243 protein-coding genes, 7 tRNA genes, 6 rRNA genes, 1 other RNA gene, 1 pseudogene, 1 riboswitch and 1 other annotated feature (1 of these 260 cut by a window edge) are annotated in these 230,686 nt (G+C 58.5%); of the genes and pseudogenes, 29 read left to right on the top strand and 229 right to left on the bottom strand.

The genetic code is table 11. The features are described 5' to 3' along the window. The 10 genes from CVV65_RS01290 to CVV65_RS01240 form a co-directional block, all read right to left on the bottom strand. On the bottom strand, positions 1-298 hold the 5' portion of the coding sequence (locus CVV65_RS01290) for an NCS2 family permease (RefSeq protein ID WP_100666621.1). It extends 1,085 nt beyond the left edge of the window; only the first 298 of its 1,383 coding nucleotides appear in the window; the start codon lies at positions 296-298; the stop codon falls past the left edge of the window. A 16-nt stretch (positions 299-314) separates the two neighbouring features. After that, the gene (gene guaA, locus CVV65_RS01285; protein WP_100666620.1) at positions 315-1,907 is read right to left on the bottom strand and encodes a glutamine-hydrolyzing GMP synthase; all 1,593 of its coding nucleotides are present in this window, start codon (positions 1,905-1,907) and stop codon (positions 315-317) included. Between the two features lie 98 nt (positions 1,908-2,005). Further along, positions 2,006-2,106: riboswitch (purine riboswitch) on the bottom strand. Positions 2,107-2,208: 102 nt separating this feature from the next. Continuing rightward, positions 2,209-4,878, bottom strand: coding sequence for a transglutaminase domain-containing protein (locus CVV65_RS01280; RefSeq protein WP_100666619.1), 2,670 nt, complete (start codon positions 4,876-4,878; stop codon positions 2,209-2,211). Further along, a complete protein-coding gene (locus CVV65_RS01275; RefSeq protein ID WP_100666618.1) occupies positions 4,875-6,008 on the bottom strand; it encodes a DUF58 domain-containing protein in 1,134 nt (377 codons plus the stop codon). The genes CVV65_RS01280 and CVV65_RS01275 overlap by 4 nt, the downstream gene beginning before the upstream one ends. After that, positions 6,005-6,997 carry an AAA family ATPase gene (locus CVV65_RS01270; RefSeq protein WP_198592078.1) on the bottom strand — a complete coding sequence of 331 codons (993 nt, stop codon included), beginning with the start codon at positions 6,995-6,997 and terminating at the stop codon, positions 6,005-6,007. The genes CVV65_RS01275 and CVV65_RS01270 overlap by 4 nt, the downstream gene beginning before the upstream one ends. A gap of 79 nt (positions 6,998-7,076) precedes the next feature. Next, positions 7,077-8,228 (bottom strand): murein hydrolase activator EnvC family protein, encoded by a 1,152-nt coding sequence (locus tag CVV65_RS01265; RefSeq protein WP_157935330.1) that lies wholly within the window; start codon positions 8,226-8,228, stop codon positions 7,077-7,079. Between the two features lie 724 nt (positions 8,229-8,952). Then, complete coding sequence (locus CVV65_RS01255; protein ID WP_100666615.1) at positions 8,953-9,927, bottom strand: aldo/keto reductase; 975 nt, start codon at positions 9,925-9,927, stop codon at positions 8,953-8,955. Between the two features lie 54 nt (positions 9,928-9,981). After that, positions 9,982-10,425: a cupin domain-containing protein gene (locus tag CVV65_RS01250; RefSeq protein ID WP_232796666.1), complete on the bottom strand. Its 444-nt coding sequence runs from the start codon at positions 10,423-10,425 to the stop codon at positions 9,982-9,984. Between the two features lie 124 nt (positions 10,426-10,549). After that, positions 10,550-11,581 carry a dihydrodipicolinate synthase family protein gene (locus tag CVV65_RS01245; RefSeq protein WP_157935329.1) on the bottom strand — a complete coding sequence of 344 codons (1,032 nt, stop codon included), beginning with the start codon at positions 11,579-11,581 and terminating at the stop codon, positions 10,550-10,552. Next, positions 11,548-11,838 carry a hypothetical protein gene (locus tag CVV65_RS01240; protein WP_100666612.1) on the bottom strand — a complete coding sequence of 97 codons (291 nt, stop codon included), beginning with the start codon at positions 11,836-11,838 and terminating at the stop codon, positions 11,548-11,550. Before CVV65_RS01240 ends, CVV65_RS01245 begins: the two co-directional genes overlap by 34 nt. 172 nt (positions 11,839-12,010) lie before the next feature. On the opposite strand from CVV65_RS01240, the gene CVV65_RS01235 reads away from it, so the two are divergent. Beyond that, entirely contained in the window at positions 12,011-13,654 is a 1,644-nt protein-coding gene (locus CVV65_RS01235) for an alkaline phosphatase family protein (RefSeq protein ID WP_100666611.1), read from the top strand. A gap of 229 nt (positions 13,655-13,883) precedes the next feature. On the opposite strand, the gene CVV65_RS01230 is transcribed toward CVV65_RS01235, so the two are convergent. The 3 genes from CVV65_RS01230 to CVV65_RS01220 form a co-directional block, all read right to left on the bottom strand. Next, entirely contained in the window at positions 13,884-14,840 is a 957-nt protein-coding gene (locus CVV65_RS01230; RefSeq protein WP_100666610.1) for a branched-chain amino acid transaminase, read from the bottom strand. A gap of 166 nt (positions 14,841-15,006) precedes the next feature. Further along, positions 15,007-15,309, bottom strand: coding sequence for a type I glutamate--ammonia ligase (locus CVV65_RS01225; protein WP_100666609.1), 303 nt, complete (start codon positions 15,307-15,309; stop codon positions 15,007-15,009). 18 nt (positions 15,310-15,327) lie between these two features. Then, positions 15,328-15,522 carry a hypothetical protein gene (locus CVV65_RS01220; protein WP_133121181.1) on the bottom strand — a complete coding sequence of 65 codons (195 nt, stop codon included), beginning with the start codon at positions 15,520-15,522 and terminating at the stop codon, positions 15,328-15,330. A gap of 211 nt (positions 15,523-15,733) precedes the next feature. Between CVV65_RS01220 and CVV65_RS01215 the strand changes: the two genes are divergently transcribed. After that, complete coding sequence (locus tag CVV65_RS01215; RefSeq protein ID WP_100666607.1) at positions 15,734-16,474, top strand: SDR family NAD(P)-dependent oxidoreductase; 741 nt, start codon at positions 15,734-15,736, stop codon at positions 16,472-16,474. Between the two features lie 113 nt (positions 16,475-16,587). On the opposite strand, the gene CVV65_RS01210 is transcribed toward CVV65_RS01215, so the two are convergent. From CVV65_RS01210 to CVV65_RS01190, 5 genes are all read right to left on the bottom strand, one after another. Next, a complete protein-coding gene (locus tag CVV65_RS01210) occupies positions 16,588-16,983 on the bottom strand; it encodes a PaaI family thioesterase (RefSeq protein WP_100666606.1) in 396 nt (131 codons plus the stop codon). A 211-nt stretch (positions 16,984-17,194) separates the two neighbouring features. Continuing rightward, positions 17,195-17,569, bottom strand: coding sequence for a VOC family protein (locus CVV65_RS01205; protein WP_100666605.1), 375 nt, complete (start codon positions 17,567-17,569; stop codon positions 17,195-17,197). A gap of 159 nt (positions 17,570-17,728) precedes the next feature. Beyond that, on the bottom strand, positions 17,729-18,817 hold the full coding sequence (locus CVV65_RS01200) for a GerAB/ArcD/ProY family transporter (RefSeq protein WP_100666604.1): 1,089 nt from the start codon (positions 18,815-18,817) through the stop codon (positions 17,729-17,731). 26 nt (positions 18,818-18,843) lie between these two features. After that, positions 18,844-20,322, bottom strand: a complete 1,479-nt coding sequence (locus CVV65_RS01195) for a spore germination protein (RefSeq protein WP_232796665.1) — start codon at positions 20,320-20,322, stop codon at positions 18,844-18,846. A gap of 211 nt (positions 20,323-20,533) precedes the next feature. Further along, complete coding sequence (locus tag CVV65_RS01190; protein WP_100669087.1) at positions 20,534-21,784, bottom strand: CYP152 family fatty-acid peroxygenase CypC; 1,251 nt, start codon at positions 21,782-21,784, stop codon at positions 20,534-20,536. Positions 21,785-21,981: 197 nt separating this feature from the next. On the opposite strand from CVV65_RS01190, the gene CVV65_RS16640 reads away from it, so the two are divergent. Further along, positions 21,982-22,125 (top strand): hypothetical protein, encoded by a 144-nt coding sequence (locus tag CVV65_RS16640; RefSeq protein WP_157935328.1) that lies wholly within the window; start codon positions 21,982-21,984, stop codon positions 22,123-22,125. A 312-nt stretch (positions 22,126-22,437) separates the two neighbouring features. Here CVV65_RS16640 and groL read toward each other — a convergent pair whose 3' ends face one another. From groL to CVV65_RS01140, 10 genes are all read right to left on the bottom strand, one after another. After that, a complete protein-coding gene (gene groL, locus CVV65_RS01185) occupies positions 22,438-24,057 on the bottom strand; it encodes a chaperonin GroEL (RefSeq protein WP_100666603.1) in 1,620 nt (539 codons plus the stop codon). A gap of 47 nt (positions 24,058-24,104) precedes the next feature. Further along, the gene (groES, locus tag CVV65_RS01180) at positions 24,105-24,389 is read right to left on the bottom strand and encodes a co-chaperone GroES (protein ID WP_013074301.1); all 285 of its coding nucleotides are present in this window, start codon (positions 24,387-24,389) and stop codon (positions 24,105-24,107) included. Between the two features lie 95 nt (positions 24,390-24,484). Next, positions 24,485-25,237: a twin-arginine translocase subunit TatC gene (tatC, locus tag CVV65_RS01175; protein WP_100666602.1), complete on the bottom strand. Its 753-nt coding sequence runs from the start codon at positions 25,235-25,237 to the stop codon at positions 24,485-24,487. Positions 25,238-25,334: 97 nt separating this feature from the next. Next, positions 25,335-25,925, bottom strand: a complete 591-nt coding sequence (locus CVV65_RS01170) for a 5-formyltetrahydrofolate cyclo-ligase (protein WP_269148831.1) — start codon at positions 25,923-25,925, stop codon at positions 25,335-25,337. A 50-nt stretch (positions 25,926-25,975) separates the two neighbouring features. Then, positions 25,976-27,142, bottom strand: a complete 1,167-nt coding sequence (tsaD, locus tag CVV65_RS01165) for a tRNA (adenosine(37)-N6)-threonylcarbamoyltransferase complex transferase subunit TsaD (RefSeq protein ID WP_232059538.1) — start codon at positions 27,140-27,142, stop codon at positions 25,976-25,978. Between the two features lie 54 nt (positions 27,143-27,196). Continuing rightward, positions 27,197-27,790 carry a ribosomal protein S18-alanine N-acetyltransferase gene (gene rimI / locus CVV65_RS01160; RefSeq protein ID WP_331250448.1) on the bottom strand — a complete coding sequence of 198 codons (594 nt, stop codon included), beginning with the start codon at positions 27,788-27,790 and terminating at the stop codon, positions 27,197-27,199. Continuing rightward, positions 27,769-28,479 (bottom strand): tRNA (adenosine(37)-N6)-threonylcarbamoyltransferase complex dimerization subunit type 1 TsaB, encoded by a 711-nt coding sequence (gene tsaB, locus CVV65_RS01155; protein ID WP_100666600.1) that lies wholly within the window; start codon positions 28,477-28,479, stop codon positions 27,769-27,771. The genes rimI and tsaB overlap by 22 nt, the downstream gene beginning before the upstream one ends. Continuing rightward, on the bottom strand, positions 28,440-28,994 hold the full coding sequence (gene tsaE, locus CVV65_RS01150) for a tRNA (adenosine(37)-N6)-threonylcarbamoyltransferase complex ATPase subunit type 1 TsaE (protein ID WP_198592077.1): 555 nt from the start codon (positions 28,992-28,994) through the stop codon (positions 28,440-28,442). Before tsaE ends, tsaB begins: the two co-directional genes overlap by 40 nt. After that, a complete protein-coding gene (gene thiL / locus CVV65_RS01145; protein WP_100666599.1) occupies positions 28,975-30,006 on the bottom strand; it encodes a thiamine-phosphate kinase in 1,032 nt (343 codons plus the stop codon). Before thiL ends, tsaE begins: the two co-directional genes overlap by 20 nt. Positions 30,007-30,126: 120 nt before the next feature. Continuing rightward, a complete protein-coding gene (locus tag CVV65_RS01140; RefSeq protein WP_198592075.1) occupies positions 30,127-31,020 on the bottom strand; it encodes a DMT family transporter in 894 nt (297 codons plus the stop codon). Between the two features lie 528 nt (positions 31,021-31,548). Here CVV65_RS01140 and CVV65_RS01135 point away from each other — a divergent pair. Together CVV65_RS01135 and CVV65_RS01130 are read left to right on the top strand one after the other, a co-directional pair. Next, positions 31,549-32,142 carry a DedA family protein gene (locus CVV65_RS01135; RefSeq protein WP_100666597.1) on the top strand — a complete coding sequence of 198 codons (594 nt, stop codon included), beginning with the start codon at positions 31,549-31,551 and terminating at the stop codon, positions 32,140-32,142. A 118-nt stretch (positions 32,143-32,260) separates the two neighbouring features. Then, positions 32,261-32,557, top strand: a complete 297-nt coding sequence (locus CVV65_RS01130; protein WP_198592074.1) for a TFIIB-type zinc ribbon-containing protein — start codon at positions 32,261-32,263, stop codon at positions 32,555-32,557. Positions 32,558-32,650: 93 nt separating this feature from the next. On the opposite strand, the gene CVV65_RS01125 is transcribed toward CVV65_RS01130, so the two are convergent. The 6 genes from CVV65_RS01125 to CVV65_RS01100 all read right to left on the bottom strand — a co-directional run bounded on the left by CVV65_RS01125 (position 32,651) and on the right by CVV65_RS01100 (position 36,302). Next, positions 32,651-32,884: a DUF2922 domain-containing protein gene (locus tag CVV65_RS01125; RefSeq protein WP_100666595.1), complete on the bottom strand. Its 234-nt coding sequence runs from the start codon at positions 32,882-32,884 to the stop codon at positions 32,651-32,653. Between the two features lie 35 nt (positions 32,885-32,919). Beyond that, positions 32,920-33,141 (bottom strand): DUF1659 domain-containing protein, encoded by a 222-nt coding sequence (locus tag CVV65_RS01120; protein ID WP_013074288.1) that lies wholly within the window; start codon positions 33,139-33,141, stop codon positions 32,920-32,922. Positions 33,142-33,432: 291 nt separating this feature from the next. After that, on the bottom strand, positions 33,433-34,173 hold the full coding sequence (locus tag CVV65_RS01115) for a gamma-glutamyl-gamma-aminobutyrate hydrolase family protein (RefSeq protein ID WP_100669083.1): 741 nt from the start codon (positions 34,171-34,173) through the stop codon (positions 33,433-33,435). A 156-nt stretch (positions 34,174-34,329) separates the two neighbouring features. Next, complete coding sequence (locus tag CVV65_RS01110) at positions 34,330-35,589, bottom strand: adenosylhomocysteinase (protein ID WP_100666594.1); 1,260 nt, start codon at positions 35,587-35,589, stop codon at positions 34,330-34,332. 59 nt (positions 35,590-35,648) lie between these two features. Next, entirely contained in the window at positions 35,649-35,999 is a 351-nt protein-coding gene (locus CVV65_RS01105; RefSeq protein WP_013074285.1) for a type II toxin-antitoxin system PemK/MazF family toxin, read from the bottom strand. Between the two features lie 3 nt (positions 36,000-36,002). Continuing rightward, positions 36,003-36,302, bottom strand: coding sequence for a CopG family ribbon-helix-helix protein (locus CVV65_RS01100; protein WP_041303528.1), 300 nt, complete (start codon positions 36,300-36,302; stop codon positions 36,003-36,005). A gap of 502 nt (positions 36,303-36,804) precedes the next feature. Between CVV65_RS01100 and CVV65_RS01095 the strand changes: the two genes are divergently transcribed. Continuing rightward, positions 36,805-37,896: a cation diffusion facilitator family transporter gene (locus CVV65_RS01095; protein WP_100666593.1), complete on the top strand. Its 1,092-nt coding sequence runs from the start codon at positions 36,805-36,807 to the stop codon at positions 37,894-37,896. Positions 37,897-37,906: 10 nt separating this feature from the next. Here CVV65_RS01095 and CVV65_RS01090 read toward each other — a convergent pair whose 3' ends face one another. The 9 genes from CVV65_RS01090 to CVV65_RS01050 form a co-directional block, all read right to left on the bottom strand. Then, on the bottom strand, positions 37,907-38,899 hold the full coding sequence (locus tag CVV65_RS01090) for a LolA family protein (RefSeq protein ID WP_133121180.1): 993 nt from the start codon (positions 38,897-38,899) through the stop codon (positions 37,907-37,909). An 80-nt stretch (positions 38,900-38,979) separates the two neighbouring features. Next, entirely contained in the window at positions 38,980-40,491 is a 1,512-nt protein-coding gene (locus CVV65_RS01085; RefSeq protein WP_100669082.1) for an NAD(P)H-hydrate dehydratase, read from the bottom strand. A 131-nt stretch (positions 40,492-40,622) separates the two neighbouring features. After that, a complete protein-coding gene (locus CVV65_RS01080; protein ID WP_100669081.1) occupies positions 40,623-41,015 on the bottom strand; it encodes a holo-ACP synthase in 393 nt (130 codons plus the stop codon). 208 nt (positions 41,016-41,223) lie between these two features. Continuing rightward, positions 41,224-42,225: an MBL fold metallo-hydrolase gene (locus CVV65_RS01075; RefSeq protein WP_100666591.1), complete on the bottom strand. Its 1,002-nt coding sequence runs from the start codon at positions 42,223-42,225 to the stop codon at positions 41,224-41,226. Between the two features lie 139 nt (positions 42,226-42,364). Further along, on the bottom strand, positions 42,365-43,099 hold the full coding sequence (locus tag CVV65_RS01070) for a YwiC-like family protein (protein ID WP_100666590.1): 735 nt from the start codon (positions 43,097-43,099) through the stop codon (positions 42,365-42,367). A gap of 133 nt (positions 43,100-43,232) precedes the next feature. Then, complete coding sequence (locus CVV65_RS01065) at positions 43,233-44,486, bottom strand: LCP family protein (RefSeq protein WP_198592073.1); 1,254 nt, start codon at positions 44,484-44,486, stop codon at positions 43,233-43,235. Between the two features lie 202 nt (positions 44,487-44,688). Continuing rightward, a complete protein-coding gene (locus CVV65_RS01060; RefSeq protein WP_100666588.1) occupies positions 44,689-45,804 on the bottom strand; it encodes a Ger(x)C family spore germination protein in 1,116 nt (371 codons plus the stop codon). Then, the gene (locus CVV65_RS01055) at positions 45,801-46,910 is read right to left on the bottom strand and encodes a GerAB/ArcD/ProY family transporter (RefSeq protein ID WP_100666587.1); all 1,110 of its coding nucleotides are present in this window, start codon (positions 46,908-46,910) and stop codon (positions 45,801-45,803) included. Before CVV65_RS01055 ends, CVV65_RS01060 begins: the two co-directional genes overlap by 4 nt. After that, complete coding sequence (locus tag CVV65_RS01050; protein WP_100666586.1) at positions 46,907-48,373, bottom strand: spore germination protein; 1,467 nt, start codon at positions 48,371-48,373, stop codon at positions 46,907-46,909. The genes CVV65_RS01055 and CVV65_RS01050 overlap by 4 nt, the downstream gene beginning before the upstream one ends. Before the next feature lie 190 nt (positions 48,374-48,563). On the opposite strand from CVV65_RS01050, the gene CVV65_RS01045 reads away from it, so the two are divergent. Then, positions 48,564-48,977 (top strand): Hsp20/alpha crystallin family protein, encoded by a 414-nt coding sequence (locus CVV65_RS01045; RefSeq protein WP_133121179.1) that lies wholly within the window; start codon positions 48,564-48,566, stop codon positions 48,975-48,977. A gap of 94 nt (positions 48,978-49,071) precedes the next feature. Here the strand turns inward: CVV65_RS01045 and CVV65_RS01040 are convergent, their stop codons facing one another. Continuing rightward, complete coding sequence (locus tag CVV65_RS01040) at positions 49,072-49,659, bottom strand: helix-turn-helix domain-containing protein (protein ID WP_100666584.1); 588 nt, start codon at positions 49,657-49,659, stop codon at positions 49,072-49,074. Positions 49,660-49,771: 112 nt separating this feature from the next. Between CVV65_RS01040 and CVV65_RS01035 the strand changes: the two genes are divergently transcribed. Both CVV65_RS01035 and CVV65_RS01030 read left to right on the top strand, forming a co-directional pair. After that, entirely contained in the window at positions 49,772-50,092 is a 321-nt protein-coding gene (locus tag CVV65_RS01035) for an AzlD domain-containing protein (RefSeq protein WP_100666583.1), read from the top strand. A 13-nt stretch (positions 50,093-50,105) separates the two neighbouring features. Further along, complete coding sequence (locus tag CVV65_RS01030; protein ID WP_100666582.1) at positions 50,106-50,822, top strand: AzlC family ABC transporter permease; 717 nt, start codon at positions 50,106-50,108, stop codon at positions 50,820-50,822. Between the two features lie 124 nt (positions 50,823-50,946). Here the strand turns inward: CVV65_RS01030 and glmS are convergent, their stop codons facing one another. The 10 genes from glmS to CVV65_RS00975 all read right to left on the bottom strand — a co-directional run bounded on the left by glmS (position 50,947) and on the right by CVV65_RS00975 (position 62,702). Next, positions 50,947-52,773, bottom strand: a complete 1,827-nt coding sequence (gene glmS, locus CVV65_RS01025; RefSeq protein WP_100666581.1) for a glutamine--fructose-6-phosphate transaminase (isomerizing) — start codon at positions 52,771-52,773, stop codon at positions 50,947-50,949. Between the two features lie 518 nt (positions 52,774-53,291). After that, positions 53,292-54,677, bottom strand: a complete 1,386-nt coding sequence (gene glmM / locus CVV65_RS01015; RefSeq protein WP_100666579.1) for a phosphoglucosamine mutase — start codon at positions 54,675-54,677, stop codon at positions 53,292-53,294. 238 nt (positions 54,678-54,915) lie between these two features. Further along, positions 54,916-55,911, bottom strand: coding sequence for an SLAC1 anion channel family protein (locus tag CVV65_RS01010; RefSeq protein ID WP_100666578.1), 996 nt, complete (start codon positions 55,909-55,911; stop codon positions 54,916-54,918). Between the two features lie 123 nt (positions 55,912-56,034). Beyond that, positions 56,035-57,291, bottom strand: a complete 1,257-nt coding sequence (locus CVV65_RS01005; protein ID WP_100666577.1) for a CdaR family protein — start codon at positions 57,289-57,291, stop codon at positions 56,035-56,037. After that, a complete protein-coding gene (gene cdaA, locus CVV65_RS01000; RefSeq protein ID WP_100666576.1) occupies positions 57,288-58,109 on the bottom strand; it encodes a diadenylate cyclase CdaA in 822 nt (273 codons plus the stop codon). The genes CVV65_RS01005 and cdaA overlap by 4 nt, the downstream gene beginning before the upstream one ends. A 154-nt stretch (positions 58,110-58,263) precedes the next feature. Next, complete coding sequence (gene sat / locus CVV65_RS00995) at positions 58,264-59,442, bottom strand: sulfate adenylyltransferase (RefSeq protein ID WP_100666575.1); 1,179 nt, start codon at positions 59,440-59,442, stop codon at positions 58,264-58,266. Positions 59,443-59,449: 7 nt separating this feature from the next. Next, positions 59,450-60,211, bottom strand: a complete 762-nt coding sequence (locus CVV65_RS00990) for a sulfite exporter TauE/SafE family protein (RefSeq protein ID WP_100666574.1) — start codon at positions 60,209-60,211, stop codon at positions 59,450-59,452. A gap of 25 nt (positions 60,212-60,236) precedes the next feature. Beyond that, positions 60,237-60,920, bottom strand: a complete 684-nt coding sequence (locus tag CVV65_RS00985; protein ID WP_232796743.1) for a phosphoadenylyl-sulfate reductase — start codon at positions 60,918-60,920, stop codon at positions 60,237-60,239. A gap of 267 nt (positions 60,921-61,187) precedes the next feature. Next, entirely contained in the window at positions 61,188-62,099 is a 912-nt protein-coding gene (rocF, locus tag CVV65_RS00980) for an arginase (RefSeq protein WP_197945522.1), read from the bottom strand. Between the two features lie 9 nt (positions 62,100-62,108). After that, positions 62,109-62,702: a stage II sporulation protein M gene (locus tag CVV65_RS00975; protein WP_157935326.1), complete on the bottom strand. Its 594-nt coding sequence runs from the start codon at positions 62,700-62,702 to the stop codon at positions 62,109-62,111. 185 nt (positions 62,703-62,887) lie between these two features. On the opposite strand from CVV65_RS00975, the gene pdaB reads away from it, so the two are divergent. Further along, positions 62,888-63,640, top strand: a complete 753-nt coding sequence (pdaB, locus tag CVV65_RS00970; protein WP_100666571.1) for a polysaccharide deacetylase family sporulation protein PdaB — start codon at positions 62,888-62,890, stop codon at positions 63,638-63,640. 49 nt (positions 63,641-63,689) lie between these two features. Here pdaB and CVV65_RS00965 read toward each other — a convergent pair whose 3' ends face one another. Continuing rightward, positions 63,690-64,280 carry a KinB-signaling pathway activation protein gene (locus CVV65_RS00965; protein WP_100666570.1) on the bottom strand — a complete coding sequence of 197 codons (591 nt, stop codon included), beginning with the start codon at positions 64,278-64,280 and terminating at the stop codon, positions 63,690-63,692. Positions 64,281-64,372: 92 nt separating this feature from the next. On the opposite strand from CVV65_RS00965, the gene gerD reads away from it, so the two are divergent. Then, positions 64,373-65,050, top strand: a complete 678-nt coding sequence (gene gerD, locus CVV65_RS00960; RefSeq protein WP_133121177.1) for a spore germination lipoprotein GerD — start codon at positions 64,373-64,375, stop codon at positions 65,048-65,050. 106 nt (positions 65,051-65,156) lie between these two features. Here the strand turns inward: gerD and CVV65_RS00955 are convergent, their stop codons facing one another. From CVV65_RS00955 to ispF, 58 genes are all read right to left on the bottom strand, one after another. Further along, positions 65,157-66,251, bottom strand: coding sequence for an Mrp/NBP35 family ATP-binding protein (locus CVV65_RS00955; RefSeq protein ID WP_100666568.1), 1,095 nt, complete (start codon positions 66,249-66,251; stop codon positions 65,157-65,159). A 123-nt stretch (positions 66,252-66,374) separates the two neighbouring features. Next, complete coding sequence (rpsI, locus tag CVV65_RS00950) at positions 66,375-66,767, bottom strand: 30S ribosomal protein S9 (protein ID WP_013074257.1); 393 nt, start codon at positions 66,765-66,767, stop codon at positions 66,375-66,377. A 5-nt stretch (positions 66,768-66,772) separates the two neighbouring features. Beyond that, complete coding sequence (gene rplM / locus CVV65_RS00945) at positions 66,773-67,225, bottom strand: 50S ribosomal protein L13 (protein WP_100666567.1); 453 nt, start codon at positions 67,223-67,225, stop codon at positions 66,773-66,775. Positions 67,226-67,251: 26 nt separating this feature from the next. Continuing rightward, entirely contained in the window at positions 67,252-68,085 is an 834-nt protein-coding gene (gene truA, locus CVV65_RS00940) for a tRNA pseudouridine(38-40) synthase TruA (protein ID WP_100666566.1), read from the bottom strand. Positions 68,086-68,206: 121 nt separating this feature from the next. Beyond that, complete coding sequence (gene rplQ / locus CVV65_RS00935) at positions 68,207-68,572, bottom strand: 50S ribosomal protein L17 (protein ID WP_013074254.1); 366 nt, start codon at positions 68,570-68,572, stop codon at positions 68,207-68,209. 29 nt (positions 68,573-68,601) lie between these two features. After that, positions 68,602-69,546, bottom strand: a complete 945-nt coding sequence (locus CVV65_RS00930; RefSeq protein ID WP_100666565.1) for a DNA-directed RNA polymerase subunit alpha — start codon at positions 69,544-69,546, stop codon at positions 68,602-68,604. Between the two features lie 81 nt (positions 69,547-69,627). Further along, positions 69,628-70,254 (bottom strand): 30S ribosomal protein S4, encoded by a 627-nt coding sequence (gene rpsD / locus CVV65_RS00925; RefSeq protein WP_100666564.1) that lies wholly within the window; start codon positions 70,252-70,254, stop codon positions 69,628-69,630. Between the two features lie 57 nt (positions 70,255-70,311). Further along, a complete protein-coding gene (gene rpsK, locus CVV65_RS00920) occupies positions 70,312-70,719 on the bottom strand; it encodes a 30S ribosomal protein S11 (protein WP_013074251.1) in 408 nt (135 codons plus the stop codon). A gap of 35 nt (positions 70,720-70,754) precedes the next feature. Beyond that, positions 70,755-71,123, bottom strand: a complete 369-nt coding sequence (gene rpsM, locus CVV65_RS00915) for a 30S ribosomal protein S13 (protein ID WP_013074250.1) — start codon at positions 71,121-71,123, stop codon at positions 70,755-70,757. A gap of 89 nt (positions 71,124-71,212) precedes the next feature. Further along, the gene (gene rpmJ, locus CVV65_RS00910) at positions 71,213-71,326 is read right to left on the bottom strand and encodes a 50S ribosomal protein L36 (RefSeq protein WP_013074249.1); all 114 of its coding nucleotides are present in this window, start codon (positions 71,324-71,326) and stop codon (positions 71,213-71,215) included. Positions 71,327-71,427: 101 nt separating this feature from the next. Next, entirely contained in the window at positions 71,428-71,646 is a 219-nt protein-coding gene (gene infA / locus CVV65_RS00905) for a translation initiation factor IF-1 (protein WP_013074248.1), read from the bottom strand. After that, on the bottom strand, positions 71,646-71,978 hold the full coding sequence (locus CVV65_RS00900; protein ID WP_100669079.1) for a KOW domain-containing RNA-binding protein: 333 nt from the start codon (positions 71,976-71,978) through the stop codon (positions 71,646-71,648). Before CVV65_RS00900 ends, infA begins: the two co-directional genes overlap by 1 nt. Positions 71,979-71,995: 17 nt before the next feature. Then, positions 71,996-72,742, bottom strand: a complete 747-nt coding sequence (map, locus tag CVV65_RS00895) for a type I methionyl aminopeptidase (protein WP_100666563.1) — start codon at positions 72,740-72,742, stop codon at positions 71,996-71,998. Further along, positions 72,739-73,392, bottom strand: coding sequence for an adenylate kinase (locus CVV65_RS00890; RefSeq protein WP_100669078.1), 654 nt, complete (start codon positions 73,390-73,392; stop codon positions 72,739-72,741). Before CVV65_RS00890 ends, map begins: the two co-directional genes overlap by 4 nt. 15 nt (positions 73,393-73,407) lie before the next feature. Continuing rightward, positions 73,408-74,694, bottom strand: a complete 1,287-nt coding sequence (gene secY, locus CVV65_RS00885; protein WP_100666562.1) for a preprotein translocase subunit SecY — start codon at positions 74,692-74,694, stop codon at positions 73,408-73,410. Between the two features lies 1 nt (position 74,695). Beyond that, positions 74,696-75,139, bottom strand: coding sequence for a 50S ribosomal protein L15 (rplO, locus tag CVV65_RS00880; RefSeq protein WP_100666561.1), 444 nt, complete (start codon positions 75,137-75,139; stop codon positions 74,696-74,698). A gap of 29 nt (positions 75,140-75,168) precedes the next feature. Further along, positions 75,169-75,354 carry a 50S ribosomal protein L30 gene (rpmD, locus tag CVV65_RS00875; RefSeq protein ID WP_013074242.1) on the bottom strand — a complete coding sequence of 62 codons (186 nt, stop codon included), beginning with the start codon at positions 75,352-75,354 and terminating at the stop codon, positions 75,169-75,171. A 12-nt stretch (positions 75,355-75,366) separates the two neighbouring features. Beyond that, positions 75,367-75,864, bottom strand: a complete 498-nt coding sequence (gene rpsE / locus CVV65_RS00870) for a 30S ribosomal protein S5 (RefSeq protein ID WP_013074241.1) — start codon at positions 75,862-75,864, stop codon at positions 75,367-75,369. 24 nt (positions 75,865-75,888) lie between these two features. Then, entirely contained in the window at positions 75,889-76,257 is a 369-nt protein-coding gene (gene rplR, locus CVV65_RS00865) for a 50S ribosomal protein L18 (protein ID WP_100666559.1), read from the bottom strand. Between the two features lie 53 nt (positions 76,258-76,310). Continuing rightward, positions 76,311-76,850 (bottom strand): 50S ribosomal protein L6, encoded by a 540-nt coding sequence (rplF, locus tag CVV65_RS00860; protein WP_100666558.1) that lies wholly within the window; start codon positions 76,848-76,850, stop codon positions 76,311-76,313. 30 nt (positions 76,851-76,880) lie between these two features. Next, positions 76,881-77,279, bottom strand: a complete 399-nt coding sequence (gene rpsH, locus CVV65_RS00855) for a 30S ribosomal protein S8 (RefSeq protein WP_100666557.1) — start codon at positions 77,277-77,279, stop codon at positions 76,881-76,883. Between the two features lie 47 nt (positions 77,280-77,326). Beyond that, positions 77,327-77,512: a type Z 30S ribosomal protein S14 gene (locus CVV65_RS00850; RefSeq protein ID WP_013074237.1), complete on the bottom strand. Its 186-nt coding sequence runs from the start codon at positions 77,510-77,512 to the stop codon at positions 77,327-77,329. Between the two features lie 29 nt (positions 77,513-77,541). After that, positions 77,542-78,087: a 50S ribosomal protein L5 gene (rplE, locus tag CVV65_RS00845; RefSeq protein WP_100666556.1), complete on the bottom strand. Its 546-nt coding sequence runs from the start codon at positions 78,085-78,087 to the stop codon at positions 77,542-77,544. Positions 78,088-78,109: 22 nt separating this feature from the next. After that, on the bottom strand, positions 78,110-78,424 hold the full coding sequence (gene rplX, locus CVV65_RS00840; protein WP_133121347.1) for a 50S ribosomal protein L24: 315 nt from the start codon (positions 78,422-78,424) through the stop codon (positions 78,110-78,112). An 81-nt stretch (positions 78,425-78,505) separates the two neighbouring features. Continuing rightward, positions 78,506-78,874 (bottom strand): 50S ribosomal protein L14, encoded by a 369-nt coding sequence (gene rplN, locus CVV65_RS00835; protein WP_100666554.1) that lies wholly within the window; start codon positions 78,872-78,874, stop codon positions 78,506-78,508. 27 nt (positions 78,875-78,901) lie between these two features. Next, positions 78,902-79,168: a 30S ribosomal protein S17 gene (rpsQ, locus tag CVV65_RS00830; protein WP_100666553.1), complete on the bottom strand. Its 267-nt coding sequence runs from the start codon at positions 79,166-79,168 to the stop codon at positions 78,902-78,904. 19 nt (positions 79,169-79,187) lie between these two features. Continuing rightward, a complete protein-coding gene (gene rpmC / locus CVV65_RS00825; protein WP_013074232.1) occupies positions 79,188-79,385 on the bottom strand; it encodes a 50S ribosomal protein L29 in 198 nt (65 codons plus the stop codon). Beyond that, positions 79,375-79,809: a 50S ribosomal protein L16 gene (gene rplP, locus CVV65_RS00820; RefSeq protein WP_100666552.1), complete on the bottom strand. Its 435-nt coding sequence runs from the start codon at positions 79,807-79,809 to the stop codon at positions 79,375-79,377. The genes rpmC and rplP overlap by 11 nt, the downstream gene beginning before the upstream one ends. Before the next feature lie 2 nt (positions 79,810-79,811). After that, complete coding sequence (gene rpsC, locus CVV65_RS00815; RefSeq protein WP_013074230.1) at positions 79,812-80,492, bottom strand: 30S ribosomal protein S3; 681 nt, start codon at positions 80,490-80,492, stop codon at positions 79,812-79,814. A 6-nt stretch (positions 80,493-80,498) separates the two neighbouring features. Beyond that, complete coding sequence (gene rplV / locus CVV65_RS00810) at positions 80,499-80,840, bottom strand: 50S ribosomal protein L22 (protein WP_013074229.1); 342 nt, start codon at positions 80,838-80,840, stop codon at positions 80,499-80,501. A gap of 28 nt (positions 80,841-80,868) precedes the next feature. Next, positions 80,869-81,150, bottom strand: a complete 282-nt coding sequence (gene rpsS, locus CVV65_RS00805) for a 30S ribosomal protein S19 (RefSeq protein WP_013074228.1) — start codon at positions 81,148-81,150, stop codon at positions 80,869-80,871. 42 nt (positions 81,151-81,192) lie between these two features. Next, positions 81,193-82,023, bottom strand: coding sequence for a 50S ribosomal protein L2 (gene rplB, locus CVV65_RS00800; RefSeq protein ID WP_100666551.1), 831 nt, complete (start codon positions 82,021-82,023; stop codon positions 81,193-81,195). A gap of 31 nt (positions 82,024-82,054) precedes the next feature. Next, on the bottom strand, positions 82,055-82,345 hold the full coding sequence (gene rplW / locus CVV65_RS00795) for a 50S ribosomal protein L23 (protein ID WP_100666550.1): 291 nt from the start codon (positions 82,343-82,345) through the stop codon (positions 82,055-82,057). Continuing rightward, positions 82,345-82,968, bottom strand: a complete 624-nt coding sequence (gene rplD, locus CVV65_RS00790) for a 50S ribosomal protein L4 (RefSeq protein ID WP_100666549.1) — start codon at positions 82,966-82,968, stop codon at positions 82,345-82,347. The genes rplW and rplD overlap by 1 nt, the downstream gene beginning before the upstream one ends. Positions 82,969-82,994: 26 nt before the next feature. Next, the gene (rplC, locus tag CVV65_RS00785) at positions 82,995-83,630 is read right to left on the bottom strand and encodes a 50S ribosomal protein L3 (RefSeq protein ID WP_100666548.1); all 636 of its coding nucleotides are present in this window, start codon (positions 83,628-83,630) and stop codon (positions 82,995-82,997) included. 27 nt (positions 83,631-83,657) lie between these two features. Continuing rightward, positions 83,658-83,966, bottom strand: coding sequence for a 30S ribosomal protein S10 (gene rpsJ, locus CVV65_RS00780; protein WP_013074223.1), 309 nt, complete (start codon positions 83,964-83,966; stop codon positions 83,658-83,660). Positions 83,967-84,240: 274 nt separating this feature from the next. Continuing rightward, positions 84,241-85,431, bottom strand: coding sequence for an elongation factor Tu (gene tuf / locus CVV65_RS00775; RefSeq protein ID WP_013074222.1), 1,191 nt, complete (start codon positions 85,429-85,431; stop codon positions 84,241-84,243). A 39-nt stretch (positions 85,432-85,470) separates the two neighbouring features. Beyond that, positions 85,471-87,546 (bottom strand): elongation factor G, encoded by a 2,076-nt coding sequence (gene fusA / locus CVV65_RS00770; protein WP_100666547.1) that lies wholly within the window; start codon positions 87,544-87,546, stop codon positions 85,471-85,473. A 96-nt stretch (positions 87,547-87,642) separates the two neighbouring features. After that, positions 87,643-88,113: a 30S ribosomal protein S7 gene (gene rpsG / locus CVV65_RS00765; protein WP_100666546.1), complete on the bottom strand. Its 471-nt coding sequence runs from the start codon at positions 88,111-88,113 to the stop codon at positions 87,643-87,645. Between the two features lie 32 nt (positions 88,114-88,145). Further along, the gene (gene rpsL, locus CVV65_RS00760) at positions 88,146-88,562 is read right to left on the bottom strand and encodes a 30S ribosomal protein S12 (RefSeq protein ID WP_100666545.1); all 417 of its coding nucleotides are present in this window, start codon (positions 88,560-88,562) and stop codon (positions 88,146-88,148) included. 117 nt (positions 88,563-88,679) lie between these two features. Continuing rightward, positions 88,680-88,940 (bottom strand): 50S ribosomal protein L7ae-like protein, encoded by a 261-nt coding sequence (locus CVV65_RS00755; protein ID WP_100666544.1) that lies wholly within the window; start codon positions 88,938-88,940, stop codon positions 88,680-88,682. Between the two features lie 85 nt (positions 88,941-89,025). Further along, the gene (rpoC, locus tag CVV65_RS00750; RefSeq protein WP_100666543.1) at positions 89,026-92,676 is read right to left on the bottom strand and encodes a DNA-directed RNA polymerase subunit beta'; all 3,651 of its coding nucleotides are present in this window, start codon (positions 92,674-92,676) and stop codon (positions 89,026-89,028) included. 33 nt (positions 92,677-92,709) lie between these two features. After that, the gene (gene rpoB, locus CVV65_RS00745) at positions 92,710-96,237 is read right to left on the bottom strand and encodes a DNA-directed RNA polymerase subunit beta (RefSeq protein WP_100666542.1); all 3,528 of its coding nucleotides are present in this window, start codon (positions 96,235-96,237) and stop codon (positions 92,710-92,712) included. 227 nt (positions 96,238-96,464) lie between these two features. After that, positions 96,465-97,097 carry a class I SAM-dependent methyltransferase gene (locus CVV65_RS00740; RefSeq protein WP_198592072.1) on the bottom strand — a complete coding sequence of 211 codons (633 nt, stop codon included), beginning with the start codon at positions 97,095-97,097 and terminating at the stop codon, positions 96,465-96,467. 83 nt (positions 97,098-97,180) lie between these two features. Then, positions 97,181-97,552, bottom strand: coding sequence for a 50S ribosomal protein L7/L12 (gene rplL / locus CVV65_RS00735; protein ID WP_100666540.1), 372 nt, complete (start codon positions 97,550-97,552; stop codon positions 97,181-97,183). 28 nt (positions 97,553-97,580) lie between these two features. Further along, a complete protein-coding gene (gene rplJ / locus CVV65_RS00730) occupies positions 97,581-98,138 on the bottom strand; it encodes a 50S ribosomal protein L10 (protein ID WP_013074213.1) in 558 nt (185 codons plus the stop codon). Next, positions 98,131-98,280: a sequence feature (ribosomal protein L10 leader region), on the bottom strand. (Overlaps the previous gene by 8 nt.) An 11-nt stretch (positions 98,281-98,291) precedes the next feature. Beyond that, positions 98,292-98,996: a 50S ribosomal protein L1 gene (gene rplA / locus CVV65_RS00725; RefSeq protein ID WP_100666539.1), complete on the bottom strand. Its 705-nt coding sequence runs from the start codon at positions 98,994-98,996 to the stop codon at positions 98,292-98,294. 51 nt (positions 98,997-99,047) lie between these two features. Further along, positions 99,048-99,473: a 50S ribosomal protein L11 gene (rplK, locus tag CVV65_RS00720; protein ID WP_100666538.1), complete on the bottom strand. Its 426-nt coding sequence runs from the start codon at positions 99,471-99,473 to the stop codon at positions 99,048-99,050. 55 nt (positions 99,474-99,528) lie between these two features. Beyond that, positions 99,529-100,062, bottom strand: a complete 534-nt coding sequence (nusG, locus tag CVV65_RS00715) for a transcription termination/antitermination protein NusG (RefSeq protein WP_041304592.1) — start codon at positions 100,060-100,062, stop codon at positions 99,529-99,531. 55 nt (positions 100,063-100,117) lie between these two features. Beyond that, positions 100,118-100,339, bottom strand: a complete 222-nt coding sequence (gene secE, locus CVV65_RS00710; protein ID WP_100666537.1) for a preprotein translocase subunit SecE — start codon at positions 100,337-100,339, stop codon at positions 100,118-100,120. Positions 100,340-100,358: 19 nt separating this feature from the next. Continuing rightward, entirely contained in the window at positions 100,359-100,508 is a 150-nt protein-coding gene (gene rpmG / locus CVV65_RS00705; RefSeq protein WP_100666536.1) for a 50S ribosomal protein L33, read from the bottom strand. Between the two features lie 165 nt (positions 100,509-100,673). Beyond that, positions 100,674-101,339, bottom strand: a complete 666-nt coding sequence (sigH, locus tag CVV65_RS00700; protein ID WP_013074206.1) for an RNA polymerase sporulation sigma factor SigH — start codon at positions 101,337-101,339, stop codon at positions 100,674-100,676. Between the two features lie 82 nt (positions 101,340-101,421). Then, positions 101,422-101,931, bottom strand: coding sequence for an NYN domain-containing protein (locus tag CVV65_RS00695; protein ID WP_100666535.1), 510 nt, complete (start codon positions 101,929-101,931; stop codon positions 101,422-101,424). 15 nt (positions 101,932-101,946) lie between these two features. Then, positions 101,947-102,753, bottom strand: coding sequence for a 23S rRNA (guanosine(2251)-2'-O)-methyltransferase RlmB (gene rlmB / locus CVV65_RS00690; RefSeq protein WP_100666534.1), 807 nt, complete (start codon positions 102,751-102,753; stop codon positions 101,947-101,949). A 1-nt stretch (position 102,754) separates the two neighbouring features. Next, positions 102,755-104,185, bottom strand: coding sequence for a cysteine--tRNA ligase (gene cysS, locus CVV65_RS00685; protein ID WP_100666533.1), 1,431 nt, complete (start codon positions 104,183-104,185; stop codon positions 102,755-102,757). Further along, positions 104,136-104,825, bottom strand: a complete 690-nt coding sequence (gene cysE, locus CVV65_RS00680; protein ID WP_100666532.1) for a serine O-acetyltransferase — start codon at positions 104,823-104,825, stop codon at positions 104,136-104,138. The genes cysS and cysE overlap by 50 nt, the downstream gene beginning before the upstream one ends. 389 nt (positions 104,826-105,214) lie before the next feature. Next, complete coding sequence (gene gltX, locus CVV65_RS00675; RefSeq protein ID WP_133121346.1) at positions 105,215-106,696, bottom strand: glutamate--tRNA ligase; 1,482 nt, start codon at positions 106,694-106,696, stop codon at positions 105,215-105,217. Positions 106,697-106,745: 49 nt separating this feature from the next. Next, a complete protein-coding gene (gene ispF, locus CVV65_RS00670) occupies positions 106,746-107,222 on the bottom strand; it encodes a 2-C-methyl-D-erythritol 2,4-cyclodiphosphate synthase (protein ID WP_100666531.1) in 477 nt (158 codons plus the stop codon). A 66-nt stretch (positions 107,223-107,288) separates the two neighbouring features. On the opposite strand from ispF, the gene ispD reads away from it, so the two are divergent. Continuing rightward, the gene (ispD, locus tag CVV65_RS00665; RefSeq protein WP_100666530.1) at positions 107,289-107,969 is read left to right on the top strand and encodes a 2-C-methyl-D-erythritol 4-phosphate cytidylyltransferase; all 681 of its coding nucleotides are present in this window, start codon (positions 107,289-107,291) and stop codon (positions 107,967-107,969) included. Between the two features lie 88 nt (positions 107,970-108,057). Here ispD and CVV65_RS00660 read toward each other — a convergent pair whose 3' ends face one another. The 8 genes from CVV65_RS00660 to CVV65_RS00625 form a co-directional block, all read right to left on the bottom strand. Beyond that, the gene (locus tag CVV65_RS00660) at positions 108,058-109,125 is read right to left on the bottom strand and encodes a PIN/TRAM domain-containing protein (protein WP_100666529.1); all 1,068 of its coding nucleotides are present in this window, start codon (positions 109,123-109,125) and stop codon (positions 108,058-108,060) included. 78 nt (positions 109,126-109,203) lie between these two features. Then, entirely contained in the window at positions 109,204-109,707 is a 504-nt protein-coding gene (locus tag CVV65_RS00655; RefSeq protein WP_232059535.1) for a CarD family transcriptional regulator, read from the bottom strand. Between the two features lie 164 nt (positions 109,708-109,871). Then, on the bottom strand, positions 109,872-110,957 hold the full coding sequence (gene disA / locus CVV65_RS00650; protein ID WP_100666527.1) for a DNA integrity scanning diadenylate cyclase DisA: 1,086 nt from the start codon (positions 110,955-110,957) through the stop codon (positions 109,872-109,874). Between the two features lie 4 nt (positions 110,958-110,961). Continuing rightward, positions 110,962-112,332: a DNA repair protein RadA gene (gene radA, locus CVV65_RS00645; RefSeq protein ID WP_100666526.1), complete on the bottom strand. Its 1,371-nt coding sequence runs from the start codon at positions 112,330-112,332 to the stop codon at positions 110,962-110,964. A 209-nt stretch (positions 112,333-112,541) separates the two neighbouring features. Continuing rightward, the gene (locus tag CVV65_RS00640) at positions 112,542-114,986 is read right to left on the bottom strand and encodes an ATP-dependent Clp protease ATP-binding subunit (protein ID WP_100666525.1); all 2,445 of its coding nucleotides are present in this window, start codon (positions 114,984-114,986) and stop codon (positions 112,542-112,544) included. A gap of 102 nt (positions 114,987-115,088) precedes the next feature. Next, positions 115,089-116,156 (bottom strand): protein arginine kinase, encoded by a 1,068-nt coding sequence (locus tag CVV65_RS00635; RefSeq protein ID WP_100666524.1) that lies wholly within the window; start codon positions 116,154-116,156, stop codon positions 115,089-115,091. Positions 116,157-116,174: 18 nt separating this feature from the next. After that, a complete protein-coding gene (locus CVV65_RS00630; RefSeq protein WP_100669076.1) occupies positions 116,175-116,678 on the bottom strand; it encodes a UvrB/UvrC motif-containing protein in 504 nt (167 codons plus the stop codon). Between the two features lie 5 nt (positions 116,679-116,683). Continuing rightward, positions 116,684-117,145 (bottom strand): CtsR family transcriptional regulator, encoded by a 462-nt coding sequence (locus CVV65_RS00625; RefSeq protein ID WP_100666523.1) that lies wholly within the window; start codon positions 117,143-117,145, stop codon positions 116,684-116,686. A gap of 255 nt (positions 117,146-117,400) precedes the next feature. On the opposite strand from CVV65_RS00625, the gene CVV65_RS00620 reads away from it, so the two are divergent. Continuing rightward, a complete protein-coding gene (locus CVV65_RS00620) occupies positions 117,401-117,979 on the top strand; it encodes a TetR/AcrR family transcriptional regulator (protein ID WP_100666522.1) in 579 nt (192 codons plus the stop codon). A gap of 81 nt (positions 117,980-118,060) precedes the next feature. Here the strand turns inward: CVV65_RS00620 and CVV65_RS00615 are convergent, their stop codons facing one another. From CVV65_RS00615 to spoIIE, 26 genes are all read right to left on the bottom strand, one after another. Then, entirely contained in the window at positions 118,061-118,783 is a 723-nt protein-coding gene (locus CVV65_RS00615) for an amino acid ABC transporter ATP-binding protein (RefSeq protein ID WP_100666521.1), read from the bottom strand. Beyond that, a complete protein-coding gene (locus CVV65_RS00610; RefSeq protein WP_100666520.1) occupies positions 118,770-119,444 on the bottom strand; it encodes an amino acid ABC transporter permease in 675 nt (224 codons plus the stop codon). The genes CVV65_RS00615 and CVV65_RS00610 overlap by 14 nt, the downstream gene beginning before the upstream one ends. Before the next feature lie 122 nt (positions 119,445-119,566). Continuing rightward, positions 119,567-120,364 (bottom strand): basic amino acid ABC transporter substrate-binding protein, encoded by a 798-nt coding sequence (locus CVV65_RS00605; RefSeq protein ID WP_100666519.1) that lies wholly within the window; start codon positions 120,362-120,364, stop codon positions 119,567-119,569. A gap of 159 nt (positions 120,365-120,523) precedes the next feature. Next, positions 120,524-120,640: ribosomal RNA gene (gene rrf / locus CVV65_RS00600) — 5S ribosomal RNA — on the bottom strand. A 34-nt stretch (positions 120,641-120,674) separates the two neighbouring features. Next, positions 120,675-123,629 (bottom strand): 23S ribosomal RNA (locus CVV65_RS00595). A gap of 104 nt (positions 123,630-123,733) precedes the next feature. Then, a 16S ribosomal RNA gene (locus CVV65_RS00590) occupies positions 123,734-125,281 on the bottom strand. The 16S, 23S and 5S rRNA genes sit together here, the layout of an rRNA operon. A 386-nt stretch (positions 125,282-125,667) precedes the next feature. Next, on the bottom strand, positions 125,668-126,159 hold the full coding sequence (locus tag CVV65_RS00585; protein WP_100666518.1) for a PaaI family thioesterase: 492 nt from the start codon (positions 126,157-126,159) through the stop codon (positions 125,668-125,670). A gap of 32 nt (positions 126,160-126,191) precedes the next feature. Further along, entirely contained in the window at positions 126,192-127,676 is a 1,485-nt protein-coding gene (gene lysS / locus CVV65_RS00580) for a lysine--tRNA ligase (protein WP_100669075.1), read from the bottom strand. Positions 127,677-127,761: 85 nt separating this feature from the next. Beyond that, on the bottom strand, positions 127,762-128,238 hold the full coding sequence (gene greA / locus CVV65_RS00575) for a transcription elongation factor GreA (protein ID WP_013074181.1): 477 nt from the start codon (positions 128,236-128,238) through the stop codon (positions 127,762-127,764). Between the two features lie 241 nt (positions 128,239-128,479). Further along, positions 128,480-129,343, bottom strand: coding sequence for a quinate 5-dehydrogenase (locus tag CVV65_RS00570; RefSeq protein WP_232796664.1), 864 nt, complete (start codon positions 129,341-129,343; stop codon positions 128,480-128,482). A gap of 157 nt (positions 129,344-129,500) precedes the next feature. Next, positions 129,501-130,496: a tRNA dihydrouridine synthase DusB gene (gene dusB, locus CVV65_RS00565; RefSeq protein WP_100666516.1), complete on the bottom strand. Its 996-nt coding sequence runs from the start codon at positions 130,494-130,496 to the stop codon at positions 129,501-129,503. Continuing rightward, positions 130,493-130,717 (bottom strand): helix-turn-helix domain-containing protein, encoded by a 225-nt coding sequence (locus CVV65_RS00560; protein WP_100666515.1) that lies wholly within the window; start codon positions 130,715-130,717, stop codon positions 130,493-130,495. Before CVV65_RS00560 ends, dusB begins: the two co-directional genes overlap by 4 nt. Continuing rightward, complete coding sequence (folK, locus tag CVV65_RS00555) at positions 130,672-131,211, bottom strand: 2-amino-4-hydroxy-6-hydroxymethyldihydropteridine diphosphokinase (RefSeq protein ID WP_133121176.1); 540 nt, start codon at positions 131,209-131,211, stop codon at positions 130,672-130,674. The genes CVV65_RS00560 and folK overlap by 46 nt, the downstream gene beginning before the upstream one ends. Continuing rightward, on the bottom strand, positions 131,186-131,551 hold the full coding sequence (gene folB, locus CVV65_RS00550) for a dihydroneopterin aldolase (protein WP_100666513.1): 366 nt from the start codon (positions 131,549-131,551) through the stop codon (positions 131,186-131,188). The genes folK and folB overlap by 26 nt, the downstream gene beginning before the upstream one ends. A gap of 1 nt (position 131,552) precedes the next feature. Beyond that, the gene (gene folP / locus CVV65_RS17025; protein WP_232796663.1) at positions 131,553-132,734 is read right to left on the bottom strand and encodes a dihydropteroate synthase; all 1,182 of its coding nucleotides are present in this window, start codon (positions 132,732-132,734) and stop codon (positions 131,553-131,555) included. A 13-nt stretch (positions 132,735-132,747) separates the two neighbouring features. Further along, a complete protein-coding gene (hslO, locus tag CVV65_RS00540; RefSeq protein ID WP_100666512.1) occupies positions 132,748-133,668 on the bottom strand; it encodes an Hsp33 family molecular chaperone HslO in 921 nt (306 codons plus the stop codon). A 3-nt stretch (positions 133,669-133,671) separates the two neighbouring features. Next, positions 133,672-134,436: a type III pantothenate kinase gene (locus tag CVV65_RS00535; protein ID WP_013074173.1), complete on the bottom strand. Its 765-nt coding sequence runs from the start codon at positions 134,434-134,436 to the stop codon at positions 133,672-133,674. Positions 134,437-134,457: 21 nt separating this feature from the next. Further along, positions 134,458-135,339 (bottom strand): carboxylating nicotinate-nucleotide diphosphorylase, encoded by an 882-nt coding sequence (nadC, locus tag CVV65_RS00530; protein WP_100666511.1) that lies wholly within the window; start codon positions 135,337-135,339, stop codon positions 134,458-134,460. After that, positions 135,340-136,998: an L-aspartate oxidase gene (nadB, locus tag CVV65_RS00525; RefSeq protein ID WP_100666510.1), complete on the bottom strand. Its 1,659-nt coding sequence runs from the start codon at positions 136,996-136,998 to the stop codon at positions 135,340-135,342. It abuts the gene before it with no gap. A gap of 29 nt (positions 136,999-137,027) precedes the next feature. Next, the gene (locus CVV65_RS00520; protein WP_100666509.1) at positions 137,028-138,113 is read right to left on the bottom strand and encodes an HD-GYP domain-containing protein; all 1,086 of its coding nucleotides are present in this window, start codon (positions 138,111-138,113) and stop codon (positions 137,028-137,030) included. A gap of 75 nt (positions 138,114-138,188) precedes the next feature. Beyond that, on the bottom strand, positions 138,189-140,135 hold the full coding sequence (gene ftsH / locus CVV65_RS00515; RefSeq protein ID WP_100666508.1) for an ATP-dependent zinc metalloprotease FtsH: 1,947 nt from the start codon (positions 140,133-140,135) through the stop codon (positions 138,189-138,191). Positions 140,136-140,209: 74 nt separating this feature from the next. After that, the gene (gene hpt / locus CVV65_RS00510; protein WP_100669073.1) at positions 140,210-140,767 is read right to left on the bottom strand and encodes a hypoxanthine phosphoribosyltransferase; all 558 of its coding nucleotides are present in this window, start codon (positions 140,765-140,767) and stop codon (positions 140,210-140,212) included. Next, positions 140,767-142,263, bottom strand: coding sequence for a tRNA lysidine(34) synthetase TilS (gene tilS, locus CVV65_RS00505; RefSeq protein WP_100666507.1), 1,497 nt, complete (start codon positions 142,261-142,263; stop codon positions 140,767-140,769). The genes hpt and tilS overlap by 1 nt, the downstream gene beginning before the upstream one ends. Beyond that, the gene (locus CVV65_RS00500) at positions 142,244-142,696 is read right to left on the bottom strand and encodes a threonine/serine exporter family protein (protein WP_100666506.1); all 453 of its coding nucleotides are present in this window, start codon (positions 142,694-142,696) and stop codon (positions 142,244-142,246) included. The genes tilS and CVV65_RS00500 overlap by 20 nt, the downstream gene beginning before the upstream one ends. Beyond that, complete coding sequence (locus tag CVV65_RS00495; protein ID WP_157935325.1) at positions 142,693-143,439, bottom strand: threonine/serine exporter family protein; 747 nt, start codon at positions 143,437-143,439, stop codon at positions 142,693-142,695. The genes CVV65_RS00500 and CVV65_RS00495 overlap by 4 nt, the downstream gene beginning before the upstream one ends. A 111-nt stretch (positions 143,440-143,550) precedes the next feature. After that, positions 143,551-146,055, bottom strand: coding sequence for a stage II sporulation protein E (spoIIE, locus tag CVV65_RS00490; RefSeq protein ID WP_100666504.1), 2,505 nt, complete (start codon positions 146,053-146,055; stop codon positions 143,551-143,553). A gap of 241 nt (positions 146,056-146,296) precedes the next feature. Here spoIIE and CVV65_RS00485 point away from each other — a divergent pair, with 241 nt between their 5' ends. Both CVV65_RS00485 and cmpA read left to right on the top strand, forming a co-directional pair. Then, positions 146,297-146,815, top strand: coding sequence for a deoxycytidylate deaminase (locus CVV65_RS00485; RefSeq protein WP_269148830.1), 519 nt, complete (start codon positions 146,297-146,299; stop codon positions 146,813-146,815). Between the two features lie 64 nt (positions 146,816-146,879). Continuing rightward, on the top strand, positions 146,880-146,999 hold the full coding sequence (cmpA, locus tag CVV65_RS00480) for a cortex morphogenetic protein CmpA (RefSeq protein WP_013074162.1): 120 nt from the start codon (positions 146,880-146,882) through the stop codon (positions 146,997-146,999). Positions 147,000-147,040: 41 nt separating this feature from the next. On the opposite strand, the gene CVV65_RS00475 is transcribed toward cmpA, so the two are convergent. From CVV65_RS00475 to yabG, 33 genes are all read right to left on the bottom strand, one after another. Further along, positions 147,041-147,967 (bottom strand): SHOCT-like domain-containing protein, encoded by a 927-nt coding sequence (locus CVV65_RS00475; RefSeq protein ID WP_100666502.1) that lies wholly within the window; start codon positions 147,965-147,967, stop codon positions 147,041-147,043. After that, positions 147,960-148,361 carry a DUF2089 domain-containing protein gene (locus CVV65_RS00470; RefSeq protein WP_100666501.1) on the bottom strand — a complete coding sequence of 134 codons (402 nt, stop codon included), beginning with the start codon at positions 148,359-148,361 and terminating at the stop codon, positions 147,960-147,962. The genes CVV65_RS00475 and CVV65_RS00470 overlap by 8 nt, the downstream gene beginning before the upstream one ends. Positions 148,362-148,542: 181 nt before the next feature. Then, positions 148,543-148,619 (bottom strand) — tRNA-Met (locus CVV65_RS00465). A gap of 1 nt (position 148,620) precedes the next feature. After that, a tRNA-Met gene (locus tag CVV65_RS00460) sits at positions 148,621-148,697 on the bottom strand. Between the two features lie 135 nt (positions 148,698-148,832). Then, a complete protein-coding gene (locus CVV65_RS00455) occupies positions 148,833-149,258 on the bottom strand; it encodes a S1 domain-containing RNA-binding protein (RefSeq protein ID WP_100666500.1) in 426 nt (141 codons plus the stop codon). A 73-nt stretch (positions 149,259-149,331) separates the two neighbouring features. Next, positions 149,332-149,691: an FtsB family cell division protein gene (locus CVV65_RS00450; protein WP_100666499.1), complete on the bottom strand. Its 360-nt coding sequence runs from the start codon at positions 149,689-149,691 to the stop codon at positions 149,332-149,334. A 50-nt stretch (positions 149,692-149,741) separates the two neighbouring features. Beyond that, positions 149,742-150,326, bottom strand: coding sequence for a spore cortex biosynthesis protein YabQ (gene yabQ, locus CVV65_RS00445; protein WP_157935324.1), 585 nt, complete (start codon positions 150,324-150,326; stop codon positions 149,742-149,744). A gap of 23 nt (positions 150,327-150,349) precedes the next feature. Then, the gene (gene yabP, locus CVV65_RS00440) at positions 150,350-150,652 is read right to left on the bottom strand and encodes a sporulation protein YabP (protein ID WP_100666497.1); all 303 of its coding nucleotides are present in this window, start codon (positions 150,650-150,652) and stop codon (positions 150,350-150,352) included. 31 nt (positions 150,653-150,683) lie between these two features. Beyond that, on the bottom strand, positions 150,684-152,015 hold the full coding sequence (locus CVV65_RS00435; RefSeq protein WP_157935323.1) for an O-antigen ligase family protein: 1,332 nt from the start codon (positions 152,013-152,015) through the stop codon (positions 150,684-150,686). 162 nt (positions 152,016-152,177) lie between these two features. Then, a complete protein-coding gene (locus CVV65_RS00430; RefSeq protein WP_232796740.1) occupies positions 152,178-153,614 on the bottom strand; it encodes an oligosaccharide flippase family protein in 1,437 nt (478 codons plus the stop codon). 142 nt (positions 153,615-153,756) lie between these two features. Continuing rightward, positions 153,757-154,032 carry an RNA-binding S4 domain-containing protein gene (locus CVV65_RS00425; RefSeq protein WP_100666494.1) on the bottom strand — a complete coding sequence of 92 codons (276 nt, stop codon included), beginning with the start codon at positions 154,030-154,032 and terminating at the stop codon, positions 153,757-153,759. A 2-nt stretch (positions 154,033-154,034) separates the two neighbouring features. Next, positions 154,035-154,307, bottom strand: a complete 273-nt coding sequence (locus CVV65_RS00420; RefSeq protein ID WP_041303505.1) for an HU family DNA-binding protein — start codon at positions 154,305-154,307, stop codon at positions 154,035-154,037. A gap of 90 nt (positions 154,308-154,397) precedes the next feature. Then, a complete protein-coding gene (gene mazG, locus CVV65_RS00415) occupies positions 154,398-155,261 on the bottom strand; it encodes a nucleoside triphosphate pyrophosphohydrolase (RefSeq protein ID WP_100666493.1) in 864 nt (287 codons plus the stop codon). 24 nt (positions 155,262-155,285) lie between these two features. After that, a complete protein-coding gene (locus CVV65_RS00410; RefSeq protein ID WP_100666492.1) occupies positions 155,286-156,884 on the bottom strand; it encodes a putative polysaccharide biosynthesis protein in 1,599 nt (532 codons plus the stop codon). A gap of 107 nt (positions 156,885-156,991) precedes the next feature. Next, positions 156,992-157,534 (bottom strand): stage V sporulation protein T, encoded by a 543-nt coding sequence (gene spoVT / locus CVV65_RS00405; protein ID WP_100666491.1) that lies wholly within the window; start codon positions 157,532-157,534, stop codon positions 156,992-156,994. Positions 157,535-157,759: 225 nt separating this feature from the next. Then, a complete protein-coding gene (locus CVV65_RS00400; RefSeq protein ID WP_100666490.1) occupies positions 157,760-158,674 on the bottom strand; it encodes a peptidyl-prolyl cis-trans isomerase in 915 nt (304 codons plus the stop codon). Then, complete coding sequence (mfd, locus tag CVV65_RS00395; protein ID WP_407928371.1) at positions 158,664-162,188, bottom strand: transcription-repair coupling factor; 3,525 nt, start codon at positions 162,186-162,188, stop codon at positions 158,664-158,666. Before mfd ends, CVV65_RS00400 begins: the two co-directional genes overlap by 11 nt. Before the next feature lie 80 nt (positions 162,189-162,268). Continuing rightward, the gene (locus CVV65_RS00390) at positions 162,269-162,502 is read right to left on the bottom strand and encodes an anti-sigma-F factor Fin (protein ID WP_013074145.1); all 234 of its coding nucleotides are present in this window, start codon (positions 162,500-162,502) and stop codon (positions 162,269-162,271) included. Positions 162,503-162,623: 121 nt separating this feature from the next. Next, positions 162,624-163,178, bottom strand: a complete 555-nt coding sequence (gene pth / locus CVV65_RS00385; protein WP_100666489.1) for an aminoacyl-tRNA hydrolase — start codon at positions 163,176-163,178, stop codon at positions 162,624-162,626. Between the two features lie 120 nt (positions 163,179-163,298). Continuing rightward, the gene (locus CVV65_RS00380) at positions 163,299-163,937 is read right to left on the bottom strand and encodes a 50S ribosomal protein L25 (RefSeq protein ID WP_157935321.1); all 639 of its coding nucleotides are present in this window, start codon (positions 163,935-163,937) and stop codon (positions 163,299-163,301) included. A gap of 79 nt (positions 163,938-164,016) precedes the next feature. Then, entirely contained in the window at positions 164,017-164,967 is a 951-nt protein-coding gene (locus CVV65_RS00375; RefSeq protein ID WP_100666487.1) for a ribose-phosphate diphosphokinase, read from the bottom strand. Then, positions 164,964-166,373, bottom strand: a complete 1,410-nt coding sequence (gene glmU / locus CVV65_RS00370; protein ID WP_100666486.1) for a bifunctional UDP-N-acetylglucosamine diphosphorylase/glucosamine-1-phosphate N-acetyltransferase GlmU — start codon at positions 166,371-166,373, stop codon at positions 164,964-164,966. The genes CVV65_RS00375 and glmU overlap by 4 nt, the downstream gene beginning before the upstream one ends. Positions 166,374-166,562: 189 nt before the next feature. Further along, the gene (gene spoVG, locus CVV65_RS00365; RefSeq protein ID WP_100669071.1) at positions 166,563-166,850 is read right to left on the bottom strand and encodes a septation regulator SpoVG; all 288 of its coding nucleotides are present in this window, start codon (positions 166,848-166,850) and stop codon (positions 166,563-166,565) included. A gap of 69 nt (positions 166,851-166,919) precedes the next feature. After that, the gene (locus tag CVV65_RS00360; protein WP_100666485.1) at positions 166,920-167,309 is read right to left on the bottom strand and encodes a RidA family protein; all 390 of its coding nucleotides are present in this window, start codon (positions 167,307-167,309) and stop codon (positions 166,920-166,922) included. 32 nt (positions 167,310-167,341) lie between these two features. Next, positions 167,342-168,163: a pur operon repressor gene (gene purR / locus CVV65_RS00355; protein ID WP_100666484.1), complete on the bottom strand. Its 822-nt coding sequence runs from the start codon at positions 168,161-168,163 to the stop codon at positions 167,342-167,344. A gap of 53 nt (positions 168,164-168,216) precedes the next feature. Continuing rightward, positions 168,217-168,960: a nucleotidyltransferase family protein gene (locus tag CVV65_RS00350; protein ID WP_100666483.1), complete on the bottom strand. Its 744-nt coding sequence runs from the start codon at positions 168,958-168,960 to the stop codon at positions 168,217-168,219. Further along, positions 168,920-169,840, bottom strand: coding sequence for a 4-(cytidine 5'-diphospho)-2-C-methyl-D-erythritol kinase (gene ispE, locus CVV65_RS00345; protein WP_100666482.1), 921 nt, complete (start codon positions 169,838-169,840; stop codon positions 168,920-168,922). The genes CVV65_RS00350 and ispE overlap by 41 nt, the downstream gene beginning before the upstream one ends. A 54-nt stretch (positions 169,841-169,894) precedes the next feature. After that, a complete protein-coding gene (gene cphA, locus CVV65_RS00340; protein ID WP_100666481.1) occupies positions 169,895-172,570 on the bottom strand; it encodes a cyanophycin synthetase in 2,676 nt (891 codons plus the stop codon). Continuing rightward, a complete protein-coding gene (locus CVV65_RS00335; RefSeq protein WP_100666480.1) occupies positions 172,567-173,406 on the bottom strand; it encodes a cyanophycinase in 840 nt (279 codons plus the stop codon). Before CVV65_RS00335 ends, cphA begins: the two co-directional genes overlap by 4 nt. Before the next feature lie 53 nt (positions 173,407-173,459). Further along, positions 173,460-173,648 (bottom strand): small, acid-soluble spore protein, alpha/beta type, encoded by a 189-nt coding sequence (locus tag CVV65_RS00330; protein ID WP_133121175.1) that lies wholly within the window; start codon positions 173,646-173,648, stop codon positions 173,460-173,462. A gap of 154 nt (positions 173,649-173,802) precedes the next feature. Next, positions 173,803-174,126, bottom strand: a complete 324-nt coding sequence (gene veg / locus CVV65_RS00325; RefSeq protein ID WP_100666478.1) for a biofilm formation stimulator Veg — start codon at positions 174,124-174,126, stop codon at positions 173,803-173,805. Between the two features lie 85 nt (positions 174,127-174,211). After that, positions 174,212-175,153, bottom strand: coding sequence for a fumarylacetoacetate hydrolase family protein (locus CVV65_RS00320; RefSeq protein WP_100666477.1), 942 nt, complete (start codon positions 175,151-175,153; stop codon positions 174,212-174,214). A 71-nt stretch (positions 175,154-175,224) separates the two neighbouring features. Then, entirely contained in the window at positions 175,225-176,085 is an 861-nt protein-coding gene (gene yabG, locus CVV65_RS00315) for a sporulation peptidase YabG (protein ID WP_100669070.1), read from the bottom strand. A gap of 171 nt (positions 176,086-176,256) precedes the next feature. On the opposite strand from yabG, the gene CVV65_RS00310 reads away from it, so the two are divergent. Next, on the top strand, positions 176,257-177,042 hold the full coding sequence (locus CVV65_RS00310) for a glycosyltransferase family 2 protein (RefSeq protein WP_100666476.1): 786 nt from the start codon (positions 176,257-176,259) through the stop codon (positions 177,040-177,042). On the opposite strand, the gene CVV65_RS00305 is transcribed toward CVV65_RS00310, so the two are convergent. Genes CVV65_RS00305 through metG form a run of 6 tightly spaced genes read right to left on the bottom strand, consistent with a single transcriptional unit; the run spans position 177,023 to position 182,824 of the window. Continuing rightward, complete coding sequence (locus CVV65_RS00305) at positions 177,023-177,991, bottom strand: DHH family phosphoesterase (protein WP_157935320.1); 969 nt, start codon at positions 177,989-177,991, stop codon at positions 177,023-177,025. The two genes, CVV65_RS00310 and CVV65_RS00305, sit on opposite strands and share 20 nt — an antisense overlap. A 37-nt stretch (positions 177,992-178,028) precedes the next feature. After that, positions 178,029-178,508, bottom strand: a complete 480-nt coding sequence (locus tag CVV65_RS00300) for a ribonuclease H-like YkuK family protein (RefSeq protein WP_100669069.1) — start codon at positions 178,506-178,508, stop codon at positions 178,029-178,031. Positions 178,509-178,521: 13 nt separating this feature from the next. Next, on the bottom strand, positions 178,522-179,403 hold the full coding sequence (gene rsmA, locus CVV65_RS00295) for a 16S rRNA (adenine(1518)-N(6)/adenine(1519)-N(6))-dimethyltransferase RsmA (RefSeq protein ID WP_100666474.1): 882 nt from the start codon (positions 179,401-179,403) through the stop codon (positions 178,522-178,524). Next, complete coding sequence (rnmV, locus tag CVV65_RS00290) at positions 179,396-179,968, bottom strand: ribonuclease M5 (RefSeq protein WP_100666473.1); 573 nt, start codon at positions 179,966-179,968, stop codon at positions 179,396-179,398. Before rnmV ends, rsmA begins: the two co-directional genes overlap by 8 nt. An 11-nt stretch (positions 179,969-179,979) precedes the next feature. Further along, entirely contained in the window at positions 179,980-180,753 is a 774-nt protein-coding gene (locus CVV65_RS00285) for a TatD family hydrolase (RefSeq protein ID WP_100666472.1), read from the bottom strand. Between the two features lie 16 nt (positions 180,754-180,769). After that, positions 180,770-182,824, bottom strand: coding sequence for a methionine--tRNA ligase (gene metG / locus CVV65_RS00280; protein WP_100666471.1), 2,055 nt, complete (start codon positions 182,822-182,824; stop codon positions 180,770-180,772). A gap of 266 nt (positions 182,825-183,090) precedes the next feature. Here metG and CVV65_RS00275 point away from each other — a divergent pair, with 266 nt between their 5' ends. Further along, a complete protein-coding gene (locus tag CVV65_RS00275) occupies positions 183,091-183,330 on the top strand; it encodes an AbrB/MazE/SpoVT family DNA-binding domain-containing protein (protein ID WP_013074122.1) in 240 nt (79 codons plus the stop codon). Between the two features lie 104 nt (positions 183,331-183,434). Here CVV65_RS00275 and rsmI read toward each other — a convergent pair whose 3' ends face one another. The 8 genes and pseudogenes from rsmI to CVV65_RS00235 all read right to left on the bottom strand — a co-directional run bounded on the left by rsmI (position 183,435) and on the right by CVV65_RS00235 (position 189,437). Next, positions 183,435-184,343: a 16S rRNA (cytidine(1402)-2'-O)-methyltransferase gene (gene rsmI, locus CVV65_RS00270; protein WP_100666470.1), complete on the bottom strand. Its 909-nt coding sequence runs from the start codon at positions 184,341-184,343 to the stop codon at positions 183,435-183,437. 55 nt (positions 184,344-184,398) lie between these two features. Beyond that, positions 184,399-184,716 carry an initiation-control protein YabA gene (locus tag CVV65_RS00265; protein ID WP_100666469.1) on the bottom strand — a complete coding sequence of 106 codons (318 nt, stop codon included), beginning with the start codon at positions 184,714-184,716 and terminating at the stop codon, positions 184,399-184,401. Between the two features lie 52 nt (positions 184,717-184,768). Further along, positions 184,769-185,413: pseudogene (locus CVV65_RS00260) on the bottom strand (PSP1 domain-containing protein); the annotation flags it as partial. Positions 185,414-185,418: 5 nt separating this feature from the next. Further along, entirely contained in the window at positions 185,419-186,435 is a 1,017-nt protein-coding gene (gene holB / locus CVV65_RS00255) for a DNA polymerase III subunit delta' (protein WP_157935319.1), read from the bottom strand. 46 nt (positions 186,436-186,481) lie between these two features. Then, a complete protein-coding gene (locus CVV65_RS00250) occupies positions 186,482-186,922 on the bottom strand; it encodes a YaaR family protein (protein WP_232796739.1) in 441 nt (146 codons plus the stop codon). Between the two features lie 49 nt (positions 186,923-186,971). After that, positions 186,972-187,298, bottom strand: a complete 327-nt coding sequence (locus CVV65_RS00245; RefSeq protein ID WP_013074116.1) for a cyclic-di-AMP receptor — start codon at positions 187,296-187,298, stop codon at positions 186,972-186,974. A gap of 13 nt (positions 187,299-187,311) precedes the next feature. Then, entirely contained in the window at positions 187,312-187,941 is a 630-nt protein-coding gene (tmk, locus tag CVV65_RS00240) for a dTMP kinase (protein ID WP_100666465.1), read from the bottom strand. Further along, the gene (locus tag CVV65_RS00235; protein WP_198592070.1) at positions 187,938-189,437 is read right to left on the bottom strand and encodes an aminotransferase class I/II-fold pyridoxal phosphate-dependent enzyme; all 1,500 of its coding nucleotides are present in this window, start codon (positions 189,435-189,437) and stop codon (positions 187,938-187,940) included. Before CVV65_RS00235 ends, tmk begins: the two co-directional genes overlap by 4 nt. 240 nt (positions 189,438-189,677) lie before the next feature. Here CVV65_RS00235 and CVV65_RS00230 point away from each other — a divergent pair, with 240 nt between their 5' ends. Beyond that, positions 189,678-191,075: an NAD-dependent malic enzyme gene (locus tag CVV65_RS00230; protein WP_407928398.1), complete on the top strand. Its 1,398-nt coding sequence runs from the start codon at positions 189,678-189,680 to the stop codon at positions 191,073-191,075. 83 nt (positions 191,076-191,158) lie between these two features. Here the strand turns inward: CVV65_RS00230 and CVV65_RS00225 are convergent, their stop codons facing one another. The 12 genes from CVV65_RS00225 to tadA form a co-directional block, all read right to left on the bottom strand. Then, positions 191,159-191,428, bottom strand: a complete 270-nt coding sequence (locus tag CVV65_RS00225) for a pro-sigmaK processing inhibitor BofA family protein (RefSeq protein ID WP_100666462.1) — start codon at positions 191,426-191,428, stop codon at positions 191,159-191,161. Positions 191,429-191,490: 62 nt separating this feature from the next. Beyond that, entirely contained in the window at positions 191,491-192,465 is a 975-nt protein-coding gene (locus tag CVV65_RS00220) for a beta-ketoacyl-ACP synthase III (protein WP_100666461.1), read from the bottom strand. A 143-nt stretch (positions 192,466-192,608) separates the two neighbouring features. Then, a complete protein-coding gene (locus CVV65_RS00215) occupies positions 192,609-193,577 on the bottom strand; it encodes an RluA family pseudouridine synthase (RefSeq protein ID WP_100666460.1) in 969 nt (322 codons plus the stop codon). A 16-nt stretch (positions 193,578-193,593) separates the two neighbouring features. Beyond that, on the bottom strand, positions 193,594-193,935 hold the full coding sequence (locus CVV65_RS00210) for a YaaL family protein (protein ID WP_100666459.1): 342 nt from the start codon (positions 193,933-193,935) through the stop codon (positions 193,594-193,596). A 99-nt stretch (positions 193,936-194,034) separates the two neighbouring features. Then, positions 194,035-194,631 (bottom strand): recombination mediator RecR, encoded by a 597-nt coding sequence (recR, locus tag CVV65_RS00205; protein WP_100669068.1) that lies wholly within the window; start codon positions 194,629-194,631, stop codon positions 194,035-194,037. Between the two features lie 30 nt (positions 194,632-194,661). After that, entirely contained in the window at positions 194,662-194,973 is a 312-nt protein-coding gene (locus tag CVV65_RS00200; protein WP_100666458.1) for a YbaB/EbfC family nucleoid-associated protein, read from the bottom strand. A gap of 2 nt (positions 194,974-194,975) precedes the next feature. Continuing rightward, a complete protein-coding gene (gene dnaX, locus CVV65_RS00195) occupies positions 194,976-196,970 on the bottom strand; it encodes a DNA polymerase III subunit gamma/tau (RefSeq protein WP_407928397.1) in 1,995 nt (664 codons plus the stop codon). Positions 196,971-197,075: 105 nt separating this feature from the next. Next, positions 197,076-198,398: a two-component system sensor histidine kinase NtrB gene (locus CVV65_RS00190; RefSeq protein WP_100666456.1), complete on the bottom strand. Its 1,323-nt coding sequence runs from the start codon at positions 198,396-198,398 to the stop codon at positions 197,076-197,078. A gap of 124 nt (positions 198,399-198,522) precedes the next feature. Continuing rightward, positions 198,523-198,788, bottom strand: an RNA gene (gene ffs / locus CVV65_RS00185) — signal recognition particle sRNA large type. Between the two features lie 9 nt (positions 198,789-198,797). Next, positions 198,798-198,888 (bottom strand) — tRNA-Ser (locus CVV65_RS00180). A gap of 47 nt (positions 198,889-198,935) precedes the next feature. Then, positions 198,936-199,025: transfer RNA gene (locus tag CVV65_RS00175), tRNA-Ser, on the bottom strand. After that, positions 199,012-199,536: a tRNA adenosine(34) deaminase TadA gene (tadA, locus tag CVV65_RS00170; RefSeq protein ID WP_232796662.1), complete on the bottom strand. Its 525-nt coding sequence runs from the start codon at positions 199,534-199,536 to the stop codon at positions 199,012-199,014. Before tadA ends, CVV65_RS00175 begins: the two co-directional genes overlap by 14 nt. Before the next feature lie 216 nt (positions 199,537-199,752). Here tadA and CVV65_RS00165 point away from each other — a divergent pair, with 216 nt between their 5' ends. The 5 genes from CVV65_RS00165 (at position 199,753) to CVV65_RS00145 (ending at position 203,918) form a co-directional block, all read left to right on the top strand. Beyond that, entirely contained in the window at positions 199,753-200,154 is a 402-nt protein-coding gene (locus tag CVV65_RS00165; protein WP_100666455.1) for a YmaF family protein, read from the top strand. A 242-nt stretch (positions 200,155-200,396) separates the two neighbouring features. Continuing rightward, positions 200,397-201,263, top strand: coding sequence for a M23 family metallopeptidase (locus CVV65_RS00155; protein ID WP_100666454.1), 867 nt, complete (start codon positions 200,397-200,399; stop codon positions 201,261-201,263). 300 nt (positions 201,264-201,563) lie between these two features. Next, positions 201,564-201,716, top strand: a complete 153-nt coding sequence (locus tag CVV65_RS16635; protein WP_157935317.1) for a hypothetical protein — start codon at positions 201,564-201,566, stop codon at positions 201,714-201,716. Between the two features lie 14 nt (positions 201,717-201,730). Next, positions 201,731-202,207 carry a cytochrome c oxidase subunit II gene (locus tag CVV65_RS00150; RefSeq protein ID WP_352139904.1) on the top strand — a complete coding sequence of 159 codons (477 nt, stop codon included), beginning with the start codon at positions 201,731-201,733 and terminating at the stop codon, positions 202,205-202,207. A 22-nt stretch (positions 202,208-202,229) separates the two neighbouring features. Next, positions 202,230-203,918: a b(o/a)3-type cytochrome-c oxidase subunit 1 gene (locus CVV65_RS00145; RefSeq protein ID WP_100666453.1), complete on the top strand. Its 1,689-nt coding sequence runs from the start codon at positions 202,230-202,232 to the stop codon at positions 203,916-203,918. 352 nt (positions 203,919-204,270) lie between these two features. Here the strand turns inward: CVV65_RS00145 and CVV65_RS00140 are convergent, their stop codons facing one another. After that, the gene (locus CVV65_RS00140) at positions 204,271-204,741 is read right to left on the bottom strand and encodes a MerR family transcriptional regulator (protein ID WP_100666452.1); all 471 of its coding nucleotides are present in this window, start codon (positions 204,739-204,741) and stop codon (positions 204,271-204,273) included. Positions 204,742-204,880: 139 nt separating this feature from the next. Between CVV65_RS00140 and CVV65_RS00135 the strand changes: the two genes are divergently transcribed. After that, on the top strand, positions 204,881-205,732 hold the full coding sequence (locus CVV65_RS00135; RefSeq protein WP_100666451.1) for an aldo/keto reductase: 852 nt from the start codon (positions 204,881-204,883) through the stop codon (positions 205,730-205,732). A 150-nt stretch (positions 205,733-205,882) separates the two neighbouring features. On the opposite strand, the gene CVV65_RS00130 is transcribed toward CVV65_RS00135, so the two are convergent. Beyond that, positions 205,883-206,428 (bottom strand): TetR/AcrR family transcriptional regulator, encoded by a 546-nt coding sequence (locus CVV65_RS00130; RefSeq protein WP_100669065.1) that lies wholly within the window; start codon positions 206,426-206,428, stop codon positions 205,883-205,885. Between the two features lie 235 nt (positions 206,429-206,663). On the opposite strand from CVV65_RS00130, the gene CVV65_RS00125 reads away from it, so the two are divergent. From CVV65_RS00125 to CVV65_RS00115, 3 genes are all read left to right on the top strand, one after another. Further along, entirely contained in the window at positions 206,664-207,680 is a 1,017-nt protein-coding gene (locus CVV65_RS00125; RefSeq protein ID WP_100666450.1) for a zinc-dependent alcohol dehydrogenase family protein, read from the top strand. Positions 207,681-207,815: 135 nt separating this feature from the next. Next, complete coding sequence (locus CVV65_RS00120) at positions 207,816-208,211, top strand: (R)-mandelonitrile lyase (RefSeq protein WP_100666449.1); 396 nt, start codon at positions 207,816-207,818, stop codon at positions 208,209-208,211. Between the two features lie 58 nt (positions 208,212-208,269). Then, positions 208,270-208,653, top strand: coding sequence for a DUF2255 family protein (locus tag CVV65_RS00115; protein WP_100666448.1), 384 nt, complete (start codon positions 208,270-208,272; stop codon positions 208,651-208,653). Between the two features lie 123 nt (positions 208,654-208,776). Here the strand turns inward: CVV65_RS00115 and CVV65_RS00110 are convergent. From CVV65_RS00110 to CVV65_RS00090, 5 genes are all read right to left on the bottom strand, one after another. Then, a tRNA-Arg gene (locus tag CVV65_RS00110) sits at positions 208,777-208,855 on the bottom strand. Between the two features lie 40 nt (positions 208,856-208,895). Continuing rightward, a tRNA-Ser gene (locus CVV65_RS00105) sits at positions 208,896-208,987 on the bottom strand. Positions 208,988-209,151: 164 nt separating this feature from the next. After that, complete coding sequence (locus CVV65_RS00100; RefSeq protein WP_013074091.1) at positions 209,152-209,397, bottom strand: hypothetical protein; 246 nt, start codon at positions 209,395-209,397, stop codon at positions 209,152-209,154. A gap of 51 nt (positions 209,398-209,448) precedes the next feature. Next, entirely contained in the window at positions 209,449-210,090 is a 642-nt protein-coding gene (locus tag CVV65_RS00095; RefSeq protein ID WP_100666447.1) for a phosphatase PAP2 family protein, read from the bottom strand. Further along, the gene (locus tag CVV65_RS00090) at positions 210,087-210,698 is read right to left on the bottom strand and encodes a DedA family protein (RefSeq protein ID WP_100666446.1); all 612 of its coding nucleotides are present in this window, start codon (positions 210,696-210,698) and stop codon (positions 210,087-210,089) included. The genes CVV65_RS00095 and CVV65_RS00090 overlap by 4 nt, the downstream gene beginning before the upstream one ends. A 151-nt stretch (positions 210,699-210,849) precedes the next feature. On the opposite strand from CVV65_RS00090, the gene CVV65_RS00085 reads away from it, so the two are divergent. Together CVV65_RS00085 and CVV65_RS17355 are read left to right on the top strand one after the other, a co-directional pair. Further along, the gene (locus tag CVV65_RS00085) at positions 210,850-211,485 is read left to right on the top strand and encodes a DedA family protein (protein ID WP_100666445.1); all 636 of its coding nucleotides are present in this window, start codon (positions 210,850-210,852) and stop codon (positions 211,483-211,485) included. Between the two features lie 30 nt (positions 211,486-211,515). Continuing rightward, positions 211,516-211,767, top strand: coding sequence for a YfhD family protein (locus CVV65_RS17355; protein ID WP_407928369.1), 252 nt, complete (start codon positions 211,516-211,518; stop codon positions 211,765-211,767). 157 nt (positions 211,768-211,924) lie between these two features. Here CVV65_RS17355 and CVV65_RS00075 read toward each other — a convergent pair. The 16 genes from CVV65_RS00075 to dnaA all read right to left on the bottom strand — a co-directional run bounded on the left by CVV65_RS00075 (position 211,925) and on the right by dnaA (position 230,686). Next, positions 211,925-212,012: transfer RNA gene (locus tag CVV65_RS00075), tRNA-Ser, on the bottom strand. Between the two features lie 26 nt (positions 212,013-212,038). Further along, positions 212,039-212,644, bottom strand: a complete 606-nt coding sequence (pdxT, locus tag CVV65_RS00070; protein WP_100666443.1) for a pyridoxal 5'-phosphate synthase glutaminase subunit PdxT — start codon at positions 212,642-212,644, stop codon at positions 212,039-212,041. 2 nt (positions 212,645-212,646) lie between these two features. Continuing rightward, a complete protein-coding gene (pdxS, locus tag CVV65_RS00065) occupies positions 212,647-213,531 on the bottom strand; it encodes a pyridoxal 5'-phosphate synthase lyase subunit PdxS (RefSeq protein ID WP_013074086.1) in 885 nt (294 codons plus the stop codon). A 108-nt stretch (positions 213,532-213,639) separates the two neighbouring features. Continuing rightward, positions 213,640-213,783: a hypothetical protein gene (locus CVV65_RS16630; protein ID WP_157935316.1), complete on the bottom strand. Its 144-nt coding sequence runs from the start codon at positions 213,781-213,783 to the stop codon at positions 213,640-213,642. 13 nt (positions 213,784-213,796) lie between these two features. Next, on the bottom strand, positions 213,797-215,011 hold the full coding sequence (locus tag CVV65_RS00060) for a D-alanyl-D-alanine carboxypeptidase family protein (protein ID WP_133121172.1): 1,215 nt from the start codon (positions 215,009-215,011) through the stop codon (positions 213,797-213,799). Between the two features lie 185 nt (positions 215,012-215,196). Further along, entirely contained in the window at positions 215,197-216,654 is a 1,458-nt protein-coding gene (gene guaB, locus CVV65_RS00055) for an IMP dehydrogenase (RefSeq protein WP_100666441.1), read from the bottom strand. Between the two features lie 126 nt (positions 216,655-216,780). Then, positions 216,781-216,897: ribosomal RNA gene (rrf, locus tag CVV65_RS00050) — 5S ribosomal RNA — on the bottom strand. Between the two features lie 34 nt (positions 216,898-216,931). Beyond that, positions 216,932-219,856 (bottom strand): 23S ribosomal RNA (locus CVV65_RS00045). Positions 219,857-219,960: 104 nt separating this feature from the next. After that, positions 219,961-221,508 (bottom strand): 16S ribosomal RNA (locus tag CVV65_RS00040). A 336-nt stretch (positions 221,509-221,844) separates the two neighbouring features. Continuing rightward, the gene (gyrA, locus tag CVV65_RS00035) at positions 221,845-224,277 is read right to left on the bottom strand and encodes a DNA gyrase subunit A (RefSeq protein WP_100666440.1); all 2,433 of its coding nucleotides are present in this window, start codon (positions 224,275-224,277) and stop codon (positions 221,845-221,847) included. 19 nt (positions 224,278-224,296) lie between these two features. Further along, positions 224,297-226,204, bottom strand: coding sequence for a DNA topoisomerase (ATP-hydrolyzing) subunit B (gyrB, locus tag CVV65_RS00030; RefSeq protein ID WP_100666439.1), 1,908 nt, complete (start codon positions 226,202-226,204; stop codon positions 224,297-224,299). A gap of 147 nt (positions 226,205-226,351) precedes the next feature. Continuing rightward, the gene (gene remB, locus CVV65_RS00025) at positions 226,352-226,627 is read right to left on the bottom strand and encodes an extracellular matrix regulator RemB (protein WP_232059525.1); all 276 of its coding nucleotides are present in this window, start codon (positions 226,625-226,627) and stop codon (positions 226,352-226,354) included. A 21-nt stretch (positions 226,628-226,648) separates the two neighbouring features. Next, complete coding sequence (gene recF / locus CVV65_RS00020) at positions 226,649-227,761, bottom strand: DNA replication/repair protein RecF (RefSeq protein ID WP_100666438.1); 1,113 nt, start codon at positions 227,759-227,761, stop codon at positions 226,649-226,651. A gap of 6 nt (positions 227,762-227,767) precedes the next feature. After that, a complete protein-coding gene (locus tag CVV65_RS00015) occupies positions 227,768-227,989 on the bottom strand; it encodes an RNA-binding S4 domain-containing protein (protein ID WP_100666437.1) in 222 nt (73 codons plus the stop codon). A 12-nt stretch (positions 227,990-228,001) separates the two neighbouring features. Beyond that, positions 228,002-229,132, bottom strand: coding sequence for a DNA polymerase III subunit beta (gene dnaN, locus CVV65_RS00010; protein WP_100666436.1), 1,131 nt, complete (start codon positions 229,130-229,132; stop codon positions 228,002-228,004). Between the two features lie 201 nt (positions 229,133-229,333). Then, a complete protein-coding gene (gene dnaA, locus CVV65_RS00005; RefSeq protein WP_100666435.1) occupies positions 229,334-230,686 on the bottom strand; it encodes a chromosomal replication initiator protein DnaA in 1,353 nt (450 codons plus the stop codon).

Genomic DNA, 230,686 nt, shown 5'->3' with positions numbered 1-230,686 from the left:
CGACTTGCCAAGACATCATGCCTCCCTTGGAGGCGGCGATCACGGCAAAATAGGCGTTGAGTCCCATCCCGGGCGCCAGGGCCACCGGGATATTGGCCACCAGCCCCATGAGGATGGTGACGAGTCCGGCCCCGACGGCGGTGGCGAAAAAGACGGCACTTTTGTCCATCCCTGTCACCGAGAGGATATTCGGATTGAGGAAAAGAATGTAGGCCATGGTCATGAAAGTGGTGAGCCCGGCCAAAATCTCCGTCCCGACGCTTGTCCCCCGTTCCCGGAGGTGGAAAAACCTGTCCATCGTGAATCTCCCCTTTCTATTCCCATTCGATGGTGGCGGGCGGCTTGGAGGTGATGTCGTAAACCACGCGATTCACCTGGGGCACTTCGGCGACGATGCGGCCGGAGAGCCTCTCCAGGACCTCATAGGGAATCCGGGCAAAATCAGCCGTCATCCCGTCCCGGGAGGTCACCGCCCGGATGGCGATGGTGTAGGCATATGTCCGCTCGTCTCCCATAACCCCGACACTGCGCACGTCGGGAAGGACGGCAAAATATTGCCAGATCTCGCGATGGAGGCCGGCTTTGCGGATCTCCTCCCGGACCACGGCGTCCGCCTCCCGGAGGATGGACAGCCGCTCCTGCGTCACCTCGCCCAGGATCCGGATGGCCAAACCCGGGCCGGGAAAGGGCTGGCGCCAAACGATGTCCTCGGGGATTCCGAGCTCTGTGCCCAGTGCCCGCACTTCATCCTTGAACAAGGTGTTGAGGGGCTCGATCAACCGGAAAGACATCCTCTCCGGCAGGCCGCCGACGTTGTGGTGTGATTTAATTGTCGCCGCCGTTTTGGTGCCGCTTTCGATAATATCTGTGTACAGCGTTCCCTGAGCCAGGAAGTCAAATTTCCCGAGCCGGTCCGCCTCTTCCTCGAATACCCGGATGAACTCTTCCCCGATGATTTTGCGCTTTTGCTCCGGATCCCGAACGCCCCCCAGCCGGGCGAGAAACCGCCTTCCCGCGTCCACCCGGACAATTTTCATACCGAATCCACGGGCGAAGGCTTCCATCACGCGATCCGCTTCGCCTTTGCGCAGAAGGCCGTGATCCACAAAGACGCAGGTCAGTCGATCCCCCACCGCCCGGTGGACGAGAACGGCGGCCACGGCGCTGTCCACCCCGCCTGACAGGGCGCACAACACTTGGCCGTCCCCAACCTGCCGCCGGATCTCCTCCACCGCCTCCCGGGCGTAGGAGGACATAGTCCAACCGCCGGTGCAGCCGCAGATGTCGTAGACAAAGCGCCTCAGCATGTCCTGGCCGAACTCGGTGTGCTGGACCTCGGGGTGAAATTGCACGGCGTAAAGGGATTTTTCCTGGTGGTGCATGGCCGCCACCGGGCACCGGTCCGTCCGCCCTTCCACCACAAATCCCTCGGGCGGAGCGGTGACGACATCCCCATGGCTCATCCACACGGTCTGCCGATCGGGCAGCCCGTCCAGCAAGTCCGGCTGAGAGCCTGGGGTATTCGCCGCATGACCCGAAACGCCGGCGGAGACGGACGCTGGGTTCGGCACCCGCTCGAGGAGGGCCTTTCCGTACTCCCCGGCCGCAGCCCGGTCCACCGGGGCTGAAAAATGCGCCGCCATGAGCTGCATGCCGTAACAAATCCCCAACACCGGGATGCCCCACTCGTAGATCTGCGGATCCACCGCGGGTGCCCCCGGGGCGTACACGCTGTTTGGGCCGCCGGAAAAGATGATGCCCCGGGGACCACGCCTACGCAATTCGTCGAGGTTCACGTCCGGGGGCAACAGTTCGGAGTATACCTGCAACTCACGAATCCGACGGGCGATGAGCTGATTGTACTGGCCGCCGAAGTCCAGCACGGCGATCCATTCGTGCGGTTCCATGATCTCCCTCCCAACAACAAACCATCCGCCACCTCAGTCCCAAGCAACGGTATCATAACCGTCCTTTCCCATGGGTATACGAGGCAGAGGGATGGTTTTTCCAATCCGCACTCCCCCGTAGTCGGGCGATTTCCGGTCGCCCGGTAGAGACTGCCGGGCCTATTCCCAGCATTATACGGGTCGGTGGCTGCACGCAGCGGCCACAGGGATATTCTCTTACCGATCATGCCCTTGAAGGCCAGTCATGTCCCCACATCATGGTACAGGACCGCCACCATTCCGTCAATTGGAGGAAGACCGGTTACATCGGCGGGCTCGGGGTGCGCCGGAACCTGCGCCACCGCCCGCGGAGTTGGGATTCCCCCACAACCCTGGCGATTTCCCGCCAAGCCAAGCTGACGGCCCCGAGACGTTGCCCGTCGGGCGCGCCTCCGTCGGGCCCGGGCTGCACAGCCCCCGGAGCCCTGTTGGGGGCCACCCTCTCCGTCACGGGTTTCGTCCTGCCCTTCGACTCCTCCGCCGGTCCTTCCGGACCCTGTCCGTACAGCGCCGACTCCAGGGCAGCCAACAGCCGCCCGACAGAACCTGCCGCCTGCGGCACTTCCCAAGCCAACGTCTGCACAATATCCCTCACCGTCGTATCCCGGGTGAGGGGGTGGCCCCGCCGGACGTACCAATCCTGCAACCGCTCCACCGCATCCCCGGCATCCTGCGGTGGGGGTGTGGCAAACAGCTGCCGAGTCTCCGGAGGCACTCGCCGGAAAGTCCAACCCGGCCGCCTCAGAACGAAAATGACTGCGGTGCCGGCAGCCAAGATCACCAACACCCCGACTCCCGTCCCCAAAAGGATCCGGCCCGGCGCCCCGCCGAGACCGACGTGGTGAAGCAGTCCGCTGTCCGTTCCCGCTCCGCTGGGGTTGCCGGAGCCGGGCCCATTGACACTCCCGGAGACGGAAGGCGGCGCCGGCGTCCCCCGAGAGGGATTTTGGGGTGAGGCACTGCCCCCCGTCGCTCCTGATCCTTGCACCGAGTCCTGACCATTGGAGCCCCCTGGCTCCAGCGCCCCGGAATTCCCCGGCGCCCCTGATACGACTGAAGGTGTCGGGTCAAAGGGCATCCACCCATATCCGGGAATCCACACCTCGACCCAGGAGTGGGCATCCGCATTGCGAACCGCGTACAGTTTGTTGCCGGAATCCAGGGTCTGGACCGGACGTCCCGGGGCGAATCCCTTGACCCAGCGAGTGGGGAGCCCGACGCTCCGGGCCATGACCGCCATGGCCGTCGAAAAATGGTCGCAATAGCCAACCTTGGACTCGAACAGAAACTGGTCCACAAAATCCTGCCCGGGTCGGGGCACGGGAATCTGCTGCGTTTCATACTGATAATGGCTTTTCAGGTACTGGATGAGGGCCTGGGCTTTCCCGTAAACGCTGGGCTGGCCGGCGGTGATTCTCCTGGCCAGATCCACCACCCGGGCGGGGACGTCAGGAGGAAGTTGCAAATCCGCGCGAACGGTTGGCGGCAGGCCGGCGGGATCGGCGGGCAAGGCTTGTTTCGCTCCCTCCGGCACACTGACGGGAACTGATGATTCCACCGTATACCGGTCTCCGGGCACCAAATTCCCAAAAGACATCCAGGCACCGGCGGGATCCGTTCGAAACGCCCCCTCGTGGTTCAAGGCCACAGAAACCACCCGGGTGAGCGGATAGGCCGCCACCACCACCGGAAGGGGGCCATTTTGCACCGTGATCGACTGGCGAATGGTACGGGTGGATACCCCGTACAGGGTTCCATCCGCCGGCCAAGGGAGCCGGCCCCCTTGCAATAGAGCCTGAAAGACCCGGTTGTCCGCCGACGAAGGGGACGCAGCCCAGCCATGTCCAGTGTACACGTCCCGGGTTTCCCCGCGATAATACGTCGCCTCGGGCGCGATAACGGTGAAGGCCACGGTGGAATCCTGGACAAAGGAGCCGCCCAGTTCAAGGTCGTTCTCGCCGTACCCGATCTTTTTCAAAGGAGCGGATGATCGGCCAGTTAGCAACAGCAGGGGATCCGGCCATGCCGGAGGCTCTTTGGGGACCAAAAGCCCGACTCCCCCCGCCGTGACGGAAAGAGCTAACCCAGCAGCCAGAGCCCGTTTCGGGCAGGACTTCCCTTGTCCCCACCAGAGTCCCCGGGCAGTGGCCGCCAGGAGGATGCCGAGAATCACGGTGCCGACCAGGGGCACCGCCTGGCTGACAAAAAACGAGTCGGTCAGTGCCAGCACCATCTCCCCGGCCAAAAGCCAGGTCCATATCAGGCCTCTCTCCACCGAGCGGGCGAAAACCCATGTAGTCAATCCGCATAACAGGACGGCCGCCCCTCTTCCCAGGGGCCCCTGAGCATTGACCATGAGGTCAGTCCATCGGCCGTCCAGCGCCGCCCCCACCACCCGGACCAGTTGATCTACGGTGGTGCCCCACCAGGAAACCGGCTGCTCCGATCCGGACCCCGACGCGGGGGCACCGGCTGCCACAGTCGAGGCCTGCCCCCCATCCCCAGGGGCCCCAACGCTCCCGGCCACCGGCCATCCCGTCCGGCCCACCGCGGCTCCATCCAGTGCCATCCCCGGGGCACCGACTCCTCCGGACAGCACCCCGGGGCCAGGCGCTCCCCACGATCCGGCCCACCACAAAAATCCGGCTAAAAGAACCAGCAGGGGAAGGCGCCACCTGAGCCTGACCGTCACGACCAAGATGTAGACTCCCACCACGTAAAAGCCCCAAAGCCAAGGCCAGGGGTCACCCCCCGCCTTGGCGACAGCGGCCGCCACCCAAGCCATCCATAAAAAAGCGAGAATGTGAACCGCCCACGGTTTGCGCGCCGCTCCCTTCGGGAGGCGGGCCGCCGTGCCCTCCCTGCGCATCGTTCCGGCCTCCCTGCGCACAGTTCCCGCCTGGCCGTCTCCCATCGCGCCCTTTCCGATCATCCAGGTGCCCCTTTCCTCTCACCCCGAAAACCGGCAGGACGGTCTGATATCGGTTCCCGCCCTTCGGTTCCCCGGGCCGCATAGAGCACGGCTTCTCCGCCCCAGCCGCGCCAGCGCCGGATCACCTCTTCCCACTCTTCGGCGCCCGCCTTTCCCGTGATGACAATCGCTTCTTCCCCAACGCGCAACCCCACTTCCCGGACGACCCGGTCGACAAGCGCCCCGCCCTTTTCCCCGGCGGGCTCACCCCACCGGGCTGCAGCCAAAGCCCGGCGAACGGCCGGCCACAGCGGGCCCTTCCCCCGGGGTCCCCGAACCCACCAACCGTCAGTGGTCCAAAATCCCCCTTCTCCTGACCTGTCCCGCTCCAGCACCACCGCCGTCGCCGCCCGCACCGCCTGTTCGAAGGCTTCGGGATCCCCCGCGTACGCCTGCCGTCGCAGGTCGAGGCACACCACCCACCGCCCGGGATCTCCCACTTCCGCCTCCCGGGACTGGAGCAGGCCCCGGGCCGCCGTGGCCCGCCAGTGAATCCAGTTCAGTCGATCCCCGGGGCGGTAGGGTCTTGCCGTCATCCCCGGCCGTTCCTCCCGAAACCCTTTGTGAGCCGGGGCCCTGAGAATTTGCAGCCCGGCTCGATCCTCCAGGGGCTGGGGATAGACAACCACCGTCGGTCCGTTGCCTACCTTCATCCGCACATGGTACAAGCCAAAAAAATCACTGATTTCTACTTCCGCAGGGGCGAGGCGGTACTCACCCCTCGCCAGGGGACCCATGGGCGCTTGGCGTCTCCCCGCCCAATCGCCGGGTGGAAGAACGGTGGACCATTCTGCCGCCCCCACCTTGACCCGGGCCCAGGTCAGCCAAGAGGCCCACCGCCATCGGCGCCAGCGGAGTTCCACCACGAGTTCGTCCCCGGCCCATAGGGATTCTTTGTCCGCAACCACCGCCACTTCCCATCCCCGGGTACTCGTCCACACCGCCATCCACTCATAGACAAACAAAACGGCCACCACGGCAAATAAATACCAGCCGGAAAACCCTCCCTGGATCTTTGCGAAGGCATACCCCATGGCAAGAACGACCATGGTCCAACCGACGACCCGGAGGTAGGCCAAAGCCGCCCTCAAAGCCGTCCAACCCTTCCCCGGCCCCGGGGGACCTCTACCTGACCCAAAACCTCCGCGACCACTCCGTCCGACTCTTTGTCCTGATACCTGGCTTCGGGACGCAAAGCGATCCGGTGAGCCAGCACCGCCTTCGCCACCGCCTGAACGTCATCGGGAACCACGTAGTCCCGGCCCTCCGTCACCGCGTGAGCCTGGGCCGCCCGCATGAGCCCTAGACTCGCCCGGGGGCTCGCCCCGAGTTCGACGTCGGGGTGACGTCGAGTGGCCCGCACCACATCGACGATATACCCCTCCATGATATCATCCACGTAGACCCGGGACGCGGTCACCTGCCACTGGCGCAGTTCATCGACACTGAGCACGGCCGACAGTTGGCGTTCCGACTCTTGCCGGCGGAACTGGGCCAGGATGTTCATCTCCTGGCTGCGTTCGGGATACCCGAGGTGTAGCCGCATCAGAAACCGGTCCAACTGAGCTTCCGGCAGCGGATACGTCCCCTCGTACTCGATGGGATTCTGGGTCGCCATCACGAGGAACGGCTTAGGAAGGGCATAGGTGACTCCGTCCACCGTAACCGACTGCTCTTCCATGGCCTCCAAAAGGGCCGATTGCGTCCGGGGAGAAGCCCGGTTGATCTCGTCTGCCAGTACGATTTCGGAAAAAATCGGCCCGGGGTGAAATTCGAACTCCCGGGTTTTCTGATTAAAAATGGCGGCCCCGGTAACGTCCGCCGGCAAAAGATCCGGGGTAAACTGAATTCGGCGAAATCCGCAGCCAATAGTTCTGGCCAATGCCCGGGCTAGAAGTGTCTTCCCTACCCCGGGGACATCCTCCAACAAGATGTGACCCTCTGCCAATAGGGCGACCAGCGCCAAGCGCACCACCGATTCCTTGCCGAGGATCACTTCCCCGACCTGTCGGAGAACCCGGGCCAACGGCTCCGGTGTCCCCCCGCCCTCCACCGGCGGCACCGGCCGCTCCTGGATCATGAAAATCCCCCCAGTATAAAACAAGCCGGGGTATCCCCGGCCCGGGCGCCACCCGGTCGCTTCCCGAGTATTCCCTTCTTTAAATATACCCGTGCGGGTTCACCGTGACCATCCGTCCGCCGCTAAACCCGGTAATAACACTGAAGTGCAGGTGGGGCCCCGTGGACTCTCCATCCGATCCCACCAGTCCAATGACCTGGCCGCGCTTGACCTGCTGGCCCGGCGCCACCAACACACCGCTTGCATACATGTGCCCGTAAACGCTCATGAGCCCGTTGGCGTGGCGAATCACAATCCAATGCCCGAATCCGCTGGCCGGCCCGGCGTATACCACCACGCCGTCGTCCACGGCGACAATGGGCGAACCCAGCGGCGCCCCGATGTCCACCCCATTATGGGGGACACTCCGCCCTCCGGTATCCCCGTAGTCCGACGTGATCGTGTGAGAACTGGGCACCGGCCACAACCACGGATGGCTGGTTCCTTCCACCACCACGTTGCTCTGCTGCATCGCCGCCAACTGGGCCTGGATCGCCGCACTCAAGGAATCCATCGCCGCCTGTTCCTGGGCGTACTGCTGCTCCTGCTGTTGTTTCGCCTGTTGGACCTGACTCAACTGCTCCTGTTGCATCTGCTTTTGAGCTTCCAATTGGCGTTTTGTGTCGGACATCCGGGCCAAAGCCGCTTGTTGCTGCTGGCGCTCGGCTTCCAACTGAGCTTTGAGGGCTTGGACCTGATCCCGCTTCTTCTTCGTATCCTCAAGAAGCTTCTTATCCTGCTCGGCAATCGTCTTCAGTGCGTACAATCGATCTACAAAATCGCTGAAGCTCGTCGACGAGAGGAGCACCTCCAGATAGCTGACGGTGCCATCTTCATACATGGCCCGAAGCCGTTGGTTGAGCAAATCCTGCCGGATCTGGAGTTGTTCCTCCGCGGCGGTGAGCTTCTGCTCGGTATCCGCAATCTGTGCGTTCAAGCTTTGCAGCTGTCCTTGGAGATCGGAAATCTGCTGCTGGGTCTGTTGGACCTGATTCTGCAATTGCTGGATCTGCTCCTCGATGGTGACCGCCCGGCTCCGCAATTGCTGAATCTGGGCAGCGGTGTTCTTGTGCTTGGCCTGAATCTCCTGCAACTGGCGTTGGGAATCGGCCACATTCGCCTGAGCCACAGGCAAAGCCATTCCTGTCAACAGGACCCCGGCCAAGACCGCCGAGACTCCTCGTCGCTGCACGCTTCTCCCTCCCCTCGTACATAAGACCGCCTTTTTTAATTCGACATCGTCCGGCAAAATCCCTGCCGCCCCCGTCGAATTTCGGCGAACGAAAGAGAGGGCAAAAAATGGCACAAAAAAGGGAGCGCCGCTCGATAGCGACCCTCCCCGTATCTGCCGTCTCATCCAGACGCCAACCCTTAACCAGCCGTCCGCAAAAACGTTAGTTTCCCGTCCTCACTGATTTCGTACACTTTAATCTGATCGCCCTGCTTCTGGATGACGTGGCAACATTCGCGACAATAGTAGTGGTGCCCGCCGATCTTGCCGACGGTGCGCTTTCCACAGACGGGGCATACCATGTGGGACCCCACCATCCTTTTCAAGTTGACACCATGTCTCCGGAACAGAGATAACGACGACTCGGCTCTACGGAAGCCTCTCATTCCGAGTAGCCTCCCTTAGAGCCATCTGACACGTCCCCGGTGTACCACCGGCGGCAGTTTCACCATGCGGAAACCTAAATTATAACATAACAGACGCTCCGCGGCACCAAACCGACCATCGTGATCGGCTCGGTGCAGATCGTCCTTACAATAATTCTAACCAAATTTCTAGTTTCCGCAATCCATATTTTCACACGTCCCTGGGGCCCCCATACGTTGACGACCCATCATGTGAAATTATCGCCGTATTGCTCCCTTATGCAAGCCCAGAGAACAACATTCGGCCCAACACTTCTATCCTAATCAAGCCGATAACTCGCGAAAGGCTCGCTTCTCCGGAACGGTTCACTGATCCGATCCAGCTCGGCGGCCAAATCCTCATCCAAAATGACATCCGCCGCCCGCAGATTCTCTTCGACCTGTTCGACCCGGGTGGCGCCGACGATCACCGTCGATACAGCGGGCCGGCTCAACAACCAAGCCAGAGACAGAGCTCCGGGAACCAGACCCCGCTCCTCGGCCAACCGGGAAACCTGGCGACCCAATTCGAGCCGGGCCGGGTCAAGGCGTTTGGCAAAATTCGGATCCTTATCCGCCCGGGACCCTTTGGGGGCATCGTCTTTGGAGGTGTATTTCCCCGTCAGAATGCCACCCGCTAGGGGAAAGTACGGAATGATGCCAATCCCCTGGTCCAGACACAGCGGAACCAATTCGATCTCCACCGTTCGATCCGCCAGGGAGTAACACGGCTGTATGGAGACGTACCGGGTCAAGCCCAGCCGGTCGCTCACCCCCAGGGCTTTCATCAATTCCCAAGCCGTATAGTTCGAAGCACCGATATAGCGAATCTTACCCGCCCGTACGAGATCATCAAGGGTGCGAAGGGTTTCCTCCAGAGGGGTATAGGGATCAAAGGTGTGAATCTGATAGAGGTCGACATAATCCGTTTTCAACCGCCGCAAGCTGCGCTCCAGTTCCCTCTGGATATGATAACGAGAAGCTCCTCGGTCGTTGGGTCCGCTGCCGCAGGGGAGCCCCGCCTTCGTTGCGAGAATGACCTGGTCCCTGCGCCCCTGGAGAGCTTCGCCGATGATCTCCTCGGAACGAGACCCGCTGTAGATATTGGCCGTATCAATAAAATTGACTCCTCGATCCAGGGCCGCGTGGATAACCCGGATCGACGTCTCCCGGTCCGCCCGGGAACCAAAGGCATTGGTTCCCAGGCCCACCGCAGAAACTTCCAGGCCGCTGGCGCCAAGCCGCCGATACTCCATTCCTTGACCTCCCCGATCCGCCAGAATAATCAGCCCCCGGAGGTGATCCGACCTTCATCCCTCCGGCCAAGAAACCCCGCCTTCAACGATAATCCCGTCAGAACCCGTCCAGGTCTCCAAGCTGCCTTGCGGCGCTTGGATGACGATCATATACAAATCTTCATTCGAGTTGTTCCGCCATGCTCGCGTTCCGCCCGGAGCCACGCGCACCACGGTGCCCTCCCGCAGGTCGATGACATCCCCGTCCACCTGAAATTGGCCAGATCCTTTGATGCATATGTAGAGCTCTTCATTGTTTTTATGTTGGTGGGCAAAGGGAGCAGACTGACCGGGACCGATCTTGTTTAAAGAGACTTCCATCCCCGTGAGGCCGAGGGCCCTTTTCAAAAATACCTTGCCCGGGCTTTTCGTTTTGACCTGATCCAACGCACTGAACTCACCCGCATGGACGACGGAGTAGTTTTTCCCTTCCGCCGCAACACCCAACACCTCGCCCACGTTCATCCCTCCTCGCCATGATTCAACCGGCGCCCAGGGCGCTCCTGGGCCGGTCGGTCACTACACCCATCGCCATTATATTCTATCCTCGGAAAATATACTAGCCCCGCGAACGTGTCCCACCTCACTTGGCCCAATAACCCCGCTCCGGAAGCAGCCCGTATTCCCTGAGCACCTTCCCCGTCTCCTCCAGGGCCAAAGTGGGAATCTGCTGACCGCCGCGCACCCGGGGCCCGGAAATCTCTACCGCGCCCGGGCCATGGGCGTAAAAGTGGTCGATCAGTTTGTTCGCCGCCGCAAACGCATTGCTCACGCCCAGTGTTTGCGCGAGGCCGAAAGCCTTCTCCATCACCGCCGTCAGGCGCCGGGACAGGTCCTGGGCCGCCTCCTTGTCTCCCTTGCGCCAGGCGTCAAACATCCGGGCGTACGCCTCGCCGAAGGCATTGGCGGTGCTGAGCAAAAACCCATCATAAATGCCGCCGGCCTCAGCCCACCACTGCAGGTAATCCCCTTCGGCCCCCCTCATCAACCGAATGTGCCCCCGTACCTCAGCGGACGCCGCACACCGGTCTTCTCCACTGGAGTCTTTCAGGGCGAGAACATTGCCGAACTCTTCGATCAAGCGGCCGAGGGTCTCGGGCTCCACCCGACTTTGGGTCACTTGGGGGATTTGGTAAAAACAAAGCGGGGCTCCGGTTTCTGCCACCTGCCGGAGGTCATCATAAACCCGATCCTGGGTGACACCCGGACCTCTTGGGGGACAAACGGCAAATCCGGCGATCCGGCGCTTCATCAGGTCCTCGGCACCCCCGGGAGCCAAGCGGTCCATCCATTGCCGGATGCGCGCCGCCGCTTCGTCCCCCCTCCCCCGCAGGACGCCGATCCAGAGAAACAGACCTTTTTCTTCGGCAACCCGCAGAGCCAAGTCAACCCACTGATCTTCTTCGTCTTCTGACATTTCCCAACCATCACTCGTGGACCCGGGTACCAAAAATCCGGAGACCCACCCGGACATCCACGCGAGATGCCCTTCGATCCGCTCCACATCCAGGGACCCGTCCTCCCGATAATGGGTGATGGGCGGGCACCACAACGCGGGGAATCCTCCGGGGAAAATGTGATTCATCCACCGCTCCCGCTCACGATCCGCTTGCACCGCTTTGGCCATCCCCTTTCATACGCGATTACGTAATGGCATTTCCGCGGAGAATTCACCACCGCCACCACTTGCCGCCCAACGATGTCCGACGGATCATATCGCCTTGTGATCTGGGCACTGGATCGCTTCACTCCGAGCGAGCCAAAATCGATCTCCATGCGGATCGCCGGCACCCGGGCTTCGGGAAAGGGTTCCGCCTTCACCACAGTCCCAACCCGAATATCGAGTTTCGCACAATCCTCCACAGTGGCCATTTCAGCCTCCTATTCACTCTGTTGTTTATTTTAGCATATTTAAGGCCGCCGGTTCCCTTAACGGTTTTGTTAGGTGATCTTAGGAATAGGATGACAAAATGACCTCTCTTTTTAAGTTACGGCCTTTTATCATAGATACGGAAAACGAAATAGTTCAAGGGAGGTCATGGGAATGCCCAAGCGCAGGATGGCCGCCATGTTGGCCACCGGAGCGGCGGCGATGTTAGCCGTGACGCCGATGGCCGTCGGCGCAGCCCCGGACTGGATGGACAGTTTTTCGAACACCACCACCCCCATCAAGCACGTCGTCGTCATTTTCCAGGAAAATGTCTCGTTTGATCATTATTTTGGCACCTATCCCAATGCCGCGAACCCGCCGGGTGAACCGGCCTTTACTCCGAAACCCGGCACGCCGAAGGTTAACGGCCTCACGCCGTATCTACTCAACCACAACCCGAACGCTGCCAACCCCAAGCGCCTCGACCGGTCCCAGGCCGTGACGGCAGATATGGACCACGGATACACGGCGGAACAGGCGGCCGCTGACGGCGGGGCCATGGACAAGTTCGTGGAATCTACCGGCGCCGGCGCGGATAAATCGATCGTCATGGATTACTACGACGGCAACACCGTCACGGCCCTGTGGAACTACGCCCAGAACTACGCCATGAGCGACAACTCTTTCGGGACGGTTTACGGACCTTCTACCCCCGGCGCCCTGAACCTTATCGCCGGACAAACCCACGGGGCCATCGGGTATGTGGACGGCAAGCGGGTCGGAGACATTCCGGGAAAAATCGCCCACGGCACGCTGTTCAGCGATATCGATCCGTACTATGACAAGGCGTCCAGCCCGAAAGCCCGGATGGAGATGGTGGGCAAGAATATCGGCGATCTGCTGAACGCCAAAGGTATTACCTGGGGATGGTTCCAAGGCGGATTTCGGGACACTCAAGCCCAGCATGCCAACATCGCCGGGAACAAAGTCACCGACTATAATCCCCATCACGAGCCGTTCCAATATTACCGGTCCACCGCGAACCCCGACCACCTGCCGCCGACCTCGGTACAGATGATCGGCCACACCGACCGGGCCAATCACCAGTACGATCTGACAGATTTCTGGGCAGCCGCCGAGGCCGGCAATCTTCCGGCGGTCAGCTTCTTGAAGGCGGCGAATTACCAGGACGGCCACGCCGGCTACTCCGATCCCTTGGATGAACAGCATTTTATCGTCAACACCATCAATCGGCTGCAGCAGCTGCCGGAATGGAACAGTACTGCGGTCATCATTTCCTATGACGACTCGGACGGCTGGTATGACCATGTGATGGGCCCCTTGGTCAACGGATCGAACGATCCTACGTACGATGTCCTCTTCGGGAAAGGGGATGCGGGTACACCGAAGCTGGCGCCGTACCTGGATCGGGCCGGTTATGGCCCCCGGTTGCCCCTCTTGGTGATCTCGCCCTATGCGAAGCAGAATTATGTCGACCACACCTTGACGGACCAATCCTCGATCCTGCGGTTTATCGAAGATAACTGGAAATTGGGGCGGATCGGAGACGGCTCCTTCGATGCGGTGGCCGGATCGTTGAACGGAATGTTCGACTTCAGCCACGGACCCCGAGTGGACAAGCTGTTCCTCGATCCGGAGACCGGGGAACCGGTGCAAACGCCCCCCGTCCAGCACGCGCAACAGCAAGGGGGACCCTCGGGCGTGACCCAGGGTGCAGCCGGTGAATCGGCCGGCCAGAACTCTGGCAAAGCCGCCTCGGCCTCGGCCCTCACAGTTCCGACCCTCTCCGGCAGGTAACGGAGTCGGAGTCCCCCACAGACATCGCTCTAAGCCATCTCCGGCTCACCACAGCGATGCCCCTCTCTGGTACGGGCGCAAATCTGTCGCCCGTGCCCGGATGAGGGGCATCACCAATCTGGTCGCTTCACTCTCGGGCACATCCCGGAACAATGCCATCCCGCACCTTCGCCGTCTCTCGCGTACGGCCCCATCCGGTCCCCGGTTGTGGCCAAAGGCCGCGGCCCCGTCAACCGTAAACCGGCGTCAGCCAATCCCGATACGCCTCTTCGTACCCCCGCACAGCTCGAAAATAGACTTGCTGCAACCGCCGGGTTATGGGGCCAACTCCGCCGTCGCCCACTGGCCGCCGGTCCACCGACGTGATGGCCGCGATCTGGGCCCCGGTTCCAGCCAGGAACATCTCGTCCGCGACGTAAAGTTCTGTGCGATCAATATTGCGAATCTCATAGGGGATACCGAGATCCTGGGCCAGAGTGATGACCGCCCGCCGGGTGACCCCTTCGAGAATATCGGCGGTGACCGGAGTCGTCACCAGAGTCCCGCCCCGAACCACAAACAGGTTGGCCGAACTCGCTTCGGACACCTGACCATCGGCGGAGAGCATAATCGCTTCATCATACCCGTCTGCCGTGGCGGCATCACTGGCCAAGGCCGGGTTGATGTAGGCCCCGGTAACCTTGGCCCGGGAAGGAATGATGTTATCCGCCACCCGGAGCCAGTTGGAGACGACCACCGATAACCCTTCGGTTTTGACGTAGTCCCCCATGGGGACCGTGAAGATGGCGATCTCGTCCCGGAGACCGGATAACGTCACTTTGATGACCTGAGAAGCCTTAAATGCCAGCGGACGGATATACACATCCTCGCGGTAACCGTTCTTCTGCAAAACGCGCACCGTGATATCCACCAGTTCCTCGGCGCTGTACGGGCACTCGATCTTGAGAATCCGGCAGGAACGATGCAGTCGCTGGAAGTGCTCCAGACCTTTCAGCATGTAAAGCTGTCCTTGGTCAGGATTCCAATAGGCCCGGATCCCCTCGAAACAGCCGGTGCCGTAATTGAGTGCATGGGTGGTGATGTTGACATTCGCATCAGCTAAAGGAACAATCTCACCTTTAAAGAAACAATATCCTCCGCTGATCTCCTGTTTCGGCGACGGACCTTGGGCCGAAGACTGGGACATACCATCGTCTCCTTTCGCGGGTCAGAACAATTCCGCGTATTCCTGGACCTCCCAGTCCGTCACGTGGTCGTTGAACCGCTGGATCTCGTTGCTCTTGACCGCAACATACGATTGGCAAGGCTCGTCGGCAGGGGCCCGCCCCCATCGATCGCACGGGCGTCTTCGTTCACCACCGGATCCGGCAGGGGGTTCGGTTTCGAATCCCGTCAACGCCCGCCGCGCACATAGCCGCGATCATGAGGTGCGGGTTGTGATCCGCCCCCGGGAGGCGATTCTCAAGGTGCGTCCCTTGCCCCCGGGCGTGCGGCGCCCGGATCAAGCACATGCGGTTCTCAAACCCCCACGTGATGTGACTGGGAGCAAACGTATAAGGGCGCAACCGACGATACGAGTTGATGGAGGGGTTGGCCAAGGCACACAGGGCCCGGGCGTGGGTGAGCTGTCCAAAATGCTTGAACACATCGCTCATGCCTGGGGGTCCCGGGGATCATAAAAGGCATTCTCCCCCGACGCGCTCCAGTACAGAGAATGGTGAAAATGCGCCCCACTGCCGCTGCGACCGCTCCAGATCAAACAGCACGTTGTCCACTTCCGCCTGCTTCGCCTCGGAGTAGCACTGCAACCCCGTCCAGGTGGGTTCATACCCGCTTTTATCATACCTGTGGAAGACGTAGAATTCCATCTCCACCGCCCCGAGGGCCGACAGTCCCTCTTTTTCTAGTTCAGACCATTTAATCTGAATAGATCGATCGGACTACAAGAAAGGAATTGATATTCTTATGAGGCGATCGCCTTTCCAGCACCAATAGATTATCATTGGACTCAGAGAGCTTTTGTCACCAACGGTGCCGTTCGAATCCGCATCAAAGCTGATAAAGGGAGAGAAGAAAGCAATGCCATTTGAAGGGAAAGTCGCGATCGTTACCGGCGCCGGGCGGGGCATCGGCCGGGCCGTTGCCCGGGCTTACGCCAATGCCGGAGCCCGGGTGGTCTTATCCGATCTTGATCCCGCGGGATGCGAGGAGACCGCTCAAGGCTGGCCCGCCGGCGCATTTTACATTCAGATCTGCGACGTGCGCCGGCCCGAGGACACGGTGGCCTTGGCCGAGGCGGCTCATCAGCGGTTCGGGAGGATCGACTTTTTGGTGAACAACGCCGGTATCGGCATTTGGAAGTCACCTTTCGATCTGTCTGTGGAAGAGTGGGAAGACGTGCTGGCCACAAACCTGCGGGGCGCCTTTCTCTGCAGCCGGGAGGCGGCGCGGGTTATGCGGGAAACAGGAGGCGGGGCCATCGTCAACATCGCCTCGACCCGGGCGCTCATGTCCGAGCCGGGCAGCGAGGCTTATGCGGCATCCAAAGGCGGCATCGTCGCCCTCACCCACGCCTTGGCGATCTCTTTGGGGCCGGACCGGATTCGGGTCAACTGTATCAGTCCCGGATGGATCGAGACGGGAGATTACAATGCCCTTCGCCCCGTGGATCACCAGCAGCATCCCTGCGGCAGGGTCGGCCGCCCTGAAGACATCGCCCGGGCTTGTCTTTATTTGACCGACCCGGACAACGATTTTGTCACCGGGGTGAACCTGGTGATCGACGGCGGCATGACCCGGAAGATGATTTATGTGGACTAAACACCCCCTGTGCGGGATATCCAACGGTGCACGGCCTCATGAGACTTCATTCGGTCGACCGCCCCGATGGGCCTCGCGACCTGCCCTTCGGCTCCAATCTTTATTTGCAGAACCTATTTTTTATTCAGGATGGCTATCGTGCATCGTGACACACAGATCAACTTGCCATCTTCGTCGGTAATCTTGATATCCCAGACCATGGTCGATCGGCCGCGGTGCAGCGGGACACCTGTGGCCGTCACCACGCCGTTCGATTTGCTGCGTATGTGATTGGCGTTGATCTCCAGGCCTACCGGCTGCTGACTTTCCTTGTCGATCAGGTTCCATGTCCCGACAGTCGCCACGGTCTCCGCCAGCACCACTGAAGCACCCCCGTGCAAAATGCCGGCGGGCTGCTTAGTGGCCCCCGTGACGGGCATCGTGGCAATCACCCGTTCCTCGCCCACCTCCACAATTTCAATCCCCAGGACTTCCAAGATCGTATTTCGTGTGTCCAATCCCAAGTTCACCTGGTTCAACCTCCCCGGTAGCCGTGAATCCTCTTCCGCACAACTCAAGGCTTCCTGTATTGGCTCGCTTTTCCACGATGATGGGAGTGGTGCGAGGTGCCGCCCAGACACCGGCCGCCGCCAGAAGCCCAATCACCGACCAAGTAGCCTGTCGCAACAAGCCGCCATCCCATGACCTGATGACTGCTTCCACCGGCACGTCCCCCGGGACTTACTCCCTGGCGGGCGCCGCCAAGACAAATGTATTTCCGTCTGGATCCTTGAAGATAGCTTCGACACCGCCCCACTCCGCACGGCGGGCGGGTTGGACAAACTCAACACCTCTGCTCGCCAGATCCCGGTACGTCCCTTCCACGTCGTCACACGTGAATGCCACGTTCTGGAACTTACCGATGAGATGTTCATGACCGGGCGGCGTGAACAGCACCACAAGCGTGTCTGCCCCTGGCGGCTGCAGTTCAATCCACCGTTGTCCGTTGCCGAAGGGCTGATCCGTAACAACCTGGAACCCCAATTTCTCCGTGTAGAACTTCAGCGCCCGGTCTTGATCCGACACTGGGATGGAAACGAACCGGACCCGAATCATGATACCCCTCCTTTGAAGATTCCAATGGACGTGGATATGTACATTTTAACCTTATTTCATGACTCCGGCAAAATGACGACGGCAGCCAGGGAGTTACATCCCCAGGCTGTGTTGGAGCGGATGAGCATGGCCCAAAACCGGCCAAATTCTCTTACTGTATTACTGTTGGTGCAGTCCGCGACGTTGTCGCCACCACTGCACCACGACCGCCAGGAGAGGGATGACCATTGCGGTAAACGTAAAGTATCCCCACGCCGTGTACAGGATAAAATTCATTAAGCTAACACTGTTATGAATCAAAAAAAGGCTTCCCGTCCATACGACTGCTGCCCCGCTCCACACGGTTGGCCGGTAGTGCCGGAGTCCAAACCAATGGCTCAGTCCGGTTGTGAAAATGTAGTGGATTAAGGAGAGCTTCACAAAGATCGTTGTGATGACCCCCATCACATAGAACGTATCCAAACGTTCTAAAAAATCTCCTATCCGGATCGTTCGCACCACTTCCAAGATTGGATAGATCGAGTAGGTCACGCTCGGACCGAGGATCATGGTTATTGTGAGTTCCGCCACAACACCGGCCAAGGTAATGATAAGGATAGTGATCAAAAGGTCTTTCACGAGCCGTTGTTGTTGGACCTCCTCCCGTAGTTGCAGGACAAAAAGAAATTCCCAGGCATACACCCACAACACGACCCCTGCTTGCAAAATCGGTTTCCAGCCGTCCGCCAGAACGGGGTGAAGATGAGACGGGTTAGCATGTTGCACGGACAACAAAAACAGGATCAGCGTAATGCCGATACCGAGCGGAGTAATGATTTCTCCCACTCTCCCGACAACTTCCGCACCCAGGTATACTGCGTAAGCAACGGGAATCATGAAAACCGCTGTGACCACATAATTTGGCGTCGCCGGAAGGACAGTGATATTCAAAAACAGACTGACTTCACGAAGGACGAAGCACTCGGTAAGAAACGTCATGTACAGAAACCAGAGGCTTGCCACCCGTCCGACTATAGGACCAAACGCCATGTGGTAGCCCTCGACCAGTGATTGACCGGGGAACATCCTGCGAAACAAAGCGATCACCCCGGTGACGACCACGCCTCCAAATGCGAAGAGAAGGGCGGCGATCCAGGCGTCGTGGACGACGAATTGTCCGATCGCGAAGGGCATCGTAAGAATGCCGGTACCCAGAATGAGCCATGTGCTCAAAAACACGAACTGAACGCGGGACAGTTGTGGGTGCATGGAGGCCTCCAAAAGTTGCCGGTCTTTTATAGCGGATCCCGTTCCGCCTGACCCGGCAGGGGCTTCGGTATATCCGCGCTCCTGGTGGAATCGACGGGCTCCATGGTTTTAGGGCGCTGGCGCATCTGCCACCACGGTGGTCTGGTAAATACATCTTTGATGTCGGGCCACATAAAGGGCGCAATCGGCGACAGGTACGGAACCCCAAAGGAACGCAGGGAAACCAGGTGAGTCCACAAGAGCAACACTGCGATAATGATCCCGTATAAACCCAACACCCCCGCGAGGATCAAGACGGGGAAACGCAAGATTCGCAAGGTAATGGCAATGTTGTAGCTTGGAATGGTGAAAGACGCAATACCGGTCAAGGCCACAATGATCACCATGGCCGGCGTCACAATGCCTGCGTTCACGGTCGCCTCCCCAATCACCAAAGCCCCGACGATACTCACCGATTGACCCACAGCTTTCGGCAGGCGAAGCCCCGCCTCCCTCAGGGCCTCGAAGGTGATCTCCATGATCAGGGCCTCCACCACCGACGGGAAAGGAATTTGTTCGTGGGTCGACATCAGAGTCATCAAGAGGGTTGTCGGAATCATCTCCTGATGGTAGGACAACAAGGCCACGTAAGTGGCCGGCAGCAGGAGGGCCATCCAAAAGAAAAGGTGTCGGAGTAATCGAACCGCCGCGGCCATCGTATATCGTTCAAAATAGTCTTCCGGAGACTGTAGAAAATTGACGAAAATGGCCGGCACCAAAAGCGCATTCGGGCTGCCGTCGACAATGATTCCCACGCGCCCCTGGAGAGCCTCGGCAGCCAGGCGATCCGGCCGTTCCGTGTACTCAATTGTGGGGAAGGGGGAAACAGGGGCGTCATCGATCAGTTCCTCGATGTACTCAGAATCGAGGATGGAATCGACATCGATCCGCTGTAGGCGTTCCCGACATTCTTCCACAAACCCCGGTTTCACGATACCCTGAATGTAAACGAGGGCGACCGTTGTCTTGGAGACTCTTCCCAGCGTCATGTATTCCACTTTTACCCGGGGACTCTTGAGCCGGCGGCGAATGAGCCCGAGATTGGTTTCCAAGCTCTCCGTAAATCCTTCTTGAGGCCCTCGCACCACCGACTCCACGATTGCCTTCTCCACGGCCCGGCCCTGAAAGTCCATCACGTCCATGGCCAAGGCTTGGTCAAAGCCATCCATGCAGAGAACCGCCTGGCCGTTCCCAATTGCCGTATTGATTTCTTCCATGGTCTTCACAGTCTTCAGTGACACCGTTTGCAGAGCTTGTTCGAGGTCATCGAAGGACACGTCGGGTCCATCCCAGGTGGCAAGTGGTTCAAGAAGCCCCTCCTGGGCCAATTCCTTGCCGATCAGGGCGTAAATCCACACGACAAAACCCCTGCGGTTCCCGACCTGAACCCAGCGAAACCGGACGTCGTCACAGTGCCCCCACACTTCGGCCAGTCGACCGTACATCTCGTCAATGCTTTTGGACAACTCGTTGTAACCTTGCGGGACTTCGGGAGCAGACCATTCGATTGGTTCCCTTCGGCCTTTTTTGTCCCGCCTTGCGCGTTTTCGCCGCACTCATACCACCGGACCTTGTCTGAAGATCGCCACTAGAGCATTATTCCAAAACACGCGTCCATTTATACAAATTGGCAAAATGTAATCCGGAGTATGCAAACCATGCATTCGATAGCCTGCATTATTTTCGCATAATATGACTCATTATAAATCCGCTTTTGGGCAATGTTGGCATTTTGGCTAGACTATAACTCAAATCCTGAGCCGGAACTTGAAACTGAATCTTATTGACAAGGAAATCCAGGGTCGCTTTCATAATTTCAACGGTGATACCCTCGCCCGGACAGCGGTGCCCCTCAGCAGGATCACCTCCACCTTGGGGAATGAAATCAAATAAGCTGCTCTTCCATTCCTTAAATCGCTCTGGCCGAAATTCATTTGGATTCTCCCAGATCCGGGAATCATGGTTCGTACCGTATATATCGAGCAGTACGAGCATTCCTGTTTTGAATTCGCAGTGATTCCAAATAAAATCCTTTCGCACCCTGGCACCCAGAAAAGGGGCGAATGGGTAGTAACGCCGAACTTCCTCTACGAACATTTCAAGATAATTCTCGTCACCTGAGCGTATCTTTTCTTTACATTCTGGATGCTCATGCAACGCCAAGGCCGAGAAGGTGATGAACGTTGCAATAGCGACAATCGGCCGCAACACGTTGATGAGTTCTACCGCAGCCATTTGGGTATCCAGTTGGTTACCATTGAGATCACTGTGAAAAGCCATCGCATGAAGTGCTGAATCTTCCTTAACCTTCAGCTTCCCAGATCGGACTTCTTCTATGACCTCTCTCATCCACTTTTCAGCTTTGGCTCTTGCTCTCCTTCCTTTCCAATGCCGTGGTCCAATCGCTCCAAAAGCATCAACCATTGCACTGAAGTCGCCCGCCCGCTCTTTTACTTCTGATTCTTTGAGTGGAATTCCAGCCCAATGGCATGCTATCCGGCATAAAACATCATTTGCTTCCTCAAAAAGTACAATCTTCCCGCCACCTTCCCATTTGGGAATAGAAGCTTGCCACTGTTCCATGGCAAACTCGGCTAGCCGTTTTTGATTGGGCGGAGTCATCAATGACATAAAAAGAAGCTTGCGGTGAATATGCGCTTCACCGTCCATAGTTTGGATTGCATTCACACCGAACAATGTTTTTTGCACCCGTTTGGGTAAAGCACCATTTCGTTGGAACCGTTCTGGATCGTAAAACACTTTTGCCGCTTCTTCCCCACTCATGCAAATCACCTTCTGTCCCAGTAAGCGTGCTTCAAATAGATCGCATTGATACTGGTCAACCCTTTTTTTGATAAACAGATAACCATCCTGCATCAGTTCGAGACTGTTATCGAGACCTTTAGCATGAGGGACTTGTCCGTTCATGGCTATAAATTCATCTCCTCCTGGACTCAAAAGAAGAAATTCCAATATGGAACACCACCCCTTAGTATTAAGCGCACCCGTGTTTTCTAAACATGGGGTACGGATCCCCCGGAAAATTTGGCGATGTCATCAGGCTGTCCGCCTTGTCCCCCGAGGGGAGGTTTCCATAGGATATAGCAGACCAAGACGAAAGGAGGTTGGTGATGGTGTTTGGTCCCTTCACTCGCTGGGCAATCGTGTTCCTGATTATTTTCGTGCTGTTCTTCCTGCTTACGCCTTTCGGATTCGGGTATGGCGGCGGGTCTGCCTCGGCCAGCGCTTACTCCGGCGGCGGATACTGATACCGAGTCGGCGGTAGCTTCTGTTTGCAGCCCAACGAGTCGTAGTGCTAGCACCTCCTTCACCTCCGAGAACGCAATCTCTCCAGTGACCCGCCGCGAGAAAAGGCGATCCCTTTCAAGGGGTTGCCTTTTCTTTCTGATTTGCGACCGGTTCACGTCGGGCGTTTTTTGCCCATAATAGGACCGGTGTTCCTGTTATCCGATTCCACGATTCGCGCCACACACGCCTCCTGGTGAAAAAGAAAAGAGGCGGAAATCCCTTGCATCCCAAGGGGTTCCGCCTCTTCGGATTTGCGGCGCCCGGGCGCCGGATCACATCATATCCATGCCGGCTCCGCCCATGTTCGGCGCGGGTTTCTCCTTCTCCGGCTTGTCGGCCACCAAAGCCTCGGTGGTCAGAACCATGGCCGCGACGCTGGCGGCGTTCTGAAGCGCCGAGCGGGTGACCTTCGCCGGATCGACGATACCGGCTTTGATCATGTCCACCCACTCGCCGGTGGCGGCGTTGAAGCCGATTCCAGCCGACTCTTTCTTGAGCCGCTCCACCACGACGGAGCCCTCCAGCCCAGCGTTGTCCGCGATCTGCCGGACCGGCGCCTCCAGCGCCCGGCGCACGATGTTCACTCCCGTCAGCTCGTCGCCTTCCACGGTAAGCGCATCGAGGGCCGGAATGACGTTCACGAGGGCCGTGCCGCCGCCCGGGACAATCCCTTCCTCCACCGCCGCCCGGGTGGAGTTGAGAGCGTCCTCAATGCGGAGCTTCTTTTCCTTCATCTCCGTCTCGGTGGCCGCACCCACCTTGATCACCGCAACACCGCCGGCCAACTTCGCCAAGCGCTCTTGCAGTTTCTCGCGGTCAAAATCGGAGGTCGTCTCCTCCAGTTGCACTTTGATCTGGTTGATGCGTCCGTCGATCTCCTTCTTATCGCCGGCACCGTCCACAATAATGGTATTTTCCTTCGTCACCCGCACCTGGCGCGCCCGACCGAGCTGCTGCAGGGAGGTGTTCTTCAGCTCCAGACCGAGCTCTTCGCTGATCACCTGGCCGCCGGTCAGGATCGCAATATCCTGGAGCATCGCTTTGCGGCGGTCGCCAAAGCCAGGAGCCTTCACCGCCACCGCAGTAAAGGTGCCCCGCAGCTTGTTGACCACCAGGGTCGCCAAAGCTTCACCCTCGACATCCTCGGCAATCAACAGCAGAGGCCGTCCGGATTGCACCACCCGCTCCAGCACTGGCAGGATCTCCTGGATGTTGCTGACCTTCTTGTCGGTGATCAGAATGTACGGCTCCTCCAGAACCGCTTCCATCTTGTCGGTGTCGGTGATCATGTAGGGCGAGATGTAGCCGCGGTCGAACTGCATCCCTTCCACAATCTCGAGTTCGGTGCCGAAGCCCTTGGACTCCTCCACCGTAATCACGCCGTCCTTGCCGACCTTCTCCATGGCGTCGGCGATCAGAGCACCGATCTCCTCATCCCCGGCGGAAATCGCCGCCACCTGGGCGATGCTCTCCCGCCCTTCGATCGGTTTCGCAACCCGGGCGATCTCGTCCACCGCCGCTTTCACGGCCTTCTCAATACCCCGCTTCAGAGCCATGGGGTTCGCCCCGGCGGTGACGTTTTTCAGGCCTTCCTGGATAATCGCCTGGGCCAACACCGTGGCCGTGGTGGTTCCGTCACCGGCCACATCATTCGTTTTGGTGGCCACTTCTTTGACCAGTTGGGCCCCCATATTCTCAAAGGGGTTTTCCAACTCAATCTCCTTCGCGATGGTCACGCCGTCGTTGGTGATCAACGGAGAACCGAACTTCTTCTCCAAGACTACGTTCCGGCCCTTCGGCCCCAGGGTCACCCTCACCGCATCGGCCAGGGCGTCGACGCCGCGAAGCATCGCCCGGCGTGCATCCTCGCGGAAAATAATCTCTTTCGCCACGTCAGGTTACCTCCCCGTTGTTAAGTATCTCGTAGGCCATGGCCCGCTTACTTTTCCAGCACGGCCAAGATATCGCTTTCCCGGAGGATCAGGTACTCGACACCGTCGTACTTGACTTCAGTTCCGGCGTACTTCGAATAAATCACCCGGTCGCCCACCTTCACTTCCATCTCGACCCGGCGCCCTTCTTCCATGCGGCCGGGACCCACCGCCACCACTTCCCCCTCTTGGGGCTTCTCCTTGGCGGTATCGGGCAGGACGATCCCGCTCGCGGTCTTTTCTTCCTTTTCAACCGGACGGATCACGACGCGATCTGCCAGCGGCTTGATCATGCAAGACCCTCCTCACGTAAAGTTTCCGTTGCGATGTTGTTAGCACTCGCTTTACCCGAGTGCTAACGCCACCCTCTATATTAATGGATCCCCTTTCAGTTTGCAACCGGGTCATCGGGATTTTTTTGCCGCCTGGCCCAAACCCATTTCGAGACGCTTACGCTGAGTTCGTAGAGAAGGATCATAGGAATGGTGACACTGAGGTGAGAGACGAAGTCCGGAGGAGTGATCATCGCTCCGATGATCACCAACACCAGGTACGCATATCTTCGCATTTTGCCCAAAAAAGCCGGAGTCACGATACCAAGCCGAGTGAGAAACATGGTCGCCAAGGGCAGTTCAAAAATCAGCCCCAGGGGCACGATGATGTTGATCATGAAGCCGAAATAGTTTCCCGCGGTGATCTGGACGTTAAATTGCTCCGCCCCAAGACGGATGAGAAATCGAAACACCATGGGAAAGACCAAAAAATATCCGAAAGCCACGCCGGCGAGGAAGATGAACAGGGTCATCGGAATGTAGGCCAGGGCAACCCGCCGCTCCCGGGGGGTCAGACCCGGGGCGACAAACCTCCAGATTTGGAATAACAGGAACGGAAGCGTGACCCCCAGTGCGGTGACACCCGCCAACATAAAATAGACCCGCACCACCTCCCCGGCTCCCAGGACCATGGGGCGGCCGAGCCCGGCCCGCACGGCGGGGATTTCCAGCCACACCAGCACGCGGTCCACGTAAAAAAACGCGACCCCCAGGGCGATCACAAACACGATTAGGGTTTGAATGAGGAGTTTTCGCAACTCCGCCAGGTGTTCGACGAAAGTTTTCGGTTGGTCTTGAGGTGCCTCCACCCGGGTCGCCCCTTTCCTCCCAGCCTACCGTTGCTTGAAACATATACAGCTATTTCAAGCACTCGCACCTTGCGGATCAGGGGCGCCGGTCTTACCCCTATCCCCGCTCTCCTGTTGTACCGCCGCCAAGATCCACAAATCCCCGATCTTGGACCGACCACACCCCGTATTCGGTCAACACATACTGCACGGGTACATCGTGAGGATCTGTCGGCAACGCATCCACCCATTGTTCGGCAAAAGCTGCGCCCACGACTTTAGCCTGGGGCACCTGGGGCAGGAATCGGTCATAAAATCCTTGCCCATACCCCAGCCGTCGCCCGAGCCGATCGAAAGCCGCCCCTGGCACGACGATCACGTCGAGATCTCCGGGACTCAGAGCCGGTCCTGTCGGTTCTGGAATCCCGAAAGCCCCGGGGGAAAGCGCTTCCCAGCTATCCGCCGCCACAGCGCTCATGCGGTGGGAATCTTCCACCCGAGGAAAGGCCACGGTCCACCCGCGGTTCCATGCCCACTCCACCACCGGTTTCAGGTTCACTTCAGAGCGAATGGCTACGTAGGCCATGAGGATCCCCGGGGGCATCCCCCCCAGCCACCGAGTCGCCCAGGCGGCCAAAGCGGCTTCCCTTTTCTCGCGGTCCGTGGCCCCCAGGTCATCCCGCCATTGAAGCAACCGGCGCCTCCACACTCCTTTGTCCCATACGGATCCCCCCGTGTCCGGACCTCGACCCCAGTGATTCAGTTGCGACGCCTCCCATCCGGCGGATCATCCGGCGGGAACGCCGCCACCCCGTCTCCCGCCGCCCAGGCCTCGAGCCCCAAGTTCGCCCGGGCATTCAGATCCATACCGTGAAACCACCCTCGACTCAGTCGAGGCCAAGCCGCCGCCGCGATCATCGCCGCATTGTCTGTACACAGCGCCAAGGGAGGTGCCGACCAGAGAAATCCTTCTTCTTCCGCCCGGCGGTCCATTTCGCGGCGCAGGGCTGAGTTGGCCGCCACCCCTCCGGCCACCACCACCGGCACTCCTGGGTATCTCCGAACCGCCCGGACCGTTTTCTCCACCAACACCTCCACCACCGCCGCCTGGAATGACGCCGCCACATCCTCCGGGCGCACCCCATCACCGCGCTGGCGGGCGTCATTTAACAGATTCAACACGGCTGTCTTCAGACCGCTAAAACTAAAATCTAACGACTCCTCCTCCAGCCAGCTACGCGGAAAGGCGTATCGCTCCGGGTCCCCGGAGCTTGCCAAAGCGTCGATCTGGGGGCCCCCCGGGTACGGCAACCCCAAGGCCCTGGCCGTCTTATCGAAAGCTTCCCCGGCGGCGTCGTCCCGGGTCCGCCCCAGCACCTCGAAGGTGTGGTCATTCGGTATGTAAATCAACTCGGTATGTCCCCCGGAAACGACCAGGGCGAGCCATGGCGGTTCCGGGCCGCCGGCCAGACGATGGGCAAACAGGTGACCGACGATGTGGTGAACGCCGATTAAGGGCAGACCGTGAACCCACGCAAAAGTCTTGGCCGCCATGAGCCCGACCAACAGGGCCCCCACCAACCCGGGACCGTAGGTGACCGCCACGGCGGCCAAATCCCGGGGGTGCACCCCGGCGTCCTCTAGTGCTGCCGCCATAACAGCCGTAATCTGTTCCACATGCCCCCGGGAGGCCACCTCCGGGACGACCCCTCCGAACCGACGGTGAATCGCGACTTGGGAGCTCACGATATTCGAGCGGATGCGGGTGCCCCCCTCCACCACCGCCGCCGCCGTTTCGTCGCAACTGGTCTCCACAGCCAGAATGAGCCCTTCCTCTTGATCCCCCGCCCTCGGCTCAGCCCCGGTCTTCCCGAGCAAAGCGGAATCTTTTCCCGCCATCGCAGCCCCGTCCATCGTCCCCTCCATGCCCCGTTCCCCCCCTATCGTACCCCCGGCATTGCCAAAGCCCTCGTGCCCCGTTCAAACTTCGCCGGCATCCCCGGGACGCCGACCCCCCCGTCGATCCTCGGCACTCTTCTCGCCTCCGGCCCCGGGGACGGCGTCTCCCTGAGCCGCAGCTCCCGCCTCTTCATCCGGGTCGATCCGGCCGTCGAACTGCCCCAATTCCGCCCACATAATGATGGCGTCTTCATGATTATCTGTATAATAGCCCCGGCGCACACCCTTGGCGGTAAATCCCAGTTTGCGATATAGATGCTGAGCAGGGGCGTTGGATACACGCACCTCCAAAGTCATCCGCATGGCACCCTGACTTCGGGCATAGGCCATCGCATAGCGCAACAGCGTTTCCCCCACGTGCTGCCTTCTCGCCTCGGGGTGAACCGCGATGTTCGTAATGTGCGCCTCGTCGAGGATGAGCCACATCCCCGCATAACCCACCACCAAATCCCCGCGCTGGGCCACAATGTACCGGGCAAAATGGTTGTCCGCCAATTCCCCGTAGAAGGCGTTCCGGGACCAAGGCACTGTAAAAGAGGCCCGTTCGATCTCCTGGATGCGGTCGAGATCGGTGGTGCGCATCGGACGAATGATCAGTGCTGACGATCCCGCCATCGCGCTTCCGCCTCTGCCAATTGAAGATATTGGGGCACAAGCCCGTGAACCGCATGGCCAAGAAGAGAGCCTTGGTCACCGGCCGCTTCCTCGGCGGCCAACAAGTCGGCAGCCCGGACCCCGAACTGGTCCGGTGACGCCAGCCGCAACCGGCCTCCCAGCCGCTCTCTCCATATCGACGCATACCTCATCCCGCCATCCCCCAAGGCGAGCACCCCCCGCCCGTCTTCAGCCAGCCGCTCCGCCAACTCCGCCACCGGCCACACTCGATCCGGAGACTCCCTCACCACACCGCCTTCCCTTCCCCCGGAAAACCAAGCCGCATATACCCGGTCCCGTCGGGCGTCCACCATCGGCACGACCACACCGTCAAAGAATCGCCCGCGCCCGGCCAAGCCCGACAAAGTTGACACCGGTACCACCGGAATCCCCAGCGCCCACCCCAGGGTTTTCGCCACAGTCACCCCCACCCGGACCCCGGTGTACGAACCCGGCCCCACTCCGACAACGACCCGGTTCAGATCGGCCGGTCCTTTCCCGGCCCCGGCCAACACCCTCTCCAGCCAGGGTAAAACGTGCACCGAGTGATCTCTTCCCAGCTGTAGCACCGCTTCCGCCAGGATGCTTCCCGACTCCTCCACCGCCATGCTCAAGGCTGCTGTCGCGGTGTCGATTGCCAGTCGGACCATCGCCGAATCACCTCCCGGAGCAAGGCGCGATGCCGGGGACCCGAGGCCGCCATCTCAACCACCCGGGCGTTCGCCTCCCCGGCGCGCTCGATCCGAATGGTCAGACGGTCGTCGGGCAGAAGGGGTTCCACCCATTCCGCCCATTCCACCACCGCCACCCCATTTCCTTCAAAATATTCTTCCAACCCCAGGGGTTCTTCTGCCGCCGCCTCCCCTAGCCGGTAGACATCTGCGTGGTACAGCGGCAACCGCCCCTGGTACTCGGACACAATCGTGAAGGTCGGACTGGTTACCGGCCCGGAAATCCCCAGACCCTCGGCCAATCCTTGGACAAAAGTGGTTTTGCCCGCTCCCAGATCGCCAATGAGACATACCGAGGTCTGCGGCTTCGCCACCTTGCCCAACAATCGCCCCAGGGCCCGGGTTTCTCCCGGAGACCGAGTCGTCGTGCGCCAGGCTTTTAGCTGCGCCGCCCCCTGCTCTGTCAGCGGCGGCTCACCCCACCCCGTGCCCATGTTCCTCCCCCTCTTCCGCAAAATGGTCAAACCCGCCTTCGGGCAGCTCTTCGACCACACCCGAGGGAGAGCGCCACAACAGCGCGGGATCCTCCGTCACTCGGCCGATCACCGTGAGCATGACTCCCGCCGCCATGCACCCCGCCTGAGCGGCGGCAAACCGAGTGGGAGGAATGCAGCAAACCAATTGATAGTCGTCCCCTCCAAACAACGCCCAGTCCACAGGACTCTTCCCTCTCCTCAGGGCGTAGTTGCGCACCGCCGGGTGAGTGGGAATGCGCTGGCTTTCGATAAAACATCCATATCCGCTGGCCTGGCAGAGCGCCCGAAGCTCCGCCGCCAAGCCGTCGGTGACATCATCACAGGCCGTGGCCCCCGACTGCGCCAGGATCCGGCCCGCCTCCACCTGGGCGAGAGGCCTCCTGTGCATGTCCAACAACACCCAGCGCTCGTCCGGGGTCGTCACCACCGCTTGTCCCCCGCCCCGAAGCCAGTCGAGTCCCGCCGCGGCCCCGCCCAAGTACCCAGTTACCGCGACCACATCCCCAGGACGACCCCCGCCCCGGGTGAGAACTTGATTTGTCGCCAAACCCAGGACCACCATATCGATCACCCATCCCGCCGGCGACGCCACCGTATCCCCGCCGACCATGTCCAGGCCGTACAATCGACAGGCCTCCCCAATCCCATCGTACAAGGCATTTGCGTCCTCCAACCGGGCGCTGGCCGGGATCCCGACACTGGCGAGAATATGCCGGGGCTCACCGCCCATGGCGGCGATATCGCTGACCGCCGCCGACACCGCCTTAAACCCCACTTCCCGAATGGTCATCCATCCCAGCGAAAAATGGACATTTTCCACCATCATGTCCGTCGATACCAACAGCCGTCCGCCGGACTGGGGTTCCAGCACCGCCGCGTCATCGCCGATTCCGACCACCGTGTCGGGGCGAGGGATCGGGACCCGGGTCTGCCATTGTCGGATCAAATCGCTTTCCCGAAACTTGGCCATCTCAATTCCGCCCTTTCCCGTTTTTCACCGCCACCGGCATCTGCCCCCGCAACCCCCGGCCCTCGCTATCCTTGCCGCAGAAGCCCCCGATACCCAGAACAGCAGAGCAGCCCGTTCACTCTACCTGGGGATCATCCGCTGTTCTTCCCGCCGGAGGCGCCAATGGGTGATCCACTGCAGTTCAGCCGTGATCATTCCGAGCAGGATCAGCGCGGCGCCAATCCCCATCCGGCCGGTCAATTGATCGCCTTGAATAAAATGGCCAAATATCGCCGCAAAGACCGGCTCAAGGGAAAATATCAGCGCCGCCCGGGTGGCCGTTGTGTAGCGCTGGCCGATGTTTTGCAACACCGTCACCAAAGCGGTGGCCACAAGGCCGAGAAATAGTGCCGCCCACCACGCCCCGGTGCTGGCGGGCAGCGGGGAGGTGCCGGACAGTGCGCTCCCCATCAGGCTCAATAGCGCCACCGTGACCAGTTGGTAGAACGTCCATGGGACAATGCGACATTGCACACTGAAGTGGGAAACGAGCAGGTACTGGACTGAGAAGGCCACGGCACACCCCAGTACCAATAAGTCGCCGATTCCCACGCCCCGAACATCGGCTAGGCTTAAAAAAGCCAGGCCCGCAGTGGCGAAAATCACGCCAGCCACGGCGTCGACGCTGGGTTTGACCTTCCACACCAGATAAGCGATGAAGGGAACCCCCACCACGGATAGCCCTGTAATAAATCCCGCCTTGGAAGCCGTGGTCGATGCGAGGCCGGCCGTTTGAAGCGCGAACCCCATAAAATACGCCAGACCCACGGCGACACCCGCCCGGATCTCCGATATGCGGGCCGTGCGGACGGATTTGAACCCGAAGACTCCAAGGGCCAGGGCCGCGATGGTGAACCGCGACGCCAGAACTCCCATGGTTCCCATTTCAGTGACGGCGTCCCGAACCACAACGAATGTGCTCCCCCAAACTGCCACCACCATAAACAATAACAAATCCGCCCGCCAGGACGCCATTGTGGCCCTCCGTTCTCCACTCATTATGTACAGCGTACCACCCCGCAGATCGTCGGTGCAAGGGCTGACGCTCGCCAGACCGTGACCGGCCGATGGAGTTCTCCCTCAACGGGCTTGTCCGCCTCGGGCGAAGGCCGGCGGGCCCCCCGCCGGCCTTCGCCTTCCCCATGTTCCTCACCAGGTCCCCCACGGAACCAGCAGGAAGAACAACACAAAGATGATCAGGAACACCACGGCCCAACGGGTGGCCGGACCGAATACGCCGCCGTCGTACATGTGTCGACACCTCCTTTCGGCCTCCGATTTTATTGAATGCACCCTTCGTCCCCTTTGACCGGGTAAGTCCCCCTCATCAACCGCCCGAAATTTCTCGTTTTCCCTCTTCGGGAGGGGCGCTGAATGAAGGCGCCCCGCCGCGGCCCCCCGGCGCTGAACGAAGGCGCCCCGCCGCGCTCAGGAGAAATCCCCGGGTGGCTGTCCTAGCGGGGAGACCCGTCCGCGTATAGATAAGGGCGGGGGGCGAGGGACGTGGGTGACTGGTGGAACGGGGCGGTGGAACAATTGATCCAATATGGCCCCTTTGGGCTTTTCGCCGCGATGATCATCGAGGGCCTCGGTATTCCCTTCCCGGGGGACGCCGTCTTGGCATTCTACGGTTTTCTCGCCTCTCGGGGGCACATGGTACTGTGGCACCTTTCCCTGGCCGGCACCCTGGGGTGTCTGGGGGGCAGTTTGATGGCCTTTGCCGCCGGGCGAAAACTCGGACCTTCCGCGCAAAAATGGCTCACGTTCTTCCGGGTGGTTCCAGACGATGCGTGGCCCTGGGCTCACCGGGTGGTCCATCGCTACGGGCCGCTCATGTTGGTATTCGGGCGCTTTCTCCCGGGATTTCGGGCGCTGGGCAGTTATATCGCCGGCATGAGTGGGATCCCGACCGGTTCCTACCTGTGGTGGAGTACTCTGGGGTTCGCGGCCTGGGCGGGCACGTGGATTCTGCTCGGGTTCCAACTCGGGCAGCGGTGGGAAGAAGTTCTCAGAGCAGTTCAGTCACACATCATTTGGATTTTCGTCGCAGGGGCGGCCTTGGCCCTGCTCTGGCGGCAGGTCTATAAAAAACGATAAGATAGATAAAAGCGTCCACCGTCTTCGCCGGATCGTCCGCCCGCCAGCGGACGCCGGCAACCATCCGCGGGCGACGGCTTTTTTGCCCGCCGCACACCACGGAAAGGGGTTAATGGGGATGAACTGTCCGGTCTGTGACAATGTGCGAATGCGAGAGGTCGAAAAGTACGGCGTGTTGATCGACGTGTGCCCGAACTGCAAAGGCGTGTGGCTCGACCGAGGCGAGTTGGACAAGATCCTGGGCGAAATTCGAGAAGTCCGGGATCCGTTTAACCGCTGGCTGGATGAACACGAACGGGAGCATGGCCGGCATTTCGAAAAGCATCCGGACATGCGTTCCCACCACTACGGGGAGTACGACAAGAGAAAGAAGAAGAGGCGCGTGTTTGACATTTTCGAGGATCTATTTGATTGACGGCCCACGGATGAGACAGGGGCAAGGGCATGGGAATAAAGCGAGCCAGGGCCGGGAAACTTCCCAGGCCCCGGCCCCGGGCAGGTATAGGCGTCAGACTCCGGACCCGGTCATATCCCACACATCCTGGGTCGTGGTCACCAGCCTGGCTTCCACAGGCCGAACCAAATCCCCACCCATCGAGGTGAACACGCCGAGGCTGACCAACTGGTTCATGGCGGCCCGCACGGCGGCCTCATCGATGGGCTGCTTGGGGTCGGGGACCGCCAGACGGACCGTGCCCCCTGAAGTGTTCTGAAAGCGCAGTTCCAAAGTGGTCTTCGTCAAGGGATTCACCTCCTGTTCCTGGCTCGGTCACCGGGTCATTGCTTCAACAGTTCATCCACTTCCGAGCGGTCCACCTCGTACACCGGGTGGATTTGCAGGCCGGCGATCAGTTCTGCGGCGGCGTACAGGTTGTCCGGCGACACCCCCGGTTTGATCCCCCGATAGGTCTGCCGGCGAAGGACCGGGTCCCCCGTCGGGGTCGTCCCCACCTGATAAACCAGGACCAGAGAGACGCTATTCGGGTTTGGCTGTACCATGGCCACCTCTCCTTTCCTGAAAACTCGAGGGTCGCGCGCCCCTCACCCTGAATGTGCCGACAAAGCGGTGGGGTGCAGAGAGGCAGAAGGCTTATTTTCGGTATGAGAACGCGTCTCGATGAGAACGTGTCTCATTCTGGAGCGCCGGCCGTAGGAAGGAGGTCTGCCAGATCCGGCCTGTGAGTACGTTCTGCCGGGGATCGCAACTGCTGGCGGATCAAGAAATCGGCGATCTTTTAGCCAGGGCCGGGGAGATCAGTTTGACGGCCATCATGACTGATTTTGCAGGCGTCACTCCCCGGCCTCCGACTCCCGCCCGTCGGCGGCCGCTTGCACGAACGCTTCAAATAATCGCATCTGGGCCGGATCTTTGCGCCACATGTGTTCGGGGTGCCACTGGACGGCGACCGCGAACCGGTGCCGGCGACTCTCCATCGCTTCCACGAGCCCGTCGCTGCTTTTCGCCGCCACCCGCATTCCCGGGGCCACATCCCGCACCGCCTGGTGATGAAAGCTGTTCACCCGGGCCTCAGACCGCCCCAGGATTTCCGCCAAACGAGTCCCGGGCACAATTTCCACCCGGTGCGAACCGTGCCAGCGGGGCGCCCGCTGGCGGTGCTGGAGGGCGTTCTTGCCCTGGGTCGCGAGATCCTGGTACAATGTCCCCCCCGCCGCCACGTTCATCACCTGCATCCCACGACAAATCGCCAAAACCGGCAGATCCCGAAGGAGCGCCGCTTCCACGAGCGCCAACTCCAATGCGTCCCGCTCGGGACAAACTTCCCCCAGCCCCCGTGCCGGGTCCTCGCCAAAATACGCCGGATCCACGTCGACGCCCCCGGTCAACATCAGTCCATCCAAGCGCTCGAGCCACTGCCCCGGGTTTTGGCTTGCCGCCTCCCCCAAAGGGACGATCGCCGGCACCCCTCCCGCCGCCAGTATGGCGTCCGTATACTCCGTCGCCACCCATGTGCCGGGGAGATCTCCGTTCCCGGTCTGCAGGGAAGCCGTCACACCGATCCACGGCTTCATCCGCTCACCTCCCAGATCCTCCGAACCCCGCATCTCGCTGCCATTCTATGAGTCCCTGCGACAATTATCCCCACCCTTGCTTTGGCGAGAAGGCGGTTATTTTATGAATAGTCCGTTCCTTTTGCGGATCGCCGGGCCCGAGGTCCGGCCTGACCGTTACTCCAGGTTCCAACTGCGCAAATACCGCTCCTGTTGTTCCGTGAGGCGATCAATCCGCACCCCCAAAGTGGCCAGGCGCAACTTGGCCACCTCCCGATCGATGTCCTCAGGCACCGGATACACCCGCGGTTCCCACTGGCGGCCCTGCTCCACGATGCGCCGCAAGGACAAAGCTTGAAGGGCAAAGGTCATGTCCATGACCTCCACCGGATGTCCGTCTCCTGCGGCCAGATTCACCAGCCGCCCTTCAGCGAGGAGATACAGACGCCTGCCATCCTTCTGCCGGTATTCCTGGACATTTCGCCGCACTTCCCGGGGCGGCCCCGCTTCCCCCAACGCCTCTTTGTCGATCTCAACGTCAAAATGCCCGGCGTTGCACAAGACGGCCCCGTCCTTCATCGCCGCCACCGCCTCTTTTCCCACCACGCCCCGGTTGCCGGTGACCGTGATCACGAAGTCCGCTTCTCGACTCGCCTCCACCAGGGGCATCACCGCAAACCCGTCCATGATAGCTTCAATGGCCTTAATGGGGTTGACCTCACACACCACGACACGGGCCCCGAGACCTTTGGCCCGCATGGCAACTCCTTTGCCGCACCAGCCGTATCCTACCACCACCGCCGTCTTCCCGGCAACGACCAGATTGGTGGTACGCATGATCCCATCCCACACCGATTGCCCGGTCCCGTAGCGATTATCGAACAAGTATTTACAATACGCATCGTTCACGGCGATCATGGGGAACGCCAATGCCCCCTCCCGCTCCAGAGCCCGCAGGCGCAGGATTCCCGTGGTGGTTTCTTCACACCCCCCGATGATCTCGCGCAACTGTTCCGGCCGCTCCCGGTGGAGCGTTCCCACCAAATCTCCCCCGTCATCGATGAGGGCGTCGGGATGCCGATCGAGCAAAGCCCGGAGGTGGGCACCGTACTCGGCATCGTCCGCACCGTGTCTCGCGAAGGCGTAGATCCCATTGTCCACCAGGGCAGCCACCACGTCATCTTGGGTGGACAAGGGGTTGCTCGCCGCCACCGTCACTTCGGCACCCCCCGCTTGGATCACCTCGGCCAGATAAGCGGTTTTTGCCTCGAGGTGCAGGCAGATCCCGATCTTCAACCCGCGAAAAGGCAGGTCTTTCTCAAACCGCTCCCTCAAGGTATTCAACAGGGGCATATGTGCCGCCGCCCAGTCGATCTTCCGCCGGCCTTCCGGTGCCAAGGCCAGATCACGAATCTGTGACTCCTCTTTGCTCCCCATGTGCGCCCCTCCCGGCAAAAAAATTCAGGGCGCCGAAACGCCCTGCCCGTTTTTTTCCCCTAAAAATCGATCAACCCCAGGCTGATCATGAGCGACTCGTTGACCTTGCTCATCATCTCATCGTCCAGGTGCGTAATCTTATCCGTCAACCGCTGCTTATCAATGGTGCGAATCTGCTCCAGGAGGATGACCGAATCCCGATCCAGTCCGTAGGTCTTCGCATCAATCTCCACGTGGGTGGGCAGCTTGGCCTTCTGAATCTGGGCGGTGATTGCCGCGACGATGACTGTCGGGCTAAACCGGTTTCCGATATCGTTTTGGATCACCAATACCGGCCGGAAGCCCCCTTGTTCAGAACCGACCACCGGGGATAGATTCGCAAAAAAAATATCCCCTCGCTTGATGTTCACGGGTCACACCCCGCTTACTAGTCGATCTAGGGTCGAACCCGCCTCCTCTTCGGCGTAAAACGCCTCCGACGCAATATAAAGGTTAATCTTCGCCATCTCCACATAACCCCGCTGCATCAACTCGCGAATGCGTTCCTTTTTACGCTCTTCCAAATACAGTCTCATCGCTTGGCGAATGACCTCGCTTCGATTGGAATTCTCTCTTTCTGCAATTCCGTCGACTTCCTGGAGCAGGTGACTCGGAACACTAATCATAATCCGCTTTGTCTCGGACAACCCAAGCACCTCCGGGACACTCGCCATCCGTCACGAGGAGTATTATAGCGGTCTACCCCAAGTATGTCAAAATGCACAAAAGGGTATACCAGCCCGTGGAAACTGAAGAAAGACCTAGCGCGAGCGTTGTCGATCTGTCTACTCAATTCGACGCAGAGCGGCAAAATCCTCCCCACGTCTCGTTGAAAGTCAACGATGGTCGAAGATGGGCCGCCCCTTTCACCGGCAGTCCCAGCGCTACAGGTTGACGCCAAGGCCGATCCCCCTTACCATAAAACCGATACGTCGATCATCTCGCCGGATTTGAACGAGTCTGAATGCCTTGCGCGCGCCACCTCACCGAGAAGGAGACCTTGCCGATGATCAGTCGCCGAACAATGGGATCGTTTCAACCCATCGCGATCGCTGCTCGATGGTCACCCCCCGGGCACAGCCAGGACCTTCGGTTCGCCGAAGGTCTTTTTCTTGTGATTTCCTTCAGGAAAATCTTTCGCCACCGTCCACAACTCTTTGCCGTGGGTGAAACACCATGACCCGGCCGCAGACTCCGTTGACCCCAGAATATCGCGACCGTATCGGCCGAATCGCCGGTTGGGTCAGCACCTTGGCCAACATCCTTTTAACGATCGCAAAAGCCATCGTAGGTATTCTGGCCGGCAGTGAGGCCCTGTTTGCCGACGGCATTCACTCCGCCGCGGATACCGTCGCTTCCGTCGCAGCTTTGGGTGCCTTGGCCGTGTCGAATCGCCCGGCCGATGCCGACCATCCTTACGGTCACGGGAAGGCGGAGGTCGTCGCCTCCGCCGTCGTCGCCATCGTGCTTTTTCTGGCCGCCTTGAACATTTTGTATTCCTCCGGGCAGGCCCTGTTGGCCCCGGCCGTAGCCCCGGAAATGGCCGCCCTGTGGGTAGCGGCGGGCTCGCTGATCCTCAAAGAAATCCTGTATCGCTATACGGCGGCCCTTGGGCGGCGGCTGCTCAGCCCAGCTCTCGTGGCCTTGGCGGCGGATCACCGTTCGGACATCTGGGGTTCCTGGGCCGCCATCATCGGAATCGCCGCCGCCGTCACCGGACACCGCTTGAACGCCCCCATTTTGATCTACGCCGACCCCATCGCCGGGTTGGCCGTCGGCTTGATGATCGTCCACATGGCGTATCGCATGGGCCTTGAATCCCTTCATTCGTTGATGGAGCGCAACGTGGAGCCCGACCTGCTGGCGGAGTTTCGCTCCCTCGTGGCCTCTGTGCCGGGAATTCGCCGGGTGGACCGCCTGCGGGCGCGAAACCACGGCCCCTACGTTTTGGTGGACGTTCGGGCGGCGGTGTCCGCAGATAAAACTATCCAAGAGGGCCACGACATCATCCGGCAGGTCAAAGCGTCCATCATGAACAGCCATCCCGAGGTTCGGGAAGTTCTCGTGCACCTCAACCCGTATTACGAGGACCCGCAATCCCCTTCGGGCCCTCATCCGAACCATCCCGAACAGCAGCCGGAGGAGCGAACGGACACCGCCAGTTCTACCGACACCGCCGCTTCCCGCCCCCCGGGGAAAGTCGGAGACAGACCGGACTCGCCACACTCCGCTTCGACCAATCACGATCCCGTAGGCCGATCCCATTAAAGGAGTCGGGTTATTTACCCGACGCATCGAAGGTGGATATGGCGATTCTTGCCATATATTCCGGAGATAGGGCGCCCGTCATGGCGAATTGTACCCCGTCCCGGGTCCAGTACATGGTGCGGACATTCCCCTCGGTCACCACGGCGGGAACGCCAAACAGGTCCCACAATTCTGCCCGCCCGGGCAGCGCCGTTTCTGTTCGGACGGGGTGCGCCTCCGTAAGGGTCAACCCCTCGGCCCCTCCCCGATAGCGAAGGATAACGGTGCCGCCGCTGTCCTGGACGTCCGTTCTGCTCCACCCCTGAGGGAGCCAGGTCGGCTCAATCACGCCGAAAGGTTCGGAAGCCCATGTGGGTTCATCTTTCGGGCCGAGTGCCAATGCCTGTTGGGGATCAAAATCGGACGCTTTGAAGGTAGCCCCAGGATCGAACTGTTGGAATTGCACCGTGACCAATTCATGGTTCTGCCGGTCGAAAAACGCAATCTGTTTCGGATAGAGCGTCCGATCATCCAAAATCACCCGCTGTTTCCCGATCAGAGGATTATCCGGTTTCATCGTGAGATCGAAGGTCACCGTCCCCTTTTCCCGGGTGTACGTGCGGTTCGGTGACTGCAGGATACGGTCGATCACCGACCCGAATAGGTACAGGTGACCTTGGTTGTCCGCCCAATCGCCGTTAAACCGAAAACTTTTTTTCAGGGGCGGACTCACAATGTAAATCCCTTGATCATTCCGGATCACCACCTGCTGGACCTGCCCCCGGGAATCGGCTAGCTGAATCCGATAATAATTCGGCTCTTGATACCAAGTTTCAATATGATAGACTTGCTCCAGACCCTGGGTCTTGACGTTCATCACGGCCACACTTCGGTAATGTTTGAGACTGTCGCGCAAATTCCTGAGATCGTTCAGCACACTGCCTTCCGTCCGCCCACACCCTGCCACCGCTGTCAATAACAAGACGCACATCGCCGTCCAAAGGGCTGCTCGAATCCTGCGCATGGCCACCACCCCCCTCCTTCACACCCATGGTCGATTTCCCGGGAAATATGTCGAAGAGGGGGGTGTGTCTGCCAGATGCTTCACCCTCTTTCGACAACCTGTCGAATCGCCGGCCCCAACTGGGCGATCACGTCGGTAGCCACCATGGACGCCAGCCCTTCGGCCTGGGCCGCGAGGTCGCCGGCCAACCCGTGAAGATATACCCCGGCCGCCGCGGCCTGGCCCGGCGGCAAGCCTTGAGCGAGAAGTGACCCGATCACCCCGGCCAACACATCCCCGGTCCCGCCCGTGGCCATGCCGGGATTCCCCGTGGGGTTCACCCACACCCCTTCGTCTTCCCCTGCGACTACCGTATAAGCGCCCTTGAGCACCACCGTACACCCGCAGCTTCGCGCCACCCGGCGAGCAACTTCGATCCGGTCCGCCTGCACTTCTGCGGTATCCAATCCCGTGAGCCTCGCCATCTCCTTGGGATGTGGGGTCACCACCACCTGGGCGGAAGGACGCCAACTACTTTCGATCGCTTCCTTCCATATTTCCAACGCCCCGGCGTCCACCACGGCGTACCGGACCTTGCCCAGAAGCGCCTTCAGCCAGCTCACATCCCCGTCAAATCTCACCAAACCCGGTCCGACCACCAAAGCTTGCTTGCCTTCCACTAAGGCCGGCGCCTCTTCGGGGAGATTCCAAAAAGCGGTCATCAATTCCGGATGAATCCCGAGCCACGGCGGGACTGCATCCCCGCGAACTGCGATGGTGACCAGACCCGCTCCCGCCCGATAAGCGGATACGGCGCTCATCAGGGCGGCCCCCCACATGCGCGCATGTCCGGCCATCACCAAAAGATGACCATAGTGACCTTTATTCGCGTCATACGGACGCTCTGGCACCCAGGCCCGAACCTCTTCCTTTCGAATCATCCGGACCCGGCTCGCCCCCACCCGCTCCGGACCCTTCGGGGCGAGGCCAATATCCCATACTCTCCAGGTCCCGGCACACCGGGGGCCATCTCCCATCACCAACCCCCGTTTTGCCCAACCGAGACAGAGCGTCCACCTGGCCCGGATGGCCGTCCCCATGATTCGACCCGTGTCCCCGTCCAGACCACTGGGCAGGTCCACGGCAAGCACCGGGCGGTTTGAAGCATTGATCGCGTCGATCACCCTGCCCAAACGGGCATCCACCGGACGCGACAGGCCCGTGCCGAGGAGGGCGTCCACGATCAGATCGGCCCCCTCCCACAGTTCGCGCCAATCGGAACTCCCATCGTCCACATGGATGCGCACCGGCCAGTGTTGCAGCGCCCGCCACTGGGTTGCCGCCTCCCCCGTCAAACGATCCGGCGCTATGCCCAGCCACACGTCGACAGAAAATCCCCGGGAAGACAATCGCCGGGCGGCCGCCAGTCCGTCACCGCCGTTGTTTCCTTTGCCCGCCGCCACCACAATGCGCCCGCCCGCAGGCGTCAATTCCGCAGCCCACTCCGCGACACCCGCCGCGGCATTCTCCATCAGCACGATGGCGGGAATCCCCACCTCCTCGATGGTATAGCGGTCCAACCTGCGCATCTCCGCATTCGAGACCAGATACACGGCGTTTCCCTCCGCATCACAGGTATATTCGTCCCGGTCCGCACTTATGTACAAGGATGCCGGGGCCCCTCTCCTCCATACGGGACAACCGCGGCCATCTATCTCCTCTGCTGCCATCCCCACCGCTTCCATCAGTTGACTTCCCGATGTCCCACACCTTCTGCCACAACAAACGCCACCGCCGTTTCCCTGCCGTGAGAAAGGGACAGGTGCCATTTGACAATCCCACGCTCCCCCGCCACCTCCGCCGCCTTCCCGGACAGTTGCACTTCGGGGGCCCCCCGCCCCCCCGCAATCTCAATCTCTTGAAAGCCCACCTTCCCGATCCCCGTTCCGAGCGCCTTTGCCACCGCCTCCTTCGCGGCAAAGCGCCCCGCCAAGAACGCGACCGGGTCCCGCCGTCCCGCATACTCCTTTTTCTCCGCCGCCCCCAGGATTCGTTCGGCCAGGCGGTTCCCCCGCCTCCTCAGACTCTCCCGGATGCGGCTTATCTCCACCACATCCACACCTACAGCCACGATCAACCCGCGCCACCCCCCGCCACCGCATTTTGCATATTTTTCTCCCGCACCTTTGATCTCGGCCCTCCCCGGAGCGGAGCAACCGGGATCCGCCCTCATCGTAGTCGGTTCTGGATAAAAACGCAAAGGGACGACCCCGGCCGCCTTGTCGGCGCCCAGAACCGTCCCTGCCACGGATTCCCGCCTTTCCCGCAAGTCGCTGCGGCTCGTTTCAGCCGCTTTGAGCTGCAGATCGCACCTCCCGCCCCGGTCCCACCCGATAATACCAGAGTCCGCGCCGTTCCTCGATCCCCACCTGCCCCTGAGCTTGCAGGACATCCAAATGACCCACGATCTCCGACACGGCCAGAAACCAGTTTCCCCGACTCAACCGGGGGAACATGCGCCTGACCAGCTCAAACACCGTGTGCGGCCGCTCCCCCAACCAGCCGAGCAACTGGCTGCACCGCCGTTCATATCCCCGAAGCCGCCGCTCCACCAGTTCCGCCGCCCCGGTGAACACCTCACCATGGCCGGGGTAGACCGTTTTCACCGGCAGGGCGGCCACCATCTTCAGCGCTTCCATGTATACGATCAGGCTTCTGGCCCGCTCGCCTCCGGGATGACGCGGGGCCTCCAGCAAGGCGTTGGACGAAATGTGCGGCAACAAGTGGTCCCCGGCGATCAGGTCCCCTTCCTCTTCATCGAACAACGACAAATGTCCGGACGAATGGCCCGGAGTATCCAACACCCTCCATTCCCGGCCGCCTAGCTCCAGCCGAGCCCCGATCTCTACCGTCTTGACTTCATCCACCCCATCCACGTACTCCTGCAACAATCGCTGATGTTCGGCAATGAGCGCCCGAATCTCCTCGGGCACCCCGCTGGCTGTGAGAAACGGCTCAAAATACATCGCGTCACTTTCCGCAGCCAAACGCGGGGTTAGCACGCGCCTCTCGGCATCTGGGTGAACCAAGGCCGTTGCCCCGGACGCTTCGAGTACCCGGGGTAACAAGCCGTGATGATCCACGTGGGGATGCGTGACGACCACGAACTCGATGTCCCGCCACTCACACCCCGCCTTGCGAAGGCCATCTGCCAGACCTTCCCACACATCGGGGAGCTTCGGCCCCACATCCACCAACGTGACTGGGTCCTCCCGCAACAAAAACGCATTCACCGCTCCCACCGGAAACGGTGTGGTCAACGAAATCGGACGAATGGCCGCATTCACTCCCCGCCACCCCTTTCCCTACCGACCGGACGGTTGATATTCTTCCAGCTTCGCTTCCTTGACCTCATTCGTCTCATTTACCATACATTGTTTTTGGAAAAAATTCAACCGCCGGACGACGTTTTGGGGGGCGAAGGCATCACACACCTCCAAAATTCCGCAGCCACACGCTCATCCACATCACGAACCACACCGATAAGCCAATTTCCAAAATACCGATCGTCTTCACCTTGGGCGGTCGATCCTGGGCAATCGCCCAACCGCGAACCGCCGCCGGGAGACAGGCCACCGCCGCCGTCCACCCCAAGGCCAGCGCCGCAAAAACCAACAGCGTGCTATACGCGTTGGCCGCCCACTTGAGCCTCCGATTGCGCCGCTCCCGAATCAAAGATTTCACATACAGAGCCGTCCCGAAAAAATACACCACGCACAAAGCCCAAAAGGTCCACGCCCGGACATCCACACTCCCCCGCCCCACCAGGTAAGCGGCGATTCCCGTCAGCGCCAGCCCGGCCATGGCGAGAAAATCGTTCAACAAGTGCCGATCTTGCCGAAGCAGGGCAAAGGCACTGTTCGCCGCTAGGGACACCCCGGCCCCAAGGACCACGAACCCCAGGCGCGGTTCCGCCACCAAAAGCGGGACGCCGAAGGCGGCGGCCACCACTCCATACCCCGCAGCCCATCGCCACCAGTAGCCCCGGCGCCCAGGCTGGCGTAACCCCTGGAGGAATGGCTCCGCCGTCATAAACGCGAACAAACTGGCTCCGGCGAGCAGGATCTGGAGCGGGTTCCACGGCGTCGCGGCGATCCCGATCACCAGGGGTCCGATCCACATCATCCACGCCCCGTGTTCCCGAGGAATGACCCATTTCATCCATTTTCGCCCCCCGCGACGGACCTGGCGTCCGCCCGGCGACCATCCCCGGACGCCGGGCGGAACGCACTTCTCGCTCCGAGCGTACCACCCGCTCCGCCCGCGACCTGTGACGGGTATCACAGATTCCAGGCTAGTCGACCCGCAACCATGCCGCCGACATGTACCCCCTCATACCATCCGGCGTCATCACCAGCCACCAGTCGCCATTTTGCTGGATCAAGGTCACCGTCTCCCCGCCGGCTACCGACCCGATGATTCGGTAGTTTGTGCCCGGCCCGCTGCGGACGTGAACATTTTGCCCCAGCACCGTCGCAGTGGGTGTCTGACTTCCCCCGGAACTGGACCCACTGGCGGAGGTGGAACCCGAAGCTCCCGAAGAGCCATCCGTTCCCGGCGAACCGCCGGTTCCACCGCCTGGAGCCGATGAACCGCCGGTTGTGGAAGAGCCGCTTCCTGCTCCGGGGCTTTCCACGACCTGGCTCACCCGCTTTCCTTCATCGAGTTCAGCCATCACCTGCTTGGCCTGCCCAGGGTCGACCTGCCAATAACTCACGCCATTCAGGTTCAAAAACTGACCCGGAAGCGTTTCACTGATCACCTGCTGCCCGCTCATGCCACCGGCCATCCGGGTCAGCCTGAGCACATCCAACAGCGAGAAATCGGTGTCCACCGCCTGCATCACCCGGGGGATCAACACCGGAAGCTTGACGATGGTGGACGGTTGCAGAGCTTGATCGGCCAGGGCTTTGAGGAGTTCTTGCTGCCTCTGGGTCCGGGTGATGTCCCCCAAGGGATCCTGGCGATAGCGAACGAACTGCAGGGCTTGATCCCCGTTTAAATGTTGGACCCCTTTGTGCAGGTTGATCACCCCGTCCTGGGCGTCCCCGGTGACATAATACATATTCTTGTCGACATTCACGGTTACCCCGCCCAGGGCATCGATCACGCCTTTGAACTGTTCAAAATTCACCCGCACATAATGGTCGAGAGAAACGCCGACCAGAGAACTCACCATCTGCTCCGTCAATTTCACACCACCCAGATTCATGGCAGCGTTGATTTTGTCATACCCGTGCCCGGGGATCGCCACCCGAGTGTCCCGGGGTACCGAAAGCATCGCCAGGCGCTTGGACTGGGGGTCAAAACTGGCCACAATCAACGTATCCGTGTTCCCGTAATTCTGCCCCGGCCGGGCGTCGTATCCGATGAGCAGTACATGCATGGGCGCCGCGGCCGCCTCCACGGGGGTCGATCCTCCTCCGGGGCTTTGCGCCTGGAGATCCCCCCGGGCACTGCGCGCCCCTTGCCAATACCCCAGCCCAAAAGTGCCGCCGAGGGCGAGAACCACCGCCAGGGACAGCCAAAACATTCTGCTTTTCTTCATGTTCCCCTCCGCCATCTCCGTCTCTCTCCGTCGGTGGTCCCCGGCCGGCCTTACCCGACGATCTCTTTTCTGCCCAACCCTTTCAACCACCGAGGCTTGTCCGAGTCTATCTTCTCATTCTTCGAGGCACGATCGAGTGTGCCTCGTAGCTAGGGTACACGCATCGGCCCCCCTCGCGCAAGCCGGGGGTATCCTGAGCCAGCTAAAGCCCTTTCCGGATCATATCCTTCTCCTGAACCACCGCGTGCACGTCCACCCGAAAAATCGCCCGGCTCAAGTCAAAAACCTCAGCCGCAGGGTCGGCAAAAAAGAGTCTGCGGCGCCTGACCAGGTTCTTGAAGTGGAGAATGTCCGCGTTGTGCTGGCGCAGGAACTCAAGGCTAGTTTCGATTTGGCGGCGCACTTGGCCCGCCACATCCGCCTCGACCTCATGCATCGGCAAAAGCCCCGTCACCTGACCCGTGTCCATCTTGCTTTGCATGAGAGCCGCCTTCAAGCGGACATTCACGTTCACGATGGGATGTTGCGCGGGGCCCGTCACCGTTATCTTGGCGGAATGGGACAAAACATTGACGAGGTATTCCCCTTGGTCCGAACGTATCTTCCCTTCAACGAAGGGCTTAAACCCCGGGTTCCTCAGCCAGTTCACCCCCATCCACTGATCCCCGTTGAGCCGGGCGATTTCCCGACCGTCCCGCATCAGGGCGGCCGCCACGGGCGCAAACCGTCCCTGTACATAATCCACCACCGGCAGAAGCACCGGTTCGTGGTGCTGACTGGGCCCGACGTATTCCCCCACCCGATACCTGCGAACCAAAGGAAACGTCGTGTCGGCTTTGTCGATCACACTGGCGATCTCCACCGACCGAAGCGGTTTTCGCTGCTCGGAGAACGCCCGAAAATAAACCTGCTCCGGGGCCGCTGAAATCACAAGCCGGGTTCCGGTGGGAATGTGTCCGGCCCGGAGCATAAATTCAATAATGTCGGTAATGCCGCGGTTCCTGGCCAAATCCTCATCGAATACCAACACCTGAAAATGGGAGAAATCCGGGCGATAGACATCAAAGCCCCGGTCAAACTCCATGGCCATATCCTTCAAACTCTTGACGCGCTTCTGCAGGATCACCGAGGCCATTTTCCCCTTTTGTTGCAAACTGGGGATCTCCATGAGCACATCCATACGCCCCTCCGGACCCTCAAAAAAACCCATTCCAAGCCCCAAGACCCGATTTTCGATATCCTGATAGTCCCAGCACCCCGCGAGAAGACCGGCCACCACCATGACCCTAAGCCATGCCGACAGCCTCTGTCTTCTCATGCCGACCGCCTCCTCGCCCTGAAAGCTCCCAGGGCGGCCACGCCCAGGATGAAAACACCAAAACCAAGGGCGGCCATTTCGATGGAGAATGGAGGCGTCTCCAACTCTCGGAAAACCAGCCGCTGCCCCCAAAGACACATGCCCATGGCAACCCCCGCGATGAGAATCACCGGCCAGGTGCGGCTGACTTGAAAGACCCTGGCGACGATTTCCGCCAGAAACAGATGGGACAGGCCGACACTGGTCGACGAGAGCGCCAGGGAGATGATGACAAGCAGGTAATCAAAGCGCACCAAGTAAAACCCCGAACTGTACAGCTGGATGATATCCAGGGCCGGCCAGGTGGCCACGGCAGTGCCCACCGGCCCCAAAACGGCGAGGGCGAGCACAGCCTGAACCATCTGCAAGGCCAGGCTTCCGGCAAATCCCCATATCACCATCACTTGCCATTTCGTAGTGGGTTGCAGGTAGGGTAGGCCTGCACAGATGGGCAAAAACGCCTTCAACAAAAAGGGGGCCGCCACCAGGGCACCTTGGAGCAAAGAACTCATGCTGTTTCCAAACAACGGCAGGAGATGATTCCATTCGTGAGGGAGGGTCAATGCCCCTGCCCCGAGAAAAAAAGACAGGACCACGGTGGGCACCGCCACCAGACTGGCCAGCCGGCCGCCCGCATCGGGCCCCAGGAACGCCAAATAGCTGGAGAACCCAATCCAATAGGCGCCAAGTACCAAACGGGGCGTTTTCGGGAGGAGCATCGCCTCCACGAGATGAAACACGATGGCCGAGGTATACCCCATGTACAGAACTCCCGCCGCCGCCAGTGTCAAGGCCACGGCTCCGCCGGCCCACCGGCCAAACGCCCAGCGTGCCGCGTCGACAAAGCTCTGCCCGGGGCACCGTCTCACCATCGCCAACAGGAGTGCCGACAGCGCCCAGACTATCACGATCCCCAGGCCGGTCGCCACTGCCATGCCGCTGTCGCTTCGTTCGATCACCAAGGATGGGAGTAACAGTACCGGGGCATCCACAGACGTTACCATTACCCACCAGATCAATCCCCGGTGGTTCAGCGCGCAAGTGGGAACGGGGATTTTCGGCGTCATTTTCGCTTTTTCGCCCGGATGAGATCCCGGGGATTCAACATGGCCGGCCGGGTGATAAAAGGAGCGGGCATCCGGATGATCGTGTCTTTAAAATCGGACCAACGCCCGAGAAAATACGGGCTGAGATAGGGCACGTCACAGCTTCGGAGCCCGGCCAGATGCGCGAGGACAAACATCCCCGCCATGACAAAACCGTACAGGCCGAGAAACCCCGCGGATAACAAAAGGGGCAGTCCCAGCAGCCGTAAGGTCGTTCCCAGGCGAAACAAAGGGACAGACAATGACGCGATACCCGTTACGCCGATGGCCACCAGCATGGACTCGCTGAAAAATCCGGCCCGGACCCCGGATTCGCTGAGAATGATGCCGCCGATGATGCCGAAGATCTGGGCCACGGTGGTAGGCATGTGCAACCCGGCCTCTTTCAAGATTTCTAGAAGCAGCTGCACAAAGAGGGCCTCAAGGACCACGGGAAACGCGACGCCATAACGGGCCTGCTGCATGAGCAACGTCAATTTGAGCGGCATCGCTCCGGGAGAATAGGCCAGAAAGGTCACATAGGCCGGGGGTACGGACACGGCGATCACCGACGCCACAAAGCGCACGCCCCGCAACAGGATACTGTTGGTCCAGTGATCGTAGACGTCATCCGGCGCGTGAAAAATAGAGTTGAAGTCGCAGGGGAGGACGAGAGCCTCCGTAGAGTTGTCGACGAGAATCGCCACCCTCCCTTCTAAAAGCCCCGCCACGACAACGTCGGGGCGCTCGGTGTTGCGCACCCGGGGAAAAGGGGAGAACCAGTTATCTGTCATTTGTTTTTCGATATACGCGCTGTCGAGGACGCCGTCGATATCTATACGGTTGATCCGGTCGGTGATCGTCTTGACGAGATCCGAATCGGCCACATCGGCGAGATAGAGCAGGTACACGGTGGTTCGGGTGCGCCGGCCGACGACGAAACGCTTGACCCGCAGGGCCGGATCCGCCAATCGCCGGCGGACGAGAGTCAAGTTCTGATCGGTATTTTCCGTAAATGCATCCTTCGGCCCCCGGATGGCCACCTCGTTGATCGGTTGGTCGATGTTGCGGCTGATCTTGGCAGGAGCAGAGATCACCAAGGCCCGGGGGTGGCCCTCGGTAGCGAGAAGGACACTCCCTTCCAGGAGATCCCCGGGCGTCAACTGCTTGATTGGAACCGTTTTCACCGTGAACGGGACCACCCACCGCCGGATCTCTCCCTCCCACTCCAGGGATGTAACCAGGTCCTCCCCCCAGTGCCGCACCGCACCCTCCACCGGTTGGATGATGAACCGTTCGATGCGTTCAATGTCCACGGTCATTTGCAAGAAAAGTAGATGAAAAGACTGATCGGGCACGATGGGGATGACCCTCTGTACCACGTCATCGTTTTCCCGGGCAAATTGCCGGATGGCCTCGTTGAAGACGTGGAGCTTCACCCCCATACACTCCACCTCCCGGGTAACCTTTTCCTCGGATAGTATGATTTTCTCAGGGAAGATTTATGAAGACGGGACTTTTGAACTAGTTCGGTCATCCCACGGATGAGTAGTTCCTTTGCGCCTGTTGGACAGGCTCAGATTGAGCCATAATAAAAAAGGAAAAACACTCCACCTGGGAAAGGGGAACCTGACCATGCGCTACTTGCCCGATTGGTTTCGCAAGGATCGCGACTTGAACAGCCTGTTTACCCTGCCCGCTTCGTTTCCGTCGTTTTTCGACCGTTCCTTTGCGGTGGATGTGAAGGATAAGGGGGACCATTTGGAGGTGGAGGCGGAACTCCCGGGATTGAAACGGGACCAGATCGAGGTGGAGGTCACGGAATCCGGGGTGGCCATCGCCGTGAAAGTCGAAGAGGAAACTGAGGAAAAGCACGAAAAGTATTACCGCCGAGAGCGCTCCTACGGGAAGACAGAGCGGTTTATCGCTTTCCCCGTCGAGGTGGACATCGACGAAGGCAAGGCCACCTATCGGGATGGCATCCTGCGCCTCACGTTCCCGAAGACGCATAAAGAAGGGGAGCGCGGGAAGAAGCTCGATATTGAATAATCATTCAAAACCCTGGACCCACTCCCGGGCGATCCGGGGGAACTTAACCGGCGCGGTATGTCCAAACCTGCACTCCTGCGGGTCTGGACATTTTTTATGGCCACGAAACACCGGGCAGACGCGGGTAGAGCAACAGGATGAGACAAAGGCAGTCCTCCGTCCCGGGGTTTTTATATCGATGATCGAGATGGGCAACGAACCGGGCCGCGTCCCCTTCATCCAAGGAGTAGACCTTCTCCCCGACTTCCAGATCCATCCGGCCCTTTTGTACCCAGATGAGTTCTGTAACTCCGGCTCCATGGGCAGAAGCCCGGTGAGTGCAGCCTGGCGCTAAGAAAACATGAAATAGCTCGGCGGGCTGGGGATCAGCGGCGGTGACGAGACTGCGGACTACGTACCCGCCGTCGTCGTCCTCCACTCCCGGCTGCCGGGACCGCGGGACGATGGCCACCCGGGGGTCGTCCGGATCCTGAAGAAAGGTCGAAAAGGGGACCCCCAGCCCGGCGGCGATCTTCCACAGGGTCACCACGGTGGGATTCGACTCTCCCCGCTCAATTTGCCCGAGCATGGGTTTACTGACTCCGGTGACCGCCGCCATCTTGTCCAGGGTCCACCCCCGGTTCCTGCGCAGGGATCGAAGGATCTGCCCGATCCGCCGGGAGAGATCATCCGGCTCCAACATCCATGCCCCCTTCTGATGCACTTCCCGGCCGATTTTGCAGGGTTCTGTATGTTATAACGCTTACCGATATGATATACTACTCAGTAGCCATTTGGAAAGGGGGCGTAAAGGATTGTCCTCTCTGGTGGTTGAAACTCTGCTCATCGGTCTGGGAACCTATCTTCTCCGGGCCCTGTCCCTGGCATTGGGCGGACGGACCCCTTGGCCCGACGGCGTCCGGCGATGGTTGTCTTTTGTCACCCCCGGAGTCCTGGGAGCGCTTCTCGGGCCCGTCCTCTTTCTTTCTGGCGATGGCAAAGTGGCGCTAGACCTGGCGAATCCAGCTTTAATCGCCGCCGTCCCCACCGCCTTGTTCGCCTGGTGGTCCCGGCGTCTGTTCCCCACGGTTGTCCTTGGCGTTCTGTGCTATACCGCAGCGATTTATTGGTTATGAGAGGAGAAGAAAGATGACCCGTTCGCCGATTCAAAGGGCTCTGTGCGACGCCATGCCCGTGGTCACGGCGTACTTTCCCATCGCCATGACTTTCGGCGTCCTCGCCGTCAACCAAGGGATACCGGGCTGGATCGCCCTACTCATCTCGGCCTGGGTATACGCCGGGGGCGCTCAGTTTATGCTGTTGAGTCTGGCACTATCGGGAAGCCCGGTCCTTGCCACGGTCCTGGCCATCCTTCTGGTGAATGCCCGACACGTTCTGTACGGGACCGCTTTGGGACCGGCCTTCCGCCACTGGTCCGCAAAGGCGAGATGGCTTTCGGCCTTCGGGCTCACCGACGAGGTCTTTGCCCTCGCCGGGTCCCGGGTGCGGGAGAGCCCTCCCGAGCCCGGCCCACACCTCGCGCTGGTGTTCACCTGCTACTTGTCCTGGGTGGCAGGGACAGCCGCCGGCGCGTTGATCGGTGGGATGATTCCGGCTCACGTCTCCGAGGCTTTGAGGTTCGCCCTGCCCGCCCTCTTTCTCGCACTGCTGTTTCTCAGCCGGCCATCCGGCGCCCACCTCGCGTCTGCTGGAATGGGGGCATTGGTCTCCACGGCAGCCAGTCTGTATCAATCGTCCACTCTGGGCATCGCCATCGGGGCAGTGATAGGCGCCACCGCGGGCGCCGGTGTGCAGGCTGCCGCAGACCGGCGTCGAGTTGTCGACGCACCGCGACCACGGCGATAAACCGGTAAAGCCAAGCATGGACCCAGGTAAAACCTCGGCCACGCTCGGCTTCTCGGACAGTGATATTGTCCCAGGACGGGATTTTAGTTTGTACAGATAAAGGGACCGATCCTTCCAGCCCTTCTTATTCCACCGTCACACTCTTGGCGAGGTTGCGGGGTTTATCGACATCATTTCCCCGCTCAACAGCCGCGTAATAAGCGAGCAACTGCAGCGGTACCGCCACCACCGCCGGAGCCAGCCACGGACTGACCCGGGGCAGGTAGAGCACCTCGTCCGCCACCGAGGCCATTTCCTCGTCCCCCGTCCAGGTCAGGGCCAGCACGTGGGCATCCCTGGCCTTGACCTCCTTGATATTGCTCACCGTTTTCTCGTACAGGTGATCCTGGGTGGCCAAGGCGATCACCGGCACCCCTTCGGCGATCAGCGCCAGGGTGCCGTGCTTCAATTCACCCGCCGCGTAGGCTTCGGCGTGAATATACGAGATCTCTTTGAGCTTGAGAGCCCCTTCCAGGGCGGCCACGTAGTCGAGACCTCGGCCGATGAAAAACGCGCTCTCCTTCCGGGCGAACTGCTGGGCGAAGGCTTTCATCGCCGGGGCCGTGTCCAGCACCTTGGACACAGCATCCGGGAGATCCCGAAGACCCGCCAACACTTCCTCGATCGTGGCAGGGTCGGCCGCGCCCCGAAGCTGGGCCAGATAACACGCAAACAGATACAGTGCCACCAACTGGGTGGTGTAAGCTTTGGTCGACGCCACGGCAATCTCTGGCCCGGCCCAGGTGATGATGACATCATCCGCTTCCCGGGCCACGGAACTCCCCACCACGTTTGTCACGGCCACCACCCGGGCACCCCGGGCCTTGGCCTCCCGCAGGGCCGCCAAAGTATCTGCCGTTTCCCCGGACTGGCTGATGACCAGCACCAAAGTGTGATCCGTATAGATGGGATCCCGGTACCGATATTCAGAAGCCACCTCGACTTCCACGGGAATGCGGGTCAAGCGCTCCAGGATCTGCCTTCCCACCATCCCCGCGTGATAGGCGGTTCCGCAGGCCACGACATGAATGCGATCTATCCCGCGTGCCATCCCCAGGGCCCAGTCGAGTTCCGGCAAAACTGCCCGGTTGTCGTCGGACAGACGCCCCGTCAGGGTGTCTGCCACCGCTTTTGGCTGCTCATAAATCTCTTTGAGCATAAAATGCTCGTATCCGCCTTTTTCTGCCGCATCGACGTCCCAGGTCACTTTCAGAACTTCTTTGCTGACCGGGGTGCCGTCCAATCGATAACAGCGCACCGCCTTTGCGGTGATGTCCGCCACTTCTCCTTCTTCGAGCACATAGACATCCCGGGTGTAATGGAGAAGGGCGGGAATATCCGATGCGACAAAATTCTCTCCATCCCCGAGGCCCACGACCAAGGGACTGTGTTTGCGGACCGCCACCAGTCGGCCCGGCTCTTCGGCGCTCATCACGACTAGGGCGTAGGCCCCCCGCAGCTTCGCGGCAGCTTTGAACACCGTCCGCAACAAATCCCCATCATACAAGGATTCAACGAGGTGCGCCACCACTTCCGTATCCGTCTCTGAGCGAAACTTGTGGCCGGCCTGTTGCAGCTCCTGCCGAAGGCGCAAGTAATTTTCAATAATCCCGTTGTGCACCACGACGAACCGGCCGGTGCAGTCGCCGTGGGGATGGGCATTGGCGTCCGATGGCCGTCCGTGGGTCGCCCACCGCGTATGACCGATGCCCAAAACACCGGGCAACCCGTGACCGTTTAACGTGTTCTCCAAATTGGCCAACCGACCCAGCTTCTTTTTCACCCGGATGGTTTGGCCGTCAAATACGGCGATGCCCGCCGAATCATAGCCTCGATATTCCAATTTTTCCAATCCGTGCAACAACACCTGCTGTGCCTGCCGTTCCCCGATATATCCAACAATCCCACACACCGGGAGCCCGTCCTCCTTTAGCCCCCGGATCTCCCTGGCGCGGGGCCGCCCCCGCCAGAGAATTCCCGGGGGCACCCGTCATTCGCGGCGCGAGGTCATACCTGACCCGCGCCCACACTTCCTGTTCGAAAGGTCTTTATTGCCTTTGTCGCCAAAGGTTTTTCCCCTTTCGTCACGGCGACAGGATACGCCGGGAGGCATCCGCCGAATGGTTCGATGAACCTCCCCCTCGTCAACTGTCCGCTTTCAACCCGTTCCCCGGACAGTCCAGGCGCTTTCACGTCAAGTCGAATCCTGTGGTTGACACTGCATCTGGCCAGAATTGATCCGGCCAGCGACTCCTCTCTCCCCATCTCCCACCCCCTTGGGCGGCCCCCCACCTGCCGTTGCAGGCGAGGCCTTTCAGGAGCCCTCGGAATCTCAATCAGCGCGCGGAAAAGCCGGGTCTCCCTCTACCACCTTATGCCCCGCGCCCGTTGGGCGTGCCACCGGGCTTATATTCAAACGAAAACCCGATATCACGGTGTGACCGGGCCGTCTCCGCTCCCCAACTCCCGCTGAATCACCTGGGCCAACCGATTCGCGGCGGCGTCCACCGCACCCGCATCCAGCCCTTCCACCATAATCCGCACCAAGGGCTCGGTTCCCGAGGGACGCACCAATACCCGCCCATCTCGGCCAAGCTGCTCTTGTACCCGGCGGATTTCCTCCCGAATGGAGACATTGCCCTCCAACTCATGCTTGTCCGCCACCCGCACATTCACCAGTTTTTGCGGGTAGGTGGTCATGACCTCTCTCAACTCGCTGAGCGGTCGGGCGGAAGCCACCATGGTGTCCACCAGTTGGAGGGCTGTGAGAATCCCGTCTCCGGTGGTGTTGTGGCGAAGAAAAATGATGTGACCCGATTGTTCACCTCCGAGGACATAGCCGCCCCGGACCATTTCCTCCATGACATAACGGTCCCCCACTGCCGTGCGTACTAAGGAAATGCCAGCCTGCTTCAGGGATTTCTCCAGGCCGACGTTACTCATCACCGTCGCCACCACGGTATCTCCGTCCAATTCCCCGTACTGTTTCAACCGCCTGGCGCAGATGGCGAGAATATGATCTCCGTCAATCCGCTCCCCTTTTTCATCCACGGCGATCAACCGGTCCGCATCGCCGTCAAAAGAAAGACCGACCTCCCCACCGTGGCGGAGAACCGCCTCCTGAATCACTTCTGGATGGGTGGAACCGCAGCCCACGTTGATGTTGTCGCCGGTGGGGCGATCATTGATAACCACCACCTCGGCGCCCAGCCGCCGAAACACTTCGGGGGCAATCCGGTAGGCAGCCCCGTAAGCACAATCCATGACCACTTTCAGCCCATCGAAACGAGACCGGACCGTCTCGGTGAGGAATTCGACGTACTTGGCTACCTGATCTCGGCCGTCTACAATCCTTCCCACTCCGGTCCCAGCCGGGCGAGGAATCCGGCCCCAACCGTCACCTTCCATCGCTGCCTCAATCGCATCTTCGACTCCATCCTGAAGTTTAAAGCCGTCTGAACCAAAAAACTTGATGCCATTATCCTCCACCGGATTGTGGGAGGCCGAAATCATCGCCCCCGCCGAACAGGACAAGGTACGGGTCAGGCGTGCCACGCCAGGGGTTGGCACGACGCCTAGGCGCAGGACCGAAACCCCCGCTGAGAGGATACCCGCAATAAGAGCCGATTCCAGAAGATCACCGGACGCCCGGGTATCCCTGCCCACGGCGATACGCTTGTCCTCATCGGCACCGTCGTCCTCCGACCCGAGAGCCAGCACGTAGGCCGCCGCACGGCCGAGGCGAAAAGCCAATTCCGGGGTCAGATCGGCATTGGCCACCCCTCGCACTCCGTCCGTCCCAAACAAACGTGCCAAAGTCCACTCCCCATTTCAGCCCTTTTTCCTCACAGGAACAGGTTCGACGAATGTTCAGCCCGGTCACAGTGGACCTTCGTGGGCTGAGGGTGCCTGGAATTCCAGCACCTCTTGCCTGAGTCTATCACAAGAACTACCGACGGCCAAGACCCGCTCCGAGCACGTGGGTACAAGGGTACACCCGGCGACCCGATATGGAACCGGGAGGCCGCCCCGGATTCGGGCGGCCTCCCGATTGTCAATCTTCTTTCACACACAGTTCTCTCCGGAGAACTGTCCTAAGAGTCCGAAGGGTGAAATCAACCAAAAGAACCAACAGTACGGCCATTTGGGAGTAAGCCAAGTATTGGTACACCGCCCATCCCGTACCGTGATACATGGCCACGGTGGCGATGGTGATGGCGGCAGACGGGAAAAGATACGCCCACCAAGAGAGGAAAAAAGGTAAGCGATAGAACAGGGGCAGCAGCACAATGAGTGTGAGACCGATGAAAAATGCGAAACCGTACAGCGTGCGGCCAAAAGGGTCAAGTTGACCAGTCAATTTGAAGTAACTGACAAACCCCACGGCCGGGGGCGCCATGAGGATGAAAAATGTCGGCAAAAGCTTCACAGGTAAGGGACGGTGGAAAAATATTCGGTAGAAAAAGATCGTGGTGTAGACGACGCTCATCACCATCCCCGTGCCAAAATAAAACCAGTTGACCTCGATAGGGGCACAGTTAACGCCGGCGATTGGAGCAACGAGATTCCCGACGACGGGAATAAACCAAGCCGGATTATAATGATTGATCTCGAAGTGAGTCTGGACAATCACTTTTCTGATCACTGCCAAGGTGATCAGCATGTGCAAGGGGGCCCCGATCCACCATAAAATCTCTGCCACTTGAGGCCACGGGCCCCCGTATGCGACTGCCAACAACATGAAGCTGATGGAAACCGCCCCAAAAAAATTCATGCGAACCGGATGATCGAAATCTCGGCGTACTTCGTCCGGATAGACCCCTAAACGGTACAATAACAGAAAAACCTGACCGACAAGAAAAATAGTGGTCAACGCCAACAGAGTCCTAGACAGGTACGGTGGGAACGACAGCAGGGGCTCAATCTGCATGGCGGCAATCGTAGTCCCCGAAAAACCCATGATGCTGGCAAATAGCGAAACAGGAAAATACCGTATACCCCGAGGACGGCCGGTCACCTTCGATAATGCTGCCGTTTCAGTCGCGGACATGGATCCATCCCTTCCTTAAACTGTCTTGTGATTTTGCTTTGTGCATATGCACAGTATAAGAGCAGCAAAAAAAAGGGGGCAAGCCCCTTTTTGCATCATGAAAGTACAGATTGATGACACCCCTCAACCACTTCCGCCCCCCGCGGATTGTGCGGGTGAGGGAGCGGTGATCGTCACTTGAACGGACGGAACGTCAGCCAAAGTCGCCCAGGGGGGCGCCTTCACCGCCACCGGGAGTCTATAAGTTCCCGGCCCCTGTCCCGTCACATCCACTGTCGCGGTTAAATCAGAAGCATGCATGGCCGCGATGTGGGAGGTGGAGCCGCTGATCGTCACACTCACCTCCGGGGGATTCACCGTCGCCTGGGCGCCGGCTTCAAGCCCCACCACTCGAACAGGAACCCGGGCCGCCTTCGTGGTCTTCCCCGGTACCACATGTACAGCCACTTGAATCGTCTCGGGTTGGATCGCCCGAACTCCGTCCGGAACGCGTAAATGAACGGTAAAGGTGCGGTCTCCGGTCGTGCCCGACACGTCGACCATGCCCGTCACCTGGTCGATCCTCGACAAAACATCGGGGGGACCCGTTACTGTCACCTTACTCGGCTGCACTGACCACGACTCTACGGCCAAGTCTCCGGCGGGGGCATTACGTAATTCCACGGTTACGGGCACGACCTTACTTTGGGCGTCCACCGCCACCGCCAGATCCACACTATCGGGTTCAATCCGTAAACCTGTGATCGAATGCCCCTGCGAATCTACCGCCGCCACCGGGACGCGGCCCTTAACGGGTTGAACTGCACCGTCTACCGACACTTGCGCCACCACCGCAGCCACCCGGTTGACTTCCTCCGCCGGACCGGAAACGGTGACCTGGGCGGGGGACGATGACATTGTTCCCACCGCGAAGCCGGATTTTGGCGTTCCGGTGGTACGCACGGTGACCTGAATCTGCCGGGAAGCCGCCCGCTCCAGGCGAACGGTGGCATATACCGGGTCATAGATAATCCCCGAAGGGACATTTTCCAACTGGACCGGCAGTTCGTACACCCCTGCCCCCAAACCCCGGGCATCGACAAAAGCCCGAATCCCGCCGAGCAGGGGGGACATCAGGTCCAAGCGGGTTCCCCGGAGGGTCAGGTCCACCTGGGGCTGCCCCCCCACGGCCACCACGACACCCTCATCGTACAGCACCTGCACCGCGACCCCGTGAATCACCTTCGCCGAGGGGGCGAGAACAGAGCTGGGAGTGTCGGTGGTGCCGGCCCCCGCCACAAACCACAGCAACACGGCGAGCACAAAGGCGATCAATTTTGGAACCGCATTTTCCCGGTTCCACATTCGGGCCAGTCTTCCCATCGGCCCGCCCTTTCTCATGCCGATGACCTCCTATGAAAAAACGAAAAACTCCCCCGTTGGGGCGCCAGCATCGTGCCAAGCATCTCCCGAAGCGCTTGCTCATCTAAATCGCGGTTCAATTGACCTTCGGCAGCCAGGGAGATCTGGCCCGTCTCTTCAGATACCACCACCGCCACCGCATCCGAATGCTCGGACAAGCCCACGGCTGCGCGGTGGCGGGTTCCGAGTTGTTTATCGATGGTCCGACTGTCCGAAAGGGGCAGGACACACCCCGCGGCCGCGATCCGACCTTGGCGGACCACCACGGCCCCGTCGTGAAGGGGGGTGTTTGGGATAAAAATGTTCACCAGAAGTTCCGCGCTGACTTCCGCATCGATCGCGATCCCCGTTTCCACGTAGTCGCTCAGACCCGTCTCCCGTTCCAGGGCAATGAGCGCCCCTATGCGGTTCTTCGCCAGCACCTGCGCCGCCCGGGTCAATTCGGTCACAATCTTGTCCACGTCCCGATCGCTGCTTGCCATCTGCAGTGACCAGGAGAACAAACGGCCGCGTCCCAACTGTTCCAGTGCCCGGCGCAATTCCGGTTGAAACACAACGGGAATTGCGAACAGCCCGATCGTCAAGGCCTTGTCCAACAGCCAGCTCATAGCCCGCAGGTGGAGATAGTTGCTCAGCCCCGTGGCGATGAGAATGACCACAATGCCCTTGAGCAGCTGCACGGCCCGGGTTCCCCGGATGAGGAGAATCATCCGATACAGGACATAGGTGACCAGCAGGATGTCCAATAAATCCGTCAGGATATTAAAATGGCTCAGTAGGTTCCATAACCGGTCCATGCAGCACACCCATCGTCAATTCGTCCATATTTCTAGTATTCGCTTTTCCAGGTCCGTTTCCTCTCCCCAGCCAACAAAAATACAGGCCGTCCTTCTTCTGCCAAGGAAGGCGGCCTCATGGAGTGATTTTAAAGAAGACATCGGCCGAAGTCGTTTACCGGTCGGTCGACCCGACTTTTTCCCGCAAACCTTCCTGCAGGATTCGGGCCACCTCGGGCCGGGTGAACTCGGGGGGCGGCAAGAGGCCTTCCCGCAGTAGCTCCCGGACCCGGGTGCCAGATAAGACGACGCGGTCTTCCGGGGCATGGGGGCAGGTCTTGGTTGAGGCCATCCCTTCACACCGGCGGCAAAAGAATGCGTGCTCGAAAAACAGCGGGATGATTCCCAGTTCTTCGGGTTTAAACTGTGTAAAAATCCGTTGAGCGTCATAGGGCCCGTAGTAGTTCCCGACGCCGGCGTGGTCCCGCCCGACGATAAAATGCGAGCAGCCGAAATTCTTTCTGACCAAGGCGTGAAAAATCGCCTCCCGGGGCCCAGCGTAGCGCATGGCGGCCGGAAAAACGCCGAGTATCACCCGCCCGGCCGGGTAATAGCGGTCCAGCAGTACTTCATAGCTCCGAAGCCGTACCTCTGCAGGCACGTCGTCCGCTTTGGTCTCCCCGACAAGGGGATGAAGAAACAGCCCATCCACCATTTCAAGAGCGCATTTTTGAATGTATTCGTGGGCTCGATGTATCGGATTTCGGGTTTGAAAACCCACCACCGTCCTCCAACCGCGACGGCGAAAGGTTTCCCGGGACTCCTGCGGCCGGAGCCAGTAACGGGAAAACACGGCCCGATCCCGCTGTCGGCACATCCAAACCGGCCCTCCGATCCGCCATCCGGGCCGCTGATACAACCTGGCCACCCCTGGGTGAGCGGCCTCGGACGTGCCATAGACGTGTTCCGCCTCCACCCGGGAATCCACGGGATACAGGTCCTGGACCACCATCCACCCGTACAGAAGACCATCTCGACCTGTTAAAGCCACGCGTTCCCCCGCGTGAATCCGCCTGGCGAAATCTTCGTCGACCGCCAGAGTCACGGGCAAACTCCAGACCGTGCCGTCCTGCAGGCGCATCTCGGCCACCACCCGCTCATAATCCGCTCGAACCATAAAACCGGTCAAAGGAGAATAGGCACCCACCGCGATCAATTCCAGGTCGGCCAGAGATTCCTCAGGAAGAGTCACAGTTTTGCCCGACAGCAGCTCTCGCTCCCACTCTGGTGAAGAATCCACTGTTCGATCGACCAGTTGCCCACCGTGAGGCGCCACCAATGTCGTCACGGTCATCGCTCCTTTACAACAATTTCAACCCCGAGACCGCCAGCATGACGGTCAGCCCGAGGCGCACGATCCGGTCGGGAACTCGCTTGGACAATCGACTGCCGAGTACGATGCCCGGTAAAGAGCCGAGGAGCAACCAACCCACCAAGGGCAGATCCACCGTCCCGGCGGCAAAATGCACCAAACCCGCCACTGCACTCACAAGAAATGCGTGGGCGATATCGGTGCCGACCAGCCTGGATGCGGATACCGGATAAAGGAAGGTCAAAAGCGCAATAAACAATGACCCGCTCCCCACCGAAGTCAGGCCGACAATCCCCCCGCCCACCACACCGAGCGTGACCAGCTTCCAGGCCGCCGGTCGGGACATCTCTCCACTGCCCCCACCAGGACCCGGGATGGCTGCCCGAAGAAGGAGCACGGCACTCACAACCAAAAACGCAACCCCGAGAACCCGACTCATTATTCCCTCAAAACCGGGGCCAAACCATCCGTGAAAGATTTGGACACCCACTGCCCCGGCCACTGCCCCCGGCACGCTCCCCGCCGCCAAAACCTTAACCACCCGAAGATCCACTGTGCCCTGGCGCCAATGTTGCCACGCCCCCACAAATTTGGTGATCGATGCATAGACGAGGTCTGTCCCCACCGCCACCGAAGGGTGAACACCGAAAAGGAGGATCAACATCGGGGTCATGAGGAACCCTCCCCCCATGCCCGTAAAGCCGATGAGTAAACCCACCGCAAGCCCGCCGAGGGAAATCTCCAGACCCACTGCCAGCCCTCCCTTCCGATTCGAGCTATCCGTGAAGTCCACATTCTGTCTTGTCGAAGCCGGCCCATCGACCGGCCCGGGGATCTTCCCCCGGCCGCACCGGACGTGTGCACGGGGCGCAGCCAATGCTCGGATATCCGCGATCGTGCAAAGAATTGTACGGGACCTCGTGTGTATGCACGTAATTCCACACCTGCCGGCTGTCCCATCCGGCCAGGGGATTCACTTTGATCAGCCCGAACTTACGGTCCACTTCGACGACTTTGGCTCCGGCCCGGGTCGGGGATTGTTCCCGACGAATCCCCGTCACCCAGGCATCCTGTTCCGCCAAGACGTCGCGGAGGGGCTCAACTTTGCGCAGTCGGCAGCACGTATTGGGGTCCCGGGTCCAAAGCGCCTCGCCGTATTCGGCCGCTTGTTGGCGCAGATCAAGTTGAGGAGTTACCCGCCGGAGGTTCGGTCGGTACCGGTCCACGACGCGATCTCGGACCTCGTAAGTTTCCGGGAACAACAGCCCCGTATCCAAGTAAAAAATTTGGACATGGGGGAGAATTCTTGTCGCCATATCCACCAGTACCACGTCTTCGACTCCAAAGCTGCAAGCCAACGCAATCCGGGGAGAGAACCGCTCCAGGGCCCACTCCAGAATCTCTTCGGGCGGGCAGCCCTCCAGACCTTCCGCCCAAGCCCCCACTTCCTCCGGGCTCATAACGGGAACACGGGTCACATGCTCCACGATCGCACCTCCATTTCGAATGATCTGCGATTCTGACCGGCTTTACCACGATACGGGCACGGGCCCAGGATTGTGCCTGCCCTTTGCTCAATTCCATTATCCAAATAACAAATATGTTTAATTGGAATATGGGGATATAATAACCCTACTATTTAAATCAAGTCAATAGGATTTCCGCTGGCAAAAGCAAAAAAAAAATACACCGGCAGTCTCACCGGTGACCTCTCTCTCCCTTTTCGCTTAAGAATCCGGCAGGATCTTCTTCCCCAGAGCCGAGCACAACAGGTCCACCGCCATCTCGGCCGTCCGGTTGGCGACATCCAAGATCGGGTTGACCTCCACCACGTCGACGGAACACAAGACTCCCGCTTCGGCGAGAAGTTCCATGGCCAGGTGTCCTTCTCGGTAGGTGATCCCTCCCCGCACGGGCGTGCCCACCCCCGGGGCGGTCATGGGATCCAGGGCATCCAAATCCAAACTCAGATGAACCCCGTCCACGCCCTGGGACGCGATCCGGATCGCCTCTTCCATCACCGCTCCAATGCCCTGCCGATCGATCTCATGCATGGTGAACACGCGCAGCCCCGACTCCCGAATCAAACGCGCCTCACCTTCATCGATAGACCGGGCGCCAACAAGAACCACATTTTCCGGTCGAACCTTCGGGGCAAACCCCGCCACCCGGGTCAATCCGGGGTGCCCGATCCCCAGAGACGCCGCCAGGGGCATTCCGTGGATATTGCCGGAGGGAGTGGTTTCCTGGGTATTCATATCCCCATGGGCGTCGAACCAGATCACCCCGACCCGCGCCTTGGCCAATGCCACGCCGGCCAGAGAACCGATGGCCAAGCTGTGATCTCCGCCGAGGATCACGGGCATCGACCCGCGTTTTAGGACTTCCGAAACCCTGGCTGCAATCTCCTCGCTGACACGTTCAATTTCCGGAAGATATTTCAACTTCGGATCTTGGATTTCCTTGGCCTCGGGTTCCGGCACCGGCACGTTGCCGAGATCCTGTACCTCAAACCCGAGGGCCCTCACCCGATCCTGAAGACCCGCATACCGAATGGCACTGGGCCCCATGTCCACCCCTCGGCGTCCCTGCCCTAGATCTAACGGAACGCCGAGGACCTCGATTCTGGCCACCGTCATCCCCCCGCTCTAGCCCTGCAACACGTAGCGGCTCAACAGATACGGCGTCACGGTGCCTTCCACCACGGCGGCGACTGCCAACATCGCCACCGCCACCCCAGCGGCCCGAAACGCATCTCTCCATCCCTGAAAAAACGCCTCTCTTCGAGTGTACCCATTAGTCGGGCGCCACCATCCCCAGCCCAATTTTAATCCGAAGGCCGCAGCGATCAAAAACGCAGGGATCTCAAAAATCCCGTGGGGCAGGATCCCGTACAGCAAGACGGACCCGACAGGCACCCCCTGATGATGGAGCATCGCCAAGACGAACCCGATCAAAGCCCCATTGCCAAAAACGCCAACGATGGCAGGGATTCCGGCGACAATCCCCGTCAGCAGAAAAAATATGGCCACCTTGGCGTTATTGAGAAAAATCACCATGACCGTGTAGGCCGGGTTGTTGACCGCCCGCACCTGCACTGCCAGGTCCCGGATCTGGGTCAGTTGCGACATGAGAACTTGTCGCAAGGAATCAGATGCCAGGTATCCCGTCGCCATCCCGACTGCAAAAATCACCGCCGCCGTCCACAGATATCTTCGATTGATCCAAATCCACCGCCCCATGGGTTCACCCCCGTTGCAATCTCCCGTCCCGTGCTGCGTCCTTTCGAGGTCAGGCGGCCGCTGCCCTGCCGGAATCCCCAATGAGGTCCGGCGCATGAGGGCTTAATCTCTTATCCATGCTATACCTTGTGCACAAAGCATACCCATATGTACAAACTGTAGACGGTGCAAAGGAGGGACAAGCGATGTTCATCATCTGGCGCGCGCGGACGTTGACACAGATCATCATCGCCGCCGCCACGATCGTACTCTTCATGGCCATATTTTACTGGCAGAACGGAGCCATCGCGACATTGGTTGGCCAACAGCCACCGTCCGCCATCTACAAAGTGGATACCAACCGAAGAATCGTAGCCCTGACCTTCGACATCAGTTGGGGAGATCAAATGGCTCCCAAAGTATTACATGTGTTGAAAAACAAAGGTGTGACAAAAGCAACATTTTTCCTCTCCGGGCCTTGGACCCTACAAAAATCAGAGATCGCCAAGCAGATTCGGGACATGGGTTATGAAATCGGCAGCCATGGCTACAAACATGACAATTTTACCGAACACAGCAATGACTGGATCCGCAGTCAAGTCACTAAGGCGGAGCAAGCAATCTATGACGTTACAGGGGTCAAAACTCGCTTGATCCGCACCCCGAACGGTGATTTTGATAAACGGGTTTTGCGCACCCTTCACGACATGGGTTATACGGTGATCCAATGGCACACCGACTCGTTGGACTGGAAAAACCCAGGAGTCGGCGCGATCACCCAACGGGTCTTAACACGGGCGGTACCCGGCGACATCATCTTGTTGCACGCCAGCGACACCTGCAAACAGACCGACCAGGCACTTCCGGCCATCATCGACGGCCTACGACAAAAAGGATTCGAGTTTGTCACCGTTTCGGAGCTGCTTCAGGAGGCTTCTCCCAAAAGCAAACTTGAGTAAGCCCCAAGCCAGGAACAAACCGGGCCGCAGGGGCCCGGCGTCCGAAACATTACCGAGGATCCGGCTGGATATCCCGTCGCGCGTTCTTGGAAGGGGCGGCGGGATGTGCAGTGAGGCGGCGCAGGACGAATAGCAAGTACGTATTGCACACCAGAAGAATGATGCCGATCTGGAGAGTCGGCATTCCCGTCCCCGCTTTCAACGCCGGAAACCACTCCACAACGGTAAATACGAACAGATAAAAGAAGCCGGGGATAAAAGCCCGGATTCCCGATATAAAGGCCCGAACTCCGGCCGCCACCAAGGCCCAAATCAAGGGAAAAAGGGCGTAAGTGACATAAGGTGTCCACCCTCCCGCTCCCCCGGCTGCCAGGTAGCGGGCATAGACCAGATCCACCGCGACAACCACCACAAGGAAGAGCTGGACGGCATTCCAAAAAGCCCGGGGAAGAAAGCCTTGAATCAGGTAATTCAACGTTAAATAAGCCCACAGCCCCATGAGGCTGGTCGCGCTGATAAACCCCCCGACAATCGCCCCATGCAGCGGGTCGATGTTGGTTACAAGAGCAGCAATTGCCCCCGCGAACACGCCCAGAATCACTGTGGTGCCGATGAGAAAAAACAATCTCTGAAGATTCACAGCCGCATCCTCTTTCTTCCCAGCAAAGTCTCGAATAACGACCGTTTGCCCGCCCATATTACAACTGATGACCGGAGGGAGGTGAACGGTCGATGAGACGCAGGTGGCGATGGATGTTCCTTCTGGGCCTGTGTGCCGCAACCCTGGCCGGAGGATGTGCACGATCGTCCGGTCCTCAGCCCCAGCAGGGACAGCCCCCTTATCAAGAAACCAAGAGTATGGTGCTGGATATTCTCCACTCTAAGGAAGGAATGGATACCCTGCGCCAAACGGTTCAGAGCCAAGAATTCAAACGCTCTCTGATCCTGTCCGATTCCGATATGCAAAAAGCCCTCACCACCGCCCTTACCCAGGGCGAGAACAAAAACTTGCTGCAACAACAACTTCAGCAACCCCAGTTCGCAAAAGCTTTGGCTGACGCCTTGAAGGAGCAACATCGCCAGTTGTTGAAAGATCTCATGAAAGACCCCGAATACCAGCAGATGATGCTCGATTTGATGAAAAGCCCGGACTTTCAAAAGCAAATCCTGAGCCTCATGTCTTCCCCGCCCTACCGCCAGCAAACCATGAAGGTAATGCAGGAGGCCCTTCAGAATCCGAGTTTTCGACTGCTTTTTACGGATAGCCTGAAACAGGCCGTACGGGAAGTAGGTCCTCAGGCCGGGCAAGGCAAACAAGGGGGACAGGGCGGCCAGCAACAAGGAGGCGGACAATCCTCCGGGGGCGGCGGGGATCAGGATCAACAAAGTCAAGATATGGGCGGAGGGTAAACCGGGCGGCCCCAGGAAGCAGGCACGGCCCAGCCCCCCGCGTGTCGGCCCTTCCTGTCTGCCTGATGGGATGCCCCCCTCCGCGCCTTGTCCAAGACGGCTCGCTTCAACCGGCTAACCCGGCGGACACCAGCCCCCCCACAATCTTCGCCAAATCGTCGAAAGCCTGACCCGCGGGGGTATCGGGCTCGTAAAGGCCGGTCCCCCCAAGGGTTTCTGGCTGTAGCGGAATCTGGGCCAGCACTTTGACCTTAAGCTCGTCCGCTACCCGCTGGCCTCCGCCCCGGCCAAAGAGTTCATCCCGGCCACCGCAATGGGGGCACACCCGATAGGCCATGTTCTCCACAACGCCCAGAATTTCGTGGCCGGTCTTTTTCGCCATCATGCCGGCCCGCACGGCCACGTCTGCGGCGTTGCGTTGCGGAGTGGTCACGATCAACTCCCCGGCTTTGGGCAACAATTGATGGACATCCAAGGCGACATCGCCAGTGCCGGGAGGAAGATCAAGCAGCATAACGTCCAGGTCCCCCCAGTGGACTTCGGCAAAGAAATTTCGCAGCATCTTGCCCAGCATCGGTCCGCGCCAGATCACGGGGGTATTCTCTGGGACAAAAAAGTTCATCGACATAATCTTGACACCCTCGGCCTGGACCGGCATGATCAACTCATCGATCACGGTCGGTTTTCGATCTGCCGCTCCAAACAGGCCCGGAATGCTGAACCCGTAGATATCTGCGTCGATTACGCCCACCCGGTAACCGTCCCGGGCCAAGGCGAGGGCGAGGTTCGCCGTCACCGTGGATTTTCCAACTCCACCTTTGCCACTGGTAACCGCCACAAAACGGGTCTGTACATTGGGCCGCAATAAGGGCGGTACACCTTCAACCCCCTGGGACCGTTCAGCCCCGGTGCCCCCTTGGAGCACATCCCGGAACCGGGCCCGCTCCTCGCCGGTCATCGTCGCCAGAATCACTCGACAATCGGTCACCCCCGGCAGGTTGCGAACCGCCTTTTCCACTTCATCTTGAATCACCGTATGCAAAGGACACCCTTTAATCGTTAACGCCACTTCAACAGTGACGAATCCGCCGTCAATCTCCACTTTTCGAACCATCCCGAGGTCGACAATGCTGCGATGCGCTTCCGGATCTTGGATGGGCCGCAGCGCATCAAACACCGTCTTCTCTGTCAGTGCAGCCATGGCTCTCGCCCTCCTTTAGGGCATTGTACCCTACTGCTTCAGGAAAAGACAACGACAACAAGAATGCTCTGCCTTTCGCCGCAAAAAAGAGCCCGTGACGCTTCGGCGCCGACGGGCTTGTGGTTAACGTTTGGAGAACTGGGGAGCGCGGCGGGCTTTTTTCAACCCGTACTTCTTGCGCTCCTTCATGCGGGGATCCCGGGTCAACAATCCCGCCCTTTTCAGCGGCGTGCGAAGGTCGGGATCGACTTTCAGAAGGGCTCGGGCAATGCCGTGACGGATGGCCCCGGCCTGACCGGAGATCCCGCCGCCTTTTACATTCACGTGAACGTCGTAGCGGTTCAGGCTGTCCGTGAGAATTAGCGGTTGTTTTACCATTAATTTCAACGTCTCAAGGCCAAAATACTCTTCCAATGGCCGGCGGTTGATCAGAATCTGCCCATCCCCAGGGTAAAGCCGCACCCGGGCGACAGACTCCTTCCGTCTCCCGGTTCCCCAATATTGCACCTGTGCCATAGGCGTCACTTCCCTCCTCTCACCGTTCCGGGCTGCCACGGAACGGGCTGCTGGGCTTCGTGAGGATGCTCCGGACCGGCGTACACTTTCAATTTCTTCAACTGACTTCGGCCCAACGGATTGTGTGGCAACATGCCTTTTACGGCGTAATACAGAATGCGTTCGGGATATCGGGCAAGGACGTCCTTGGCCCGCATCTCTTTCAACCCGCCGGGATAGCCGGAATGCCGCCGATACAGTTTATCCGTCCACTTTTTACCCGTAAACACGACTTTATCCGCGTTGATGACAACAACGTGATCTCCCGTGTCCACGTGAGGCGTATACTCGGGCTTGTGCTTTCCGCGCAGAATGACGGCAATCTCCGAGGCCAAACGGCCTACCGTCTGCCCGGTCGCGTCAATCACGTACCACCGGCGTTTCACGTCCTCCTTTTTCTGCATGAATGTCGTTTGCATGAACTGTTTCCCTCCGCCCTATCATTTCAACCCTCGTGGTTCCATGGGCCGAAAACTCCATGCTCATTGTACTGAGCTGCCGCAGTCAAGTCAAGAAAACCGCTCCAAGCTCGGGTGAAATCGCCCGTCTCATAGTACACGTCCCACAAGGTCAGCCCTTTCGCAGGGGCCGTCACTCCCGCCGCCCGACGATCCCGGGCGGCCAAAATCCCGGAGATAGACTCTACCGATCGCTTCCCGAGCCCCACCTCCACCAGGGTTCCGACCAGGATGCGGACCATCTGGTACAGAAAGCCGTTGCCAAACACGTAAAGGTGGACAAAAGGCGGCTCCTCGGCCAGGCGGATGGCGTATACCGTCCGCACCTTGTTCTGTACCGGAGTGCCGGCGGCGCAAAAGCTGGTATAATCGTGAGTCCCTGCAGCCGCGAGGGCCGCCCGGCGCATCGACCCCAGATCCATCTGAGTCGGTACGTGCCACGCATAGCGACGAAGAAACACTGAGGGATACACCCCTTGATCCAGGGTGTAACGATAGCATTTGCCCACTGCGGAACAACGCGGGTGAAAGGACTCCGGCGCCGGTTCAAGATTGGATACCACCAGATCTTCCGGTAGCCGCCGAAGCAAAACCCGCTCTAATCGCTGCCAGGGAATCGGTCCCGGCCACTCGAAGGCGACCACCTGTCCCCGGGCGTGCACTCCGGCATCTGTCCGCCCCGCCCCGGCAATCGAAATCTCCCGGCCGGCCAACTCCCCTAAGGCCCCTTCCAGCACCCCCTGAACTGTTCTCAGGCCGGGTTGACGCTGGAATCCGTGATAATCGGTCCCATCGTAAGCCACCTTCGCCTTAACGTACACCGCCGCGCCCCTTTCCTAGCCGGTGGGCCTGGAGCGTCCGGGTATCTCACCCAAAGCATACGGAAAACGAGGCTTGCCCCCGGAGGACAAACCTCGCCCGCGCGGTTGTTGTCAGAAACAATTATTCCACCAGTTCAAGGTAAACCATGGGCGCAGCGTCCCCCCGGCGCGGACCCAGCTTCAGGATGCGGGTGTAGCCGCCGTTACGTTCCTGGTACCGGGGTGCAATCTCGCTGAACAACTTTTGCACCACATCCTGATTCGTGTCTTCGTCTGCCGTCTCTTTATAGACGAAAGCCGCCACCTGGCGCCGGGCGTGAAGATCCCCCCGTTTTGCCAAGGTGATCATTTTCTCCGCCACTTTGCGCACTTCTTTCGCCTTTGCTTCAGTGGTGCGAATGCGCTCATACATGAACAAATCTGTGACCAGGCTGCGGAAGAGCGCTTTGCGTGCTGACGAGTATCTTCCCAGCTTTCGATACGACACCGGTACTCCCTCCCTTCTTTTTGCCGACCTTATTCTTCTTTGCGTAAGGCCAAGCCCAACTCGGCCAGTTTCTCTTGAACCTCTTCCAGGGACTTTCGGCCGAGATTGCGGACTTTCATCATTTCCTCTTCGGTTTTCGAGCACAATTCGGCCACGGTGTTAATTCCCGCCCGTTTGAGACAGTTGTAGGAACGGACTGAGAGGTCCAACTCCTCGATAGTCATGTCGAGCACCTTTTCCCGGCGCTGCTCGTCCCGTTCCACCAACACATCGCCGGCCCGGGGCTGATCGGTGAGGCCGAGAAACAGGGTGAGGTGCTCGGTGAGGATCCGGGCCCCGTAACTGACCGCCTCGTCAGGTCGAATACTTCCGTCCGTCCACACTTCAAAGGTCAATTTATCATAATCGGTCACCTGGCCGACCCGGGTGTTTTCGATACTGTAATTCACCCGACTGATCGGAGTAAAAATCGAATCCATGGGAATGACGCCGATCGGCTGCTCCTCGTTTTTGTTCCGGTCCGCCGGTACATAACCCCGCCCCCGGGCGGCTTTAATCTCGGCGTACAGCCGCGCCCCTTCCGCCAAAGTGGCGATATGCAAATCGGGGTTGAGGATGTCCACATCCGAATCGGCTTGAATGTCCCCGGCCTTGATTTCCCCCTCGCCTTCGGCGTCGATGATGAGGGTTTTCTCCTCATCCGAATGGATCCTCAAGGCCAGGTGTTTCAAGTTCAGAATGATCTCCGTCGTGTCCTCCACAACCCCGGGAATGGTCGAAAATTCGTGGAGTACCCCGTCGATCTTGACCGACGTACAGGCAGCCCCGGGTAACGACGACAACAGGATGCGCCGCAAAGCGTTGCCCAAGGTGGTACCGTAGCCACGCTCAAGCGGCTCGATCACAAACTTGCCGTAGGTCCCGGACTCGTTGATCTCGACCGTTTCCAATCGCGGCTTTTCCATTTCGATCATCCACGTGACCCTCCTTCTCGACCATCTCGACAGTCCGGTTCGCGGCGATCGGCCGAGAGCCGGGTGGAACTTTACCCGGCATTACCGCGAGTACAACTCGACGATCATCTGCTCCTGTACCGGCGTGTCAATCTCGTCTCGGGTGGGGATACGGAGGACCTTTCCGGAAGCCGTGGCTGAATCCCGATCGAGCCACGCAGGTACCGCCCTGCTGTCGGCGGTCTCTACCAGCTCTTTGAGCCGCGGGGATTCCAGGCTCTTTTCCCTCACGGCCACAACGTCCCCTTCTTTCAGTTGGTACGAAGGAATGTCCACCCGGCGCCCGTTCACCGTAAAATGACCGTGACGCACCAACTGCCTTGCTTCAGCCCGGGAGGCAGCGTACCCCAACCGGTACACGACATTATCGAGGCGCCGCTCGAGCAACTGGAGGAGCACCTCACCGGTGACCCCGTGTTGCCGGTTCGCCTCTTCATAGTAATGTCGGAACTGTTTCTCCAGCACACCGTAAGTCCGGCGAGCTTTTTGTTTTTCCCGCAGTTGAATGCCGTATTCGGACTGTTTCCGGCGGCCCTGGCCATGCTGACCAGGCGCGTACCCGCGCCGGTCAATGGCGCATTTGTCGGAATAGCAGCGCTCGCCCTTTAGATAGAGCTTGACGCCCTCCCGCCGGCACAGTCGACAAACCGGACCGGTATATCTTGCCATTCTAGTATAGACACCTCCTGATCATTTGTATACTCAAGGAATTGCTCCGTACCCCAATCAGACGCGCCGGCGCTTTGGCGGACGGCAACCGTTGTGCGGAATAGGAGTCACGTCCTTGATCAGGCTCACTTCCAAGCCCGCCGCTTGCAGCGACCGAATCGCCGCTTCCCGTCCCGCTCCCGGTCCCTTGACATAGACCTCCACCGTTCGCATCCCGTGCTCCATAGCCTTCCGGGCAGCAGAATCAGCGGCCATCTGGGCAGCAAAGGGCGTGCTTTTCCGAGAGCCCTTGAATCCGACGTTCCCGGCGCTGGCCCAGGAAATGGCGTTTCCTGCACCATCGGTAATGGTGACGATGGTATTGTTGAACGTGGACCGAATATGGGCGATGCCCGCTTCGATGTTCTTTCGGTCCCGGCGTTTCATGCGAGTGGCGGTGGCCGCCCGGCGTTTCGGTTTTGCCATAGAGTCCCGTCCTCCTTTCATCTAGATCCTGCACTTTATTTTTTCTTCCCGGCCACCGTGCGGCGCGGCCCCTTGCGTGTGCGGGCGTTCGTTTTCGTCCTTTGTCCGCGCACCGGCAACCCCCGGCGGTGCCGCAGCCCGCGGTAGCAGCCGATTTCGGTCAGGCGCTTGATGTTCATCGCCACGTCCCGGCGAAGGTCTCCTTCGACCTTCAGGTTCCTGTCGATGTATTCCCGAAGCCGCGCCACCTCTTCATCGGTGAGATCCCGGACTCGGGTATCGGGGTTCACCCCTGTTTCCCGCAGAATTCGATTCGACATTGGACGGCCAATGCCGTATATATACGTCAGGCCGATCTCCACCCGTTTTTCCCGCGGAAGATCCACACCAGCGATTCGTGCCATAGGTTACACCTCCTCGAGTTCATTGGAATTAGTGAGAGATGCGCACATCCCGGGCTCGTACACCCACGGCCCGGAGGCCGAGCCCCCGATCAACCCTGGCGCTGCTTATGCTTGGGATTCTCACAGATGACCATCACGACGCCTTTGCGCCGAATCACCTTGCACTTTTCACAGATCGGTTTTACAGACGGACGAACTTTCACGGTGCTCCCTCCTTCCGCCGCCGGGCGCCCATGCATCCTCCAGGCGCCGGATTCCCCGGGCGCCCTGTGAGCGCATTCGTCCGGACAGTCGTTGAGACCTGTCACTTATAGCGATACGTGATGCGACCGCGAGTCAAGTCGTAAGGCGACAACTCCACCGTCACGCGATCCCCGGGGAGAATACGGATGTAATGCATCCGGATCTTCCCCGACACATGGGCCAAGATCTTGTGCCCGTTTTGCAGCTCGACCCGGAACATCGCGTTGGGCAAGGGCTCGATCACAGTGCCCTCGACCTCGATGACGTCCTCTTTGGCCATCAATCCACTCCCCTTTCTGCGTCTCCGCCGTCTTCTCTGGCATCCTTTGACTGTTCTTGGTGAAAGGTACGAAGGCTGTATCTCAGGTCGGCGTCGGTCACCTTTCCCATTGTATGAAGCCGTTCTAGGACCTTCCCAGCGCGTTTGCCCGTAGGCCGGACATGGAGGACATTTTTCTTTTTCGGTCGCTCCACCGTTCGACCTTCCCCGTCTGCCAGCCAGACCCACCGGTCTTCAGACCGATCGATCACAACCATATATCGACCGGCCTCTCGTCCTTGCCGCACTTCAACGATTTCGCCGATCTCAGGCGTGGGGTGCACTCTCGCCATCTCCGGCACCACCTCGCTCACAGACGGGTCAGAATTTCCGGTTCCCCTTCGGTAATCGCGACGGTATGTTCAAAATGAGCCGCCAGCGAACCGTCCACCGTCACCACCGTCCAGTTATCGGGCAGGGTTTTTACGTGGTAGGAACCGGCGTTGACCATCGGTTCGATGGCGAGGACCATACCGGGTTTGAGTCTGGGGCCGTGGCCGGGCGGCCCGAAATTCGGGATTTGCGGGTCTTCGTGCATCTCTTGACCCACCCCGTGTCCCACGTAATCGCGCACCACGGAGAATCCGTGTTGTTCGACATAGACTTGAACGGCATGGGAAATGTCCGAAAGGCGGTTGCCGACCACCGCCTTTTCGATCCCTTTGTACAGGGACGCTTCGGTGACGTCGAGTAGGCGCCTGGCCTCTTCGCTGATTGAACCGACAGGCACAGTGATTGCCGCGTCACCATGGTAACCGTGATACTGGGCACCGATGTCGATACTGACGATATCGCCTTCCACCAGTTTCCGGTCGCCAGGAATACCGTGAACCAATTCTTCATTTACAGAGGCGCAGATCGAAGCCGGGTAGCCGTGATAGCCTTTAAAGGACGGGATCGCCCCGTTTCTGCGAATCACGTGCTCGGCGATGCGGTCCAGTTCCCGGGTGGTGATCCCAGGTTCCACCGCTTGCGCCGTCTCTTTCAGGGCCAGGGCGACAATCCGCCCTGCTTCCCTCATCCATTCCAGTTCCGCCTTCGACTTGCTCACAATCATGACGGTCGACCTCGCAGAATCTCTTGGATTTGCTGGTAGACTTCGTCGATAGGCCTCTCGCCTTCCACACGTCGGACAAGGCCCTTGGTCTCATAATAATCGAGGAGCGCATCCACTTGGCGAAGGTTCACATCCAGGCGTTTCCCCACCGTTTCCGGGGTATCGTCGCTGCGTTGATAAAGTTCCCCTCCGCACACATCGCAGATCCCCTCCCGTTTTGGGGGGCGGAAAGCGATGTGGTAGCTGGCGCCACACTGCCGACACACCCGCCGACCGGTGAGGCGCTCCACCAGAGCCTCCCGGGAGACCTCGATGTAGATAACGTGGTCTAACGCTGTCGCCAGGGAGTCAAGAATATCATCCAACGCCCGGGCCTGGGGAACGGTTCTGGGGAAGCCATCCAGTAGAAAACCCTTCTGGTAGTCGGGCTTCGACAAAGTTTCTCGCACGATGCCGATGGTCACATCATCGGGCACCAATTGCCCTTGATCCATATATTGTTTAGCTTTCAACCCCAATTCGGTTCCCTCGGCCACAGCCGCCCGGAACATGTCCCCGGTGGACAGATGAGCGATCCCATAACCCTCCACAATCCGGGCGGCCTGGGTTCCTTTCCCGGCCCCGGGCAACCCGATGAACACGATCCGCATCTTCATCCCTGCCTTTCATGACCGAATAAAGCCCCGGTAATGCCGCTGCAACAACTGGCTCTCGATTTGCTTCATCGTTTCAAGAGCCACCCCGGTGACGATCAACAGCCCTGTTCCCCCAAAGTACAGGTTCAGCCCGGTGAGATTTCCAAACAAGATGGGCAAAACGGTCACCGCCGCCAAAAACAGGGCACCGGCCAAGGTGATCCGGTTCATCACTCGGATGATGAACGCTTCCGTGGCTTTACCCGGTCGGATACCCGGGATGAAGCCGGAGTACTTTCTCATCTGGTCAGCCAACTGCTGAGGGTTGATCTGGACATACGTATAGAAGAACGTAAATCCGATGATCAATAGAACCTCCAGGACCAGATAAGTGGTCGAACGATAACTGAATACCGTCATCACCCAGTCGGCAAACCAATGCCCTCGAAAGAACTGGGCGATGGTCGCCGGGAACAAGAGCAAGGAAGTGGCGAAAATGACCGGAATCACGCCGGCCGCGTTCACCCGCAGGGGAATGTGGGTGGTTTGCCCACCGTACATGCGCCGTCCCACCACCCGCTTGGAATACTGAACGGGTATCCGGCGCACGCCCTGCTGGACAAAAATTACAGCCGTCACCACAATCACGATTCCCGCCAACATGAGGACGACCTTCACGATATTCAGGAACAGTTGGTCCGGATGTTGGTAGAACCAGCTCTGGTAAACGGTCCGGACGGCCCCTTCCAATCGGGCGACAATCCCGGCGAAAATAATGATGGAAATGCCGTTCCCGATCCCCTTTTCCGTGATCTGCTCACCGAGCCACATCAAAAATGCGGTTCCAGCCGTTAATGTGATCGCGATTAACGCGTAAGTTTCGAACCCGGGGTTCACAATCAGACCTGGCAATGTCCGGTTGAACGAAATCGACAGGCCCACCGCCTGTATCAATCCTAACACCACTGTCAAGTAACGCGTCACTTGGGCCAGGCGGCGCCTTCCGTGCTCCCCTTCCTTGGCCCATTCCGCGAATCGCGGAATCACGTCCATCGACAACAGTTGTACGATGATGGAAGCGGTGATATACGGCGTGATACTCATCGCAAAGAGCGAGAAATTCTGCAGAGCACCGCCGGAAAAGGTGTTTAACAATCCAAACACGGGGTTCTCCCCGAGTTGTTTGAGAACCGTGGCGTTTACGCTCGGCACTGGGATGAACGACCCGATTCGAAATACAGCGAGAATGCCGAGGGTAAACAGCACCCGATTCCTGAGATCCCGGGCCTTCCAGATGCCCGCGATAGTTTGGAACATGTTAAATCACCTCAGCGGCGCCGCCGGCCGCCTGGATTTTTTCAATGGCCGACTTGGAGAATCCGTTAGCCTTAACCGTGATACTGACTTCCAGATCCCCCTGCCCGAGAATCTTCACCCCATCCTTTGCCCCTTTGACCAGGCCCGCCTCCCGGAGCGTCTCCAGGGTCACCACGGTGCCCGGTGCAAAACGATTCAACTTGCCGACGTTCACCTCAGCCCAGTTTCTCTTGAACGGCGCGTTGCTGAACCCTCGCTTCGGCAACCGGCGGTACAAAGGCGTCTGGCCGCCTTCGAACCCCGGGCGAACGCCGCCGCCGGAGCGCGCTTTCTGCCCCTTGGTTCCGCGGCCGGCCGTCTTTCCGAGGCCCGATCCGATTCCCCTGCCCACCCGTTTGGAAGCTTTTTTCGAACCAGGCGCCGGCTTGAGTTCGTGCAGCTTCACTCGTTCCACCCCCTCTGCGTGCTGTTTGATTACTCGGCCACTTCCTCCACCCGCACCAAATGGTCGATCTTTTTCACCATCCCGCGAATCGTCGGGGTGTCCTCGTGCACCACAGTGTCCCGGATTTTACGAAGACCGAGACTACGGACCGTCGCCCGTTGATCTTCTGGCCGGCCGATGGTGCTCCGGACCAGGGTAATGGCCAGTCTCGCCACGATCTCTCCCCCCTATCCCAGGATTTCCTGGAGCGTTTTCCCGCGCAGCCGGGCCACTTCTTCCGGTCGCTTCAATTGCTTGAGCCCGGTGATGGTGGCATTCACCATGTTCAAAGGATTGTTTGAACCCAAGGATTTGGTGAGGATGTCCTTCACACCGGCCAATTCCAGCACCGCCCGCACCGGCCCCCCGGCAATGACGCCGGTACCCGGAGAAGCCGGCTTCAACAAAACTTTTCCTGCGCCAAAATGGCCCACCACTTCATGGGGAAGAGTGGTCCCCCGAAGCGGGACGTGAAACAGGTTCTTTTTTGCATCTTCGATCCCTTTGCGGATGGCATCCGGAACTTCTCCGGCCTTTCCCAAACCGGCCCCCACCCATCCGTTGCCGTCTCCGACAACCACAACAGCGCTAAAACTGAACCGGCGCCCACCTTTAACCACTTTGGCCACCCGGTTGATCGCCACAACTTTTTCCGTCAGTTCCAACTGGTTTGGATCAACGCGCATGTCTCCCCCTCCTTCGCCTGTCGATTAGAATTCCAGACCCGCCTCCCGCGCGGCATCCGCCAGTGCCCGCACCCGGCCGTGGTATAAATACCCGCCGCGGTCGAAGACCACCTTCGTGATCCCCTTCTCCATCGCCCGCTTCGCCACCAACTCTCCCACTTTACGGGCCGCCTCCACATTGCCTCCATATCCGATCTGCCCCCGCAATTCCGGATCCAGGGTGGACGCCGCCACATAGGTATGGCCTTTGGTATCGTCGATCACCTGGGCGTAAATGTGCCTCGCCGAGCGAAACACGTTAAGCCGCGGCCGGTCGGGGGTGCCGAACACTTTCTTGCGCACCCGCAGATGGCGCCGATGGCGCGCTTCTTTCCGACTCACACTCGCCGCCATGATTATAACCTCCCTTCGCAGACCAGATGGCGTCTCCGGCCTTCACTCGGCCATCACTTCTTTCCGGTCTTACCCACTTTGCGCCGAATCTTTTCGTTTTCGTATTTAATGCCCTTGCCCTTATACGGTTCAGGCTCTCGAATTCGCCGGATGGACGCCGCCACCGTACCAACCTGCTCTTTGTCGATGCCGCGCACCACCAGTTTGTTGGGAGCCGGGACATCGATTTCGATGCCGGCATCGGGCACCAATTCAACAGGGTGTGAAAAGCCCAAAGACAGGGTGACCTTATTGCCGGATTTCACTGCCCGATAGCCCACGCCCACAAGTTCGAGGTTTTTCTGGAAGCCCTTCGTCACGCCCTCCACCATGTTGGCGATGACGCTGCGGGTGGTCCCGTGCAAACTCTTGTGCAGCTTCTCATCACTGGGCCGGGTCACCACGACCTGGTTGCCTTCGATGGTGACGACCATATCTTTGTGGATATTCCGGGTCAGAGTGCCCTTCGGCCCCTTGACGGTCACCGTCTGCCCGTCGATGGACACCTCCACGCCGGCCGGAATTTCAATGGGTTTTCTCCCAATCCGCGACAAATTCCTTCACCTCCGTTCCCGCCCTCGTATTCACCACACGTAGCAAATGACTTCGCCACCCACACCGTTTCTCCGCGCATCTTTATCGGTCATAATCCCCCGGGACGTCGATAAAATAGCCAAGCCCAGTCCGCCCAAAACCCTGGGCACGGCATCATTCTTCACGTACACGCGGCGGCCGGGTTTGCTGATCCGCTTCAGACCGGTGATCACCCGTTCATTGTTGGGCCCGTACTTGAGGAACACCCGGATCATGCCCTGCTTGTTGTCGGGGATAAATTCAGCGTCCCGGATGAACCCTTCTTCTTTTAGGATGTTCGCGATAGCACGCTTCACGTTGGACGCGGGAATCTCGACCTTCTCATGCCCGACCAAATTGGCGTTTCGGATGCGCGTCAACATATCGGCGATCGGATCGGTCATCACCATGGCAGTTACCCTCCCTCCTGAACCCCTCAACGGTCAAAACTCTTCTCTCACCAGCTTGCCTTCTTGACCCCCGGCAACCGCCCTTGATAGGCAAGTTCCCGGAAGCAGATCCGGCAGACGCCAAATTTGCGCAAGACCGCGTGCGGACGGCCACACAGCTGGCAGCGGGTGTACGCCCGAGTCTTGAACTTCGGCTTGCGCTGCGCCTTCACGATCATCGATTTTTTCGCCACGCAGCACACCTCCCCCTGGTATCGGTGGATCAGCTCGCCCGAAAGGGCATACCCAACTGCGCCAACAGTTCCCGGGCCTCTTCGTCGCTGTCCGCCGTGGTTACGATGATGACCTCCAGGCCGCGGACTTTGTCGATTTTATCGTAATCGATCTCCGGGAAAATCAGTTGTTCCCGAAGTCCCAGACTATAGTTTCCGCGCCCGTCAAAGGCCCTGGGCGACACGCCGCGGAAGTCTCGAACCCGGGGCAACGCGACGTTGAATAGCTTATCAAGAAAATAATACATCCGATCTCCGCGCAAAGTGACCTTGACTCCGATGGGCATTCCCGCCCGCAGCTTGAAACTGGCCACGGACTTGCGAGCCCGGGTGACCACGGGTTTCTGGCCGGAGATCGCCGTCAAATCATCTACCGCCGCATCGAGAGCCTTGGGGTTCTGAACTGCCTCCCCAAGTCCGATATTGAGGACCACCTTCTCAACCTTGGGAACCTGCATCACGTTCCTGTAGCCGAATCTCTGCATGAGGGCGGGAATCACATCCCGCTTGTACCGCTCTAACAGTCGGGGCGCCACGCACACACCCTCCTTTCGCCGATCACTTATCTAGGATTTCACCGGACTTCTTCGCGTACCGGACCTTTTTGCCGTCCGCAAGGATCTTCATCCCCACCCGAGTCGGTTCGCCGGTTTTCGGGTCCACGATCATCACGTTTGAAACGTGAAGGGGAGCTTCCTTGGAGATGATGCCTCCCTGGGGATAAGTGGGGTTTGGCTTCATATGGCGCTTGACCATGTTCACGCCTTCCACCAGCACCCTCTGCCTTTTCGGATAAGCCGCCAGCACCCGGCCCTTTTTCCCTTTGTCCTTGCCAGCGATCACCGCCACCATGTCGCCCTTCTTGATCCGCATCTTGGTTTGGGACATCCCGCCACCACACCTCCTCGTTCCTTCCCCATCCGGGGTCGATACCCTGGTCGGGCAAGGCTCTTGTTACAACACTTCCGGAGCCAGTGAAATGATCTTCATGAAATCCCGATCTCGGAGCTCTCGGGCCACCGGCCCAAAAATCCGCGTGCCCCGAGGACTCTTGTCTTCTCGAATGATCACCGCTGCGTTTTCGTCAAAGCGGATATAACTGCCGTCCGCCCGTCGCACTCCCCGTCGGGATCGCACGATCACCGCCTTGACCACATCTCCTTTTTTGACAACGCCGCCGGGTGTTGCACTTTTCACCGAGGCAACAATGATATCGCCGATGTTCGCCGTCTTCCTGTTTGAACCGCCAAGAACCCGGAAACACATGATCTCCTTGGCCCCGGAATTGTCGGCTACCACCAGTCTGGTTTGCGGCTGAATCATCGAACCTCCTCCTTTCCCAAGCGAGGATTACAGGACTTCCGCCCGCTCCAAAATTTCCACGAGGCGCCAACGCTTCTCCTTGGAAAGGGGCCGGGTCTCCATAATCTTGACAGTGTCCCCGATCCTGGCCTCGTTATTCTCATCGTGCGCCTTAAACTTGGTCGTCCGCTTTACGGTTTTCCCGTACAGTGGGTGGGTCACGCTCTGGACCACCGCCACGACAATGGTTTTATCCATCTTGTCGCTGACGACCTTGCCAATCCTGGTCTTGCGCTGATTCCGCTCTTCGCTCACCTTGCTCCCCCTTTCCGCCTCAGCGAATCCCGAGTTCCCTTTCCCGAAGGATCGTCTTCGCCCGGGCAATGTCCTTTTTTACCTGCCGAATCCGCATGGGGTTGTCGAGCTGTCCCGTTGCCAATTGAAACCGCAGGTTGAACAGTTCCTCCTTGAGGTCATTGACCTTATCCTGAATCTCATCATCGCTCAGGTGCCGCAAGTCCTTAGGCTTCATGGCTGTCACCACCCATTTCACCCCGGGTCACAAACTTCGTCTTGATGGGGAGCTTGTGAGAAGCGAGGCGCATCGCTTCCTTCGCCACTTCTTCCGGAACGCCGGCCAGCTCAAACAGGATGCGCCCAGGCTTCACCACGGCAACCCACTGCTCCGGGGAACCTTTTCCGCTTCCCATACGGGTCTCCGCCGGCTTTTTCGTCACGGGCTTGGCCGGGAAGATCTTGATCCACACTTTTCCGCCCCGGCGGATATAACGGGTCATAGCAATTCGCGCCGCCTCGATCTGCCGGTTGGTGATCCACGCAGGTTCCAAAGCCTGAAGGCCGTATTCGCCAAAGGCAATCTCGTTGCCGCCCTTCGATCGGCCTTTCAGGCGCCCGCGCTGTTCTTTCCGATGTTTGACGCGCTTGGGCATTAGCATCTCTACTTGCCCCCTTCCTCTCCGCTCGACTTCTCCGCGTTCCGGTCCCCTTTAACCGGAAGAATCTCTCCGCGATAAATCCACACCTTTACACCAATCCGCCCATACGTGGTGTGGGCCTCGGCCAACGCATAATCGATATCGGCGCGCAGAGTGTGAAGGGGGACCGTCCCTTCAGAATACCCTTCAGTACGGGCGATCTCAGCTCCGGCCAGCCGCCCGGAGACCTGGATTTTCACACCCTTCGCCCCGGCTCGCATTGTGCGCTGGATCGCCTGCTTCATGGCCCGGCGGAACGCCACGCGTCGTTCCAATTGGGAAGCCACGTTCTCTGCGACGAGCTTGGCGGACAACTCCGGGTTTTTCACCTCGGCGATATTGATGTGTACCCGTTTTCCGGTCATGTGCGCCAACGCCGCCCGCAGAGCTTCGACCTCGGTTCCGCCTTTGCCGATAACCATCCCAGGCTTCGCCGTGTGAACAGTGATGTTCACGCGGTTAGCCGCCCGCTCGATCTCCACCGCGGAGACCGCGGCATCTTTCAACCGCTTAAAAATATAGTCGCGAATTTTTACGTCTTCGAGAAGGAGCTTCCCGTATTCCTTCTTCCCGGCGTACCATTTCGATTCCCAGTCACGAATGATTCCAATGCGCAGCCCGACCGGACTCACCTTTTGCCCCATGCAGTTCTATCCCTCCTTTTTCTCACTGACGACCACTGTGATGTGGCTCGTGCGCTTGTGAATCGGAAAAGCACGACCTTGGGCGTGCGGCTGAAACCGCTTTAACGTGGGGCCTGGATCGACGCAGATTTTGCTGATATACAGCCGCTCGACGTCCATGTCGTAATTGTGTTCGGCATTGGCTACGGCCGAGCGGAGCACTTTTTCCACCACCGGCGAGGCCGCCTTGGGGGTGTGCTTCAGAATTGCCAGCGCTTCGCCCACCGACTTTCCGCGGATCAGATCCACAACGAGGCGGGCTTTGCGCGGCGAGATACGAATATACCTCGCCACTGCTGTCGCTTCCATCCTCTTCCCCTCCTTCCGTCATCGTGGGTTACCGACTGCGGGACGACTTTTCGTCTCCTGCATGTCCCTTGTACGTCCTGGTCGGCGCAAATTCTCCCAGCTTATGGCCGACCATGTCCTCGGTAATGTACACCGGCACATGCTTGCGGCCGTCGTGCACCGCGAGGGTGTGGCCTACGAATTGTGGAAAAATGGTCGACCGCCGGGACCAGGTTTTGATGACCTTCTTCTCCCCTTTCGCGTTCATCTCCTCGATCTTCTTCAGGAGATACGCGTCGCAAAAAGGACCTTTCTTTAAGGACCGCCCCATCCTTCCGCCTCCTTTCCTATTGATCCGACCGATCCGATGACCTCATTTCTTGCGAGGACGGACAATGTACTGATCGCTTGGCTTGTTCTTCTTGCGGGTCTTTTTGCCGAGAGTGGGTTTACCCCAAGGGCTGACCGGCGCTTTGCGGCCGATGGGGGATCGCCCTTCACCGCCACCGTGGGGGTGATCCACGGGATTCATCACGACACCCCGGACCGTCGGCCGTTTACCCATCCAGCGGGATCGCCCGGCTTTGCCGATGCTCACATTCTCGTGATCGAGATTGCCGACTTGGCCGATCGTCGCCCGGCACTCCAATCGGATCAACCGCACTTCTCCGGAGGCCAGCCGAACATGGGCATAGGCTCCTTCTTTTGCCAGGAGTTGGGCCTCGGTACCTGCAGCCCTCACCAACTGACCGCCAGCCCCCGGTTTTAACTCGATGTTGTGGATAATGGTACCCACCGGGATGTTCGCCAATGGCAAAGCATTCCCCACTTTGATGTCCGCCTGCGGCCCGGAGTGGATCGTGTCTCCCACGGACAAACCGTGAGGAGCGAGAATGTACCGTTTCTCGCCATCCGCATAATGGATGAGAGCAATGTTGGCGGATCGGTTTGGATCGTATTCAATCGAAGCAACGCGGCCGGGAATGCCATCCTTGTCGCGTTTAAAATCAATGATGCGATATTTTCGCTTTGTGCCCCCGCCCCGATGACGAACGGTCAGCCTGCCTTGGTTGTTGCGACCTGCGTGCTTTTTCAGGGGAACGAGCAGTGACCGTTCCGGTTCGTCGGTGGTAATTTCCTCAAAAGTCGACACCGTCATGAATCGCCGGCCGGCAGAGGTCGGTTTGAACTTTTTAATCGGCATCTAGACTCCCTCCTTTTCTGTGGGGATCGGATCACGCTCCGTCAAAGATCTTGATCTCCTTCGAGTCCTCCGTCAAAGTGACCACGGCCTTCTTCCGCTCTGCCGTATACCCGGTGTGCCGCCCGTAACGCTTCTTTTTGCCGGGTACGCGGATCGTGTTGACCTTCGCGACCTTCACATCAAAGATCGCTTCCACCGCTTTTTTGATCTCCACTTTGTTCGCCCGCGGGTCCACAAAGAAGGTATATTTTCGCAAAGCCATCTGATCGGTACTTTCCTCGGTGACCACCGGCCGAAGGATGATGTCATAGGGGCTTTTCATCAGGCGAACACCTCCTCGATCCGCTTTACAGCGCCCGTCGTGACAACGAGGTGATCGTGGTGTAAAAGATCGACCACATTGATATCCGTCGCCGGGAGGTATTTCACACCCGGGATGTTCCGGGCTGACAGGTATGCGGGCTGGTTGAGGCCTTCTCCGACCACCAGCGCCTTGCCCGGCACTTTCAGATTAGACAGGATCCGGATCATTTCTTTGGTTTTCGGGGCCTCGATCGGGATGGAATCCAGGACGATCAGGCTACCCTCGGACACCTTCGAGCTGAGGGCGCCGCGAATCGCCAGACGGCGGAGCTTCTTGGGCAGCCGCATTGAAAAATCCCGGGGCTGGGGTCCAAAAACCGTGCCGCCCCCCACCCATTGCGGCGCGCGAATGCTGCCTTGCCGGGCCCGGCCCGTCCCTTTTTGGCGCCATGGCTTGCGCCCGCCACCGCGTACCAACGCTCGGTTCTTGGTGGCCCGGGTGCCTTGTCTCGCGTTGGCCAACTGAGCCACCACCGCCTGGTGAAGCACGGCCGGCTTGACGTCCACTCCGAACACTTTTTCCGATAGCTCAAGTTCGCCGACCTGTTCTCCCGCCGCATTGTATACTGCAACTTTTGGCACTGGACTTTCCTCCTTTCCGGGTGTATTCACTTCACCGTTGCTTTGACCGCCGATTTCACGATCACATAGCTGTTCCGGGGGCCCGGTACCGCACCTTTTACAAGGAGCAGGTTGCGCTCTGGATCGGCTTGGATCACTTCAAGGTTTTGAACGGTCACCCGCTCTCCGCCCATTCGGCCGGGCAGGGTCTGGCCCTTAAACACCCGGTTGGGCGCAATGGAGCCCAGGGAACCTACGCCCCGGTGATATTTTGAGCCGTGGGCCATGGGGCCGCGTGCCTGATTGTGGCGCTTGATCGCGCCCGCGTAGCCTTTACCTTTGGAGATCCCGGTGACGTCCACCAGTTCCCCCGGAGCGAAAACGTCCGCCCGCAGTTCCTGTCCCACTTCATATTCCGCGATATCGACATTGCGGATCTCGCGAATATATTTCTTCGGAGTTGCCCCGGACTTGGCTGCGTGGCCAGTCTCCGGCCGGTTTGCCCGCCGGCCCTTTTTGTCGGCAAACCCCAACTGGATCGCCACATACCCGTCGGTTTCCACGGTTTTCTTTTGCAGGACAATGCATGGACCCGCTTCGATGACGGTGACCGGGACCACGCGTCCATCCTCCCGGAACACCTGGGTCATACCGAGTTTCCGTCCCAAGATACCTTTCATGATTCCACCTCCTCGACCTTGCGGAGTTCGTCAGAGTTTGATCTCAATGTCCACGCCGGATGGCAGATCCAGTCGCATCAGCGCATCCACCGTCTGAGGCGTGGGGTTGACGATGTCGATCAGCCGTTTATGAGTCCGCATTTCGAACTGCTCCCGGGAGTCCTTATACTTGTGGGGAGCCCGGAGAATGGTGATCACCGACCGCTCTGTGGGCAGCGGCACGGGTCCCGAAACTCCTGCGCCAGACCGTTTGGCCGTCTCGACGATCTTCTCCGCAGACTGATCGAGAATACGATGGTCAAAGGCTTTGAGGCGGATTCGAATCTTTTGCTTCGCCATATGAGTATCCCTCCTTTGTCGCCCAATCCTCTGGACCTACTCCGCAAAAATTCCCCGATTGGTGCCCATATGGCCTGGCACATCGGCAACCTTTTGCTTCATCGCAGCAAGTGCCCAACAGTCGAAATTATACTATAAGGCCTCCGTGAAACTCAACCGAAATCTTTCAGCCACAAAAGAGATAAAGAGGCGTCAACCCCCTTGAAACTGCTCATGGGTTGCGGACGGCAGGAAAAAGTCGGGCCCGAAGGCCCGACCGTTTCCGACCCGCCACTTATTGCAGGATCGCCGTGACGGCCCCAGCCCCCACCGTTCGGCCGCCTTCCCGAATGGCAAAGCGGGTTCCTTCCTCCAGGGCGATCTGGCTAATCAGTTCCACTTCCATCGTGACGTTATCCCCCGGCATAACCATCTCGGTGCCTTCGGGGAGTTTGACAACGCCGGTCACGTCCGTGGTCCGAAAATAGAACTGCGGGCGATACCCGTTAAAGAACGGGGTGTGCCGGCCGCCTTCCTCCTTGGTCAGGACATAGACCTGAGCCCGGAATTTGGTGTGAGGTTTGATGCTCCCGGGTTTCACTAACACCTGGCCGCGCTCCACCTCTTTGCGATCAACACCGCGCAGCAGAACGCCGATGTTATCGCCGGCCACCGCTTCATCAAGCAGTTTCCGGAACATCTCTACGCCGGTAACGACAGTTTTCTTCGGCTCTTCCCGCAGACCGACGATCTCGACCTCATCCCCGACTTTGACCTTCCCGCGCTCGACCCTGCCCGTGGCCACCGTTCCGCGGCCGGTGATCGTGAACACGTCTTCCACCGGCATCAGGAAGGGTTTATCGACTTCCCGCTCGGGGGTCGGAATGTATTCATCGACAGCGTTCATGAGCTCTTCGATCTTATCCGCCCAGGGGCCGTTGGGATCTTCGAGCGCCTTGAGCGCAGAACCCCGAATCACCGGGACGTCATCGCCGGGGAACTCATATTCGTTGAGCAGATCCCGGACCTCCATTTCAACCAGTTCCAACAGCTCCTCGTCATCCACCATGTCGCATTTGTTCAGGAAGACGACGATGTAGGGCACGCCAACCTGTCGCGCCAGGAGGATGTGTTCCCGGGTCTGAGGCATCGGGCCATCCGCCGCCGACACCACCAGGATGGCACCGTCCATCTGAGCGGCTCCGGTGATCATGTTCTTCACATAGTCCGCGTGTCCCGGGCAGTCCACGTGGGCATAGTGCCGCTTCTCGGTCTCATACTCCACGTGAGCGGTATTGATGGTAATGCCGCGTTCCTTTTCCTCCGGGGCCTTGTCGATCTCATCATACTTCGTGGCTTGGGCGCGCCCGTGTTTCGCCAACACGGCAGTGATCGCCGCGGTCAGCGTAGTCTTGCCGTGGTCGACGTGACCGATCGTCCCGATATTGACGTGGGGCTTGGTGCGCTCGTACTTTTGTTTCGCCATGGGTTTCAACTCCCTCTTGTGATAATCGTTTGGTGAAGCTCATTCGCCCTTAGATTTGGCGATGATCTCCTGGGCCACAGACTTGGGTACTTCCTCGTAGCTGTAAAACTCCATACTGTAAACGCCCCGGCCTTGAGTTCGGGAACGCAGGTTGGTCGCGTAGCCGAACATCTCCGCCAAGGGGACGTAACCACGAATCACTTGGGCACCGGCCCGGGTCTCCATCCCTTCGATGCGCCCCCGCCGGGAATTGATGTCGCCCATGATATCCCCCATATACTCCTCCGGCACAATGACCTCGACCTTCATGATCGGTTCGAGGAGATAGGGGTCTGCCTTGGCAGCGCCTGATTTCAGCGCCATGGAGCCTGCAATCTTGAAGGCCATCTCCGAAGAGTCGACATCGTGATAGGACCCATCCACCAAGGTCGCCTTCATATCGATAAGCGGATACCCCGCGACCACGCCGTTTTGCATGGCCTCCTGGATCCCTTCATCCACAGCCGGAACGTATTCCTTGGGGACCACGCCGCCGACAATCTTGTTCTCGAACACGTAGCCCTGGCCGCGCTCAAGAGGTTCGAGTTCGAGCCAAACGTGGCCGTACTGACCGCGTCCACCGGATTGACGGACGAACTTGCCTTCCACCTTGACTTTCTTCCGGATGGTTTCCTTATAAGCCACCTGGGGTTTACCCACGTTGGCCTCGACTTTGAACTCCCGCTGCAGGCGATCGACGATGATCTCCAAGTGGAGTTCTCCCATGCCGGCAATAATCGTTTGCCCCGTCTCCTGGTCCGTCCAGGTCCGGAAGGTGGGGTCTTCTTCCGCCAGCTTTTGAAGGGCTAGCCCCATCTTATCTTGGTCTGCCTTGGTTTTCGGCTCAATGGCGACCCGAATGACCGGCTCAGGAAATTCCATCGATTCCAGGATGACGACATTCTTATCGTCGCAAAGAGTGTCCCCGGTAGATGTATCCTTCAAGCCAACGGCGGCCGCGATATCCCCCGCGTACACCGTGTCGATGTCCTCCCGGTGATTCGCGTGCATCCGAACGATGCGCCCGATCCGCTCCCGTTTGTTTTTTGTGGAGTTTAGGACATAGGACCCAGAACTTAGGGTCCCGGAGTACACCCGGAAGAACGCCAATTTGCCAACATAGGGGTCGGTCATGATCTTAAAGGCCAAGGCCGAAAAAGGTTCGTCATCGCCCGAATGGCGCTCCACTTCGTTCCCTTCTGAGTCCGTGCCACGAACCGGCGGAATATCCACCGGAGATGGCAGGAAGTCGACAATGGCGTCCAGCAACAACTGAACCCCTTTGTTCCGGTAGGAAGACCCGCACAGCACCGGAACGATCTTTCCGGAAATCGTTCCCGCCCTAAGAGCACCTTTGATTTCATCGACGGTGATCTCCTCACCCTCGAGGTATTTCATCATCAAATCTTCATCGACCTCAGCCACGGCTTCCAGCAGGTTCTGGCGATATTCCTCGGCCCGGTCTTTGTATTCCGCCGGGATCTCCCGGGCTTCACTGCGGGTACCGAGATCATCGAGGTAGTAATACGCCTGCATGCCGACGAGGTCAATCATCCCTTCAAAGGTATCCTCCGCCCCGATGGGGAGTTGAATAGGGACAGCGTTGGCTCCCAGCCGTTCCTTCATCTGACTCACGGCACGATAGAAATCCGCGCCGATGATGTCCATCTTGTTCACATACGCGATGCGCGGAACATGGTACTTGTCTGCTTGGCGCCACACCGTCTCGGACTGGGGTTCAACGCCGCCTTTGGCGCAAAATACGCCAACAGCGCCGTCGAGTACCCGGAGTGAGCGTTCCACCTCGACGGTAAAGTCCACGTGTCCGGGCGTGTCGATAATGTTAATGCGGTGACCCTTCCATTGGCACGTCGTAGCGGCGGACGTAATGGTGATCCCTCGCTCCTGCTCTTGGACCATCCAGTCCATGGTGGCAGCGCCTTCATGGACCTCACCGATCTTGTGCACCCGGCCGGTGTAAAACAGAATCCGCTCCGTGGTCGTGGTTTTTCCCGCGTCAATGTGGGCCATGATACCGATGTTCCGCGTTTTCTCCAGCGGGAATTCCCTGGCCATCCCATGTCCCCCTTTCTTTACAGATTCACGCCGGCTCCACCGGTTATCAAACTGATCACCCTTGACATCACCCGAAGGCTATGGGGTAACCCCGAATCACCATCGGTAATGTGCAAAAGCTTTGTTCGCCTCCGCCATCCGGTGGGTGTCGTCCTTTTTCTTCACCGCGCCACCAGCCCCGTTGGCCGCATCGAGAATCTCATTGGCGAGTCGCTCTTGCATCGACTTTTCGTTGCGTTCCCGCGCGTAATTCACCAACCACCGCAGGCTCAAGGTCACCCGCCGCTCCGGGCGGACCTCGACGGGAACTTGGTAGTTCGCCCCTCCGACCCTTCGAGCTTTAACCTCCAAGACGGGCATTGTGTTTTTCACCGCCTGTTCGAACACTTCCAGCGGATCCCGGCCCGTCCGTTCCCGGACCAGGTCAAAGGCGCCGTAGACGATCCGTTCCGCCAGACCCCTTTTGCCGTCCATCATGACTTTATTGATGAGGCGGGTTACGAGCTTGCTATCGTATATCGGGTCCGGCATGACATCCCTCTGGGGCACCGGTCCTTTTCTCGGCATATTGATCCCTCCTTCCCGCCTTCATACGCTCATCACTTTTGCTTTGGCCGTTTCGCACCGTACTTGGACCGTCCTTGCATCCGATCTTTCACGCCGGCTGCATCCAACGTTCCCCGCACGATATGGTACCGCACACCCGGGAGATCTTTGACCCGGCCACCCCGGACGAGAACGACCGAGTGTTCTTGAAGGTTGTGACCAACCCCGGGAATATAGGCTGTCACTTCAATCCCGTTTGTCAAGCGAACCCGGGCGTACTTTCGCAGCGCCGAATTCGGCTTTTTCGGCGTCATCGTGCCGACACGGGTGCATACGCCGCGTTTCTGAGGAGAAGGAAGATCCGTCTCCTCCTTTGTGAAGGTATTGTATCCCTTCAACAACGCGGGTGCAGTGGACTTTTTCTCCACCATCTTGCGCCCTTGGCGCACCAATTGATTAATGGTCGGCATGCCGACACCTCCTTCCCGCATTCACGATCCATCGGTCAGCCCCGCGCCCGGCGGGAGATCCTCAGCAAGGCCCCGCCGGGCCCGCCTGGCCGCCGCCCCATGATCAGGAAGAGACCTTCAAGTCGAGTTCTCTTCGATGATCGCCGCGGCGGCCGCACCCACGTCAATTCCACAGGCTTTGCCAAGTTGTTTCATGGAATCGACCCATACGAGGCTCACTTGCTTTTGCTCACACAACGCCACCACGCGCGCCACCACATGCCGGTCGGCGTCCTTTGCCACGTAAACCTCAACGGGACTCTTCTCCTGTAAAGCTTTGAGAGTTTGATTGGTGCCGATGACGATCCGTTTGGCGCGCTTTAATCGGTCATAAGGCATCCAACCGCCTCCTCAGACACCGGCCGTGGACACACTTAGATATATTAGCACCCGGCGTCAAGCGGTGTCAACTTGTGAATCCCGTTTATTCCGTGACGGTTTCTGCCTCGACGCCCTCTTCCCAGCCGGGGTTTTCTTCATCTTCCACCGCCGGCTCCGGCAGTGCCTCCTCCTCCAATGTCAAGCCCCGGTAGCGCGCCATTCCCGTCCCCGCTGGGACCAACTTCCCGATGATCACGTTTTCCTTCAACCCAAGCAGCCGGTCAACCTTTCCTTTGATCGCCGCATCGGTGAGGACCCGGGTCGTCTCTTGGAATGACGCCGCCGACAAGAAGGAATCGGTCTCCAGAGAAGCCTTGGTGATCCCGAGGAGAGCCGGGCGGGCAATCGCCGGTTCGAGACCGCTGGCAAAGGCCTGGCGGTTCGCTTCCTCGTAATCCCGGAGATCAACGTAAGTCCCCGGAAGCAGATCGGTATCCCCGCTATCCACAATTCGAACCTTGCGCAGCATCTGGCGAATCATAACCTCGACATGCTTGTCATTGATGTCTACCCCCTGAAGCCGGTAGACGCGCTGGACTTCCCGGAGAAGGTAATTCTGGACCCCCTTCAGTCCTTTGACCCGGAGCATATCCTTGGGATCGACGGACCCTTCGATCAACTCGTCCCCGGCCTCCACCGTTTGACCCACGGTCACCCGGATCCGGGACCCATAGGGTACCGCGTACACCTTCGTTTCCTTTTCGCCCGCGATCTCGATCTCCCGTTTGTCTTTGCCGTCCCGGATGTCGGCCACGGTCCCATCAATCTCGGTGATCACCGCCTGGCCCCGGGGATTCCTCGCTTCAAAAAGCTCTTGTACGCGAGGTAGACCTTGCGTGATATCGTCCCCGGCCACGCCACCGGTGTGGAACGTCCGCATGGTCAACTGGGTGCCGGGCTCCCCGATGGACTGAGCGGCGATGATGCCCACCGCCTCGCCGATCTCCACCATCTTGCCCGTGGCGAGATTCCGGCCGTAACACCGCACACACACCCCATGTTTCGTGCGGCAGGTCAAGACCGTCCGAATGACGACCTTCCGGATGCCCGCTTCAACGATGGCCCGCGCTTTGTCTTCATCAAGCAACTCGTTGCGATGGACGATGATCTCGCCGGTCTCCGGGTGATGGACATTCTGAAACGCCACTCGCCCATTGATCCGATCGAACAGGTCTTCGATAACTTCCCGACCATCCCGAATCTCATCCACTTCAAACCCCTTGTCGGTGCCGCAGTCTTCCTCTCGAACGATGACATCTTGGGCGACATCCACCAGGCGCCGGGTCAAGTACCCCGAGTCTGCCGTCCGCAGGGCTGTGTCCGCGAGACCTTTCCGGGCTCCGTGAGTAGAAATAAAATACTCCAACACCGTAAGGCCTTCCCGGAAGTTCGATTTAATCGGCAACTCGATGATCCGCCCCGAAGGATTGGCCATCAGCCCGCGCATCCCGGCCAGTTGCGTGATCTGGGACACGTTACCTCGTGCACCGGAGTTGGCCATCATATAGATCGGGTTAAAGCGATCCAAGGAGCGCATCAAGACGTCGGTCAGATCGTCTTTCGCCCTCCCCCAGATGGAGATCACCCGTCCGTACCGTTCATCCTCGGTGATCAAGCCCCGGCGGTACTGATTCTGGACCACCTGCACGTTCTTTTCAGCCTCGGCGAGAATCTCTTCCTTCTCCTTGGGAACGGTGATGTCCGCCACGGAGATGGTAATACCCGCCTTGGTGGAATAATGAAATCCGAGTTTCTTGATGCGGTCCAGGATCACGGCGGTCTCCGTGGTCCCGTATCTTCGGAAACAATCGGCGATGATCGAACCGAGATAGCCCTTTACAACAGCTTGGGAATCGGCCACATTCAAGTCGCGAATTCGGGCCGGCAAATCCGCGCCTTTTTCGAAAATAAAGTAGCGATCCGGAGTCCCCTTGAGCAGATTTTCCTTACTCCCGGTATTGATGTACGGAAAATCCGCCGGGAAAATCTCATTAAAGATCAGCTTCCCCACCGTCGTAATCAACAGGGCGTCCTGTTGAGCCGCGGTAAATGACGTCTTGTTGAGAGAAGCGGCCGGCAGGGCAATGCGGCTGTGCAATCCAACGATGCCCCGCTCATAGGCAGCGATCGCCTCATTGGGATCGGCGAAAATCCGCCCTTCGCCTTTCCCGCCCTCCTTTTCAATGGTCAGGTAATAACTTCCCAGAACCATATCCTGGGTTGGCGTGACCACTGGCTTCCCGTCTTTCGGGTTTAAAATGTTATGGGCCGCCAACATCAGAATTCTCGCCTCGGCCTGGGCTTCCGCCGAAAGCGGCACGTGGACAGCCATCTGGTCCCCGTCAAAGTCGGCGTTGTACGCGGTGCACACCAGCGGGTGGAGCTTGATGGCCCGCCCCTCCACCAATACGGGTTCAAAGGCTTGAATGCCCAGGCGATGCAAGGTGGGCGCGCGGTTCAACAGGACGGGATGCTCCCGGATTACGTCCTCCAACACATCCCACACCTCGGGAGAGACGCGCTCCACTTTCCGTTTCGCACTCTTAATGTTGTGGGCCAGCCCCTGACTCACCAGTTCTTTCATCACAAAAGGTTTGAACAGCTCCAGGGCCATCTCCTTGGGAAGACCGCATTGGTACATCTTCAACTCTGGGCCCACTACGATCACCGAGCGTCCGGAATAATCGACGCGCTTGCCGAGAAGATTCTGCCGGAACCTCCCTTGCTTCCCTTTCAGCATATGGGAGAGGGATTTCAGCGGTCGATTCCCCGGCCCTGTCACCGGCCGACCCCGGCGCCCATTGTCGATGAGGGCGTCCACCGCTTCCTGAAGCATCCGTTTTTCGTTTTGAACGATAATGTCTGGAGCCCCCAGGTCCAGCAGCCGCTTGAGCCGGTTGTTCCGGTTGATCACCCGCCGGTACAGATCGTTCAAATCGGACGTTGCAAATCTGCCCCCGTCCAGTTGCACCATTGGGCGCAACTCCGGCGGAATGACCGGCAGCACGTCGAGGATCATCCACTCCGGGCGATTGCCGGACTGGCGGAAGGCCTCCACCACCTCCAGGCGCTTGATGGCCCGGTTCCGGCGCTGACCTTGGGCGGTGCGGAGCTCTTCTTTGAGCTGCTCCGCTTCTTTGTCTAAATCGATCTCTTGGAGAAGCTTTTTGATCGCTTCTGCACCCATCCCCGCCTCAAAGGCATACCCGTATTTCTCCCGGTAGCTGCGGTACTCCTTTTCCGAAAGAAGTTGTTTTTTCTCAAGAGGCGTGTCTCCAGGATCGGTCACGACATAGGAGGCGAAATAAATGACCTCCTCCAGGGCCCTGGGGGACATATCCAACACCAAGCCCATCCGGCTGGGGATCCCCTTGAAATACCAAATATGCGAAACCGGCGCCGCCAGCTCGATATGTCCCATCCGCTCCCGCCGGACTTTCGCCCGGGTGACTTCCACGCCGCAGCGGTCGCAAACCACCCCTTTGTATCGAACCCGTTTGTATTTGCCACAGTGGCACTCCCAATCCCGGGTCGGCCCGAAAATCTTCTCGCAAAAGAGACCCTCTTTTTCCGGTTTCAGGGTGCGGTAATTGATCGTCTCGGGTTTTTTGACTTCACCGTGCGACCACGAGCGAATCTTTTCCGGCGATGCCAGGCCGATCTTCATGAACTCGAAGTTGTTGACGTCCAACAAGGAGCGTTCCTCCCTTTTCCCTGGGCTTCTCCCTCAATCCTCACCGATTTCGCGGGCTTCGAGATTCAGGTGAAGTTTATCTTCTTCGTCATCGTCAGACTCCCGCATGATGATCTCCTGTTCGTCTTCGGAGAGGATTTTGACGTCCATCGCAAGGCTTTGCAGTTCCTTGATCAACACTTTAAACGACTCCGGAACCCCGGGCTCCGGCACGTTCTCGCCTTTGACGATCGCCTCGTACGTCTTGACGCGCCCCACGACGTCGTCCGACTTCACTGTGAGAATCTCCTGCAGCGTATAGGCCGCTCCATAGGCCTCCAGAGCCCAGACCTCCATCTCTCCGAATCGCTGGCCGCCAAACTGCGCCTTGCCCCCCAGAGGCTGTTGGGTGACCAAGGAGTACGGGCCCGTGGATCGGGCGTGGATCTTGTCATCCACCAGGTGGTGAAGTTTCAACATGTAGACGTACCCGACTGTCACCCGGTTGTCGAAGGGCTCCCCGGTGCGGCCATCATATAGGACAGTCTTCCCATCCCGGTCGAGGCCGGCCTCTTCTAACGCATCAAAAATGTCGTGCTCTGTGGCGCCATCGAACACCGGGGTGGCCATGCGCAGCCCCGTGGCTTTTGCGACCATGCCCAAATGGGTTTCCAGTACCTGTCCGATGTTCATGCGGGAAGGCACCCCGAGGGGATTCAAGACGATTTCTACCGGCGTCCCGTCCGGCAAAAAGGGCATGTCTTCCTCCGGGAGGATTCGGGCGATCACGCCTTTATTGCCATGACGTCCCGCCATCTTGTCCCCTTCGGAAATCTTTCGCTTTTGAGCGATGTACACCCGGACCAACTGGTTGACCCCCGGGGGCAGTTCATCCCCGTTTTCCCGGGTGAACACCTTCACGTCTACGACAATCCCGGCCCCGCCGTGGGGAACCCGAAGGGAAGTGTCCCGGACTTCCCGGGCCTTCTCCCCGAAAATGGCGTGAAGCAACCGCTCTTCGGCGGTCAGTTCCGTCATACCCTTCGGCGTGACTTTGCCGACCAGGATATCCCCGGCGTAGATCTCCGCCCCAACCCGGATGATCCCCCGATCATCCAGGTGCCGCAGGGCATCTTCCCCGACATTCGGAATATCCCGGGTGATCTCCTCGGGTCCCAGCTTGGTGTCCCGGGCTTCAGCCTCGTATTCCTCGATATGAATCGACGTGTAGACATCCTCCTTGACCAACTTCTCGCTGAGGAGGATGGCATCCTCGTAGTTGTACCCCTCCCAGGTCATAAAGGCCACCAGCACGTTCCTGCCAAGGGCGAGCTCTCCTTGGTCAGTCGCCGGGCCGTCGGCGATGATGTCGCCGGCTTGCACCTTCTCGCCTTTGCGGACAATCGGACGCTGATTGATACAGGTCCCCTGATTGGAACGCCGAAACTTCAGCAGTTTATATTTGTCCAGGTCTCCGGACACGACTTGGCCATCGACTTCCTCCTGCACCCGGATCCAAATCTCATCGGCGGTCACCCGCTCCACCACACCGGCCCGTTTCGCAACGGTGCATACCCCGGAATCCTTGGCCGCCTTATACTCCATTCCCGTACCTACAAAAGGAGATTCGGTGACAAGCAAGGGCACTGCCTGTCGCTGCATGTTCGATCCCATCAAGGCGCGGTTGGCGTCATCATTTTCCAAGAATGGGATCAACGCCGTGGCCACGGAAACCACCTGTTTAGGAGACACGTCCATGTAATCGATTCTGGAGCGGGGAAACATGCCGATCTCTTCTTTGTATCGGGCGATGACCTGTTCTTGGGCGAACCTTCCATCTTCGTCCAGTTCCGCATTGGCCTGGGCAATCACATAATTGTCCTCCTCGTCCGCCGTCAGGTAATGGATCTCATCGGTTACCACACCCGTTTCCGGGTCCACCCGGCGGTACGGCGTTTCGATAAACCCGTATTCGTTAATCCGGGCGTAGGAGGAGAGGGAATTGATCAAGCCAATGTTCGGCCCTTCGGGCGTTTCAATCGGACACATCCGCCCATAGTGAGAATGGTGAACGTCCCGTACTTCAAACCCCGCCCGTTCTCGGGTCAAGCCCCCAGGCCCCAAAGCTGATAAACGGCGTTTATGTGTCAATTCCGCCAGTGGATTGGTTTGGTCCATAAATTGGGATAACTGGCTGGAACCGAAAAACTCCTTGATGGCAGCAATCACCGGCCGGATGTTGATGAGCGCTTGGGGCGTGATGGCGTTGGCATCCTGGATGGACATACGCTCCCGGACCACTCGCTCCATACGGGACAGGCCGATCCGGAACTGGTTTTGCAGCAGTTCCCCCACCGACCGAAGACGACGATTCCCCAAGTGGTCGATATCGTCAATATCTCCCACCCCGTGAAGAAGGTTGAGAAAATAGTTGACCGATGCAATGATATCGGCCGGCACGATGTATTTCACCGACTTATCCACCATGCCATTGCCAATGACCTTGATGACCTGGCCTTCTACAAGCGGGCTGAATATCCGTACCTCTTGAAGGCGAATCACATCGTCCTCCACCACCCCGGAGGATTTGCGATACTCCTTCATATTCATGCCGGCCTCCAGGGCCGGAACCACTTTGTCCAGCAAGCGCCGGTCCAGAACCCGCCCCGCTTCAGCCACAACTTCCCCGGTTCGGGGGTCCACCAGGTCCTCGGCCAGACGCTGATTTAACAGGCGATTCTTCAGATGAAGCTTTTTATTGATCTTGTATCGGCCGACATTCGCCAAGTCGTACCGTTTCGGATCGAAAAACCGGGACGTCAACAGCGCCCGGGCATTCTCCAAAGTCGGCGGCTCGCCAGGCCGGAGCCGGTCGTAAATCTCCAGCAGCGCCTTCTCCACGCTGTCGGTGTTATCCTTTTCCAGGGTGTTGCGCAAGTACTCATCTTCTCCGAAAAGATGTAGAATGTCGGCATCAGTGGAGAAACCCAGCGCTCTCAGGAGCACTGTCACCGGGATCTTCCTCGTGCGATCGATTCGAGCGTAGATCACGTCCTTCGTGTCAGTCTCGAGCTCCAACCAAGCGCCTCGATTGGGAATGACCGTAGCCCCATAGGTGCGTTTTCCATTCTTATCCGCCTTGGCGTTAAAATACACGCTGGGCGAACGCACCAGCTGGCTGACAATCACCCGTTCAGCACCATTGATGATGAACGTTCCGGTCTCGGTCATGAGAGGAAAATCCCCCATGAACACTTCTTGTTCTTTGACCTCGCCGGTCTCCCGATTGATCAGCCGAACTTTGACGCGCAGGGGCGCCGCATAGGTTACATCTCGTTCCTTGGACTCTTCGACCGAATACTTTGGTTCTCCCAGGGTGTAGTCTACAAACTCCAACACCAAGTTCCCCGTGAAATCGGTGATCGGTGAAATGTCTTGAAACATCTCCCGGAGTCCTTCTTCGAGGAACCATCGGTAAGAATTCTGTTGAATCTCAATGAGATTCGGCAATGGGAGAACCTCATGAATCCGCGCGAAGGACCACCGTTTGCGACGACCATAGTCGACGAGCTGCCCGCGCAATGCTGTCACCCCTCACACCTTGTCGTGGATGGCTGCCCCTTGTCGACCTCAGATTGCCCCATAAACAAAAAATGGGTCGTATTCACAGGTGAGTCAGCCCATCTGTCGTCCCGCCACACTGCTGCCATTATGCTATAGGGATTTCCAATTCCTGACGCAAATATGCGCAAACAACACAGTACATCTTAGTCCGCATTGTATAAAGATATCACAGACCAACAACGGGGTCAAGAGCTCGATTCGGGCGATTGGGGCAGATTCACGGGTTCCATACACCGATACACGTGAAACCCGCCGCTGCGGGCCACGTCCGAAACCTCCCGAAAATGCCGAGCCAGTTCCCGCTTCAAGCTATCCGCCCCTTGCTTCTTCTGGACGACCACCCACACCTGGCCTTTGTCAGCCAGGTGTCCGGCGGCTTCCGACAACAGTCGGTACACCTGCTCTTTGCCGGCCCGGATAGGAGGATTGCAATACACGCGGTCAAACCGCCGATCCCCGAGGCCCGCGAATCCGTCACTGACGTACACCTCAACCCGCCCGAGCCGGAGTCGCCGGGCGTTTTCCTTGGCCAACTCCACCGCCCGTTCGTTGATGTCCACCATGGTGACTTGGACCCCGGGTTGAAGCAAGGCCGCGGCAATCCCAATGGGTCCGTAGCCGCAGCCCAAATCCAGAACCTGGCCACGCTCGGGCACGTCCATCGATTCAATGAGTAGCCGGGTTCCATAATCCACTCGATGACGGGAAAATACCCCCGTATCAGTCATCAGCATCACATCCAAGCCCCGCACTCGCAGGGCCACAGCCCGGCGCTCGGAAGGCGCCCCAGGCTGCGAGACAAAATACTGATCCCCCACGCCCATCCCCTCGCCAACCATTCTAAAAGCAAAATCCTGCCCGAAGAGTGCTGACCCGGGCAGGATATGCTCGAAACCCTTTGTTACTTGATCTCGACGGACGCGCCTGCATCTTCCAGTTTCTTCTTGACGGTCTCGGCCTCTTCCTTCGAAACCTTCTCCTTCACTGGCTTCGGCGCATTGTCCACAAGCTCTTTCGCCTCTTTGAGACCCAGTCCAGTGATCTCCCGCACCACTTTGATCACATTGATCTTCGAGCCCCCGGGTGCGGTGAGGATCACATCGAATTCGGTCTGCTCTTCCACGGCCTCCGCCGCACCCCCGGCCGCTCCGCCCATCACAGCCACCGGGGCCGCCGCGGTCACGCCGAACTCCTCCTCGATCGCTTTGACCAAATCATTCAGCTCGAGCACAGACATGCCCTTGATCGCCGCGATAATGTCCTCTTTCGTCATTCCAATCCCCCTCCTGAATTCCTGGTTATCAGGCCTCGGAAGCCGCAGCTCCACCCGTTTCTTTCTGCTCAGCGATCTGCTTCACAGCATAGGCCAAATTGCGCATCGGCGCCTGCATGACGCTCAGCAGCATCGACAACAGACCCTCCCGGGGAGGCAGTTTTGCCAAGGCATCCACCCCAGCGGCATCCACCGCTTTCCCCTCGATAAGTCCGCCCTTGATCTCCAAAGCCTTGTGATCTTTGGCAAACTCGCTGAGGATCTTCGCAGGCACGACCACATCGTCGAAACCGAAGGCGATGGCCGTAGGACCCGTCAAATGCTGATCCAAATCCTGAACTTGAACAGCTGCGGTGGCTCGGCGGGTCAACGTATTCTTCACGACTTTAAACTCCACGCCCGCTTCCCGCAACCGCTTGCGCAGCTCTGTCATCTCGGCGACATTCAACCCCCGATAATCGGTGATGATCGCCGCCCGAGCATCCCGCAATTTCGCAGTAATCTCCTCAACCGCCTGGACTTTCTCCGGCCGTACGGCCACTGCCCGCACCTCCTCGCTTCCCACACCGCCTCGCCGCCAAGGCATGAAAAAAGCCTCCGCAGACGGAGGCGACACATGGCATTCCCGGGGCTTCCTTTCGGATGCCCGTTCCACATGATTCAGCCTCGGCAGGATGATTAAGTGCCTTCTGCACCCCTGCTGTCTACGGCGCAGCGGTATGTGGTTTTTCATCTAGCCTCAGGATACAACGGCCACCGCCTTGGTCGGATTGACCCTCACCCCAGGGCCCATCGTCGAACTGACGGCCACGCTACGGATGTATTGCCCTTTGGCCGCCGAGGGCTTTGCCTTCTGTAAGGCATCCATCAGCGCGTGGAAATTCTCGACGAGGTGCGCCGTCTCAAAGGAAACCTTTCCAATCGGCGCATGAATATTCCCCGCCTTGTCCACGCGGTACTCAATCTTCCCAGCCTTGATCTCCTGGACTGCCCGTTCAACGTCGAAGGTCACCGTACCAGTCTTCGGATTGGGCATCATCCCCTTCGGCCCGAGGATACGGCCCAGACGGCCCACCGCCCCCATCATATCCGGAGTCGCCACCGCCACATCAAAATCGAGCCATCCCTGTTGGATACGGGCAATCAGTTCATCATCCCCGACGATGTCCGCACCGGCGGCCTCGGCTTCTTTCGCTTTCTCACCCTTGGCGAACACCAGCACACGAACCGTTTTCCCCGTACCGTGGGGTAACACCACCGCGCCCCGAACCTGCTGATCCGCTTTCTTCGGATCGACGCCCAGGCGCACCGCGACCTCCACTGTTTCATCGAACTTGGCTTTCGCCAGTTGTTTCACCAAGGCCAGCGCCTCTTCGGGATCATAGAGGCGATCCCGGTCGACAGACTTTACCGCTTCCTCATACCGTTTTCCCGTATGGGCCATGTGTCTACCTCCTTCGTGGTCCCTTCGGCGCGAACCTCCCACGATAACCCGTCAATCTTCGACGGTAATGCCCATGCTTCGGGCCGTGCCCTCGATCATGCGCATCGCGGCCTCCACCGTGGCCGCGTTGAGATCCTGCATCTTCATCTCTGCAATCTCGCGCACCTTGGCCCGCTTGACAACAGCCACTTTCTTTTTATTCGGCTCTCCGGACCCGCGTTCGACACCGGCCGCCTTCTTCAACAAATCGGATGCCGGCGGAGTCTTGGTTTCGAACGTGAAGGACCGATCTTCAAACACGCTGATGACCACGGGAATAATCATTCCCGCTTGGTCCGCTGTGCGGGCATTGAACTCTTTGCAAAAGCCCATGATATTCACACCCGCCTGTCCAAGAGCAGGACCCACAGGCGGCGCGGGTGTCGCCTTTCCGGCTGGAATCTGCAGTTTGACCACTTTGATGATCTTTTTCGCCAACGACTTTCACCTCCTTCACCCGACGGAGGATCTTTGCCAAAGCGTCCTCACACCACTAAATCTTTTCCACCTGTGAAAACTCCAACTCCAACGGCGTGTCCCGTCCGAACATGGAGACAAGCACCCGAACCTTCTGCTTCTCAGGATACACCTCCTCGATGCTCCCGACGAAGTCAGCAAAAGGCCCCTCCACTACCCGCACCGCATCCCGGACGTGAAGATCGACCCGTTCCTTCGGTTCATCCATTCCCATCTGTTTCAGGATCGCCCGAACCTCGGCGGGGTGAAGGGGAATCGGTTTGGAGCCGGCTCCTGTGGAACCCACAAACCCGGTGACTCCGGGGGTGTTTCTCACCACATACCACGAGTCGTCCGTCATGATCATCTCCACGAGTACGTAGCCGGGAAACACTTTCTTCATGACCGCCCGTTTCTTGCCGTTCTTCGTTTCGATCTCTTCCTCGGTCGGCACCAAAACGCGAAAAATCTTATCCTCCATGTTCATGGACAGAACGCGCTTTTCCAAGTTCGTTTTCACTTTGTTCTCGAACCCGGAATAGGTGTGAACGACATACCACCGCTTTTCCAGTTGTTCCATCGGAATCCCGGGCGTATAACGCCCACCCTCCCCTGCGGTTGTAGTCCTACCTCGTCCCCAGGCCAATGGCGTTGAGGAACAAGGAGAAAAGAAGATCGAAAAGATAGATCAGAACGGCAATGACGATCACCGTGGTGATCACGACAATGGTATAGCTAACCAGTTCCTTCCGATTCGGCCAGCGCACCCGTTTGAGTTCGCCGATCACGTCCCGAAAATACCCCACAACCCGGGACGAGCCATTGCGCACCGCTTCTACAAATCCCATAGTTCCCCTCGCCGCCGGACTACCGAGTCTCCCGGTGCAGGGTATGCTGATTGCACCAGCGGCAGAACTTCCTGCGCTCGAGCCGGTCCGGATTGTTCTTCTTGTTCTTGCGCGATACGTAATTGCGACGTTTACATTCCGTACACGCAAGGATGATATTGACGCGCAACCGTGACACCTCCAGGAAATGGCCCGATGATCCAGCCGGATACCCCAACTACACTATCACAGCCAGACTTTGGTGTCAACCCTGCTGGCGCCTTCCCCGAACGCCCGGTCCCGGTGCTGCCACACGAGCCGCTCCGCCCGGCTCCGACCGGAATTCCCCGGTGCATCAGGAAGCACTGCTTCCCACGTTGCGCACCTCGAGATACCTCTCCAGTTTGCGCTTGACTCGCTGAAGGGCATTATCGATGGATTTCACGTGGCGTTTGAGGTCCACCGCAATCTCCTGGTACGACCGTCCGTCCAGGTACAGCATAAGCACTTGTTGTTCCAGATCGCTGAGGATTTCCCCCATCTTTACTTCAATGTCGTCAAATTCTTCTTGATTGATGATCAATTCTTCGGGGTCTGCCACTCGCGTGCCACACAGCACATCCAGTAGCGTTCGATCAGATTCCTCATCGTAAATGGGCTTGTCCAACGAAATGTAGGAGTTAAGCGGAATGTGTTTCTGGCGGGTGGCCGTTTTGATGGCCGTAATGATCTGACGTGTGATACACAATTCGGCGAAGGCGCGGAATGAAACCAGCTTATCGTTGCGAAAATCCCGGATCGACTTATACAGGCCGATCATTCCCTCTTGCACGATGTCCTCCCGATCCGCACCGATCAGAAAATACGAGCGCGCCTTGGCACGCACAAAGTTCTTGTAGCGATGAATCAGGTACTCCAGGGCCTCTTCGTCCCCGTCCCGAACTCGATCGACTAAATCCTCATCGGAGAGTGATTGGAACTGAAGGCCTTTTGACAACACCGCTTCGAATTGGTGGGCCAATGCACATCCCTCCGACCAAGGTTGAAGCTGAGGTTCTTCTATTATACCGGAGGGAGTCTAGTACGGTCAATGAAAGAAAAGGCTAGGATCTGCGCCAACGTTCGAATATTTTCGCAATGTCGTCCCGAACGCGCTCTCTCATGGGCGCCCTCCCCGATTCCTGGGTCCGCACCCGATGGGAGATGTCTGCGCGTACTTTAAACAATTCGTCGAGGAATTCCCTGGAGGAAATGCGCAACCCGCCCCATCCGAAAGAGAGGGATTGTTCCAATTCATCCGATGTCACGACAAAGATCCGCGCATTCCGGTTTCCCACCCTCTCCCGAACCACTCGCTCAATCCATTGATCCGCCGTTTGATCGTCATCCGTAAAATACACCTCGATGCCATTCACGCGGTCCGGTCCGCGGCGCTCCGGGGCGCATCGCCCGTCGAACACGGCGATCACCGTCTTCCCGGTGTACGCTCCATACTCCCCCAACCACTGGAGTAATCTCGCCCGGGCCTCCTCCATGCTTTCCGCCTTCAAAGCCGCCAGCTCCGGGGACGCCCCGATGACGTTGTACCCATCGACAATAACGACCTCTTCCATAGTCCACACCCACCATCAAGGTGCGGACCGTTGCCGCATCGCCTCATACAGGACCACCCCGGCCGCCACCCCGGCATTCAAAGAATTAACCCGTCCCGCCATGGGAATATGCACCACTTCATCACACCGTTCCCGTACCAGCCGACCCAACCCCTTCCCCTCTCCGCCGATGACCAAGGCCGTCGGACCCCGATAATCCGCATCGGTAAAGTCGCAGTCACCCTCGGTATCGGCCCCTATTACCCGATACCCCGACCTTTTTAACGTCAAAATGGTTTGGCCGAGATTGCCCACCCGGATCACCGGAACGAACTCCGCCGCACCTGCGGAAGCCTTTACCACCGTCTCGTTCACTGCGGCGGCCCGCCGCTTCGGAACCACCACCCCGTCCACCGCGCAGGCCTCCGCGGTACGAAGGATTGAACCGAGGTTGTGCGGATCTTCGATCCCGTCCAGGAGCACAAACAGACCGGGCCGTCGGTGCAACTCCGCAGCACGCAAACACTCGTCCAGGTCAGCATATGCGAAGGGAGCCACGTCCGCCATCACGCCTTGGTGGTTCATACCGCTCGCCCATTCGTCCAACCGGTTCCTGGGCACCCGGGTAATCACGATCCCCGCTTCCTTGGCCCTGGCTGTGATCTCCGCCATACTTCCACCTTCCGCCCCCTCGGCAATAAACAGCCGATTCACCGGCCGCCCCGCCCGAAGCAACTCCAAAACAGGCTGCCTTCCGACCACTCTCCGACTTTGGGATTCACCCTGCACCTGCCGACGGAACCCGCCCGCATTGCGGGCCGCCCCTTTCTCTCGCCCCTTCATGTCACGATCCCCTCCGTCGCCACCGCACCCCATAGGGGGTGTCTTCCAATACAATGCCCATCTCCGACAACTGGTCTCGGATGCGATCGGCAGCGGCCCAATCCCGTTTTTTGCGCGCTTCAGCCCGCTGGGCAATCAGAGCTTCGATCTTCTCACGTTCTGTTTCTGATTCTTTCTGCCCATCGGCGATCAAACCCATGAATCGGGCGTGATAGGAAAGCCAACCCTGCCAGGCCTTCGCCCGGGTGACATCCTGCTCGCGAATCGCCCGGTTTGCCAGTCCCACACCTTCATACAGCGCTCCCAACGCTTCAGCCGTATTAAAATCGTCGTCCATGGCCTCCGTCCATTTTTCGTGAATTCTCCGCACCTCATCGACCTCAAGCCCAGGTACGTGCCCCGATCCTTCAGTGCCCACCCCCGTTAAAGACGAGTCCGGCCCCAACCAATCTCCCAAATCCCGAAGCGATGATTCGATCCGCTCGAGACCCCGGTCGGCTTGCTCCAACAACTCCAAGGAGAAATTTAACGGATGACGATAATGGGCCGACAACAGGTACAATCGGATCGCCTCAGGCCGCACCCGCTTGCGGAGCTCCCGGACGGTCACCACGTTGCCAAGGGATTTGGACATCTTGACCTGGTTCCATTGAAGATATCCATTGTGCATCCAATAGCGTGCGAAAGGACGCCCGGTGACGCATTCCGACTGCGCAATCTCGTTTTCGTGGTGGGGAAAAATCAAGTCCTGGCCGCCCGCGTGAATGTCCAAGGTATCTCCGAGATACGTCCGGCTCATGGCCGAACACTCGATATGCCAGCCCGGACGTCCCTTCCCCCAGGGGCTGTCCCAGGCCACCTCCCCGGGCTTGCTCCCTTTCCACAGCGCAAAATCCAAAGGATGGCGTTTCCGCTCGTCAACCTCCACCCGGGCCCCGGCCATCAAAGCCGCGGGGTCTTGGCCGGACAATTTTCCATAATCCGGATCCTGGTTCGTGTCGAAGTACACATCCTCGTGGATTCGATAGGCAAATCCTTTGTCTAGCAAAGACTGGATCATATCGATGATTTCGGCCATATGCAGCGTCACCCGGGGTTGCACATCGGCCGGCTCAATGCCTAAAGCGGCGGCGTCTTCAAAATATGCCTGGATGTATTTTTCAGCCAGGTCTTGGACGGCCATGTGTTCTTCCGCCGCCCTCCGGATGATCTTGTCATCAACGTCTGTGAAATTCTGTACATACGTCACGCGATAGCCCCGATACCTGAGATATCGCCGAACCAAATCGAAAACCACAAAAGCCCTGGCGTTGCCGATGTGAAAATGATCGTACACCGTCGGACCGCAGCAGTACATTTTGACCACACCGGGTTCCTGGGGTTCAAACACTTCCTTTCGTTTTGTTAATGTATTGAACACGCGGATCGGCATCCACGACTTCCCCCTTGAGTTCCATGATCTCACGCCGCAATTCGTTAATCTGTTGCTGCATCGAGCGCAATAAGTCGGCCACCGGATCCGGCAGATTGGCGTGGTCCATGTCGTTCACCCGACGTCCGTCCAGGATGACCACCCGCCCCGGGATCCCCACAACGGTGGAATTCGGCGGCACGTCCTTCAGAACCACCGAGCCCGCCCCGATTTTACTGTTGTCTCCGATGGTGATGGCGCCCAGAATTTTCGCCCCAGTGGAGATGAGGACATTGTTGCCGACTGTCGGATGGCGCTTGCCCTTTTCTTTCCCGGTCCCGCCCAAAGTCACACCCTGATAGATAGTAACATTATCCCCGATCTCTGCAGTTTCCCCAATCACCACCCCACTGCCGTGATCGATGAACACCCCCCGTCCGATTTTTGCACCGGGATGAATCTCGATTCCCGTGAGAAATCTCGCAAACTGGGAAACCATCCGCGCCAACGTGAATCTCCGGCGCAAGTACAACCAGTGGGCAACGCGATAAAACCAAAGCGCGTGAAGGCCCGAATAGGTCAACAACACCTCCACCACGCTGCGCGCCGCAGGATCCCGGTCCATGATGCACTGGATATCTTCGCGCAACCTTCGAAACACTCTTCACGCCTCCTCTCACTCCTCCGGCTCCCAGCCGGTCGGTGTCCATGTCTCCGGAATCCTGACAAGGTGCGGTGTATAGCAAAAAACACCATCTCATCAGAGACGGTGTTCCCGCGGTTCCACTCTGTTTGAAAGAAGGGGTCCTTCTTTCCTCTCGGGCCTCCGATCACGGAGAGGCTATCCGGCGAGCATTACTGGGCGGCCAGACGCCGCCGTTCCTCTCGCCCCACAGGGGCGGGCGCATTCCCACAGGGAGTCCCGCAGGCCACTCTCAGCCCCCGGCTTAGTAGGGTGCGGCCCTCTCTGTGGCGGTTCCCTACGGTACTCCTCCCGCCCGACGGGTTTGCCATCTTCGGTTTTGTCCCTGCGGATCCAGGGATTAGCAATCAATTCTCCCGGGGCACCGTCCGGGAACGGTCCGCATACTCCCGTAGCCGCCCCAACACGACCTCACGCCCCAACAGGTCCAGCACCTTCGGTAGCTCCGGCCCGTGGGTTCGGCCGGTCACCGCCACCCGAATCGGCATGAATAACTGGCGCCCGCGTAAACCGGTGGTTTTCTGGACCCGCTTGAACGCCGCATGAATCCCGTCTGGAGTCCATTCGCTCAGGGCCGATACCTCTTGATAAAAAGCATCGGCCGCCCTCCGGGCCGAGGGATCTTCTAAAATCCGCTCTCCCTCTGGATCCGGATCGGGGAGAGACTTCAGCCAGCCCGCCAACTCCGGCAGCTGTGCGGCGTATTCTAACTGGTCTCGGTACAGTTCCACGGCCCGCCTCGCCCACTCCAGGTCTTCGGCGCTGGGTGGGTCCGCGAGAAGCCCCGCCGCAACGAGATGCGGGAGACACAACTTCAGGAGCTCCTCATCAGACCGCCCGCGCATGTAGTGGGCATTGAGCCAACGCATCTTCACGGGATCAAACACCGCCCCGCTCTTGCCAACCCGATCGAGAGAAAACTCCTGAACCAGCTCTTCCAAGGACAAGAACTCCCGCTCACCAACCGGAGACCAGCCAAGAAGAGCCAGGTAGTTCACCACCGCCTCCGGAACATATCCCAGATCCCGGTACTGCTCGACAAACTGAACCACGGATTCGTCCCGCTTGCTCAACTTCTTTCCCGATTCATTCAGAATCAAGGGAACATGGGCAAACCGGGGAGGCGCAAACCCAAGGGCATCATACACCAGAAGCTGGATTGCCGTGTTGGAGAGGTGTTCCTCCCCTCGAATCACATGGGAGATCTGCATCAAGTGGTCATCCACCGCAACGGCGAAATTATAGGTCGGAATCCCGTCAGATTTCACGATGACAAAGTCGCCGATGCCATTGGTTTCGAAGCTTACGGTGCCATGTACTAGATCGTCAAAAGAGACCGTTTGCCCTTCGGGAACTCGAAACCTCACGGTGAACGGTCGGCCTTCCGCAGCAAAGCGCCGTCTCTCGGCAGCCGTCAGGTGGCGGCATCGCCCCGAGTACCGCGGCATCACCCCGCGGCGTCGCATCTCCTCCCGTTCCGCCTCCAACTCTTCGGGCGTACAGTAACACGGATACGCCCGTCCGTCTTCGAGAAGGCGATTGACCAGCGAACGGTACAAATCCAGCCTCTCCATGGACCGGTACGGGCCAAACTTTCCGCCGATATCCGGCCCTTCATCCCAGTCCAACCCCAACCAGCGCAGCGCATCGACCATCTTTCCCTCCGCCCCGGCAAGCTCCCGGGAACGGTCGGTATCTTCGATGCGCAACACCATCTGCCCACCGCTTTGGCGGGCGAACAACCAATTGAACAACGCCGTCCTCGCCCCACCGATGTGCAGATGGCCGGTGGGACTGGGCGCGTACCGCACCCGAATGCGCACGCCAATGGGTCCCTCCTCGCCGGGCCTGATTCCCCGACAATCTGTCAGCATTATATCACCTTGGGAGCAACAGAACCACCGCTTGCGCGCCCAGTCCTTCCTCCCGGCCAATAAATCCCATTTTTTCGGTGGTCGTCGCCTTAATGCTAACCTGGCTAATGTCCGCCTGGAGCAACTCCGCCAATCTCCCCCGCATCGCCGGGACATGGGGAGCGATCCGGGGACGCTCGGCGAGAATCACGACGTCGACGTTCCCCAGTCGGTAGCCGCGCTCCTGGGCGATTCCCCATACCCGACGACAGAGATCCCCGCTGTCCGCCCCCCGATAGGTCGGATCATTGTCCGGGAAGTGGCCTCCGATATCCCCCTCGGCAAGGGCCCCCAAGACCGCATCGATGACCGCGTGCAACACCACGTCTGCATCTGAATGGCCCGCCAGGGTTTTCTCGAAAGGAATCGCGATCCCACCCAGCCGCAAATGGCCAGGCACGTTCTGAAATGGGTGGACATCCACCCCGATGCCAATCCTCACCGCCCACGCTCTCCTCTCCCCGTGATATAATGACGATATGACTGATCAGATGAGGTTTTCGAATCGATGAATGTCACCGCCATCATCGTTGCGGCGGGCCGAGGCCGCCGCATGGGCGCCGCCGAAAAGAAACAGTTTTTGCTTCTAGGGCAGAAACCGATTTTCCTCCACGCCGTCGAGCGCATCTCCCACGTTCCCGCCATCCGGGACATCGTCGTGGTTACTGCCGCCGAGGACATTGTCCGCACTAGCCATCTTATGGAACGGGCCCATATCCCGGTGCCAACGCGGATCACCGCCGGGGGCCCGGAACGCCAGGAGTCCGTCTACCAGGGCATCCTCGCAGCCGGAGACAGTTCCCATCTCCTCGTTCACGACGGAGCTCGTCCCTTGGTCCAACAGGACGACGTCCGGAGGCTTCTCGCCGCGCTTCACGATCATCCTGCCGCCATCCTTGCGGCCCCGGTCAAAGACACCGTGAAGTGGGTGGAAAACGGACGGGCCGAGCGAACCCTTCCCAGGGAAAAACTGTGGCTATCCCAAACCCCGCAAGCTTTTTCCAGTGATCTCCTCCGGCTGGCCCACGAGCGAGCCCGGGCCGAACATTGGTCGGCAACGGACGACGCATCCCTGGTCGAACAGCTTGGCATCCCCGTCCACATTGTAACGGGTTCCCCTTTTAACTTCAAAATCACGACCCCTGAGGACCTCACACTGGCTGAAGCTCTTTTGGAGAAAGGCATATGACGACGCAAAGCGGGGTTTTCCCCCGCTTTGTCTGATCTGCAGATCTTGTTCGGCCCGACGCTTGCCTCAACAAACTGCGCCTCCGGGCTCAAAGTGCCTTTTCCAACAACTTCGGTTTCGCGAAAATCATGCGACCCGCAGACGTCTGGAGAACACTGGTCACCAGCACGTCCACATGGGTTCCGATGTAGTCCCGGCCTCCTTCGACGACAATCATCGTGCCGTCGTCCAGATACCCAACTCCCTGACCGTGCTCCTTGCCATCCTTGATCACCTGGACGACAATCTCCTCGCCAGGCAGAACGACAGGTTTGACGGCGTTGGCCAAATCGTTGATGTTCAACACCGGAACGCCCTGCAATTCACAGACCTTATTCAGGTTAAAATCGTTCGTCACAACCTTACCCTGCATCTTTTTCGCCAGGCGGACGAGTTTACTGTCCACTTCCTGAACGTCCTCAAAATCGGTTTCGACAATCTGAACTTTGACGGTGGCTTCTTTCTGAATCCGGTTCAGAATGTCTAACCCTCGGCGCCCGCGGTTGCGCTTCAACACATCCGAGGAGTCGGCAATATGCTGGAGTTCCTCCAGGACGAAAGACGGAATCACCAGAACCCCATCCAAAAATCCCGTGCCCACGATATCCGCGATCCGTCCGTCAATGATCACACTGGTGTCGAGAATCTTATGCTCTCCCGGGCGGGCCCCAGTTTTCTTCTCCTTACTGCCGATCTTTCCCGGCAGAAAAGATTTCAGCTCTTCGCGTTTGGCGTAGCTCACCCGAAATCCCAAGTATCCAAACAAAACGCTCATGAATATCTGAACCACCGATCCGACGATCGGGATCCGGACCATTGTCGGCGTTAAAAGATAGGCCACGATCAAACCGACGATCAATCCCACGATGCCGGCAATCATGTCGGGCAACGGCATCCTCTGAAATCGGTCCTCCACCCAGCGGATCAAGCTCATCATGTACCCCACGAGCCACCCCGTTACGATCGCAAATATGCTGCCCCCAAGAACCGCTCCAAAGTATGGGTTGTCGAAAGGAGGTCGGCTGATTCCCACTGTTTCAAAGAGCACTGGGATCAACGCATACCCGAGCACAAGGCCGATGACGATAAAAAACAGTTGGACGATGCGCTTGATCATGAAGTCACCTCCTACGTATCCATTATAGACAGTGCCGCGGCACACCAACCTTCGCCCTCTGGTTTTGTCGCCGACCTTTCAGCATCCGGTTCTCCGGTTCCCACCCAGCCGAGCCGTGAGTTCCTCCAGTCGATCCGCATCTTCCTTTGGAGCCGCCAGCCTCAATTCACTCAGCAGGATCTGCCGGGCCATCTCATACATCCGCTTCTCCCCCGTGGACAGGCCTTTGTGGCGGTCCAGCCAAGCCAACTGCCTGACGACATCGGCGATGGCAAACGCATCGCCACTTTTGATCTTGTCCATATTGTCTCGGTAGCGGCGATTCCAGGCAGCCGTCTCCTGGATCCCCTCATCGAACAAAATCTCGAGGATCTTGTGAACACCTTCGGCGTCGACGACCTCCCGCAACCCCACAGCCCCGGTTTGTTCAATGGGGACCATCACCTTGATGTCTCCCACCGGCATCCGCATAATGTAGTACCGTCCCGTCTTCCCCAACACTTCGCGTTCTTCAATCGACTCGATCACACCCGCTCCGTGCATCGGATAGACCACGCGGTCCCCAACATTAAACAAGTGCATGCACCTCTGGGTTTAGAATTCAACGGGATACGCCTCCAGCATATCACATCTGACTCTTTGTGTCAATTTTTAAATTTACATAATATCACGCGCCGACACAATTCGTCAATGTCCGACCCCGGCACGCGACGAAAAAATTTCCGGCCGTACTCCGGCCGGCATCGTCACATATGTCGATCGATCAGCACCAGCTCCCGGACCCGTTTCAGCCCCTCCCGGATGGCCCGAGCCCGCACCTCCCCGATTCCCTCGACATCGTCTAATTGCTCAATCGTCGCCCCCATAACACCAGACAGACCGTGAAACTGCTTTACTAAGTTTTCCACAACCGGCTGGGGCAGCCGAGGAATCTTATTCAGTACCCGATAGCCTCGGGGATAGACCGTCTCTTCCGCCACATTCACGCCACCCGGATACCCGAGTACCCGGACGATGGCACCGGGATCCAACAATTCTTCGGCACTCAGTTCGTGCAGATTGGTCAGAATGTGGTGAGGAGTGACGTCCACCCCTTCACGGCAATAGTCCTTTACAAGAAGGTACGCTTCCTCATCCACCCGGGAGACCAACTCCTCCAGTTGCATGGAGATCAGCCGCCCCTCCGTCCCCAACTCGACGATATAACGGCGGATTTCTGCCTTGATGCGCAACACCATTTCAATTCGCTGGATGACCTGGGCCACTTCTTGCAACGTCACGAGCTCTTCGAATTCTAAGGCGCTCAGATTCGTGAGGGCTTGATCCAAAACCGTTTTATATTTCTCCAATGTCTGGATCGCCTGATTCGCCTTGGTCAGAATCACTCCCAGGTCTTTCAAAGCATAGCGCAGATTGGCTTGGTACAAGGTAATGACACCCCGGCGCTGAGAAATGCTGACCACAAGCTGCCCGGTTTGTTTGGCGACCCTTTCCGCCGTGCGATGCCTCGTGCCCGTTTCCGAAGAAGGAATCGACGGGTCAGGGTTCAGCTGGGCATTGGCGTACAGGATACGCTTTCCATCTTCACTGAGAATGATGGCCCCGTCCATCTTCGCCAGTTCGTACAAACTCGCAGGGGTGAACTCGGAATTAATTTGAAAGCCTCCGTCCACCAGCTGCAGGACCTCCGGCGTATTGCCGACGACAATCAGTGCGCCAGTCTTCGCCCGCAGAACGTTCTCCAACCCTTCCCGCAGCGGCGTTCCGGGCGCGATAAACCGCAACATCTTAATCAATAAATTCTCTTGCTTGACAGTGAGGTCATCCCGCATCCTTTCACCCCTCAAACGCGGCCTTAAAAGCCGCCTCCACCGTCTCCACCGCGATGATCTCCATGCCCGGTGGCCCGTGCAGTTCCCGGGCGTTCCCGGCGGGAACGATACAGCGCTGAAAACCGAGTTTGACCGCTTCTCCCAATCGCTGTTCCATACGGGATACGGTACGGATCTCTCCGGTCAGGCCAACTTCACCAATATACACATCTCGGGGCGACACCGGTCGGTCGCGAAAGCTGGAAGCTAAACTAACTGCCAATCCCAGGTCCACGGCGGGTTCATCCAGACGCACCCCGCCAGCGACGTTGACGTACGTGTCTTGGTTTCTGAGATACAGACCGCATCGCTTCTCCAACACCGCCAGCATGAGCGCCACCCGTTGAACATCGATCCCAGACGCCGTCCGGCGGGGCACTGCATAGCCTGAGTCTGCCACCAGAGCCTGGATCTCCACGAGGATCGGACGCGTGCCCTCCAGCCCAGCCACCACCGCAGACCCCGTCGAGGCGATTTGCCGATCCGGGAGAAACAGTTCTGAGGGATTATGTACCTCCCGCAGGCCGCCATCCCGCATTTCGAAAATCCCAATCTCGTTTGTGGAGCCAAATCGATTCTTGACCGCCCGCAAAATCCGATAGGTATGATGGCGCGCCCCTTCAAAATACACCACGGCGTCCACCATGTGTTCGAGTAACCGAGGTCCGGCAATCGCCCCTTCCTTGGTCACGTGGCCGACGATCAACGTAGCCAATTCCCGTTCCTTCGCCAAGCGCAGCAAACGCCCGGTGCATTCCCGGACCTGGGCTACACTCCCCGGAGCGGAAGAGACATCGGGATCGTGGACCGTCTGGATGGAGTCAATGACCAAACACCTGGGATCGATACGCTCCACCGCCCGTTCCACGGCGCTGAGGTCCGTTTCGGGCAACACCAGAAGGGAAGGTTCCATCGCCTTCAGCCGCCTGGCACGCAGATGGATTTGTCGGCTCGACTCCTCGCCGGAGACGTAGAGCACCGGCCCTCTGGCCTGAGCGATTTTTGCCGATGCTTGCAAAAGAAGGGTCGATTTTCCGATTCCCGGATCCCCACCGATGAGGACGAGGGATCCCGGAACGAGACCCCCTCCCAGCACCCGGTCCAACTCCCCGAACCCGGTGGGCCAGCGTTCTTCACATGCCGCCGGGACCTCGGTAATGGGTACCGGATCCGAACGGTGGGCTGGGCGGAGCCAGCCCCTCCCCCTCGGGGTCGGTTCCTCGATGGCTTCTTCCACTAAAGTGCCCCACTCGCCACATCCCGGGCACCGTCCAAAAAACTTGACCGTTTGGTATCCGCACCCGTGACAGACATAACGGGTTTTGACCTTGGCCACGGGATATCGTCCTTTCTCTATATGCATAAAAATCCATTTTCTAATATATACCCATTTTTATTTGATCGCCAGTTTTTATCCCAATGTAAAGCAAGGAGAAAAAACAGGCCGTCCCCCGAGGGGGGAAACCCCTCCAGGGACGGCCTTTGGACCCGCAGTCCGGCGGCGGAACCGGGGACCGGCCCAACCGGGGATCCCCCGGCCGGACATCAGACTGTGGGCGCAGACGACGGTTCAAGTTTTCGTACGGTCAAAGCGCCATCTTGGAAGTCGATCCGGACCCGGTCGCCCTTCACGATGGTTCCGTTCAGCAGCGCTTCCGAAAGTCGATCTTCGATGTGCCGCTGAATCGCCCGCTTGAGCGGCCGCGCCCCATAGGTGGGATCGAACCCTTCCTTTGCCAGGAATGCCTTGGCGTCGTCCGTGAGTTCAAAATCGATATCGTGGTCTCGCAACCGCTTCCGCAGATCATCCACCATGAGGTCGACAATGCGCATGATGTCTTGCTGGGTCAGGGCGTGAAAGACGATAACTTCGTCGATTCGATTGAGGAACTCCGGCCGGAACTGGCGTTTCAATTCCTCCATCACTTTATTTTTCATATCCTTATAGGCGTCTTCTTCCTCCGAGCGGGCAGCGAATCCGAGGGGGCCACCCCGCCGGATGCTCTGGGCCCCGACGTTGGAAGTCATGATGATCACCGTGTTTCGGAAATCCACGGTCCGCCCTTTGCCATCAGTCAGACGCCCATCGTCCAAAACCTGCAACAGGATGTTAAACACCTCGGGGTGTGCCTTTTCGATCTCATCCAACAAAACCACCGAGTAGGGTTTGCGCCGGATCTTTTCGGTGAGTTGCCCACCCTCTTCATATCCCACGTAACCGGGAGGCGCCCCAATCAACCGCGAAGTCGTGTGGCGCTCCATATACTCGGACATGTCGATGCGGACGACGGCATTCTCATCGCCAAACATCGCTTCTGCCAGGGCCCGGGCCAGCTCCGTTTTCCCGACCCCGGTGGGGCCAAGGAAGATAAAAGAACCAATGGGCCGTTTCGGATCTTTCAACCCTGCCCTCGCCCGGCGAATCGCCCGGGACACGGCTTCCACCGCTTCATCCTGGCCGATCACCCGCTTGTGCAGGATCTCTTCCATGTGCAACAGCCGCTCGGACTCCTCTTCGGCCAATTTCTTCACGGGAATACCGGTCCAACTGGACACGATCTCCGCGATATCCTCCTCAGTGACCACTGAATCCTTGGAGGCTTGCTTTTGTTGCCATTCTTGCTTCCGTTTCTCGAGTTCTTCCCGCAGCCGTTGCTCCCTATCCCGCAAGGCAGCCGCCTTTTCGAATTCCTGGCTCTGCACCGCGGCTTCTTTCTCCTTGCGCACCTCTTCCAGCTGCTCCTCGAGCTCTTTGAGATTCGGCGGTGCCGTATGGGTCCGGAGCCGCACCCTGGAGGCCGCTTCGTCGATCAGATCGATGGCCTTGTCCGGAAGGTAACGATCGCTGATATAACGATCGGACAGGCGCACCGCTGCTTCGAGGGCCTCGTCACTGATCTTCACCCGATGATGGGCTTCATACCGATCTCGCAGACCGTGAAGAATCTGGATAGCTTCCTCCGGCGTCGGTTGATCCACCATGATCGGTTGGAACCGCCGTTCCAAGGCCGCATCTTTCTCAATGTGTTTTCGGTACTCATCCAGTGTCGTGGCGCCGATACATTGCAATTCGCCTCGGGCCAAAGCTGGTTTCAAGATATTGGACGCATCAATGGCCCCTTCCGCCCCACCGGCGCCGATGAGGGTGTGCAGCTCATCAATAAACAGGATCACGTTTCCAGCTTGGCGAATCTCATCCATGATCTTTTTCAGGCGATCTTCAAATTCCCCCCGGTACTTCGTCCCGGCCACCACCGTTCCCATGTCCAGAACCATAACCCGCTTGTTGCGGAGTATCTCGGGAATCTCGTTGGCGACAATGCGTTGGGCCAGACCTTCGGCGATGGCCGTTTTGCCGACTCCCGGCTCGCCGATGAGCACCGGATTGTTCTTCGTGCGCCGGGACAGTACCTGAATGACCCGCTCGATCTCCTTATTGCGCCCAATCACCGGGTCGAGTTTGCCGTCCCTCGCCATCTGGGTCAAATCCCGGGCGAGGCTGTCCAAGGTCGGCGTATTGGCAGACTGCTGATTCTCCTGATTCGTTTCCGCGGAATCCCCGCCGAGCAACTGAATGACTTGCTGCCGGGCTTTGGGAAGGCTCACCCCGAGGTTGTTGAGCACCCGGGCGGCCACCCCCTCGCCCTCGCGAATCAAGCCCAGCAGAATATGCTCGGTCCCCACATAGTTATGGCCCAGCTTCCGAGCCTCATCGATAGAGAGCTCAATCACTTTCTTCGCCCGGGGAGTATAGGTCATGGCCGCTCCTTGCCCCGGGCCCCGACCGATGATCTTCTCCACTTCCCGCTGAATCTTCTCGCTGCTCAGCCCTAAACTCATCAGGGCTTTTGCTGCGATTCCGTCCCCTTCCCGGACGAGACCCAGGAGGATATGTTCGGTCCCAATTCCCGAATGCCCGAGGCGACTCGCCTCTTCATGCGCCAGGGCCAAGACTTTTTGTGCCCGCTCGGTGAAACGTCCGAACATCATTCGTCAACACCCCCATCGTCTTGTGTATGTCCTGTCCTATACCGACTAACCGCATGATGCGGGGTCCAAATTCCACTCCAGATCACGTCGTGACACCGTCCTTCAGGCGGACAGCGCACGCAGCCGCTCTCGAATCAAGGCCGCCCGGTGCACGTCGCGTTCTTGAGGAGAAAGTTCCCGGCCTTCATAAGTCTGCAGAAGGGCCGGTCGGGTTAACACCATCAGCTCTTTCAAAATTCCTTTAGGCACCCCGGTAATGATACCGAGGTCGATCCCCAAACGGACATCCGACAATCGTTGCATCGTTTCTTTAGAATCGAGGCGCTTGGCGTACCGCAGGATGCCGTAGGACCGACCGATGCGGTCCTCTAACTCGGGCCTGTTTTGCTCTAGCAGCAACTGCCTAGCCCGCCGTTCATGTTCGATCAGCTGTCGGGTCACCCCGTACAGATTGTGAACGATCTCCTCTTCAGACTGTCCTAAAGTAATTTGATTCGACACCTGAAAGAGATTTCCTACTGCTTCCGTCCCTTCCCCATAAATCCCCCGGACAGCGAGTCCCACTTGGGAGATGGCATGAAGGACCCGGCGAATCTGATCGGTCATCACCAGAGCGGGCAAATGCATCATCACCGAGGCCCGCATTCCCGTCCCGACGTTCGTGGGGCAGGCAGTCAGATATCCTCTTTTTTCATCATATGCCCAATCGAGCGTCGCTTCCAGCGCATCATCCACCCGACTGGCCATGTCCCAGGCAGGTTTGAGTTGTAGCCCGGGGAAAAGGCATTGGATGCGCAAATGGTCCTCTTCGCCCACCATAATGCTGATGGTTTCATCGTCCCGAAGCACTACGGCACTCCGCCTGGGGTGTTCCACGAGGTCCGGGCTGATCAAATGTTTTTCCATCAACACCTCTCGGTCTAACTCATGAACTCGATTCATCGGCAACATCTCAAAGTGACCCAAGTCCTGGACCGACGGATGGCGAAGGGCCCGGTTCACCCGCTCCAAAACCTCATCCATCTGTCCCTCGGTGGCCAACATGGGGAAGGGAAGGTCAGCCAGATTCCGAGCCAGCCTGACCCTTGTGCTCATTACCATCTCATCTTCTGGACCGTCGGCGCGCATCCAATAGCTGGATGTCCGATGGACAAAATCCTCCAATGACACCTCACATCCCCCCTCGGTTCACCCGCCGAGCTGTTGCTCGAGAGCCCGGATTTGATCCCGTAGGCGAGCCGCTTCTTCGAATTGTTCCAAGCGAACCTTTTCCCGCAACTGCTCCTTCAGATGCTCCAGTTCCCGCCGCACCCGCAACTTCCCGCCCCCGCGGCGCGGAACTTTGCCGGTGTGAGTGGTGCTGCCGTGGATGCGGCGGAGCATTGGGTCCAAAACTGGATCAAAGGCCTGGTAACAGTTTGGACAACCGAAACGGCTCACCTGGGTGAACTGCTGATAGGTCAAGCCACAAGTCGGACAACGAAGGGTCTGAACCTGGGGAACCCCAGGGGCCGCCTCCCCGCTAAAAAAGCTCCCGAGTAGGTTAGGAAAAGAAAACGCCCCGGGGACAAACTGCAACTCCCCCGATTCGTTGGCACAAATCTCGCATAAGTGTCGTTCCGATTTCTGGCCGTTTACAATCTTCGTCATGTGCACCGTGGCAGGCCGTTTGCCACATTGTTGACAAATCACGATCCTCACCCTCTCAGAAGCTCCACCAGCATCGCTCGAAGCAATCTGGCGCGCAATTGATCGCGATAGGGAATCGGTCCCCGCAGCACGTCCCGGCACACGGCGGCGTGCAACAGGCGCACCTCCCGTTCGGTCACGAATCCATCTTCAAACAGATGATCGATAATATCGTGGGCCTCTCGTTGTGTCACTTCCTCGCCAATGAGGCGAATGAGCTCGTCGTGGATGGGCCGTTCCTGGCCGAATTCCAACTTTCGGATGCGGATATAGCCGCCTCCACCTCGCTTGGATTCAACAATGTAACCGCGTTCCACAGTAAACCGTGTGCTGATGACGTAGTTAATCTGAGAAGGAACGCAATTGAACTGTTCGGCGAGTTCGCCTCGCTGGATCTCTACGACGCCATCACGGCTCTGTTGAAGGATCGATTTTAGATGTTGCTCGATCAGATCTGTGATATTACGCATCGACCCTCCCCCTTCAGAGTCGCCCTATGGAGGCGTTTGACTTTGACTAACTTTGACCTTCGGCCTCATTATAACCTTTTCTTGGGGGAGGATGCAAGAGGGCGGCGAAAATTTTTTATCCACCCTGTTTCTTTTCTAGTATGGGTTGTATACTTCAAGATATCCGTCCGATCAGCGGCCTTCATGCCCCTTGCAAGAAGTGGAATTTTTGAGTACACTGGGACAAAACGAACGATTGGTAGGGGAGATCCAACCATGGCGGGGAATAAGTACGAAGAAATCGCTGCAGCGGCCATCCAGCTGTTTGAACAAAAGGGGTACCATGCTACATCAGTTCAGGACATCGCCGATGCGGTAGGGCTTCAAAAAGGCAGTCTTTACCACTACATCGCGAGCAAAGAAGAACTGCTGCTCAAGATCACCCACCAGGCCATCAGCGGATTCGTGCGCAGGCTGGAGGAGATCATTGACACGGACCTGCCTGTGGAAGAGCGCTTCCGCCAGGGAATCCGTACGCACATGCAGTATATCACCCAGTACCTTTCCATGTCCACAGTACTGCTCCGGGAAGCTTTTTCACTCGGGGAACCTCATAATGAGGTCATTCGAGATCTAACCGATCGCTACCTGAACCTCTGGACCCAGATCATCAATGAAGGGGTAGCGGCAGGAGTTTTCTACGTAAAGGACAGCCGCATTGCAGCCCTCACCATCCTGGGGTCGTGTAACTGGGTGTACCGATGGTTTAAAGAAGAAGGAAAATACACCGCCGAAGAGATTGCGGATCAGATGGCGGATCTGTTTTTAAACGGCCTCAAAAAGGGAAGGACGTGACGGGTGGCCGCGACTGGGAATCGCACCAGAATGGTTCCCGGGCTGGCAGACACCCCCAGCCCGCGGATGTCGGAATACTGGTCACAGAACCTTGGACAAAAAAGCCCGGGTTCGCTCTTGTTGAGGATGGTCGAACACATCCGCCGGAGTGCCTTCCTCCACGACATAACCGCCATCCATGAATAACACTCGATCGCCCACTTCCCTGGCAAACCCCATCTCATGAGTGACCACCACCATGGTCATACCGTCCCTGGCCAGGTCTTTCATGACGGCGAGGACTTCCCCGACCATTTCCGGATCGAGGGCGGAAGTGGGCTCATCAAACAGCATCACCTTGGGTTTCATGGCCAAAGCCCTGGCGATGGCCACCCGCTGTTGCTGTCCGCCCGACAACTGGTCCGGCATTGCGTTAGCCTTCTCAGGAATACCGACCTTACGAAGCAGTTCCTCGGCTAATTCCGTGGCCTCCGCCTTTGATTTCCCCAGAACTTTGATCGGGCCGATGGTGATGTTATCCATAACGCTCAAATGATGAAACAGGTTAAAGCGTTGGAACACCATGCCGACTTGTTTTCGAATCTCGATCAAGTCCGCTTTATGGCCCGTCAACTCGTGGCCAGCGATGACAATGTGGCCGGAGGTGGGTTTTTCTAGACCATTGAGACAGCGCAGGAACGTGCTTTTTCCTGAACCCGATGGTCCGATGATGACCACAACCTCTTGAGCCGCCACTTCCACGGAAATGTCCTGCAAAACCACGTGGTCGCCAAACTGTTTGCGAAGATTTTTAACGCTGATCAACCTGCAGCCTCCTCTCCAGATACTGCGAAAGCTTGGTCAGCAGGAGAATAACTATAAGGTACAACACCGCCACCGCCGTCCAGAACTGTAGAGCAAAATAAGTGGTAACGATGACAATTTGTGCTGCTCGAACGAGCTCCGTGATGGAAATGACCGACAACAGAGACGTGTCTTTGATCGTTTGAATAAACTGGTTGACAAGGGGCGGAATCATTCGTTTGAACGCCTGGGGCAAAATGATATATCTCATTTTTTGGTACGACGTCATGCCAATGCTCTCTGCGGCCTCCCACTGGCCTTTATCGACGGATAATATGCCCGCCCGGATAATCTCGGTGATATAAGCGCCTTCATTCAGCGCCAGCGCTGCAGCCCCGGCTAGTAACGTGTAAAAATCCCCAAACCATTGGTGGAGGGGGAGGACTTGGGGCAAGCCGAAATAAATGAAAAAGATCTGGACCAGGAGCGGAGTGCCTCGGAAAATATCAACGTATACCGTACCCAAGGCGCGAAGAATGCGACTGCCCGAGAGACGAAAAAGAGCGAAGATCAAGCCCAGAACTGTCCCGAGAACCACGGCGTACAAGGAGTACTCCAGGGTATAACCTAGTCCCTGGATCAGCATGGAGGAATTCTGCAATACCGATTGCCAAGCTTCCATGTTTCCCCTCCTTACAGCTTCTAGCCGGCGGAACCAACCCCTGGGGAATATGAATCGGCCGTCAGAACCCGCCGGAGCGATCCTGACGGCCGCCAATCCCATGCCAGGTGAAGATTTACCTCTCAGTGTTTAATCTTGCCATTGGGTTCGTCGCCAAAATACTGTTGATACAGTTTGTCATAAGTGCCGTCGGCCATCACCTGTTTCAGACCGTCATTGATTTTCTGAAGCAGGTCTGGTGCGTTCTTCCGCACAGCAATCCCGTAGTCCTCACCGGTCAACAGCGGACCTACGATCTTTACGTTATCGTGACCCGTCCTGATATAGTTCAGATTAACGGGGTTGTCGAACACGACAGCATCTGCCCCGCCGTTCTGCAGTTCACTGTAGGCGTCGCTGATGTTGGTAAACCGTTTCACATTGACACCGGGTTTCTTGCTAAACATCAGATCCGCGGTGGTACCCAGTTTTACGGCAACAGTCTTCCCGGTGAGATCGTCGGGGCCGTTAATTGTGGTATTGTCCTTTTTCACAAGGATAGATAGCCCGGAATGATAATAAGGATCCGAGAAATTCACAGATTTCTTGCGGTCGTCCGTAATGGTGATACCGGCGACGGCCACGTCAATATCCCCGGTCTGTAGGGCGGGAATGAGCCCCTGGAAGTCCATCGTCTTCAGGTCGACTTGCATATTCTCCTTCTGCGCAATGGCTTTGATTAAATCGATATCAAAACCGGTAACCTGGCCATTTTTCTCCGTTTCAAAAGGCGGAAATGTCGTATCGGCCCCCACGTGCAATGTGACCGGCTGGGCTTGGCCACTCTGACCACTGCTCGAAGACGTTGACGACCCTGTACCGCAACCGGCCAGGGTTAGACCCAACACAAGGGCCCCAAGTCCAAAAGCAAGTCTTCTCATACAACTGACCCCCTTTATTTTTAAATATCTGTGTCCGATAGGTTATTATAACATATCGAAGCTCGGTGTACAGTGGGAGCCCATGGCAGTCGATTTCGATGGACGACGTGCATATAGGAAAGCCCCGCAGGAAAGATCCTGCGGGGCTTGCGGGAACGCGCCCGGCAACGTCCTACTCTCCCAGGGCCCTGCGGCCCAAGTACCATCGGCGCTGGAGGACTTCACTTCTGTGTTCGGAATGGTGACAGGTGTTTCCCCTCCGCTCTCGTCACCCGACCCTCGTTCCCTCAAAACCGAAAAGCCACCACAGCTTGAGAAAGCCTCGACCGATTCGTATCCGTCCGCTTCACGCCTCGCGGCGCTTCCACGCCGGACCGATCTACCTCGTCTTCTCCAAGGGGTCTTACCACCTTGCGGTGTGGGAAACCTCATCTTGAGGCGGGCTTCGCGCTTAGATGCATTCAGCGCTTCTCCCTCCCCGACTTGGCTACCCAGCGGTGCGCCTGGCGGCACAACTGGGACACCAGCGGTCGGTCCATCCCGGTCCTCTCGTACTAAGGACAGCCCCTCTCAAGTTTCCTCCGCCCGCGGCAGATAGGGACCGAACTGTCTCACGACGTTCTGAACCCAGCTCGCGTACCGCTTTCATGGGCGAACAGCCCAACCCTTGGGACCGACTTCAGCCCCAGGATGCGATGAGCCGACATCGAGGTGCCAAACCTCCCCGTCGATGTGGACTCTTGGGGGAGATCAGCCTGTTATCCCCGGGGTAGCTTTTATCCGTTGAGCGACGGCCCTTCCACTCAGTGCCGCCGGATCACTAAGCCCGACTTTCGTCCCTGCTCGAGTTGTCTCTCTCGCAGTCAAGCTCCCTTGTGCCTTTGCACTCGCCGCGCGATGTCCATCCGCGCTGAGGGAACCTTTGGGCGCCTCCGTTACCTTTTAGGAGGCGACCGCCCCAGTCAAACTGCCCACCTGACACTGTCCCCCGACCGGTTCACGGCCGCAGGTTAGAAGATCAATCCGCCAAGGGTGGTATCCCAACGTCGGCTCCCCCCGGGCTGGCGCCCGGAGTTCCCTGCCTCCCACCTATCCTGTACATGACCGACCCATCTCCCATATCAGGCTACAGTCAAGCTCCACGGGGTCTTTCCGTCTAGCCGCGGGTACCCTGCATCTTCACAGGGACTACAATTTCACCGGGTCTCTCGTTGAGACAGCGCCCAAGTCGTTACGCCTTTCGTGCGGGTCGGAACTTACCCGACAAGGAATTTCGCTACCTTAGGACCGTTATAGTTACGGCCGCCGTTTACTGGGGCTTCGGTTCAGGGCTCTCACCCTTCCCCTTAACCTTCCAGCACCGGGCAGGCGTCAGCCCCTATACCTCGCCTTCCGGCTTCGCAGAGACCTGTGTTTTTGCTAAACAGTCGCTTGGGCCTCTCCTCTGCGGCTCCCTCGGGCTTTGTCCCACCGGCCATGGCTTTCGCCCAGGCCGGCGGGGCCCTTCACCCTACCGGAGCGCCCCTTCTCCCGAAGTTACGGGGCCATTTTGCCGAGTTCCTTAACGAGAGTTCTCCCGGTCGCCTTCGGATCCTCTCCGTGCCAACCTGTGTCGGTTTCCGGTACGGGCACCCAGGTCCTCGCTAGAGGCTTTTCTCGCCAGTGTGAACCCAGGGACTTCGGTACTCATGCTTCCCTCCCCTTCACGGCTCAGGCGCCCGTTGTGCGGATTTCCCTGCACAACACCCTCGCCGCTTGGACGGCCTCTTCCAGCCGGCCGCTCCCCTGTCCTCCTGTGTCCCCCCTTCGCTCAAACGGACCTCGGTGGTACGGGATTCTCCACCCGTTGCCCTTCGCCTACGCCCTTCGGCCTCGGCTTAGGTCCCGACTAACCCTGGGCGGACGAACCTTCCCCAGGAACCCTTCGGCTTTCGGCGGACAGGATTCTCACCTGTCTTTCGTTACTTATACCGGCATTCTCACTTCCCGCCTGTCCACACGCCCTTCCGGTCGTGCTTCCCCCACGCGGGAACGCTCCCCTACCACAGTCTCCTGTCCGAGGCTTCGGTCGCGGGTTTCAGCCCCGTTTCATTTTCGGCGCAGCCGCACTCGACCAGTGAGCTATTACGCACTCTTTCAATGATGGCTGCTTCTAAGCCAACATCCTGGTTGTCTTCGCACGGCCACTTCCTTTCCCACTTAACCCGCCCTTGGGGACCTTAGCCGTCGGTCTGGGCTGTTCCCCTCTCGACCACGGATCTTATCACTCGTAGTCTCACTGCACGGCATCCGACAACGGCATTCGGAGTTCGACTCGGCTCGGTAACCCTCGCGGGCCCCTCCCCCAATCGGTGCTCTACCGCCCCCGCCTTCTTCGCCGCACGCTCGCCCTCAAGCGATTTCGGGGAGAACCAGCTATCTCCGGGTTCGATTGGCATTTCACCCCTACCCCCAACTCATCCTATGGTTTTTCAACACCAACAGGTTCGGGCCTCCATGGCGTTTCACCGCCACTTCACCCTGGTCAGGGGTAGATCACCCGGTTTCGGGTCTGCCGCATGAAACTCTCGCCCTCTTCAGACGCGCTTTCGCTTCGGCTCCGGCCCTGAAGGCCTTAACCTCGCTTCATACGGCCGCTCGCCGGTTCATTCTACAAAAGGCACGCCGTCAGGCTCTGTGACGCCCTCCGACTGCTTGTCGGCACACGGTTTCAGGTCCTTTTTCACTCCCCTCCCGGGGTGCTTTTCACCTTTCCCTCACGGTACTCTCCGCTATCGGTCGCTGGGGAGTATTTAGCCTTAGGAGGTGGTCCTCCCGGATTCAAGCGGGATTCCTCGTGCCCCGCCCTACTCGGGGTCCGCCCCGGAGCCGCGTCGGTTTCGGATACGGGGCTCTCACCCTCTCCGGCGGGCCTTCCCAGACCCTTCTCCTACCAACCCGGTTTCTCACTCCTCATGGGACGCCCCTCGACCCCGGCCTCCTAAGAGACCGGTTTAGGCTCCTCCCCGTTCGCTCGCCGCTACTTGGGGAATCGCGGTTGCTTTCTTCTCCTCGGGGTACTAAGATGTTTCAGTTCCCCCGGTCTGCCCTCGACGACCTATGCATTCAGCCGCCGATGCCGTCTCTCCCAGACGGCGGGTTCCCCCATTCGGACACCCCCGGATCAACGCCCGCTTACGGCTCCCCGGGGCGTTTCGGCGTTCGCCCCGTCCTTCTTCGGCTCCCAGCGCCTAGGCATCCACCGTGCGCCTTTCCTACTTTCTCTCGCTGCGTGGCTTTTCAGTTCTCAAGGAACGATGAAGGAGCCTCGCTCCCTCAGAATCAAACAGTACGCACACCCCAACCCCTTCTCCTTGCCTTGCTCCCTAGAAAGGAGGTGATCCAGCCGCACCTTCCGATACGGCTACCTTGTTACGACTTCACCCCAATCATCGACCCCACCTTCGGCGGCTGGCTCCGCCCTCTCGGTCGGTTGCCCCACCGACTTCGGGTGTTGCCGACTCTCGTGGTGTGACGGGCGGTGTGTACAAGGCCCGGGAACGGATTCACCGCGGCATGCTGATCCGCGATTACTAGCGATTCCGCCTTCATGCAGGCGAGTTGCAGCCTGCAATCCGAACTACGAACGGCTTTCAGGGATTCGCTCCAGGTCGCCCCTTCGCTCCCCGTTGTACCGCCCATTGTAGCACGTGTGTAGCCCAGGACATATGGGGCATGATGATTTGACGTCATCCCCGCCTTCCTCCGGCTCCTCGCCGGCAGTCCCCTGTGAGTGCCCACCTCTCGTGCTGGCAACACAGAGCAAGGGTTGCGCTCGTTGCGGGACTTAACCCAACATCTCACGACACGAGCTGACGACAACCATGCACCACCTGTCTCCTCTGTCCCCGAAGGAAACCCCTCATCTCTGAAGGTGTCAGAGGGATGTCAAGCCCTGGTAAGGTTCTTCGCGTTGCTTCGAATTAAACCACATGCTCCACCGCTTGTGCGGGCCCCCGTCAATTCCTTTGAGTTTCAGCCTTGCGGCCGTACTCCCCAGGCGGAGTGCTTATTGGGTTTCCTTCGGCACGGATGGGCATCCCCACCCACACCTAGCACTCATCGTTTACGGCGTGGACTACCAGGGTATCTAATCCTGTTCGCTCCCCACGCTTTCGCGCCTCAGCGTCAGGTGTCGTCCAGCAAGGCGCCTTCGCCACCGGTATTCCTCCTGATCTCTACGCATTTCACCGCTACACCAGGAATTCCCCTTGCCTCTCCGACCCTCAAGCCATGCCGTATCCGAGGCCCCTCAGCGGTTGAGCCGCTGCCTTTCACCTCGGACGTGCATCGCCGCCTGCGCGCCCTTTACGCCCAGTGATTCCGGACAACGCTCGCCCCCTACGTCTTACCGCGGCTGCTGGCACGTAGTTTGCCGGGGCTTCCTCCTTGGGTACCGTCCCTCACCGAGTCCCCTCGGTGCCCTCGTCCCCAAAGCCAGAGGTTTACAACCCGAAGGCCTTCTTCCCTCACGCGGCGTCGCTCCGTCAGGCTTTCGCCCATTGCGGAAGATTCCCTACTGCTGCCTCCCGTAGGAGTCTGGGCCGTGTCTCAGTCCCAGTGTGGCCGCCCACCCTCTCAGGCCGGCTACGCATCGTCGCCTTGGTGAGCCGTTACCCCACCAACCAGCTAATGCGACGCGGGCCCACCCGACAGCGGGTTTCCCCTTTCCCGCAAAAAGCATGCGCCCTTTGCGCCTATCCGGAATTAGCGCCCGTTTCCAGGCGTTGTCCCGGTCTGCCGGACAGGTTGCCCACGCGTTACTCACCCGTCCGCCGCTGGCCTCCCCGGGGCAAGCCCCGGGGCGACCCGCTCGACTTGCATGTATTAGGCACGCCGCCAGCGTTCGTCCTGAGCCAGGATCAAACTCTCCGTGAAAAGATTCATCCGGGCTAACAGTGGCGTACTGTTTGATTCTCAAGGATCGAGGTGCCGCTTCGAGCGGCGACAAGAGATACTTTATCAAATCCCGGCCGATGATGCAACCGGTAGTTCGCGGAAACGCCCGCGGCCTCTGCCGCGCCTCGCTTTCCAGCCCCCTAGAGACAACCGCATTTGAGAGCATTATTTATTATATCACGCCGGTCCTTTCGTGACAAGGGCCTGCGGGTCCCCGAACACTCCGTTGGCGAACCCATGCACATCCGGACACCTTCTGGTCGCAGAGCCTCAGATCCCGTTGTCTAGGAACAACCTGCTGATCACCCCCGGCGGGGGGATTCCGTCTGCGGGGTACTTGTTGCAACCAACAGGCCGGCGACGCCTTACAAAGTCGCATCACCCGAGCTCGAGGACAACCCATCGGTAATCTGGCCTTCTTTGAGCGCGTAAAACGTCCCGGTGGCCTGGATGATAATTTCCCCTTCGTCATTAAACACGTCGCATCGCGTCGTGATTACCCTGCCTCCTCGATGGACGACAGACGCTTTCGCCACCAGCTCCTTGCCCAAACCAGGCTGCAAATAGTTCACCGTCAGCGACAAAGTCACCGATGGCCGCCCACTTGCGTGATAGGCAGCCAGCCCCATGGCCGTATCCGCGAGTGTCGCCGTGATCCCCCCGTGAACAATCTGCAGATTATTGTATAAAAGCTCCGTGATCTTCATCCGGATTACCACAGAATCATTCGCCAAATACTCCACCTGGGGATCGAACAAGCTGGCCAAAAAGGTCGGGCGTCTTCGTGCGGCAATCTGAAGCAGCTCCGGAAACCAAGGGTTGTTCCTGGCTTCTTTTAGTAATTGTTCTTCATCCAATGCCTATCCCCCCTTGGAACTTTCGCGGCTCATCAACGATCCCGCATCAAGGGAAACAACAATACGTCCCGAATCGAAGCTTGATCGGTCAAGAGCATGACCAGCCTGTCCACCCCGATCCCGAGGCCTCCCGTGGGCGGCATTCCATATTCCAACGCCATCACAAAATCCTCATCCATCTCGTGAGCTTCATCGTTTCCTTTGACGCGCTCCTCCAGTTGATCCAGGAAGCGCTTCCTCTGATCGACGGGATCGTTCAACTCCGAAAAAGCGTTGGCATGCTCCCTACCCACGATAAACAGTTCAAACCGATCCGTCAACCGCGGGTCCGCAGCACTGCGTTTAGCTAGGGGGGAGATCTCCACCGGGTACCCGTAGACGAAAGTCGGCTGTACCAAATGCTGCTCCACTTTCTGTTCAAAGCACTCATTCACAATGTGGCCGAATTCCATCCCCGGGTCGATCTTGACACCGCAGTTCTCAGCCAGCTGTCGCGCCTGTTCCGTCCCGGATACCTGGCGGAAGTCAATACCCGTATAATGCTGAATCAAGTCCATCATAGATTCCCTTCGCCACGGTGGCGTGAGGTCGACCGCCTGACCCTGATACTGGATCTGAGTCGTTCCCAACACCTCCCGAGCGATGGTGGCGATCAGGCTCTCGGTGAGGTCCATCATATCCCGGTAATCCGCATAGGCTTGGTACAACTCCATCATTGTGAACTCCGGGTTATGTTTTGTCGATATCCCCTCATTTCGGAATACCCGCCCGATCTCATACACCCGTTCTAAGCCGCCTACGATCAATCGCTTCAGGTGCAACTCCATGGCGATCCGCATGTAAAGTTCCATATTCAGCGCGTTGTGGTGGGTCACGAAAGGGCGGGCCGCCGCCCCGCCCGCCACGCTCTGCATCGTCGGAGTTTCCACTTCCAGGAAGCCGTGATCGTCCAAGAATCGGCGCATCACCCGAATGATGCGGCTCCGTAAAACGAAGGTCTCCCGAACTTGGGGGTTGACGATCAAATCGACATAGCGATGTCGGTACCTCAATTCGACATCCTTGAGTCCGTGCCATTTCGTGGGAAGCGGTCTGAGAGACTTCGTCAACAGTTCCACCCGGTCGGCAAAAATCGTCACTTCGCCCCGATTGGTCCGCAACACTTCCCCTTCTACGCCAATGATATCGCCTAAATCGAGCACGTCGAATACTTGGTAAGCGAATTCCCCCACCCGGTCCAGGCGGACGTAAATCTGGATCTGTCCGCTCCGATCGAGGATGTGGGCGAAACTGGCTTTTCCGTGGCCGCGCTTGGTCATGATTCGGCCGGCCACCCGCACATGAAGTCCTTCTTGTTCCAATTCCTCCTTTGACCGATCTCGTGCAAAGTCCAGCACCTGGGCCGCGGTATGCGTAGGCACCCACCGATGTCCAAAGGGTTCTACACCCATCTCCTGGAGTTTCTCGACTTTTTCAAGCCGTACCTGCATCAGGTGGTCGATCTCCTGGGAGGACAACTCCTCACTCGTTTCTTCCGTTAACCCGGGCCTTCGGCGCCCATCTTGATCCGTCATGCGCTCCTTCAACTCCTGTTAAATCGGTTCACTTCTTAATCTGTAAAATTTCATATTGGAGCACGCCGTCCGGCACCTCCACATTGACGACTTCGCCCACCCGCCGCCCGAGCAGCGCCCGGCCCACGGGAGATTCGTTGGAGATTCGGTTTTCTACCGGATCCGATTCCGCAGAGCCGACGATGGTGTATTCCACCACCTCACCAAACTCGAGATCCTTAAGGGAAACGGTCGACCCAATGCTCACCACATCGGTATCCACATCACTATCCTTAATGATCCGCGCGTTGCGCAACATTTTCTCTAAGGTAATGATACGCCCTTCTACAAAGGCTTGTTCATTCTTTGCGTCTTCGTATTCCGAGTTTTCACTGATATCCCCGTAGCTGATAGCCGTTTTTATGCGTTCAGCCACCTCACGGCGTTTTACCGATTTAAGATATTCCAATTCTTCTTCCAGCTTCTGCAACCCCCCAGGGGTTAGCAGCACTTCTTTTTCCGACATACAGGTCGCTCCTTCTCCACGCGGAATGAAAAATCCCCTATGCTCTCCCAGTCGACGTGTATAGCATCGTATGACAAGAACGAAGGCTTTATTCAATCTTACAAGAACGGCGCTGTTTTGCCATTATACCGTATCACGCCTCAATGAGCTAGAAAGCACCGTCAACGCATGGGAGGTTGACAGTGCTTGCAGGGCACTCGGTCGACCGCGCCCCTATTATACGAACGAAATGTTAAGATCGTCAATCAACGCCCGCCCCCCAGCAAGTAATCCTCGGACGTACTCCCAGCCGCTCCAACCAGTAGTGGTAGAAAGACTCATCCGGGTACAGGTTGCGCCCGGACCCGAGCAGTGCAGGAGGTTCCCCTGCCATGGCGACAAAAACAGCCTCCAGCACATTCGTACCAAACGAGCGCCCTTCCCATTCAGGTGTGGTGGTGATGAGCCCTCCAGCGCCCCGCCGGCGCAACAATTCCTCATCTTCCCGGGTCACCGTATTCGTAAGGATCCAAACACCTTCCAGCCTTTCGGGCAGATGCCGGCGTATATAATGAAAATCCCCGGCGATCACGTCCGCCCTCCGATACACTCGGCGGTACTTAGGGCGAATCTGCTCCTGCCGCTGCCCGGTGGGATACAGCCAGTGAATCGGCAGTTGTGTAACAACGGGACCGAGGACGTGGCCCATTCGGTTCAGCGTTTGAAGAGAATGCAGCGGTACAGGGATACCGAGGCCGAACATGAGGTCCCCAAACGTCACCCGGCACCCCTCAGCGACCAGGGTTTCAGCCATACCAAAACGGTCCACCGCACTCACGAGAAGAACATTCTTCCGGCGCAGTGCGACCTGCGGATCCTCCGCCAGCTGACGGACCACCCGGCGTTCTAACGTGTGTTTTAGACCACTGCCATCCACAACTGGCGTCTTGTGAGCCAAGCGCGCCAGCCGCTCGGCTTGCCGGAAGACATACCGTCTTCCGCCGACGTACAGATAACGGTCGATCCCTCCCAGCCCGATGGCAGCCGCTCGTCCATCCCATTCCCGAATGGCAGCCATGGCACGGCGGACATCCCCATCAGTACCGATTCGTTCAATGACCAACATCTGGCCGTCCCATTCCATGATCACGCGGTGATTCCGTCGAGACGAGCCCAGACTCACACTGACAACATGTCTCAGGGTGGTCACCCCTTCCCATCAGAGGAAGGTTTGTTCAATCTGACCGCCCTAGTATGTACCGGGCCGGGCAGCGGCATACCCGTCAGCCGACCCGGCGGGTCAATCGTTCGGCATATCCTTCTAACAAACTCCTCATCTGCTCTTCGGTTTCTGCCTCGTTTAACTGCTGACGCATCGATGCCGCGTCCGGCAGCCCCTTGATATACCAGCCAGCATGCTTTCTCATTTCGCGGACGCCGATCCAAGGCCCCTTTTCTGCCACCAGCAACTCCAGATGTCGAAGACACACTCGAATCCTTTCATCAACGCCTGGTGAGGGGAGCTTCTGCCCCGTTTTGAGATAATGCACCGTTTCTCGGAAAATCCAGGGATTGCCGAGAGCGCCCCGGCCGATCATGACACCGTCGCAGCCAGTTTCCTGTAGCATTTGCACGGCCGCTTCCGGGGTAGATACGTCTCCATTTCCGATAACAGGAATTCGCACCGCCTCTTTGACCTGCCGAATGATCGACCAATCGGCGTGACCGCTATACATCTGTTTAGCCGTTCGCCCGTGAACCGTGACAGCTTTTGCACCGGCTTCCTCCACGGCCAGGGCAACCTCCAACGCGTTGACATGGTCGTCATCCCAGCCTTTACGGAACTTTACCGTTACTGGTTTGTCCACCGTCTGCACAACCGCTCGTACGATTCGAGCGGCATAGTCCGGGTCCCGGGCCAACGCCGCGCCGGAACCGTTCTTATAAATCTTCAACACAGGACAACCCATGTTAATGTCGATCACATCCGCGTTGGTGGCGGTCCCTACAGTCTCGGCGGCCCGCACCATAGAATCCAGGTCGCTCCCCACCAGCTGGAGGCTCACGGGATGCTCGTCTGGCAAAATATGGAGCATGCGCAACGTTTTCGCATTCGCATTCACGATCCCTTTGGTTGCCACCATTTCAGCACAGACCATCCCCGCCCCCATTTCTTTCGCCAGAATGCGAAAGGCGGGATTGGAAACCCCGGCCATGGGAGCAAGAATCACATTGTTGTCCAACTGCACATCGCCAATGCGGAGATCAGTTTTGATCAAACGGTATCACCTCCACCCTGGATGCCGCCGACTAACTCCTGTTCGTCGATCCCCAAGGCTTCCCCGATGGCCCGCAACACATGCGGCGACGGGGTTTTGGCCCCCCGCTCGATAGCGCCCAGGACCGCAACCGAGAGATGAATCCGATCTGCCAACTCTCGCTGGGTGAGATTCTTCAGTTTTCGAAAGGCGCGTATTCTCCTTCCCAACCGATTTTCCATCGGCGAATCCCACCCTTCTTGCGGGCCTGTTCAGCAATCTCCGCCATCGTTTGCCCGAGCACAGGATGGCGGAGTTCGGGAGCCAACTCTGCCATGGGAACCATCACGAAAATGCGATCGTGCATCCGGGGATGAGGAATCTGTAACTCCGGCGTGTTCACCACTAGGTTATCGAACAAAAGGATATCGATGTCAATGGTTCGGGGGCCCCATCGGATTGTTCGAGTCCTGCCGAGTCGGGTTTCCGTGTCCCGGGCGACTTGGTGAACAACTTGCAAAGGGGCCGCCGTCCGCAAAAACAGACAGGCATTCAAGAATAACGGCTGGTGTTCGACCCCAACGGGATCGGTCTCATAAAGAGAAGAGAGCTTCATGCGAATCGGTTCAAGACCTCGTTGTAAACCAGTCACGGCCTGGCGGAGGCACGTCTCCCGATCGCCAAGGTTTGCCCCGAGCCCGAGGTACACGTCATGCATCGTTTCGGAAGCGTTCAATCTCCACCGCCACCCCCTGCATCGTGCCGGGAAAAGGCGGAGATGGTTTCACAAGTTTTACCCGTACGCCTTCCACCGGCCAACGCATCAACAGGGCGTCGGCGATTCGCTCGGCAACCGCTTCTAACAAGCGGTATTTTTTTCCTTCCACCGTCTCCCGGATCACCCGGTAAATCTCTGCATAATCCAGTGTATCACGAAGATCATCAGACTGTCCCGCAGCCCGCGTAGAAAAATGTAAGTGTACGTCTGCGATAAATCTCTGCCCCAGAACCTGTTCCTCGGGGAACACGCCGTGGTAAGCGTAAAATTCCATCCCGAGCAGGCTGATTGCGTCCACTTCACGCCCCCCTTCCGATCATGGCCTCGGTCATGCGAACGGTCTGCACCATCTCCGGTACATCGTGAACGCGAACGATATCCATGCCTAAGGCAACGCCTAAGGCCACCGTTGCGGCGGTTCCCTCCACCCGACGGTCAACGGGCAAATTGAGCGTCCGACCGATCATCGATTTTCGCGATGTCCCGAGGAGAACGGGATAACCCAGAGCCCGGACATCCCGCAGACGCCGCATGATGAGCAGATTTTGCTCATAAGTCTTTGCGAATCCGATGCCGGGATCGAGAATAATCTGTTCCTCCCGTACACCCGCTCGCCTCGCCAACTGCACCGACTCCCACAGGTCCTGTAGGAGCGTCCCAATGGGGTCGCGCTCCACAGGCGCCTGTCGATTATGCATCACAATCACGGGAACGCCGAGGCGCGCCACCAGCGGGGCCATTCGCGGATCCCGCTTCAGCCCCCAGACGTCGTTCACCACGTGCGCCCCCTCCCGAATCGCGGCCTCGGCTACCTGGGCTTTGTACGTATCGACAGAAATCGGCACATCAAGTTCCCGGGCCACCGCCCGTACCACTGGCAACAGACGCCGCAATTCCTCCTCGGCGCTAACCGGCGAATGGCCGGGGCGAGTCGACTCCGCGCCGATATCGATGATGTCCGCCCCCTGAGCCACCATTTCCCGGGCGTGGGCCAAAGCCCTTTCCAGGTCGTTGAACCGCCCCCCGTCCGAAAAGGAATCCGGAGTGACATTGAGGATCCCCATGACGAGGGTACGCTCCCAACCCCAGGTCCAAGGTCCCACTGTCAACGGTTTTCGCGCTCTTTCCGACCGTTGCACAGCGTCCCGCAGAGCGGTGCCGACCTCGGCCGCCCCTGGGTCTCCCGGTGTTTCTAAAAGACGATCCGCCGCCTGGAAGAGCTGTTCCTTAGCCGCTGTCACAATCCAGTGGCGACGGCCGGCGCTCACCTGGCACCCGGTCTCGGAAAAAATCCCCAATAGCCGTACATCGGATTCCACCCCATCTTCCCAGTCCAAACGTACCTGCAGGGGAAATAGACTTGTTAGTCCCCCGGTTGCCGGCGTGTCCACGGGATCATCCCCGATTAGCCGCCACTCCTCTCGCCACAACTCCGGGGTGTCGAGGTAAACCACCCAAGCTCCGCGAACCTTCCCCCCCACTGCCTATCGCCTCCTACACCGATCGTCCTTCGTCCAAAGCCCGAAGTGCTTCACAACTAAACCGGTACACCTTCCCACAAAACTGGCACCGAACTTCGGCGCCGCCTTGTTCCTGGCAAAGGGATTCTCGCTCTTCCTTGCCCAGAGCCACCAAAATCCTTTCGATCCGTTGTCGAGAACACCTGCACCGAAACGCAACGGGTACCCGATCGAGAACCCGGACATCCGGGACCACATGCGCCAACAGCTCTTCGGGAGTCACACCCCGGTCCAACATCGCGGTCACCGATGGGATACTGGTCAGCGCCCCTTCCAGATCGGTGGTTTCCTCTTCAGACAGGCCCGGAAATGACTGGATGATAAATCCGCCGGCCTGTTTGACCCTTCCATGTGTATCCACCAACACCCCTACGCCCACCGAGGATGGCAATTGCTCTGAAACCGCGAAGTAATACGCGAAATCCTCCCCGAGCTCGCCAGACACGAGAGGGACACTACCTCGATAAGGCTCCCCGAACCCTAAATCTTTTACGACATAGAGAGCCCCTTTTCCTACGGCACCTGCGACATCAAGTTTTCCTTGATCGTTCAACGGGAGATCCACATTTGGGTGATCCGCGAAGCCCCGAACCCGGCCTGCCGCGTCAGCATCCACAACGATGGTTCCGACGGGGCCGTCTCCCATGACTTGAACAGTGAGACGCTGATCTCCTTTCAACATGGCCCCTATCATCGCGCCGACGGTGGCTGCCCGGCCCAAGGCAGCTGTCACCACGGGCCAAGTGCCGTGGCGGCGCCTCAATTCTTCCACCAATTCCGTCGTCCTGGCTGCATAAGCGCGCACTTTGCCAGAACGGGCCACTGCACGGACTATGTAGTCATGCAAAGTCTTCCCTCCCGAATGTCGATCCCGGTTCTCGCGCCGATGACCCATCGGTCAGCGATTTCGTTCCCAAATGATCCGCAAGCCATGAAGGGTTAAATAAGGGTTAACCTCTTCGATGGTTTCCGATTCCGAACTGATCAACTCGGCCAGGCCTCCAGTCGCGATGACGCGAAAAGGCAGGCCCAGCTCCCGGCGAATCCGCGTTACGAGCCCGTCCACTTGGCCCACAAATCCGTAGATGACGCCGGACTGCATCATGTCGATGGTATTGCGGCCCAAAACGTGATCGGGCTTGACCAACTCGATCCGGGGCAGCTTCGCGGCCCTCTGAAATAAAGCTTCCACCGAGATCGCGATACCTGGAGCGATCGGCCCGCCCAAATATTCTCCCCGTTCATTCACTACGTCAAAGGTGGTGGCCGTTCCAAAATCGACGATCACCAGAGGCGGCCCGTAAAGCTCGATGGCGCCCACGCAATTGACGATGCGATCCGCCCCCACTTCTTTGGGATTTTCGATCTTGATCGGAAGGCCAGTGCGAATCCCCGGACCTATGATTAACGGTTTTTTGTGAAAATATTTTTTCGACATGCGATCCAAGGCCAGCATCAATGGGGGGACCACGGAGGAAATCACGACGCCGTCAATATCCGATACGGACACGCCCTGATCGGCGAATAAGCTTTTAATCATCATGCCCAGTTCATCTTCCGTTTTTTCCCGGGCAGTGGCCATGCGCCAGTGATAAAGAAGATCGCGACCCTTATAGACACCCAGCACAATATTGGTGTTCCCTACATCCATCGTCAATAACATGGCTACCCCTCATTCCACCGTTCATTCGGACGCCGATGACTGGCCCTCCTCAGCTTCGCTGGGAACCAGATCGAGATCGAGAGAAATATCCAGGGCGGTCGATGAATGGGTCAAAGCCCCGACCGATATGTAATCAACACCCGTTTTCGCGATGTCTACCACGTTTTCCTCTGTTACCCCACCGGATGCTTCGACCACCGCCCGGCCATTGATGCGCTCCACCGCTTCCTTCATCTGCTCCACCGTCATGTTGTCCAACATGATAATGTCCGCTTTGACTTCCAGTGCCTCGTCAATTTGCTCGAAGGTTTCCACCTCGACCTCGATCTTCATGGTATGGGGAGCCCCGCGTCTGACGGCCATGATCGCTTGTTTGACGCCTCCGGCCACAGCAATGTGATTATCTTTGATGAGCACGGCATCAAAGAGACCAAAGCGGTGATTATACCCTCCGCCCACCCGCACGGCATACTTTTCCAACGCGCGGAGGCCCGGAGTCGTCTTGCGAGTGTCCGTAATCCTCGCATGATAATACCGGACCGACTCCACGAATTTGGCCGTTTTGGTGGCAATCCCCGAAAGCCTTTGCAGGAAGTTCAGTGCCACCCGCTCCCCCGTCAGAATGGAGGAAGCTCGCCCTTCAACCACGGCGACGATCTGTCCGGGGCCCACGGACTCTCCTTCCCGCAGCGATTCTTGGAAGGTGACTTCGGGATCGAGAATCTCAAAAACCTGACGGGCCACGGGCAAACCCGCGATCACACCCGAACTCTTTGCCCGAAACGTACCCCGGGCTCGAGCCCCTGCAGGAACAACATGACGCGTTGTGACATCTCCGTGTCCAACATCCTCCCGGAGGGCTCGCTTCACCACCTCCAGGATTTCTTCCTTATCCAGTTCCATCTATCTGTCCACCTCCCGGATGTAGGCACCTCGATCCCGAGAAAACACGAGATGAGCTCGCCACTCGGTATCGTTCGTCTCCGGGAAATCATGCCGATAGTGTGCTCCCCGAGACTCCTTGCGCAACTGTGCCGCTTCAACCACTAGAAACGCGGTGGTCAGCAGGTTGACCCATTCCGCCTCGGCACGATTTCGAACCGGGTAAACCAAAGACGGCAGCCACCGGCCAAGCCCTGATAAGGCCCGAGCGATGGAGTCCCCGGACCGAAAGACACCGACCTCTTTCATCATCAGCCTTTGTAGCTCCCGGCGAAACGATTCAATGGCCCCTGGCACCCGCGGATCAGGTAGGCTGCGAATAGACGAGGGGTACCCCTCATCTGCGACTTCCGGTCCGTTCAGCGACAAGGAGCGCCGGCGGCGGAACCCTTCTTGCCGAGCCCGCTCTGCAGCGCGTCGGGCGAAGACGGCTCCCTCGATCAGGGAGTTGCTGGCCAATCGATTCGCTCCCTGAACACCGGTGGAGGCCGTTTCGCCGACAGCAAAAAGCCCAGGAATCGTCGTCCGCCCGTCTAAATCGGTCACCACGCCGCCCATCATGTAGTGGGCGGCAGGCGCTACCGGAATCCAATCCCTGGCCATGTCTACTCCTTGGCCCAGTAAAAAATCGTAGATATTCGGGAACCGATCCCTCAGCCACTCCGCGGGCCGATGGGTCATATCAAGGTACACCCTCGATTCTTCTCCCTGGTTTAACTCTTTGGCAATCGCCCTCGCCACCACATCCCTCGGCGCCAACTCGCGCTGTGGGTGATTTTCTAGAAAACGATGTCCGTCCCGATTGCGCAACACCGCTCCCTCTCCCCGCAAAGCCTCCGACAAAAGGAAGGCGGGAGCACCTTCACCTGCATAAGCCGTGGGGTGGAACTGGACAAATTCGAGATCCCTCACCTCGGCGCCGGCGCGGTAGGCCAGGGCGATCCCGTCCCCTGTAGCCCCTGCAGGGTTTGTGGTCCGGGCGAACAATTGACCCGCTCCCCCGGTGGCCAAGATGGTGGCCGCGCCCACGAAAACGTGCCAAACCGTTTCCCGGCCATCCTCCTGAACTGCGACCGCCCCGACGCAACGCCCGCCCACCGTCAAGAGGTCGACAACCATCGTTTGTTCCCACAAGGTGATGTTCGGATGTCTACCAACCTGCCGCAGGAGCGCGGAAGCAATCCCTTTCCCCGTGGCGTCGCCCCCCGAGTGAAGTATCCGCCGACGACTGTGCGCCGCTTCCCGGGTTAAAGCATACTCCCCGTCCGATCGGTCAAAGGAGGCACCTTGCTCGATCAAGTCCCGGATGACAGAGGGCGCCTCTTCTACTAACGTCCGAACCGCCTCCGGTTCGTTGAGGCCGGCTCCGGCAGCCAGGGTATCCTGAGCATGTAAATCGGGAGAATCGTCGACGCCCACCGCGGCAGCAATGCCGCCCTGGGCGGCAAAGGTGTTACTGTCCTCCGGGGCGCCTTTGTATAGAACCGCCACTTTGCCCCAGGCGGCCAGCTTCAATGCCGCATATAACCCGGCGATCCCGGCACCGATCACCACAGCATCCACCTCATGGGCCGGGGCCTCTCTTGGATCCACGGATGCCACGTATCGGGGCACAACCATCCTTGCTCCCCCTCCGATGACTTCATTCATTAGCTGAATACATCGGCAACGACCACAGATAATTCCCGAATCAAATCCCGTTCAAAGGGCTGAGCCAATTCGCACCCCTCAGGATCGTAGAGGACACGAACTCGGGGCCGCTGGGGAAACCCTCGGGGAATCTCCGTTACGACGCCGACCTCTCCAGTGCTCAAACGCACAGTTTGTCCCACCGGATAGATCGCAACCTGCCGGACAAAAATCTTGACCAATTCACTGTCGTACCAGGTTCCACATCCCGCCATGATATATTCATAAGCCTCGTGGGGCAAGAACCCCGGGCGGTAGACCCGGTGTGATGTCATGGCATCGTAAACGTCTGCAATTGCCGCAATCCTTCCGAAAAGGTGCTGCTCATTCCCCTTCAGCCCCAGGGGATAGCCACTACCATCCATACGCTCGTGGTGCTGTAAGGCCACCTGGGCGCTCGGGATCGATATCGCATCCAGTCGCTGAAGAATTTCATATCCATAAGTCGTGTGACGCTTGACCAGGTCATATTCCTCACGGGTGAGTTCGGCGGGCTTATTCAAAATTTCTGGTGCGATACGGAGCTTCCCCACATCGTGAAGCAGAGCCCCAATTCCGAGATCCCGGAGCTGCCCATTGGTTAGCCCAGCCTCAATTCCCAATCCGATGGACAGAATGGCAACGTGCACTGAATGATGATAAAGAAAGCCGTCTGCGGTGTAGATATCTGCCACCTGTTGGAGAATCTCGGGATTCTCCCGCACCACTTCGACCAGATCATTCACCACACCGCGTATGGATGCCGCCTGTTTCTGCAGGACGAAACGCTTCGTTACTTCGTCCCCCTCGGTCAGGCGGTGCATGACCTCCCGCACCACCTCCACCGCCCGTCTCCGAAGTTCAGGGGCAAGGGGGTCACCAAATACCACGTCCGCTGTCCGAGCGTCTTCCAGATATAAGGCATACACTCCCAGTTCCTTTAACCTCCGAATCATCGTCGCCGTCATGGGCACCCCGACTCCCACGAGAACCCGTCCCTCCCCGTCATAAACAGGTCGGGCCAAGCAATCCCCTGGCACCAGACGATTCACTGACGTCAACCGCACAACCCGCTCCCCCTCACCCCGTCCCCAGCTTGTCCTTCAATATGACAAAGGGCGCCTCGGTCGGCACCCTACGCGTTACCCTTGGCGAGGCGGAGTCTTGTTTTCCTCGGCTGGCGCCTCCTCATGCGGAGATGCCGGATCCCCGCCGCCCTCCTGATCAGGATTGCGCGGTTGAATGGTTACGCGGACATCGGTTTTTTTATCGATGATCTGCCCGTGCTCCATCAACTGTTTAATTTCATCTTCATCCACTGTCTCCCGCTCCAGCAAGGTTTGCGCCAATAGTTCCAACTTGTCCCGATGCTCGCTGAGTACTTGTTCTGTCTGCCGATAGCATTCATCGATGATTCTGCGCATCTCTTTATCGATCTCATAGGCGATGGCATCGGAATAGTTTTGTTCATGAGCGATGTCCCGGCCGAGAAACACTTGCCCCTGCCGGTGTCCGAACTGCATCGGCCCCAACTTGTCACTCATGCCGAACTCAGTCACCATGCGACGGACAATTTCCGTGGCTTTTTCCAGGTCATTGTGTGCGCCAGTGCTGATCTCACCTAGCACCATCTGCTCGGCTACCCGCCCGCCGAGAAGACCCGACACCCGATCGAGAATCTCGGACCGGGTCATAAAATACCGGTCTTCCTTCGGCAACATCACGGTATACCCTCCGGCCATTCCCCGGGGGATAATGGTCACCTTGTGGACCGCATCGGCATTCTTGAGAAAATACCCGACAACCGCGTGGCCCGCTTCATGGTAAGCCACGATCTTTTTCTCCACCGGACTGATTACCCGGCTCCGCTTCTCGGGTCCGGCGATGACCCGGTCAATGGCATCCTCGACTTCGGTCATGTTAATGGTTTTTTTGCTGCGCCTCGCGGCCAACAGCGCAGCTTCATTTAACAGGTTCTCTAAATCCGCCCCGGTAAACCCCGGAGTCCGCCTTGCGATTACGTCGAGGGATACGTCGGGTCCCAGCGGTTTGTTGCGGGCATGCACCTTAAGAATCTGTTCCCGACCCTTCACATCCGGGCGATCCACAGTGATCTGGCGATCGAACCGTCCAGGTCGAAGCAAGGCAGGGTCGAGAATATCCGGACGGTTTGTAGCAGCTATGATAATGATCCCCTCGTGGCCGCTAAATCCGTCCATCTCGACGAGCAGTTGGTTTAAGGTCTGCTCCCGTTCATCGTGGCCTCCGCCAAGCCCCGCGCCACGGTGGCGGCCCACGGCGTCGATCTCGTCGATAAAGATAATGCATGGAGCATTTTTCTTCGCCGTCTCAAACAAGTCCCTGACCCGGGACGCGCCGACGCCCACGAACATCTCCACAAAATCGGATCCGCTGATACTAAAAAAAGGAACTCCCGCCTCCCCGGCCACCGCCCGGGCCAGCAGCGTTTTCCCCGTTCCCGGAGGCCCTACCAGGAGAATCCCCTTTGGGATTCGGGCACCTAAACTGGAGAAACGCCGCGGATCCTTCAAAAACTCCACAACCTCCTCCAACTCGGCCTTTTCCTCGTCGGCCCCCGCCACGTCATTAAAAGTGACTTTTTTCTTGTCGTCGGTAAACATCTTGGCCCGGGCTTTGCCAAAGTTCATCACCCGGGTCCCGCCACCCTGGGCTTGATTGAACAGGAAGAAAAACAGCACGAAGATCAACACAATCGGCACAATGGACGTCAAGAAGCTCAACCACACCGATTCTTTCTGTGGCGGATTGATCTTGATTTTCGCGCCGGTGCTGGTTGCCAATTTATTCAAATCCTGAACAAATTGATCACTAAACAACGTCCGGGAGGTGAAGGTCCGACCATCGGTCAACGTGCCTTGCACCCTGAGGGTGAGACCATCGGACGTCACATCCATGCTTTGAACGGAACCCTGTTGGACATACTTGATCAAATCGCTATATGTGATATCCTGCCGGTCTTGCTGGCCGGCAGTGAGGAAGTTAATGATGCCGACCGTCACCAAAAATATCAGCAAATAAAATGCGGCGCTCCGGAAGAATTTGTTCATTCCTGACCTCCTCTCGGCCACGGCGGAAACAATTGTACCATAGAGCCCCGGCCCTCTCAATCGAGAACCGGAGTTTATGTACGCGGCGTATCGGAGCCCCGGTACACATTCTCTTTTAAAATCCCCACATCCGGAAGATTACGGTAGCGCTCCGCATAATCGAGGCCGTAGCCGACAATGAACGCGTTGGGCACGGTGAACCCGCAATAGTCCGGCTCGATCGGGACCTGCCGCCGTCCGGGTTTATCAAAGAGTGCCGCAATCCTAACCGAGGCCGCGTTGCGCCGCACCAAAACGTCGCGGAGATAAGCCAAAGTGAGGCCGGTATCGACGATATCCTCGACAATCAGCACATGTCGGCCATCCACATCCCGATCCAAGTCTTTGAGAATACGTACGACCCCTGAAGATCGAGTCGATGTTCCATAACTAGAGATTGCAATAAAGTCTATCTCCAGGGGGATCGTCATGCGTTTGACCAGGTCGGACATGAACATGACCGCCCCTTTGAGAACGCCGACCAACAACGGAAACTTTCCCCGATACTCCGCCGTCAACTGTTCCCCCATGTTCCGAATCCGCGCCAAGATCTGTTCCTCCGTATAAAGAACGGTTTCCAGATCCTTCATCATCAGTTTTTCCTCGTTCTCCTGTGGACCCACTCTCGAATCTCCTCGTTTGTCCATGTTGCCTCCACGTGCAAAATCCGCTGGGTGTCCTTGGTAACCGGCCAATGGGCAGACCGGCGCCAGCCGATAATCCAGAGGATCTCCCGCCCCGCCGCCAGTAAAGGCCACCGGTCCCGCAACTCCCGGGGTACCTTGTCGTCAATCCATACGTCTTTGATTTTTTTCGTGCCTGCAAGACCAAAGGGTGCAAACCGGTCCCCCGGAAGTCTCGATCGAATGAAAAGCGGGCGTCCCTCCATCCTCTCCCAATCAAAATCAGCCACGGCGGGAGTTGACGGTCCGACGCCCGGATCGTTTGCCGCTTCAGCCCTTGCCCGCAGCTCCCACTCCTGCCGGGAGACCACGGTTGCATCGATCGTCACGCCCAGGATCGGGCAAGAGGTACGCCCCGGCACCGACAACGGGATGGGGGATGCACCCAAAGGGCCAACCCCGATGGGGCGGCCTTCCTCGCCGAATCGGTCGAACACCAACTCGTCGTACACACGCCGTGCCCGCCAACCACCGGACAACCGCAACTCACTTCCCGAGCGGCCGTGAAGGGCCAAGTTTCGCAGAGCTTCCACCTGAATCGCTCCCCACCCGGGCAACCGCTCAGAGGGATAATCTAATATTAGTGTAAGGACCCGGCGTTGTAAAGCCGCTGGCAGGTCGGAAAACCGCGGGATATCGATTCGATAATTCCCTGATCCCACCCTTACACACCGGTCTCGGGCCTCCAGGGCCATCGAGGTGAGTACCGCTTCATCTTCCTGTATCATCTGAGCCAAACGCGCCAAATGGTCTTTTACCCGGGGCTGATAATCCGTTTCGAGGAGAGGAATCAATTGCAGGCGGATTTTGTTGCGCAGATACTTCGTGGACCAATTCGAAGGATCCTCGCGATAAGGAATCCCGTGATCCGCTGCATAGGCGACCAGCTCCGCCTTCGTCACCTTGAGGAAAGGGCGCAGCCACCACAAATCCCCCGACCGCCGAACCTCGTTCATCCCCCCCAGACCCGTGGGTGAGGCGCCGCGAAGAAGTCGAAGCAATACCGTTTCCGCTTGATCATCCTGATGGTGGGCTAAAACCACCGCCTCAGCCCCTGCCGCCCGGGCGCACTGGGTCAACGCCTCATATCTCAACGCGCGCGCCGCCGCTTGGGGGGATTCGCCCGTTTCTCGAATTCGACCCGGAACATCCACGGCAACCCCGTGAAACGTCAAGCCCCGCCGGACTGCCTCAGCCTCGACAAACCGCTGTTCATCCTCGGATTCCGGCCGCATGCGGTGATCCACGTGGCACACCACCACACTGAATCCGAGGGCGCCGGACAACTGGCCGATTAAATCCATGGCGACCATGGAATCGACGCCCCCGGATACGGCCACCACCACCCGGCGAAGCGTTGGGAGCTCCCGATGCCTGTCAAACCAATCAATGAGCTTGTCGATCACGGGCTCGCCTCCCCAGCCCCCGAACCGCTGTGCCTGCGAATACCAGCCCAGCCGCGATGGCGCCGGCTAAAAACCCGGTCATGGTCCCGTCGGCTAGACCTTGCTGGTAATCCCCCGTTACAAAATCCCGCATAGTGGCGAAGGCGGTGATCCCAGGAACCAACGGAATGATGCCGCTTAGTTGAAACAACGTCGCAGGCATCCTCATCCGCCTGGCAAGCCCTTCCGCCAAAAATGCGGAACTGAGAGCCCCTGCAAAAGTTGACGCCACGGGGCCGATCCCCGCTGCTGACCCAATGCTGTAAACCGTCCAGGCCAGGGCACCGGCAAGGCCCGCCGGGAACAGCGCCCGAAGTGGAACGCCCGACAGTACAGCATAGCTCACCGTGGAAAGGAAACTCGCCAGCACCCCGGCCGCCGTTGGCCCCGTCATAATACGACCCCCAGTACTAACCCCACCGCCATGGCAATAGCCACTGCCGTAAGCAGCGCCTCGGTTCCCCGGGCCATGCCTGACAAGAGGTCCCCGGATAATAGATCTCGAATAGCCGTGGTCACCGCCACACCCGGAACCAGAGGGATGGTGGCGCCCACCACGATTTGACCGACCCGGCCCGGGCCGCCATCGAGAAACGCGGCTCCAACCCCGGCGGAGGAACCGATCATCGCACCCAGAAAAACGCGCAAAAAGTTGCCTCCCTGTCCCCTTGTGTTCCATTGGGAAACCAAATGGGCCACAACCCCGCCCAGGGCCGATGGAAGCAAAACGCGCCAGTTCCCGGACATGAGAAAGCCATAGGAACCGGCGGAGACAAAAGCGGCCGCTGCCCGGAGCAGCGGGTGATAGAGGGGGCGTCGGTTCTCCAAGGCCGTCAACCGCTCCTGAATCTCAGATAACGACAGTTCCCCGCGAACGAACTGGCGAGACAGGTGATTCACTTCTGTCACCCGCTGCAGATCGGTACCCACCTGATGTACCCGGGTCAGGCGAGTCAAGGACGTCCCATCTTTTTCGAGGCAAATAAAAATTCCGGTGAGGGTGACAAAGGTGTCCACCCGGTCCACCCCCGCCGCCCGGGCCAGACGAGCAATCGTCTCCTCCACCCGGGATGTTTCCGCCCCGCTTCGTAAAAGAATGGACCCCGCCTGTAAACAGACGGCCATAATATGCTCCACGTGGTTCCCTTCCCGTCTCCTCGGTATCCCCGCTTTTATTGTACACGGGAGGGCCGTCAGAACAAAAGTCGTACCGGTACCGTTTTTGCTCCGAGATCTTTCCATCTGGGACTACCCGCTCACCCCCACCACCCGGCGATCATCGGTCGGTCGCTTGGGACGGCGCAATTTTGGCACCCCGGGAAGATGGATCGTGGCCCATTCCGGTTCCGCGGGGTCGATTCGCGCCACCACCACGGTGGTATCGTCCGGAACTTCCCCCCGATTCATCCGAACCGCCATCTCCACCAAAAGGTCGGCCACCTCCTGGGGATCCCGGGACTCGATCCGCGCAATTTGCCGCAAGAGCCATGCCTCCCGTTCTTCCGTGTGCCGGGCAGCTTCGAAGACGCCGTCGGAGACCATGATCAACAGATCTCCCGGTTTTAGCGTCTCTTCGATCGCGTCGAAAGATAGGTTGTCGAGAATCCCGATCGGCAATCCCCGACCCTGGATCACAAAGACGTCGCCATCTCGCTTGACAAAGCTGGGAACCGCACCGATCTTGAGAAATTCGGTTCGAGCCGTAAACAAATCCACCAAGGCCAGGTCTAAAGTTGCGTACATCTCGTCCTTCGACCGGAGCATCAGTACGTCATTCACCGTACGGACGGACAGTTGCTCATCAAACCCCGCTTTTAACAATTGTTCCAGCATGCCAACCGCAGCTTTGGACTCCGCCTGGGCGCGCTCCCCGTTCCCCATACCGTCACTGATCGCCACCGCGAACTTGCCGTTGCCGACATCGAGCAGGGTATAAGAATCGCCGGACAGAGTGGCACCACCCTTGGCCGCAGAGGCCACCCCGGCCCGGATCGCGAAAGATTTTGAAGAGGTGAACGACACGGTGCACGGTCCCTCCCCCCGGCTGCAGTGGATCCGCTCCACGGAAATCGGTTCGCCCACGATATCGGACAACAGAGGGGCAATCAATTTGGCTGATTCTTCATGGCCGGTGCACATCGCTTGGGTGATCTCAATGCTCACCTTCCCTTCTTCGAGACTGATGATATCCACTTGTTGAATGTGCAGGCCAATGTGTTCCAATGCCGCCAGGACATGCTCCTCTTGCTCCGATGCCGTGTTCACCTCCCGCTGAATCTCAGCGGCTAAATTGGTCATGATTTGAGAAACACCTTCAAGCTGGGCTCCCACCAATTCCCGGCTTTCCCGGATTTGTCGGTTCCAGAAGGCATCCCGGCGAATGACCTCAAGGGACTGCCAAAGGGCAGGAATCATGCGCTCCATTCGAATACAGCGTCTCCGAAGATCATCGGGTGCATCCCGGGACTGGATCGGCCCATCGATGTCCATAAGGGCGATCGCATCCGCCATTGCCCGATATGTCGCATAAAAGTCCCGTTCCCAGCAGACGTTGCGCCGGGCACAGGAGGCGCAAACCATCCTCGCCGATCGTTCCACCGCTTCGTTGAGCAGATCCTCCGGCTCCCGGGTGGACCGCTCGGCCCCACGGAAGGCCTGTCCCAGTTCATCAAACACCTCTGAAACCTCCCGGATTCGGGCGGCCATCATGTCCCGAGCCCGCCGCACGTAGTCTTGGCGGACCCCGGCATACTCCCGAGTTCCAGGGGTAAACCGGGCAGCATAGTCGATCCAGGCACTCGGAGTCAAGGCGAACAGGAGGAAAGCGGCCACGGTCTCCTGCAACCCCAGAGACACCTGATGCCAATCCGAGGAGTAGGCGGTCAGCAGAATGGACCCGATCATCGCCCCCAGACCGACGCCAATTTTTTTGCCTTCTTGGAGCAGGCCGGCCAGCAATCCGGAAAAGGCGAGGACCCCGATTTCGTAGATCGACGCCATATTCCCCAAAGTCATGAGGATCCCGGTGACTACGCCCACGGCCGCCCCGAGCCCACTTCCTCCGATCACGGCGAAGATCAGGAGCAAGTACCGGCTGAGAACGGCGTCAAGAGACACCCCGTGAACCGCAATCCCCTGCATACCGGTCAACACCGATCCAAACAGGATCACGAGGCACAGAATCTCCTCCGCCCGTAAAGGCCGCACCCGGGCCCGGTGGCTCAGGACCGGGATGGCCTGCAGGAAAATCATGCTGAGGATCCCCGCGAGCACGGCGTCCAATCCCACCACCGCCCAGGTAAAGGGGTTCCCTCCTCCTGCAATGGCCGCGTCCAATCCTTTGACCAGGATGTCAGTTCCAATGACGGCCACGGGCACTTCCACCGAACCCAGACGTTGCCGACGGGACAGCCACCCAAAAACCATGCGGTACGCCGTCAACGTGGTCAACACGACAAACACTCGATGCGGATCCTCTGAAACCGTGGCCACCCCCGCCAAAGTACTGAGAAACACCAGAGGGGCAGCCGTTCTGCGACTTCCCAGGACTACAGCGTAATAGGCCAGGGAAAAAGGAGACAAAAGGCCGACAATCCATGCCCGGCCAAGAAAGAACCCAATCGCGGCCAGCAGGATGCGAATGCCCCACACCAGAGAAAAATGCTGACTCATTCGCCTGGACCGGTCGACGATCCCCTTAACCCAATTTGCGCCCCAGCGCACCCGGCGATCGTTCACCATTTGCTTTGCCATCCTCTCCACCACCCGTTGTTAGAGTAGGGTCATTATAGGACAAGCCGGAGCAAGAAGGGTGTCAAACCGCGTCGGCGCCAATGAAAAAAGTTCCGACATTTTCCTCGACAGGTCCCGTTATTTCGCGCCGAGTTTTGCCGTTTCCTTCGACAATCCGGGAACACGTGATTTCACTGCCTCGACACGACCGGCTCAATTCCGGTAAAATGAAGGAGAAATGAAAGAGAAAGAGGGCCGCACCGTGCGACACCAATCGTCACATTCGCGTAAATCGTGGGATTGTTATTTTATGGATATCGCTTACATGGCGGCCACCCGAGCGACGTGCCCCCGACGACAAGTGGGGGCCGTCCTGGTTCAGGACCGCAAATTAATGGGGAGTGCCTATAACGGGGCACCAGCAGGGGTAACAGATTGCTACGAGGGAGGATGTCTGCTGGTAGACGTTTATGAGAAGAACCCGGCAGGCGAAATCGTTCAGAAGCAACACTGCATCCGCACGATTCACGCCGAACAGAACCTTATTCTCTTCACCGACCGCGCTCAGCGCCTCGGATCTACGGTGTATGTCACCGATTCGCCTTGCTGGACCTGTGCCAACATGTTGGCCAACAGCGGCATTGCCGAAATCGTGTACCATCGCCCCTATGAAAAGGACCTGGAGAAGGTCTCCCGCCTTCTCCAGGAAAAAGGAATCGGATTCCGCCGGCTGGAAACTTATCAACCTCCCCGTGTCCATTTCGAAAGGATTGGCGACTGACAGGCTCCCTCCCGGAAGCCCCGGCGTATATATGCAGGTAAGACCAGCCCGGGGAGGGATTCCAATGCCCAGTTGGCTGCGCAATCAACTGGCAAAAGCGTTCCGGGAGAAAGACAAGCGGTCAGTGATCATGCTCAACCGAGTGTTTTATAAATACCGGGCCCATCTTGAAGCAGACCCGTGAGCCCTGGACGGTTCGCACCGGGCTCACGGGTCAACCACGAATCACACTTCCGTGATTTCCAGCCGTCCCGTCCGCAGATCCACATCCACTGTGCAGGCGGGCACCTGTTGGGGAGCCCAGAGGATGATCTCTCCTCGGCGGCGGACAATCCGGCCGCCTTCTGCCAATCGGGTGGGCACGCGAATATCCGCCACCCCGATTCCCGTTTTCAGCGTACCGTCCAGGGCAGTCCCTTTGGGTACAGTCCAGGAAATCCTTCCGTTGACCACCCGGATTTCCACTCGACCATCCGGGGCTGGCGCAACTTGCTCCAGCTCTACGGCACCATTGGTGGTCATCAACTCCACCACCTGCGCTTGAACCAACTCGATCCGAATCCTGCCGTTCGTTTGGCGAACCGCTAACCGGTCAAAAGGTGCCTCCGGAACCCGGACCGTCACATGAGCCCCCCGAACCACTTCCGCCTCATCGTCGACGATAAACTTCACTTCCCCGCCCTCTGCGCGCCAACAAGCATCCAAGGGGTTCCCTTCCCCCGTCCAGCTGCCGCCGTCAGAAACTTGAGCCCGGACATGAAGTTCCACGTCTTCGCGCCGTTCGGCAACCACCCGCACGTTCCCGTGAAGGGTTCGAATCTCCAGAGCGGAGAGCGGCCCCGGGCCCCGATACACCTGTTCAACCACTGCGCCCCCGATCTCCCAGCGCCCGAACCATTCCGGCAATGCAGCCAGGGACTCCATCGCCTGCTGAAGTTCTTTTCCCAATTTCTCCGACATCTGCCTTCCGAGATCCCGCACATTGCGAGCTGCATCCTGCCACATCGGGCCGAAATCCCACGTGCGACCCCGGGTGCTCCAAGAGCTTTCCTTCCCCGTGTCCCCGAGCGCTCGAAGAAGGCGTTCTGCTTCTTCCGCGGTGATTTGCCCTTTCTCCATCATCCGAAGGATCATCATTCGCTCCTCACGCATGGGTGCCCCTTCCTTTCGAGATGTTCTCCAATTCTTGGATCGCTTCGTCCACCGATAATTCGCCAGCCTCTAGCGCTTGAAGAACACTCGCCGCCTCTCCGACGCTTCCACCGGTACCCGCAGCCTCTCCCTCTTCCAACCCGAGAACCCGGAGGATCTGCTCCAATCGGGCCCGAATTGTGGGATAAGAAACTCCGAGCTCGCGCTCCATCTCCCGAAGGTTGCCCCGGACTTTCAAGAAACGCAGGACAAAATCCCACTGATCCGGCTTTAGGCGCATCCATGGCCCGGGACTGAAATGGCCCCGGATCACGGTGCCGCACCTCTCGCACTCCAGTTCCGCCACTGTCAACTCTCCAAAACAAGCGGGACATTGCGACACCCACCCGCTCATGGCCGGACCTCCATATCCTTTATCTTTTCCTTTAACATTGTTTATTCTACAATCAACATCTCTGAGATGCAATGGGCATATCTCTGATCTTGAGATCATGAATCATAAAAGGGCACGAGCGCGTCGCCCATGCCCTTCTCACAAACAAAAAAACCCCTCACGGGGTACGCGTTACTCATGCTGGTGGCGGAGGAGGGATTCGAACCCCCGACACTGCGGGTATGAACCGCATGCTCTGACCACCTGAGCTACTCCGCCTTGGTTGCGGGGGCAGGATTTGAACCTGCGACCTTCGGGTTATGAGCCCGACGAGCTACCGGACTGCTCCACCCCGCGCTAGTCACAAAATTAATCATACTGCAGCACCAAATCCATGTCAAGATATAAAAAGCCTGCCCACCATAAAGAAGGCACCTGCACGGTGCCGGAAAAAGACCGAATCAGACCAGTTGAAAGGAGACGGATCAAGGATTACCCGCGCCGGCCGCCGCGGCCACCACGTTTGGCTTCACTGCGCTTCAACGCTTGTAACCGCTCTTCGCTGTCTTTCATAAACCGATTCAACTTGTCCTCAAACGACATACGGGACGACCGCGACCTTGGGTGACGATCTCGCCCATGCTCGCGTCCCCCCTGGGAACCTCGATGTTCGGCAGCAGATCCTTCCTTAGCCTGACGGATGGAGAGCCCGATCTTCCCGTTCGGATCCACGTGAATAACCTTCACCGTCACGGTGTCGTTGATCTTCAAGTAGTCGCGGATATCTCGAACATAGGTGTCGGCGATCTCCGAAATATGCACCAAGCCCGTGACGCCACCGGGAAGAAGGACGAATGCGCCAAAATGCGTGATCCCCGTCACTTTCCCTTCAAGTTTGCTGCCTAATTCAATTGACATGTTAAGGGAAGTTCCTCCTTAGAAAATGAGAAAGATGACCGGTATAAATTATAGCGAGGGGACGAAAAATGTGTCAAGGTGTTGCAGAGTTCTGAGTCGTAAATAAAATCTCACCAGGCTTGGCCATGTGGAACTGTTGGCGGGCCAAATCGGCGACGTACTGATCTTGCTGAAGAAGACGCACCTGCTCCTTTAATGCTTGGTTTTGCTGTTGTGCCCGCTGCAACTTTGCGTTGGCTTGTTCTTGCTGGGCTTCCAGGCTCCTCATCTTGGGCCATTGCACAAACACCGCCGTGTACCCTGCCCAAGCGAGTACAGATAAAAGAAAGAGGTAGCGGAGCTTGAGACGCGGCAACCGCCAGCGACGGCCCTTTCTCCGCCCGGTCAGGCGTATGACATTCTCGCGGCGACGTCGAACCATCTCACGCGTCATGCCTCTCACCTCTTTCCATCGTCCTGTGCTCCCACCGTCCTGCGCAACATTCACCCTTTCTTCACCGAGCGCTTAATCCAACGTCCGATCCAGGACCACAGGCCGCGAATTCCCCTGCTCCGCTCTGCCGACTTGGTAGGATCTTTAGTCTTTAGGCGTTTTTGAACCCGCGCGGCCACAAAACCTAAAGGCCACAGGATTATATTCTCAAACAATGAGAGAATATGCAAGATCCCTTCAAGGGTTCGTATCACCAAGCGAAAGATCCCCAGTACGGGTTGCCAGACCGCGATCATCCATAGTCTGTATCCGACCCGGGCACAATATGTCAGAACCCTGACGATCCCTTCCACCGACCGGACGACCATCGGGTGGAACCACACTCGGTACAAACCGAACCCGAGGCCCATAACGGCAAAAAAGCTGAGGCGCATTTCCCCGTCCGATGTCACCAGCAGCACCCAAAACACTCCGGCGAGGGCAGCCGCCCAGAAAGCTACATCGGCGAGGGGGATTAACCACCGCCATCCCCTGCGCCCTTGGAGAATCGTGTTGTAAAGATCATACCCCGCACCGAGGGCAGCTCCGCACCCCGCTAACGCGGCCACCACCAGCCACTGACCCTGAAGCGGCATCTCCCGCCCTCCTCGCCCCGGGATTAACGAAACAGCTTGGTCAGCCATCCCTTGGCCCGTTCGGCGGGGCCCGGCCCGTCGTCATCATACCCCATTTCGAATACAACCCCTTCGATGATGACGATGCCGTCTTCCAGATTCAGTGTCTTAATATGCAGATTCTCGCCCCGTATGGCCAGAAAACCGTACGGGGTCTGAAGGACAAATTGCTCGCTGTCGAAACTCTCCACTTGCAGGACGCCGGTCACCTCGACGTATTGGCGATTGGCCATATTCACGTGGTGCCTCGGCGCCGGCTTGGTGACCCTCCCTTTTTCGTCGGCCATCCCGTCTCCCTCCCGACTCGGACATGTCACCTTATCCTATGCCGGGCTTGGACGACTCAGAACGCTCTCCCAGAGACCAGCCATCTCGACGAAGGTATGATAGGGCCGCCAGCATCCAGAAGGGAAACATCACCTGTTGCAGTTCCCACAGATTGTTAAAGGCATCCATCACAACGATAGCCAGAATCAGGGCCAACCCCGCATATCGAATCTTCCCTCCTGCTTTCCAGGACTTCCACAACAGGACGAGGTGGATCAAGCCAAAGGAGAGGAACCCCAAGAGACCGGTCTCAATGATGATCCGGTTGTACTGACTGTCCGAATACATGTCAGTGGGCATGTGATAGCGTTTCGCGAGATCTTTAACGACCGTCCCACCTCCCCCGAACGTCCCGGACCCATAGCCGAGCAATGGCCGCTCCTTAACCGTATTGAGGGCGATCTTCAGGATAAATAACCGCCCGTTAAACATACTGTTGCCAATTTCGCGTTGGGACAGGGTTTTTGTCACCCGGTTAAAGGGGTTGGCCCCCAGATGCTCGCCAAAGCCGAGATGTGCCAGAGGAGGCCCGAAGGTGAGGTTCACCACAACAATGAGTGCCGTGATGATGGCCCCGATGCCCAGTATCTTTGCCCACTGCCGCCAAGGCAATAACCGCCATGCCGCAATGAGGCCGACGACAAACCCAAGCCAACCACTGCGGGAGAACGTGTAATAGAGAACCGGCAGAATGGCAGCCATCCACGGTCGGTGTTTCTCGGGCAAAACGAGGATGCCGAGAAAGAACATGATAACCAGATACGACGCCAATGTATTCGGGTTCTCCAGCAGAGACATAATCCGTCCGGCATTGATGCCTGTCAAGGCCTCGATCCAAGCCTTTGGCTCAGGCCATCCCAAAGCCTGCAGGAACCCCACGAAGAGGATCAATCCCAGCGTCACACCGGATGCCCACATCGCACGGCGAAGCCACACGGCGTCCACAGGCAAGCGGGCCATCACAAAACCGACCACGTAAACCACGAACAATCCGCGCATGGTCGCCCCAAAGCGAAGAAACGAGGTGTGATTGACCACCATCGAAAGGAAAGACACAAGTACAAAGAGGAGCACGGCGTAATCGATCCACTGAAACCGAAAACCTTTAATTCCCTTGGCAGCCCATAAACACGCCACGAGAACGACCACTAATATGTCCGTGCCAAAGCGGAAGGCCAAACTCGCCACCCGGCCCAAGTGAACGGGCGTAAACGCCAGCGGCCCGTAATCGATGAGGAAGAATCGCAAAGGGATATAAATGGCCAGCACCGTCACGATGATCCAAGCCAGCCGTACGGCGCCGCGCCTGAAATCCGTTGCCACATCGATCATCTCCTTAGTTGCCCGTCCCTTGACGGCCCTGTGCCGGGTTCCATTCTATCGAAAGACGGCCTCTTTGGAAAGAGAGGCCATCTGCCACACCCGCCAAGCTCTTTCGAGAAATCGCCGCCTGCGCCCGAATCCGAAGATTTTCCTCTTTGAAATTCAAGGACCGCCTCCCTCCCGCCTGATCCTGGGAATCCTCTCCTGAACCTTTTCCCACATTTCCTGCAGCCGCCGCCGAATGTCTGAATCCATGGCCACTATGGCCAATCCCGCCCCCATCTCAAGGACGGGCATACCAACAAAAGGAGACCAATCGCGTACCCAGAGGAACCCCAGAAACACGGCTGCCGCCGCCACCGCCGCGTTCCTTGCTGCGCCTTGCAAGAGAAGACGCCAACCTGTGGGGTTCATCAGTACAAACCCGATCATCGACAGACATTCGACAACCAAGGCCGCCAAGGCACCTCCGGTGCTCCCCCAACGCGCCCCGAGAACCGCGTAGGCCGCGGCACCGACGACCAGGACGGCGACGAGCACCGCTGTCCTTCGGGATTGCATCCCCTTCGTTGTCAAGGCATCCGCCAAGGGGTAATTGATGGATTGCATAAAAACCATCCACGATAGTATTGTCAGCGCCGGAGCTGCGTCTGCCCACCGCGGCCCAAACAACAGGTGTATCCACCAGGCCGGGTAAAGCAAAAAAGGCAACGCCATCATCACCCCAAGAGCACTCATCATTTTCAATTCCAGAACGTTAAGACGGAGGTGCGCATCTTCATCTCGTCGGTTCCCGTGGGCAAACAGTTGGGGATAATAGGCCTCCGCCAATACCCCGGGGATCTGGTACAACACCGAGGGAATGCGAAAGGCTGCGGCAAAATACCCCACCGCGACGAGGTCGGTCACCCGCTCTAAAACCAGGGGGCCCATCTGGTTCAGCAGCATGATCACCAGCCCCCCAAGAGTGAAAGATCCCAGCCCCCGAAGAAGAGACCGGTCCCAGCCGGAAAAAAAAGACACCCTGTGACCCACCAGCCATAAGCTGAGAAGCCCCCCCGCCACCGCCGCCAGCCCGTAGATCGGCGCGAGAAAATCCAAAGGCCAACGCAAAGCCATCCCGAGAAACAGGGCACCGGCGGAGAGCAGACCCGCCACCGCGCGAATGAGCGCCGTATACTGCATTTTCTGCACCACTTGAAAATATACGGCACCTACGCCCTGAAAGGCCGCCCCGAGAATCGTCGGCATCACCACCCAGTATAAGACACGGCGCATTCCCGGATCGGGATACAGACTTTGCACCACCGCCACCGAGACCACCGCCGTGCCCAGGCCGAACAACAGGCGGATTTTGAAAAATCCGGCCAATAGACGGCCCAGATCCGCGCCGGGCTTTGTGCCATCCCGAATAAAGGTGTGAGATAATCCGAGGTCGGTGAAATACCCAGTTACAACAGAAAATGCCAATGCCACACTCAGAATGCCGTAATCCTTCGCTCCGAGGTAGCGAGCCACCAGAATCGCTGCCACTGCCCCCACCAATCGAACCAGGACATTGCTGGCGAAGAGATAGACGGCATTCTTGAGGATTCGCATTCCGCTCAATGGATGTACAGCCCTTTTCGTAAGATTTCCGCTGCCACCGCCGGGTGCAACGGACAAAGGGATGGGCAAAGCGAAGGCGCCGCGACGCGGCGCCCCCGCCCCATCCCCCTTGGTCTTGAACCGTGCAGGCGAGTCACTCCGGCCCTGATCCCGACTGGGCCCGCCAATCTTCCAGCACGGTGAACAATGCGGTGCTTTCATCTTTGGGTACATGGTCCCGCAGGTCCACCACCCGCACCTTCATCATCCTCCCGCCATAGGCGATCGTGAGTACGTCACCCACGTTTACCTCGGATCCCGCTTTGCCCGGCCGGCCATTAATCTGTACGCGCCCTTGGTCGCATAACTCTTTGGCCACGGTGCGCCGCTTGACCAGGCGAGAGACTTTGAGGAATTTATCCAATCGCACCCTTACTTCATGACCTCTTTCAATTTATTGCCTGGCTTGAAGGCCGGAACCACCGACTCGGGAATCGAAATCTCTTCCCCAGTCTGCGGGTTGCGACCGATTCGCGCCGCCCGCCGCCGGGGCTCAAAGGTACCAAATCCCACCAACTGCACCTTTTCACCCCCGGCGAGAGCCTCACCGATGACGTCGAAAACACTGTTGACAGCGGCCTCGGCTTCTTTCTTTTTCAAACCACTGCGTTCCGCCACTTTGGCGATAAGTTCCATCTTGTTCATGTCGTGTATGACCCCTTTCTCATCCTGGATTCACACAAATATTTCTTTGCTCCTGAACGGAATCCTGCACGATTCCAGGAATTTTATCCGCTATCGGCAAACTTTCTTTGCCGACTGCCACAAAGCTTCCATTTCGTCCAAGGAGGCGTTGTCCAAGGGGATGCCGCGCTTTTTCAACTCCGACTCCATGTAACCAAACCGCCGGATGAACTTGCGATTCGCCCCGGCCAGGGCTCCTTCGGGGTCAACACCGACCAGTCGGGCCAGGTTGACCACCGCGAACAGTAAGTCACCCACTTCTTCCGCCACGGCCTCCGAGAACGCGGCCCCCCCGTCCGGGCCCCCCCGTTCCTGGAGGGCATCGGCCACCTCCTGGAGTTCCTCCCGCACCTTGTCCATCACTGGGCGGGGGTCTTTCCAATCGAATCCCACCTCCGCCGCCCGCTTTCCTAACCGATAGGCCACCTGGACAGCCGGCCGGGCAAGAGAGATCCCCTCCAGCCAGCCACCCGCGCCCCCTTCCTCCCCTTCCTGGACGGCTCGGTTTCGCTCCTCGGCTTTGATCTGTGCCCACCGCCGCTCGACACCGGCGGCGTCTTCCACGCGTTCGCCGCCGAAGACGTGGGGGTGACGGCGAATCAGTTTGGCGGACAAGCCATCGATACAATCTGAGATATCGAAGGTACCCGCTTCCCGGCCGATTTCGCTATGTAGGAGCACTTGTAGCAACAAGTCGCCAAGTTCCTCACATAAAGCCCTGGGATCCTGCTCATCCAGCGCTTCAGCCACTTCATAAGCTTCCTCGATCACATAGGGGCGAAGGGAAAGATGCGTCTGGGCCCGGTCCCAGGGGCACCCCCCCGGCCCCCGCAGACGTGCCACCAGTTCCACCACATGCGCGAATCGCCGTCCCACATCGAGGGAGCCTTGCGTTTTTGTGTGTTGCTCATTCATCCCCAGTGTCGCCCCTTGCCATTCTCATTTCAACCACCCGAATCGTGTTCCCACCCGCGCCAGCACTGGACCCACGCGGGGCAGCGACTCCAGTTCCCCCCGGCTGAACCCCCCCACAATCAGCAGGAGGACAAAATAAGCAATTCCCCCCAACACCACTGCGCTGAGGGCCACCATGGCGGATTCCCACCGGTTCGCCCCCGTTTCGCCCCCCAGGGTTTGTAACACCAGCGCCACCACGGCGGCCATTCCGATCGATGCGACAAGGGGACGCCAAAAGAGTTGCCGAACGTGAAGAACGAGGCCCGTGGATGACATCACCGTCACGATGTTCAACAGCGCAGCCACGGCATAAGCCACCACCGTCGCCGCCGCCGCCCCCTCGATTCCCCAGCGCGGCACCCACAATACGTTTAAAATACCTTTCGCGGCCACCGCTACGGCCAGGTGCCAGACTGGCGCCCACGGACGTCCGACACTTTGAAGGATCGATGATGCCGTGACCTGAAGACTGCTAAACACCATGGCCAAAGAGGTAATTTGAATCGCCGCAAGCCCCGAAGTGTCCCGAAACAACATCCGGTCCACCGGAGCGGCCAGCAGGATCAAGCCGATTGATGCCGGCAGGGACAGCCAAAGGGTCAATCGCAATCCCAGTTCGACCTGGTGATTGGCCGCTTTGAGGTCCCGCCGGGTCATGGCCGAGGTAAGGGAAGGTAACAGGGCAACGGCCACAGCTCCGGCAAAAGTGGCGGGCAAGATCATCAGTTTAAAGGCCCGTCCGCTGAGCCACCCAAACATCTCCGTGGCCACCCCACTGGACAAACCGGCCGCTTTCAAAGAATTGACCACAGTCAGCGCATCGACATTATTGATCAACGGAACGGCCAAAGCCCCCAGGCTCACGGGTAAAGCATAGAGAACCATATCCTTGCCCCACCGGGAGTCGAGTCCGCTGTCTCCCCGGGAACCCCATCCCCAAATCATTGGCCCGCGGGTCATATCCCGCCACAGAACGGCACAACCGGCCAACGCCCCGGTCACGGCACCGAACGCCGCTCCCGCAGCCGCCCACTCCGGCGAGTGCCACTGAACCATCATCCACCAGGACAGGGAGATGATTGTGATCACGCGAACGGTCTGCTCAGCCACCTGGGAAGCCGCTGTAGGCATCATCTCTTGAAACCCTTGAAAATATCCCCGGGCCACGCTCATCACCGGAACGAGGAGCATCGCGGGCGCCACTGCCCGTAGGGCCAAAGCGGCATCGGGATTGCCGACGAACGCCGCGTAACGCTCGGCTCCGAAAAATAACAAACAAAACCCGGCCGCACCAATGGCTCCCATGATGGCCGCCGAGACCCGGAATACCCGTGACGCCCCCGCCGCGTCGTCCACCGCCGCCCGTTCGGCCACGAACTTCGAGACCGCCACAGGCAGGCCGGCTGTAGCGAGAATCACGAGGGTGGCATAAATTGGGTATGCCATCTGGTACAGACCGAGTCCTCGATCCCCAATGATGTTTTGTAAAAAAATGGTGTACACAGACCCCAGCACTTTCGAGACCAATCCGGCCCCAGCCAAAACGGCGGCTCCCCGGACAAATCGGTTCCCCCTCGTCATTCACTTTCCCTCCGCCCGTTCTCATCATAACAGACTGCTACGGGTGGATCTATATGTGCGAGGGGTAAAAAAAAGCCGAGCCCACCACTCCCTGAAAGACGCGAAATTTATTGTTCCATCTGTTTCCCGAGGAATGCGGCGGCCGTTTCGGCCATTTTCTTTTCCAGTTCACCCATATGGACCTGTTCATTCTTGGAGAGGAGAACCACCGCCCCAATGGGGTCGCCCGCAGCAATGATCGGCGCAATAACCCGGGAAGAGTACGTGTCAGGCTCGTCCCGCAGAATGGTCCATTGCCCCGGTTCGGCGTCCAAAACCGTTCTCCTGTCCTCCACCGCGCGTTCGACATCGACACCCACTGGCTTGTCGAGAAAATCCTTTTTCGGCGCACCCGCCACGGCAATGACCACATCTCGATCGCAGATCAAGGTGATGTGCCCGAGGCTTTCATGCAGGGAATCCGCGTATTCCTTCGCAAAATCCCCGAGCTCACCTATGGGGGAGTACTTTTTCAGGATCACTTCACCGTCTCGATCGACAAAGATCTCGAGGGGATCGCCTTCGCGAATCCGTAATGTCCGACGGATTTCCTTCGGGATCACGACGCGGCCCAAGTCATCAATGCGACGAACGATGCCCGTAGCTTTCACGGTGGTTCCCCCTTTGTCGCGTAGTGGAGTCAGCTTCTAAAACCGGAGAGTCTGGTAGGACTGACCACAAACGGATGGTTCGTCAACATTAGGGTGTACACCCCAAGGGATTTTAACAATACCGCTTTCTGGCAGCAGGCCCGCTCGTAACCACCCCCGCGTCCCGGGAGTTGAGGTGCCAGGGCAGTATCGACTCCTCCTCAACTCTGGCCCCGGGAGAGCAGATCAGGGCCCCCCGGCCGCCTGCTTCAGGGCCGGGTCTTCAATGGTGATGTGCGCATCCTGTTTCGCTTGGTTGAACCACTGCTGTTCCTTCATCTGCATGACTTTATTCGTGATTTGATCCTTCACCTGACTCAGCGGTTCCACCTTGCGGCTGTCCACCCGAATGATATGCCAGCCGAATTGAGTTTGTACGGGATCGCTGATCTGCCCTATGGGCAGCTTCATAGCGGCATCCTGAAACGGGCCCACCCACTGGGACAAGGGGCCTTCCGGAAGTTCGCCCCCTTGATCCTTGGAGGGGTCGAGAGAAACCTCCTTCGCGACTTGGGCGAAAGACTCTCCCTTGAGAAGGCGGGCTTTGACTTGCTCGGCCTCCTGCTTGGTTTTAACGAGGATATGGGCAACTTTCGCGATCGTGTAATCCGCCGGGTGATCCTTATAGTAGGCCTGAACTTCCTCGTCTGAAACCGAAAGATGTTTCGCGAAATATTTTTGAGAGAAAATGTCGTCCATTGCTAGGGTTTTGAGGTCGTTGTCTGTCAATCCCAATTCCGTCATTTTTTTGTTAAGGGCGTCAACGTTGCCGTACACGTACTGGATCAACTGTTGCCGGTACTGGGCCACGGTGTCGGACAACTCCTTATCGCTGACGGTGATGCCCTCCTGCTTGGCCTTTTGATCAAGGATGTCATGCATCACAATGTACTGCTGCAACACTTCCAGGCGGTTTTGCGGGGTATCCGGATACTGAGGCGCAATCAACAACCTCTGGAGCTTGAATTGTTTGTCCAACTCCGCCCGGTGCACCTGGCCCCCGTCGAAAGTGGCCACCACATCCGAACTTCCGCAACCCGCCAGCGCCAGGATCGCAAAAAGAGTGACAAAAACAGCGCCGGCCAAGCGGCTATAAGACATTTTGCAGTTCCTCCTGCCCTTTGACAACGTCTTGAAACGCCTCCATGAACTCCAGAAGCAATTTCAACGACTGTTCCGCCGTCAACCCCCGCATGCGCAGCGTCATTGTGATGTTCTGCCCTGCGGTGAGCTTGATCCGCTCCCGGAACCGCTTGGTCAGGTCAAACAGTCGGTCGCCCTGGACGTGCTTGTTTTGTCTCTCATGCAGTTTTAACGTGACCTCACTACCCTGCTGGGAAATCGACTTGAAATCATGCCGTATCGCCCAGATCTTGATGCGGGTCACCGCCAATAGGTTGAGAACCTCTTGGGGAATATCCCCAAAGCGGTCTTCGATCTCTTCCTGCAGATCGTCGACATCCTCCAACCGCCGACACGACACGAATTTCTTGTAAATCTCGATCTTCTGCATGGAATCCGGAATGTACCGCTCGGGCAAATAAGCATCCACAGCCAGTTCCACTTGAGGTTCGACCACTTGAGGTAAGGATTCACCCTTGAGCTCTCGAATCGCATCAGCGAGCATGTCGCTGTACAGGTCAAACCCCACCGATGCGATAAACCCGTGCTGTTCCGGCCCCAGTAGGTTCCCGGCCCCTCGGATAGACAGGTCCCTGAGGGCGATTTTAAACCCACTTCCCAGTTCCGTAAACTCCTTGATCGCTTGAAGCCTTTTTTCCGCCACTTCGGTCAGCACCTTTTCGGGCTGGTAGGTGAAATACGCATACGCAATCCGGTTAGATCGTCCGACTCGGCCCCGAAGCTGATAAAGCTGCGACAGTCCGAGATGATCCGCATCGTAAACAATGAGCGTGTTAACGTTTGGAATATCCAAACCCGTCTCGATGATGGTGGTGGTCACGAGCACATCGTGTTCTCCGTGCAAGAACTCCAGCATCACCAGTTCGAGGTGATCTTCCGGCATCTGCCCGTGGGCCACCGCCACCTTGGCATCGGGGACCAGACGTCTCACGTGATCTGCCATTTGTTCAATGTCCTGTACTTTGTTGTACAAAAAATATACTTGGCCGCCCCGGCCAATTTCCCGTTCGATCGCCTCTTTAGCCAGCAAGTCGTCATACTCCAACACGTAGGTCTGGACCGGGAACCGATTTTCCGGCGGAGTCTCGATAATCGACAGATCCCGCACTCCCAGCATGGACATGTGAAGAGTCCGGGGAATCGGTGTCGCGGTGAGGGTCAGGCAGTCCACGTTGGTCTTGAGTTGCTTGAGCCTTTCTTTATGTGTAACGCCAAAACGTTGTTCTTCATCCACAATCAGGAGACCTAAGTCCTTGAATTTCACGTCCTTCTGCAGGAGTCGATGGGTACCGATGATGATGTCTACGGTGCCTGCTCGTAATTGTTTCAAGACCTGACTCATTTCGCCACGGGTGCGAAACCGGCTGACCACATCAATGGAGATCGGAAAACCGTGGAAACGCTCCCGAAACGTCTCGTAATGTTGCTGGGCAAGCACCGTCGTGGGTACGAGGACGGCCACCTGCTTACCGTCCATCACGGCTTTAAACGCGGCGCGCATTGCGACTTCCGTTTTCCCGTAACCAACATCCCCGCACAGCAGTCGGTCCATGGGTCGAGGCTGCTCCATATCCCGCTTAATCTCTTCGATGGCCTTTAATTGATCCGGCGTCTCCCGGTATGGGAACATCGCTTCAAACTCTTTCTGCCAGGGGGTATCCGGGGAGAATGCATGGCCGGGCGAGGCCATTCGCTGAGCATAGAGTTTGACCAGTTCCTCTGCGATATCCCGGATGGAGGAGCGGACGCGGTTTTTGACCTTGGCCCACTCGGTTCCGCCGAGATGATACAATTTTGGCTGCTTGTCTTCGCCGCCGATGTATTTTTGGACCTGATCGATTTGATCGATAGGTACGTACAATTTGTCATTTCCAGCATAGCGAATGTACAGATAATCTTTGTGAATCCCTTCGATCTCCAAGGTTTGGATTCCCATGTATTGCCCGATACCGTGGTTTACGTGAACCACGTAGTCGCCAACTTTCAGGTCCTGGTAATTCTTGATCCTTTCCGCATCTGAAACGGTGGACACTCGGCGATGTCGGCGTTTGGCAGTAAAAATCTCCTGCTCGGTCACCACGACCAACTTGAGATCTGGCATCTCGAAGCCGGACGAGATTCCTCCCAAGACAATTTGCGGTCGATTGGCCTGTTTGGACCATTCAGAAGTCAGATCTGCAGACATACCGTAGTCTTCCAGCACCCGGCGCAACCGCTCGGCCCGTTCTCCGTTCGCCGCCACCAGGACCACTCGCTGGCCCGTTCGGCACCACCGGTCCCATTCTTGTTTCAAGACGTTCATCTGGCCATGGAATTGCTGCATAGAACGGGCCGGCACCGAAATCACGCGCCGGTTGGCGGCCGTGTGCCGGGCGAGCAAGGAGAACAACACCCTCTGCCGGTGTCCCGAGAGACCGGCATCCCCAGCCATAGTAGGACGGTGGAGGCCAGAGAGCAACTCGCCCTTTTCCAGGCCGTGCAACTCCCACTCCTGTTCCTCCCGCTCCCGTTGTTTCAGGCTGTCCCGAATTCGGATGGGTTCCGCGTATACACAAATGGCGTCCACGGGCATCCAGGTTAAAAGCCCCCCGGGACGCGGATACAGAAGGTGGATATAACGCAGCAGTCCGGTAAAAGGGTAGCCGGTCTCCATGCGCCGGACGTCTTCCCCGATATATCGGTCCACTCGTTCCCGATGGCCTTCGTCGGCGAATTTTTCTCGCTGCCGCTCCCACTGGCTTCGCACGACCCGGGCCACCGCTTGAATTCGCTCTTTCGGGGCCAGAACCTCGGTGTTCGGTCCGATCTCGCAAGCTGTTACTTGGTCGACAGACCGCTGCGTTTCCGGGTCAAACACCCGAATGGCGTCGATCTCGTCGTCGAAAAATTCGATCCTGTAAGCGCGTTCGTGCGTGAGGGGAAAAACGTCGACGATGCCGCCCCGGACTGCCAATTGCCCTCGCGCTTCCACTCGATCGGCGGCTTCATACCCCATCTGGAGGAGCCGATCCACCCATTCATCCCTTTTTAAAACGTCTCCGGCCTTTATAGACAGGAGGAAGGAACGGAATATTTCGAGATCTGGAAGGGGCTGGTCCACTGCCCGGGCCGGAGCGATCAACAGGATGTTTTCTCCCTTCGCCAATCGCGTCAAAACGTCCATGCGCTCGGCCGCGAGTTCCGGACTGTAAGCCGCCACATCGAGCAGCGCCGCCTCGCGTTCGGGAAACAGGAGAACGCGGTCGTTCGGAAGAAATTCAAGACAATCATCATACAACTGTTGTGCTTCCTGAAGATTATGGGTAACGATGAGCATCGGCTTGCCGGTTTCCCGCCGTAGCGCAGCCATCATGACGTGCGCCGCCGTCCCGGACAACCCCGTGACCCATTGCTCTTCTATCCGCTCATCCAGGCCTTCCATCAGTGTTCGAAATCCCGGATGTTCGGAAACATATTGGATCAATCGTTCCAACCTGTCCCCTCCTCACAAAAGACCAAAAAAGCCTCAGCCCATCGCTAAGCCAAGGCTTGGCGCGCCGCTTTTCCATATCACTACTGGAGTGGCGTGCGAATCAAGGTCAGTTCAGGATTCGCCTCTAGAGCCTGCTGGCAGAATTCGCACACCGTGTTGACATAGATACACCCTTCGTGGGGATCCGTAGTCATTATATCGGCCCGTTCTTCGGGTGTCAACGAATGGAAACCCAAAGCCGAGGGGGACACGCGGCTTCCATCCACTTCCCCGAGGTAGTGATGACAATGACGGCACACATAGATGATTCGCACCTTTTCCCGCCTCCCGTGACAGCCCCGCCGGGCGCCCATGTTGCCCCCATAGTATGCGCGGTAGGCGGAATCGGGATACAGGCACTTGACGGGAACCGCGTTGGGGCGGGCCGGTCGATCTTTAAGCTTTTGAAATGGCCTTTTCAAATCCTTCCTGCACGGCAATCTCAATCAATTCTACAGCCCGGTCCAATGCGGGATGAAGGGTGGAGAGTTCGTCCGGGGAAAACGGGGAAAGGACGTGATCAATCACACTTCGCCCTTCCATCGGCCGGCCGATGCCAATTCTCACCCGCCCAAAGGTTTCCGTTCCCAGGTGTTGGAGTATCGATTTCATGCCGTTATGGCCGCCCGACGATCCTTTGTAGCGCAACCTGACTTTGCCCGGGGGCAGGTCCATGTCATCATAAACGACGATCAGGCATTCCGGATCGAGGCGATACCATCTCATTGCCTCGCCCACCGCCAGGCCACTCTCGTTCATAAAGGTTTGAGGCTTCAACAACAACACTTGCTCTTCGCCCACCCGGGTACTTGCGGTCAGACTGTGAAAGCCCCGGCTCGTCACACTCACGCTCCATCGTGCGGCCAATCGGTCTATCACCATGAAGCCAGCGTTGTGGCGCGTTTGGGCGTACTGCGGCCCGGGATTGCCGAGCCCCGCAATTAACCACATGTCAGCCCCGCCACCTTCTGCCGATCGGCTTTGAAATGTCGAACCAGCCCACTCGCGCTCAGGCAGTGAGAAAAGCCGCAGCTCCCACGCCCGGGGCTGCGGCCATACCGCCGGAACAACCTACTCCGTGCGGCCCTTCCCCTCGGTATCGTGAACCATCTCCGGTTCTTTTGGCTCCTCCGGCAGAGCCTCTCCGGCACCTGCACCGGCACCGGCGGCACTGATATTGACCACGACTTCGTCCGCTTCCTCCAGCAGATGAGCCCCGTTCGGCAGTTCTACGTCGGCCGCGCGGACGACCTCGCCCTCTTCAGCGCGACTCACATCCACCCGCAGGTGTTCAGGAATTTCCGTCGGCAGGCACCGAATGCGCAGGTGCCGTAAAAGAACCTGCGCCACCAGTCCCCGTTTGTCGACTTCTTCTATGCCCTGAACTTGCACCGGCACCTCTACGTCGACAGGTTCGTCCAACATGACGACGTGAAAATCCACATGCAAGATTTTGCGGGTTACGGGATCCCTCTGAATCTCTTGGATCACTGCGGGCAAACGCCCTTGGCCCGGCAACTCGATATCGACCAAAGCTGTCTCGTGCCCCGTTTGCATCTTCAACAGCCGAGCCTCTTCTACGGACACCGGCACCGGCTCACGGCCCTTACCGTACACGACGCCCGGAATCCGCCCGGACCGCCGCAGATGTGTCAGTACACTGCGGCGCAGATCAGTTCGGGTCTCCAGAGGTAACACTTGGGCACTCACAAAAACCGCTCCTTTCTTCAAACAGGTACAAACCAAGGCAACAAGCGACAAACTGGCCCAGTCCGCCCCGATCGGGCTTTCAAGTATTAAACAGGGTACTCACCGACAGGTCTTCGTGCACCCGGATAATGGCATCTCCGATCAAGGGAGCTACCGACAGCACCACCAGCTTGTCCAGAGCAGGCGATTCCTTCAGCGGAATCGTGTTCGTCACGACGACCTCGCGGATCTCGGATTCCCGCAGGCGCTCCATTGCCGGTCCCGACAAAACTGCATGGGTGCAGCAGGCATATACTTCCTTTGCCCCCCGTTCGAGCAACGCCTTCGCCCCTTGGGTGATGGTGCCCGCCGTATCGATGATATCGTCGATCATCACGGCCGTCTTTCCATCAATGTCGCCGATGATGTTCATGACCTCCGCAACATTGGGCTCAGGACGGCGTTTATCGATAATGGCGATCGAGGCCCCGAGACGCTGGGCCATCCCCCGGGCCCGGGTGACACCTCCCATGTCCGGTGAAACCACCACCACGTCTTTCAACCCTTTATCCTGAAAATAACTGGCGAGGATCGGTTGGGCCAGCAGATGATCCACAGGGATGTCAAAAAAACCCTGAATCTGCCCCGCATGCAGATCCATGGCAATCACCCGATGGGCCCCTGCCGTCTCGATGAGGTTTGCCACGAGTTTTGCCGTGATCGGCTCCCGAGGCCTGGCCTTGCGATCTTGCCGGGCATACCCATAATAGGGCACGACGACATTGATCCGTTTTGCAGATGCACGTTTGAGGGCATCCACCATGATCAGCAATTCCATCAAGTTCTCATTGATCGGCGCAGAGGTTGATTGAACGACGAAAACGTCGCAACCCCGAACGCTTTCTTCAATCTTAACCTGAATCTCCCCGTCGCTAAAACGGGTCACCCGGGATCGTCCCAATTCCACCCCGACGTGCTCCACGACCTCCCGAACCAAAGCGGGATTCGAGTTTCCTGTGAACACTTTTAACTTCGCGTCGCGATACCTCATGACTCCCGGGACTCCTCGCTTTTCATCCGCCGCCCCCGCAACTTGTGCTGCAGCGTCGCTGTGTATCCTTCCTTGTTGATCTGACGCTCTCGGGCGATCGCCATAGCCCCGTCTGGAACGTCTTCGGTGATCGTCGACCCAGCGGCCACGTAAGCATCCGATCCCACCGTCACGGGAGCCACCAGATTGCTGTTGCACCCCACAAACGTTCGATCCCCGATTCTTGTGCGATGCTTTTGCACCCCATCGTAATTGACGGTGATGGTCCCGCACCCCAACACCACACCTTCCCCCACGTCGGCATCTCCGATATATGTGAGGTGTGCGGCTTTCGTTCCCGCGCCGATCAAGGCATTCTTAACCTCGACAAAATCTCCGATCTTTGCCCCGGGTCCCACATCGGAACCCGGACGCACGTAGGCAAAAGGCCCCACCGTGCACCCCGAGCGCAGCGTTGAGCCAAGAACCACCGACTGCTCCACCCGGACCCCGTCCTCCACCACCGAGGCGGACAGCCGAGCCGCCGGCCCGATCCGGCAGTCTTCGCCAATGCGCGTCCCGGCTTGGAGCCATGTCCCGGGGAGAATCACCGTGTCTCTTCCAATGACGACATCGGAATCCACGTACGTCGATCGGGGGTCGACCACCGTCACCCCTTCCCGCATCCAGTACTCCAGAATGCGACGACGCATGCTTTCTTCCACCGCAGCCAGCTGCACTCGATCGTTGACCCCGGCCATCTCCCCGGCATCTTCCAGCAATACCGGGGTCACCCGCCGGCCATCCTTCTGCAAAATCTCTGCGCAATCCGTGAGGTAGTACTCCCCTTGGCGGTTCCCGTTGTCGAGGCGGCGAACGGCATCGAACAATTGTTCTGTGTCAAAGCAATAGGTTCCCGCATTGACCTCGCGAATCGCACGAATCTGTTCGTCCGCGTCTTTCTCCTCGACGATCGCCCGAATCTGGTCACCGTCCCGTACAATCCGCCCATAGCCTTCCGGGTGATCCACGACGGCGGTCAGTACTGCAGCCGCTGCCCCGGTCATCTGCTGTACATCGGCCAACCTCTGGAATGTCTCCGGGCGAATGAGGGGAGTATCCCCGTACACCACCAAGGTCTGCCCTTCCGTCCCCTCCAGCAAGGGAGCTGCTTGCAGGACCGCGTGGCCAGTGCCGAGCGCCCGCTCCTGAAAAACATACTCCACCTCATCCCCCAAGACGGCCCGGACCTGCTCCGCCAGGTGACCTACCACTACGACGATCCGGTCCACTTTACTCGCCTTCAGATGATCCACGACGTGTCGAATCATCGGTTGACCACATACTTCGTGAACCACCTTGTGCCTGCGGGATTTCATCCGGGTCCCGAGCCCGGCCGCCAAAACCACGGCGTTTCGCTGCGTCAATGACCATCCCCCCGTCGCCTCTCCGCCCGGACCGGCACGGACAAGGCGTTTCCGGTACAACACTATAACGCATCACTATAGGGGATTCAACCGTCGCACAAAAGGTGACGGCCGCCGGCAGTGGAATACACCCCCGATCCTATCCCGCCGCCGTCGGTGTGACATCCTTCACCCGGGACCCGCAGCCCTTCAGACCTCGCTCTCCACTTTGTCCGACGGCTCCCCTACCCCGGGCGCCTCGTAAGCCGCCAGCACCGCCGCCTGGACTTTCGACCGTAACGAGGCCGACACCGGATGCGCGATGTCCCGATAGGCCCCGGAGGCCGTCCGCCTCGCCGGCATGGCCACAAACAATCCGGTGCTTCCGTGAATCACTCGAATCTGGTGAACCACGAACTCGTCGTCAAAGGTCACCGACGCCAAAGCTCGCAGTTTCCCGGCGCTGAGCCGAACCAAACGGACCGACGTGATCTCCACGGTCACTCCCCCTCTCCATTTTGGAGGGAGAGTTCGACGGTATCAGATCCGAAACCTGTTTAGCGCCATTCAAATTGATTCTGAAATCACGGCGATCAATTCGATCTCGACCCCCGCGCCTTTCGGCAGCCCCGCCGCCTGGACCGTCGTCCGGGCGGGCTTATACGCGCCGAGGACTTCCTCGTAGACTTCATTCATCGGGGCAAAATCGTTCATATCCGCCAAAAAAACTGTCGCTTTGACCACGTCGGCAAAACTCGCCCCGGCCGCTTTCAATACCGCCTCCAGATTGGCAAATACCTGCCGGGTCTGTTCGCGAATGTCCCCCGCCACCATTCGCCCCTCCGGAGTGAGGGGGATTTGCCCCGATGTAAAAACGAATGACCCGGAACGAATCGCCTGGGAATAGGGGCCGATGGCCCCGGGAGCCTTTGATGTTGAAACGATCTGTCCTGCCATCCCACATCATCCCTTCTCAGCCGGCGTACGAATCAGCGGCCAAAATACGTGCCGCGGACCGTCTCCACCCGGCGGTTTTCTTCATCCATGCGCCCGATATCCACCAATGATACGTACTCGCCGACCAGCTTTTTCTCCGGCTCCAAGGTCGCGGTAAACACGCCGATGCCCACCGCCTCGCCGCCGAACTCGGCCAGCAACTCCACCAACGCCCGGGCCGTGCCCCCCGCTTTCATAAAATCGTCCACAATGAGGGCCCGGGTGCCTTCTCGCAGCGACCGGCGGGACAACGACATCGTCTGAATCCGCCGGTCCGAACCCGATACGTAGTTCAAGCTCACGGCGGACCCCTCGGTCAGACGTTGATTCCGGCGGACCACCACGATGGGAAGCCCGAGATACCGCGCCGTCGAAACCGCCAGGGGGATTCCCTTCGTCTCCACCGTCATGACCACTTCCGCGCCGGCCCCGGCGAATCGATGGGCAAACAACCTTCCGGCGGCATCCAAGACATCTGGCCTCCCGAGGATGTCGGACATAAACAGGAACCCACCCGGAAGGATGCGCTCCCCGTCAGCCAGCTCCCCCTGAAGCCGTCGCACAAAATCCACCGCGAAGGCTTCACTCACGCCCGGGATGTAGCGAATCCCCCCTGCGGCCCCGGTTGCTGTCTCAAAGGTGCCGAGTCCCTGCTGTTCAAACACCGCCCGTACGATGGACAAATCTTCACTCAACGAGGACTTCGCGGCCCCCAGTCGTTCAGCCAGGTCGCTCAGCGACACGGCGGTATGGGGATTCTGCAGAAACAATTGGGTCAAACAAACCAACCGGTCGCTGCGGCGCACCCTTGCCATCCCCCATCTTAAAAACCGAACATTCCCTCGGAAAATATATCATTTCTTTCGGGTTATGACAATCTCGCCGCCAAAGCCCGGTCCACCCATCCCAAATCTTCGGGTTCATCCACATCGGCGCCAATGGCGGCGTGCGGACAGATCACTGCAGATGCTCGAACGGCAAACAATTCCCTCACCCGGGACTCCAGTTGATCAATCGATAGCACTCCCACCACCCGGCTGGCCGCCAACCGAACGGTGAAACTCCACCCGAGTTCCTTCGACAAGCGCAGAGGATTCTTCCGGTTGCGGATGAAACGGTCGATCACCGGGAGGATCCGGCTCAACACGTCGTCCCGAATCACAAACAGATTCCCGCCCGTGAACGTGCCGTCCCGAAGTTTCACGTACGTTCGCCGAATCCCGGGAAGTTCCCGCTCGCAATCTTCCCGCCGCACGATGGGATAATAGAAGTCCCGGCGAAACGGCCGGCAACGGCCCAGAACATCCTCCACCATCGCCCCGGTTAACAGCGGTACGTCACAGGTGGCAATGAGCACATGCTCCCCCCAGGGCCGGTCGAGAAACTTCAGGGCAGCTTGCAGGTGGTCGACAATGGAGCCCGATCCGGGCAGCCATACCGCCCGTGGTGACGAGCCAGCCGTTTGCCCCACCACGACAATCCGCTCGATCTCGACGGCCGCGGACAGGGCGTCCAACACATAGTCCACCATCGCCCGCCCTTGAATGGGCCAGAGGGCCTTCGGCCCGTCCTTATCGGAAACGCTCCCTCCCGTGAGGACGATCGCATCCATGAGGTTCCCTCCGCTTTCCCACAATGTCGTCGTTTAAACCGCACACCCGGGTCAGATACACTTCCCGAACAAAGCCGCGAAAGGCATGATGAATTCGTTCCGCCTTCGACTGCCTGTCCACCAGACCGAACACCGTGGGGCCGCTGCCCGACATCAATGCCCCTAAAGCCCCGAACTGAACCATCCGGGCTTTGAGCCGCCTCACTTCCGGATAAAGATCGAAGGTGACCGTCTCTAAGACGTTGCCGAGCCGCTGGGAGATACCCCCGAGGTCCTTCTCCCGAATCGCCTCGATCATCTGTGCCGTTTTCGGGTGTTCCGTCACCTCATCCAGCCGTAGCCTCCCGTAGACCGCAGCGGTGGATACCGGAATGGGGGGGTGAACCAGAATTACCCACGCCGGAGGGCAGGACGGCAAGATCGTGATCCTCTCTCCCCGCCCCTGGGCGAGTGCCGTGCCGCCGTACACACAAAAGGGCACATCCGACCCCAGCTTTGCCCCGAGTTCCGCCAGTGCATCTTTGGTCAACCCCAGCCCCCACAAGCGATTGAGACCTCTCAGCACCGCCGCAGCGTCGCTGGACCCGCCGGCGAGCCCCGCCGACAACGGAATGCGCTTGTCGAGGTGAATCGATGCGCCGCGATGACAGCCCGTCTCCTGTTGCAATAATTTCGCGGCCCGGAGAGCTAGGTTGCGTTCGTCGGTGGGCAGCTTGGGGTGAGTGCAACTCAATTGGAGATCCTCGGCTTCCTCTAGGTACACCCGGTCAGCTAAATCCACCGTTTGCATGACCATTTCTACTTCATGGTATCCGTCATCCCGACGGTATAGCACGTCTAAAGACAGGTTGATTTTTGCCGGTGCTTTTTCACAAACCACCTTCGTCCTCCCCGCCAGACCTCCATCGCCGCTATATTCTCTGTCCACTCAACTCTATTGTAGCGTGGTCTGCCAAAGGTGTCTCACCTCCCTTGCACTCTGCCTGCGGCCCGACGCCCGGGGCCAATCCCAGACCCGCTCAGCTCCTAATTCCTCAAGGGTTTGTAGAATGGGGCTTTTTTTTTCATAGAAAACCACCACGAGCTCACCGGGCAAAGACGAACTCACGGCCTCGCGCAAGGCCTCGGTTTCTTCCAGGCGGGTGTAAAGCGGCAAGCGCGCATTGACGCCGCGCACCGCCTCGGTCAATAGCCTGGCCACCTCCCCCCTTTCACGCCCTCGGGTATCCCTGTCCTCCTTGACCCAGATCCTCTGAAAATGACGCGCCGCTTCCGTCCCCGCAGCCTGGATGATCGAATCATCCCGGTCCCCCGGAACCCCGATAACCCCAGTGACCCGACGGCCAGGCCATTGCTGCACCAACTGTCCGATGGCGGCAAAGCTGTGGGGATTGTGCCCATAATCCACCATGACGTAACTGCGACCTACACGGTACAGATTGGTTCGCCCCGGATTGTCCACTTCCCGACCAAAGCGGCGGAGTGCATGGGCGATCTGGGAACGGGGGATCCCCCCCGCCCGGCAAGCCGCAGCAGCCGCTAAGGCGTTGGCCACGTGAAACCCCGCCGCTCCGCGACAAGCCACGGGAACGGCGACCACCCTCACAATCGGCCAAGTCCGCGCCCCAGTGCGTTCCAGAATCCAGCCATCTTTTGCGAGAATCGCCGTTCCCCCAATCGCGAGATGGCGCAACACCACCGGGTTATCCGGCCTCATGCTGAAAAATACGATCCGACGACGCAGACGCCCCGCCAAGTCGACCAAAGAAGGGTCATCGGCGTTGAGAACGACCGCGCCACCGGGATACACCCGCTCGGCCACCAGGGATTTTACAAAAATCAAATCCTCCAGGGTTTCAATCTGGTCCTGGCCGATGTGGTCCAAGGAAATATTGGTCAACACCGCTACATCCGCCCAGTCGTACCCCAACCCTCCCCGAATGACACCACCCCGGGCCGTCTCCAAAACCGCGGCCGTGACATCCGGGTGAGCCAGTACCGTTCGGGCACTCGAGGGGCCAGTGGTGTCTCCCTCCACGATCTTTCGTCCACCTACGTAGATACCATCGGTGGTGGCCGCTCCCACCGTTTCGCCACAGCTTTGCAGGATATGAGCGATCATTCGGGTGGTGGTGGTTTTCCCATTCGTCCCAGTCACCGCGTATACCGGCACCCGGGTGGGATGGCCGGGTGGAAACAACGCATCCACAATGGCCCGACCCGCGTTCCGGGCCGCCCCTTCCGAGGGAAACTCGTGCATCCGAATTCCGGGCGCCGCGTTGATTTCTAGCACCACCGCCCCCACCTCATTCACCGGCCGGGCGATGTCCGGTGTCATCAGGTCGACGCCACAGATGTCCAACCCCACCGCCCGGGCGGCCCGTTCGCACAACCAACGCTGGTCCGGGTGAACCCGGTCGGAAACGTCCTCCGCCGTACCTCCGGTGCTGAGATTGGCACTGTCCCGCAACACCACGACGCGCCCGGCTGCAGGAACCGCCTCCAAATCCAGCCCCTGGGCCCGCAGTTGCCGGAGGACGACTTCGTCGATGGGAATACGGGTCAACGGCTTCTCGTGCCCGACGCCCCGACGGGGATCCATATTCTCCAGCTCGATCAGCTCGCGGACCTGGTGCACGCCATCCCCCACCACCCTGGGCGGATGGCGGAGGGAAGCCGCCACCATGCGGCCGCGCACGACCAGAATCCGATATTGTAATCCGGGAACCCACCGTTCAACGATCACCTCGGGATCGATCTCCGCCGCCCGCCGGTACGCTTCCCGGACCTCGCTCTCGGTATTCACGCATACACTGACCCCGCGGCCTTGGTTACCATGCACGGGTTTGACTGTCACGGGCAATCCCACGTCCTGGGCGATCCGCGCCGCTTCCTCTTCGGACAAAGCGGAGCCCCCGTCGGGCACCGGAACCCCGGCCTCCTTTAGAACAGCTTTGGTATAAGCTTTGTTGCAGGCGATATCCACCGCTACCGCAGAGGTCTCGGGACCGATCGTAGCTTCGATGCGCTTCGCCCATTTTCCCGTACCGAGTTGGACAAAACTGCCACCGAGTATCCTCCGCCAGGGAATTCCCCGGGCCTCAGCCTCTCGAACGATTGCCGCTGTGCTCGGTCCTAAACGGTGGCGGCGATGGATATCCGCAGCATCCTCCAGCGCCGCGTCCAACGAGAAGGGACGCCCATCAACCAATGCCTGAATCAGGTCGGCGGCCACAGCGATGAGTCGAGTCATCGCTTCGGGTGCGTGACACTCCATCACCACATCGTAGAGTCCCGCCCGACCGGCATACAGAGTTTTCCCGAAATACGCCGGGGCATCAATGCGATCGGTCAGTTCCAACGTGACATGCTCCAGAACGTGGCCAAAATATGTACCTTCCCGCAGTCGTTCCACGAATCCTCCCGGCATTCCTTTGGCACAGTGGTGATCGGTCACCCCGGGAAGATGTTCGATGAGCCGGTCGACAAAACCCGGAAACTCATTGCTGTCGCGCTCCGTCAACTCCTCCAGATCGACTCGGGCAACGAGAATGGGCTTGCTCACATAGATATTCGGACCGGGAATGAACCGGACATCGAGAATCTTCATGATGTCAACTCCTCATCTCCTCGGTGAGGTTCAGCATCTTCCAGAATCGGCCGGCGGTCCCGAAGATCGAATCGATGGCCCGCGGGCAGTACGTGCAGCCGAATGCCACAGAGGGCCAGGGGCTCCCCCCGGTCGGCAGACTCGACGTTCGCGTAGGTAAGGGCACTGGCGTCCACGATGCTCACCGCTCCGGAGCCAATTACGCGGCATTCTGCCCCTGAAACGACCACCGCCGTGTTTTCATCGATCCCCATCCCGAGATGATGAGGATACTTGGTCACCGCCGATAACAGTCGCCCGAGCCGACCCCGCTGGGCGAAGTGCTGATCAATCACCACGCCATTTAAAAACTCCATGCCCGGCTCCATGTGAACAATTCCCGGACGAGGACTCGTTTCTGCCTCCCCTTCGACAATCATCGTGCTGGACATCACGGAAGCGCCGGCGCTGGTCCCGGCCAAGACCAACCCGTCCCCGTGCCGCCGATGAAGCGCAGCATCCAACTGTGTACCGCCCAATAAACGGGTGATGCGCCCCTGTTCACCGCCTGTAAAAAATACACAACTCGCCCGTTCCACCAATCGCACGGCGAAAGGGGCGTTCGCGTCCTCCCGCTTTACAATGTGGAGAGGATGGACCTCCTCAGCCCCCAAGCGCGTCAAGACTTGCACGTACTCGTTACCCACCTCAATGGGAAATTCCGTCGCTGAGGTGATCACGACGATGCGCGCCTGTTCCCCTCCGGCCAGACGAACCAGTTCCCGCAGGATGACGCAGTCCCTTTGTTTGTCTTCAGCCCCGCCGATGATCACCAGAGGCCCCGGCGTCGGTCGCACCCATTGCCCCCTCCTTACAAAAAAAGCCAGGGAATGCCCCCTGGCCGGCCGCCTTACAGGTCGGTGTCGTGGCGCTCCCGCAACGCTTTCTCGGCGATCTCGATGGCTCTGCGCACCATGTTCCCGGCATCCCGGGTGCGAATGCCACCCCAGCCTTCCCGCTGCACGGTGTCGTAGAATCCGAGGTCCTTTGCCAACTCGACCTTAAATTCCTCGGACATTACGCCACGCCGTCTCGGCACGAGCCGATCCCCTCCTGTCAATGACTCTGGGAGTCTTTTTGGCGTCCATCCCTCAGTATCCCCGGCGCGATTCCGAACATGCGCCCCAAAAATACGAAAAGGGCCGCATCCTTGCGGCCCATCGTTGCCTCCCGTTCAAGGTGGGTGGCCGGTGCTACCGTTCAATACACACCCGCACGGGCTCATCGTCCCGCATGATCATCAACTCCACCGTCTCCGTCAGAATGTCGGCGTAGCTGTACGAAACGCGTTTGAACGAGTGGTCCGACTGATCCAACTTGATCACAAAAACAGACGGATAGGTCTCTTCGAGGATGCCTGTCCGCTCGATCATCTTGCGTCGTCCGTTATTGGCCCGGATCAGGATCTTCTCCCCCACGTAGCTATCGAGGCTGCGCTTAATCTCCAAAAGCGCATTCTTCGCCGCCACCCGCACCACCTCTTTCTCGAGGACAGTGTACCATGAAGGACGCCACATTGTCAAATGAAGGCTCTATTATAGCAGGAGGTCAAAATCATTGTCAATCGGTGAATCGGGGCATCCCTTGCCGCAAAACCTGACGTTACCCTTCGATCACCCAGTTCCTCAATGTACCGATGCCGTTCACTGAAATTTCGATACGATCCCCGACATCCAGAAACCGCGGAGGTTGAAAGCCCATCCCCACCCCCGCCGGCGTTCCAGTGGCGATGACATCCCCGGGCTCAAGGGTGATCCCCGCACTAATGACCTCCAGGATCGTCGGAATGTCAAAAATCAGGTCAGTCAGCCGGCCCCTCTGGCGCAGCTCGCCGTTGACCCGGGTTTCCAACACCATTTCTTGAATGGGAGGCGCATCTTCTTTCGGCACCACAAAGGGGCCCATGGGGCAAAACGTATCGAAGCTCTTCCCCAGGTGCCACTGTAGATGCCTGCGCTGCCAATCCCGGGCAGTGACGTCATTGATCAACGTGTACCCGAATATGTAATCCATCGCTTCTTTCCTGGACACCCCCCGGGCCCGGCGCCCCACCACCACCGCCAACTCACCCTCGTAATCCAATTGATCCGTCACACCTCGGTGGCGCAGAATCCCGCTCCCGTGGCCCGTCAGGGAAGAAGACGCTTTTGAAAACACCACTGGATACTCCGGACGCTCAGATTTCATCTCCCGGGCATGATCGGCGTAGTTCTTCCCCAGGCACAGAACATTCTTCCTCGGAGTCCCCAGAGGGGGCAACATCTCCACCTCTTCGATCGCAAAGACGACCCCGGCTCCGGGGGCCAACCAATCCGTGTCCCCAGTCGTTTCCAGAGCCTGATGAAGAGCACGCAGAGCCTCTCCAGCGGGCCCGTCCCAATCCTCGATCACCGCCCGTACATCGCCACCCGTCAATGGGCCATCCGCTACTAGACCCGCCTCGGAAAGACGCCGCTGGGCAGCCGCCGCGTCCACCACCCACCCCTCTCCCAGGGCGAGACCCAGTCGGGCCTCCCCATCGATCGCGAAACACCCCAGTCTCATCCTTTGCACGCACCCCTTTCGGCCCTGTCTACCCAATCTGATTTATTATACACCCCTTTTCCGGGGCCGATTCAATAGGGAGACCGGGGCAGGCCGATGCGGTACTTTCCCCGGGACTCAATCCCCCCCAACCCATCCGTTCCGGTAATGGTGGAGCGGACGACGTCAAAAATGTTCACCGTCTGATTAATGGGGGTGTAGGCGATTTTTTCCGCGATCAGTACCGGATCCAGGGCATGAATCAGGATCCGGTGGGGAGAACTGGCAAAATTCGCTCCCGCTTCGAGCAACCCTTCGTAATGGGATTGACAGGCTCCGGCGAAAATGATCAAGTCATCCAGACTTCTTTCCCACCTCCGGGCCACGCGCACGGCGCGAATAAAATGCTCGGAGTTCCGATAATTAAAAACATTCGCGAGGTCCTGGCCCTTGCGCAGAAGCCCGTCGTGACCAGTGAGAATAAGAATGTCCGGCTGATGTCGATCCAGTAACTCCGGCAGCGCATCTGCCATGTGGGATTCCGGCATATGGCGCCCCTCGGCCGGGATGCCGAGATCCCGATAGGCCTGGAGACATTTGTTCAGATACGTGCCGTCTCCATCCAAGTGTAGAACCCGGCCGGGGCGCTCAAAAAAATCGTGAGTCTGGCGAAATTTCATCTCCGCCCGCATACGCAGTTTATCCGCCTCTACCTCCCGGCGACGCCGCACCAATTGAAGCGACTCCTTTTCCGCCCGGGATTCATCAGACAGATAGGTCCTGAGCTCCTCTTCACTCACCGCCACCAAGTCATCGAAGGGGGCATCGGCGATCAGTCGCACGTCCACCCCTTTGAGCACGGCGACCCGAGCTTCTTCGTCCACTTCGACGATCACAAAACACACGTCTTTCCCGTAAGACTGCCGCGCCACCACGTCACCCGGCTTCCACAAGGCCGCCCCTCCCCTCGCTTGGCTTGGCGCATCCATTCCGGCCCTCGGCTCTTCGCGGCATCTCCTCCGTCACCGCGGCCTGTCGTATTCTATGCCGAAGCGGATCAGCAAGTGTCGGATACTCGGGACATGGCCATCGGCATATAAGAAAGGGAAGGGAGGTACCCACGTGTGCTGTCGATCGTGCCGGCCTACAACGAGGCGGGGCGAATTGTTCGAGCCCTCCGCATCCTCCGCGCCTCCGGCGCAGACCCGGTGATCGTCATCGCCAACGGTTGTCGGGACGGTACTGAATGGCGGGTTCGGTCTTTAGGTGATCCGCGGGTGGAAGTTTTGGTGTGGCCGCACCCCTTGGGGATTGATATTCCCCGGGCTGTGGGGGCAGCAGTGGCATTGGCCCGGGAAGTGCCGCACGCATTGTGGTACGACGGGGATTGGATCGGCGACGTCCGTCACGAACTCCGGCCGTTCATTCGAAAGGTGGAGCACTTTGACGTCGACCTCGCGCTGTGGGATCTGGGGGTGGACCAGTTTCCGGACCCGGCGCTGAACCATTTGTGGAATAAACTCAAGAACTCCCTGCCTTTCGGCAATCGGTTGGAAGGCGTTCATCCCAGTCTCGGGCCCGTGGCTTTATCGGCCCGGCTCCTTCGGGCCGTCCCATTGTCCGATGTGGCGAAACCGCCCACCCTCCTCGCCCACGCCGCTCGACTGGGCATGCGGGTGGAAGTCTTGGCGCGTTGCCCTCTCGCCCGGCTGGCTTCCGCCCACCGGGTCAACGGGCACCGCAGGGCCGTCCTCGAAGCTGTCACCGGGGACACCATGGAGGCGCTCTGCATCTTGAACAACCGTCCCCGCACCCGGCAGTTCGCCGGCAACCTGTACATCGGCGCCCATCGCGAACGCCGATGGGATCACTTGGCTACCCTCGTCCAATTTATCCGCGGGGGAGCATAAAACCCGATCCGACACCCTTTCGAGGAGCAACAAGCCTGGATTTTAACGTTTCGATGACGTGGTCCAAGATCGACGGAATCGCCTCCCGATGCCGAAAGGCCGCAAACTGCCGGAAGCCCCAAACCTGTCCGGCGCCCACCCCGGGCACGGCCTCCATGATCTCTACGGCGTCCAGAGTACACGCCGAGGCCATCTCTTCCCGAACATACATGCGGACCTCCGTGCCTTCAGGACCTTCGTAGGCCACAACGCTCATGTCCGCCCCCAGATCCAGGAGTGCCCGGGCTACAAAAGTGGGGATGTTGGTCCGGATCTCGGACAGAAGGATATTGTAATCGCCGAGTTTGACCCACCGGGATCCGAGGGCCGCCCGCAAAATCACTTCCCGGTCCCGGCGCTGATCATCCAAGTAGAGCCGCTTCACATCCTCATAGGAGACCCCGCCGGTTTGCAGCAACTCGCCAAAGGTGCGAAACGACTCCGCATCCCCTTTGTGAAAGTGGATCGTATCCGTGAGGATGCCGGCGGCCAAAGCCAAGGAGGCCTCTCGCCCGGGCAGGGCCCCCGCCGCTTTTAACAGGCGAAAGACGAGTTGGCAGGTCGAGGATACCGGGTCGTAGAGGGCATCGATCGCCCGGTCGACCAGCCGGTTGTCCGGATGGTGGTCGATGAGGTAGAATTTCTCCGGAACGGTGGGTTCCAGCTGGGAGGCATCGGCCGCGTCCACCACCACCACCGACTCAAAGGCTTCGGGATTTGGATTCTTAACCACTTTCATGCCGGTGGCCTCAATCAGCCTTCGGGTGTGAATGGCCGGTTCCCGCGGAACGCCGACGGTGCCCCCCAGCCACTGGGCGAGGGCAAAAGACGCCCCCAGTGCGTCACTGTCCGCTTGGTCGTGGCAAAGGAAAAGAATCTCCGAGCCCCGCAGCAACCGTATCGTGTTCAAAAAAACTTCCACCTGGACCACCGCCCCTGCCCACAAACTAAGCCTTGGTATATTTATCCGCCACCTTCGACGCACCGAAGGAATCCGGCTTGATTTTCGCCGTATAACCACTGCTGGTGACCCAGCCCACGACCTCCCGAATCAACTGCCGACTGGCACCTTCCTCCCCGATATCCAGGTGCACCTCGATGTCCCGCAGGGCGCCGGCCTCACGTAGATAGTGTTGCACTTTCTCCCCCAACTCCACCGACATGGCCGCCTCGGTGTACAGACGCTGCGGCAGCGAACGAATGATGCGGTGGGACTCCCGATGAAAATAGTACCGAGCTCCCTTTCCCACTCGATGAATGATGATGGCCATCGCGAACTGTGTCTTTCCTTGGGCTGGTCGATTCTGCGAATCGGTTCCGATGATCAGGCGATATGTCTCCCTGGGGGCCTCAGCCATAAATGCGACAATGTCGGTGACGACTTCCTCCAAATTGAGGCTCCCCTTGCTCGGGTTCCAAAATTCCACAATCCCCACCGCCTCATGGCATTGATTTGGGATAGACACCATCCGCCAACGCCTGCGCCAACCGCGTAAACTCCTCCAAGGATAGCGTCTCCGCCCGCCGATCCGGTGCCACGCCGGCATCGCGGAGTGCCTGTGCAATAGAAGCCCGATCCCTCCCAGCCAAGGCGTGGGAAAGCGCGTTCAACAACGTTTTTCTCCGCTGGCCAAACCCCGCCCGGACCACCCGGGACAACCTGCGACTCATCTCGGGATCCGGGCGCGGGCGAAGGTCAAGCCGCACCACGACCGAATCCACCTCCGGCCTCGGCCAAAAACACGAGGCCGGCACCCGGGCCACCGACTCGACCTTTTCCGCAAACCACTGGACAGCCACGGTCAACGCCCCGTAAGTTTTGGTTCCCGGTTGCGCCGTCAGGCGGTCCGCCACTTCCCGCTGGACCATCAGCACCATCCGATCTATGACAGGTCCTGCCTCAAGAAGCTTCATCATCACCGGGGTGGTCACATAGTACGGGAGGTTCGCCACCACCCGGACGGTCCGGGAACCGAAGGCATCTTCACAGATTCGTGGAAGATCCACCTCCAACACGTCGCCCCAACACACCTGCACATTCCCGAAATCGCGCAACACCTCGGATAAGACCGGTTGCAATGCCCGATCTTTCTCGACGGCCAACACCCGCCACGCGGCCTGGGCCAAACGAAGGGTGAGGGCCCCCAATCCGGGACCGATCTCCAACACAGCCTCTCGCCCGCTCAAATCCGCCGCAGCCACGATCCGTTCAAGGATTCGATCGTCAACCAGAAAATGCTGTCCAAGTGATTTCTTGGGGTGAAGGGCGTAGCGCCTCAACAGCTCGGCCGCGGAGGGTACAGAGGGCTGGGATTCAGTCATGGCTTCGCACGCCTCCCGCGGCCCGGACCGCCGCCCGAAACTCCTCGGGGTCAACGCCGAGGACGTTCAGGCGCTTCCAAAAGGATTTGGCGTTCCCATATCCCACCCCCAGGTCCCGGGCCACCTTTGCCCGGCGGACCGAGGCCCCCGGCGCTCCCACCAGGCCGGCTTCCATCATGTCCGACCACGTGATGCGCCAGGATTTGGCGGGGACCTCCGTGCGAACCCTGGCCAGCGCTCGGTCGATGGCAGATGGGCTTGCGTGTTCAATGCCGATATCGCTTCCGTCGGTGGCTTCTTCCGGCGGGATAAAAGCGTGTTTACACCCCGGGACCCTGTCGGCGATGCGCTTTCGAATCCGCTCACCCATGGCATCCGGGTCTGTCAGGATGATCACGCCCCTCTCAGCCACAACCTTGCGGAGGAACCCGATCAGTTCCCGGGAAACCGCCATGCCGCCCGTGACGACGACATCCGCTTTCACCGCTCGATCCACCGCCGCCTTGTCCCGCCATCCTTCCACAACCACCACTTCCGCCACCTCGGGTTTCGTCACGTCTGCCACCCTCTCCTCCGTCAACCCTGCACGCGAAACAGTCGCCGGGCATTCTCCCGGGTCGCTAAAGCCAATTGTTCAGGTTCCGTTTCCCGAATCTTGGCCAGGGTCTCGGCCACCAAAGCCACGTAGGCCGGTTCATTGCGTTTTCCTCGATAAGGTTCCGGGGTCAAATACGGTGCATCCGTCTCGATCAACAGCCGGTCCTCCGGCACCTGGGCCGCCACTTCCTTCGGCCGGCGGGCGTTCTTAAAGGTCACAGGTCCCCCGAAAGACAGGTAAAAGCCCAGGTGTAAACACTCCTGGGCCATATCCAAACTTCCGGAAAAGCAGTGCATCACGCCGCCGACCTCGGATGCCCCGGCCTGTTTCAAAATCTCCAACGTATCGGCGTGGGCCTCTCGATCATGGACAATCACGGGAAGGTTCAACTCCCGGGCCAGGGCGATGTGCCGCTCAAAAACCTCTCTCTGCACATCCCGGGGGGAATGATCGTAATGATAGTCAAGCCCGATCTCCCCAATGGCCACCACCCGATCTTCCTTGGCGAGAAGTCTCAGCTTCTCCATGGCGGCCTCATCGGCCGACGAGGCGTCGTGGGGATGGATGCCCACCGCGGCGTAGAGGATATCGAACCGGTGGGCCAACTCCAAAGCCCGTTCCGAAGAAGGCAGATCATAGCCGGGCACCACCACCGCCTCCACGCCCGCTTGCTCCGCCCGCTCCACGATCTCCCTCAAGTCGCCGGAAAAGGCTTCATCATTGAGGTGACTATGGGTATCAAATAACCGCATCTCGTTCGCCCCCCTTTTATTTTACTTTGGTACCCAGGGGGATATCGTCAGAAACGGTAGTCAGGACGAGGCGGTCACCCTCCGAGGCGGCGAGAATCATGCCCCTGGACTCCACTCCCCGCAGTTTGACGGGTTTAAGATTGGTCACCACCACCACCCGCTGACCCACCAACTCCTCGGGGCGATAGTACTGGGCAATCCCCGACACCACTTGCCGGACCTCACTTCCCAGGTCGATCATCAGTTTTAACAGTTTATCCGCCTTGGGAATTCGTTCCGCTTCCACAATGCGGCCGACCCGCAGGTCGATTTTCTGAAACTCCTCGATTCCGATGAGTTTCGGTTCCTCATGGTTTTCGGCGACATCCTCGGCCTTGGCGATCCCTTCCGCTGCGCCGGCGCCATCCCCTCCGGCTGACCCGGCCTCGGTTACCTGCTTCGCACCGGAAGCGGAAGACGCGTTGCCTTCGGAGTCGGCAGCTCGACTCACCGCCCCAGTCGCTTCATCGATCGCCAGTACCTCCGCCTCCAGATCCAGCCGGGGAAACAGAGGGTCTCCTTTATACACCGGCAACCCCGGAGGCAAGGTTCCGAACATCCGGGCGCTATCCCAATGAGTGTGGGGGCCCGGGGACAGCCCCAATCGCCGCTGCATTTCCACGGGCGCCTTGGTCAGGAACGGCTGGAGCAGAATCGACACAATGCGGATCACCTCGGCCAAGTGATACAACACCGTGTGCGCCCGTTCCGTCCTTCCCGCCTTCATCTCGGCCCAAGGCGCCGTCTCGTCGATATATTTGTTCGCCCGGCCCAACAGTTGCCAAATCGCCGCGAGCGCGGTGGAGAACTCCATTTTCTCCATCGCTTCCTCCACCCGGGTCACCGTCTCTGCCGCCAAGCTCCGCAATTCCCCGTCCGGATCCTGGACCATGGTGGGCGTCGGGATCCGGCCTCCGGCAAACCGTTCAATGAGGGGCAGGGTGCGATTTAACAGATTTCCAAGATCATTGGCCAGGTCAAAATTCAGCCGTTGGATCAACGCCTCGGGAGTGAAGACCCCGTCCGCGCCAAAGGGGATTTCCCGCAGGAGAAAATACCGGATCGCATCGGAGCCGTACCGGTCCAACAGAAGGTTCGGGTCAATCACGTTCCCCTTGGATTTTGACATCTTGCCTTGGGGCGTCAACAGCCATCCGTGACCGAACACCTTTTTCGGCAAAGGCAACCCTAACGCCATCAACATGATCGGCCAGTAGATCGTATGAAACCGCACGATTTCCTTTCCCACCACGTGGACGTCCGCCGGCCAATATCGTTCGAATTTCTCCCGTTCAGCCGGATCGTCGGAAAGATACCCCAGAGCGGTGATGTAGTTGCTCAAGGCATCGATCCAGACATAGATGACATGGTCTGGATCTCCGGGAACGGGGATTCCCCAATCGAAGGTTGTGCGGGAGACGCACAGATCTTCTAACCCCGGTTTGATGAAATTGTTGATCATCTCGTGCTTCCGGGACTCGGGCTGGATAAAATCCGGGTTTTCTTCGTAATACCGAAGCAACTGGGGCACATACTTGCTCATGCGAAAGAAATAACTCTTTTCCCTCACCAGTTCCACCGGCCGCCCGCAGTCTGGACAACGTCCGCCCTCCGCTTGGCGGGCTGTCCAAAAAGACTCGCAGGGGGTGCAGTACAGCCCCTCATAGTCCGCTTGATAAATATCCCCTTGCTCCATCAACCGCTGGAAAATTCGCTGGACCGCTTTTTTGTGGCGGGGTTGGGTGGTACGGATAAAATCGTCGTAGGAGATGTCCAATTTTCTCCAAAGCTCTTGAATCCATCCGACGATCTCGTCGACAAAGGCTTGGGGCGTTTTGCCCTCCTCCCGGGCCCGGCGTTCGATCTTTTGTCCGTGCTCATCCGTGCCCGTCAGATACATCACGTCGTAGCCCCGAAGGCGTTTGTACCGAGCCATGGCATCCGCCGCCACCGTCGTGTAAGCGTGACCAATGTGCAGTTTATTGCTCGGATAATAAATGGGGGTGGTGATGTAAAACGTTTTGCGACCCATATCGCACCTCCTGGGAATCCCATACAAAAAACCCCTCGTCCCCAGGACGAGAGGGAGCGATTGTCCTGTTCTCAAAATTTTACCATGCCCCGAAAGAACAGGTCAAGAAATTCGCACCTTCGCGCCGGAGTTTCCGCTTTCTACCGTCGACTAGGACTTTCGCCCTATTTTTCTAAAACTGGGTTGACTGTTATGGTAGTAATTGGTACACTTAGGATGCACCGCCTAGATGTCAACATTCGGTCATTTTACAGGGGGAGAGGGACATGAAATCCACAGGTATTGTCCGCAAGGTCGACGAGCTGGGCCGGGTGGTGATTCCCATCGAGCTGCGCCGCACCTTGAGCATCGGCGTCAAAGACGCCCTAGAGATTTACGTGGACGGCGACCGCATCGTGCTGAAAAAGTACGAGCCTGCCTGCATCTTTTGCGGGAACGCCGATGAGATCATCCACTTTAAAGGGCGCAATATCTGCCCGGCCTGCATCGCCGAGATGAGCAAGTAGCCCCCGGCGGATCCGGTACTTTCGGCCCGCGGCGCTCCGCGCCCGGGCCTTTCATCTGTAACCCGGAGTTCGGACGACCACCCCGGACGCCCTGGCGGAAGGCGTTATCCGTTTCCCTCTGCCCGCTTCAGATACGCCTGATACAGGGCCCGCCGGGATAACCGATGCCGCCGGGCAGTCTCCCGGATTGCGTCCCGGACGCTAACTCCCTGGGCCACCTGACGGGTTACCTCCTCGCACCATTGGTTCATATCGTCTTCCCCGGAAGATTCCCCTTCCCCAAAAATGCGATGTTCGTTCGACGCCGAGACTGCCCCTTCAACGATGAGGACCCATTCTCCTTTGGGTTCTTCCCCCTCCAACCAGCCGATCAACTCCCCCAAAGTTCCACGAACCACCTGCTCGTACCGTTTGGTCAATTCCCGGACGGCCGCAGCCCGTCGGTTCCCTAGCACTTGGGCCAGATCCCTCACGGTGCGAATCACCCGATGGGGCGCCTCATAAAGGATGATCGTCTCCGGGTATCCGGCCAACCGAGCGATCTCTTCTTCCCTCGCCCGGCCCGAGCGAGGCAAAAAACCCAGAAACACAAATCGATCGGTGGGAAGGCCAGAGATCACGAGAGCGGCAAGGGCGGCAGACGGACCGGGAACCACGGTAACCGGTACACCGGCATTCCGGGCAAGACGCACCAGGTCCGCCCCAGGGTCGGAGATTCCCGGCATCCCGGCGTCGGTCACCAAGGCCACGAGCTTGCCCTCCTTCAGCCAATCTAAAACATCGGGTTCTCTCTGGATTCGGTTGTGCTCGTGATAGCTGACCAGCCGGGACCCGGAAATCTGAAAATGCGCCAGCAGTTGCCGGGTGCGCCGGGTGTCTTCGGCGAGGATAATATCCGCTTCCCCAAGCACCCGGAGCGCTCGGGTGGAAATATCCTCGAGGTTGCCGATGGGGGTCGCCACCAGCACCAAGCCCCTTTCCCGGGGCCCATCGAAAGAAAATTGACTGTCCATCACATCGCCTCCGGCTGAGCACCCGTTAAAGAAAAGAGCGGCTCCCGCCGCCCGTTCATCCGGTTTTATTCAATAACGATAAGCAAAACAAGCAGTCGCCATCGGTGCGCAAACTCCCAAACCGCACATGACAGACGTGAAAACCGTCATGATAAATCCTCGCCAGGTTGTCGTATCCATCCCCGGGATGAACCTGCTCCTCCGGGTGAAGTTGATCGAGAATCTTCCGCAACTTCGCGTTTTCCATGGTGAGCTTTTGGTTCTCTTCGATCAACTCGACGATCTTCCGCTTCAAGCTGCCCACTTGGGCGTAAAGTTCTCCGATCCGCTCTTCCACATTGGCCACTTCGGCGAACACCGCTTGTTTATCCAAGATCAACACCCCGTTGCCCGACTGCGGGGAATCATGCGCTGGTCGTCCGCCCCGCCCCTGGATACGAGTCGGCCTCATACTTCAAGCAACACATGAGCCTCCCGCATAGCCCGGAAATCTTCGACGGATTAAGGGACAACTGCTGATCTTTTGCCATGCGGATCGAGACCGGGACAAACTCCCCCAACCAACTGGAACAACAGGTCACTCGTCCACAGGGGCCGATCCCGCCAACCATCTTCGCTTCGTCCCTCACCCCGATCTGACGCAGTTCGATCCGGGTGCGGAATGCCGCAGCGAGGTCTTTCACCAGTTCCCGAAAGTCCACGCGGCCTTCGGCGGTGAAGTAAAAGATCAGTTTATTGCGATCAAAGGTGTATTCGGCATCCACCAATTTCATCGGCAAGGAATGCCGGCGAATCAAATCCGCGCACACGCCCAGCGCTTCTTTCGCCGCGCGGCGATTCCCTTCCATCTGGCGTTCATCTTCTTCGGTGGCCAGCCGTATAATGGGCTTCAGCGGCAAAACGACCTCGTCCTCGGTCACCTCGCGGGGAGCCAACCCCACTTCTCCATACTCGACGCCGCGAGCGGTTTCGACAATCACCCAGTCGCCCTGGTCCACGGGTTCAGATCCGGGGTCAAAATAATACAGTTTCCCGGCCGGCCGGAACCGTACGCCGACTACCGTGTACATCTTTCTCATTCCTCCTGCAGCCTCAGAACCATGCGCTCCAGCGTCAGCTGGGGGTTGGCATGGGCCTGCAGGCGTCGTTTCGCGTCGATCACCTCCCCCATTCTTTCCACGAGAGGGGCGATCGAGCCGTGCCGTGCTGCCTGGGAGGAAAGTTCGCGCCGATGGTCGATAAACACCACTTGGTCCGACAAACCCAGCGAGGTATAGAGGACATCCCGGTACCAACACGCCAGCACGTCGAGGAGCCACAGACACTCGGGGGCAGACCATTGTCCCCGGCCCACCCGGGAAAAAAGCTCCAGGAGGGGCTTACCCTTGTGCTCCTCCACCGCCTGCACCCATTCTACCACCCAACCGGCAATATCGGCAAATACGGCGATATCCAACGGATTTTCACCGTCCGCCTCTTTATCCGCGTCCTCCCCGGAGCCCGAGTCAGACAAGCCCAAATACGCGAATAAACGGGCCATCTCCTCCCCAACTCCCCGGGAGGTCCACTCCCGGTACAAAACCTCTGGCCTCGGCGCCGAGAATCGGAGAACCTGACACCGGGAACGCACCGTGGCCAGCACCCCTTCCAGGCGCTTTGCCGTCAAAATCCCCACCGTCCCGGGGGCCGGCTCCTCGAGAAACTTCAGCAAGGAGTTCGCCGCCTCGGGAGTCATGCGATCCGCCCCGTGGATGATGTACACCCGGTTCTCCCTTTCGATCGCACGCAAGGAGAAGAACCGCTGTAGCTCCCGAAGCTGGTCTATTTTAATGCTCTGGCCGTCGGGATACACCTGGACCAACCCGGGATGATTCCCGTGGGCCAGCCGACGGCAGGATGGGCAAGAACCACAGGGCGGATTCGCTCGATCCTCGCAGAGAATCCCAGAAGCCAAATATTCCGCAGCTTGATCCTGGTCTCCGGTTTCGGGCCCCACGAACAGGTAAGCGTGCGCCCACTCCCCCCGCCGCAGCCACCGGCGAAGCTGGAACCATCCCCCGCCCGACTGTTCAGCGCCATCCCGATCATTCACCGCCGTCCACCGTCCCTCGTTGTCATTCCCGATCTCATTTCAGCATTCAGGCCGTGGCCTGAATCAGCAAGCCCCGAATCTCTCCGATGAGCGCCAGCAGCCGGATACGGTCTTTTTCCACTCCCCGAAGCACATCCGCGATCTCGAGGACCCGTTCATCCAAGATCGCCAGCAATTTCAAAAGCTGCGGACGCCCCCGCCGGTCCCGTCCCGTCTCTTCCCGGACAATCAAACCGAGTCGCACCGCCCGTTCCAGAAATTCCTTCAGCGCCTCCTTGTACCGTTGGAGATCCTCCAACCGCATCCGTTCCGATAGGCCAGCCGCTGCCTCCTCCATGCGTTTGAAGGATTCATCGAGTTCTTCCCTGCCGATCCTCTTGATTTGGGCATCAAAAACTTGTCCAAAGGAAGGCCGCGACAAGTCCCCGCCGGAAAAAGGGCGGCTGGCCGGCTGGTCTCGCCACCACTGGGTTAGGGTTTGATCCACACGCAATCTTACCGCCCCTCTCCCCACGCAATCCGAGGTGCACCTGGGTTCAGAAATGTTCGAACCTCTCCACATCCAGTACGAACACCGTGGCCCCGCCGACCTGAACGGAAATCGGCACCGGAACTTCTGCATCGACGTTTCCCACCGGGGCAAAGGGGGTCACCACTTGTTCCCGGGCCCTGCAGCTCCGGTGGATACATTCCACCACGTCGTTGACCCGTTCATCATCCACCCCAATCAAGAAGGTGGTGTTCCCCGCCTTCAGAAATCCGCCAGTACTCGCCAACTTCGTGGCGCGATATCCGCGCTTCACCAATTCTGCCGCCAAGCGCCCGCTGTCTTTGTCCTGGACCACCGCGATCACGAGGCGCATGGGTGTCACCTCCTCAAAGATTCAAGAGGATCTTGACATCTCGCCAGATCGCTTCCGCCACCATCTCCGGCGGCAACGTGCCATCGATCACTCGGTAGCGCGGAGATATTTGGGCTTGCCCAAGAAACCATCTGCGGACCGCTTCATGGTACTCGATGCTCCGTTCCTCAATGCGGTCCATGACACCGTACACAGAGTGCCGCGCCCTCACCCGGTCCAATCCCACCTCTGCCGGAACATCGATCAGATAGGTTCGCATGGGTTCGAGCCCTTCGGTGGCCCAGTGATTGAGGCGAGCCAGTTCTTCCCGATCCAGTCCCAGCGCCCCTTGGTACGCCAAGCTCGCATCCACATAACGATCACAGATCACCACGGCCCCGCTTTCCAAGTGTGGGCGGATGAATTCGCCGACCAACTGGGCCCTGGAAGCGGCATAGAGCAACGCCTCGGTACGAGGGATCATGTCCCGGTGATGGGGGTCGAGCAGAATGCCCCGGATCTTGTCACTGATCGGTGTACCCCCCGGTTCCCGGGTGGTGATACAACGTATGCGAACTTCTTGGAGACGACTCGCCAACAGAGTGACCTGAGTGGATTTTCCCGCCCCGTCCGGCCCTTCAAAGGTGATAAATACCCCTGTCACTCCCGCCCCTCCTCCGTCACCGCCACCACTTCCTCATCGGAAGGCATGCCGACCAAGCGAACCCCCATGGACCGCCCCATTCGGATCAGTTCATTGTGAAGAGGGCGGATCCGCTCCCCGGGCAGGAGCATGGGAATGCCGGGCGGGTAAGGAATCACGGCCCGGGCGGCCTGCAGCCCCAAAGCTTTCCCCAGGGGAACCCATCGGACTTTCCGGGCCAGTCGGGGCCTGATGAGGTCCTGCCCTTCTTCATTGTGCCACAGTTCCTGCAGAAGGGCCGCCCACTCGGCTGCCTCCGTGCCCGGGAAGACCCGTGAACCCCGCCGGCCCTCGGCGGGTTCCCCACCCCCGCCGATCTCCATGGCCACGTCTTGCAGGCCTTTGACAAGCCGGCCGATGATCCGGCTGTCGTCCCCCGGTCCGGCAACAAAGGTCACCGCGGTCGGTTCCTCCAATTCCGGCCAGATCCCCCGCCGCCGGAGGGCCTCTCCCCACTCGATCCCTGTCCCTCGAGACCCAACGACCCCCAAGGTCAAGCGGGCGGGATCCAGGCCAACTCCTCCCGCCCGACGGGCCCTCTCGGCAGTCAACACGTCAACCCCAGGAACAGCATCCAATTCTTCCCGAACTTGAGCCAGTGTCTGAACCACGGAGTCAAGGCGCCTCCCGCCTTCATCTTGCATCCACTGTCGAGCCAGATCCAAGGAAGCCATCAGCAGGTAGGAAGGGCTGGAAGATTGAACCGTCGCCAGGGACTCTCGTATCCGCTGACGGTCCACCCGATTGCCGCGCAGGTGCAACACCGCCGACTGGGTCAACGATCCCATCGTCTTATGCCAACTTTGCACAACCGCGTCCGCCCCCGAAGCCAGGGCGCCAGGCGGACTTCCCTGGACAAAGGGAAAATGCCCTCCGTGAGCCTCGTCTACCAACAATAGCCCTCCCCGGCGGTGTACCTCCTCGGCCAAGGAAGCCAGATCACTACACACGCCGTGATAAGTCGGACTCGTCACCAGCACTGTCCGAATTTCGGGATGCGCCCCGAGGATGCGCGCCACCGTTTCTACCCTTATGCCCCCTGGCACACCCAGGTCATACTCCCAGTCGGGAGCCACCACTAGCGCCGATGCCCCTGCCAACATCAACCCCGAGATCACCGAGCGGTGCACATTCCGGGCAATCAGCACCGTCTCCCCGGGTTCACAGGTGGCCAGAAGCATGGCGATGTTCCCGACCGTACTCCCTCCGACGAGGAAAAAGCTCTCGTCCGCCCCAAACGTTTGAGCAACCAAGACCTGGGCTTCGGCAATGGGACCTTCCGGCTGGTGCAAATCGTCCAACCCGGGAAGTTCAGTCAAATCCAGCTTAAGCCCCGCGCCCAGCCACCGGATGAGGTCCGGCGGCGCGCCCCGACCCATCTTGTGTCCGGGAACGTGCCACGGTACCGGCCTTGCCGCCACATGTCGAACAAGCGCTTCCCAAAGCGGTGTCGGCATTCGATCACTCCATCCCGAACCCGTTAAAGTCGCCTTCATTATAAACAATCCCTGCACCCTTCGCACGACTCCCACGGGCTCCCGCCGCCCCCGGGCAAGTTGTCAGAGCCCGTCCGAGTGCTATAATTAAAGACATTCTTTAGCCATATTTACGATGGATCGATTGAAGATCATTTCGGGTTTGCCCGATCCCAAAGGAGGTCTTCTTCTGTGGCCGTTCAGCCCACAGCCGGGCTCAGCCTGATTCTCCGCCTGGAACTTCAGAACTCCACGGCAACCTTTGGCCGCCTCGCCTCCACCATTGGCGAAGCGGGCGGCGACATCATTGCCGTCGACTTGATCAGCGCGGGCAAAGAGACTGTCGTCCGGGACATCACTGTCAACGTTTACGATCAAGCGCACGGAAAGAAGCTGGTGGCCGCCCTGGCAGCTCTGCCAGGGGTCAAGGTGATCAACGTATCCGATCGCACGTTTCTCATGCATCTGGGCGGCAAAATCGAGGTCCACCCACGGGTGCCGGTCAAGAATCGCGATGATCTTTCCATGGTGTACACCCCGGGCGTGGCCCGGGTGTGTGAAGCGATCCGGGAAGACCCGTCGAAGGTGTTCCAGCTCACAATTAAGCGAAACACCGTGGCGGTGGTGAGTGACGGAACGGCGGTTCTCGGGCTTGGAGACATCGGTGCTTCAGCCGCTCTTCCAGTGATGGAAGGGAAGGCCATGTTATTCAAACAGTTTGCCGGGGTTGATGCGTTTCCCATCTGCTTGGATAATAAAGATCCAGATGCCATCGTGGACATCGTCACCAGTATGGCGCCGGCTTTTGGAGGCATAAATCTGGAGGACATCGCCTCGCCAAGATGTTTTTATATCGAAGATCGTCTTCGCGAGCGCCTGGATATCCCAGTGTTTCACGATGATCAACACGGGACCGCCGTCGTTTTGTTGGCTGGCCTGTTGAATGCGTGTAAAGTGGTTGGAAAGCGATTGGAAGATTTAAAAGTAGTGGTGGTAGGCATCGGCGCGGCGGGGGTGGCCTGCACCAAGATTTTGTTGCACGCCGGGGTCCGCAACATCATTGGCGTCGACCGTAGCGGCGCCCTGGTAAGAGGGGAACAATACGACAATCCGGTGTGGCAATGGTACGCCGAAGAAACGAACCCGGAGGGGCTACGCGGCTCCCTGTCTGACGTGATCGAAGGGGCGGATGTATTCATCGGCGTATCAGCGCCGGGGATCCTCCGGGTGGAAGATGTCAAGCGGATGGCGAAGGATCCCATTGTGTTCGCCATGGCGAATCCCGTGCCGGAAATCAGTCCCGAGGACGCCGAACCCTACGTTCGCGTCATGGCCACCGGACGGTCCGATTATCCCAACCAGATTAACAACGTCCTGTGTTTCCCCGGTATCTTCCGGGGGGCTCTCGATTGCCGGGCCAGAGAGATCAACGAAGATATGAAGCTGGCTGCCGCCGAGGCCATCGCATCGGTGGTGGGTGAAGATGAACTGAGTGAAACGTACATCGTCCCCAGTGTTTTTAATAAGAAAGTGGCTAAAGCAGTCAGCCGGGCGGTGATCGAAGCGGCGTTCCGAACGGGCGTCGCTCGCCGGGAGAGGCGGGACCTTCTTGAGGTCTGACACCGGGGACTCCCATCCCCGGGGTTTTCCCGACCGTATCGGTGCTTCCGTCAGGAAGGCGGCCCCACCGCCGGGCGCCGCCGTCACACCGGAAGCCACCAGCGCAGCCAGAGAAGCGCCAAAGCCCCTGGCAGGCCGAACAATCCTAGAATGGCGGCAGTGATCGGGTTCCAGGGTACGTGAAACTGATGGGCTTGCCCCAGCCAATTGGCCGCCCAGATCACGGCCCCGCCGACCACCAATCCACGGACAAACCGGCCTAAGAACCGCAGGGGGTTGCGGATCACATACGCCAGCAGGGCGATGGCCAAACCGGCTGCGCATAACGCCGCCAGGAGATCAATCTTTCCCATGGTCGGTCCTCCTTGCCCCGGGACAGTGGTATCAGCACCATCCTATGCCGGGGTGGACCAGCTTAGACCCATTCCAACGCGGCACTGGCGTAGGTGAATCCCCCTCCGAAGGCGGTAATCGCCACCCGAGTACCTGGGCTCAGGCGCCCTGCATCCCGAGCTTCAGTGAGAGCCATGGGAATTGATGCCGCCGACGTATTGCCGTAATGCTGGATATTGATCCAAGCCTTGTCGGCCAATCCGAGACGCTGCCCCACCGCCTCGATAATCCGTGCATTGGCCTGGTGAGGCACCAACAGGTCAACCTCTAAACCTCCCCACGCCCGGTCCGCAACCCGGCGAACCGATTCTTCCATCGTCCGCACCGCAAACTTGAAAACTTCCCGTCCGGTCATGTTGATATAACGGTCTGAAGACTCCAACAGCTCCGCAGTGACCGGTTTCTTAAATCCTCCAACCCAAACGTTCAGAAATTCTGTACCCCGAGCGTCGGCACCCAGTTCAAAAGCCTGAATCCCTCCTTGAGAAACTTCCCCCACCACCGCAGCTCCAGCCCCGTCTCCAAACAGTACACACGTCGCGCGATCTTTCCAATTGGTGATTCGCGATAGCGTCTCCGCCCCAATGACGAGCACCTTGTTCATCCGTCCCGACTCCACCATGGAGGTGGCCAAGGAAAGCCCATAAATAAACCCCGAACACGTGGCCCCGACGTCCACTGCCCCCGCTTGCCAGGCTTCGAGGCCCTTTTGCACCATCACCGCCGTAGTCGGAAATGGCTGATCTGGAGTGGTGGTGGCCACCAGGATCAGATCCAAATCCTCGGGACCGCAGCCAGCGTCCGCCAAGGCCGCCCGGGCGGCTTGTACTCCGAGGTCCGAACTGCCCACACCGGGGTCAGCAATGTGCCGCTCTTCAATCCCGGTTCGCTGCCGGATCCACTCATCCGATGTATCCACCATGCGCTCAAGATCCCGGTTCGTGAGCACCTTCGGAGGCACGTACATCCCCAGGCCAACAATCCCCGCTCGCCGCATACGGACTCCCCCTTTGATCGTTCATGGCTCTTATTGTAGAGTTTTATGACCTGGTGTCAAGTTCAGCCCATAAAAATTCCCGGTCCCCGATCGGTGAAACCGCCTCACTCGGTTCGCCGGGTGCTTTTTTTGAGCGGGGATGGTCACGTGGACGTCGAAGTCTCGGCCGGAAGATCTGTGGGAAGCCCAAAGGACTCCAGCAACTTTCGTAACTCCGCGGGCAGCGGGGCCACGAACCTCCGCCCATCGGCAAGAGTCAATGCGTAGGCATGCAGGAACTGATGCCGCAAGCCCCGTAAAGGTTTTCCTCCATATTTGATGTCCCCGACCAAGGGATGACCCACTCCAGCGAGATGAGCTCGAATCTGATGCGTCCGCCCGCTCAGCAATGTAATGTCCAAAAGCGTCAACCTCTCCGCCACGGCCAGCGGGCGGTACCGGGTTTCGGCTTCCAAGGTCTCCGGTGCCACGCCGTGCCGTCCGCGCCTTTCCCTGGCCAGGCGCGTTCGGTTTTTCTCATGATCTCGAATCAACGCTTGTTTCAGCGTACCCGGGGTCTCAATACGGCCGTGGACCAAAGCCAAATAACGTTTGTCCACCCGGCGCCCGCGAATTTCATCGGCGAGTTCTCTCAGGGCCTGGGCATGTTTACCGATCAACACGATTCCGCTGGTATTGCGGTCCAGTCGGTTCGCCGCCGCCGGTGCGAAAGCCCGCCCGTCCCATTCGCCTTTATCATAAAGGTAAGCCAGGACCCGATTGATCAACGTATCCCGGTGCTCCTGCCGATCCGGATGGGTCAGCAGTCCCGCGGGCTTATTCACAACCAGAAGATCGCCGTCTTCATACAGGATCTCGAAGGTCCGGGGAACGCCCTGAAACTTCGGCCCCCGGCGCCGCAAGGCGGCGTACTCCTCGTCGGATACAAACAGTTGGACGGTGTCGCCCTCGTGAAGCACCAAATCCGGTTTGCCTTTTTTCCGGTTCACCTTCACCCGGCCCACCCGGATCCATTTGTACACCCCGCTGAGCGGCAATCCTGGTAAATTTTGACGCAAAAACCGATGCAATTTTTTCCCATTCTCAGCCCGGGTGATGGGATACTCCACCATGGGCGACACGCCTCCCTTACCGGCCTTTGGAGCGGGCCGTCACCCCGTCATGTCCCTGGAAATCCGCCGACGAGGTCCGGGCGGCACCCCGGACCAGACCTTCTTCCGGCGGCACGGAGAGGTGTTGTTTTCGGGCAACCTTCATCAAATATTCGTACTTGCGTTGAGCGGCCTGAACGGCGTAGATAGCGTGGTCGATCAACTCGGGCTCGACCACATTATCCAACAAATGCTGGGCTCTCATCCATTCGTCCCGGGTCCGCCGAATCTCTAGAAGAAGTTCCGCCCGCTCCCGTTCCGCATCATTCCCCTCCCGGGTCCGCCTTTTACACTGGGCCCACCGCAAAATCGGCTTCATCCCATCCCCTCCCGCCGGCCACCACACTCATATCGAATGCGCTGGCCTGTCCTCACTAAGGATGTATAGAAGCCGCGTGCGGTTCCTATGACTGTGGGCTTAAATTTCTCGGCGGCCTTCCAGGGCCTGGGACAGCGTCAACTCGTCCGCATACTCGAGATCTCCCCCCATGGGTAACCCCCGGGCGATCCGGGTCACCTTCACCCCCAGCGGTTTGACCAGCCGAGTTAAAAACATCGCTGTCGCTTCCCCTTCCACGGTGGGGTTTGTGGCGAGAATCAACTCTTTCGGTAAATCGTTCTTCATGCGTTCCAGTAATTCTTTCACTCGAATATCCTCGGGGCCAATCCCTTCCATCGGGGAAATAGCCCCGTGAAGCACGTGATATACCCCATGGTATTCCCGGGTGCGCTCCATCGCCGCGACATCCCGGGGATCCTGAACCACGCAGATCACCCGGTGATCCCGCAACTCATCTCGACAAATGGTACAAGGATCGACATCGGTAATGTTGCAGCAGATCCGGCAATACCGGAGGTCCTTTTTGACCGCCGCCAGGGCCTGGGATAGGTGCAGGACATCTTCGTCGGGCATCCGGAGAACGTGAAAAGCCAAGCGTTGAGCGGTCTTAGGACCGATTCCCGGCAATTTCATGAACCCGTCGATGAGCTGCGAGATGGGTTCCGGAAAGTTCACCATTGTCGTTTCACCGCACTTCGCACCCTCTTAGAATAACCCTGGCATGTTGAACCCCCGGGTGTATTTACTGAGTTCCCCCGCCACCAAATCATCGACTTTTTTTAAGGCGTCATTCACCGCCGTGAGCACCAGATCCTGCAACATCTCCACATCATCGGGGTCTACCGCTTCCGGACGAATGACCACCGACTGAATTTGCTTGTGTCCGTTAGCCACCACCGTCACCGCGCCGCCCCCGGCGGATCCCTCCACCGTCTTTTCCCCTAAAGCCTCCTGAGCTTTCATCATCTCTTCCTGCATCTTCTTTGCCTGTTTCATCAATTGGTTCATGTTTTTCATGCTCATTCCTCCCCGATGATCTCAATTCGATCTTGCCCAAAAAGGGCCGCCAGCTGCGCCAGGGGATCATCACTTCCGCCTTCCGATCCGCCGGTTCCTCCGCCCTTCCCCGAACTGCGAGAAACGACGCCGGCCGCCTGTTCCCTCTCCGCCAACTCCTGTTCCCACACTTGAACCGACACCGCATAGAGTTGCATGGATTCATTGAAGAGCGCCTGCAAAACCTCTTCGATGGCCGTGCGGTGCATCGGTTTCATGACAGTTTCCCGGTGGATCTGGTTCTTGAAAGCCACGATCAGCCATGAACCCGACCGGGCCACCGGCTCCCCATCTAAAAGCCAGGCTTGCGTGGTCACGCGTTTACGCTTTACTTCGTCGAGCACCTCTTGCCAACGGGCACGCACGGGTTCAACCCCGGGGATATCGAGTTGCCGACGGATCATTTCCCAAGCTGCTCCCTGGGCCTGCCCTTGTGTCGAAGGCGTGGGGCCCGGCGACTCCGGCCTTTCACCCGCCGAAGGGCGCCCGACACCTGACCCATTTCTCCTCGTCTCCGGTGGCCCGGCGGCTGGCCGATCCCCGCCATCCGGTTCGAGATCCCCGACCGCAGAGGGTACACCCGGGGATGGCGGGGATGAAACCGAAGGCGCGCGAGAACCCCGTTCTCCCCTGTCCCTTGCGTCGGCCTGTGAGCCTTCGCGTTTCGCAAAGCTGGGCAAAGAAGAGAAGGGAGGCACCAAGGGGTCTGCGGGCACGGACCCCGGAACATCCCCTTTCTGTCGCAGGGCCTGGGTCAACCGTTCGACCTGTCGTTCCAATCGCTCTACCCGAGCAGCCCACTCTGATGCCGCCAAAGACTTGTCGGCGGTTATGCTGGCACTACTTCCACCTGTTTCCATCTGGGCATTCTCCCCGGAAAGGGTGCAGAGTTTGGCCAAGGTGAGCTCCAGCAACATCCTGGGTTGCCCATACCAACGCATCTGCTGTTGCAGACCGTTTAGCTCTTCCATCCAAACCAGAATCCGTTCGGGTTCCATCCGGTCAGCCAAAGCTTTCAATTCCGGCTGAAACTGGGCCCGCTCCCGAACCTCAGGATGGTCCGGCGCCGTTCGCATCCACAGAATGTCCCTCAGCGCATCTAAAAGTGTCGCCACCAGTGGCCCGACATCGAAACCATGGTCCAGCTGCTCCCTCGCCCATATCAGCACATCGGCGGTTCGGCCCGCCGCCAGAGCTTCAACACCCGGCATCAAAGCCCGCTCGGGCAGGCGGCCGAGAAGGGCCAGCACATCCCCTTCGCGCAGCACATCATCGCTGAAAGAAAGGGCCTGGTCTAACATGCTCAAAGCATCCCGGAGCCCCCCATCAGCCGCCCGGGCAATGAGCCACAATGCCTTGTCTTCGACCTGCCTCCCCTTGTGGGCCAGGATCGATTTCATCCGCTCCGCCATGTCTCCGGCGTAGATTCTCTGAAAGGCAAACCGTTGACACCGGGACATAATGGTGGCGGGCACCTTGTGCGGTTCTGTGGTCGCCAAGATAAAGATGACGTGCTCCGGCGGCTCTTCCAGCGTCTTCAACAGCGCATTAAACGCCTCGGGGGTCAACATGTGGACTTCGTCGATGATATATACTTTATAACGCACTTGGGTAGGGGCGTACCGAACTTGTTCCCGAAGTTCCCGAACTTCATCGATGCCCCGATTCGAGGCGGCGTCGATCTCTACCACGTCCAACACCGAACCGTCCATGATGCCGCGGCAGGCATCGCATTGGTTGCACGGTTCCTCGCCGGGCCCTTGTTCACAATTCACCGCTTTGGCAAGGATCTTGGCAACGCTGGTTTTTCCAGTGCCGCGAGGACCTGTAAACAAATATGCGTGGGCCAGCCGCCCGGTGCGCAGCGCATTTTGCAGCGTGCGAACGATATGGGGCTGCCCAACGACATCAGCGAACAACTGTGGCCGCCATTCGCGATAGAGTGCGAGATAGGCCAAAGGTCCCCACCTCTTTGCTTTCTTCCGATCGACAATAGCCGTCTGCGAATACACTACCATATGCGGGGTATCCAGACCAGTGCCCCGCCGGGAATCGCGTGCCCCCTACGGCTCGTAGGCGGGCAGCAGAACACTGAACGTGGTCCCGTATCCTTTACTGGAAACCCGGATCATACCCCCCAGATCGCTGATAATCCGTTGGCAAATGGGCAGCCCCAAGCCAGTCCCGTTTTCTTTGGTCGTAAAAAAGGCATCGAAAATGCGATCCATCGCGTAAGCGGGAATCCCGGGACCCGTGTCTTGTACATCAATCCGAACGAGATTTTCTTCCCGGTCCACGTCGGTACATAGGGTCAACGTGCCGCCGTGTTCCATCGCTTCCACCGCATTTTTCACGAGGTTCAGAACGACCTGCTTCAACAGCTCAGGGTCTGCCAACACTTTCGGAACGGGTTTGATACACAAATGAAATTCAATGTCGTGCAGAAGGGTTTCACTGCTGATAAGTGGGGCCAAACCCGTAACCAGTTCTTCCACTTCCATGGATGCCAGTTTTATATCCCGGGGTCTCGATAACAACAGCAACTCCCCGACCAACTCATTGACCCGATCGATCTCCGCCAACATAACCTCAGTGTACTGAAATTCCTTATCCATATGGGAGCGGATGAAATTCTCTCGCATGATTTGCAAAAAGCCTTTAATTGAAGTCAGGGGATTGCGAATTTCGTGGGCAATGCCAGCGGCAATCTTGCCGACCGTGGCGAGCTTTTCCTGTCGCTGAAGCTGGTTTTCGAACCGTTCCCCCAGATCCTTCAGGAAAAACACGATTCTTTTTTCGTGAGATCCCTCCGGAGATAAAAAACCCGGCAAAACATGAGAATCCAGCAACCAGTGTTGGATCTGCCCGTCGATTTCAGCATCAAAAAGAAGGTTTCGCACACCTTCCGCGGCGATCTTGTGGGCAACGGGACGCAACACCAGGCCGAGTTCGGGAACAGCCTCGGAAAGGACCCGCCCAATGGCGTCATCGGCTTTCAAGTGCAGCATCTTCACAGCTGTGCTGTTCGTCGCCCGCACCCTCAGATCCACATCGGTCAAAATAACGCCCATCGCCATCTCCCCGATAATGGGCTGAACAAGTTCCCACAGCCACAGGTCCCAGGTGATGGCGTCATCTGAAACATACAAGTACACGCGATTCCCGTCCTCAGTGGTTCTTTCGTAGCGGACCATATCGGCCGCCAAACCGTCCCTCCCGGCGTTTGAAGATTCCGGACCCTTCTCTGCCGGATGGTTTTCGGGCTGCCGAGTTGCATCTTCCAGCGCCCGACTCGCCGCCAGGAGTGCGCCGCCGCTGTCCAAGAGGCAGGCCGGAAACGGGAGGAGTTCGATGTTTCGTTCGATCCAGCCTTCGCGGTGAAACAAGCCACGTCCCTCCCCGCCCTATAGCGATCCCGGGCCGCACATTCCCGGTCGCCGTACGTGTACAGTTCTACGAGGACGCAAAAAATCCTCCCGCCCTGTGGGGCAGGAGGATTCCCTGGATCTGCCGCGCCCTTGTCTTCGATGTGCGCACCGAGGCGTATCACCGGCGGGTGGCTCGGACCAGGCTGCCCTGCGGCACCCGGGCGATCTTCCTTAGTGCTGCTTCCGTCAGGACCTGACACGGTTCGGAAGGACCCGCCGCGCAGGACCCGGTCGTCGACGCTCCGAGGCCGGTGCCGACCCTCCATGACGCACACCTCACGACAAGCCTTCAACCCCGCTCTAGCGGATTGCGGGTTCAGGGCACCGCTACCTCCCCGCCTAGCGCGGCAGATCCAGTGGCGGAGAGAGTGGGATTCGAACCCACGAGGCGGTTTTGCCGCCTACACGATTTCCAATCGTGCTCCTTCGACCACTCGGACATCTCTCCATAGTCGATCTACCGCCGGCTTGTAGGGGTACCCTGGGGAATAACAATGGCGGAGAGAGTGGGATTCGAACCCACGAGCCCCGTGAAGGGCTACTCGCTTTCGAGGCGAGCTCTTTCGACCACTCAGACATCTCTCCGCGGTGGGTCATCAAAGGAAAGAACTGAAGAATGGCCAGCCTGCGGCCTCTCCCGCGCGCGCAGTTCACGAAAAAACCGTTTTAGCAGGTCGGAACAGGATTCCCGAAGAACGCCACCCTCCACCTTGAGTCGATGATTCAGGGGCGCGTCAGCCACCTGGAGCACTGATCCGCACGCTCCCGCTTTCGGATCAGGCGCCCCAAAAACCACCCGTTCCACCCGAGCTAAGACAGCTGCACCCACGCACATGGCACATGGCTCCAGGGTCACATACAACGTGGTGCCCGAAAGTCGCCAGCCACCGACCGCTTGGGCCGCTTGCCGCAAGGCCACCATCTCCGCGTGGGCTGTGGGATCATTCCACATCTCCCGAAGGTTGCAACCCTCTCCGAGGATCTGTCCGCCTGCCACCACCACCGCACCGATGGGCACTTCACCCATCTCCCCTGCGTATGCGGCCAGTTGCAGGGCGCGCTCCATGTACTGCAAATCCCGCGGGGTGTCTGGCAAAAGCTGAATCCCACCTTCCGTTCTACTACTATATCACAATCTGGGCACTCCGTGCAACGGCCGGTGATCCTTGGCTGCCCGGCCCCCTGCCTGGCGGGCACAAAGCCGAGCGTTCAGACCTTGATTGAGTGAGCAAATTCCACCGCCGCCCGGCCGATTGGCCCGGCCGTTTTTCCCTTCCGTCCATACAGTGAGCAGAGGAAAGGAGGGCTGTTCATGAAACAACCGGTCATCGGCATCCTGTACCACGCCGATCCGCCCACATCTGGAGAACCGAGGAATGAAGACCACACCCACGAGCTCTATTTGATCGAATGGGACGGCCGGCCACCGCATGTCCACGATTTCGCCGGAATCACATCTTTCGACGCCGGTCATCGACATCGTTACGCTGGCACCACGGGCCCCGCTCCGAGCGGTGTCCCCCACACCCACGATTATTACACGGTGACCACCTTGAATCAAGGCCACACCCACGTCTTACAAGGGCGCACAGGTCCCGCCGTGCCTCTGCCCGGAGGCGGTCATTACCACCTATTCGCCGGTGTCAGCACGGTCAACGGTCGTCCGCCCCACACCCATCACTACCGCGGCAGAACGGGGCACGCCCATCCCTGACGAAAGCCCGGCGCGGCCGGCTGGCCCTCGGCCGGCCGAAGCCGGCCTTCAAGGCCATCCACCCCCCACATCCGCCCCCCACTCCACTTGTCCGATTCCCAGGGCAACCCATGTGGCAGGACCGACGATGCCGTCCGGGAGAAGACCGGACGCCCGTTACAACCCAATATTTGTATATTCACAAACCGATCCGACTTCAGTAGAGTGACAGTAGGAATTGAAAAGGACGAGGAGGTCTCAGGATGAAAGGTCGGTTGATTGCCGCCGTTCTCACCGGCGCCCTGCTCCTTCCGACTCCGGCTCTGGCTTATACGGTAAAACCTGGTGACACCTTGTGGAAAATCGCTCAAGCCCACCATGTATCTGTCGCCCAGTTAATGCAAGTCAATCATCTGACAAGTACATGGATTTACCCCGGGCAAAACCTTCAGATCCCAGGGAACAGCCGCACATACACCGTGGTCAAGGGCGACAGCCTTTGGAAAATCGGCCAGCGATACCATGTTTCGGTGGCGGCGGTTAAAGCTGCGAACCATCTGTCCGGAGACCTGATTTACCCCGGCCAAATCCTAAAGATTCCTTCCGGTCCCAGCAGCAATCTGGGATCCACGGCCCCCGCTTCGACCCCGACGGTTCGCATGCCCCCGGCCTATCAAGATGGCGTCTTCCCATTGCCCAAGGGCTCCTACTCAGGGTTTACTGACAATTTTGGCGCGATTCGAACCTGGTCCCCGTCAGGTACCACCACCCGCAACCACGATGGCATAGACATCGTGGCCCCTCTGGGCACCCCCATTTACGCCGCCGAAGGGGGGACGATTATCAACCAGGGGTGGAGTGAACTGGGGGGCTGGCGACTCACCGTTCGGGTCGACGGATCCACCGTTTTTTATTACGCCCATATGTCTGGATATGCCGGAGGGATGGTTAAAGGTGCGACGATCAAGAAGGGTCAACTGATCGGATACGTGGGGAACACCGGATACGGTCCCGTCGGGACTTCCGGGAAATTCGAGGCCCACCTGCACTTTGGGATGTATAAAACCTCCGGATCCTGGCAGGCGATCGACCCGTATCCCTATCTAAAATGGTGGGAATCGCAACGCTGAAGCATCACGGGCACCGGGGCCGGGCGCGGGTCTTCCGCCTCACCCGGCCCGGAAGCCAGAGAGCCAGTCACCCCGTGAAATCACAAGGTTTTTTCACTCCTGCGTTCCTTAAACCGCTCTGACCAGACCAACCCGACAACGTTTTTCCAGTTCTCAGTCCGGCGAGTGACCTCTTTTGCGATTATTTTACGCCATGTCTGCCATCATCGGGAGCGCAACCGATCCCCGGATGAACATTGCGGCGACAGGACATACTTCCAGAAAGAGGTGGTATTCCCTGAGAGAAGGGGTGAGGACGGTGTGGATGAGGACTTGAAAAAGGATATGCAGAAGGTGGAAAAAAACGAAGAGAATCTACAGGACACGATTTTGTCATCCCTCGTGGTGGGAGCGTTTATTGTGATCCTGTGGTTTGTCATGTTCGGCGTTTACGTCACAAGGCTGAGTGGATAGGGAGGTAAACCTCGATGCTCAATATCGATTTGCCCCGCTCGGAACGGATCTGGTTGATGATCGGCGGGGCATCCTTGGTGGTATTCTTTGCGATCATCTTGCTCATGGCGCTGGTCTGGGGATTTCATAACCCCGGGCAAATGAAAACCATCGCCCCGGACGCGGTGCGAACCACCCCACCCTTTGACAAACCCGGTCTCTATCAGGTGGGACCGAACGAGTACCGCGCCGTCATGATCGCCCAAATGTTTATGTACCAGCCGAACAATGTGACGGTGCCCGCGGGTTCCACGGTGCATTTTGAGGTGACGAGCCCAGATGTGGTTCACGGCTTTGAAATTCCGGGCACCAATGTGAACCTCATGGTGGTCCCCGGTCACATCACCGAGTACACGGCCACTTTCCGCAATAAAATGGACCGGGTGATCGTCTGCAATGAGTATTGTGGCAGCGGACATCAAGTGATGCTCGGTCGATTCGTCGTCCAGTAATCTCTGTCGAGGAGGAGCAGCCATGAGCGAAAGTGCTGTAGAAACAGGAACGACCCGGGCTCCAGTCTTCGCCTTTGAACGGGGGGATCGGGTTCTTGTGCTCGCCCACTTGGGGGTTGCTTTTATCGCCTTGCTGCTGGGTGCGGCGGCCGGAATGCTGCAGGGGTTGCAGCGCACCGGATACATAAAATGGCCGGACGCTGTGGGTTATTACCAGTTGCTCACGCTGCACGGTGTGGCCCTGGCGCTGATTTTCACCACGCTGTTTATCATTGGATTTCTTCTCGCCGGGACGGCCAAGACCCTGGGCGGCCGACTCCATACCGTGGACCGGGTTTGGGCGTGGATCGGCTGGATCATGATGGTGGTGGGCACCGCCATGGGCACGGTCAGCATTCTGAACAACTCGGCCACGGTGTTGTACACCTTTTACGCCCCGCTGAAAGCCTCTCCGTGGTTTTATGTCGCGATGGCGCTGGTCGTCGTGGGAAGCTGGCTCGGGGGAGTGGCAATCTTCACGGCCTACGCCCGGTGGCGGCGGCAGCACCGGGGTCAGGTGTCTCCGTTATTCGCCTACATGTCTGTTGCGACGATGATCCTGTGGATCATCGCCACCCTGGGGGTCGCCATTGAAGTGCTCTTTCAATTGATCCCCATGGCCTTTGGTTGGGTTCCTCGGGTGAACGTGGAACTGAGCCGCACCCTGTTCTGGTATTTCGGACACCCCTTGGTGTATTTCTGGTTGTTGCCGGCTTACATATACTGGTACGTGAACATCCCCCAAATCATCAAGGGCAAGTTATTCAGTGATTCTCTGCCGCGATTGACTTTCGTCTTGTTCATCCTCTATTCGATCCCCGTTGGATTTCATCACCAGTTCAACGAACCGGGGATTGCGAATGGGTGGAAAATCCTCGCCGCCGCCCTCACCCTGACTGTCGTGGTCCCGTCTTTGATGACCGTGTTCGCCATGTTCGCCACCTTCGAAATGGCTGGCCGGGCTCAGGGAGCGACGGGGAGATTCGCATGGCTCCGCAAACTCCCGTGGAAAGATGTCCGGTTCTTCGCCCCGTTTCTCGGCATGGTGATGTTCATCCCCGGTGGAGCCGGAGGAGTGGTGAACGCCAGTTACCAGCTTAACCAAGTCATTCATAACACTTTGTGGGTAACGGGACACTTTCACATGACCTTGTCGTCTGCGGTGACCCTAACCTTTTTCGGCATCGCATACTGGCTGGTCCCGGCCCTCACCAACCGAAAGCTGACGTGGCGGGTCAATAACCTGGGCATTTTCCAAGCGTGGCTCTGGTTTATCGGCATGCTGTTAAACGCCGTTCCCATGCACATCGTCGGACTCCTGGGAGAACCCCGGCGCACGGCGTTCACCACGTACAACGACAACCCTGTTGTCCAACCGTGGCTGCCGTACTGGCCGGTCATGGGGATGTCGGGTATCTTCCTGTTTCTCTCCATTATGCTGTTCCTCGGCGCGATGATCTACCTGTGGTGGTTTGCCCCGCGCCTGGACACTCCTGCCGAATTCCCGATTGGAGAGGTGAAAGACAAGTCCCACCCGACCCCCATGATTCTCGAGCGTTGGCCTTTGTGGATCGCCCTTACAGGCGTTTTGGTGCTCATCGTGTACACCGTGCCATTGGTGGATATGATCCAAACACCGCCGCCGAGTTCGCCGCCGATTCGAAGTTGGTAGGCGGACGGACAATCTGCGCTCTCCGCGTTGCAAGTGGTCCATATCGAGAAGACCCCGGGGTTTCTTGCGTGCGATGGGTGCGAGCACGCTCAGCAGGGGATATCGGCACGCCGCCACGTGCGGCTCACTGCCCGCCCGTCACAGGCGCTGCGTGCCTGACCATCTAGCAAAAGTAACTGTATTCATCCATGTCTGTCACGAATTCCAGGATGGCTCGATTCACAGCCAATGGCTGCTCAAGGTTGGACAGGTGACCGCAGGGCAAAACCCGAAGTCGGGAACGAGTCAGCAACCCGTGTATTAACCTTGGGACCGAACAGCGAGGCAGGACTCGATGGCCTGCCTCCTGTTTTTATTGGCATTGCAACTCATGCTGGCGCCCGTGATTCTTTGATGGTGCCTTTGCGTTTACTTTTGCGTTTGCTTTTTCTCCCCACTTCCCGGGATTTGTATCGTCTGGGATCACGTGGTTGATAATGTTCAGGTAGTGATTGGCTTTGTCCTCCATGTATTTCGCTCTTCGTTTTGCTTCCTCCAACTGCACCAAAGCAGCGGATTTATATTTCAAAATGATTTCGTAGCGTTCCTGAATGGTGGAATCGCCCTCCAAACACAAATCGACGTACCTTTTGATGTCTTTTACTGACATTCCGCATTGTTTCAAGTATTTTACGCCCGTGAGCCAATCCAACGACTTGTCGTCGAAAAGACGGTTATTATGGCTGTCACGCTGTACATTAGGGACCAGTCCCTTATCGGTATAGAAGCGAACGGTATGTTCCGTCAGACCAAGCAGTCTAGCGACTTCTTTCACAGTGTACATCGTACAACACCTCAAGATTTTGTTCGCCAGCTTGACTTCGTGTTACTCGAAGGTTGTACGCTCATTGTAGTTCAAGCAACTTGAACTTGTAAACCACGCCCTGACGGATGTCAACGGGCTGAAAATCAGGAGGATTTATATGCAAAAGGTGATTTTGAACAATGGTGTTGAGATGCCGATCCTCGGTTTTGGCGTTTATCAGGTTCCTGACGCACAGGAATGCGAACAGTGTGTTTATGAGGCCTTGACGACCGGCTATCGTCTGATTGATACGGCTGCCACTTATCAAAATGAAGAGGCGGTCGGCAAAGCAATTCAGCGAAGCGGTGTGCCCAGAGAAGAAATCTTTGTAACTACAAAACTTTGGGTGCAGGACACAGGTTATGACCGCACAAAGAAGGCATTTGAAAAATCCCTTAAGCGATTGGGTCTCGATTATCTGGATTTGTATCTCATTCACCAGCCGTTTGGTGATGTGTATGGATCTTGGCGCGCGATGGAGGAATTGTATCGCGAGGGCAAGATCAGAGCCATTGGTGTGAGCAATTTCCAGATGGATCGCCTGGTCGATTTAATCATCCACAATGAAGTCGTGCCTGCTGTAAATCAGATTGAAACGCATCCTTTCTGCCAGCAAATCGAGAGCGCTGAGTTTATGAAGCAGCACGGTGTTCAAATCGAATCCTGGGGTCCCTTTGCGGAAGGCAGGAACAATCTATTCCAGAATGCAGTTTTGGTTTCGATCGCGGAAAAGTACAACAAATCCGTTGCTCAGGTTGTCTTGCGCTGGTTAATCCAAAGAAACATTGTTGTGATTCCGAAGTCCGTGCATAAAAAACGGATCATCGAGAACTTTAATGTCTTCGACTTTGAGTTGAGCCAGGCCGACATGCAGACGATTGCGACGCTGGATACCAAACAGAGCTTGTTCCTTTCCCATACCGATCCCGAAACTGTGAAATCTCTTAGTAACTTGAAATTTGATGTTTAATGCTCTACTGGCCGGTTTCGGCAGCTACTCTAAGGCGTTACAGGGACTCAATTGAAGATCAGAGAAGATGCGGTGGCTGCTCCTTCGATTCAGTTAACACCTGATGAAGTGTCGTTGCTCCGCTGTTGATATGGCATAGCTTGGATGGGTTTAGAAATGCCTTTCCAACAACAATCCCACTTGCTCTGCCATGACCGCGGGTGAATACGGCATGCCCGTGGTGATCCACCACTCCACGACCCCTACGTAGGCAGTTCCGATAAATCTAAGCATCACATCTTCATCGATGCGCTGGTCCTTTGTTCCTTCTTTATGCAATTCACTCCGAAACGATCCAATCAGGTATTCGAGGAATCGACTGCGAAAGGACGGCGCACCTTTGCTGGCCAACATGGTTGAAAAGAACAGATAATGGCTCTCGAAGTACTCGAAGAAGATCCTCGTCGCCTCGATCCAATCCAGTTCACACGCCCACGCGGCGATGTTGCGCATCTCTTCGATGTGCTCTTCGATGAGCTTATCCAGCAGATCGAATTTGTCGGTGTAATGGAGGTAGATGGTGCCTCTGTTCACATTGGCTCTGTCCGCGATATCTTGAATCGTGATTTCGTCGAAGGTTTTTTCAGACATCAGTTCGAGCACCGCATTTTTTATCGCCTCGCGAGATTTGAGGACTCTTCTATCGACCTTCGACACAGTGAGAATCACCAACCCCATCCATAGAGTCATGAACAATATCATCTCATGTGTTGATTAATCGACAAACGGTGTGCATTTAACGATTGCGCGTGTTCGATGTCTGGTTATGATTATAAACGTGTGTTGATTAAACAATCAATGTTGAGCCTGAAAGGCTGAACGAATCGGCCTACAGGGTCGGGGTTTTTGAGACGCCCTTCCAGGAAAATCTCAACGAAAGGGGAGTCCGCTCGTGAAAGGTGCTGTCCTGTATGGCCCAGGGGATGTCCGTTTTGAGGAGCTTGACGATCCGAAGATCCTGAAGCCGACCGATGCCATCATCCAGATTGTCGCTGCCTGTGTGTGCGGGTCCGACTTGTGGGACTATCGTGGGATCAATCCAGTCACGCAGCCAACCCCGATGGGGCATGAGTATTGCGGGATCGTCGAGGAAGTCGGAAGCGCCGTCAAATCGGTCAAGCCGGGCCAATTTGTCATCGGTTCGTTCTTCGCGTCGGACAACACCTGCGCAATCTGTCATGACGGCTACCAGTCGTCGTGTGTGCACAGGGAGTTCGTGGGAGGTGCGCAGGCGACCCGGCTGCGCGTGCCGCTTGCGGACGGTACGCTCGTCGCGACTCCGGATCTTCCGCCTGACGACCTGATCCCGAGCCTGTTGACTTTGTCTGATGTCATGGGGACAGGCTGGTTCGCAGCGGACGCAGCGAACGTGAAGCCGGGCAAGACGGTCGTCGTCGTGGGGGACGGCGCGGTTGGCTTGTGTGCGGTGATTGCGGCCAAGCAAATGGGGGCCGAGCGGATTATCATCATGAGCCGGAATCCGGCACGGCAGAAGCTGGCCCGCGAATTCGGTGCGACGGACATCGTACCCGACCGCGGTGACGAGGGCGTGGCGCGCATCAAGGACTTGACCGACGGGCTTGGTGCTCATTCGGTACTGGAGTGTGTGGGCACGCAGGAGGCGATGATGCAGGCGATCCGGTCGGCCCGCCCGGGCGGGTACGTGAGTTACGTGGGCGTGCCGCACGGGGTAGAACTCGATGGACAGGAGTTGTTCTTTGCCCATGTCCACCTTCACGGCGGCCCAGCCCCGGTTCGTCGCTTCCTGCCGGAAATGATTGACTTGGTGTGGAACCGGAAGATCAACCCCGGCAAGGTATTTGACCTGAGGCTTCCGCTCGATCAGGTGGCAGAGGGCTACCGGGCGATGAGCGAGCGTCGCGCGATCAAGGCACTGCTGATCCCGTAAAGCCGCGAGGCCCGTACTGACACTCACTGATCCTCCAACCTGGCTAAAATGTCTTCCCTAAGAGGGTCAATGCTGGAACTGCGTCAACGAAGTCATTCCGGAAAACTGAGTGTGAACGAAAAGGAGGGGTTTGTTATGGAAATTCAACGAGCGGGTTCACAGCCTTCCGGTAGAGGGCCGTCGGAGTATTTCACCGGCAATGTGCGAGTGGACAAATTGTGGGAGGCACCTGCACCGGCGCGCGTCAGCGCCGCGAGCGTCACGTTCGAACCCGGCGCACGCACGGCATGGCACAGCCATCCGTTGGGTCAGACCCTCATCGTGATCGCAGGTTACGGCTGGGTACAGCGATGGGGCGGTCCGGTTGAAGAAATTCGACCGGGTGATGTGGTTTGGTTCCCGCCCGGTGAGAAACATTGGCACGGTGCATCGCCAACGACGAGCATGACACACATTGCCATTCAGGAATCTCTTGACGGCAAGAATGCCGATTGGATGGAAAAGGTGAGCGATGAACAATATCGGCGTTAGGACAGGGCGACGTATGATGCTTCTGCACCGCTCCCGGTAAATCAAGGAGGGCCGATACATGAGCACTTGGTCTGAGGATGAGCTGTGTAAAATCGCTGAGGCGGATGACTTGCATATTTCACCCTTTCGCGAAGACGGGGTGACCTACGGCACCCCGACCTGGATCTGGTCCGTTGTCGTCGGCGACGCTGTGTATGTGCGCGCCTACAACGGGAAGGCTTCTCGCTGGTACCAGGCTGCGCTACGGCAGAAGGCGGGGCGGATCACCGTCGCCGGCATGACGAAGGAAGTGACGTTCGAACCTGTCGATGGGCCCATCAACGACCTCATCGATGACGCTTACCGGGCGAAATACCGTAGCAGTCCGTATCTGGCTCCGATGATTGGCTCGCGGGCCCGGGCCGCGACGGTCAAGATCCTGCCACGCGAAACAACCACCTGAGTCACATCCGTTTCGGATGCCCCACCTCTGCAACGGTGATCGATGCCGCTCCGCGCGTCAGGCGGGGCGGCTTTTTGTGTGGGGAACTACCTCCCTTTAAACGTTGCGGCTGCGGCCTCTCGCTGGTGCGCCCGGAGGGACTCGAACCCCCGCAAGACGCGGTTTAGGAAACCACCGCTCTATCCACCTGAGCTACGGGCGCATGAACCTCGACTGCGGCTTCGGAGGGCCGCAGTCAGGCTTGGCGGAGAGAGAGGGATTCGAACCCTCGATACCCTTTTGGGGTATACTCCCTTAGCAGGGGAGCGCCTTCGACCAGCTCGGCCATCTCTCCACATTGGCCATCATCCATTATATCACGCCAAGAGCACCTTTCTCAAGGAATCCGCGCCTCGCCATCCGCAACAGCACCGTACCCAAGGGCACCCGGGGATTTCTCTTTTGGGCAGGTCCTGCCAAACCGCGCACACACCGGCCCGGGCACGCAAGGATCCGCCCTCAATGCCGATGGCGCAGACGCAGAATTGAGACCACCGTCATAAACCCAATAAAGACCCATGTGGCCCAAAAAAGCCCTTGTGAGACGTATTTTGCCGGGGGATAAGGAGAGATCCCTACAATCACCGATGTCAAAAAGCCCATAGCGGTGATAAACAACGACCTGCCAAAGGCCCGGCGGTGTAGCGCCAATCGTTGTACAGTGAGGCAACCGGCAAACACGATCAATGCGATGAGAAGTTTCACAATCCGCCCCCCATTACTCCCTTTCGCCCGGATCTCTTCAAATCAAGCGTTTCATTCCACCGCCCGGCGCCCGGAATCCCGGCGCCCCCGGGCATACTGGGCACATAGGCTCAGCCAGATGGTACTAGCAATAAAACCACCGATCACGTCGCTTGGATAATGGACCCCGAGGTACATCCGACTGAGACCCACGGCGGCCACCAGGACCGCTGCACTGCCGGCAAGCATCACTTTGGCCCGCCGAGATCGCGCGTATCCCCAAAGGAGTATCGCCACTGACCCGTAAAATGAGAAGGCTTCCATCGAATGGCCGCTGGGAAAACTGTACCCCGCCGCCTCTACTAGACCGAATCCCGGCCTGGGGCGCTGAAAGGCCCATTTGAGCAGCCCGTTTAACAAACTGGCTCCCGCCACTGCAAGAACAAAGAACGGAAAATCACCTCGGCGTTCCCTATCGCTGTACAGCCATAGCGCAACCAGAACCGAAACCGGCACGACGACCACCCAGGAACCAAGATCGGTGATGATTTTCATCACCCAAGTCAGCGTGGGCGAGGCGTGACTCCGCAACCAAATCAATACGCCCCAGTCGAAACCCTTGGTCCATCCGCTCTGCACGGCCACCGCCAAGCCGGCGAAAACCGCCAGTCCAACGATTTGAATCGCCCGGTTCGTCGTATCGTGCTTCGTCATCGTTGTTTTCGTTTTGCCCGCACCACAAAAATAACGATGGCTGCCAACACCACCACTCCCACTGCCAGGGTGAGCGGGTGCGTGTAATGCTGGATCGACTCCCAATGCTCCCCAAGCTTCACCCCCACCAAAGCCAACACCCACACCCAAGGGAGGGACCCTACGGCGCTGTACAGAATAAACCGTCCCACGGGCATCCTGGCAATTCCGGCCGGCAGGGAGATAAAAGTCCGGATGGCGGGAAGCAGGCGCCCGACGAAAACGGTCACTTCGCCCCGACGGGCGAACCAATGGTCTGCTTGGTCCAAGTGCCGATGGTGGATCCAAATGTACCGCCCGTACCTTTCGAGAAAAGCTCGACCGCCCTTGATGCCGACGTAATAAGCAATCAAGGAGCCAACCACATTCCCGACCGTACCGGCGAGAATCACCCAGCCGAGATTGAGGTATCCCCGCCCAACCATGTACCCCGCAAAGGGCATGATCACTTCACTGGGCAGGGGAATACAGGCGCTCTCCAGAGTCATGCCAATAAAAACTCCCAGGTAACCATAGGACTGGACGAGTTGAATCGTGAAATCGGATATGGCAGACAACAAACTGGACAATCGTTACACCTCACCAATACGTGATCCTTGCGATTGTACACCCCTCCGCGCGGATAGTTGCATTTTCGTCCGAAATCTGAGAGGATGTGTACGCCGGACGAGCAAAGAACGCAGTTGAACGCGGGATAATCCTCGCAAAGGCGGTGCCCGGATGGATGCGTTGATCTCTTCATTAATGGCCTACGGTTACTGGGGTCTGTTCCTGCTCATGGTACTGGACCCGATCTTGCCCACTCCCAGTGAGACCATCATAACCCTCGCCGGCACGCTGATCGCGGCCAAAAAACTTGACCTCATCCCCGCCGTCACGGCAGTGGCCGCGGGCTCCGTGATCGGCTCCGTCATCGCCTACGCCATTGGCCGTTACTTGGGGCGGCATGTGCTTCTAAAATACGGTCGTTGGGTCGGCATCAAGCCTGCACACATGGTCAAGGGAGAACGCTGGTTGAATCGGTATAAAATCCTCATGTTGATCTTCGGCCGATATATCGCCGGGGTGCGACAGGTGATCCCTTACCTCGCGGGAATCGGTCGCATTTCTTGGTTTGATTTTACCCTGTACACCGTCATTGGGTCTATCCTATGGGCCGTGACTTTTCTTGTCCTGGGCCGCACCCTCACAACCTTGGTCCACCCCGTCGCCGCCTCGATCGCACGTTACTGGTACATCGTGGCGCCAGTGGTAATCGTCGGACTTGGTGTGTTCATCTGGAGGCGACAGCGGACTCGTCATGCCCGCCAAGTACCCGAAGATCAGAGGAACACGCAAAACACGCCAAACGCATAACGAGACCTTCCAGGCGCCATTTTAACTTTAATGTCACGGGAAGGAGGGTCCATCATGCCGCACAACCACGGAAAACATCCCCATGTCTATCACAGATCCCAAGGCAACGAACATCCTCCTTTTGGTCCACACCGAAATACCACTCGTATCGCTGAGGCTGAGGATGTCGAGTTTTCCCGGGATAGTGCCGATCACGAAGACCTAGAGGCCCTTCAGCGGTCCAAGGCCGCCAATCGCCGTCAATCCAGTACCCAGCAAGACGGCGGGAAGGACGTACGATAACCATCTCAGACCCGTCTCCCGCCTGAACACCCCCTTGATCATACCATGGTCTCCACGGTTCCCACGAAGGCCAAAACACGGGCAGGAAGCACCCGCAAGCAATAAAAACAGCGGATTCCATGAAAACACGAAATCCGCGTTACAACTGAGAATGTCTTGGCGGACAGGGTGGGATTCGAACCCACGGAGGGTCTCCCCTCTGCAGTTTTCAAGACTGCCGCCTTCAACCTCTCGGCCACCTGTCCACGATTGCGGCGCAAAGCGCCGCTGATTACAGTCGAGAATCTGTACCGCCCACTGGCAGCCCCGCTTTTCTGCACATCTCCACGAAATACTCGTGGACGCGAGGATCATCGGTAAGCTCCGGGTGAAAAGAAGTGGCCAGCAAAGTGCCCTGTCGCACGGCCACCACCCGGCCGTTGAAGGCTGCCATCACCTCCACATCGTCCCCCACGGAGGTTACGTGCGGCGCACGGATAAACACGGCGCGAAACGGCGGCCCTGCAATGCCTTCAATGGAGAGATCTGTCTCAAAACTATCTTTTTGGCGCCCAAAGGAATTCCGAGCCACGCGAATGTTCATTAGGGCGAGATGCGGTTCTTCGCCACCCTCAATCTCCCGAGCCAGCAGGATCATCCCTGCGCACGTTCCATATAGTGGAATGCCATTCTGGCCCATTGCCCGGATGGGCTCGAGCAACTCATATTTCCTCATTAGTTTTCCGATCGTCGTGCTCTCGCCCCCCGGTAGGATCAATCCCCTGAGCTCAGCGAGGTCCTGCGGCTTCTTAACAATCACGGGGTCGACGCCCACATCCCGCAACCTTTCCAGGTGTTCATGCACATCTCCTTGAAGCCCGAGAACGCCGATCTTCACGGTTACCAACCCCGCACGGCCAAGCGCTCGGTCTCTGCCAGAGTAGACAATTCGATGCCCTTCATGGGAGCCCCGAGGCCCTTCGACAGTTCAGCGATCAACTTGTAATCCGTGTAATGAGTGGTGGCTTCCACGATGGCCCTGGCAAATTTTGCAGGGTTTTCCGATTTGAAAATACCTGATCCTACAAACACGCCATCCGCCCCAAGATGCATCATCAGTGCTGCGTCAGCCGGAGTCGCCACGCCGCCAGCCGCAAAATTGACCACGGGCAGCCGCCCGAGCCGCTTCACTTCGAGGAGAAGTTCATAGGGACAACCGAGATTCTTCGCCTCGGCCACGAGCTCATCCTCGGACATATTCTGGACTTTGCGAATCTGGCCCATCATTGTCCGCATGTGTTTGACGGCTTCCACGATGTTCCCGGTCCCCGCCTCCCCTTTGGTTCGCATCATCGATGCCCCTTCAGCGATCCTCCGCAAGGCTTCCCCGAGATCCCTGGCGCCGCAAACAAAGGGGACGGTGAACTCTTTTTTGTTGATGTGATATTTATCATCCGCCGGAGTAAGCACTTCGCTCTCATCGATATAATCCACGCCGAGTGCTTCCAGAACTTTGGCTTCGACGTAATGCCCAATCCGAGCTTTCGCCATGACCGGAATGGAAACGGCGTTCATCACTTCCTCGATCACCGTCGGATCGGCCATGCGGGCCACGCCACCGGCCGCCCGAATATCCGCCGGAACCCGCTCCAATGCCATGACGGCAACCGCGCCCGCTTCCTCGGCGATCTTCGCCTGTTCAGCGTTCACCACATCCATGATGACGCCGCCCTTTTGCATCTCCGCCATACCGCGTTTCACGCGGGACGTTCCCACTTCCACCATCCTTGGCGCCTCCTATCTGTGACCTGCGTCATCTATATATCATACGTCACAATCCCCTTCGTATCAATGGAAAACCATTCGTCCGGTTGTCCGGGCGGCGCGAATTCATCAATCATCCCGGGGCCGGTTTTGGTCTGGGGCCATCTTCCGAAGAAAAGCCCGAAACATGAAAAATCCACCGGCCAAAATCACCAACAGCAGAACGGCGCTCAGTCCGATGCCCAACACACTCCACACCACCGCTTCTTGCATGTCGACCCTTCTTTCATAGACGCTTGAAGACGCTCTCCACCGCTCCTGTGACGAAATGGATCAACCCACGAAACATCATGCGGATGAATCCCGCCTTATCGTCTTTCTCCAGAGCGTAAAGGGGCAGCTGAAGCAGTTGCTGATCCCCGAGGCGGTATGACACGGTGCCCACCTGTTGGCCCTGAGCCACCGGGGCTTTGAGGCCAGGTGTCCATTCTACCGTTCGCACCAAAGCGTCCGCTTTCGTCCCCTCGGGAACCAGGGGCGCTAAGGGGACCTGAGTGGTCACCGATAAAGACTCGATGACTCCGTCGGGCACTTCTGCCTTTACATCCAATGGATCTCCAGGTTTTAGCAGCGGCAGGGGCGTAAAATTCTTGAAGCCGTAATCGAGCAAGGCAGTGGTGTCCTTTTGACGGCTCTGATCATCCGGATCTTTCATGATCACAGAAATGAGCCGCACCCCGCCTTGTTGGGCCGTCGCCGTAAGGCAGTACCCCGCCTGGTCCGTAAAACCTGTCTTCAACCCGTCCATGCCGGGATATTTACCGAGGAGATTATTTGTGGCCGATACGTCAAAAGTGTGGTTCCGGATCCACATGTCATGAATCTTGGTATAATCCAGAACCTCGGGGTACTTCGTAATCAGATCCCTCGCCAATACGGCCATATCCCTCGCCGTTGTATAATGATTCGGATCATGGAGCCCGTCGGGATTCACAAAATGCGTGTGTGTAAGTCCCAACTCCTGGGCTTTTTCGTTCATCCTCTTAACAAACTGTCCGACACTCCCACCCACATATTCCGCGATCGCCACAGCGGCATCATTGGCGGAATGTACAGCCACAAAGGTAATCATGTCTTTCAGCGTAAACTTTTCCCGGGGATCGAGATACACCTCTGACCCGCCAGTGTTGTAGGCATTTTGTGAAATTGGGACGATGTCGTCGAGGTGTGCCTTACCATCGTGAATGGCCTCAAAAGTCAGGTACAGCGTCATCATCTTCGTCATGCTGGCGGGGTACCGTTTGTCGTCAGCGCCTTTTTCATAAAGAATCTGGCCCGTCGCCGCGTCCATCAACACCGCTGAAGGCGTTGTCAAATGCGGCGGTGCCGGCCAGACTACCCCGTCGGCCTGTCCCTTCATCGGCATTCCCGCCACCACGGCGGCCAAAAACACGACAACCGCGACAAATCCTACAAACCAGCGGCGTTGTATACGTCCCACCACTTCGCCCTCCACGATCAGGATCCTTCACATCCGGAGTCATTATACCACGCTCGTCCCCGTAATGGGCGAAATTATACCCCGCAACCACATCTGCGTACAACGGCAAAAGTAAAGAGACCGCCTACCCTGTGAGACGATCGCGAGGATAGGCGGGGGATTAGACTGTGGTGTTATGGGGGCTCTCACACGCTGTAGTTGGGAGCCTCTTTAGTGATCTGAACGTCATGGGGATGGCTTTCCCGAAGACCGGCGGCAGTGATGCGGATAAACCGCGTATCCTCCTTCAACTCGTGAATGTTGCGTACCCCGCAGTACCCCATTCCCGCTCGGAGGCCGCCGATCAGCTGGTATACCGTTTCGGACAAGGGGCCCCGGTAAGGTACCCGCCCCTCAATTCCCTCTGGCACCAGCTTCTTGGCATCTTCCTGGAAATACCGGTCCTTGCTGCCTTCTTTCATCGCCCCCAGGGATCCCATGCCCCGGTAGACTTTAAAACTCCTTCCCTGATAAATTTCGATCTCCCCGGGGCTCTCTTCGGTCCCTGCGAGGAGACTTCCGATCATGACGGTATCAGCTCCGGCGGCAATCGCCTTCGTAATGTCACCGGAATATTTAATGCCTCCATCGGCGATGATGGGGATGTCGTAGTCCCGGGCGACGGCGGCACAATCATAAATCGCTGTGATTTGCGGCACCCCGATTCCGGCCACCACCCGTGTGGTACAGATCGACCCGGGTCCAATGCCAACTTTGACTGCATCGGCCCCCGCCTCGATAAGATCTCTCACTCCTTCCCCAGTAGCCACGTTCCCAGCGATCAACTGTAGATCCGGGTACTTGTGCCGGATGGCCTTGACGGTGTCCAATACTCCTTTGGAGTGGCCGTGGGCCGTATCGACGACGATAACGTCCACGTGCGCCGACACCAACGCTTCTACTCGCTCAAACGTATCTTTCGACACCCCCACCGCTGCGCCCACCAACAAACGCCCTCGGGCATCCTTGGCCGCGTTGGGAAACTGGCGGGCCTTCTCAATGTCTTTAATCGTGATCAATCCCCGAAGAATATACTGTTCGTCTACCAGGGGCAGCTTTTCAATCTTGTGTTCTTGAAGAATGCGCTTCGCTTCTTCGAGGGTTGTACCGACGGGGGCTGTGACGAGGTTTTCTTTCGTCATGACCTCGGCGATAAGGCGGGAGTGGTTTTGTTCGAAGCGGAGATCGCGGTTTGTAATAATGCCGACGAGGCGGCCCTTTTCATCGACGATGGGTACACCGGATATTCGGTACTTGGCCATCAGTTGTTCCGCTTCAGCCACGCTGTGATCGGGAGTGAGATAAATCGGATCGGTGATCACGCCGCTTTCCGAACGTTTGACCCGGTCGACTTCCTCAGCTTGTTTGGCGATCGACATGTTTTTATGGATAATTCCGATGCCCCCTTCCCGGGCCATGGCGATAGCCATCTTCGCTTCGGTGACCGTATCCATTCCGGCGCTCATCAAAGGGATGTTCAGCCGAATCTCCCGGGTCAGGCGGGTGCTCACATCGACTTCGCTCGGTAGAACCTCTGATTTAGCAGGAATTAAGAGAACGTCGTCAAAGGTCAATCCCTCTTTTTCAAATTTCCGGTGCCACATGTTGATACCCCCAATGGTTGCGGTCGTGGATATTATGGCCAGTGTAGCAAACTCCTCTGCGGTGTCAAGGGCACCCGGGTAGAACAAAGCCCCGCAGGAAAGATCCTGCGGGGCTTGCGGGAACGCGCCCGGCAACGTCCTACTCTCCCAGGGCCCTGCGGCCCAAGTACCATCGGCGCTGGAGGACTTCACTTCTGTGTTCGGAATGGTGACAGGTGTTTCCCCTCCGCTCTTGTCACCCGACCCTCGTTCCCTCAAAACCGAAAAGCCACCACAGCTTGAGAAAGCCTCGACCGATTCGTATCCGTCCGCTTCACGCCTCGCGGCGCTTCCACGCCGGACCGATCTACCTCGTCTTCTCCAAGGGGTCTTACCACCTTGCGGTGTGGGAAACCTCATCTTGAGGCGGGCTTCGCGCTTAGATGCATTCAGCGCTTCTCCCTCCCCGACTTGGCTACCCAGCGGTGCGCCTGGCGGCACAACTGGGACACCAGCGGTCGGTCCATCCCGGTCCTCTCGTACTAAGGACAGCCCCTCTCAAGTTTCCTCCGCCCGCGGCAGATAGGGACCGAACTGTCTCACGACGTTCTGAACCCAGCTCGCGTACCGCTTTCATGGGCGAACAGCCCAACCCTTGGGACCGACTTCAGCCCCAGGATGCGATGAGCCGACATCGAGGTGCCAAACCTCCCCGTCGATGTGGACTCTTGGGGGAGATCAGCCTGTTATCCCCGGGGTAGCTTTTATCCGTTGAGCGACGGCCCTTCCACTCAGTGCCGCCGGATCACTAAGCCCGACTTTCGTCCCTGCTCGAGTTGTCTCTCTCGCAGTCAAGCTCCCTTGTGCCTTTGCACTCGCCGCGCGATGTCCATCCGCGCTGAGGGAACCTTTGGGCGCCTCCGTTACCTTTTAGGAGGCGACCGCCCCAGTCAAACTGCCCACCTGACACTGTCCCCCGACCGGTTCACGGCCGCAGGTTAGAAGATCAATCCGCCAAGGGTGGTATCCCAACGTCGGCTCCCCCCGGGCTGGCGCCCGGAGTTCCCTGCCTCCCACCTATCCTGTACATGACCGACCCATCTCCCATATCAGGCTACAGTCAAGCTCCACGGGGTCTTTCCGTCTAGCCGCGGGTACCCTGCATCTTCACAGGGACTACAATTTCACCGGGTCTCTCGTTGAGACAGCGCCCAAGTCGTTACGCCTTTCGTGCGGGTCGGAACTTACCCGACAAGGAATTTCGCTACCTTAGGACCGTTATAGTTACGGCCGCCGTTTACTGGGGCTTCGGTTCAGGGCTCTCACCCTTCCCCTTAACCTTCCAGCACCGGGCAGGCGTCAGCCCCTATACCTCGCCTTCCGGCTTCGCAGAGACCTGTGTTTTTGCTAAACAGTCGCTTGGGCCTCTCCTCTGCGGCTCCCTCGGGCTCAGAATCTCTCCCTCACCCTACCGGAGCGCCCCTTCTCCCGAAGTTACGGGGCCATTTTGCCGAGTTCCTTAACGAGAGTTCTCCCGGTCGCCTTCGGATCCTCTCCGTGCCAACCTGTGTCGGTTTCCGGTACGGGCACCCAGGTCCTCGCTAGAGGCTTTTCTCGCCAGTGTGAACCCAGGGACTTCGGTACTCATGCTTCCCTCCCCTTCACGGCTCAGGCGCCCGTTGTGCGGATTTCCCTGCACAACACCCTCGCCGCTTGGACGGCCTCTTCCAGCCGGCCGCTCCCCTGTCCTCCTGTGTCCCCCCTTCGCTCAAACGGACCTCGGTGGTACGGGATTCTCCACCCGTTGCCCTTCGCCTACGCCCTTCGGCCTCGGCTTAGGTCCCGACTAACCCTGGGCGGACGAACCTTCCCCAGGAACCCTTCGGCTTTCGGCGGACAGGATTCTCACCTGTCTTTCGTTACTTATACCGGCATTCTCACTTCCCGCCTGTCCACACGCCCTTCCGGTCGTGCTTCCCCCACGCGGGAACGCTCCCCTACCACAGTCTCCTGTCCGAGGCTTCGGTCGCGGGTTTCAGCCCCGTTTCATTTTCGGCGCAGCCGCACTCGACCAGTGAGCTATTACGCACTCTTTCAATGATGGCTGCTTCTAAGCCAACATCCTGGTTGTCTTCGCACGGCCACTTCCTTTCCCACTTAACCCGCCCTTGGGGACCTTAGCCGTCGGTCTGGGCTGTTCCCCTCTCGACCACGGATCTTATCACTCGTAGTCTCACTGCACGGCATCCGACAACGGCATTCGGAGTTCGACTCGGCTCGGTAACCCTCGCGGGCCCCTCCCCCAATCGGTGCTCTACCGCCCCCGCCTTCTTCGCCGCACGCTCGCCCTCAAGCGATTTCGGGGAGAACCAGCTATCTCCGGGTTCGATTGGCATTTCACCCCTACCCCCAACTCATCCTATGGTTTTTCAACACCAACAGGTTCGGGCCTCCATGGCGTTTCACCGCCACTTCACCCTGGTCAGGGGTAGATCACCCGGTTTCGGGTCTGCCGCATGAAACTCTCGCCCTCTTCAGACGCGCTTTCGCTTCGGCTCCGGCCCTGAAGGCCTTAACCTCGCTTCATACGGCCGCTCGCCGGTTCATTCTACAAAAGGCACGCCGTCAGGCTCTGTGACGCCCTCCGACTGCTTGTCGGCACACGGTTTCAGGTCCTTTTTCACTCCCCTCCCGGGGTGCTTTTCACCTTTCCCTCACGGTACTCTCCGCTATCGGTCGCTGGGGAGTATTTAGCCTTAGGAGGTGGTCCTCCCGGATTCAAGCGGGATTCCTCGTGCCCCGCCCTACTCGGGGTCCGCCCCGGAGCCGCGTCGGTTTCGGATACGGGGCTCTCACCCTCTCCGGCGGGCCTTCCCAGACCCTTCTCCTACCAACCCGGTTTCTTACTCCACATGGGACGCCCCTCGACCCCGGCCCCCTAAAAGACCGGTTTAGGCTCCTCCCCGTTCGCTCGCCGCTACTTGGGGAATCGCGGTTGCTTTCTTCTCCTCGGGGTACTAAGATGTTTCAGTTCCCCCGGTCTGCCCTCGACGACCTATGCATTCAGCCGCCGATGCCGCCTCTCCCAGACGGCGGGTTCCCCCATTCGGACACCCCCGGATCAACGCCCGCTTACGGCTCCCCGGGGCGTTTCGGCGTTCGCCCCGTCCTTCTTCGGCTCCCAGCGCCCAGGCATCCACCGTGCGCCTTTCCTACTTTCTCTCGCTGCGTGGCTTTTCAGTTCTCAAGGAACGATGAAGGAGCCTCGCTCCCTCAGAATCAAACAGTACGCGCACCCCAACCCTTTCTCTTTGCCTTGCTCCCTAGAAAGGAGGTGATCCAGCCGCACCTTCCGATACGGCTACCTTGTTACGACTTCACCCCAATCATCGACCCCACCTTCGGCGGCTGGCTCCGCCCTCTCGGACGGTTGCCCCACCGACTTCGGGTGTTGCCGACTCTCGTGGTGTGACGGGCGGTGTGTACAAGGCCCGGGAACGGATTCACCGCGGCATGCTGATCCGCGATTACTAGCGATTCCGCCTTCATGCAGGCGAGTTGCAGCCTGCAATCCGAACTACGAACGGCTTTCAGGGATTCGCTCCAGGTCGCCCCTTCGCTCCCCGTTGTACCGCCCATTGTAGCACGTGTGTAGCCCAGGACATATGGGGCATGATGATTTGACGTCATCCCCGCCTTCCTCCGGCTCCTCGCCGGCAGTCCCCTGTGAGTGCCCACCTCTCGTGCTGGCAACACAGAGCAAGGGTTGCGCTCGTTGCGGGACTTAACCCAACATCTCACGACACGAGCTGACGACAACCATGCACCACCTGTCTCCTCTGTCCCCGAAGGAAACCCCTCATCTCTGAAGGTGTCAGAGGGATGTCAAGCCCTGGTAAGGTTCTTCGCGTTGCTTCGAATTAAACCACATGCTCCACCGCTTGTGCGGGCCCCCGTCAATTCCTTTGAGTTTCAGCCTTGCGGCCGTACTCCCCAGGCGGAGTGCTTATTGGGTTTCCTTCGGCACGGATGGGCATCCCCACCCACACCTAGCACTCATCGTTTACGGCGTGGACTACCAGGGTATCTAATCCTGTTCGCTCCCCACGCTTTCGCGCCTCAGCGTCAGGTGTCGTCCAGCAAGGCGCCTTCGCCACCGGTATTCCTCCTGATCTCTACGCATTTCACCGCTACACCAGGAATTCCCCTTGCCTCTCCGACCCTCAAGCCATGCCGTATCCGAGGCCCCTCAGCGGTTGAGCCGCTGCCTTTCACCTCGGACGTGCATCGCCGCCTGCGCGCCCTTTACGCCCAGTGATTCCGGACAACGCTCGCCCCCTACGTCTTACCGCGGCTGCTGGCACGTAGTTTGCCGGGGCTTCCTCCTTGGGTACCGTCCCTCACCGAGTCCCCTCGGTGCCCTCGTCCCCAAAGCCAGAGGTTTACAACCCGAAGGCCTTCTTCCCTCACGCGGCGTCGCTCCGTCAGGCTTTCGCCCATTGCGGAAGATTCCCTACTGCTGCCTCCCGTAGGAGTCTGGGCCGTGTCTCAGTCCCAGTGTGGCCGCCCACCCTCTCAGGCCGGCTACGCATCGTCGCCTTGGTGAGCCGTTACCCCACCAACCAGCTAATGCGACGCGGGCCCACCCGACAGCGGGTTTCCCCTTTCCCGCAAAAAGCATGCGCCCTTTGCGCCTATCCGGAATTAGCGCCCGTTTCCAGGCGTTGTCCCGGTCTGCCGGACAGGTTGCCCACGCGTTACTCACCCGTCCGCCGCTGGCCTCCCCGGGGCAAGCCCCGAGGCGACCCGCTCGACTTGCATGTATTAGGCACGCCGCCAGCGTTCGTCCTGAGCCAGGATCAAACTCTCCGTGAAAAGATTCATCCGGGCTAACAGTGGCGTACTGTTTGATTCTCAAGGATCGAGGTGCCGCTTCGAGCGGCGACAAGAGATACTTTATCAAATCCCGGCTGAAGATGCAACCGGTAGTTCGTGGAAAAGCCCGCGACGTCTGCCGCGCACATTTTCCGGCCGCCCCGGGGGTGAGCCCATCGGGGCAGCGAGGAGAATTATAGGCCCTTTGAGAGCCCGGACACAACCCGGGCGATCCCCGATTTCGGCAGGGCAACCGGCTTCATTCGCCCCCATGCGCCCTCATTCTCTAGAATGCGCGATTTTCCACCGTCCGATCCTTGCCATCCGCTCCCAGGGTCAGTTCCCCTCTCCGGCACAGACGACCTTCGCCACCGTGGAAACCTCTTCGTCTTCTTTTAGAGTAATCAGCTTCACTCCTTGGGTATTCCGACCTTGGACCGAGATCTCATCCACGTGCATGCGGATGGCAATGCCCGTTGTGGTGATCACCATCAGGTCCTCATCGTTCCTCACCATTTTGAGACTCACCACAGATCCGGTTCGGGCCGTGACATGCAGAGTTCGAATCCCTTTGCCACCCCTGGACTGATGACGATACTCCGTGATGGGAGTGCGTTTCCCAAATCCGCGATTGGTGACAACCAGGACATCTCCGTCCGGATCCACCACATCCATGTCGATGACCACGTCACCGTCCTGCAAATCCACGGCTTTTACACCAGCTGCGCCGCGGCCCATGGATCGTACATCCGTTTCCGGAAAGCGAATCGCCATCCCGGATCGCGTCCCGAGAATCAACTCCCGAGAACCATCTGTCATCCGGACCGCGATCAATTCGTCGTTTTCCCGGAGACTGATGGCCATCAAGCCCCCCCGGCGAATGTTTTCGAACTCATCTAACGGCGTTTTTTTAATCGTCCCTTCCCGGGTCGCCATGATCAGATATTGTCCGCCATCGGTCAACCGAATTGGAATCACCGCCGAGATCTTTTCTCCTTGGTCGACGTTCAACAGGTTGACGATGGGAGTTCCCTTTGCGGCGCGCCCCAACTCCGGAATTTCGTAAGCCTTCAACCGATACACCTTACCCTTATTCGTAAAGAATAACAGGTAGTGATGAGAGGAGGTGATAAACAAATGTTCGACAAAATCCTCCTCTTTGGTGCCCATCGCCGTAATCCCGCGACCGCCTCGCCGTTGACTCTTATAAAGGGACATGGGTTGACGTTTGATATACCCGTCGTGGGATAAAGTGACGGCCACCTCCTCCACGGGAATCAAATCCTCATCATCAATTTCTCCTTCCCCGGCGGTGATGCGGGTGCGTCGCTCATCGCCATATTTCGCCTTAATCTCCAACAATTCTTCGCGAATCACCCCGAGAATTTTTTTCTCGTCCGCCAAAATCGCTCGCAGCTCCTTGATTTTTTCCACCAATTCCGCGTACTCTTCGTCGATCTTCTGGCGTTCCAATCCGGTCAACCGCTGCAGGCGCATATCGAGAATAGCCTGGGCCTGCTCCTCGCTGAGGTGAAACTGTTCGATCAACCCAGTCCGGGCTTCTTCCACCGTCTTAGACCCTCGAATCAATTCGATCACCGCATCGATATGGTCGAGGGCGATTCGCAGGCCTTCCAGGATATGAGCCCTCGCTTCGGCCTTTTTCAAGTCGTAGGTCGTTCGACGACGGATGACATCTTCCTGATGCCGCAGGTAATACCGAAGCATTTCTCCCAGGTTCAAGACCCTGGGCCGCCCATCCACCAAACACAACATGATAACCCCATAACTCGTTTGCAGAGCGGTATGTTTGAAAAGATTGTTCAATACCACTCGTGGTTTGACGTCCCGGCGCAATTCGATGACAATTCGCATGCCCCGGCGGTCCGATTCGTCTCTTAAATCGGTGATCCCGTCGATTCGTTTCTCCCGAACAAGTTCCGCAATCTTTTCCACAAGACGGGCTTTGTTCACCTGGTAAGGGATTTCAGTGACGACAATTCGCGTTTTGCCCCCCGAGGCCTCCTCAATCTGTGTAGCCGCCCGCAAAATGATACTACCGCGTCCCGTGCGATACGCGTCCAGGATCCCCTCACGTCCGAGAATCAACGCCCCGGTGGGAAAATCGGGCCCTTTGATATGTTGCATGAGTTCCTCCACCCCGGCGTCGGGGTGATCGATCAGATGGACGACTCCGTCAATCACTTCCCCCAGGTTATGTGGAGGAATGTTGGTCGCCATGCCTACGGCGATACCTGTAGACCCATTGACGAGGATGTTCGGAAACCTCGAAGGAAGCACGAGAGGTTCTTTTTCGCTCCCGTCGTAGTTATCCCCGAAGTCCACCGTCTCTTTCTGGATGTCCCGAAGTAGTTCCAGCGCGATTTTCGACAGGCGAGCTTCGGTGTATCGCATGGCCGCGGCTCCATCGCCATCCACGGAACCGAAGTTGCCGTGCCCGTCCACCAACAGGTACCGCGTGGAAAAGTCCTGGGCCAACCTCACCAGGGCGTCGTATACGGCCGCATCGCCGTGAGGATGGAATTTGGCCAAGACTTGACCTACGACCCAAGCCGATTTTTTATACGGTTTATCGGGCGTCATCCCCAAAAGGTGCATTTGGTAAAGAATTCTGCGATGAACCGGTTTCAACCCGTCCCGGACGTCTGGAATGGCTCGACTCACAATTACGCTCATGGCGTAATCGAGAAAAGACTGGCGCAACTCCTCGCTGATATCGACGGGTAGAATCTTTCCGGGATCGGCCATTCAGTTTGCTCCTTTCCGCTCAGATATCGAGATTGCGGACAAAATGAGCATGGGCTTCAATAAATTCGCGTCGGGGTTCCACTCGATCGCCCATCAACACGGAAAAAATCGCGTCCGCCTCAATAGCGTCCTGCATGCTCACCTGAAGCAACGTTCGGCTTTCTGGATCCATGGTGGTCTCCCACAATTGTTCGGCGTCCATTTCTCCTAAACCTTTGTAGCGTTGGATATCATTCACATCACCTTTTAACTCGTGGACAATGTGGTCCCGTTCCTTGTCGCTGTAGGCGTACCGAACCACTTTGCCCTTCTGGATGCGGTAAAGAGGCGGTTGGGCGATGTAGACGTAACCGGCCTCAATTAGCGGGCGCATGTACCGGTAAAAAAAGGTGAGGAGCAACGTTCGGATATGGGATCCGTCCACATCCGCATCGGTCATGATTACCACTTTGTGATACCGCGCCCGGGAAATGTCAAAATCCGGCTCAATACCCGTTCCGATGGCTGTAATGATTGCCCGGATCTCGTTGTTGGACAAGATCTTATCCATGCGCGCCTTTTCCACATTCAGAATCTTGCCCCGGAGAGGAAGGATCGCTTGAAAATGTCGATCTCGCCCGCTTTTTGCAGACCCGCCCGCCGAGTCCCCCTCGACCAGGTACAATTCGGATTCAGAGGCGTCCTTTGACGAGCAATCCCATAGTTTTCCAGGAAGGGAACTCACCTCTAAGGCATTCTTTCGCCGCGTCAGTTCCCGGGCTTTGCGCGCCGCTTCCCTGGCTCGGGCTGCGGTAATACATTTATCGACAATTTTCCTGGCCACTGCCGGGTTTTCTTCGAGAAAGACCACGAAGCGTTCTCCAAAAGCCGATTCGACGATGCCGCGGACCTCGGAGTTTCCCAGTTTTGTTTTGGTCTGGCCTTCGAACTGGGGATCGGGAATCTTTACGCTGATAATCGCCGTCAAGCCCTCCCGGACATCTTCGCCCGTGACATTGCTGTCGCTATCTTTGAGGAGGTTGTTTTTTCGAGCATAATCGTTGATCACCCGGGTTAGGGCGCTTTTAAAACCGGACTCGTGCGTGCCCCCTTCGTGGGTGTGAATGTTGTTCGCAAAAGAGTATAGGCTCGGGACATACCCATCGTTATACTGCAAGGCCACTTCGACGACGACGTCATCCTTTTCCGCGGCGATGTAGACCGGCGGCTGATGGAGAACTTCCTTGGATCGGTTCAAGTATTCGACAAAGGAGCGGATGCCCCCCTGGTAAGCGAACTCCTGACGGTGGCCATTCCGGGCATCCTCTAGGATGATCGTGACCCCGGCGTTCAGAAAAGCCAACTCCCGAAGGCGGCCTTGTAAGATATCGTATTGAAAAACGACATCTTCAAAAATCTCCGGGTCCGGTTTAAAGGTGACCTGGGTGCCCGTTCGGTCTGTGGGACCGAGTCGTTCAAGCGGTGTGACGGGTACGCCCCGGGAATAACGCTGGCGGTAAGCCGATCCCTCCCGCCAGACCTCCACCTCCAGCCATTCGGAGAGGGCGTTAACGACGGACACGCCGACCCCGTGTAAACCACCCGACACCTTGTAGCCTTTTCCGTCAAATTTTCCACCGGCGTGAAGCACGGTGAGAACTACTTCTACCGTAGGCTTCCCTAGTTTCGGGTGAGGGCCCACGGGAATTCCGCGGCCGTTGTCGATCACGGTTACGCTGTTATCCGGATTGACCCGGACGACAATGCGATCGCAATAACCCGCCAAGGCCTCATCGATGCTGTTGTCGACGACCTCCCACACTAAGTGATGAAGTCCGCGGCTGCTGGTGGCACCGATGTACATACCTGGCCTTTTGCGAACGGCCTCAAGGCCTTCAAGAACTTGGATTTGCGATTCATCATAGGTGAGGTTGGATTTTTCGGCCATTGACCACCCTCCCGGAATACCTCACGTGCCTGATGGCAGATCATTGACAAAAAAGAAGCCTGAATCCAATCAGGCGTACGTAACATTCGCGGTTCAAATTTTAGCATAGGGCGGGAAAAAGCGCAAAAATCCGCCCCTCTCGGCAAGTTACCCGTCGACTTCGGTGATGTACCCGGCCCGCTTTTTCAGCGTCAGGGAAGAAATGGGGGAAATGAAAACCCGGGTCTCGGTAATGACGATCGATTTCTCCTGACCCGATTCCACCCGAAAAACGAGTCCCTTTCCATCGGCCGCCTGAAGAAAGCGGCGGGTATCATCGCAGACATTCACCATCTTGGTATCGAGAATGGCGATCACATCTTTCGTTGACACCATCATATCCCCGCCGAGATGAATAAACAAAATGGACACTCCCTTTTCCAAGTGTTCCTCCCGGCGCGATCGCTAGGGTGTTTTCGCTCGTATCTGCCCTGCTTCGACGACAAACACTTGAAGGGCGCCCGCCAGGGAGCCAAGGCCTTCAAGATGCGTGGTGGTGAGGAAAGTCTGTACCTGTGCCCCCATAGCCGATACGAGATGGACTTGGCGCACCGGGTCCAACTCCGAAAGGACATCGTCGAGTAGTAATACTGGGTATTCTCCCACTTCTTCTCGGATCAGTTCAATCTCCGCCAGTTTCAAAGAGAGCGCAGCCGTTCGCTGTTGACCTTGAGAAGCGAAGGCGGCCGCCTCCCGGTCGTTTAACAAAATCACCAGGTCATCCCGGTGGGGTCCAACAGAAGTCATGCCCCGGGCCAGATCGAGAGAACGTCGGGCCCGAAGCTCATGGAGATACATCTGGAACACCTGCTCTGGCGTCTGTTCGGGAGACACCTTGGCGTAAGAAAGGGAGAGAACTTCCCGGTCCCCGCTAACTCGGCTGTGGATCTCCCGCGCATGTCGCTCCAACGTACGCACAAACTTTGCCCGGCGCAGAATGACTCGACTGCCGTGACGAGCCAATTGGTCGTCCCAAATATCAAGGGTGTCCGTGATACGCTCCGTCGGGTTGGCATTGGCAGACTTTAACAATTGATTTCGCTGGGACAAGGCCCGTACGTATTGCTGAAGATCCCGCAGGTACACGGGGCTAATCTGGCCGATCTCCATATCCAAAAAGCGGCGTCGGACCTGGGGACTACCCTTGATTAACTGAAGATCTTCTGGGGTAAAGAGCACGACGTTCAACATCCCTACGTAATCACTGATGCGCGGGCGTTCAACCCCTGCCACCGCCGCCCGCTTTCCGGACGACGTCAAGGTGACCGACAGTTCCGAAGATCCCGTGTTCCGCTGGACGCGACCTTCGATCAGGGCGGACTGCTCTCCCCACTGAATGCACTCCGCTAAACGGTGGGTTCGGTGGGATTTCGTCAACGCCAGGATATCGATCGCTTCCAAGACGTTGGTTTTTCCCTGCCCGTTTTCCCCGATAAACACATTGACCGGAGCTCGGGTATCCAGTTGGAGATGCGGGTAATTGCGAAAGTGGAGCAGCTGGAGAGACTCAAGACGCATTTCGACTCATTCCCCGCGAATCCGCCACGTGCCTCTGTCGGGACAATAAACGAGATCTCCGGGATAGAGTTTCCGGCCCCGGCGGGTCTCACGCTCATGATTGACGTAAACCGGTTCTGTTTCCAGGAATGCCTTGACCGCTCCCCCGGTGGAAACCAGATTCAGTCGTTTCAACAATTGCCCCAGAGTGATAAATCCATTCGTCACAACCACTTCAATCTCCTGCATGGTGCACCTCCTCTAGACGGTTCGAACAGGCAGCACGAGGTGCAAATATTCCTGCCCATCTGTTGGACGAAGAACCATGGGGCTCATCGTTCCGGTAAAATCGACAGTTAACTGTTCCCCGTCAAAGGATCGCACAGCGTCCAGCATATATTTCCCATTGAAGGCAATAGTCAGTGCATCACCAGAAAATTGGTCGAGGGGAACTTGTTCCGATACCCGTCCAACATCATGGGAATGAGCGCTGAGTTCGATTCGATCCGATTGCAGTTGGAGGCGAACGACTTGATTCTGCATTTCCCGGGCAATAAGCAAGGCGCGTTCCAGCGCCGAAGCAAAGGGGTCCCTGCGGATATGGATACGAGTTTTAAAAGTGGTTGGAATAATTTTTGACGTATCGGGATACTGTCCTTCCAAAAGCCTTGTGAAAAACCGGGTGGTCTCGGAAGAAACCAGAAGGGTGTTGTCCGCTATGGTCATGGCGACGGGTGTATCATCCTCTGGGAGAAGTCGGGCTAGCTCATGAACACTTTTCCCGGGAACCACAGCAGTTTCGGACGCACCTTCCGGCCCTCCTTGTAAAAATAGTTTTCGTGAGGCCAGGCGATGACTGTCGGTACCGATGAAGGTGATGGAGTCCGCGTCAAACTTCATGCACAACCCGGTTAGAACCGGTCGCGTCTCCTCGGCTGCGATCGCCACGACAGTTTGGCGAATGGCATCTTTCAGGTTGTCGCTGTAAATGAGAAATGGCTGATCGGAGGAAATTTGGGGCAAACGGGGGAACTCCTCCGGATCGAAACCATGAAGGAGAAAGGCCGCTTTCGCAGATGTGATTTGCACGGAATAAGGTTGTTGAACGGCTAAATGAACCCAAGGGTCGGGGAGTTTCCGGACCAACTCAACAAAATACCGGGCGGGCAAAACGATTGATCCGGGCACCTCGATGGACAGGGTTTCATCCGAGTCCGCGGCGAGGTAAGTCTCGACTGCGATTTCGTGGTTGGTGGCCATCAAACGAAGCCCGTCCACGTCGGCAGTCAGCTTGATGCCCCCCAGAATCGGCATGGTGGAATGAGCGGAGACTGCGCGTTGCACTTGTTGCAAAGCAGCACCTAGACGTTGTTGGTGAATGTGGATTCGCAAGAGAAAAACCTCCTTGGATGCGGTCTAAAAGGCTTAGCGTTTACATACGGTAGGAGTAAGAGGATAAAAACATAAGATTCATCGTCATAATCAGTGCAGGTAAATTGTGGACAAGTCCAATGAAACCTGCAGCTGCGCTGATTTTCTTGTGGATGAGGCTGTGGATAACATGCTCCATTAAGGTCCTCACTGTGTATGACTCTACGCATGAAGCAAGCGGTTTTTCAGATGTTGGATCAACTCGGCGAGATCAGGGTCTTCCGCTTGGGCCCGAATGATTTTTTCGTGGGCGTGCATCACCGTGGTGTGGTCGCGGCCCCCAAACTCCATGCCAATTCGTGGCAGGGATAAAGAGGTCATTTCCCGGGCGAGATACATGGCGATCTGTCTGGGGAAAGCGACCGACTTCGTGCGCTTCTTAGCCTTCAGATCCTCGACGCGCAAAGAAAATTGTTCGGCCACCGCCTTTTGAATGTCGGAGACGGTGATGGTTTGTTTGCGGTCAGCATTGATGATGTCCTTTAAGGCCTCAGCCGCCAATTCAGGATTCATGTCTTGGTTGACCACCGATGAGTAGGCGACGATGCGAATGAGTGCTCCTTCTAGCTCCCGAATGTTCGTGTTGACTTTGGAAGCAATGAACGAAATCACGTCCTCGCCGATATCCAGACCTTCCGCCTTCGCTTTCTTGCGCAAAATCGCCACCCGGGTTTCAAAATCGGGGGGTTGGATGTCTGTAATGAGTCCTGACTCAAAGCGGGAGCGCAAGCGGTCCTCCAGGGTAGGGATCTCCTTTGGAGGTCTGTCGCTCGAGAGGACAATCTGCTTTCCCTCGAGGTGCAGTGTATTAAATGTGTGGAAAAATTCCTCCTGGGTTTGTTCCTTGCCGGCGAGAAATTGAACGTCGTCCACAAGGAGAATGTCGACGGAGCGATAGCGATTGCGAAAGTCGGGAACGGTTTTATAAAGAATGGCGTTGATGAATTCGTTCGTAAACTGTTCGGTGGATATGTACACCACGCGCTTTTCGGGATGATGTTTCAACACGTAATGCCCGATTGCCTGCATGAGGTGCGTCTTGCCAAGACCCACCCCACCGTAGATAAACAAAGGGTTATAAGAAAGGGATGGAGCTTCTGCCACGGCGAGACAGGCGGCGTGAGCGAATCGATTATTCTCCCCGACGACAAAGCTTTCAAATGTGTATTTACTGCTCAGTTGGGGTGGTGGAAAGTCGTCATGAGTCCTCATCGGCGCCGGAGAAGCAGAAGTCGCCTGGGAGGCCGGTTGTTCGTAGGGCACCGAGTCCGGCAGGACAAATCGAACGTACAAAGGCTCGCGGCGAATCGTGTAGAGTGCTTCCTGCACCAGAGGCGTATAGTGGCGTTCGAGCCAGTCCCGGGCCAGCATATTGGGAACTCGAACCACCAGGGTGTTGGCATCCAGGGTGACCGGGGATGCCTTTAAGAGCCACGTTTCAAAGGTGTTTGGACTGATCTGGGTGCGGAGTATGGAGAGGGATTGCTCCCAAAGTTCGACCGCGCGGGGATCCAT

Origin of the sequence: Kyrpidia spormannii, from assembly GCF_002804065.1 — a bacterium.
Classification (GTDB): domain Bacteria; phylum Bacillota; class Bacilli; order Kyrpidiales; family Kyrpidiaceae; genus Kyrpidia; species Kyrpidia spormannii.
The sequence above is the reverse complement of the archived record's forward strand: the minus strand, read 5'-3'. Positions and strand labels throughout refer to the sequence as shown.

Bases quoted from the DNA above. Each gene is read 5' to 3' on its own strand.
- CVV65_RS01045 (WP_133121179.1), top strand. From the start codon at position 48,564: ATGCGCTACTTGCCCGATTGGTTTCGCAAGGATCGCGACTTGAACAGC.
- CVV65_RS00140 (WP_100666452.1), bottom strand. From the start codon at position 204,741: ATGTACACTGTGAAAGAAGTCGCTAGACTGCTTGGTCTGACGGAACAT.
- sat (WP_100666575.1), bottom strand. From the start codon at position 59,442: ATGACCGTGACGACATTGGTGGCGCCTCACGGTGGGCAACTGGTCGAT.
- CVV65_RS01240 (WP_100666612.1), bottom strand. From the start codon at position 11,838: ATGGCCACTGTGGAGGATTGTGCGAAACTCGATATTCGGGTTGGGACT.
- CVV65_RS01040 (WP_100666584.1), bottom strand. From the start codon at position 49,659: ATGTTGGAGCCGGATGATCTCTCCCGGCGGATCGGGCAGATCCTTCGA.
- CVV65_RS00375 (WP_100666487.1), bottom strand. From the start codon at position 164,967: ATGAGGTATCGCGACGCGAAGTTAAAAGTGTTCACAGGAAACTCGAAT.
- pdaB (WP_100666571.1), top strand. From the start codon at position 62,888: ATGTTCATCATCTGGCGCGCGCGGACGTTGACACAGATCATCATCGCC.
- CVV65_RS00145 (WP_100666453.1), top strand. From the start codon at position 202,230: ATGAGCGAAAGTGCTGTAGAAACAGGAACGACCCGGGCTCCAGTCTTC.
- rpsM (WP_013074250.1), bottom strand. From the start codon at position 71,123: ATGGCACGAATCGCTGGTGTGGATCTTCCGCGGGAAAAACGGGTGGAG.
- CVV65_RS01055 (WP_100666587.1), bottom strand. From the start codon at position 46,910: ATGACGCCGAAAATCCCCGTTCCCACTTGCGCGCTGAACCACCGGGGA.
- CVV65_RS00975 (WP_157935326.1), bottom strand. From the start codon at position 62,702: ATGGGGCGGTGGATTTGGATCAATCGAAGATATCTGTGGACGGCGGCG.
- thiL (WP_100666599.1), bottom strand. From the start codon at position 30,006: ATGGCCAAGTTTCGGGAAAGCGATTTGATCCGACAATGGCAGACCCGG.
- CVV65_RS00210 (WP_100666459.1), bottom strand. From the start codon at position 193,935: ATGAAGCCGATTTTGCGGTGGGCCCAGTGTAAAAGGCGGACCCGGGAG.
- rplX (WP_133121347.1), bottom strand. From the start codon at position 78,424: ATGCGGATCAAGAAGGGCGACATGGTGGCGGTGATCGCTGGCAAGGAC.
- CVV65_RS00755 (WP_100666544.1), bottom strand. From the start codon at position 88,940: ATGCCTTATGACCGATTAAAGCGCGCCAAACGGATCGTCATCGGCACC.
- CVV65_RS01010 (WP_100666578.1), bottom strand. From the start codon at position 55,911: ATGTCCGCGACTGAAACGGCAGCATTATCGAAGGTGACCGGCCGTCCT.
- rsmA (WP_100666474.1), bottom strand. From the start codon at position 179,403: ATGACTGAATCCCAGCCCTCTGTACCCTCCGCGGCCGAGCTGTTGAGG.
- CVV65_RS00475 (WP_100666502.1), bottom strand. From the start codon at position 147,967: ATGCGTGAGGAGCGAATGATGATCCTTCGGATGATGGAGAAAGGGCAA.
- gerD (WP_133121177.1), top strand. From the start codon at position 64,373: ATGAGACGCAGGTGGCGATGGATGTTCCTTCTGGGCCTGTGTGCCGCA.
- rplN (WP_100666554.1), bottom strand. From the start codon at position 78,874: ATGATTCAGCCGCAAACCAGACTGGTGGTAGCCGACAATTCCGGGGCC.
- CVV65_RS01140 (WP_198592075.1), bottom strand. From the start codon at position 31,020: ATGGCGTCCTGGCGGGCGGATTTGTTATTGTTTATGGTGGTGGCAGTT.
- rocF (WP_197945522.1), bottom strand. From the start codon at position 62,099: ATGACGGTGGCCAGAATCGAGGTCCTCGGCGTTCCGTTAGATCTAGGG.
- CVV65_RS00955 (WP_100666568.1), bottom strand. From the start codon at position 66,251: ATGGCTGCACTGACAGAGAAGACGGTGTTTGATGCGCTGCGGCCCATC.
- CVV65_RS01130 (WP_198592074.1), top strand. From the start codon at position 32,261: ATGAACTGTCCGGTCTGTGACAATGTGCGAATGCGAGAGGTCGAAAAG.
- CVV65_RS00605 (WP_100666519.1), bottom strand. From the start codon at position 120,364: ATGAGAAGACTTGCTTTTGGACTTGGGGCCCTTGTGTTGGGTCTAACC.
- CVV65_RS00420 (WP_041303505.1), bottom strand. From the start codon at position 154,307: ATGAACAAGATGGAACTTATCGCCAAAGTGGCGGAACGCAGTGGTTTG.
- CVV65_RS01215 (WP_100666607.1), top strand. From the start codon at position 15,734: ATGCCATTTGAAGGGAAAGTCGCGATCGTTACCGGCGCCGGGCGGGGC.
- fusA (WP_100666547.1), bottom strand. From the start codon at position 87,546: ATGGCCAGGGAATTCCCGCTGGAGAAAACGCGGAACATCGGTATCATG.
- CVV65_RS00455 (WP_100666500.1), bottom strand. From the start codon at position 149,258: ATGTCAATTGAATTAGGCAGCAAACTTGAAGGGAAAGTGACGGGGATC.
- CVV65_RS00085 (WP_100666445.1), top strand. From the start codon at position 210,850: ATGGATGCGTTGATCTCTTCATTAATGGCCTACGGTTACTGGGGTCTG.
- CVV65_RS01095 (WP_100666593.1), top strand. From the start codon at position 36,805: ATGACCCGGCCGCAGACTCCGTTGACCCCAGAATATCGCGACCGTATC.
- cdaA (WP_100666576.1), bottom strand. From the start codon at position 58,109: ATGGACCGGTTATGGAACCTACTGAGCCATTTTAATATCCTGACGGAT.
- CVV65_RS01255 (WP_100666615.1), bottom strand. From the start codon at position 9,927: ATGGAGTATCGGCGGCTTGGCGCCAGCGGCCTGGAAGTTTCTGCGGTG.
- CVV65_RS00625 (WP_100666523.1), bottom strand. From the start codon at position 117,145: ATGCGTAATATCACAGATCTGATCGAGCAACATCTAAAATCGATCCTT.
- CVV65_RS00890 (WP_100669078.1), bottom strand. From the start codon at position 73,392: ATGCGGATCGTGTTCATCGGGTTGCCCGGGGCCGGGAAAGGAACCCAG.
- rpsJ (WP_013074223.1), bottom strand. From the start codon at position 83,966: ATGGCGAAGCAAAAGATTCGAATCCGCCTCAAAGCCTTTGACCATCGT.
- CVV65_RS17355 (WP_407928369.1), top strand. From the start codon at position 211,516: ATGTCACGGGAAGGAGGGTCCATCATGCCGCACAACCACGGAAAACAT.
- CVV65_RS01090 (WP_133121180.1), bottom strand. From the start codon at position 38,899: ATGCGCAGGATTCGAGCAGCCCTTTGGACGGCGATGTGCGTCTTGTTA.
- CVV65_RS01030 (WP_100666582.1), top strand. From the start codon at position 50,106: ATGACCCGTTCGCCGATTCAAAGGGCTCTGTGCGACGCCATGCCCGTG.
- tsaD (WP_232059538.1), bottom strand. From the start codon at position 27,142: ATGGAGGGGACGATGGACGGGGCTGCGATGGCGGGAAAAGATTCCGCT.
- CVV65_RS00095 (WP_100666447.1), bottom strand. From the start codon at position 210,090: ATGACGAAGCACGATACGACGAACCGGGCGATTCAAATCGTTGGACTG.
- CVV65_RS00115 (WP_100666448.1), top strand. From the start codon at position 208,270: ATGAGCACTTGGTCTGAGGATGAGCTGTGTAAAATCGCTGAGGCGGAT.
- cysS (WP_100666533.1), bottom strand. From the start codon at position 104,185: ATGCCGATCCGCGTGTTCAATACATTAACAAAACGAAAGGAAGTGTTT.
- CVV65_RS00450 (WP_100666499.1), bottom strand. From the start codon at position 149,691: ATGACGCGTGAGATGGTTCGACGTCGCCGCGAGAATGTCATACGCCTG.
- CVV65_RS01230 (WP_100666610.1), bottom strand. From the start codon at position 14,840: ATGTCCCAGTCTTCGGCCCAAGGTCCGTCGCCGAAACAGGAGATCAGC.
- hslO (WP_100666512.1), bottom strand. From the start codon at position 133,668: ATGGGTCATCGGCGCGAGAACCGGGATCGACATTCGGGAGGGAAGACT.
- CVV65_RS00560 (WP_100666515.1), bottom strand. From the start codon at position 130,717: ATGGAAAATCGGTTGGGAAGGAGAATACGCGCCTTTCGAAAACTGAAG.
- CVV65_RS01005 (WP_100666577.1), bottom strand. From the start codon at position 57,291: ATGAGAAAGGGCGGGCCGATGGGAAGACTGGCCCGAATGTGGAACCGG.
- CVV65_RS00360 (WP_100666485.1), bottom strand. From the start codon at position 167,309: ATGGCAGGACAGATCGTTTCAACATCAAAGGCTCCCGGGGCCATCGGC.
- rplP (WP_100666552.1), bottom strand. From the start codon at position 79,809: ATGCTAATGCCCAAGCGCGTCAAACATCGGAAAGAACAGCGCGGGCGC.
- CVV65_RS00610 (WP_100666520.1), bottom strand. From the start codon at position 119,444: ATGGAAGCTTGGCAATCGGTATTGCAGAATTCCTCCATGCTGATCCAG.
- rplL (WP_100666540.1), bottom strand. From the start codon at position 97,552: ATGACGAAAGAGGACATTATCGCGGCGATCAAGGGCATGTCTGTGCTC.
- CVV65_RS00470 (WP_100666501.1), bottom strand. From the start codon at position 148,361: ATGAGCGGGTGGGTGTCGCAATGTCCCGCTTGTTTTGGAGAGTTGACA.
- rimI (WP_331250448.1), bottom strand. From the start codon at position 27,790: ATGGCGGGATCGTCAGCACTGATCATTCGTCCGATGCGCACCACCGAT.
- CVV65_RS01100 (WP_041303528.1), bottom strand. From the start codon at position 36,302: ATGGCGAGTGTCCCGGAGGTGCTTGGGTTGTCCGAGACAAAGCGGATT.
- pdxS (WP_013074086.1), bottom strand. From the start codon at position 213,531: ATGGTGGAAGTGGGAACGTCCCGCGTGAAACGCGGTATGGCGGAGATG.
- CVV65_RS00150 (WP_352139904.1), top strand. From the start codon at position 201,731: ATGCTCAATATCGATTTGCCCCGCTCGGAACGGATCTGGTTGATGATC.
- tuf (WP_013074222.1), bottom strand. From the start codon at position 85,431: ATGGCGAAACAAAAGTACGAGCGCACCAAGCCCCACGTCAATATCGGG.
- CVV65_RS01115 (WP_100669083.1), bottom strand. From the start codon at position 34,173: ATGAAGCCGTGGATCGGTGTGACGGCTTCCCTGCAGACCGGGAACGGA.
- guaA (WP_100666620.1), bottom strand. From the start codon at position 1,907: ATGGAACCGCACGAATGGATCGCCGTGCTGGACTTCGGCGGCCAGTAC.
- rplW (WP_100666550.1), bottom strand. From the start codon at position 82,345: ATGAAAAGCCCCTATGACATCATCCTTCGGCCGGTGGTCACCGAGGAA.
- CVV65_RS00120 (WP_100666449.1), top strand. From the start codon at position 207,816: ATGGAAATTCAACGAGCGGGTTCACAGCCTTCCGGTAGAGGGCCGTCG.
- CVV65_RS00350 (WP_100666483.1), bottom strand. From the start codon at position 168,960: ATGGATGCGATCGTCCTCACGGGAGGGAGCGTTTCCGATAAGGACGGG.
- CVV65_RS01120 (WP_013074288.1), bottom strand. From the start codon at position 33,141: ATGGTACAGCCAAACCCGAATAGCGTCTCTCTGGTCCTGGTTTATCAG.
- map (WP_100666563.1), bottom strand. From the start codon at position 72,742: ATGATTGTGAGCAAGTCGAAGGCGGAACTGGAATGGATGAGGGAAGCA.
- CVV65_RS00620 (WP_100666522.1), top strand. From the start codon at position 117,401: ATGGCGGGGAATAAGTACGAAGAAATCGCTGCAGCGGCCATCCAGCTG.
- CVV65_RS01225 (WP_100666609.1), bottom strand. From the start codon at position 15,309: ATGAGCGATGTGTTCAAGCATTTTGGACAGCTCACCCACGCCCGGGCC.
- CVV65_RS01060 (WP_100666588.1), bottom strand. From the start codon at position 45,804: ATGAGAAGACAGAGGCTGTCGGCATGGCTTAGGGTCATGGTGGTGGCC.
- secY (WP_100666562.1), bottom strand. From the start codon at position 74,694: ATGTTCCAAACTATCGCGGGCATCTGGAAGGCCCGGGATCTCAGGAAT.
- rpsI (WP_013074257.1), bottom strand. From the start codon at position 66,767: ATGGCACAGGTGCAATATTGGGGAACCGGGAGACGGAAGGAGTCTGTC.
- CVV65_RS01270 (WP_198592078.1), bottom strand. From the start codon at position 6,997: ATGATCCAGGAGCGGCCGGTGCCGCCGGTGGAGGGCGGGGGGACACCG.
- CVV65_RS00535 (WP_013074173.1), bottom strand. From the start codon at position 134,436: ATGTTATTGACGATGGATGTAGGGAACACCAATATTGTGCTGGGTGTC.
- rplA (WP_100666539.1), bottom strand. From the start codon at position 98,996: ATGGCCCATACGGGAAAACGGTATGAGGAAGCGGTAAAGTCTGTCGAC.
- CVV65_RS00695 (WP_100666535.1), bottom strand. From the start codon at position 101,931: ATGGAAGAGGTCGTTATTGTCGATGGGTACAACGTCATCGGGGCGTCC.
- metG (WP_100666471.1), bottom strand. From the start codon at position 182,824: ATGGGTCGCAAAACGTTTTACATCACCACCCCCATTTATTATCCGAGC.
- CVV65_RS00245 (WP_013074116.1), bottom strand. From the start codon at position 187,298: ATGCGCCTCGTGATCGCGGTGGTCCAGGACAAAGACAGCGGGCGCTTG.
- CVV65_RS00275 (WP_013074122.1), top strand. From the start codon at position 183,091: ATGAAATCCACAGGTATTGTCCGCAAGGTCGACGAGCTGGGCCGGGTG.
- CVV65_RS01190 (WP_100669087.1), bottom strand. From the start codon at position 21,784: ATGAACGGACAAGTCCCTCATGCTAAAGGTCTCGATAACAGTCTCGAA.
- rplM (WP_100666567.1), bottom strand. From the start codon at position 67,225: ATGCAAACGACATTCATGCAGAAAAAGGAGGACGTGAAACGCCGGTGG.
- CVV65_RS00220 (WP_100666461.1), bottom strand. From the start codon at position 192,465: ATGCGGCGAGCGGGGATTGTTGGCCTGGGGATGTACGTGCCTCCGAAG.
- hpt (WP_100669073.1), bottom strand. From the start codon at position 140,767: ATGATGAAGGATCTGGAAACCGTTCTTTATACGGAGGAACAGATCTTG.
- spoIIE (WP_100666504.1), bottom strand. From the start codon at position 146,055: ATGGCAAAGCAAATGGTGAACGATCGCCGGGTGCGCTGGGGCGCAAAT.
- dnaA (WP_100666435.1), bottom strand. From the start codon at position 230,686: ATGGATCCCCGCGCGGTCGAACTTTGGGAGCAATCCCTCTCCATACTC.
- rpsD (WP_100666564.1), bottom strand. From the start codon at position 70,254: ATGGCAAGATATACCGGTCCGGTTTGTCGACTGTGCCGGCGGGAGGGC.
- CVV65_RS01200 (WP_100666604.1), bottom strand. From the start codon at position 18,817: ATGCACCCACAACTGTCCCGCGTTCAGTTCGTGTTTTTGAGCACATGG.
- yabQ (WP_157935324.1), bottom strand. From the start codon at position 150,326: ATGCCGCTTCAGGGTCAGTGGCTGGTGGTGGCCGCGTTAGCGGGGTGC.
- CVV65_RS00225 (WP_100666462.1), bottom strand. From the start codon at position 191,428: ATGGGAAAGATTGATCTCCTGGCGGCGTTATGCGCAGCCGGTTTGGCC.
- guaB (WP_100666441.1), bottom strand. From the start codon at position 216,654: ATGTGGCACCGGAAATTTGAAAAAGAGGGATTGACCTTTGACGACGTT.
- rlmB (WP_100666534.1), bottom strand. From the start codon at position 102,753: ATGAAGGGGCGAGAGAAAGGGGCGGCCCGCAATGCGGGCGGGTTCCGT.
- CVV65_RS00640 (WP_100666525.1), bottom strand. From the start codon at position 114,986: ATGATGTTCGGACGTTTCACCGAGCGGGCACAAAAAGTCTTGGCCCTG.
- CVV65_RS00165 (WP_100666455.1), top strand. From the start codon at position 199,753: ATGAAACAACCGGTCATCGGCATCCTGTACCACGCCGATCCGCCCACA.
- rplB (WP_100666551.1), bottom strand. From the start codon at position 82,023: ATGCCGATTAAAAAGTTCAAACCGACCTCTGCCGGCCGGCGATTCATG.
- CVV65_RS01065 (WP_198592073.1), bottom strand. From the start codon at position 44,486: ATGAAGAAAAGCAGAATGTTTTGGCTGTCCCTGGCGGTGGTTCTCGCC.
- CVV65_RS00135 (WP_100666451.1), top strand. From the start codon at position 204,881: ATGCAAAAGGTGATTTTGAACAATGGTGTTGAGATGCCGATCCTCGGT.
- ftsH (WP_100666508.1), bottom strand. From the start codon at position 140,135: ATGAACAAATTCTTCCGGAGCGCCGCATTTTATTTGCTGATATTTTTG.
- rpmC (WP_013074232.1), bottom strand. From the start codon at position 79,385: ATGAAGCCTAAGGACTTGCGGCACCTGAGCGATGATGAGATTCAGGAT.
- CVV65_RS01205 (WP_100666605.1), bottom strand. From the start codon at position 17,569: ATGATTCGGGTCCGGTTCGTTTCCATCCCAGTGTCGGATCAAGACCGG.
- CVV65_RS00400 (WP_100666490.1), bottom strand. From the start codon at position 158,674: ATGTCTTATAGCCGCTTGGCCGGCGCTGTTTTTGTCACTCTTTTTGCG.
- pth (WP_100666489.1), bottom strand. From the start codon at position 163,178: ATGTGGTTAATTGCGGGGCTCGGCAATCCCGGGCCGCAGTACGCCCAA.
- rsmI (WP_100666470.1), bottom strand. From the start codon at position 184,343: ATGGACAGTCAATTTTCTTTCGATGGGCCCCGGGAAAGGGGCTTGGTG.
- rplJ (WP_013074213.1), bottom strand. From the start codon at position 98,138: ATGCCTTGGCGGCGAGGCGGTGTGGGAAGCGAGGAGGTGCGGGCAGTG.
- CVV65_RS00660 (WP_100666529.1), bottom strand. From the start codon at position 109,125: ATGATCAAGCGCATCGTCCAACTGTTTTTTATCGTCATCGGCCTTGTG.
- CVV65_RS00285 (WP_100666472.1), bottom strand. From the start codon at position 180,753: ATGCGGTTATTTGATACCCATAGTCACCTCAATGATGAAGCCTTTTCC.
- rpsG (WP_100666546.1), bottom strand. From the start codon at position 88,113: ATGCCGAGAAAAGGACCGGTGCCCCAGAGGGATGTCATGCCGGACCCG.
- greA (WP_013074181.1), bottom strand. From the start codon at position 128,238: ATGTCGGAAAAAGAAGTGCTGCTAACCCCTGGGGGGTTGCAGAAGCTG.
- rplV (WP_013074229.1), bottom strand. From the start codon at position 80,840: ATGGAAGCGACAGCAGTGGCGAGGTATATTCGTATCTCGCCGCGCAAA.
- CVV65_RS00985 (WP_232796743.1), bottom strand. From the start codon at position 60,920: ATGAGCCCGGAGGAAGTGGGGGCTTGGGCGGAAGGTCTGGAGGGCTGC.
- rpsK (WP_013074251.1), bottom strand. From the start codon at position 70,719: ATGGCAAAACCGAAACGCCGGGCGGCCACCGCCACTCGCATGAAACGC.
- CVV65_RS00655 (WP_232059535.1), bottom strand. From the start codon at position 109,707: ATGCACTTGTTTAATGTTGGGGACCGCGTGGTCTATCCGATGCACGGA.
- CVV65_RS01235 (WP_100666611.1), top strand. From the start codon at position 12,011: ATGCCCAAGCGCAGGATGGCCGCCATGTTGGCCACCGGAGCGGCGGCG.
- secE (WP_100666537.1), bottom strand. From the start codon at position 100,339: ATGGGATTTGTAGAAGCGGTGCGCAATGGCTCGTCCCGGGTTGTGGGG.
- infA (WP_013074248.1), bottom strand. From the start codon at position 71,646: ATGGCCAAAGAGGACGTCATCGAGGTCGAGGGCACTGTGATCGAGCCC.
- CVV65_RS00320 (WP_100666477.1), bottom strand. From the start codon at position 175,153: ATGAGACTGGGGTGTTTCGCGATCGATGGGGAGGCCCGACTGGGTCTC.
- gyrB (WP_100666439.1), bottom strand. From the start codon at position 226,204: ATGGCCGAAAAATCCAACCTCACCTATGATGAATCGCAAATCCAAGTT.
- mazG (WP_100666493.1), bottom strand. From the start codon at position 155,261: ATGAATGAGCAACACACAAAAACGCAAGGCTCCCTCGATGTGGGACGG.
- CVV65_RS00430 (WP_232796740.1), bottom strand. From the start codon at position 153,614: ATGCGAATCCTCAAGAATGCCGTCTATCTCTTCGCCAGCAATGTCCTG.
- rpsC (WP_013074230.1), bottom strand. From the start codon at position 80,492: ATGGGGCAAAAGGTGAGTCCGGTCGGGCTGCGCATTGGAATCATTCGT.
- CVV65_RS00015 (WP_100666437.1), bottom strand. From the start codon at position 227,989: ATGCAGGAGATTGAAGTGGTTGTGACGAATGGATTTATCACTCTGGGG.
- ispD (WP_100666530.1), top strand. From the start codon at position 107,289: ATGAATGTCACCGCCATCATCGTTGCGGCGGGCCGAGGCCGCCGCATG.
- CVV65_RS01220 (WP_133121181.1), bottom strand. From the start codon at position 15,522: ATGGAATTCTACGTCTTCCACAGGTATGATAAAAGCGGGTATGAACCC.
- rpsH (WP_100666557.1), bottom strand. From the start codon at position 77,279: ATGGTGATGACCGATCCGATCGCCGATATGTTGACGCGCATCCGAAAC.
- cphA (WP_100666481.1), bottom strand. From the start codon at position 172,570: ATGAAGATTCTCGATGTCCGGTTCATTCCCGGTCCGAATATCTATGTG.
- CVV65_RS00215 (WP_100666460.1), bottom strand. From the start codon at position 193,577: ATGGTGGAGTATCCCATCACCCGGGCTGAGAATGGGAAAAAATTGCAT.
- rpsL (WP_100666545.1), bottom strand. From the start codon at position 88,562: ATGCCGACCATTAATCAATTGGTGCGCCAAGGGCGCAAGATGGTGGAG.
- CVV65_RS00155 (WP_100666454.1), top strand. From the start codon at position 200,397: ATGAAAGGTCGGTTGATTGCCGCCGTTCTCACCGGCGCCCTGCTCCTT.
- nadC (WP_100666511.1), bottom strand. From the start codon at position 135,339: ATGGAACTGGATAAGGAAGAAATCCTGGAGGTGGTGAAGCGAGCCCTC.
- tsaE (WP_198592077.1), bottom strand. From the start codon at position 28,994: ATGGGCACGGGGTGGGGTGAGCCGCCGCTGACAGAGCAGGGGGCGGCG.
- rpsS (WP_013074228.1), bottom strand. From the start codon at position 81,150: ATGGGGCGGTCCTTAAAGAAAGGTCCTTTTTGCGACGCGTATCTCCTG.
- cmpA (WP_013074162.1), top strand. From the start codon at position 146,880: ATGCCCAGTTGGCTGCGCAATCAACTGGCAAAAGCGTTCCGGGAGAAA.
- purR (WP_100666484.1), bottom strand. From the start codon at position 168,163: ATGGCAAGGGTGCGCCGCAGCGACCGGTTGGTTTGTTTGACCCAATTG.
- CVV65_RS01280 (WP_100666619.1), bottom strand. From the start codon at position 4,878: ATGATCGGAAAGGGCGCGATGGGAGACGGCCAGGCGGGAACTGTGCGC.
- gyrA (WP_100666440.1), bottom strand. From the start codon at position 224,277: ATGGCCGATCCCGGAAAGATTCTACCCGTCGATATCAGCGAGGAGTTG.
- yabP (WP_100666497.1), bottom strand. From the start codon at position 150,652: ATGGCCGACGAAAAAGGGAGGGTCACCAAGCCGGCGCCGAGGCACCAC.
- CVV65_RS01070 (WP_100666590.1), bottom strand. From the start codon at position 43,099: ATGAAATGGGTCATTCCTCGGGAACACGGGGCGTGGATGATGTGGATC.
- groES (WP_013074301.1), bottom strand. From the start codon at position 24,389: ATGATCAAGCCGCTGGCAGATCGCGTCGTGATCCGTCCGGTTGAAAAG.
- CVV65_RS00235 (WP_198592070.1), bottom strand. From the start codon at position 189,437: ATGCCGACACCGCTTTGGGAAGCGCTTGTTCGACATGTGGCGGCAAGG.
- CVV65_RS16630 (WP_157935316.1), bottom strand. From the start codon at position 213,783: ATGCAAGAAGCGGTGGTGTGGAGTGTGTTGGGCATCGGACTGAGCGCC.
- recF (WP_100666438.1), bottom strand. From the start codon at position 227,761: ATGCGTCTTGAGTCTCTCCAGCTGCTCCACTTTCGCAATTACCCGCAT.
- tsaB (WP_100666600.1), bottom strand. From the start codon at position 28,479: ATGGTCCGACTGGCAATCGACACCGCGACAGCAGCCTTGAGCATGGCG.
- CVV65_RS01050 (WP_100666586.1), bottom strand. From the start codon at position 48,373: ATGGGGGTGAAGCTCCACGTCTTCAACGAGGCCATCCGGCAATTTGCC.
- CVV65_RS00930 (WP_100666565.1), bottom strand. From the start codon at position 69,546: ATGATCGAAATGGAAAAGCCGCGATTGGAAACGGTCGAGATCAACGAG.
- nadB (WP_100666510.1), bottom strand. From the start codon at position 136,998: ATGGTTGTGCCCCGATACGTGGCATCCGTGGATCCAAGAGAGGCCCCG.
- rplR (WP_100666559.1), bottom strand. From the start codon at position 76,257: ATGGCGGCGAGTGTGAGTCGGAAAGAAGCGCGCCATCGGCGCCATCTG.
- rpsE (WP_013074241.1), bottom strand. From the start codon at position 75,864: ATGCGCGTTGATCCAAACCAGTTGGAACTGACGGAAAAAGTTGTGGCG.
- CVV65_RS00900 (WP_100669079.1), bottom strand. From the start codon at position 71,978: ATGGCGAGAGTGCACCCCACGCCTGAGATCGGCGAAATCGTTGAAGTG.
- veg (WP_100666478.1), bottom strand. From the start codon at position 174,126: ATGTGGCGTCCTTCATGGTACACTGTCCTCGAGAAAGAGGTGGTGCGG.
- CVV65_RS01110 (WP_100666594.1), bottom strand. From the start codon at position 35,589: ATGGGGAGCAAAGAGGAGTCACAGATTCGTGATCTGGCCTTGGCACCG.
- CVV65_RS00570 (WP_232796664.1), bottom strand. From the start codon at position 129,343: ATGTTGGTCATTGAACGAATCGGTACTGATGGGGATGTCCGCCGTGCC.
- CVV65_RS00410 (WP_100666492.1), bottom strand. From the start codon at position 156,884: ATGACGAGGGGGAACCGATTTGTCCGGGGAGCCGCCGTTTTGGCTGGG.
- disA (WP_100666527.1), bottom strand. From the start codon at position 110,957: ATGCGGGATGACCTCACTGTCAAGCAAGAGAATTTATTGATTAAGATG.
- CVV65_RS00500 (WP_100666506.1), bottom strand. From the start codon at position 142,696: ATGACGGGGCCAACGGCGGCCGGGGTGCTGGCGAGTTTCCTTTCCACG.
- CVV65_RS00200 (WP_100666458.1), bottom strand. From the start codon at position 194,973: ATGAAAAACATGAACCAATTGATGAAACAGGCAAAGAAGATGCAGGAA.